Below are 227,187 nucleotides of genomic sequence, written 5' to 3'. Positions count from 1 at the left end.
GGTCGGGATGGCGTGGCCGGCGATGGTGACGGCGCCCTCGAGGCCGGGCGCCCGCGGGCCGAGGAGGTCGTCCGGGCCGAACAGGATGACCACGAGGTCCTCGACGACCAGGGTGACGCCGAAGGTGGCGAGCAGCTGGAATAGTTCCGGCGCCCTGTAGATGCGCCGCAGCAGCGTCATTTCGAGCAGCGCACCAAGCACTGCGACGATCAGCACCGAGGCGAGGATGGAGAACCAGAAGCCGAGCGCGCCCGACAGGGTGTTGGCCAGGATGCAGGCGGCATAGGCGCCGAGCATGTAGAAGGCGCCATGGGCGAAATTGACGATGCGGGTGACGCCGAAGATGATCGACAGGCCCGACGCCACCAGGAAAAGCGACGCCGCCCCGGCAAGGCCGCTCAGGAATTGCGCGATGAAGGTTCCCACGAGGGCCTCTGGGAATGCTGGGTTGCGGACATGGCGGGCTAAGACATGGCGGGCTAAGGGGAATATCCCATGCAAACGGACGTCTTCGCTTGCACTTGACGGATTGCGCCGCCCCTCATCCTCCCCTTCTCCCCGCAGGCGGGGCGAAGGGGAGGCGGGCAACGTGTGTCGATCTCCGGGGTTCGAGATGGAGACCTTTCAGGGCTTTCGCGACACCGAAGCCCCCCGCCCCGCCTGCGGGGAGAGGATGGAGGCGAGAGGCTGCGCCACCTTCGGCGATAGGGTGCCTCCTCCCTCACGGGGCCTTGCGCAGGCCCTTCACGGTGGCATCGTCGGGCAGATAGTCCTTGCCGTTGCGATAGACGAAGTCGGTCATCACGCCGCTGCCGTCCTTGACCGCGGTGGTGCCGACGAAGGCGCCCATGGTCGACTGGTGGTCGATGGCCCGGAACTCGATCGGTCCGAACGGGGTGTCGAGCGGCAGGCCTTCGGCCGCCTTGATCAGCGCGTCGGTGTCGGTCGAGCCGGCCTTGGCGAGGATGGCGGCGGCGGCCTTCATGGTGACGTAGCCGACGATCGAGCCGAGGCGCGGGGAATCGTTGTATTTGGCCTGGTAGGCCTTGAGGAAGGCGTCGTGCTCGGGCGTATGGATGGCGTACCAGGGATAGCCGGTGACGATCCAGCCGGTCGGCGCCTCGTCCTTGAGCGGCGCCAGATATTCCGGCTCGCCGGTGAGGAAGCTCACGATCGAGCGATCCTTGAACAGGCCGCGCGTCGTGCCCTCGCGGACGAACTTCACGAGGTCGCCGCCGAAGGTGACGTTGAGGATGGCGTCCGGCTTGTCGGCGAGCAGCGCCTCGACCACCGGACCGGCGTCGATCTTGCCCTGGGTCGGCCATTGCTCGCCCACCCATTCGATGTCGGGCCGCTTGGCGCTCAGGAGCTGCTTGAACACGGCGACGGCCGATTGGCCGTATTCGTAGTTCGGCGCGACGGTCGCCCAGCGCTTGGCCGGCAGCTTGGCGGCTTCCTCGGCCAGCATGGCCGCCTGCATGTAGTTGGAGGGGCGCAGGCGGAACGTCTCGGCATTGCCCTTGGACCAGGTGATGGCATCCGTCAGCGGCTCGGCCGCCAGGAACATCACCTTCTTCTGCTTGGCGAAGTCGGAGACGGCGAGGCCGACATTGGAGAAGAACGTCCCCATCAGCATCACGGCGCCGTCGCTCGCGGTCAGTTCCCCGGCCGCGCTGATCGCCGTCGCCGGCTTGCCGCCGTCATCCTTGGAGATCACCTCGAGCTGCTTGCCCCCGACGCCGCCCGCCGCGTTGATCTGTTCGAGCGCCAGCTGCCAGCCCTTGCGGTAAGGCTCGGTGAAGGCCGGCAGGCCCGAATAGCTGTTGATCTCGCCGATCTTGATGGTGTCGGCGGCGAAGGACGCCCCGCCGGCGAACAGCGTCGACGCCATCACGGCGGCGACCGCGAGACGAGATAGGATGCGCATGGAGTTCTCCCGCTCTGGATAGGTTGGGTCGAGGATTTTTTGAGCTATGGCGCGTCGTCTATGCGCATGAACATGCAAATCCCGAACAGAACTCCCACCTTGCGATCGGCGGAGCAAGCTCAAAGCTGCGGCATATTCATTCGCATACTAACGAGTTTGGAGCCCATCGGCGGGAATTGTCAAGCGTCGGCCCGCGCCGCGGAAGGGATCAGCGACCACCGCCTTCGCCCAAGGCCTGGAGCAGGCCGCCCAGCACGAGATAGAAGGCGGTGTGGGCGACCGCGAAGGCCGCGATGCCGGCCGGCGCCAGTCCCTCCGCGCCGGCGAAGCCTTCGCCGAGGAGCGGCAGCACCACGCCGGCATTGACCAGCCACACCAGCAACGCCCAGCCCAGCGCCTTCGCCCACCAGACCGCCCTGACGAAAGGAACGGTGAGGCCGTAGGCGAGTGCCATTCCCAGCCCGACAAGGACCTTGAAGCCCGCCATGAAAACGGGTGTATCCGGCGCCGGAAGGGACGATGCGGCCCAGATCCGACCGATGCCGCTCCAACCCGCCGGCTTCGCCAGCCACAGCTTGACCAGCCTCTGGAACCCGCCATGCGCCGTGACGATACCGAGCCGGTCCCACAGGGCCAGGAGGGCGAAATTCACGGTGAGGGCAGCGAGGGCGGCAAACAGGAGACGCGTCCACCGCCGGCATGGCGGCGACGTCGGGTTCCGGAGGCGTCCGGTACGGGAGAGGCAGTCGGGCATCGGCAGGTCCGGATCATGCGGCGCTATGCCGGGAGACGTCGCCAATGCCAGCTCTATTCCCTGGCACACGATATTTTCGCATGCCCGCCCCCTGCCGAGGGGCCCTCACCACCTCAGCAGGCGGCGGCCGAGCAGATATCCGGCCAGCACCACGATCCCGGTCGCGATCGGATACCAGGTGGCGACGAAGAGCGGGCTGTCGTCCGGGCAGTGAGAGGCATAGAGGGTAGCTGCGATGCCGCTGGCGGCAAGTCCCGCGACGGCGCCGCTCAGCCCCGGCCTCTGCGGCGCGCCCTGGCGCAGCACGAAGAGCATGCAGGCCAGCGGCCCGGCGGCCATCAGCGGAATCAGGCTCAGGCAATAGGGCGCGTTCGTGCCGATCCAGCGCGCCTCCCACGTCGAGGGCGGCATGACCGCAAGCTCGGCGATCACCGCGACGCCGAGCAGGACCGGTGCGACGGCGAGCGCCGGGCCCCAGCGACCGGCCGGGACACCCGGCCGGCCGATCCGCGCGACGAGGCCGATCGCGGCGATCGCCAGCGCCAGCGTCACCACGAATTTGAACAGGAAGCGCGCGGTTTCCACCGCATGGGCGATATCCGGCCGAAAGCCGATGCCAGCGAAGAAGATCGCCGCCGCGACCAGGGCGCCGACCACCGTCGCGCCAGCGAGGATGCTGCCGAATCGCCACCGCACCGTCGTGTCCTCGGCGAGGGCCTTGATGAGATCGTCCGTCTTCACCCCGCATCACTCCGATAGAAGGCGGCGAGCGCCTTGAGGGCCCGGTGCAGCGCCACGCGCACGGCTCCTTCCGTCATCCGCAGCCGATCCGCCGTCTCGCGGATGCTGGAACCCTCGACCGAGATCGATTTCACGATCATGCGCTGCTGGTCCTTCAGGTGGCCGAGCATGCGATCGAGGTCGCGCGGATCGAGGCTGTCCGCCGGCGCTTCCGCTTCCAGGGTGTCGACGACGTCCTCGATCGGCACCATGACCCGGCGGCCGCGGCGGCGCAGCGAATCGATCAGCTTGTTGCGCACGATGGTGGAGATCCACGGACCGATCGGACGGGTCTGGTCCCAGGTGCCGCGCTTGAGGTGGATGGTGAGCAGCACTTCCTGCACCACATCCTCCCAATCGCCCGCCGATGCGCCGAACTGCTCGCAGCGCCGGCGCGCCATCGCCCGCACACGCGGCGTCACCGCTTCCAGGAAACGCCGATAGGCCCCGGCATCGCCGGCGATCGCGGCCCGCATCCATATCGCCCACTCCTCTTCGCGCGAACGGCTATGCACGCGCTGTCCTTTCTACGATCCGGGTCCCGGCTTCGTTACGCATAGTCCGCCCATTTTCGATTGTGTAGGCGCCGGCCGAATATTTGCGGGGCCGCCTGTAATATCCGCCCGCCGCCCGCCGTAGACGTCGTCGCGAGCCGATGACGGCTCGCCCTTTCACGGAGAGATCATCATGGACCGTCGCCTCGTTACCGTCACCCTGGCTGCCTCGCTCGTTTCCGCCCTGGCTGCGGCCGTCGCCCCCGTCGCGGCGCAGGCCGCCGACAAGGAGAAGTGCTACGGCGTCGCCCTCAAGGGACAGAACGACTGTGCCGCCGGCTCGCACGACTGCGCCGGCCATTCGACCATCAGCTACGACAAGCAGTCCTTCAAGCTCGTCCCGGCCGGCACCTGCAAGACGATCAAGACGCCGCATGGCCATGGCATGCTGATGCCCGGCAAGGCCTGATTCAGGCTCGGCCGACCGATTTACCCCTTGTTGGAGCTGATCATGACCCGTGTCCCGGCCGTCGCCTTCGCGGCTTCTCTCGCCACCGCCCTCGCCTTGCTGGGCGCCGCATCCCCGGCCCAGGCCGCCGGCAAGGAAAAGTGCTACGGCGTTGCCCTCAAGGGACAGAACGACTGTGCCGCCGGCCCGGGCACGAGCTGTGCCGGCACCTCCCGCATCGACTACCAGGAAAATTCCTGGAAGCTGGTGCCGGCCGGTACCTGCACCTCGATCACGACGCCGAACGGCCACGGCTCCCTGACCCAGGGCAAGGCCCCGGCCTGAGGGGCCGACGACAAGCAGGCGGTGCGGCGGCGATGCCGCGCCGCCTTTCCGGCGATCCCGAAAGGTCCACCATGAAACCGTCCCAGAAACCTTCACAGCTCCCCCGCCGCGCCGGCGTCGGCTTCAAGCCAGAGCATTTCCACGCGATCAATGCCGGGCCGCAGCCGATCGGCTTCTTCGAGGTGCATGCCGAGAACTATATGGGTGCCGGCGGGCCGCCCCATGCCCAGCTCGGGCGCCTGCGCGAGGACTACGCCCTCTCCATCCACGGCGTCGGCCTGTCGATCGGCTCGACGCAGCCGCTCGACCGCGACCACCTCGCCCGGCTGAAGACGCTGTGCGCCCGCTACGAGCCGGAGAGCTTTTCCGAGCATCTGGCCTGGTCGAGCCATGACACCGTCTTCCTCAACGACCTCCTGCCCCTGCCCTATACGGCGCAGACCCTCCGGCACATCGCCGCGCATATCGACGAGGTCCAGGACTGCCTCGGGCGGCAGATGCTGCTCGAAAATCCCGCTACCTATCTCCTGTTCGAGGAGAGCACCATTCCCGAGACGGAATTCCTCGCCGAGATCGTGCGCCGCACCGGCTGCGGCCTGCTTCTCGACGTCAACAACGTCTTCGTGGCTTCGACCAATCACGGGCAGGATCCGCGCAGCTATCTCGCCGCCTTTCCCGTCGGGGCCGTGCGCGAGATCCATCTCAGCGGGCATTCCGAGACGGTCGACGACATCGGGGCGCCGCTGCTGATCGATTCGCACGATACGCCGGTGAAGGACCCCGTCTGGGCCCTCTACGAGGCATTGCTGGCGAGGACGGGCCCGGTGGCGAGCCTGGTCGAATGGGACAACGACGTTCCGCAATGGCCGGTGCTGCGCCGCGAGGCCGAGGCGGCGCAAGTCCTGCTCGACGCGGCCCGCCGGCGCGCGGCGGCATGAGGCGCCGTGTCGGCCGGCGATGAATCCCTCGCGGGCGGCGGCTTGCATCGGCTCAGCGCCGGCCGGCATTCGCCGCCGTCTGCCCGAACAGGATCTTCTTTCCCTCTTCGGTGACGGTGGGGCGGCTGCGATAGGGCTCGCCCCTGGCATAGGCGCGGATGGTCGCCGGGCGGGCGCCGACGGCTTCGAACCAGTGGTGAAGGTCGGGAAAATCCTCCAGCCTCTGCTGCTGGCGCTGCCACGGCACGATCCAGGGATAGGCGGCCATGTCGGCGATCGTATAGTCGTCACCGGCGATGAAGGCGCGCCCGGCCAGCCGGCGGTCGAGGACGCCGTAGAGGCGGTTGGTCTCGTTGACGTAGCGCGCGATGGCGTAGGGCAGCTTCTCCGGCGCATAGGTGCCGAAATGATGATTCTGCCCGGCCATCGGGCCGAGACCGCCCATCTGCCAGAACAGCCATTCGGTGACGGTCTTGCGCCCCCTGACATCGGCCGGCAGGAACCGGCCGGTCTTCTCGGCGAGATAGAGCAGGATGGCGCCCGACTCGAACACGCTGATCGGCTCGCCGCCGTCGGCCGGTGCGGTGTCGATGATCGCCGGCATGCGGTTGTTCGGCGAGAACGCCAGGAAATCGGGCTTGAACTGGTCACCGGCGCTGATGTCCACCGGATGGATCCGATAGTCGAGCCCGGCCTCTTCGAGGAACAGCGTGATCTTGTGCCCGTTGGGCGTCGGCCAGTAATAGAGTTCGATCATGGCTGGATCGCTCCTTTCATGGGGAGATCGAGGAGGAAGAAAACCGGCCGGAGGAGACCTTCGAACAGGTCGCGATCGGGCCGCGCGCGGGCGAGGACGCGTATGCCGAGGAGGACGCCCATCAGGAGGCGGCCGAGATCCTCGGCGCTCTGGGCGCTCGTGATGGTGCCGTCCTTCTGGCCCGCCTCGACGCAGCGCCGGAAGAAGGCCTCGATGCGCATGAGCACGTCGGCAACCGCATGCTGGAATTCCGGGTCGTGAGGCGCGACTTCGAGCGCCGAATTGACGAGCATGCAGCCCCGGCGCCCGGCATCGCAGGAACGCTCGACGATCTCGTCGAAGAACGCACCGATGGCCTGCCGCGGCGCCAGGCGGCCCTCGAAGCGGCGGACCCGGTCGCCGAAACTGTTCTCGATATAGAAATCGAGGGCCCGCCGATACAAAGCGCGCTTGTCGCCGAAAGCGTTGTAGAGGCTGGCGCCGGTCAACCCCATGGCTTCGGCAAGATCGCGCACCGAGGTCGCTTCGTAGCCGTGCTCCCAGAAACGCTGCATCGCCCTGTCGAGAACGGCGGTTTCGTCGAATTGCCTGGGGCGAGCCATTCACGTCCTTGTCAGTCGCGCCGCGAAGGGAGGCTGTTGCCATCCTTCGGTTTCCCCGTCATTCTAAAGCGAACGATCTAAAACTCAAGGAGGCGCGCCATGGCAAGACGACGGCTTCGAGCCTCGCGGAATTTTTGGGTCGTCAATCTTTCGTAGGGAGATTCTCGTTTCCTATCGAACCGCCGATGCCGCTGGCCAAAGGAGTTCCCGTTGATCCGTTTCTATTTCCACCCCACGCCCAATCCGCTCAAGATCGCGCTGTTCCTGGAAGAAGCCGGTCTGCCCTATGAGGTGGTGCCCGTCGACACCAGGAAGGGCGAGCAGCATGCGCCTTCCTTCCGGCAGATCAATCCCAACGGCAAGCTGCCGGCGATCGTCGATACGGAAGGCCCCGGCGGAACCGAAGCGCGGGTGTTCGATTCCGGCGCCATCCTGCTCTATCTTGGCGAGAAGACGGGCCGCTTCATCGGCACGCCGGCCGATCGCCCGGAACTCCTGTCCTGGCTTTTCTTCGTCGCGACGGGTATCGGCCCCTATTCCGGCCAGGCCGTGCATTTCCAGCATGCGGTGCCCGAGCCGATTCCCTATGCGGTGAACCGCTATCGCCGCGAGGTGCAGCGGCACTACCACGTGCTCGATACCCATCTCGAAGGGCGCGACTTCATTCTCGGCAACGACTATTCGATCGCCGATATGTCGGCGTGGGGCTGGCTCGACCGTGCGCCCCGCGTGCTGCCGGGCGAGGCGGATCCCGTGGCCGCCTTCCCGAACCTCAAGCGCCTGATGCAGGCGATCGAAGCCCGCCCCGCCGCCGCCCGCGCCCGGGCCGTCGGTTCGGACCATACCTTCAAGCAGACGATGGACGAGGATGCGTTGCGGGCCATGTTCCCATCCAACTATCCAGCCGCAGCGTCTTGAGGCCGTCCGGCGCCGCCGGCGCGCGGACTTGGATCACAGGAGATCGATCGATGACGAAATTTGCTCTCTATGTCGAACTCAAGGCCAAGCCGGGCAAGGAGGAGGACGTCGCCGCCTTCCTCGCCGGCGCGCAGGGCCTCGTCGAAGCCGAGCCCGACACCGTCGCCTGGTTCGCCGTCCGCTTCGACAAGGATACCTTCGCCATTTTCGACGCTTTCGACAGCGAGGCCGGCCGGGAGGCCCATCTCGGCGGCCGCGTCGCGGCGGCCCTGATGGCGGGCGCGGAAGAACTCCTCGCCGTCGCCCCGCAGATCCGGCAGCCGACCGTGCTGGCCGATAAATTGCCGGGCTGAGCCTGTTCCCGGGAGAGCGGATTTCCAGTCCGCTCTTCGTCTCCGTGCCCGCGGCGACAGGGCCTCAGCCCTCTCCCTTCAGCGAGCGGCGCCAATCCTGGTACTCGGCCGTGGTCTTCCCGTCGGGCGGGTAGAGCCCCGGCAGCCTGCGCCCGGCATTGACCTGATCGAGGATCCACTCCTCCAGCATCTCGGCCTCCTGGCCGGCCTCGACGACGGCCTCGACCAGCGCCTTCGGGATGACGACGGCGCCGTCCTGGTCGGCGACCAGGATGTCGTCCGGGAACACGGCCACGCCGCCGCAGCCGATCGGCTGCTGCCAGTCGACGAAGGTCAGCTGGGCGACCGAAGGCGGCGCGGCGATGCCGGAGCACCACACCGGCAGGCCCGTCTTCAGCACGCCTTCGACGTCGCGCACGGCGCCGTCGGTAACGAGGCCGGCCACGCCGCGCCGGACCATGCGCGCGCAGAGGATGTCGCCGAAGATGCCGGCGTCGCGGATGCCGCAGGACGAGACCACCGCGACCGCTCCCTCCGGCATCTCCTCGATGGCGAAACGCGTCGAGCGGGGAGACGACAGCGATTCCGGCGTGGCGAGGTCCTCGCGGCCGGGCACGAAGCGCAGGGTGAAGGCGGGACCGACGATGCGGGCCTGCTGCGGCCTCAGGGTCGAGGCGCCGCGCAGCCAGACATTGCGCAGGCCCTTCTTCAGGAGAACCGTCGTGATCGTCGCCGTCGATAGCGAACCAAGCGCTTCCAGCGTGCCTCTTTCCATCGCTCCCCTCGACTACTGCCTGAAACCCGGTATTTCGAACAGGTCGTCACCGAGCCGATGATCGGGTCCACGGCGCCCGCAGGGCCGTTCGCGCCGCTCTCCCGCCCTTGCTAGCCAGCGGCACGCTAGGACGGCGTATAAGTTTGACTTATGCAGCCAGGCCTCGCTCACGCTCCGCTCCGGATCTGCCGGCCCAGGGCGATCGAGGATTCCAGCCAGGGCGCATGCGTGCGGATCATCGGCATGAGTTCGTCCGACAGCAGCCCCACGGTGAAATCCGCCGTCTCGCGCGGCACCCGCGCCAGCTCGCGCAGGCGCGAGATCAGCGAGAGCCGCCGCTTGAAGCCGGGCCCGGGCAGCGGCAGGCAGATGAAATGGCGGATGAGATCGCCCGCCTCGAAGATGCAGAGCGGCGTGGTGATCGCCCACGCCCCTCCCCGCGCCACCGTCGCGGCCACGCCGAAAGGCGTATCGAACTCGAAGGTCCGCGGCAGTTCGAGGCCGACCCGGCGCAGATGGCGGTCGATGGAGACGCCGATCTTCCGGCGCGGATGATAGCGCACCAGCGCCAGCGACCGACTCATCTCCGCCAGCGCCTCCACCGTGGCCGGCGGCGGCGTTCCGGGCGGGGCGATCAAAAGATAGGGTTCCTCGATCAGCGGCCACGTCTCCAGACCGTCGAGCGTGTCAAATTCGTCGACGCCCAGCAGGATATCGATGCGGCGGCCGAGAATGTCGTCGACATGCGAGGAGGTCAGGCCGGAGACGAAGGAGACGTGGTCGGCGAGCGCCAGGAGATGGTCGGGCAGGCGCGGCACCAGCAGCCTCGAGAAGGAATCGATGAGCCCGACGCGGATCAGCGGCAGCCGGCCGCGCCTCACCTCCTGCAGCAGCGGGGCGATCTGCCGGGCGTCGGCGAGAAGCGCGCTGGCACGCTGGCGCAGCACGACGCCGCTCAGCGTCAGGCCGAGGGGCCTGACGTCGCGGTCGAAAAGATTTGTCTTGGTGCGCTGCTCGAGATCGTTGATGGTTTGCGAGACGGCGGACTGCGTCAGCCCGAGCGCCCGGGCGGCCGCGGACATGGTTCCGTTGTCGCAGACGCTCAGGAAGACTTCGAGCGAGCGCAGTTCGAAAGGCAGCGTATCCATGGACGCCCCGGACATTATCAAAACTTATAGTATCCAGAAATCCGGCGCCGCATAGCCTGCATGAGAAGGCCGATCAACGGCCAGGCGACGGACGGAGGAGACGATGCGTAACAACAGGCGGGCTTTGCGTGTGGGGCTGGCGTTCTCGGCGCTCCTGCTGGCGTCATCGGCCGTGAGGGCGGATGACTATGTCGACAAGGCGAAGACCTATATCGCCTCGATCACCAAGGCCGGTGCCGGCTGGACCGGCCCGACAACGGGGCCGGCGGCGCAGGGGCACCGGCTCGTCGTTTTCGTGAACTACGACCAGCGCAACAGCGGCGGGCGCGCCGTCGGCGAGTTCGCGGGCGAGGCCGCCAAGATCATGGGCTGGGACTATCGCGTGCTGGACGGCCAGGGCACCGTCTCCGGCCAGACCACCGCGATGAACCAGGCGATCGCCCTGAAGCCGGACGGTATCATTCTCGGCTCGGTCGACGCCCTCGAGCATAATCCGGAGATCACCCAGGCGGTCAACCAGGGCATCAAGGTGGTGTCGTGGCATTCGGGCACGACGGCCGGCAAGCTCGCGGGATCGCCGATCTTCACCAATGTCACCACCGATCCGACCGAGGTCGCCCGCGCGGCCGGCCTCTATGCCGTCGCCGATTCCAACGGCACCGCCCAGGTCGTGCTGTTCACCGACAGCGCCTACCAGATCTGCGTCATCAAGACGAATGCCGAGAAGGCCGCCGTCGAGGGCTGCAAGACCTGCAAGGTGCTGGCTGTCGAAGACACGCCGCTCGGCGAGGCGTCCACCCGCATGCCGCAGCTCACCGCGACGCTCGTCGCCAAATATGGCGACAAGTGGACCCATTCGATCGGCATCAACGACCTTTATTTCGACTATATGGCGCCCTCGCTGCAGGCGGCCGGCCTCGACGGCGCCGGCAAGCCCCGCAACATCTCGGCGGGCGACGGTTCCGAATCCGCCTTCCAGCGCATCCAGTCCAACCAGTTCCAGATGGGCACCGTGGCCGAGCCGTTGCGCCTTCACGGCTTCCAGGTCGTCGACGAGCTGAACCGCGCCTTCGCCGGCGCGCCGCCGAGCGGCTACCAGGCCCCGGTGCATCTCTTCACGCCGGAGAATGTCGGCAGCGACCGTGGCCCCGGCGGCATCTACGATCCGGCGAACGGCTATGAGCAGGTCTATCGCAAGATCTGGGGCAAGACCGCGGGCTGACGAGCACCACGGCCGCCCCGTCCGGCTCCGGGCGGGGCGGGGCGGGGCGGAATAACGACAAACGCAACGTACGAGGAAACGATGGCAGATTTCGAAGCACCGCAATATGCAAAGAACATGCGCCTGATCGGCCACAGCGACCAGGGCGGACGTCCCGACGCCGTCCAGGTCATGGTCGAACGCGGCTTCGCCTATGTCGGCCATCTCTTTTCGAACGGCGTCGGCGTCATCGACGTCCGCGATCCCCGCAATCCGGCCTTCGTCGAGTTCATCCCGGCGCCCCCCAATACCTGGAACCTGCATGTGCAGGCGCATGAGGACCTGCTCCTCGTGGTGCACGCCAAGAACATGTGGGCGCAGGCCGAACTCGCCGACGAGCGCAACTACTACCGCGCCAAGACCGACGACATCCACGCCCATGCGCGCAAGAGCGAGGACAAGGCCGCCTGGTCGGCGGGCATGGCCGTCTACGACATCTCGACGCCGGGCAAGCCGAAGAAGATCGGCTTCATGCCGATCAAGGGCGGCGGCCTCCACCGCATCTGGTATGTCGGCGGGCGCTGGGCCTACGCCTCGGCCTTCATCGAAGGCTTCAGCGACTACATCATGATCACCATCGACATGGCGGACCCGGCCAATCCGCGCGAGGCCGGGCGCTTCTGGCTGCCGGGCATGAATCTTGCCGCCGGCGAGACGCCGAACTGGCCGCTGAAGTCCGGCCGCTTCGGCTGCCATCATCCGATCGTCGCCGGCGACATCGCCTATTGCAGCTGGCGCGACGCCTGCCTCGCCATCGTCGACGTGAAGGACCGCTCGGCGCCGAAGCTGATCACCCACAGGATGTGGTCGCAGGGCGTCGGCGGCGCCACCCACAACTGCCTGCCCTTGCCCGACCGCGACCTGCTGATGGTGCTCGACGAAGCCACGCTCGACAATATGGAGGACGGCTACAAGCCGATCTGGGTCTTCGACATCAAGGATCCCTCGGAGCCGCGATGCCTGTCCACCCTGCCGACCCCGTCCGACCGCAACTATGTCGAGGTCGGCGGCCATTTCGGCCCGCACAACATCTATGAGAACCGGCCGGGCCACTTCGTCAGCTCCGACATCGTGTTCACCACCTACCAGAATGCCGGCGTGCGCGTCTTCGACATCCGCAACCAGTATGCGCCGGTCGAAGTCGGCGCCATGGTCGTGGCGCCGCCGAAGACGCTGGTGGATCCCCGGCCGAACCGCCCGCTCGTGCTGCATGCCGCCGATGTGTTCGTCGACAAGGACGGCCTGATCTACGCGACCGACTTCAGCGTCGGCCTCTACGTCATGGAATATGGCGGCTGACCGCGGGCGGAAGACACAAGGCGCGGCGGGAGGGGCGATCACCGATCGCCCTTCCTGGAAACAGCGAACCGGCAGGAAAGGAAGAGGTCGATCGGTGATCGCCCCCCCGATCGCGCCCTTTTTTTCGCGCATGGGGGGACGAGACGCCGACGCTCCCACGAAAATGCGCGCACCGGCCCACCGTGGAGAAGACGATGCCGACAGCAAGCTCTCTCGCGGGAGCCGTGAAGCAGGCCAACGATGCGGTTCCCGTCCTCGCCGTGCGCCATATCTCGAAGCGCTTCGGCGGCACGCAGGCGCTGCGCGATGTCGGTCTCGAGCTCGAGGCCGGCTCCGTCCTTGCCCTGCTCGGCGAGAACGGCGCCGGCAAGTCGACCCTGATCAAGATCCTCGCCGGGGTGCACATGCCCGACGAGGGCGATATCCTCTATCGCGGATCGCCGACCACCGCCTCGCAAGTGCCGATCGCCTTCATCCACCAGGATCTCGGCCTGATCGAGTGGATGACGGTGGCCGAGAACATCTGCCTCGCCCTCGGCTATCCCCGGCGCTGGGGCGTCATCCATTTCGGCGACATGCGGGCGCGCGCCCGCCACGCCCTCGACGAGATCGGCGTCGCCATCGATCCCGACACCCGTATCGAGGATCTGTCCCGCACCGAAAAGGCATTGGTCGCCGTCAGCCGCGCCTTGGCCTCCGATGCCGAGATCGTGGTGATGGACGAGCCGACCGCGAGCCTGCCGGCCAACGAGGTCGAGCGCCTGTTCGCGGGCATCCGGCGCCTGAGGAGCCGCGGCGTGGCGGTCATCTATGTCTCGCACCGCCTCGACGAGGTCTTCGAGATCGCCGACCGCATGGTCGTGCTCCGGGACGGGCGGGTGGCGGGCCGCAGCCTCGTCGGCGCGATCACGCCCCAGGACGTGGTGATCCAGATCGTCGGACGGGAGCCCTCGCAGGTCTTCCGTCGCGCCAGCAGCGAGATCGGCTCGCCCCGCATGCGGCTGTCCGAGGTCGAACTCGACGGCGTCGGCCCGCTGACCTGCGATTTCAACCGCGGCGAGGTGGTCGGCCTCGTCGGCCTGCGCGGAGCCGGACACGAACGCATCGGCCAGGCCCTTTTCGGGCTCGTGCCGATCGCGTCGGGCACCGTCACGCTCGACGGCGTGCCCATCGCCCCGACATCGCCGCGCGAGGCGATGAATGCCGGCATCGAGCTGATCTGGGGCGACCGCAACAACGGCTCGGTGGTGCCGGGCCTCACGGTCAAGGAAAACCTCTTCCTCAACCAGACCGTCGCCGGCCTCGGTACCTTCTCCTATGTATCGCCCCGCGGCGAGGACAGGCAGGCCGCCGATCTCGGACGCAAGGTCGGCCTCAGGCCGAACAATCCGCATCTGCCGATCGAGGCCCTGTCCGGCGGCAACCAGCAGAAGGTCATCGTCGGGCGATGGCTGAGCCTGAAGGGCAAGGTCTACATCTTCGAGGATCCCACGGCCGGCGTCGACGTCGGCGCCAAGGCCGACATCTACCAGCTGTTCAACGTCGCCCTGGCCGCCGGTGCGGCGATCGTCATCGTCTCCACCGATTTCGAGGAGGTCGCCAATGTCTGCCACCGGGCGCTCGTCTTCGACCGGGGGCGGGTGGTGGCCGAGATCGCCGGCGAAGAATTGACCGCCCGTTCCCTTCTCGCCGCCGCCTCGGCCGGCGAATTCTCCCCCTCTCCGAAAGGCTGACCCAATGCAGTCCCTCAAATCGCGTGCGCTGGAGCCGACCAGGTCGGAGCTCGCCGCCATGTCGAGGAGCGAGGCGCTCATCCGGCTCGTGCCGGTCTACGGCCTGCCGCTGCTCGCCATCGCCCTCGCCGTCTTCTTCTCCATCCTCCTGCCCGACACTTTCCCGACGATGTTCAACGTCCGCTCGATCATGAGCGACAAGGCCATCGTCGCCCTGCTGGCGCTCGCCGCCATGCTGCCGATGATCGCCGGCCGCATCGACCTCACCATCGGCTACGGCATCGTGCTCTGGCACATCCTGGCGATCAGCCTGCAGACGGTCTACGGCCTGCCCTGGCCGGCCAGCGTCGCCATCGTGCTCGGCTGCGGCCTCCTCGCCGGCCTCGTCAACGGCATCCTGGTCGAAGTCGCCCAGATCGATTCCTTCATCGCCACGCTCGGGACGGGAACCGTGCTCTATGCCCTCGCGCTGTGGCACACCGGCGGCAGGCAGGTCGTCGGCACGCTGCCGAAGGCCTTTCTCGACATCAACGCGCTGTTCGTCTTCGGCCTGCCGATCACCGCCTTCTACGTGCTGGGGCTCGCCGTGGTGCTCTGGCTGATCGCCGAACGCCTGCCCCTCGGCCGCCAGCTCTACGCCATCGGCGCGAGCCCGAAGGCCGCGGCGCTCAACGGCATTCCAGTACGGCGCTATGTGATGCTGACCTTCGTCGCCTCGGGCTTCCTCACCGCCGCCACCGGCGTGATCCTTGCCGCCAAGCTGCGCATCGGACAGGCCGGCGTCGGCCTCGAATATCTGCTGCCGGCGCTCGTCGGCGCCTTCCTGGGCTCGACCACCATCAAGCCAGGCCGGGTCAATGTCTGGGGTACCGTCGTCGCCGTGCTGGTACTGGCGATCGGCATCTCCGGCATCCAGCAGCTCGGCGGCGAGTTCTTCGTCGAGCCCCTCTTCAACGGCGGCACGCTGATCATCGCCATCGCCCTCGCCGGCTACGCCCAGCGCAACAAGCGCAGCATCAAGGCCAGGGTCTCGAAGGAATAGAGCGTGGCGAGGCGGCGTGTTCCCATCGCGCGGGCCTGCCGATTGCACCGATCGTCACGCCCCGTCCCCGGCGCACCGAACTGACGAGGTCAGGGCGCAGACAAGGTGCCTTCGGCCCCTGCGGTCATCCGCGTCGCCCGGGCGGGAATTTTCGATTTTGAACGACAGCATCCGGAAAGCTTGCTATGCCGCCGTCATGGCAAATCACAAATTCAAGGTCGGACAACTGGTCGCGCCCGCCGCTGCCGCGGCAAAGCCGGCGAGTTCCTCCACATACGAAATCGTCAGCCTTCTTCCCAGCGAAGGCCAGGAGCCGCGCTATCGCGTGAAGCGCTCGGGCTCACCGGAACGCGTCGTCGTCGAGTCCCAGCTGGTCTTCGTCGCCGATGCGCCCGTGAAGCCGCAACGGTCGAGCATTTCGATCTCGGGCTCGAAGAAATGACGGGAGCGCCGTCTTGGGGAAGGCCTGGAAGCGGTCGCTTCAGGCGCTCTCGATAGACGGCGCCATGCCGTTGCGCGTCTTCCGTGGGGAAGAGCACCGCAGCCGTCATGCGTAGCGCAGCTGCTGGCCGATGCCCATCGAGGCGGCCTTGACGAGGAAGGCGTGGCCGAGCGCGATATCCGAAAGCGACAGGCCGCGGTGCCAGAACAGGATGGTCTCGCCGTCGCTCTCGCGACCCGGCTTGAGGCCGGCGACGATCTGGCCGATTTCGGCATGCAGCGTCTTCTCGGAGAGCTTGCCGGCTTCGACATGGGCGCGCAGCGAGCCGAACTTGCCGGCCTTGCACTGCCCCCAATCGTCGACGACCATCTTGTCCATGATATCGGTCAGGCTCAGTTCGACCGCGCTCATCGTGCCGTAGGGGACGACCAGCGCGCCGGGCTTGATCCATTCGGTCTTCAGCATCGGTTCGGGAGCGCTCAGCCGTGAGGCCTCCACGACGATGTCGGCGCCCTCGACGCAGGAGCGCCAGTCCGGCGTCGCGACCACCGTCTTGCCGAGATCGCGGCTGAGGCGCTCGGCAAAGGCGTCGCGACTCTCCGGCCGGCGGGAATGGACCCGGATGGTGTCGAAGTCGAACAGCTTGTCGAGCAGGCGGACGTTCCAATAGGCGGTGCCGCGGGCCCCGATATGGGCGAGCGTCTTGGAATTCTTGCGGGCGAGATATTTGGCGCCCACCGCCGTCACCGCGCCGGTGCGCATGTCGGTGATGCCGCTGGCGTCCAGCACGGCGCGCGGCGTGCCGGTGCGCGGGTCGAACAGGTTGAGGATGCCGAATTCGGAGGGCAGGCCCTGTTTGTAATTGTCGACGAAGTCGCCGACCACCTTCACGCCGGCGGCGTCGATCTCGCCGCCGATCCAGCCGCGCAGCACGTTGAAATGCCCTTCGGCGCCGGCGCGCGGCTCGAGATGCACGCGCGGCTCGATCACCGTCTCGCCCCGCCCCTGCATGCCGAGGCTCGCCTCGATCGCATCCAGCATCTCCATGTCCGAGAGGGCGGCAGCCTCGATGTCGAGGCGGTTGAGATAGGTGATGTGGATCGGCTGCATGGGCGGGAAATCCTCTTCGATGTCGCCTCCGTGCTTTCCGGATTCCGCCGGCTTCCGCAAGGCCGCGCGACGCCCCCGCCGGATGGCGCCCTTCACATCTGCGTGCAGCCGGCGCCTCGTCTCTCTCCTGGTCTCAAACGAAAAACGCCGCGCCCTGGAGGGGAGGCGCGGCGTTCGTCCATTGCCGATGCGGTAGGGAAGAGGGGAAGCAAACCCTTGCCGGCAGGCAACAGATGGCGGTCAGGGCTCAATAGCGGCCCTTCTGGGCGTTGAGGAAGTCGCGGCCTTCGACGGCATTGGAGGAGAGGCCGAAATCGGGATCGGTCTGCTCGGAGCCGGAGAGGAAGTGGCGCGGCGCGGCATTGTCATGGCTGGTGGCGGTGATGGCCGGTGCGTTGCCGCCGACGATGACGCGGCCCTCGGGGCTGTTGGAAAGGGCGAAAGCCGAGGAGATCGACAGAGCGAGGGCGGCGGCGGTGAGGGAGGAGAGGAGAACGGTCTTCATGATGGCAGGTCCTTGGAAAAAGTCCTTCGGCATATCAGTCCGGCAAAGGGCATCGGTCGAAAGGGCTGGGGTGATGAAAAAGCGTGAGCGGTCGCTCGGGGTGGTCGGGAGGCGGTATCGGGCGGGGCCGGTCGGCCCCGTCGTCTCAGGCGGTGGGCTTATTCGCCGCCTTCGTCGTTGAGCCAGTGGCCGCCCTGCTGGACGGCATGGAATTCGCGGCCCTGGATGGCATTGGAGGAGAGGCCGAAGCTCTGGCTCGGGGTGCCGTCCTCGGAAGCGCGCTGGCCATAAACATGGCCGGAGAGGAAGCGGGCCTGGGGGGCGGCGGCGTCAGGGGCGGCGTAGCTGGTGACGGCCGGGGCTTCGCCGCCGATGATCACCTGGCCCTGCGGGCTGTTGGAGAAGGCGAAGGCGGAGGAAATCGACAGGGCCAGGCCCGCCGCAGCCAGGGTGGAAACAACAAGGGTCTTCATGGTCGTCGTCCTGAAAAGGATGCCGGCGGTCCGGCGATCCATCGTCTGGAAGAAAAGGCAGGAGGCTCGAGGCGGTCACGCAACGCAGCGTGCCGCCCGCTCCTGCCGGGCGGCGGGGCCGGCCTTGCGGCCTTGCGTCCCGTCCACCCACTTTACGGTCGCCCCCGCCGGCGTTCGATGCGGCGGAGACCGGCTCCCGAGGGAGCCGTCAGAGTCAGTAGCGGCCCTTCTGGGCAGCGAGGAAGTCACGGCCCTCGACGGCATTCGAGGAGAGGCCGAAATCGCTGTCGGCCTGCGCGGCGCCCGACAGGAAGTGGGCGGGGGCCGACTGGTGGCTGGTGACCGCCGGGACGTTGCCGCCGGTGATGACCTGGCCATCGGGGCTGTTGCTGAAAGCGAAGGCCGAGGAGATCGAGAGAGCCAGACCCGCGGCAGCCAGCGATGAAACAATGATCGTCTTCATGATTTTTGTCCTTGATGATCGGGCGGCAGTGCGTCGTCCGTTGAGGGAGGTTATAAGACGGTGCGTCTCACATGGCAATAGAAAACGAGACGCTTCGGATTGAAATAATTGTGATCAAGAGAAGAGTGACCGCCCCTTGCACAACCGCAACGGCTTCCTAAACGCCGCCCGACGCCTTGCAGGAATGCCGGGCCGACGCCTCGTTACATGGGATCGTTCCGACAGTTTCGCAAGGACAGCGACGCCAACCGCTTGAAAACACCGGAAAATCGGCCCTCCGGACCCACGCCCTCGCCCGGTCCTGCTGCCCGTGGCGGCACCTGGCGATGCACGCCACCTTCTCCTCGCGCAGGGCGCAGCGAGCCTGGCGCGCATCAATACGAGACATACGGTCTTCTATCCTTGCATCGCCGCCATGCACAATCGGCATGGTTCCGTCGATGGGCGCTCCACGCTTGACGATGATTGTACCGATCGGTACAAATCGATGACGGTATTTGATATGGAGAACACCAATGAGCGAGCCCCGACCGCCCTTCCCGCCCTTTACCCGCGAGACCGCCATTCCGAAGGTGCGCGCCGCCGAGGATGGCTGGAACAGCTGCGACCCGCAAAGGGTCTCGCTCGCCTATACGGCCGACAGCCGCTGGCGCAACCGCGCCGAGTTCCCCCAGGGCCGCGCGCAGATCGTCGAGTTCCTCACCCGCAAATGGCAGCGGGAACACGATTATCGGCTGATCAAGGAATTGTGGGCCTTCGACGGCGATCGCATCGCGGTGCGCTTCGCCTATGAGTGGCATGACGACGAAGGCCGATGGTATCGTTCCTACGGCAACGAGAACTGGCAGTTCGACGCCGACGGGCTGATGGCCTTGCGCCATGCCAGCATCAACGACCTGGCGATCGGCGCCGACGAGCGAAAGTTCCATTGGGATCGCTCCGGCCCGCGCCCCGCCGATCATCCGGGGCTCAGCGATCTCGGGCTGTGACGCCGCATGGCTCGGATGCCGCGTGAGCGAAGCGACATCCTTCCGGCCCTGACGGAGGTGTTCCGCACCCATGGCTACGAGGGGGCGAGCCTCACCTTGATCAGCCGGCACACCGGGCTGGGCAAGGGAAGCCTCTATCACTTCTTTCCCGGCGGAAAGGAGGAGATGGCCGCCGCCGTGCTCGACGGCATCGATGCCTGGTTCGAGAACAACATCTTCGAGCCGTTGCGGCGCGACGGCGATCCGGCCGGCGCGATCGAGGCGATGTTCGCCGAGACGGACCGCTATTTCCGTTCCGGCGAACGGGTCTGCATCGTCGGCGTGTTCGCGCTGGGCGACGTGCGCGACCGGTTCGCCGTGCGCATCAACGCCTATTTCGTCGCCTGGCGCGATGCGCTGGCCGCCGCCCTCCTGCGCTCGGGGCGGGGCGAGGCCGTGGCCCGGGACCTGGCGGAGGAGGTCGTCGCCGGCATCCAGGGCGCGCTGGTCGCGGCGCGCGCCTTCGGCGATCCCGATCTTTTCCGCCGCCGGCTGGCGCGGATGCGGCGCCTGGTCGCAGCTTCCTGAGAGGGCGCGCCTGCGGGCGCCTCAGATCCTGTCGCGCAGGGCGAAATAGCTCATGGCTGCGACGAGGGTCGGCCAGCGCAGAAGCCGCCCACCGGGAAAGGCGGGCGTCGAGAGAGCCGCGAGACGGTCGAACTCGCCGAGGACGGAGGCCGTGGCATCGGCGAGGACCTTGCCGAAATAGGGCGCGAGCATCACGCCCTGCCCCGAATAACCGGAGGCGGTCAGCACGTTCGGCGCGAGGCGCCGCACGAAGGGCAGGCGCGTGGTGGTGATGCCGAGCGTGCCGCCCCAGGCATAGTCGATGCGGCGGCCGGCAAGCTGGGGGAAGACCTTCAGCATGCGCTTGCGCACGAAGCCCTTCATGTCGGAGGGAAATCCGTTCCGGTAATTCTCGCCTCCCCCGAAGAGGAGGCGCCTGTCCGCGGAAAGCCGGTAATAATTGACGACGAAGCGGCTGTCCGCGACCGCGACGTCGTCGCGGATCAGCGCCTTCGCCTCCTCCGGCGAAAACGGCTCGGTCGCCAGGATGAAATTGTTGATCGGCATGACCCGCGCCTCGGTATAGGCATCGAGGCCGGAGAGATAGCCGTCGCCGGCGAGGATCAGCCAGTCGGCGGCGATGCTGCCCCTGGCGGTGCGCACGGTCGCCTTGCCGCCTTCGGCCGTATAGCTCAGCGCGCGGGAACGCTCGAACACGCGGGCGCCGCTCGCCAGGGCGGCCCTCGCCATCCCCAGGGCGAAATTGAGGGGATGGAGGTGGCCGCCGTCATGGTCGAGGAAGCCGCCATAATAGCCGGTAGCCCCGAGCATGGCCTGCAATTCCTCCCGGCCGACGGCCTCGGCCTGGTCATAGCCGTAGACGGTGCGCAGCTTTTCCGCATAAGCGCGCGAGAGGGCCACGAAATGCGGCTTGTGGTCGGCGACCAGCATACCGCGCTTGTAGTCGCACGCGATCGTCTCCTCGGCGATCAGGCGCTTGAGATGGGCCTTGGCATCTTCGGCCATGCGCCAGAGCGCCTTGGCGCCGTCGAGGCCGACGGCATGCTCCAGATAGTCCTGATCGCGCCGCTGGCCGGAATGGATCTGCCCGCCATTGCGGCCCGATGCTCCCGAGCCGATCTCCGCAGCCTCGAGCACGGCCACCGAAAGCCCGCGCCGGGCGAGCGCAAGGGCGGCGCCGAGGCCGGTATAGCCGGCCCCGACGATGCACACATCCGCGCGGTGCCCGCCCTCCAGGACGGGTTGGGCCGGCAAAGCGCGGGCCGTCGCCGTGTAGTAGGACTCGGCCGGATGGCCGGTGTTCTCAACCATGATGTCGCGCCGGCTCGCCGCCCCTCACACGTTGAGCAGGAGATGCTCCCGCTCCCACGGGCTGATCACCCGCATGAAGGTCTCGTATTCCTGCTTCTTGATCGCGCTGAAGGCGGTGACGAAGGACGATCCGAGGATCTGCTTGACCGGCTCGCTGTCCTCGAGTTCGGCGACGGCCTCCAGCAGCCCGCGCGGCAGTTCATAGTCCCTGTTCTTGGCGTCCGTCTCGATCGGCGACGTCGCCTCGAGTTCTTCAGTCATGCCGAGATACCCCGCCGCCAGGACCGCGGCGATGGCGAGATAAGGGTTGGCGTCGGACGACGGCACGCGGTTTTCGACGCGGCGCGCCTCCGGGCCGGACGGCGGCACGCGCAGGCCGGCGGTGCGGTTGTCGTAGCCCCATTGCACGTTGATCGGCGCCATGCTGTCGCGGGTGAGGCGGCGATAGGAATTCACATAGGGCGCGAGCATGCACATGATGGCCGGCAGATATTTCTGCTGCCCGGCGAGGAAGGAGAAGAACAGCGGCGTCGGCGCGCCCGTATCCGGATCGGAGAAGATGTTGTTCCCCGTCTCGGCATCGACGATCGACTGGTGGATATGCAGGGCCGAGCCGGGTTCGCCGGCGATCGGCTTGGCCATGAAGGTCGCATAGATCTTGTGCTGGAGAGAGGCCTCGCGGATCGTCCGCTTGAACAGGAAGACCTGGTCGGCCAGTTCCAGCGGATCGCCGTGCCGCAGGTTGATCTCCATCTGGGCGGCGCCGTCCTCATGGATCAGCGTGTCGATCTCCAGGCCCTGCTGCTCGGAATATTTGTAGATGTCCTCGAACAGGGCGTCGAACTCGTTCACCGCCGAGATGGAATAGCCCTGGCGCCCGATCTCGGGCCGGCCGGAGCGGCCGACCGGCGGCTTCAGCGGATAGTCCGCATCGGTGTTGGGCTCGACCAGATAGAACTCGATCTCCGGCGCCACCACGGGCAGCCAGCCCTTCTTGCGATAGAAGTCGCGGACGCGCCGCAGCACCTGCCGCGGGGCCTGCTCCACCGGCCTGCCGTCGCGGGTCACGGCGTCATGGATCACCTGCGCCGTCGGGTCCATCGCCCAGGGCACCGAGGTCAGCGTTCCCCAGTCGGGCTGCATGAACATGTCGGTGTCGGCCTCGACCGCGTCGACCAGGCCCTCATAGGCGGGATATTCGCCGGTGATGCACTGGTAGAAGATCGACAGCGGCAGGTTCATCACCGGCGACTTCAGGAATTTCGACACCGGCATGATCTTGCCGCGGGCGACGCCGCCCTGGTCGGGGACCAGGCATTCGATCTCCTCGATCGTGCGGGCGCCGAACCATTCCTTGGCGCGCTCCACGCCGGAAATCCCGCGCGCCGACGCGACGTCGCGATCGGCCGGCTCGGACTTTTCCGGCTTGTCCGTTTTCTTTTTTCTGCTCATCGTCGCACACATGCGGCTTCCCCCCGCTCGACGCAGGATGGCGACCCGAAACATGCGCCGGCAACCTGTTCGACGGCCATCGCGGGGATGACCATCGCGCGACCGGCCTCCGGTTCGGGTCCTTGGTTCAGGACGGCGGAGGCGCACGCGCTGCACGCCTGGAGAAGACGCGCAAAAGAGGCATCGGCGAACCGACGCTTGCGCACACTGCCTTCAGCCGCGCGGAAATGTCAAATCGGTTCGCGGCTGCCTGCGTCACACCTTTGACATTGTGCCGGCAAAACAGCTGCCCAAAATACTTGCCGAGGATTCGCCGGTACATGCGATTCCACTGTAGACCGCAGCAAACATACCGGTTTAGGCTGGACGCAAGAGCAACGGCCGGCTGGGGTGTCATGAGTGGGACAGAGGGGGTCGGCGTCTCGGCGCCGGTGAAGTCGCAAAAGGCGATCGGCGGCGTCCGCCGGAAATTCCAGCCATGGAACGATCCGAACGCCATCCCTCTGATACGATTCGAAAACGTGACGAAGCGGTTCGGCGATTTCGTCGCGGTCAACGACGTCTCCCTCGACATTCACGAGCGCGAATTCTTCTCCCTGCTCGGCCCGTCCGGCTGCGGCAAGACGACGTTGATGCGCATGCTCGCCGGCTTCGAGGAGCCGACATCGGGCCGCATCACCCTCGGAGGCAAGGATCTCGCCGGCGTGCCGCCCTATGAGCGGCCGACCAACATGATGTTCCAGTCCTACGCGCTGTTCCCCCATATGACGGTGGCGGACAACATCGCCTTCGGCCTGAAGATGGACGGCATGCCGAAGGCGCAAATCGGCGAGCGCGTCGCCCAGATGCTCAAGCTCGTGAAGCTCGAGCAGTTCTCCGCGCGCAAGCCCCATCAGCTCTCCGGCGGCCAGCGCCAACGCGTGGCGCTCGCCCGCGCCGTCGCCAAGCAGCCCAAGGTCCTGCTGCTGGACGAGCCGCTCGGCGCCCTCGACAAGAAGCTGCGCGAGGAGACCCAGTTCGAACTGATGGATATCCAGGTCGAGCTCGGCATCACCTTCGTCATCGTCACGCACGACCAGGAAGAGGCGATGACGATGTCCGACCGCATCGCCGTCATGGACCACGGCAAGCTGATCCAGGTGGCCACGCCCGGGGAGATCTACGAGCAGCCCAACTCCAAATACGTCGCCGATTTCATCGGCAACATCAACATCTTCGAGGGCAAGGTCGCCGAGCGCGCAGGCAGCACCGTCTCCATCGCCTCCGCCGCCACCGGGCGGACCTTCACGGTCGAAAGCAACGAGCGGGTCAGCGTCGGGCAGACGGCCTATCTCGCCGTCAGGCCGGAAAAGATGCGCATCTCGTTCGATGCGCCGGCGACCGACATCAACGCGCTCGGCGGCGAGGTCTTCGACATCGGCTATCTCGGCGACTGGACCAATTACGTCGTCGACATCCCCGGGCTCGACAAGCGCATCCGCGTCAGCACCGCCAATATGAGCCGCTTCGTCGAGCGGCCGATCAGCTGGGAAGACAAGGTCCATGTCAGCTTCGCGCCGGATGCCGGCGTGCTCTTGACGAAATAGGAGACGCGCATGGCATCCCCCTCCAGGAAGGGCCTGTTTTCGGGCCGCACCCTGCTGATCGCCGTCCCCTATCTCTGGCTGCTGGCCTTCTTCGCCGTCCCCTTCCTGCTCGTCTTCAAGATTTCCCTCAGCGAGACCGCCCTCGGCATCCCACCCTATCTGCCGCAGTTCAATTTCGACGGCACCTGGCAGAGCGTGACGGACTTCTTCTCCGGGCTGAGCCTCGACAATTACTCCGCCATCTTCAACATCTGGGGCGAGGACGGCGACCCGCTCTACATCAAGTCCTACTTCTCCAGCATCGTCATCGCCTCGGTGTCGACGGTCCTGCTGCTGCTCACCGGCTACCCCATCGCCTACGGCATGGCCCGCGCGCCCAAGACCCTGCGCCCGACCCTGCTGATGCTGGTGATCCTGCCGTTCTGGACCTCGTTCCTGATCCGGGTCTACGCCTGGATCGGCATCCTCAAGCCGGAAGGACTGCTCAACCTCGCCCTTTCCAAGATCGGCCTCGTGGACATGGCCCACCCGCTGGAGATCCTCAACACGGATTGGGCGATCTTCATCGGTATCGTCTATTCCTATCTGCCCTTCATGATCCTGCCGCTCTATTCGACGCTGGAGAAGCTGGACCTGACCCTGCTGGAGGCCGCAGCCGATCTCGGCTGCAAGCCGATCCGGGCCTTTTGGATGGTCACCTTCCCGCTGTCTTTGCCGGGGGTGATCGCCGGCTGCATGCTGTGCTTCATCCCCGCCGTCGGCGAATTCGTGATCCCGGACCTGCTCGGCGGCTCCTCCACCCTGATGATCGGCAAGTCGATGTGGGACCTGTTCTTCTCCAACCGCGACTGGCCGGCCGCATCCGCGGTCGCCGTGATCCTGCTGATCGTCCTGGTGGTGCCGATCACCTATTACCAGCACATCCAGGCCAAGCAGTTGGAGGCCGGACGATGAAAAAGGGCGCTTCCCTGTTCAACGTGACGTCCGTCGCGCTCGGCCTCGCCTTCCTCTATCTGCCGATCCTGATCCTCGTCATCTATTCCTTCAACGATTCGCGGATGGTGACGGTCTGGGGCGGCTGGTCGACCCGGTGGTACGCCATCCTCTTCCGCGACCAGCCCTTCATCGATGCGGCCTGGATCACCCTGCGCGTCGGCGCCATGTCGGCCACGATCGCCACGGTGACCGGCACCCTCGCCGCCATCGTGCTCGTGCGCGCCGGCCGGTTTCGGGGCCGGATGGCGTTTTCGGCCATGGTCTACGCGCCGCTGGTGATGCCCGAGATCATCATCGGGCTTTCGCTGCTGTTGTTCTTCATCGCGCTCGGCGTCGACCGCGGCTTCTGGACCATCACGCTCGCCCATGTGACGCTGACGATGTGCTTCGTCGCCGTGGTGGTGCAGTCGCGCCTCGTCACCTTCGACCGCTCGATCGAGGAGGCGGCGCTCGATCTCGGCTGCCGCCCCTTCAAGGCCTTCTTCCTGATCACGCTGCCGATCATCGCACCCGCCGTCATCTCGGGCTGGATGCTCGCCTTCACCCTCTCGCTGGACGACCTCGTCATCGCCAGCTTCACCACCGGCCCCGGCGCCAATACGCTGCCGATGAGGATCTATTCGCAGGTGCGCCTCGGCGTGACGCCCGAGATCAACGCCGCCTGCACGTTGATGCTCACCGTCGTGGCGGTCGGCGTGGTGATCGCCTCGATCTTCACCCGGCGGGCCGAGGTCGAGCGCGAACGCGCCGAGCGCCTCGCGGCCCAGGGGTAGAGGCACGCGCCCGGGGGCATCAGCCCCCGGCCGCGCGGCGAAGGCAGCGCAGCGCTCGAACGCAGACCCGGGGAAAGTCCGGCGGCCCGCCTGTCCTATGGGGTGGTGGCGGCAGCCGGAATGGGCGCTACGCTGCCCGAAGCGTCCTGCCCAGGCTGGACATAATCGTGGAAGAGTGGCGCCGCGGCGCCCGAGCGGCGGAGCAGCGCGTTGGTGTCAGGCTCCACCAGCGGCCCGTCCCACTCGCCATGGACGCGGAACGGCAGCTTGAACGGCTCGGCTCCGTCGCCGTCGGCCCAGTTCGCGATTCCCGCCATGTCGAGGCTGCGCGACGCGATATTGCTGTTGCCGGCCAGTTGCACGGAGAGATTGCCGTTGTCGAGGTCGCAATCCCGGGTATTGGCGACGCCGCCGGTGATCTTGAAGCTGGCATGCGCCTTCTCGAAGGCGGTGCGCCCGCCATAGGAGGATTCGAACCGCGCCGACAACGGCCGCTTCTCGATCTTGTGCATCAGGTCGGGCAGGTCGATCCCGATGAGGGCGCCGTCAGCCACCGTGATCGTCGCCTGGCCCTGCATGGACCGCGAGAGATCGGCGACGGAGGCGCCGCTGGCGGAGATGACGAAGGTTCCCGAGCCGGTGCCGTCCAGCTTGTGGAAGCCGATGAAATCGCCCAGCGCCTTGCCGAGTTCCACCGCCTCGAAATTACCGGAGGCCGCAAATTCGGTTCCGCCGTCATCGGCCTTCAGCGTGACGCGCCCCTTGAGGGTGCCGCCATAGGTCAGCGCCTCGCCGAGGGCAATGTCGAGCAGCCCGTCATGGGTGGAGACGGCAGCCGCGGTCCGTCCGAAATGCACCTTGCCGACGATCATCTCGCCCGCCGAAATCCGCAGGTCGAGATCGCTCACCACCAATCCCTTGAGGTTGATGCGGTCCGAGCGCCAGCGCCTCGGCAGGCCGGTGGCCAGCTGCACTTCGCTCGAATAGGGCGTGAGGTCGAGCGTGTCCGCGGCCAGCGTACCGCTGATCTTCGGACGCGGCTCCGCCAATTGCACAGTCATCGACCCTTCGGCCTCGTTGCCGTCGAGTTCGAGCTGGACGTCGCTGAGGGCGATGCCGTTCGCATCGATGGAAATCGGCGACTGCACGTTGAAGGCGGCCAGACTGTGTCCTTCGGGAAGATCGAGCCCGAGCCAGCGCAGGGCCTCGCGCAGCGACTTGCCGCCCGCCGCCAGCCTGCCGTCGAACTTGCCGCCGCCGGACAGGTTGCCGCTCGCGTTCAGATTGAGCATGTCGCCCCGCATCTTCAGGCGCAGGTCGGACTGGCCGCCGGAAATCAGCGCCGAAGGATCCGCGATCGAGATGGAGACATCGGTGCTGCGGTGGCGCCAGTCCACGACGCCGCTCACCGACATCGCATCGGCGAGGCTGGACCAGTTGACGGTGGCATCCCGCAGCGTGACCACCGTCGATTTGCCGCTGATCGCATCGGAATAGGCCACCGTGCCGTTGATCAGGCGCATCGACTTGACCGGCAGCGCCTCCTCGCTGTGGCCCGCAGCCGCATCGGCGAGGACACCGGTCTTGAAATCCCAGGAATGGCGCCCGTCCTTGGTGGCGACGAGGGCGAAGCGCGGCGTCTCCAACGCCAGGCTCGACACGTCGATCCGGCCGGCCAGCAGCGAGGACAGCCGAAGCGTGCCTTCGATGCTGTCCGCCTGCAGCAGAGGCGGCATGCCGTCGAGGCCGGGTATGGTGATGTTCTCGACCGTGACGGCCGGCAGCGGTGCGAGCGAAAGGCGCACCCGCCCGGCAATCACGGGCTCGCGCCCTGTCAGTGCCACGATTTCACGCCTGACCGCCTCGCGCACGGCATGCTCGGGTATCAGCCATGGCAGAATGAGGACCGCAGCGGCGAGCGCGGCAGCGACGGCGGCAAAACCCAGCCCAATACGCCTCATGCGGGATCCGCGCCTCGCTCGATCAAAGTTTGCTGCCCGGGACGCACGCTGCAGACGGACGGGGGCTGAATCACAAACATATGCCGCTATAAATGGCAGGCCATCGTGGTAAAAGCGAGGCCGCGCCGGTGAATAGCATTTTGTGACGGTCTGTGAATACCGCCCTGCGGTTTTTGTCAACAGTTTGTCCTGCCATATTTCCGCCGCGCCGGGATTTCATGGCTCGTCCGCCCCTCCTTCGCACCTTTCCGCGCCGCCCCGCGCTCCGACGGGGGCATTCCGAGCCGGAACGCGAGCGGCCGGGCGCGACATCGCCGCCACGTCGACAGAAGGGAAGAACCGATGAAGAAGGGCACGACGCGCCGCCTCACCGTCGTGGACATGCACACGGCCGGCGAGCCGGTGCGCATCGTCACGGGCGGCTATCCCGACCTGTCCGGCACGACGATCCTCGACAAGCGGCGCGAAGCGCGGGCGCTGCATGACGAGCTCCGCCGCGCGCTGATGCTGGAGCCGCGCGGCCATGCTGGCATGTACGGCGTCATCCCGGTCCCTCCCCATTTGCCGGGCGCCGACTTCGCCGCCCTCTTCACCCATCACGAGGGCTACAGCACCATGTGCGGCCATGCCACGATCGCCATCGGCCGATGGCTGGTCGAGAGCGGCCAGGTGCCGGCAGCCGGGCCGGAGGTCTCCTTCGCCCTGGAGCTGCCTTGCGGCTTGGTCGGCGTGCATTGCCGCGTCGAGGACGGCCGCGTGATCGAGACCGCCTTCGAGAGCGTGCCGGCCTTCCTCAGCCGGCGCGCGGTATCGTTCGACGTCCCGGATATCGGAACGGTCACCTGCGACATCGCCTTCGGCGGCGCCTTCTACGCGATCCTGCCTTCCTCGCATGTCGGCCTCGATTTCTTCGCCACGCCGCTGCCCGTGCTGGCCGCCGCGGGCACCGCCATCACCGCGGCCGGACGGCGGGCGCTCGACATCGTCCATCCCGATGCCGCCGATCTCGGCTTTCTCTACGGCACGATCCTCACCGACGACGCGCCGCCGCCGGAGCCGAGCTACAATCTGTGCATCTTCGCCGAGGGCCAGATCGACCGCAGCCCGACCGGCAGCGGCGTCACGGCGCGCATGGCGCGGGATTGGGCGCGCGGGCTGATCGGGAAAGGCGCCGAGCGTCTCTTCCTCGGACCGACCGGCATCGGCTTCCGGGCCACCCTGTCCGGCGAGGCCGAAGGCCCGGACGGCCCCGCCATCCGCGTCCGCGTCGCCGGCTCCTCGGCCTTTTGCGGCACGGCGACCTTCGACATCGATCCCGACGATCCGCTCGGCTGCGGCTTCGTCCTGCCCGAAACCTATGGCGCGCTTCGAAAAGGGACGGTCGAGGGGAAATGATGCCGCATGCTCCCCGACCGCGAATCAGCCCTTTTGCAGAATCCGATTTCGTCCTACCCCTTCCCCATGCCAGCGGCAGACATCGCCAAGGATCCAGCATGTCCTCTTCCGAACAGCCCCTTTGGTCCCCCTCCCCCGAGCGGGTGGCAGGCACGCAGATCATGGCCTTCGTCGCGGCAGCCAATGCGCGGCACGGCCTGTCCCTGGGAAATTTCCGCGACCTGCATCGCTGGTCGGTCGAACACGCGCCCGATTTCTGGAACCTGGCCTGGGACGAATTCGGCGTGAGGGGCGAGAAGGGCAGCCGCCTCGCCGCCGATCTCGACCGCATGCCCGGCGCGCGGTTCTTTCCAGACGCGACGCTCAATTTCGCCGAGAACCTGCTGCCGCGGCGCGACGAGGCGCCGGCCCTCGTCTTCCAGGGCGAGGACAAGGCGAGCCTCACGCTGAGCTGGCGCGAACTGCACGACCTCGTCTCCCGACTCCAGCAGGCGATGCGCGCGGCCGGCGTCGGGCCGGGCGACCGCGTCGCCGCCATGATGCCGAACCGGCCGGAGACCATCGCCATCATGCTGGCGGCCGCCTCGATCGGCGCGATCTTCTCGTCCTGCTCGCCCGATTTCGGCGAGCGCGGCGTGCTCGACCGCTTCGGGCAGATCGGGCCCAGCCTGTTCTTCGCCGTCGACGGCTACTGGTATGCGGGAAAATGCATCGACAATGGCGAGAAGATCACCGCGATCGCCCCGCAGATGGCGGCCAGGACGATCGTGGTGCCCTATCTCGGCGAAGCTGCCGCGATCGCCGCAAGGGTGGCGGGCGGGCAGAGCCTCGACGCCTTCCTCGCGCCCTTCGAGGCGGCGCCCGTCGACTTCGCGCCCATGCCGTTCAACCATCCCCTGTTCATCCTCTATTCCTCCGGCACGACGGGCGTGCCCAAATGCATCGTGCACGGAGCCGGCGGCACCCTGCTGCAGCTCGTCAAGGAACACCGGCTCCATTGCGACCTGCGGCCGGGAGACCGCAGCTTCTATTTCACCACCTGCGGCTGGATGATGTGGAACTGGCTGGTCGCCGGCCTCGCCAATGGCGAGACCCTGCTGCTGTTCGACGGCTCCCCCTTCCACCCGGCGCCGACCGTGCTGTTCGATTTCGCGGCGCGCGAACGGGCGGCCCTGTTCGGCACCTCGGCCAAATATATCGATGCCGCCCGCAAGGCCGGGCTGACGCCGCGCCTGACGCACGACCTCTCCGCCCTCCGCCTCATGACCTCGACCGGATCGCCGCTCTCGCCCGAGGGCTTCGGCTGGGTGTACGAGGCGGTGAAGGAGGATCTGCATCTCGCCTCGATTTCGGGCGGCACCGACATCGTGTCCTGCTTCGTGCTGGGCGACCCGACGAGCCCGGTCTGGTCCGGCGAAATCCAGGCCCCCGGCCTCGGCATGGCGGTCGATGTGTGGAACGACGAAGGCCGGCCGGTGCGCATGGAGAAGGGCGAACTCGTCTGCATCCGCCCCTTCCCCTCGATGCCCGTGATGTTCTGGAACGATCCCGACGGCGCCAAATACCGCGCCGCCTATTTCGAGCGCTTCGACAATGTCTGGCACCATGGCGATTTCGCCGAATGGACCACGCATGGCGGCCTGATCATCCATGGCCGGTCGGACGCCACCCTCAATCCCGGCGGCGTCCGCATCGGCACGGCCGAGCTCTACGCCCAGGTCGAGAAGATCCCGGAGGTGCTGGAAGCCATCGCCATCGGCCAGGATTGGGACGGCGACGTCCGCATCGTGCTGTTCGTGCGCCTTCGCGAGGAGACCGCCCTCGACGCCGCCCTGGCCGACCGCATCAAGCGCCAGATCCGCAGCGGCGCGTCGCCGCGCCACGTGCCCGCGAAGATCCTGCAGGTCTCCGACATTCCGCGCACCAAATCGGGCAAGATCACCGAGCTTGCGGTCAGGGACGTGGTGGCGGGGCGCAGCGTGAAGAACCAGGAAGCGCTGGCCAATCCGGAGGCGCTCGCGCTCTATCGCGACCTTCCCGAACTGAAGGGGTGAGCGCCATGCGCCTGTTGGTGTTCCAGCACCTGAGTTCCGAGCATCCGGGGATCTTCCGGTCGCATTTCGCGCGCGACGGCGTCGAGTGGGATGCGGTCGAGCTCGACGAGGGCGGCGTCATTCCCCCGCTGGAGGGCTATGACGCCCTCTGGGTCATGGGCGGGGCGATGGATGTCTGGGACGTCGACGCGTTTCCCTGGCTGGTCGAGGAGAAGCGGGCCATCCGCCGGTGGGTGCGCGAGCTGGAACGACCCTTCCTCGGCATCTGCCTCGGCCATCAATTGCTGGCCGACGCGCTGGGCGGCACCTGCGGCCCGCAGCATCCGCCCGAAGTCGGCGTCTTCGATGTCGGCCTGACGTCGGCCGGCCGCGAAGACCCGCTCTTCGCCGGGCTCGAAGAGCGCTTTGCCGTCCTGCAATGGCATTCGGTGCGGGTGGCGCAGCCGCCCGCAGGCGCCTCCGTCCTCGCCGCCTCGCCCTCCTGCGGCGTGCAGGCGATGCGCGCCGCGCCGCGCGCCTGGGGCATGCAATATCATGTCGAGGCGGAGAACGCCGCCGTGCAGGAATGGGGCGGCATCCCCGCCTACAGGGCCGCGCTCGAGCGCACCAACGGCGCGGGCGCCATGGAGAGGCTCCAGGCCGACATCGCCGCCCATGCCGACGGATTCGAGCGGAACGCGGCCATCCTCTACCGCAATTTCATGCAGCTCGCCGGTCGGTGACATATGGTTCGCAGGGCGCCCGGGGGCTTGACTTCGCCCCCGAATTGGCGCGCCTTTGCCGGAAGGGAGAAGACCATGGCCGAGGGAACGCCGCGTCCGACCACTGGCATTCCGATGCCGCCGCCCGATCCGCGCATCATGCAGCGGCGCGAGTCCATCCTCGACGGCCTGGCGCGGCTGGTCCCGGCGGAGAACCTGATCTCCAGCGAAGACGAATGCCGCGCCTACGAGACAGACGCCTTCACCGCCTATCGCGCCATGCCGCTCGCCGTCGTCCTGCCGGAAAGCACGGATGAGGTTGCGGCGGTCCTGCGCTTCCTCCACCGCGAAAACGTTCCCGTCGTCCCCCGCGGCGCCGGCACGTCCCTCGCCGGCGGCGCCCTCCCCCAGGCGGATGCCGTCGTGGTCGGCCTCGCCAAGATGAGCAAGGTGCTGGAGCTGCGCTTCGAGGACAGGATCGCGCGGGTGCAGGCCGGCATCACCAATCTCGGGATTTCCGGCGCCGTCGCCCATGAGCGCTTCTTCTACGCGCCGGATCCCTCCAGCCAGCTCGCCTGCACCATCGCCGGCAACATCGCCATGAATTCCGGCGGGGCGCATTGCCTGAAATATGGCGTCACCACCAACAACATCCTCGGTGTGCGCCTCGTCACCATGGAAGGCGAGATCCTCGACATCGGCGGCGACACCATGGACGCCGACGGCTACGACCTGCTCGGCATCGTCATCGGTTCCGAGGGCCAGTTCGGCATCGTCACCGAGGCGGTGGTGCGCATCCTGCCGATGGCGGAAGGCGCCCGGCCGATGCTGGTCGGCTTCGCCTCGCCGGAAGCGGCGGGACGCTGCGTCGCCACCATCATCGGCTCGGGCATCATCCCGGTGGCGATCGAATATATGGACAAGCTCGCCATCGAGATCACCGAGGGCTTCGCCCATGCCGGCTATCCGCTCGATGCCGCAGCCATGCTCATCATCGAGGTGGAGGGCTCGAATGCCGAGATCGAGCGCCTGCTCGGCCTGATCGCCGCGACGGCACGCGAGCATGGCGCCACCACCATCAAGGTCTCGACCTCGGAAGCCGAGAGCGCCGCGATCTGGAAGGGCCGCAAGTCCGCCTTCGGCGCCACCGGGCGCATCGCCGACTATATCTGCATGGACGGCACCATTCCGACCGGGCAATTGCCGATGGTGCTCACCCGCATCGGCGAGATCACCCGCGCCCACGGGCTGCGCGTCGCCAATGTCTTCCATGCCGGCGACGGCAACCTCCATCCGCTCGTGCTCTACAACGTCAACGACGCCGACCAGCGCGAGAAGGCGGAGGCCTGCGGCTTCGACATCCTGCGCCTGTGCGTCGAGGCCGGCGGCTGCCTCACCGGCGAGCACGGCGTCGGCATCGAGAAGCGCGATCTCATGCGCACCCAGTTCAACCAGACCGATCTCGACCAGCAGAAGGCCCTGAAGCTCGCCTTCGACCCGAAATGGCTGCTCAATCCGGCCAAGGTCTTCCCGCTCGACATGCGGCCGGACAGGTCCTGACATGCCCGAACCCGTTCTCCATCCGGCCGACGAGGCCGAACTTGCGGCCATTGTTGCGGATGCCTGCGCGGCGCGGCGCTCCGTGGCCGTCGCCGGCGGCGGCTCGAAAGCCGGCATCGGCCGCCCGGCCGAGACCGCTGCGGCGATCGGCACCGCCCGTCTCACCGGCGTCACGCTCTACGAGCCGGCCGAGATGGTGATCGGCGCCAGGGCCGGCACGCCGCTCGACGAGCTCACCGCCCTGCTCGACGGCAAGGGCCAGATGCTGCCGTTCGAGCCGGCCGACTGGCGCGCCCTGCTGGGCACCGAATCGAGCCGGCCGACCCTCGGAGGGCTGGCGGCGGCCAACCTCTCCGGGCCGCGGCGCATCACGGCCGGCGCCTGCCGCGACAGCCTGATCGGCGTGCGCTTCGTCAACGGCAAGGGCGAGGTGATCAAGAGCGGCGGCCGCGTGATGAAGAACGTCACCGGCTATGATCTCACCAAGCTGATGGCCGGCTCCTGGGGCACGCTCGGCATCCTCACCGAGCTGGTCTTCAAGGTGCTCCCCAAGCCGGAAGCGAGCGCGAGCCTCGTCTGGCACGGGCTCGACGACGACAGGGCGGTAGCCCTGATGTCGGCCGGGCTCGGCAGCCCGTTCGAGGTCTCCGCCGCCGCCCATCTGCCGGCCGACCCCGGCGGCGAGGCGCGGACGGTGCTCCGGCTCGAGAATTTCAGGAGTTCGATCGCCTATCGCACCGAAGCGCTCGCCCGGCAGCTCAAGCGCTTCGGCGGCTGCGACGTGCTCGACCACCAGGCCTGCCGGGCCTTCTGGCGCCAGGTCGGCGAGGTGGCGCCTTTGGCCGGACGGGACGGCGCCGTGTGGCGCCTGTCGGTCGCGCCGTCCAAGGCGGCGGCGCTCGGCGCCGAACTGCGGCGCCGCGGCGAGGTGAAGCTGTTCTACGACTGGGGGGGCGGCCTCGTCTGGCTGCTCGCCCCCGAAACGGCCGGCATGGCGGAGGCGATCGAGGCGGCGAGCCGGGTCCAGGGCGGCCACGCCCTCCTCGTCCGCGCCGGCGCCGACTTCCGCGTGTCGGCGTTTCGCTTCGGGCCGCAGGAAGGTCCGCTCGCCGGCCTCCACGCCAGGGTGAAGCAGACCTTCGACCCGGCCCATATCCTCAATACCGGCCGCCTGGGAGCCTGATTTGCAAACGAACTTCTCTCTGGCCCAGCTCGCCGATCCGCATATGCGCGAATCCGAGCAGATCCTGCGCTCCTGCGTCCATTGCGGCTTCTGCACCGCGACCTGCCCGACCTATGTGCTGCTCGGCGACGAGCTCGATTCGCCGCGCGGGAGGATCTACCTGATCAAGGACATGCTGGAGGGCGGCAAGCCGGCGACGGCCGAGGTCGTCAAGCATGTCGACCGCTGCCTGTCCTGCCTGTCCTGCATGACGACCTGCCCCTCCGGGGTGAATTACATGCATCTGGTCGACCATGCCCGCGCCCATATCGAGCAGACCTATGAGCGCCCGCCGGCCGAGAAGGCGCTGCGCCGCCTCCTTGCGGCGGTCCTGCCCAACCGGCGTGCCTTCCGCTGGAGCCTGAGGCTGGCCCGGCTGGGGAGGCCCCTCGCCGGCATCGTCCGCAAGCTGCCCCAGAGCGAAAGGCTCGCGGCGATGCTGGCTCTCGCCCCCGCCTCGCTGCCCGCGCCCTCGCCGGCGGCTCGCCCCGGGGTCTTCCCTGCCGCCGGCCCCCGCAAGGGACGCGTCGCCCTGCTGACCGGCTGCGCGCAGGCCGAACTCGCGCCGGGCATCAACGAGGCGGCGATCCGCCTGCTCAACCGCATGGGCGTCGAGGTCGTGCTGCCCAAGGGCGAGGGGTGCTGCGGCGCGCTCGTCCATCACATGGGCAAGGAGCAGGCCGCCCTCGCGCATGCCCGGGCCAATATCGACGCCTGGACGGCGGAACAGGCAAACGGCCTCGACGCCATCCTGGTGACGACCTCGGGCTGCGGCACCACCATCAAGGATTACGGCTTCATGCTGCGCGAGGATCCGGCCTATGCCGAAAAGGCGGCCGCGGTCTCGGCCATCGCCAGGGACATCAGCGAATATCTCGACGGCCTGCCGCCCTTGCCCGCGACGCGGCAGACCGGACAGACGGTGACCTACCATTCCGCCTGCTCGCTCCAGCACGGCCAGCAGGTGCGCTCCGCCCCGAAGACGCTGCTCGCCCGGGCCGGATTCACCGTGAAGGAGCCGGCCGAGGGGCATCTTTGCTGCGGGTCCGCCGGCACCTACAACATGCTGCAGCCGGCGATCTCCGCCCGGCTGCGCGAACGCAAGCTGAAGAATATCGAGGCGACCGGCCCCGACATCATCGCGGCCGGGAATATCGGCTGCATGACGCAGCTCGCGCAGGGCACGGCCACACCCGTCGTCCATACCGTCGAACTGCTCGACTGGGCCACCGGCGGGCCGATGCCCAAACCCCTGCAACAAGCGCGGGGAGTCGCCGAGAAGGTCTGATCCAGGCCGTTTCACCATCCTTGCCGCGCGCTCGCCCGTTTGCTCCAACCCATTTCCTCGATATTTCATAGCCATCGATACGGAGTTCTTCATGTCCGCCTCCCTTCCTGCCGGTCTCGCCGTCTCGGGCGTGATGGGCGACCGCTACGACGAAATCCTGACGCCGGAAGCCTATGGGTTCGTCGTCGACCTGCACCGGCGCTTCAACAAGACGAGGCTGTCGCTGCTGGCCGCGCGCGCCGAACGGCAGAAGCGCTTCGACGCGGGGGAGACGCCGGACTTCCTGCCCGAGACCAAGGAGATCCGGGACGGCGACTGGCGCGTCGCGCCGCTGCCCGCCGACCTGCTCGACCGCCGGGTCGAGATCACGGGCCCCGTCGACCGCAGGATGATCGTCAACGCGCTGAATTCCGGCGCCAAGGTGTTCATGGCGGATTTCGAGGACGCCAACTCACCGACCTGGTCCAACTGCATCGACGGGCAGATCAATCTGCGGGATCGCTGGGCCGGCAGGATCGACTTCACCGACAAGGTTTCGGGCAAGGCCTATGCGGTGAGGCCGAACCCCGCCGTGCTGATCGTGCGCCCGCGCGGCTGGCATCTCGACGAGGCGCATGTGAGCGTCGACGGCGAGCCCGTGTCGGGCTCCCTGTTCGATTTCGGCCTGTATTTCTTCCACAACGCCAAGGCGCAGGTCGAGCAGGGAACGGGCCCCTATTTCTATCTGCCCAAGCTCGAGAGCCATCGCGAGGCGCGGCTGTGGAACGAGGTGTTCGTCCATGCCCAGGAGAGCCTCGGCATTGCCCAGGGCACGATCAAGGCCACCGTGCTGATCGAGACGCTGCCCGCCGCCTTCGAGATGGACGAGATCCTCTACGAATTGCGCGCCCACATGGCGGGTCTCAATTGCGGGCGCTGGGACTATATCTTCTCCTTCATCAAGAAGCTCGCCCGCAACGAGGCCTATATCCTGCCGGACCGCAGCCAGGTGGTGATGGGCAAGGCGTTCCTGCGCGCCTACAGCCTGCTGCTGATCAAGACCTGCCACCGGCGCGGCGCTTTCGCCATGGGCGGCATGGCGGCGCAGATCCCGGTGAAGAACAATCCCGCCGCCAACGAGGCCGCCTTCGCCAAGGTCCGGGCCGACAAGGAGCGCGAGGCCGGCGACGGCCATGACGGCACCTGGGTCGCCCATCCCGACCTGGTGCCGGTGGCGATGGACGTGTTCGACCGGCTGATGCCCGGCAAGAACCAGCTCGACAACAAGCGCGAGGACGTCGATGTCGGCCGGGCCGAACTGCTCGAGGTGCATGAGGGCACGCGGACCGAGGCGGGCCTGCGCGAGAACATCCGGGTCGGCGTCCAATATATGGAAGCCTGGCTGCGCGGACGCGGCGCGGTGCCGATCTACAACCTGATGGAGGACGCCGCCACCGCGGAGATCTCCCGCGCGCAGATCTGGCAGTTCGTCCGGTACGGCGTGACGCTGGAGGGCGGCATCAAGGTGACGCCGGCCTGGTTCGAAACGGTCTTCGACGAGGAAATGGCCCGGGTGCGCAAGGAGGTCGGAGAAGACGCTTTCGCCGGCGGCCGCTTCCCCGACGCGGCGAAGCTGTTCAAGCAGCTCTCCCTGGCGCCCGACTTCGCCGATTTCCTCACGCTGCCCGCCTACCGGATGATCGTCTGAGCCGGCCGCGCCATCCCCCCGCGAGGGCGGTCCCGCCCTCGCGCGTCGCTTCGGCCGTCAGCCGGCCGAGGGCCTCGCGGACGAAGCCGCCGACGGCCAGGAGCGCCGGCTGGTCGGATACAGGAGATAGGCCTGCGGATCGCTGCCTATCCACAGGGCCAGCGTGATGAAGACGTCGGCACCGCAAGGACAATCGGCGCGCTCGATGCGCGCGATCGTGCCGTAGGACACGCCGGTCAGCTTCTGAAGCTGCCGGACGGTCAGGTTGCTGCCTTCGCGCCGGCTGCGGATATCGTGTCCGAACTTATTCCAGTCGATCTGGACCAAAGTGGGGTTCTTGAATCCCATTTTCCGCCTCGCGGGTTGGCGGCAGGCATCGCTCGCGCGCCCCGACGTACCGGCGTTCGCCTTCGACGGCGCGCCAGGGGACCTTGTGGAACTCGGCCCGGTCAAAGCACGGCGAGCGGAGACACCCCGCCCCTTCATGAAGGAATGAAACTATATCCCTGCTTAGCTAGATCGAAGTCGCGCAGAATCTGAATTAATAAACGCTCATATTGGAATATGAGTGGAATTTAATCTTACTAAATGAGTTATTTTTAATATTTACATACGCCGAATGACTACTGTTGTTGCATGAATGTCATTCTGTATCGATATTTCAGCCATTCTCGACAGCGATGTTTAAGAGAATGAACATGAATTCCATCTATAGAATGGCGGCAATATATCTTATTGCGTCAGCCGGTCTGGCTGCTTCGTCTTCCCTTTCGGCCCGGGCCGACGACAACACGGCAAGCGAGATCAAGCTCCTCAAGGCCCAGTTGAACAAGCTGGAGCGGAAGGTCGACCGGGAGGCGAAGGCCAGCCGGGAAATCGCGGCGCGGGATGCGAGGAAGGCGGGGTCGCCTGCGGCGGCCCAAGCGGCGAACCAGGGTGCAACCCAGGCCCGGGCCGCCTCGCCCAATTGCCTGCCCGGCTCCTTCTGCTATCGAGGCCTCACCATCACGCCCGGCGGCTTCTTCGCCCTCGAAGGCTTCAACCGCGGCCGCAGTCTCGAATCCGACGTCGCATCGCCCTGGAATTCCATTCCCTTTGGCAACAACAAGATCGGACACACCGAGGAGACGCGCCTTTCGGCACGCCAGAGCCGGCTCTCGCTCCTTGCGCAGGGCCAGATCGATCCGGCGACGACACTGTCCGGCTATGGCGAGTTCGATTTCCTCGGCGCCGCGCAGACCGCCAATTCGAACGAATCCAATTCCTACAATCCCCGCATTCGCCACCTCTACGCTGCCTGGGATCAGTCGGACTGGGGACTGCACGTGCTGGCGGGCCAGACCTGGTCGCTGACGACGCTGAGCCCCGGAATGGTGCCCCGGCAGGAGCAGATCCCGCTGACCATCGACGCCCAATACGTTCCCGGCTTCACATGGGCACGCCAGGCCCAGATCCGCGTCGTCAAGAATTTCGGCCCCGATCTCGCCGTCGGCTTCTCCGCGGAAAACGCGCAGACGACCTTCTCCGGCACGGCTCCGGCCGGCGCGGGCGTCGTGGCGACCTCGCTGAACGGATGCGGTGGATCGTCGTCCGTCAATCCCTCGGGCGCCAGCAACTTCAATGCCTGCAACGCACAATCGACCAACCGGGTGCCGGACTTCGTGGGCAAGGTTTCCTACGATCCCGTCATCGACGGACGCAAACTGCATTTCGAGGCCTATGGCCTCCTGCGTGATTTCTACGACCGCACCGACGGCGTGGCCGGTACGGGAGGCAATCACGACGTGTTCGGCGGCGGCGTTGGCTTCGGCGTGACGGCCGAAGTGCTGCCGAAGCTGGTGGACGTCCAATTCTCGGGCCTGACGGGCAGCGGCATCGGCCGCTACGGAACAAGCGGCCTTCCGGATGTGACCTATAACGCGAACACGGGGGCCCTGATGCCGATCAGCGAGACGCAGCTGCTCGCGGGTTTGATCGTGCATCCCCTGCCGACGCTCGACGTCTACGCCTATGCCGGCGAGGAAATCGCCCGCGCGAAATTCACCCCCGGCTCCGCCTCCGGCTTCGGCTTCGGCAATCCCGCCTCGATCAATTCAGGCTGCTTCGACGAGTTGTCGACGGCCACCTGCGTCGGCAACACCAAATCCGTGGCACAGGCGACGATCGGGCTGTGGGATACCCTCTACAAGGGCAATTTCGGCATGATGCGGGCCGGCCTGCAATATTCCTTCACCGAACGGACGGGGTTCGCCGGTGTCGGCGGCACGCCGAAGGCCGACGACAACATCGTCATGACCAGCCTGCGATACTATCCCTTCTGATGCCTTGCGAGAAGGCTGGCGCCGGGACCTTCCCGGCGCCGACGCGCCATCGGCCGCCTTCCTTCTCCTCCAAATGCAGATGCCCACGCTCGCTGAAGCGTGGGCATCGCAATGGCACCGACCGTGGTTCGGACGAGCCGGCGCCTATGGGAAAGCCGCGGTCAAGGCGGCAACGAGCGCGTCATCCGGGGATCACCGGTCGCACACGATATGATGGCGCACTGGGACGCGCCTGTGGTGGACAGCCGGCATGTCGGAGGACTGATCGCCGGAGAGAAAGCGCGCCTGGCTCGGCTCGCTCGCGGTATCGCTGCCGAACCACGGCGCCTCGCCGCCGCCGACGATGACGGCGCCCTGCGGACTGTTGCTGATCGCGAAGGCCGGGGAGAGAGGGAGGGCGCATCCGAAAACGATGAGGGCGCTGCAAAAAATGGTCTTCATGAACTTACCTTTCTGACGAGTGGATTTCGCGGTATCGAGGCCGTGCCGCCGCGCGGCGCGCAGGGGGTACTTCGAACGGCGCGCCTATCGCGGGCGGCACGAGCAGCTATGCCGATACGGCTTGTGGACCAGGCCGGTGCTGCGGGCGGGCGTCCGTGCCGCGGCGGCCGCGGCGAGCGCCGCCTTGTGGCTGTAGTAATATTGCTCGGCAAGGATGGGATTGTCCGGGAAGTCCCTGTCGGCCGCGTCGGCCCAGGCCAGGGATGATGACAGCGGAAGCGCCAACGACACCAGGGTGCCGACGAGAAGCAGCGTCTTCATTGCATCCTCCGGCGGGGGCGACGGAGCGATCCGGGCATCGCAGATCTCCTCATGCATTTCTCCTTCAGTTGGTTGTCGTATCAGTACTGTCTCCCCGGAAAGCAAATATTTGAAGTTAATATTCGCTCATTGCTCTTGGATTAGTGAAACTTAATCTTCAGATATCATCTGCTGCTTCTTTGAGCCCCTCCCCGACGGTGCGGGGATCAACGTGACCCGGCTAAGGCGGGCGACACCCGACGACCGTGTCCCTTCCGGCCATTCAGGCCATCCGAAAAGTATGAAGGCGTCCCGGACAGAATCGATTTCCTGTATTAAAATTCGTTAATCTCGGGATTTATCAAATATGTCCGTCTAAAATTCAATAATACCTTTGGTTGTATAATGTAGTTTATGCAAACTTATACGCTAGAGGGATGAGTAAATTCTAATAATACACGCACAATAGTGTCTTTTATGTAACACGGACCCCGCAATTGTATTTTTGCGTGCGATTTTACGCGCCATATACATTGCCGACATCAAAGACTTGAAGCAGTCTCCGCGCATCGATCCAGAGTGATCGTGCCCCGCATGCGGACGCGTGGTGTCCCGTTCTCCGACGAGACCGGCCAGAGCACCAGGCGGCGCCCACAACAATCTACGTCCCGGAGACAATAAGATGAGATCAAAAGCAGTACTTCTCGGCGCAGCCGCAAGCCTCGCTACCGCCTGTGCCGCACACGCGGCCGATCTGCCGATGGAAAAGGCGGCGCCGGCTGAATATGTGAAGGTCTGCTCCCAGTTCGGGCCGGAATTCTTCTATATTCCGGGTACTGATACATGCCTGAAGATCAGCGGCAACATCCGCGCCGACTACGGCTTCAACACGGCGACCAATTCCAACCGCCAGGCCGGACAGTCGAACCGGGCCACCAACCAGACGGCCTTCCAGGGCAGGTTCCAGCTCGGCTTCGATGCCCGCACCGACACGGATTACGGCTTGCTGCGCTCGTTCATCCTGATCGACGTGCTGACGGGCACGACCGGGAGCCAGCAATGGCAGACCGGATTCAATTCCACCGCCAGCAGCACCTTCTACGTGGACAAGGCCTATATCCAGTTCGGCGGCCTGACCGCCGGCTATGCCGAATCCTTCTATTCCTTCTACGATAATTATTTCGGCGACACTTATTTCGCCCCCTACTTCGGATCGGGCATCTTCACGCAGAATTTGCTGGCCTATACGGCCCAGTTCGGCGGCGGCCTGAGCGCGACGGTTTCGATGGAAGATCCCGGCTCCGGCCGCGGCGGCTTCGGCGGCGCGGACGGCGCGCTGGTGAACGGCGGAACGAAGATGCCGAACTTCGTCGCCAACGTCCTGTATGACAGCGCTTGGGGCAAGGCCCAGGTGATGGGCGCCATCCACGAGGCGGATGCGCTCGGGCTCAGCTCCGGCGAGACCAAATATGGCTACGCATTCGGCGCCGGCCTGTCGGTCAACCTGCCCGTGATGACGGGCGCCTATGTCGCCCTCGAAGGCGATTACGGCAATGGCGCGAGCGCCTTCACCGGCGTGAGGAACAACCAGTTCTCGCCCGCCGGCGCGCCGAATGCCTACGACGCCGACATCGTGGCCGGCGGCGGCACCAAGACCACCACCAGCTGGGCGCTCACGGGCGAAGCGGGTGTCAACCTGACGCCCCAGCTGAAGGCCATGATCTTCGGCAGCTACGGTCGGTACAACGCCCCGTCCGGCGCGCTCGACGACGGCGATTTCACCTCCTATGTCGCGGGCGGCCAGCTCGAATATGAAATCGTCAAGAACATGTCGATCGGCGCCGAAGTGTCCTATGTCGGCACCAATGCCAAGGGGCTCGCGCAGGTGATGCTGGCCGATGGAGAGGAACTGGCGAAGCAGAAGACCAACGCCCTGGTGGCCGGCGTGCGGCTCAAGCGCACCTTCTGAGCCCCGACGAAGACGACGGTCGCCGACAGGGGCATCGGCGGCTGGAACGAAGCCCCTTGCAGGACGAGGCGTCCGACGCCGGATGTCGCGGCATCCGGCCCGCCGCCTGACCTGCGCAGCATTGGCGGCTCCGCGTCCAGCGGGGTCGCCTTGTCATTCATCGGGGACGCGGCGCCCCGTCGGACCGGCACGGCCCGCTATTTACGATGAGAAAGTATTTATATTAAGTTTTATTCATCCTGCCGCTGGAGAATGTTTTCACATTGACTTGACGGTTTTTTCACCTGTAGCTTATCTTCATAACGAGGCGTAACGACACTCAATTTAATATACTTGTGGAACTAAACTGAATTTTTCCGGCCAGGCAACAATCTGGGCGGGGAAATATCCGGTTCGCGAGGCCGGATCCCATGATGGTGACCTCCAAGCATCCATCAGAAACAGCCCGGAGCAATCCGGGCTGTTTTGCTTCCACCCATCGTCACAGGGCGGAAGGCCGTCGGCTGCCCGGCTGAGGCGCGCATGGCGAGCACGCGGGAATACCGCTGGTTCCGCAAATAGCCGCCAGATCGGGAGCCTGCGGGCTGCGACAGCTCCTTGCCCTTCTCCGACTTTGGCGGGCGCCTCCGAATAAAGGCAGGAATGGAGCATATTCCGTCCTAAAACACGTTATCGATCACAAATCCGGAGAGCCGGCTCATCTTTTTCTCACATTTATTTCAATCCTGACCGTCTCGTTTTTAATTGCAGCATGAGCCCCCCACCGCTAATTTCTCCCTCGACGACGGCCGATGCCGCCGAACATGAGGAGCAGACCATGAACAAGATCATCCCTTCATCACTCGCCGCCATCCTTCTTGCCCTGTCCGCGTCCAGCGCCCTCGCCGACGCGGCCGACAGGAACTATCCGGACAACCCGATCCTGGCGGAACATTATTTCTATGCGCATCAGGCGAGCGCAGCGTCCCTTCCCCAACTCCATACCCAGGCGTCGAAGTCCGCGCGCAAGGCGGACGCCGGCAGGCCTCACTTCGTGTCCCTCCCCGGAGCCCGCTGACCGGATCGGCGCCGCGCCACAGGCGGCCCGGCCGGGACCTGACTGACATCATTGCCCGCCGCCGGGGACCGCCCGGCGGCGGGCAATTGTTTGCAAGCCGCCTCCGCGCGAACAAGGCCTGCCGGCCCGAGTTCCCCCGCCCCCAAAAGCCGGTCACGCTCGTGCCACCGGATCGGGGCAGCCGTCCGGCGCCCCGGCAGGCTTCGACGGCGAGGACAGCGCCATTCCGGCGAGCCGGCCATGCACCTCGCCGCGATTCCGCCTGTCCCATCCATGACGCCGCACGTGCCCTCCACGGCCGCGCTCCCCAACGCATCGCCGGCACCGGATGTCCGGGTGTCCGGGTGTCCGGGTGTCCGGGTGTGGGAACGTTCTCCGCGGGAGCGCAGACGCCATAATGCCGCCAAAGAAATGGCCGACCCGGCTGTGGCGCGTCTATTGCGAGTCGCCCACACGCCGCGCGGGAAAATTATACCATCGAGGTTCGCAACCTGCTCCCGGCACAACCATCCGCCCCCGCGATACACGCTTGCCGAGCAGTTGAATTTCGATGAAATAAAGTAAAAAATTAATATTCACTCACCGGAGAGACATGAACGAATCTTAACTTACATATTTTCATTGCTTATATAAGAACATCTCTGCCGAAACGGATACGGACGCTATAAAAATGCGATTACTATTAGTTGAGGATGAAGAAAAGTTGGCGGCCACCCTCGTCAATAACCTGAAAAGCGAGGGCCTTGGCGTCGACGTCGCCGAAAACGGCGCCAAAGGCATCCTCATGGCGACGAATTACGCCTATGACCTCGTCATCCTCGACATCACGCTGCCCGAGCCGAACGGTACGCAAATTCTCAAGCAGATCCGCCAGGACGACTGCGAGACGCCGGTGATCATGCTCACCGCGAGATCCTCGGTCCAGGACAAGGTCACCCATTTCGAGAGCGGGGCAGACGACTACCTCACCAAGCCCTTCGCCTTCATGGAGTTGCTCGTCAGGGTGCGCGCCCTGCTGAGGCGGCGGTCGGCGCAACAGACCGACGTCATCCATATCGCCGATTTCGAACTCGATCGCGTGACGCACCGGGCCAAGCGCGCCGACCGGCGCATCGAACTCAGCGGCAAGGAATATGCGTTGCTGGAATATCTGGCGGCCAATGCCGGCCGCGTCCTTTCGCGGGCCATGATCCTCGAACATGTCTGGGACCAGAGCTTCGAAAGCCTGACCAACATCGTCGAGGTCTATATCCGCCAGCTCCGCAACAAGATCGACGAGGGATACCCGCACAAGCTGATCAGGACGGTGCGAGGCGCCGGATACATCTTCGGAGATTCCAGCACCTGATGAACATACGATCCATACAAGTAAGAATAATCGTATGGTATACGGCCTTCATACTGGCGATGATATTGGTATTCGGCACCTACACATATTACAGGCTTTACGACTGGCTTTACGGCGACCTGCTGAGCAATCTGACGCAGCGAGTGGAGCATCTGCGCCGGGACGTTCTTCCCGACATCTCCGGATACAGCAACGGCGAAATCTATCGCAAGATCCAGGATGTCTATTCTCCCGAGGAGAATGACCGCTTCATACGGATCAGCAAGCGGGACGGAGAGATCCTCTATGTTTCGGGTGCCCCCAGCGACCACTCGTTCAGCAGCGGCGATATTCCGTTGCCGCGGGACTACAGCGGCGTCATCTCCGAACGGATGGAGAAGCTCAGGAAGAGCGCGAATTTCATGCTCGTCGGCGTCGACGCCGATATAGCCGGTACGCATTACGTCTTCGAAATGGGCGCCTCGACGCTGCCCATCCGCACCGCCATGAACAAGTTGCTCGAGATCTTCTTCATCGGCGCGCCTTTCCTCTTCTCCATCACCGTGCTCGGCGGCGTCGCCATCGTCCGGCATGCGCTGATGCCCATCAAGAGCATCAGCGACACCGCGCAGAAGATCAGCTTCGGAGGCCAGCGCCAGAGACTGCCGATCGTGCAGACCGGCGACGCCATCGAGCACCTCTCGCAGACGCTCAACCAGATGCTCGAACGGCTCGACCAGGCCTATGAGCAGGCAAGCCGCTTCTCGGCCGATGCCTCCCACGAACTGCGCACCCCCCTCGCCATCATCCGCAGCGAATTGGAGGGGCTGCTTCGCGAATCGGACCTGCCCCAGGTGATCACGACCCGGATCGGCGGCTCGCTGGAGGAGGCCGAGCGCCTCTCCCATATCGTCGAGGGCCTGTTCGCCATGGTCCGGCTCGATGCCGGCGAGGCGAAGACGAAGCAGGAGGTGTTCGACTTCGCCGATCTGGTCCGCACCACGCTGGAGCAGATGCGCCTGCTGGGCGAGGAAAAGAACATCGCCATCGGCCTGGAGGCTCCAAGGCCGGCCTTCGTCACCGGCGATACGGTTCGCCTGAAGCAGGCGGTCGTCAATCTCCTCGACAACAGCATCAAATATACCCGGCCGGGTGGCGAGATCGTGCTGACGATCACGACCTCCCATGCGGGGGTCAAGCTGCAGGTCCGGGACAACGGCATCGGAATTCCGCCGGCCGAGCTGCCGCATATCTTCGAGCGGTTCTACCGGGCGAGCACCGCGCGATCGAGCGACATCGAGGGGACCGGCCTCGGTCTTTCGATCGTCCGCTCCATCTGTCAGGCCCATGGCGGGCAGGTCAGCGTCGAGAGTGCCGAAGCGCAGGGAACGACGGTCGAAGTCGATCTCCCGCTCTCCAGTCAAACAAATCCCCGGACGAGTGCGGCCACATAATATCGTGGCGTCCCTCGTCTGTCTTGAGAGCCTTTTTATTCAATTCCGTCGCGATACGCGCCTTTAACTGTACCCAAACGGGATCGTTCCGATGTCTGTCGTCGCGTATATATTACGAAGGCCGTATACGGTCATCTCGATCCTGATCCTGGTCTGCATCCTGGGTGTCGGTGCGGGGCTGCGCATGCCCATCGACATCTTTCCGGACATCGACATTCCCGTCGTCAGCGTCGTCTGGACCTATAATGGCATGGACGCCAAGGACATCCAGGACAGGATCCTGACACTGCACGAAAGGCAGATGGCGTCGCTGGTCGACGACATCGCGCGGATCGAGACCACCAGCTATGACGGCGTCGGCGTCGAGAAGGTCTATCTCCACCAGGGCGCCGACGTCACGCGGGCGATCTCGCAGCTGTCGAGCAGCGCGCTCGTCGTCCTCAAATACATGCCGCCGAACATCACGCCGCCGCTGGTCATCCGCTATGGCGCGACGGACGTCCCGATCATCCAGCTGAGCCTGTCCAGCCCCTCCTTGCCGGACACCAAGCTCAACGACCTCGGACAGAACATCATCCGGCCGGACCTCGCCGTGGTGCACGGCGCCGAGGTGCCCTACCCCTATGGCGGCAAGCCCCGCGTCGTCATGGCCGACCTCGACCAGCAGGCGCTGAGTTCCCGCGGCCTGTCGCCGTCGGACGTCAGCCGGGCGCTGCAGGAGCAGAACGTCATCCTGCCGTCCGGCGACGTGAAGATCGGCACGCGGGACTATGCCCTGACGATGAACAACAGTCCGGACGTCATCGACAGGATCAATGACTTCCCGATCAAGCAGGTGGACGGCAAGGTCATCTTCATGCGCGACGTGGCGCATGTCCATGACGGCTTCCAGGTGCAGACCAATTCGGTGGCCGTCGACGGCACCCCCGGCGCCTTGATGACGATCCGCAAGACCGGAGGCGTTTCCACGCTCGCGGTGATCGACGGCGTCCGCAGCGCGCTTCCCGATATCGAGAAGGTGCTGCCGCCGGGCGTCTCCATCAAGGCCATCTTCGATCAGTCGATCTTCGTCAAGGCCGCCCTCGGCAGCGTGCTGATGGGCGGCGCGATGGCCGCCGGCCTCACCGCGCTGATGATCCTCCTCTTCCTCGGCAATTGGCGGCTGACGCTCATCATCCTGGTGTCGGTGCCGCTCTCGATCGTCGCCGCCGTCCTCGCGATGTATATCGGCGGCCAGACGCTCAACACGATGACCCTCGGCGGCTTCGCCCTGGCGGTCGGCATCCTCGTGGACAACGGCACCGTCGTCATCGAGAACATCGAACGCCATCTCGCCAGCCGGGAGCCGCTCGAGCTGGCGATCATCCGCGGCGCCGGCGAAGTCGGCATTCCGACCCTGCTGTCCACGCTGTGCATCTGCATCGTGTTCGTCCCGATCTTCCTGCTCCAGGGCACGGCCAAATATCTGTTCTCGCCGCTGTCGCTGTCGGTCTGCCTGTCGCTCATCGCCAGCCTGGTGCTCTCCTTCACGCTGGTGCCGATCCTGTTCCGCTCGCTGATGCGGTCGAGCGTGCATCATGCCGATGCCGGCCCGGCCGTGCCGCCGGGCCGGTGGAACCTGTTCGCGATCGCGCACCGCAAGTTCGAATCCGGCTTCAACGTGCTGAGGACGGGCTATCGTCACACCCTGGCGGCGGCCCTCTCCCAGCCCAAGACCGCCATCGCCTTCTTCGCCATCCTCATGGCCGGCTCTCTCCTGCTGTTCCCGCAACTCGGCGAAGACTTCTTTCCGCAGGTCGATGCCGGCGAGATGCGGCTCCATGTCCGTGCCCCGCCCGGCACGCGCCTGGAGGAAACGCAGCAGGATTTCGCGCAGATCGAGGCCGCCATCCGCCAGATCGTCGGCGGCGGCCAGATCAGCGTCATCCTCGACAATATCGGCCTGCCCTATAGTGGCATCAATCTCGCCCTCAGCGATTCGGCCACCGTCGGCCCGATGGACGGGGAGATCCTGATCTCGCTGAAGAAGGTCCACACGCCGACGGCGCTGCTGGTTCAGCGCCTGAGAAGGCTTCTGCCGCGCAAGTTCGCCGAAATGCAGTTCTTCTTCCAGCCGGCGGACATCGTCGACCAGGTGCTGAATTTCGGCCAGCCGGAACCGATCGACGTCCGCGTCTCCGGACCGGACCAGGGCTTCGCCTGGGGCCTGGCGACCAAGCTGGTGCACGACCTTGAGGCCGTTCCCGGCGTCGTCGACGCCCATGTCTTCCAGGTGCCGGACGCCCCCGCCCTCGGCATCGACATCGACCGCACGCTGGCGACCGAGTTCGGCCTGGACCAGCGGACGATGGCGGGCGACATGCTGGTGACCACCAATTCCAGCGCCCAGACCACGCCGAATTTCTGGATCGATCCGCACAATGCCGTGAGCTACCCCCTGGTCGTGCAGATGCCGACCTACCGCATCGATTCCACGCAGGCGCTGCGAACCATGCCCGTGACCTCGCAAACCGGCGCCCACGGCACCGAACTGCTGACGAATGTCGCCCATTTCCGGCGCGACGCCACCCCGATGGCCCTGTCGCAATACAATCTGCGGCCGGTCTTCGACGTCAACGCCGACGTGCAGGGACGCGACCTCGCATCCGTCGCCGCCGACATCGACAGGGTGATCGCGGCGGACCGGCCTCCGTCGGCCAAGGCGACGACCGTCACGCTCGGCGGCCAGATCGAGACGATGCGCCAGAGCTATTCGGGCCTGTTCGGCGGCATGGCGCTGGCGGTGGTGCTGGTCTACTTCCTGCTGGCGATCAACTTCCAGAGCTGGGTGGACCCGGTCATCGTCCTCATCGCCGTCCCCTTCGCCCTCAGCGGGGTGATGTGGATGCTGTTCCTGACGCAGACCCATCTCAGCGTGCCCGCCCTGATGGGCACGCTGATGTGCATCGGCCTGACGACCGCCAACAGCATCCTCATCGTCGCCTTCGCCAACCAGCGCATGGAGGCGGGCGACAGCGCCTGGCTCGCCGCCGAAATCGCCGGCTTCACGCGCATGCGCCCGGTGCTGATGACGGCCGGCGCCATGGTCCTCGGCATGATCCCGATGGCGCTGGGCGTCGGCGAAGGCGGCGAGCAGAACGCGCCGCTCGCCCGCGCCGTCATCGGCGGCCTGCTCTTCGCGACATTCGCCACCCTCATCCTCGTTCCAACCCTGTATCGGATCCTTCGCCATGCCCGTCAGTGAGAAAGCGGAAGTGCAGACCCGACCGGAGGCCGTCGTCGCCGCGGATCCGGAAGCCCACGGCTTCGCCGCTTCGGCCGGTCACGGGGCCTCCCCTTCGGGGACGCGCCGGAAATTCATGATCACCGGCAGCGTCGTCGGCCTCGTCCTCATCGGCTGCTTCTCGCTGGTCAGCCATCTCAAGGCGCGCGAGGAGGACGAATTGGCCCGGGCCACGGCGCAGGTGAATGCGGAGCCGCCGACCGTCGACGTCCTCACGGTCGGACGATCCTCGCCGACCTTTCCCCTCGTGCTTCCCGGGGAAACCCAGGGCTGGTACGAAAGCGTCATCTATGCCCGCGTCAACGGATATGTCGCCGACTGGGCCGCCAATATCGGCGACAAGGTGCGCAGGGGCCAGGTGCTCGCGACGATCGAGACGCCCGACCTCGACGCCCAGCTGACGGCGGCGCAAGCCAGGCTCACGGCGGCGCAGGCGCTCGTCGTCTCGCGCCAGAGCGACGTCGTCTTCGCGACGGCGACCTATGAGCGCTGGAAGAATTCGCCGACGGGCGTCGTTTCCGAGCAGGAGCGCGAGGAGAAGAAGGCGGCTTGCGACAATGCGGTGGCCCAGCTCAAGGAGGCGCAGGCGCAGGTCGGCCTCGCGCGGGCCGACGTCGACCGCTACACCACACTGACCGAATTCAAGAAGGTGATCGCCCCCTATGACGGCACGATCACGCAGCGCCACATCGATATCGGCAATCTGGTGACCGCGGGCAGCGCGGCGAGCACAACACCGCTCTACCGCATCGTGAAGGACGATCCGATCCGGGTCTTCGTCGACGTCCCCCAAAGCGAGGCGCAGGACATCCGGAACGGGCAGCCGGCCGAGATCCGCACCAGCGCGTCGGCCGGCCGGGTTTTCCGCGGCACCGTCGCGCGCACGGCCGCTTCGATCGACCAGAAGACGCGCACGCTGCGGGTGGAAGTGGACATCCCGAATGCCGACCACGCCCTCGTCTCCGGGCTCTATGTGAGCGTGACCTTCAGGGTGCCGTCGGACGGCGCCGCGCAGCTTCCCGCCGCTGCGCTGATCTTCCGCTCCGGCGGCGCCGAGGTCGCCATGATCGGCAAGCGGAGCGACGTCGAATTCCGTAACGTCACGATCTCCCGGGACGACGGCGCGACGGTGGATGTGAGCTCCGGCGTGTCGGTCGGCGACAAGATCGCGCTCAATGTCGGCAACCAGATCGCCGACGGTGCGATCGTCCGGACCCACGCGCTCCCCGGCGCCGTGACGACCGCTTCGACGGGCCGGTGATCCATGTTCAAGATCATCCGAGATGCCGGCCGCCTCCTCATGGGGTCGGCGGCCCTGACCTGCCTCGCGGGCTGCGCCGTCGGCCCCGACTACCATCCCGCCCTGATGGCGGTCCCCAGCCGCTTCGCCGCGGCCGGGCTGCAGGCGGGCGGCCCGATGCGGGAAGCGCCTGTCGACCCGGCGAAATGGTGGCTGACGCTGCATGACCGCGAGCTCGATTCGCTTGTCGCCCGCGCCCTCGCCGGCAATACCGACCTCGAGATCGCCCTCGACCGCATGCAGGAAGCGCGGACGCAGGAGGCGGTCGTGCTGGGAAGTGCGCTGCCGAGCGCCGGCTTCAGCGCGGGCGCGGCGCGCGGCACCGGCACCGACCTCGCCAGCGGCCGCGCCGCCTCTGCCCTCGTCGCCGCCGAAACGCGGCGGCAGTCGAAGCAGGTCGACGGCATCGCCGGTTTCGACGGCGGCTGGGAGATCGACCTGTTCGGCCGCTACAGGCGCGAGATGGAGGCGGCGCAGGCCGACAGGCAGGCCGCCGCCGATGCCAGGCATTCCGTCCTCGTCTCGGTCGTGGCGGATGTCGCCCGGGCCTATGTCGAGATGCGCGCGGCCCAGCGGCAGGCCGATGTGGTGCGCGAGACGGCAGGCGCCCTGCGCGAATATGTCGGGCTGAACCAGCAGCAGTTCAGCCGCGGCATCAGCAACGAACTCGACTTCACCCTGGCCCAGCGCGAGCTTGCGACGGTGGAGGCCGAGAAGGGTCCGATCGAGGCCGAAATCCGGCAACAGCAATATGTCATCGCCGGACTGGTCGGGGAATTTCCGGAGACCCTGGCGAAGGAACTCCAGCGGCCCGGACCCTTCCCCCGTCTGCCGGGACGGATCCCGCTGGGCCTGCCGGCGGACCTGCTGCGCCAGCGCCCGGACATCCTGGAGGGTGAACGCGAGCTCGCCGCCGACACCGCCCAGATCGGCGTCGCGACCGCGGACCTCTTCCCGCGGCTCTTCGTGACGGCCGGCGGCGGACTGGAGGGCCGCGGCGCCGGCGTCGGCCCGAATGCCGCCAGCCTCATCTGGTCGATCGGTCCCTCGCTCAGCGTCCCCCTGCTGGATTTCGGCCGGCTCGACGCCCTCGTGCAGCAGGCGGGGCTGCAGGCGAAGGAAGCGGCGGCGCGATACCGGCAGACGGTGCTGAACGCCGTCCGCGATGTCGATGTCGCCGCCGCCGCCTATAAAGGGCAGGAGGACCGGCTCGGCGCGCTTTCCGTGGCGCTGGGCGACAGCCGCAAGGCGGTCGGGCTCGCCAACCAGCGCTTTCAGCGAGGGCTGACCGATTCGCTCAACGTCATCGACGCCGAGCGCCAGCAATATGACCTGGAAAAGCAATATGTATCGGCCCAGCAGTCCGCCGCCGAGGCCTTCATCGCGCTCTACCAGGCCTTGGGAGACGGCTGGCAGGACGACCGCGCCTTCGCAGCCCCGCCGAAGCCGCAGCCGGCGCTGGTGGCCGCCGTCCGGAGCCTGCTCGGACATGACGCCCGATGAGGGCGGTCGCCGGCATCAGCCGGGGTCGGCCTGCCCCGCTCCTGGCGCACAGGCCGCTTCGCCCAGGCCCAGCCGATCGGCCATGCCGGTCCGCATCAACGACAGCAGCGGCTCGTCCGGCAGGCTCCGGCCCCAGCCTTCGAAATGCACGACGTCCTCCGGGGGCAGGCGGCGGCGCCACCCCTTCACCTCCAGCTCGGGCCTCGTATAGGCCTCCTGCACATAGCCGAGGCAGAGATAGGCGACGAGGGTCACCCGCGGCGGGATCGCCAGGATCTGCTTCAGCCTGGCACCGTCGAGGATGCTGACCCAGCCGATGCCCACTCCCTCCGCCCGCGCGGCGAGCCAGATGTTCTGGACGGCGCAGACGGTCGAATAGGCGTCCATCGCCTTGTCGTGCGTGCGGCCGAGGACGACCGGCCCCGCCCTGTCGGGATCGCAGGTGATGCACAGATTGAGCGGCGCCTCCACGATGCCCTCCAGCTTCAGCGAGCGGTAAAGCGCCTGCTTCTCGGGCGGAAACATCGCCGCCGCCTCCGCATTGGCGGCCTCGAACAAAGCCTGCACCCGGCGGCGCGTCTCGGCGCTGCGGAGCACGAGGAAACTCCAGGGCTGCATGAACCCGACGGAGGGGGCGTGGTGGCCGGCATCGAGGATGCGGGCGAGCACCTCGTCGGGAACCGGATCGGGCCGGAACTGGCTGCGCACGTCGCGCCGCGTGAAGATGGCGCGGTAGACCGCATCGCGATCCGCGGACGAAAAGGGTGCGGAAGGCGCAAGCGCCCCGCCTGGATCATCCATCGTCATTCCCCTTGCGATGGCGATCGCCGCGCCGTCCGCGCGCGCCGATCTATCGTCTTCGGCCGGTCTCCTGACTCGGGTTCAACCCGTCCGCACGCCTTCCCCGCCTCGGCGAGTGGCTTTCATGCGGACAGTCCCCCTCACAGTGCTGGGCGCGTCACGGCATCGACCGTGTTCCCGATTCTCCCGCCGCAGCGGGCACCGAAGGCGGAGCTGCATAGCACGGATGCGGGAGGGCGCAGAAGGGGGATTGCGCGGCGAAGGCCGGTTCGGCACCCCTCCGCGACGCGCCCTCTCCTGCTTCTGTCGCCGCAGCCGGCTCGGCCGGGCAGCGACGTTCAGACGGGTTCGAGCATTCCGAGCACCGACACGGCCGCGACGGCGCCCAGGCCGAGGACGATCTCGGCGAGCGTGGCGAAGCGGATCAGGCGGACGGAACCGGAGCCTCGCCGCGCCATACGCGGCACGAGGCCGTAGCGATTGACCAGCGCCAGGCCGGTCATCGCCGCGACGGCGGCGATCTTGGCGGCGAGCAGGGCCTGGTAGGGCGACGACCAGTCGGTCGGCAGGCGGCCGAGGACGAGACAGGTGTTGACGAGGCCGGAAGCGATCGCCAAAGCGACGGCGACATGGCCCGCATTGGAGAAGCGCCGCAGGGCGAGCCCCGCCTCCGGGCGGGCGGCCGTGTCCAGCCTCGCCAAGATCGGCAGCAGCGGAACCATCGCCCCCAGCCACGCCCCGGCCGACAGGACATGAACGCCGTCGTTGGCGACATGGGCGATGCGCAGCCAGCCGTCCTGCATCACCGCGTGGCCGGTGAGCGCCACGCCGGCAAGGAGCAGGCCGGAGGCCAGCGCGACGGCTTTCCTGCGGATCCGGAGCGGGAAAAAGACCGCCGCGAAGAGCAGCGCCGCCCCCGCCGCCTGCGCCTGCCAGGCCCGGCCGACGGTGGTGTCGAACAGGACGTCGTGCAGCGTGGCGAGATCGGTGGCCGCGCTCCACCCCTCCCCGATCGTCGCCGTCTCGATCGGCAGGGCCGCGAGCGTCGTGGCGAGCGCCGCCGCGACCGCGACGATGGCCGGGATGCGCAGACGCCGCGCCACGTCGTCAGCCAGCCTGCGCGGCACGAGCACGGCCAGATAGGCGGACGCGCCCCATACCAGCATCAGCGATGCGTCATGCAGGAACCGGCAGATGTCGAGCGCGGCGTCCGGGCCGATCATGGCTTCACGGTGAACTTGTAGCTGCCATGGGTCTTGTGGCCGTCGGCGGACAGGGCATGCCAGCTGACCGTGTAGACGCCCGCGCCGAGCGTTCCCGACAGGGGAACCATCAGCGTGGCGTTCTTGTTCATCAGCATGGGTTCGCCGGTCGCCACCGCGGCCTTGCCGGGGCCGGTGACCTTCACGCCCGAAAATTTCAGATTGAGGTCCTCGCTGAAATTCAGGTCGAGTTCGGTCGGGGCGGCGGCGACCGTGCCGTCGACCGCAGGGGTGGCGGATTGGAGATGGGCATGGGCGAACGCCTGCCCGGCAAGGGCGAAAAGGGCGATGGCCGCCAGGGCGGCGCTCTGGAACGTCTTGGACATGGAATGACCTTCAGGTTGAGATCGGATCGGCCGCCGATCATCGGCTTGGATCGCGGCAGGCTCCTGCCCGCCGCGGCAGGCTCAGGCGAATGCTCGCCGGAGAGGAGGAATGGTGCGGATCGCCAGGAGATCGAAGGCGAGCATCGCCAGGACGGCGAGGCCGGTGATCGGAAAGACGATCCCCACGGCAACGGCGGCGGCCCAGAGAAAGCGGAAGACGCCGGGATCGGCCGGATAGGGCGGCACGCCCATCTTGCCCGCCGGCCGGCGCTTCCACCACATCACCACGGCGGAGACCGAAGCCAGGACGATGGAAAGGCAGGTGGCGAGCATCACCAGTTGGTTGGCGAGCCCCCATTCCATGCCCTGGTGGACATTGATGCCGAATTCGATCGCCTTGCCGACGGGGCCGTAATCCTTGAACCCGAGATCGACGATCGGCTTGCCGCTGTACTGGTCGATGTGGACGGTGCGCTCCTTCGACAGGTCACCGAAATAGATCGCGGCGGTGTAGACCCCCGTTCCGTCGGACGGCAGGGCCATCTCGAAGCCGGGCGCAAGGCCGAGGCCATGGGCGACCGCCATCGCCCGGTCGATGCCGATCGGCGCGGCGCCTGCTGCGGGCGCCGACAGGGGAACGGGGGCGTTCTCCACCGCCCAACCCGCATTGGGGAGAACGGCCTGGGTCGGCAGGGCCGATTTGGGCACGTCGTCCCAAAGCTGCGCGGGAAAACCGATGCCGAGCTTTGCCGAATAGGTGCTGAGGTTGGCGCCCCAGAAGCCCGACCACGGCATGCCCGTCAGCGCCAGGAAGAAGATGACGAGGCCCGCCAGTGCGCCGGTCACGGCGTGGACGTCGCGCCACCAGATCCGCCGGCCGGGCGTTGCACGGACCGTAAGGACGCCGCCGGACCGGCCGCGCGGCCACCACAGATAGAAGCCCGTCACCACCAGGACGAGGGCGAAGCCGGCGATCGCCTCGATGAGGCGATTGGCTAAGGTGCCGAACAATTCGAGGCTGTGGATCTTCTTGAGGAGATACATCGGCTCGCGGTCGCTGCGCATCGTAGCGAGCACGGCGCCGGTATAGGGGTTGAGATAGACCAGATGCGGGCCGTCTCCCGTCGTCACCGTCACCACGGCGGACGCGGCCGGCGAGGCGGGCTCGCCGAAGGATGTCGCCGTCGATCCCGGCAGCGCCGCGACGGCCTTCGCCACCAGCGCGCTCGGCGGCAGAGCCGGCGTGCCCGTTTCGGTGACGACGGTGCGATAGGCGAAGACGGTGTGATTGATCTCACCCTTGAAGAGATAGAGCGAACCGGTGATCGCCAGAAGGATCAGGAAGGGGACGCTGAGGAGTCCGGCATAGAAATGCCAGCGCCAGATCGCTCGTTGCAGCGACAGGCGCGACGAGCCAGGGGCCTGGCTCAGATCGGCGGTAGCCATGAAGATGTCCTGAGTTCGCCCATGCGCCGACGCGGGCGCGAAGGCGCCGCGATTCAGGCCGGGCTTTTGATCGGAAATGGATTTCGCACGCTCAGGCTCGTGCGAAGGGGGGCCCCTGCGAGACGCGCGGCGTGCGCGGCCGCGCGATCGCCGCCACCGGCATGACGGCCGGCTCGGATTCGACGACATGCACGATCCGCAGGGGCGCCGCCAGCCCGGCCGCTCCCGGCAGGGTCACGGGCGCGTGCAGCGTGCACTGGTCGCAGCAATCGTGACGGGCGGTGTCCTGCGGCGATCCCGATCCGTCGTCAGTATGGCAGAGCGAGATGACGAAGCCGCCGACGATGATGGTGGCGGGGCCGCTGTCCGTGGCGGCGGCGAGCGCACGCCCGAGGCCTGCCAGCGACAGCGCCAGCATCACCAGGGCGGCGATGGTCCGCCTCAGAACGGATTGGTCCATCCATCTCATGCGGGCACAGACCACGGCAAAGCGATGGCGCTGTCAAGACGGTTTCGACCGGCGGGAGCCATGCCGCGGCAGCGGGCGCGGACGCCCCATGGCACTGGAACGCCCTACTCCGCCAGCACCCGCGTCGGCGGGAAGATCACTTCCACCAGCGTCCCCGCATGCTTCGTCGACTGGATGGTGAAGGCCGCCCGATTCGCCTCGACCAGCGCCTTGGTGAGCGGCAGACCGAGGCCGGTGCCGCCCAGCGTCGTCGAGGCGACCTGCCGGAACGGCTCCATGGCGATGGCCAGCTCGCGTTCGGTCATGCCGACGCCGGTATCGCGCACCCGCAGCACCGCTTCGCCACGCTCCGACAGCGTGGTGGAAATGATCGCCTGGCCGCCTGCCTGGGTGAACTTGATCGAGTTCGACAGCAGGTTCAGCACGATCTGGCGCATGCTCCGGATGTCGGCGACGACGTTCGGCAGGCCGTTGGCCAGCGCCATGCGGATGATGATGCGGTCGCGGCTGGCCTGGGGCTGCATCAGGCTGACCGACTGCTGCACCACCTCGTTGAGGTTGACGCTGGTGAAGGCGAGGTCGAGCCGGCCGGCCTCGATCTTGGAAAGGTCGAGGAGGTCGTTGACGAGGCTGATGACGTGCTCGCCCGAGGTGTGGATGTCGCGGGCATAGCTGCGGTAGCGTTCGTTGCCCATCGGGCCGAAACGCTCTTCCATCATCACCTCGGCAAAGCCGATGATCGCATTGAGCGGCGTGCGGACCTCGTGCGAGATCTTGGCGAGGAAGTCGGACTTCTGGGACGAGGCCTCCTCGGCCTGCCGCTTGGCGGCGACGAGCTCGCCCTCGGCCTTCTTGAAGCTGGTGACGTCCCGCAGCACGGCGCACAGGCGTTTGCCGTCGTCGCCGAGACGTCCGATCGTCATGAAGAGCGGCACCGATCCGCCCTGCCGCACGCGCCCCATCACCTCCCGCCCGTCATTGAGCAGGCTGGCGACGCCGTTGGCCCGCAGGCTGTCGAGATAGTCGAAGGCGGCGCGATGGCTCTCCGGCGCGAAGAGGAGCAGGAGATCCTTGCCGGCGACTTCCCGCTGCTCATAGCCGAACAGGGCTTCCGCACTGCGGTTGATGCTGATGATGCGCCCTTCGACGTCGAGGATGACGACGCCGTCGGTCGCCGTGTCGAGCACGGCTTGCAATTCGTCGGCCTTGCGTTCGGCAAAGCGCAGCTTCTCGTCATTGGCCGCGGCGGCGGGACGGCGCACGGAAATCAGGAGGGCGCTTTCGCCGCACCACTGCGTCGTCTGCACCCGGCCGTCGACGACGATGGTCTCGCCGGCCGCCGTCCGGAGCAGCACGCCCGGATAGCACGCCTCCTCGCCCGCCGACAGGCTGACGAGCCCGGTGCCCGCGAAGACGTTGTCGAGCCCGCCAGCCCTGTGGATCGCGTCGATATCCTCATAGCCCAGCAGGTCGAGCATGGTGCGGTTGGCGAATTGCAGCTCGTCCCCGCGCGCGACGAAGATGCCTATCGGCAGGCGGTCGATCAGGGCGACGGGCACCTCCTCGAGCCGGCCCTGCCCCGAAGACGCATCGGCGGCATCCCGCGGCCGGGGCTCTTGGAACGCGGGCTCTTCGAACGCAGGCTCTTCGGGGGCCGGCTCGGCCTCGATGTCGGCGCGCCACATGGCCTCGTCCTCGGCCTGCCGCGCAGCCTCCTCGTCCGCCGGCGGCGGCGCGGCGGGTGCCGCGGCTTCGGGCCTCGACGCCGGTTCCGGCAGGGGCTTCATGCCGCCTTCGATCCGGGCTCCCAGCGCGCGGGCTATCTCGTGGAAGGCATTGCGCTCCGTCGGCGTCAGACCGCCGTGGCGCTCGCCGCTACCCGGCTTGCCGTGCAGACGGACGACCTTGCCGCCGGCCGGCTGCCGGGCATTGCGGGCCTCGGCGATGTCGATGACCGGATTGGACGGCGCCGGCGGGAAATCCCGTTCGTCGTCCTCGCCGGGCTCGGCCTCCTGCCAGACGATCGCCGGCGGAGAGACCTCGATGGGAGCGGGAAGCGCGGCGACGGCAGGCAGGACAGCGAGGGGCCGGGGCGGATCGGCGATGCCGAAGCCGCGAAAGCCGGCGAAAAGCCGGCGACGAAACACCGGAGCGGCGCTGAGCGTGAACATCGTCTCCTCACGCCTTCCCTCGTCGCGCCAGAGGAAGGTGAGCGCCGTCCAGGTCTCCCGGGCGGCAAAGGCAGCGCCGATCGCCTCGCCGCCGCGGAAACCTTCCTCCGCCGCGATCTCCTCGAAGCGCTTGCCCACCCATTTTTCCGCCCGCTTCCCCAGCACGGAGGCAAGGTCGCTCGAGACCGAGACGAAGCGGCCTGCGGCGTCGGTATGGAAGACGAAGCGCACCGGCCTGTCGCGCGGGATCCGGACCGGCTCGGCTGCCGCCGGACGCGCAGGTGGGTCGGCAGGCCTCGCAGCCTGGCCCCGTTCGCCCTCCTGGTCCACCCAGCTCCATGCCCCCTTGCGTTCATAGGGCGTGCGCACCGGCGCCTCGGGCTGGGGCTCGGGAGCGGCGAGCGGCGGCAGGGTCTCGACCACCGAAGGCGGCGCCCAGGCCGGCGGGCGCCTGCCGCGGCGGGGCGGATCGAGAGCCTGCACCATCAGGCCAAGAAAGCCCTCGGGCCCGGCGAAGGATCGGCAGGCACAGGCAAGCGTATCGAGGGCGCCCATCCCGGGAAGCCGCAGGCGCTCGAGCCGCATGGCGCCGGGCCGCGGCAATTTGCGGGCGATCGCCGCGATCTGGGACGACAAGGCGACGACCGCGGCGTTCGACTCCTGGCGCACGATGTCGGCCGGGGACAGGCCGAGGCTGTCTCCTCCCGCGCGGTTGGCCCAGACCAGCGAACGGCCGTCCAGATGCCAGACGAAGGCCGGGCGCGGATCATCCATCAGAGCCTGCAGGCGCTGATCGACCATCAAAGCCGTCCGCAGCATAGCCTCGATCATGTCTTCCCCAGTCTTCCGAGACCCGGCCCTCGGCCGGGCCGCTCCACAGCGGCCGATGATGCGGCAGCGGCTCGGCACGCCCGTGCAGAGCGCGGACCGCCTCAATTCCTAACAAAATATGAATATAGATGGAAAACAAAACGGTAAATCGCCGCGCCGGCTCCTTCCCCGCCTGTTGCCGCACATGGTTAACCGGGCCGAGCCCCCGATGATGCCGACCCCGGTCGCCGCAGAACGTGAAAAACGCGGGCAAAAATCCAGCGGCTGGGTTATCGTCCCCCCCGTCCCGCGTGGCGGCAAGGCGCGCCAGGCCGGCTGACGGAGGATGTTTCATGGCAACCAGACCACCGAACTTCGAAATCCCCGCAGACATGCGCGAGGTGGCGGAAAAAAGCGTCGAGCAGGCCAAGAAAGCCTTCGACAGCTTCATGGGCGCCGCCTTCAAGGCGGCGGGGGCGCTGGAGGAGTCCAGCGACACCCTTCAGGCAGGCACCAAGGACATCAGCCGCAAGGCGCTGACCTATGCCGAGCAGAACGTCGCCGCGGCGCTCGACTTTGCGTCGAAGGTCGTGAAGGCCGGCGATCCGCAGCAGGTGCTGCACTTGCAGAGCGAGTTCATCCGCAGCCAGCTCCAGGCCTTCGGTGAACAGGCCAAGGACATCGGCTCCAGCGCCGGCAAGCTGGCCACCGACGTGGCCAAGCCCCGAGGCAAGTGATCTCCGGGCAAGGCGACCGGCGGCGGGAAGCGGCCCGCCCGCCCTCGCGGACAAGGCACGATGGCAGGGAGCGCGCCGCCGCGAAAATCGAGAAGCTTTCATTGTGCGGTGCAACATTGTTATTGCATCGCACACGGGCATTTGCTATAGATTGAGGCAGTTAAGGCGCCTGAGTAGGCGCATTCAGCCTGCAGGGCTCGTCCTTACGGATTTTCCGCCAGGCCGGATTGGCCCCGCCCCTCCCCCCTCTCTCTGTCCAAGGAGCTTCCCCATGGTCGCCGCCAAGAACAAGTCCGAGACCGAAATGGCCTTCGAAAATCTTTCCAAGCTCGAAATCCCCGCTTCGGTGCGTGACTTTGCCGAAAAGGGCGCCGCCCAGGCCAAGGACACCTATACCAAGATCAAGGCTGTCACGGACGAGGCTTCGGATGCCTTCGAAGGCGCCTACACGACCGCGTCCAAAGGCGCTTCGACGCTCGGCCTCAAGGTGCTCGAATCGGCCCGGACCAATGCGAACGCCTCCTTCGACCATGCCATCGCTCTGTTCGGCGTGAAGACGCTGTCGGACATCATCGAACTCAACACCTCCTTCCTGCGCAAGCAGAGCGAGACGGTGACGGTTCAGGTCAAGGAATTCGGCGAGCTCGCCCAGAAGGTCGCCAACGAGACGATCGCACCGGTGAAGGCGCAGGTCGAGAAGAGCTTCCGTCCCGCCATCTGACCTCCTGGCTGACAGCACCGACCGACAAGGCCCGGAATCGAATTCCGGGCTTTTTGACGACCGCGGCGGCGCCATCCTCCGCCCACGCCCCATGGCGGTGCGATTTATTCCCGGCCAACCGTTCGATGCACACTTGAAATGGCGGGTCGATCCCGCTAAACGCTTCGCCAGGATGCAGTTGTAGCTCAGTTGGTTAGAGCGTCGGATTGTGGCTCCGAAGGTCGGTGGTTCGAGTCCACCCAACTGTACCACTTATGCCATTGATCTTGCCTTTGGTCTCTTTTTTAGCCTTGGCATCCCGACAGGCGGTTTGACACCTTCCGCGGAAGGTTTGACAAAAGCGGCACGGCGCGCCGCGAATTCGGCATCCAAATCTTTGCCGATGTGGGTACTGGTCGACGTCCCCCCAGATCTGCGGTACGTTTTCGCCATGAACGACGAGCCCGACAGCCTCATTCTCCGGATGCTGTGCCGCATGGACGCCAAGCTCGACCGCATGGTCGAGGATCTCGGGGACCTGAAGACGCGCGTCGGCAATCTCGAAACCGAAGTCGCGCATGTGCATGTGCAGATGACCGGTCTTTCCGTCCGCATCGATCGCATCGAAGGGCGGCTGGACCGGATCGAGCGCCGGCTCGATTTGGTGGAAAGCTGAGGCCGGGCCATACCCGCGCGCGCTCTCACGCCGCCGATCGCCGCCCTCGGCCGATCGCCGCCCTCGACTGAAATATGCCGTGTACTGCTCGGCGATGCGGTCGGCGTCCTCGACCGCGGCTTGCACGCCATAGCATAGGAGGCTCCACGCGCGAGCTGCTGCGCGTCGCAGGGGCCGGCGGGGGCCCTTCATTCCCATTTGAAGCCATCAGGCCCTGGCGCCTCGGTTGCACTGCCGTGTCCGCGCGCCAAACGAGGCGAGCCGACGCTCGCCGGAGCGTCTCTCTTGCTCATACGAGCGAAACGTGACTTATCGTCGCCGGGTTCCTGCAGCCGCAGGACGGCCTTCTGCGGACCGTCGACCTTCCCAACTCCGAGTGCTCCCATGCCCCGTCGTCCCCTGCAGCGCGTCCAGGCCGCGCTCGCCGCCCGCCGCTACTTCCTGGGGCAACAGACGAAGTCACAGATCGCCGATGAGCTGGGCGTCTCGCGCTTCAAGGTGGCCCGCCTGATCGATGCCGCCATCGAACAGAAGATCGTGCAGTTCGTCATCACCGAACCCGATGACCTGAATGCCGAGCTCGGCCAGGCCGTGCGTAACAAATACGGCCTGAAGGCCGTGCTGGTTCTGGACGGTCCGGACATGTCGACGAGCGATCTCACCACGCCGCTCGGCAATCTCGCCGCCTCCCTGCTCGACGAGAGGCTGGAGGATGGCCAGACGCTCGGCGTCGCCTGGGGCCGGACCCTCGCGGCCATGGCGAGAGCCCTGGTGCATCTGCCCAAGGTCGACGTCGTCCAGGTGGCGGGCACGCCGGGAGGCCTCGAGATCTCGCAAAATCCCGTCGAACTCGTCCGCCGGCTGACCAGCCTGAGCGGTGGCAAGGCCTACCCGATCTACGGTCCCATGTGGACCGAAGATCCGACGCTGGCCCAGCGCCTGCGGCAGGAGCCCGCCGTCGCGGCGGCGATCGAGAAATATGCCAGCATCGACGTCCTCGTCGTCGGCATCGGCTCATGGAATCCGGCGGAATCCTGCCTGTGTTCGGGCTTTCCCGACGATTGGCGCCGGGAGGCCCTCGCCGCCGGCGTCGTGGCGGATGTGTGCGGATCGCTGATCGGCTCGGACGGCCAGGAAATTCCCAGCAGGCTGGACGAACAGGGCATCACGATCACCGGTGAGCAGCTCGAGCATGTTCCCGAGATCATCGGCATCGGCGGCGGCCTGCAGAAGGCCGAGGCCATCGCCGCCGTCCTCCGCGGCAATTGGGTCGATGTCCTCGTGACCGACGCCGGCGTCGCCCGCCGCCTGCTCGTCTAAACCGCCGCCATCCGAGTTCCGGCACAGCTCGCCGGGAAAGGCTTTTTCGCGCCCGCATAATTCGCTCATTTGAGCACACATATGCTCTCTTGACGCAAAGCGCTCGACGTCACTATGCTGGCGGCAACAATATTCCATCGGGAGGCAGCCAGGTGCCGGCATTGAGCGACGAAGGGTTGGCGGAACTGGCGCGCGCGGTGATCGAAGCCGAAGGGCGCGCCGTGCACGGCATGGCCCGCGCCATCGACTCCGGCTTCGTGCGCGCCGCCCGGGCGATCGCATCGGCCACCGGCAAGATATTGATCACGGGAAGCGGCACATCGGGGACCATCGCCGCGCGCGCGGCCCATCTGATGTCGGTGTGCGGGACGCCCGCCTTCTACCTCTCGCCGGGCGACGGCCTGCATGGCGGGCTCGGCGTGCTTCAGCCGCAGGATCTCGTGATCGCCCTGTCGAAGGGCGGCAGCTCCGAGGAGCTCAACACGTTCTGCAGCAGGGCGAGGCCGCTATGCGCCGGCGTCATCGCCATCACCGCCGCGCCGGCTTCCGCGCTGGCCGTCCTGGCCGATCATGTCATCTGCTTCTCGCTCGACGACGACGCCGATCTCGGCTCGGTCGTCGCGACGGGCAGCTCGCTCGCAATCTCGGCGCTTCTCGATGCCCTCGCCGAAATCGGGCGGGTCAGCCGTGACTATGACTGGCAGCGCCTGCTCTACACCCATCCCTCCGGTGCCGTCGGACGGGACGCGGCGACAAGCCTCCAGCGCCTGGCCGGCGCGCCGACGAAGGGGTAGCCGATGGCACGGGACCTCGTCGCGGGCGTGGATTCCTCCACGCAGTCATGCACGGTGCAACTTCGCCGCCTCGACGACGGCGCAGTCGTCGCGGAAGCACGAGCCCCGCATCCCCCCACCACGCCGCCCCTCAGCGAGCAGGCGCCGGAAGCCTGGTGGGACGCTCTCAGGGCCTGTCTCGCCCAGATCGAGGGATATCTTCCACGCATCGCCGCCATCTCCGTCGGCGGCCAGGGCCACGGTCTCGTCATGCTCGACGGCGCCGATCGCTCGCTGCGGCCCGCCAAGCTCTGGAACGATACGCAATCGGCGCCGGACGCCGAACGGTTGCTGAAGGCATTGCCGGCGTCGGAATGGGCGGAGCGAACCGGCTCGGTGCCCGCTCCCGCCCTCACCGTATCGAAGCTCGCCTGGACCGAGCGCAACCATCCCGGCCTCGTCGCCAGGGCCAGGCGCGTCATGCTGCCTTCCGACTATATCGTCTATCGCCTCGCCGGGCGCGCCGTCACCGAGCGCGGCGGCTCGTCGGGCACCGGCTATTTCGATCCCTTCCGGAACGCGTGGGACTTCGCGCTCGCGGACCTCGCCGTGCCGGACATCGACTGGTCTGCCAAGCTGCCGGCGATCGTGGCCTCCAACGAACGTGCCGGCATCGTCGGCGATGCCGCAGGCGTCGGCGCCCTCGCGGGAGCCGTCGTCGGTGCGGGGACCGGCGACAACATGACGGCGGCCCTCGGCTTGAACGTGCTGGAAGGCGATATCGTCGTCTCCCTCGGCACCAGCGGCACGATCTACGGCCGGTCCAGCACCGGCGTGAAGGATGTCACGGGTGCGATCAACGGCTATGCCGACGCGGCGGACGGCTTCCTGCCAATGGTGACGACGCTCAATGCGGCCAAGGTCACCGATGCCATCCGCCGGCTGCTCGGCCTGTCCTATGAGGGCTTCGACGAACTGGCGCTGGAAGCCCCCCTCGGCTCCGACGGGCTCGTCCTCGTGCCTTATTTCGATGGGGAGCGAACCCCCAACCTGCCGGACGCGACTGGAACGCTCCTCGGCCTGCGCTCGACCCTCACGCGGGCCTGCATGGCGCGGGCCACCATCGAAGGCGTGCTCTGCGGCCTTCTGGAGGGCGGCGATCTGCTCGCCCGGCACGGGGTGCCGCAGGGCGGCCGGCTCATCCTGACGGGCGGGGCGGCCCGCTCGAAAGCCTATCGGCAGATCCTCGCGGATCTGACGGGCCGCCCCGTCTGGGTCTGCCCGCTGGCGGAAACCGCCGCCGCCGGCGCAGCGGTGCAAGCCGCTGCGGCGCTGACCGCGGCCGCGACCGACGCGATCGCGGCGGCGTGGGCGCCGGCGCTTGAAATCGCGGCCGAGCCGATGGGCGCCGATCCCGGCGCCGTCAGGCAGGCCTATCGCCAGGCTGCGGCGGCCGCATCTGCAACCCAACGCGCGTAAGGCTCAACCTCAAATGGCCTCTCCTCCCAGCCAAACGGTAGCCGCCATGTCCAGGAAGCGCCGCTTTCCCGAGGAAATCGGCATCTTCCTGGTCCTGCTGGTCGTCATCCTGGCCTTGAGCCTGCTCTCGCCCTCCTTCCGGACCGTGAGCAACGCCTTCGTCCTCCTGGTCAACGGCACGGTCATCGCCTTCCTCGCCCTCGGCCAGACCTTCGTGCTCCTCACCGGGGGGATCGACCTGTCCACCGGCGCGACGATCGGCATGACCGGTGTCCTCGCCGCCCTGCTGATGCAGCTCGGCGTGCCCTGGCCGCTGGCAGCCTTGCTGGCCCTGACCGTCGCGACATCCCTCGGACTGATCAACGGCGCGCTCATTCACTTCCTGCGCATACCCGCCTTCATCGCGACATTTTCGACGCAGGGCGTCGCGCTCGCCGTCCCGCTGATCATTACCGGGGCGCAGTCCATCTCCATTCATCAGATGGGCTTTTCCCTCATCGGCCGGGCCCGGATCCTGGGCCTGCCCATGCCGGTGGTGCTGATCGTGGTCGCCGCCGTCATCGCGGGGCTCTTCCTCAACATGACCCGTCGCGGCGTCCACATCTATGCGCTCGGCGGCAACCGCGCCGCCGCGCGGCTCTCCGGCGTCAATATCGGCCGCACCACGCTTTGCGCCTATGCCGTCAGCGGATTCTGTGCCGGCATGGGCGGCCTCATCGCCACCTCCCGCCTGATGGTCGGCTTCCCGGCGACCGGAACCGGCAACGAGCTGTTCTATTCGATCGCCGCCGCCGTCGTCGGCGGCGTCTCGCTGTTCGGCGGCGTGGGCACGGTGCTGGGCGCCATGATCGGCGCCGTGCTCATCGCCGTGGTCAGCAACGGCATGAACGTCGTCAATGTCCAGAGCTATTGGCAGTCGCTCGTCATCGGCGTCATCATCCTGCTCGGCGTCACCTTCGACACCTACCGCCGCGCCAACAACACGAAGCGGACATTCCGCAAAGCTCCCGAAAATCGCGCCGTCCCTCACGCTGCGGCACGCATTACCCCCGGCCCGACAAAGCCGGAGGGACCGGCCTAGCTCGTAGGCCGAGGCACAGGCATGAGCATGAAGAACCAAGGAGGAAAGAAATGAAGATCACCACCCTCAAATCGATGCTGTTGGGCGCGGCGGCGCTCGGCGCCGGCATGCTTCTGGCGGATGGCAGTGCGATCGCCGCCCCCAAGCTGCCGGCGAACTGCAGCCAGGCCAAGCCGACCATCGGCGTCGCGCTGCCGAACACCGTCAACCCCTATTATATCGCGATGCAGGACAGTTTCGAGAAGAATGGCGCGAAGCTGGGCTTCGCCGTCAACGTCGCCATCGCCAACGACAATGATTCCAACCAGCTCTCGCAGATCGACGCCTTCGTCCAGCAAGGCGTATGCGCGGTCGTGCTGAACGCGGTCAACTCCGGGCCGGGCGCGGCGAGCGTGAAGGCCCTCAACGACGCCGGCATCCCGGTCTTCACGGTGAACGTGATCGTCTCGGACGAGGACCTCAAGGCGCAGGGCGCCTCCTTCGTCGAATATGTCGGCGCCGACCAGGTCGCCGGCGGCCGACAGATCGGCGAGCAGCTCCTCAAGGATCTCGGCGACAGCGCCACCGTCGTGGCGGGGATCGTCGGCGATCCCGACCAGATCCCGACCAACCAGAGGGACAAGGGCTTCACCGACGCGATCACGAAGAACCCCAACGCCAAGGTCGCGGGCACCGTGAACAGCAAGGTCGACCCCAATGTCAGCCTGCAGGTGACCGGAGACCTTCTGCAGGGCCATCCCGACATCAATGTCATCTGGGCCGACACGGGGCCGGGCGCCGTCGGCGCCCTGCAGGCCATCGCGCAGCAGGACAAGGCCGACAGCGTGAAGCTCTATGCCTTCTGCGCCGCGGACACGGCGCTGACCGCGAATTATGCCGCCTGCGCCGCTCAGGAGCCGGCCGATTACGCCCGCATCGCGCTGGAGAACCTCAAGAAATACCTCGGCGGACAGGATGTGCCGCAGCAGGTGCTGCAACCGCTCAAGATCTTCCTGAACGGACAGAAGCCCGGCCCGGGCGAAGTCGGCTGATTGCCGTAAACGACGAGAATGCCGATGAGCGCCCGGGAAAGTCTGGTTGTGGCCGAGGTCTCCAAGTCATACGGAGCCACCAAGGCCCTGACGGATGTCAGCCTCGAAATACCGGCAGGCCGGATCGTGGCGCTCATCGGCCATAACGGTGCGGGCAAGTCGACGCTGCTGCGCCTGTTGTCGGGGGCCGACACGCCCTCCGCGGGATCGCTCAGCATCGACGGCCGGCCGGTCAGCTTTCAAGCACCGTCCGAGGCGAGCGCGGCGGGAATCGCCTGTGTCTATCAGGAACTCAGCCTGATCGGCGAGCTCACGGTCGCCGAGAACCTGTTCCTCGGCACCGAGAAGCTGTCGGGCGGCCTGCTCGACCGCCGGACCATGAACCGGGAGGCCGACGCGCTCTGCGCCGAATATGGCATTCCCGCCGCCTCCACCGATCGCGTGGCTCATCTTTCGGTCGCCCACAGGCAGCTTCTCGAGGTCGCGCGCGCCATTCATCGCGATGTCCGCTATCTCCTGCTCGACGAGCCGACGACGGCCCTCGAGCAGAAGCAGATCGAAGAGCTTCTCGCCGTCCTTCGGCGCCTGGCGCGCGACCGGGGGGTCGGCATCCTGCTGATCGATCACAAGCTCGACGAGGTCTTCGCCGTCGCCGATCACATCGTGGGCCTGTCGAACGGCCGGACCGTGCTGTCGGGCGACGCGACGAAGATCGGGCGCGAGGATGTCGTCGAGGCCATTGTCGGCGCCGGCCATGAAGGCAAGGCCGGGGCCGGCCGTCGCGCGCGATCGCCGGGCGGCGGAGCCCCGGGCGATGTCGTCTTCGAAGCTCGCGCGCTGGCCGGCAACGGCCTCGACGGCGTCAGCCTCGCGGTTCACGCCGGAGAGATACTCGGCATCTACGGGCTGATCGGCGCGGGACGTTCGCGCTTCCTGCGCACCGTCTACGGCGCCGAGACCTCTCCCGAGGGCGCGATGGTCCTGAACGGCAAGGCCTTCGCGCCGCGCGATCCCGAGCACGCCATCGCGGCCGGCATCGCCTTCCTGTCGGAAGAGCGCAAATCGGACGGCTTCATTCCCCAGATGACGTCGATCGACAATGTCCTGCTGCCTGTGCTCGACCGGTTCGTGTCAGCGGGACTGCTGCGGTGGGACGCGCTTCGCAAGGCGGCCGCCGACGCGCTCGGACACGTCCCCGTCCGCGGCGACATCGGCCAGCCGATCACGGCGCTTTCCGGCGGCAACCAGCAAAAGGTCCTGTTCGCGCGGGCACTTTTGCAGGCGCCGAGACTGCTTTTGCTCGACGAGCCGACCAAGGGCGTCGACATCGGCGCAAAGGCGGAGATCTACGAGATCATTTCCAGCTTCGCGCGTTCCGGCGGGTCGGTGATCGTCGTATCCAGCGAGGAAGAGGAGCTTCTCGATATCGCCGACAGGATCGTTGTCTTCCGGCACGGCGCCTGCGACGGCAACGCCATTCCCGAGGACGACCTGTCGATCGCGACGCTGCGCCGCCATGCCTGGTCGCAAGCGGCATGAGACTTTCCCCCAGCCTCTATGCTGCCGATCCCCTTCGGCTGCACGAAGCGATCGAGGCCGTCGCCCCCTATAGCGCCTCCCTTCATGTCGACATCATGGACGGGCGCTTCGCCCCGGCCTTCGGCCTCGGCGAAAGCCTCGTCCGCCGCCTCGTCGGGGAATGCCCGATCCCGGTGGACGTCCACCTGATGATCGAGCAGCCGGAGACCTGGGCCGTCCGTTTTGCAGGGATGGGCGTCCGCAGCGTCGCGTTCCACCTCGAAGCCATGCCCGAGCCCGCAGCGCTTCTTCTCGCCATCCGCGCGGCCGGAGCCCGCGCCTATCTGGCTCTGCTCCCCGACACGCCCGTCGCTGCAGCGGAGCCTTTCCTGCCGGCGGCCGATGGCGTGCTGCTTCTCACCGCCCCTCCCGGCGGCGGCCCCTTCTCCGAGGAGGCTCTGGCAAGGCTCGAAAAGCTGCCGGCCACGACTCGCGCCATCATAGACGGCAGCCTCCAGGCCCAGCACCTCCGGTTGCCGATGCTGTCGCGGGTGGAGCTCGCGGTTCTGGGGAAGGCGCTCTTCGACAGCGGCGACATTGCCGATCGCGCCCGCGAATTGGCTGCCGCCCTGGCCGCGTGACGCCGTCGGCGCCCCTTCTTCGATAGAGGCATCCTGCACCGGCCGGCCTCCATGCCGGCGAAAGTCAAGCGCCCTGCGCCGGAAGAAGATCCTGCTCGCTCGGCTGTTCGGCCGGAAGGGCCGCGTCCAGGAAGGCGCCGAGCGCCGTCTCCGTCAGCGGAGACGGCAGGAATGCCGCCCGCAACCCCACCGCGCCCGGGCGGATCCGTCCCCACCGGGCGTCCGCCAGGATGCCGACGATCAGCGACGGCTGCCGCGCCCGGAGCTCGACGGCAAGCCGCAGGCCGCCGCCGCCGGGCAGTTCGAAATCCAGGAACGCGACATCGATCGGACGATCTTCGGCAATGGCGTGCGCCTCGTCGGCGCTCCCGGCCTCGGCACAGGCCCAGCCTGGCCGCATGGCGGCGAGCGCCTCGACGACCCGCATGCGTACGAGTTCACTGTCACTCACAATCAAGACCTTGCGGGTCATCGCCTATCCGGAGTTACGTATGGCAGCGTCTGGAGATGCGCGCCGCGAGCTTCGACGCGGCAGGTTCACGCCTCGGCGTTTTCCAAATGCAGGCGGACAGACGCCGCCCTTCGATCTGCCCAGGTCAGGAGGAAAGCCACAATACACGCGCAGGTTGCACTTCAGCGACAATGGCAACAGAGATCTTAAACTGCATTTTTATGCTGGACGCCCCGCGGGAATGGACTCATATCTACAACACAGGTCATTATGAGCCTATCTTTTTTTGTAAAATCTTCGAACCTAATTTAGTCCCGCGTAAATCCGTGCATTTATATCATTTTAAATCTTCAATCAAATATATATAGATTAATATTAAATATATTGTAATTTATATTAAATAGTTTAAATGAACATTTTGATTTTATCTGTATTCCCCTGGAGGGATATTCAATGAATCAATTTCGATATCATTTCCCCGACAGTATTTCACGCCAGACAGGGACATAGGCTGCGCATGCCACAACATGCCCCTCGCCTTCCGGGGGCGTGGCGGGGATCGCAGCAGCGCCACTGCCTTGACACCCTGCATTCCGGATATCCAATATCGCGCGAGCGAGCGCCCCCCCTTCGAGCGCCCCTTGGAGGATCGCCCATGGATGTCGACAAAGCCATCGCGCGAATTTCCGCCGCCGGTCTCGAACTGACGGACCGCCGGCGAAACCCTGAGGACGACGGCTGGCGCCTGAGCTTCGCCAACGGCGCCCTCGTCACCGTGCATGACAGCGGCGAGGTCGCGATGGAGGGCAAGGGCATCGAAGCCGTCGCCCAAGCGCTCGATATCCCCGCAGCGCCGGGGGAAATCTAGCTTGCCGTGCAGGGCCAGCGATCAAGGCTCCGGCTGAGAACGCCATCACGACGATTTGGGAGTGGAAGGATGCTGACGAGACTGATCGTGGCCGCGCCCCTTGCCGGCCTTGCCGCCGGCATCCTGTCGCCGGCGCTGGCCGCCGGATACAATGACGATCCTTCCCAGAACCTGAAGTTGATCGATACCGTCGTGGTGATCTATGCGGAGAACCGCAGCTTCGACAATCTCTATGGCAGTTTTCCCGGCGCCAACGGCCTTCAGAACGCGTCGGGCACAGCGCTCCTCCAGCGCGACCGCGACGGCATGCCTCTGAAGGAACTGCCGCCGGTCTGGGACGGGCTCACGGCCAAAGGGGTAACGCCGCCGGTGACGCAGGCCGACAGCGCGCATCTGCCCAATCGGCCGTTCAGGGTCGACGACCCCGACGGGTTCAACCTGCCGCTTGGATCCATCACCCATGATCTGTGGCATCGCTTCTATCAAAACCAGATGCAGATCGACGGCGGCAGGAACGACAAATTCGTCGCCTGGGCCGACAGCGGCGCCATGCCCATGAGCCTGTGGGACGGTTCGAAGACGGCGATGTGGAAGGTGGCGCGGAAATATGTCCTCGCCGACGATTTCTTCATGGGTGGCTTCGGGGGCTCCTTCTTCAACCATCAGTGGCTCGTCTGCGCCTGCGCGCCCTCCTATCCCGGCGCCGACACCAGTCCGGCCAAGCCGTCCATCGCGGTCGTCGAGCCGGACGGGGTCACGCTGAAGCTCGCCGTCAATTCGCCTGCATCCGCACTCGACGGCATTCCGAAATTCGTCGGCGACGGCAATCTGACGCCCGATTTTCATGCCGTGAACACCATGCAGCCGTCTTACCAGCCGAGCGGGAACGCCCCGGCCAAGGGAGCGGACCCGGCGACCGCCGATCCGGCCAATCCGACGACCCTGCCTCCCCAGACGGAGCCGACGATCGGCGATCTCCTCAGCCTCAGGAAGATCGGCTGGGCATGGTATGGCGGCGCCTGGCAATATGTCCTCGACCACGGCAACAAGACGCCGGTGCCCAATTTCCAATACCACCATCAGCCCCTGAACTATTATGCGAGCTTCGCGCCCGGCACGGCCGCGCGCGCCGAGCATCTGCGCGACGGCGGCCTCGGCGGGTCCGAGTTCATCAAGGCGATCGACGCCGGCACGCTGCCGCAGGTGTCGTTCTACAAGCCGCAGGGCGACCTCAACGAGCATTCCGGCTATGCCGACATCCAGGCCGGCGATGCCCATATCGCGGATGTGGTCGCCCATCTGGAAAAGAGCCCCCAATGGGCGCACATGCTCGTGGTCGTCACCTATGACGAGAATGGCGGCCTCTGGGACCATGTCGCCCCACCCAAGGGCGACCGCTGGGGACCGGGCTCGCGCATTCCCGCCATCATCATCTCCCCCTTCGCCCGGCGCGGCTTCGTCGACCACACGCCGATGGATACGACCTCGATCCTGCGCTTCATCACCCGCCGCTTCGAATTGCCGACCCTGCACGGGATCACGGTGCGGGACGATGCCGTTGCGTCCTACAACCAGCCGCCTCTGGGCGACCTGACCAGCGCCTTGGACCTGACCGGCTCGCGCTGACGCCGGGGAGCCGCCCGCAGCCCGCGCCCGCCGATCCGGCCGACATCGCGCAGGCGCCCCGGACGGCTGGATACTACGCCGAAGCAACGAGCAGGGCTGTAGAACGGGTTATGATGCTTTCGCGCGCGGCGCGGCGGTCTTGCGCGTCCATCGGCGGGCAAGACCAGCGACCCTGCCGGCGAGTTCCTGGCGGTCGAGGTGGACAGGATCGACGTCACCGGCCCCGCCGTGGCGTTCATGCTCGGGGTCGGCAAGAACCGCGATGAACTCCGCATAGCTCCAGGGCCCGCCGATATCCTCGGGCGGACAGCAGCCGGTCGCCTCGACGAGGCGAGGATAGGCCATGTCGGGATCCGGAGGTCGAGCCGAAGGGTAGCGGGCACCTCGAGACGGCGCATCACCTTGGGTTCGACGTGATCGTGAGGCGGGCAATCGTCGCAGTCATGTCGCGACTCTACGACATGGTTACTCCCCCGCCTGCTGTTCGGCGGGGCGCGTCGAAGACGACGATGTCGGGAGTTGGCTCGGCGGCCGTGATCGGCTTCCACGGGCATCGCCGCGGGTTCGCGCATCATCCCGCTCTGGCGGGACGCAGGGCGAAAGAGGGGGCCGAAACTGCCTCCTCCTTCATACCGGCTCGAGGGCGTCAGCCCGTGCCGGCGTCGTCATCCGTCCGTTCAGGCGGATTGCAGGCGGTCAGCCGACAGCTTGCCCGAGCGGCGGTCTTCGACCAGCTCATAGCTGATCTTCTGGCCTTCCTGCAGATCACGCAGGCCAGCACGCTCGACGGCGCTGATGTGGACGAAAACGTCCTTGCTGCCGTCGTCCGGCTGGATGAAGCCGTAGCCCTTCTGGGAGTTGAACCATTTAACGGTGCCAGTGCTCATGATGAAACCTTTCCTATGGGCACGATCGCTATCCTGAAACGGAATGCGCAGGAGTCGATTGGTCGAAATTGGATGGAAGGTCATCAGCATGCACGGCCGGTAAAGCCAAGCGGGCCAAAACGTCCGGCCGAGATCGATCGCACACCTATGTGGAAAAAACTGCGAAAATGCAAGCATCGCGAACGAATTCGAAGCGAGTTTCCCGCCAGGAATTGCGCAGCCCGGCCCTATCGCCCCGGGATCGAGGCGTTCGCACCCCCTTGCCGGCGCCGTCCCATGGCCTTCCGAAGCGGATCCCCCCGTCAGGAATCGTGAAAGCCGAGCCAGGGCTCAAGGGCCTCGAAGGTCCGGTCCATGGCATAGCTCGACACGAAGGGCAGCGACAAATGGCCGAAGCGCAGCGAAAGCTGGGCCTCCGAGGCCGTCTCGCCGCGCTTGGCGATGGAGGCGAGGTAGAGGGCCGAGGCGAGGCCGGTACGGTCGGCCCCGGATTCGCAGTGGATCAGGATCGGCTTGGCGGCGCTGTCCATCAGGCCGATCAACTCGACGGCCTGGGCCTGGGTCAGCTGGCGGCGGGCGGACATGGAAAAATCGACATGCCGGATGCCGAGCAGGTTGGCTTCGGCGACTTCCTTGTCGTACCAGTGTTTTCCGGGATTGGCGCCGCGCAGGTTGATGATGGTCTTGATGCCGTATCGATTGGCGTCCCGCTCGATCGAGCGGGCATCCGGCTGCGCCGAACGATAGAGTTCGCCGACGATCACCGCGTTGAAATTGCCGGTATAGATGACGACGCCGGCATAGGCGCCGACCGCAAGAACAGCGGCGAGGCAGACCGCTCCGCCCCAGGCCGCAACACGCTTAAAGCTCAACTGCATCGCCATATCCGCGCCGCGGCCCCAAGGAAAAGGTCCAGCGGGCAACCCGCTGGACCTCTAGCTCTCTATCATGATGGAATTATAGCGGAAGAAAGGCGTGCGCCGCCGAAAGGCCGGCGCCGCTTCCTTTTTCGCATGCAGAGGCGCCGCGCCGATCCCGAAGGCCGGCCCGGCGAATCAGACCGTGGCCAGGCGCGGCCGCGCGCGCTTGGCGTCGATCAGCTTGCGGTAGAGCGCAAGATAATCCTCGGCCATGCGGCGGGCGGTGAAGCGTTCCTCGAAGCGCTGGCGGATGGCGGCGCGAGAAAGCGACCGCGCCTTGTGCACCGCGCCGGCGGCACTCGTCTCGTCCTCGACCACGAAGCCCGTGAGGCCGTCCTCGATGATCTCGGGAACGGAACCCCGGTTGAAGGCGATCACCGGCGTTCCGCACGCCATCGCCTCGATCATCACCAGGCCGAACGGCTCCGGCCAGTCGATCGGCACGAGAAGCGCGCTGGCGCCGCTGAGGAATTCCGATTTCTGGCCGTCGCCGATCTCGCCGATGAACTCCACGCCGGAGGTGGAGAGCAGCGGGCGAATCTGCTCGTCGAAATAATCCTTGTCGGCATTGTCGACCTTGGCTGCGATCTTCAGCGGCATGCCGCAGCGCTGCGCGATGCGGATTGCCCGGTCCACCCGCTTTTCCGGAGAGATGCGGCCGAGGAAGGCCAGATAGCTCGGCTCGACCGGCTGCGGCGTGAGAAGATCGGCAGGAAGGCCGTGATACACCGTCTGCACCCAATTGGACTTGGCCACCGGACGGCGCTGCGAATTGGAGATCGAAACGATGGGAATGGAGGAGAAGGTCGCGAAGACCGGCTGATGCTCGGGAAGGTCGAGCCGGCCGTGCAGCGTGGTGACGAAGGGCGTGGGCTGCCTCGACATCAGCGAGAAGGGAAAATAATCGAGGTGGAAATGCATGAGGTCGAATTCGCCGGCCCGCTGGTAGACCTGCTCGATCATCATGTTGTGCAGGGCGTTCGGATCGCGAACGGTGCCGTCGAGGCGCAGGGCACGCGGCCATATCGGCTCCAGCTTGGCCGTGGTCACCGAGTCTCCACTGGCGAAGAGCGTCACGTCCTGGCCGAGGGCAACCAATTCTTCGGTAAGCCAGGAGATGACACGCTCGGTCCCGCCGTATAATGTCGGCGGAACCGCCTCCGTCAGGGGAGCAATTTGCGCAATCCTCATGAAACACTTCTCCTTCTGTGCTGTGCTTTTGCGGCTGAAGCCTGTAATCCCTAGATCACGGGCCTTGTTCCAAGGCAGCCCGTCCGAGGACATATTGCGACAATGACTCGGGCGTGCGTTAGTCGAGTAGGTTTTCCCATTGTTTCCGTATTGCTTCGAGTCGAAGTTACGGTACGACGTCAAGGAGAAGGGCAGCAATGCCGTTGACGGAATATCGGCATCGGCCGCTGGCTTTTTTCGCGCGCTACATCGCACGCCATGCTGTCGCCCATGCGGTGATCCTTCTTGCCGTGCTCGGCGCCGTGGCCTTTTCTGTCAGCACACAGTACGGCGTCAAGTTTCTTGTCGACAGTCTGTCGCAGGAGCCGGGCCAGGGCAAGAGTCCGTGGCTCGCCTTCACCGTGCTGGTCTCCTTCGTCGCCGCCGATAACCTGTTGTGGCGCGTCGCGAGCTGGGTCGCCAGCTATGCCTTCGTCAATGTGACCGGGGATCTGAGGTCCGAACTCTTCCGGCACCTCACCGGCCATTCGCCCGGCTACTTCGCGGACCGTCTCCCGGGGGTGCTGACCAGCCGAATCACCGCGACGTCGAACGCGGTGTTCCAGATCGAGAACATGTTCGTCTGGAATGTGCTGCCTCCCTGCGTCGCGACGGTCGGCGCGATTTCCTTTCTCACCATGGTCAGCGTCAAGATGGCGGCGGTCCTCATCGTCATCGCCGCGGTGGTGATGCTGGCGATGTTCCACATCGCGGCAGCCGGCCGCCCGCTGCACCACAAATTCGCCAACAAGGCCGCCGCCGTCGACGGCGAGATGGTCGACGTCATCGGCAACATGGCCCTGGTGCGCGCCTTCGGCGGCACGGCCCGCGAACATTCGCGCTTCGACATGACGGTCGCCGAAGAGATGACGGCGCGCCGGCGCAGCCTGCAATATCTGGAGAAGCTGCGCCTCACCCATGCGCTCGTCGTCGTGGTCATGACGCTGGTGCTGCTCGCCTGGGCGATCACGCTGTGGGAGGAGAAACAGGCGACGGCCGGCGACGTGGTGCTCGTCTGCACGCTCGGCCTGTCGGTGCTCAGTGCCACCCGCGATCTGGCGGTCGCCCTCGTCGACGTCACCCAGCACATGGCGCGCCTGACCGAAGCTCTGGCGACGCTCCTGTCGCCGCACGACATGCACGACCATCCGGAGGCCTCGGCCCTCGTTCCGAACGGGGCGCGCGTGACGTTCGAGAACGTCACCTTCGGCTATCCCGGCAGCGGCGGGAAGCTGGTCTTCAACGGCTTCAACGCCGAGATCGAGCCCGGCCAGCGCGTCGGCCTCGTCGGCCGCTCGGGCAGCGGGAAGTCCACGCTCGTCGGCCTGATGCAGCGCTTCTACCGCGTACAGGGCGGGCGGATCCTCATCGACGGCCATGACATCGCCAAGGCCACCGAGACGAGCCTGCGCAACGCGATCGCCATCGTGCCGCAGGACACCGCCCTCCTCAACCGCACGCTGATGGAGAACATCCGCTACGGCCGCCCCGACGCCACCGACGAGGAGGTCTGGGAAGCGGCGACGGCGGCGCGCTGCCGCTCCTTCATCGAGAACCTGCCCGAGGGCCTCGAAACCGTGGTCGGCGACCGCGGCGTGAAGCTGTCCGGCGGGCAGCGCCAGCGCATCGCCATCGCACGGGCCTTCCTCAAGAACGCGCCCCTGCTCATCCTGGACGAGGCGACGTCGGCCCTCGACAGCGATTCGGAGGAAGCGATCCGCCAGGCGCTGGAGAGCCTGATGGCGGGCCGCACGGTGATCACCATCGCGCATCGCCTGTCCACCCTGCGCAATTTCGATCGCATTCTCGTGCTGGAGGGCGGCAAGATGATCGAGGACGGCGCGCCGGAGGCGCTGATGCGCAGCCGCGGCGTCTATTACGACCTCGTCACCCGCGAACTCGGCCGTCTTTCGGAGCAGGCGGCATAGGCCGGCCTTCACAATGCGATGAGCGTGCACAGTTTCGTCATGTTGGCATCGGAGTGTTCCACCCTCGAATCACGGCCGGACATGGAGAAAAGAAGTGACGCAGCGAGCGCTCGAACGTCGTCGGACACCCGGGACCTTCGAGGCGAATCCGACCCCCGAGATCGAGCGTCTCGTGTCGCATGGACCGGCAACCACCTCGTTGCAGGACGGGCAGTTCCGCACGCTCAAGCATGACGACACCTTCGCCGTCTTCGACCACAGCGGCGACGCGCTCGCCGGTCCCAGCGGCCCCGAGGGCCTCTATAATTGCGATACGCGCTTCCTCTCCCATCTGCAGCTCACCGTGGAGCAGTCCCAGCCCAAGCTGCTCAGCTCGGGGCTGAGCGACGACAATACGACGTTCACCTGCGACCTCACCAATCCCGATCTCTACGACGCCGGCGGCAAGCTGGCTCTGCCCCAAGGCTCGCTCCATTTCCGCCGCTCGTTCATTCTCTGGGAGGCCGGGCTCTTCGGCCGCATGGCGATCACCAATTTCGGGGACAGGCCTCGCCGCATCCGGATCGAGGTCGCCTTCGCCGCCGATTTTGCCGATCTCTTCGAGGTGCGGGGAACCAAACGCCGGCGCCACGGCCAGCATCATCCGCCTGCGGTCGGGAGCGACCGGGTGACGCTCAGCTATACCGGCCTCGACAAGAAGCGGCTGACGACGGCTGTCCGCTTCTTTCCCACGCCCGCCAGGCTCACCGGCGACATGGCGGTCTTCGACGTCGAGGTCCCGGCCCGGCAGACGCAGATCGTCTTCATCGAGGTCAGCTGCAACTCGGAAGGGACCCGCCGGCCCGTTCCCGCATCGTTCCTCCTCGCCCTGCGCGACAGCCGCCGCGCTTTGCGCACCCGATGCGCCCAGGCTGCCGGCGTCACCACGTCGAACGACGTCTTCAACCGGACGGTGAGCCGCAGCATCTCCGATCTCTACACGCTGACGACCAATCTGCCCTCCGGGCCCTATCCCTATGCCGGCATCCCCTGGTTCAGCACGGTCTTCGGGCGCGATGCCCTGATCACGGCGTGGGAAATGCTGTGGTTCGATCCGACCATCGCCAGGGGCGTTCTGCGCCATCTCGCGCTCAACCAGGCAACGGAGGAAAACCCGGCGGCGGATGCCGAACCCGGCAAGATATTGCATGAGGCGCGGGGCGGCGAGATGGCGTCCCTCGGCGAGGTGCCGTTCAAGCATTATTACGGCAGCGTGGATTCGACGCCGCTCTTCCTGTTTCTGGCCGGGGCCTATCTGACGCGGACGGGCGACCTCGATTTCATCCGCGGCCTTGCTCCCCACCTCGAGGCGGCGACCGCCTGGCTCGACGCCTATGGCGACCGCGACGGCGACGGTTTCGTGGAATATGGCAGCCGCACCGCCAAGGGATTGACCAATCAGGGCTGGAAGGACAGCTATGACGCGGTCTTCCACGCCGACGGCACCCTCGCGCGCGGACCGATCGCCCTCGCCGAAGTCCAGGGCTATGTCTATGGCGCGCGCCTCGCCATGGCCGATATCCTGGAGCGAACCGGGCAGGCCTCCCGCGCCCGGGAGCAGGCCGCCAGGGCGCAGACGCTGCGCGAGCAGTTCGATCGGCACTTCTTCGACGAGGAACTCGGGGCCTATGTCCTCGCCCTCGACGGCGACAAGCGGCCCTGCAGGGTCCGCACCTCCAATGCCGGGCATGCGCTGTTTTCCGGCATCGCCTATCCCGAGCGGGCCGCCTCCGTCGTCAAATGCCTGATGACCAGCGATTCCTTCTCCGGCTGGGGCGTGCGGACGGTCGCCTCCAGGGAAGCGCGCTACAATCCGATCAGCTATCACGACGGTTCCGTCTGGCCGCACGACAACGCGATGATCGCCGCGGGATTTTCACGCTACGGCTTCCGGCGGGAAGCGGCCCGGATCTTCGAGGGCCTGTTCGCGGCCTCGACCTATATCGACCTGCAGCGCCTTCCCGAACTGTTCTGCGGATTTCCGCGCCGGCGCGGACAGGGACCCACCTTCTATCCCGTGGCCTGCTCGCCGCAGGCCTGGGCGGCCGCTGCGCCGCTTTCCCTGCTGCAATCGAGCATCGGCCTGGTCTTCGATGCCGATGCCGGCGAGATCGTGTTCGACCACCCGGTGCTGCCGGAATTCCTGGACGACATCACGCTCCGGCGCCTGTCGCTCGGAGGCAAGGCGATCGACGTCGTCCTCAAGCGCGCGGGCCGGCAGACGGTGGTGGAGGTCCTCGCCGGCGAGGAGGGCCTCGGCGTGGTCAACAAGAGCGGGGGTGCCGCGCAGCGGACCTGAACGCGGCGGCCTCAGACGCCTTCATATTCGGCCCAGCACTGGGCCGTCTCATAGACCCTGACGGCGGCCACCGCCGGCAGCAGCGGCTTGACGCGGTCCCAGATCCACACGGCGATATTCTCGGCCGTCGGGTTGGCGAGCCCCTCGATCTCGTTGAGGCAGTGGTGGTCGAGCCGGGCCAGCAGCGGCCCGAAGGCGGCCTCGACATCGAAGAAATCGACGACGAAGCCGGTATGGGGATCGACCGGTCCCTGCAGGCACAGTTCCACCCGGTAGGAATGGCCGTGCATGCGGCTGCAGCGATGGGTCGGCGGCACGTTGGGAAGCCGGTGCGCCGCCTCGAAGGTGAAGGCTTGGGTGATCTTCATGGGATACCGAGATATTTGTGGGTCTGCAGGCAGAGCCGCCATTGGGGATGGGCCATGCAATAGGCGACGGCGGCCCGGGTGTTGGCGTCGCGCGACGGCCCGTCCATCGGCTGCAGCAGGAAATGGTCGAAAGCGAGATGCTCGAAGCGCGCCGGGCCGGCCTGCGGCTGGGGATAGACGAGCTTGAGCTCGTCGCCGCGCGAAATCGCCAGCGCGGCGTCCGCTTTCGGGCTGACGCAGATCCAATCGAGGCCGGGCGGCGGCTCGATCGTGCCGTTGGTCTCGACCGCGATCTCGAAGCCCTCCGCGTGAAGGGCCTCGATCAGGGCATCGTCGACCTGGAGCAGCGGCTCGCCGCCGGTCAGCACCACCAGCGGCCGGCCGGCCGCATCGCCCGACCAGGCGGCACGGACCGCCCGGGCCAGGGCCGGCGCCTCTGCGAAACGGCCGCCATTGAGCCCGTCCGTGCCGACGAAATCCGTATCGCAGAAGGTGCAGACGGCCCTCTCGCGGTCCGCCTCGCGTCCGTTCCACAGATTGCACCCGGCAAAGCGGCAGAACACGGCGGCACGGCCGGCATTCCGGCCCTCGCCCTGCAGGGTGTAGAAGATTTCCTTGACCGAATAAGCCATCAGACCTGTCGTATCGTTGCGGGCCGTCAGGTAACAGAAGCCGCCTGAAACGCAACCCGCATGCGCCGCGGGGCTGCATTGCCGGACAAGCCCGGTCCCGCGGTATGGGACGCGCCACCATGCGCCTTTCCCCGGCGTGCTGAAATCGGTATCTGGGACGCGATCAGCAAGAGGCTTTTGGGGAATCGCCCATGAATATCGACGCCGTCCGTGCCGAATTTCCCGCCCTCGAGCGCGAGGTCGGCGGGCACCCCTGCGTCTTCTTCGACAATCCCGCGGGAACCCAGGTCTCGCGCCGCGTGCTCCGCCGCATGGAGGACGCGATGATCGGCCTCAACGCCAATCTCGGCGGCCTGTTCGCGACGTCGATCGCCGCCGAGGCGATGGTCGAGGAGGCGCATGCGGCGATGGCCGCCTTCCTCAACGGCGAGCCCGACGAGATCGTCTTCGGCCAGAACATGACGACGCTGACCTTCGCGATATCGCGCTCGATCGGACGGGAACTCGCGGCCGGCGACGAGATCCTGCTCACCCGCATGGAGCATGACGCCAATGTCGCCCCGTGGCTGATGCTGGCCGAGGAGAAGGGGCTGGTGGTGCGCTGGCTCGATTTCGATCCGGCGAGCTTCGAGTTCGACCTGTCGCAGCTCGACGGCCTCGTCACGGACCGGCTCAGGCTGGCGGCGATCAACTATGCCAGCAACGTCACCGGCACCATCAACGACGTGGCGGCGATCACCCGCCGGGTCAAGCAGGCCGGCGCCCTCGTCTATGTCGACGCGGTGCAGTTCGCCCCGCACGGCATCGTCGACGTGAAGGCGCTCGGCTGCGACTTCCTCGTCTGCTCGGCCTACAAGTTCTACGGGCCGCACCAGGGCATCCTGTGGGGGCGCCGCGACGTGCTCGACCGCCTCACCGCCTACCGCGTGCGTCCGGCGCCCGCGGAGCCGCCCGGCAAGTTCGAGACCGGCACCGCCAGCCGCGAGGCGCTTGCGGGCGTGCTCGGCGCAATCGAGCACTATCAATGGGTCGGTACCCGATTCGGCGGCGCCGAGCCGGTTGACCGGCGCCGCGCGCAGATCGTCGCCGGCATCCGGGCGATCGATGCGCATGAGCAGGCCCTCACCGCGCAGCTGATCGAGGGCCTCGCCCGGATCCCGGGCGTTGCGATCCAGGGACTGACGGCCCGCCAGGCCATGCCGCGCCGCGTGCCGACGGTTTCCTTCGTCCATCCCGGCGCCGATCCGCGGGCGATCTGCGAAGGCATGGCGCGCGAAGGCATCTCGCTGTGGCACGGCCACAATTACGGCGTGGAACCGGTCCGGCGGCTGGGGCTCCTCGACAAGGGCGGCGTGGTCCGCATCGGACTCGGCCAGTACAACACCGGAGCCGAGGTCGATCGCCTTCTGGCGGCCCTCGAGGGCTGGCTGGGGACGAACGCCCGGCCGCTTGCCCGCGCGTGAATCGATGCGATATCCGGACGAGGCCTTGCAACCGCGAGGCCAGCGGATACGATGAACAGCCGCGCAGCAGATGCTCTGCCGCCGGCGGCGTTGCGATCCGGCCGGCACGATGCGCCGGGGCGCGATGGGGAACCATGACGGACGCGTCCGGCCTGCGCATCACCGCGCCGACGGGACAGACGTCCCGATCTGATCATTGATGGGAATGAAGGGTTGAGGCAGTCTCTCTTTGCCGTGGCGCTCGCCGCCATGCCTCTGACGCTGGCGGCTCAGACGGCGACGGCCTATGATTTCATGGCGCTCGGCGTCGGGACGATGCCCTGCCGCTACTGGCTGTCGACGCCGCAGCTCGAAGGCGAAGGCAATGCCTGGCTCCTCGGCTGGTGGTCGGCCCTCAATTCGCGCAACAACAATCACTGGGTCGGCGGCCACACGGACGGCTTCGGCATCACCATGGCGATCCGGCGCGAATGCCGCGAACACCCCGACAAGCTGCTGATGAACGCCGTCGACGCCGTCTTCCATAAGATGGAAAGCCCGCCTCGTTGACGCCGTCGTGCCGCACGCGATGCGGCACGTGAGCGACGTCCGGCAGATGTGGGATCGTCGACCGAAGCAGGCGCTGTCATCGTCCTGCGGTCCCGCGGCGGCATCGCGCCTCACGGGGAATTGAACGATGGGGCCGGCACGCGCAGCGGCGAGCACGGGAATCTTAACCGACCTGCCCTAACGTCAGATCGTCGCGGCACGGCTCCGCCGGCTCAGGCCGAAACGGGCCACCGGCTCGACAGCCATCGATTCGAAGCAACGAATCGATGGCGAGAGCACGGATCATCCCTTCGATTCGTTCAGCGGGCCGTGCCGGACATCAACAGGAGCGAGACCGAAATCATGTCGAAAATCACCATGCTCGTCGCCGTCCTCGGCTTTGTCGCCGCCGCCGGCGCCGCCCAGGCCATGACGGCCGCCCCGATCGGGCCGAACCCCTCGATCGCGAGCGACGTGCGCATGGGCTGCGGCCCGGGCATGCAGCCGAATGCGTTCAATCGTTGCGTGCCGAACCGCCGCGCGCCCGTGATGCGGCGCCTGGTCTGCCCGCGCGGCACCCATCTGGCACCGTCGGGCCGCCGCTGCCTGCCGAACCGCTTCTGATACGCCGCAACGATCACGAACGGGCCGGCGCCTCGCGGCGCCGGCCCGCCTTTCGTCATTCGGCGCCGGAATGCCACGGGCCGTGATGGGCGCCGGGCTGGTCGATGCGCTCGAAACCGTGCGCGCCGAAAATATCGCGCTGCGCCTGCACGAGGTCGACGGTCGAACGGCTGGCCCGCAATTGCTGCAGGTAGTTGAGGGCCGAGGTCAGCGCCGGCACGGCATGCCCCTCGGCGACCGCATGGCCGAGGGTCTTCCTCGCCGCTGGCAGGCTCTCCTTGATCTGGCCGGCGAAGTCGGGATCGAGGATCAGCGAGGCCGGCGCGGGCGTCGCCGAATAGGCTTCCGACATCCGGTCGAGCATGCGCGAGCGGATGATGCAGCCGGCGCGCCAGATGCGGGCGATCTCGGCCAGCGGCAGGTCCCAGCCGAACTGCTTCGAGCCGGCCGCCATGACGTCGAAGCCCTGCGCATAGGCGAGGATCTTGCCCGCCAGCAGCGTCTTCTCGATGTCCGCGACGGCTTCCGGCGTGGCCGAGCCGATCGAACCGCGCTCGGCATCGCCCAGCGCGGCGTTGACCGCCTGGCGCAGGGCGCGGGCGCTCGAGAGGCCGCGCGCCTCCACCGCTGCGGCGATGGCGCTCGCCGGCACGCCGAGGTCGAGCGCCTCGATGGCCGACCAGCGGCCGGTGCCCTTCTGGCCGGCGCTGTCGAGGATGACGTCGACGATCGGCTTGCCGGTCGCCGGATCCGTCGTGCGCAGCGCCTGCACCGTGATCTCGATCAGGTAGGAGGCGAGCGGCCCGCTGGTCCAGCCCTCGAACACGTCGGCGATGGCGGCGGTGGACATGCCGAGCCCCGCGCGCATCAGGCCATAGGCCTCGGCGATCATCTGCATATCCGCATATTCGATGCCGTTATGCAGCGTCTTGACGAAATGGCCTGCGCCGGCCGGTCCCATATAGGCGCAGCAGGGCGTGCCCTCGTAGCGCGCCGCGATCGCCATCAGCACGGGCTCGACCCGCGCGAACGCGTCCTTGTTGCCGCCCGCCATGATCGAGGGGCCGTGGCGGGCCCCCTCCTCGCCGCCGGAGACGCCGACGCCGAGGAACTGGAAGCCCTCGGCGGTCAAGGCATCGTTGCGCGCGATGCTGTCGCGGTAATTGGCATTGCCGGCATCGATGATGATGTCGCCCTTGGAAAGATGCGGCTTGAGCAGTTCCACCGTCTGGTCGACCGCCTCGCCCGCCTTCACCATCAGCAGCAAGGCGCGCGGCGGCTTGAGGGCCGCGACGAGTTCCTCGATGGAATGGCAGGCGATCATGTTGCCGGCGAGATCACCCGCCTCGGCCATGGCTTCGTCCGTGCGTGACGACGACCGGTTGTAGACGGCGACCTTGAAGCCTTTCTCAGCGATGTTCATCGCAAGGTTGCGCCCCATCACCGCCAAGCCGATGACCGCGATATCTGCCTGTGCCACTTGTCCGTCTCCCTCGTTCGGTGTTCGACCGGCTGTGACGTGCCAGCCGGAGATCGTCCTTGTCCCCAGCGCGTATGCCGCCTTTATCGCGATCTGTACAGATGCCAATTGGCGACCCGGCCGGCGCCGTCAAGTTCCTGTGGAAGGTGACCCGTCAGCAACTCCTTGTTTTGATTCAAGATCTTGCCAGCGGATCCGCAGATTGCGAGTCATCCCCGCGAGCCATGCGCCAGCCGTCCGCGGCAGCGCGCGGCAAGCCCGAATTGACAAGCGGCGCGCTTTGCCGCCTCCTCCCCGCCGCCGTCCGTTCCGCCGGTTCCATCCGCCAGGACCTCCGCATTGAACCTGTCCCCGCCTTTCAAGGCCGGTCTGCGCGCCTGCTGCGGCCTGGCCGTCCTCGTCGTCCTCGCTTTGTCCTCGCTCTGGCTCGCGGACCTGCAGCGCGATCCCGCCGCCATCCGCGCCGCTGTCGGCCAGGCCTTCCAGGACCATCGCCTGGGCGACGGCGAGGGCGTCGAGCGTTTCGGGCTTCATCGCGCCAGCCATTTCAGCGAGTGCGTCGGCCTGTCGACGGCGATCCTCCCGAAGGCGGCGAATGCCCTGTGGTTCACCCTGGAATCGCCGGCGCTGCTCTGGCAGCCTCCCAAGCCGATGTGCGAAAGCCTGAGGGACGCGGTCGGCGGCCAGGCGGAACAGCCCTATTTCGCCTATTCCCGCTACTGGCACGGCTATCGGCTGCTCACCGAGCCGGCCCTCAGCTTCCTGTCCTATGGCAGCCTGCAGAGCCTGTGCAGCCTCCTGCTCGGCGTCGCCGCGCTCGGCGTCATCGCCTCGGCCGTCATGCCCGGCCGCTCCACCCGCTGGACGATCCGCTCGCTCGCCGCCCCCTGCGCCGGCCTCCTCTTCCTGTCCGCGACCGTGGACTGGCAGGCCATCGCCCGCATGCCGACCCACGCCGTCTCCATGGCCGTCCTCCTGCTCTGCTGGGCCTTTGCGATGCTGCCGCGCCCGTCGGAGCGATCGGGTCTCGACACCGCCCTGCCGGCCGCCTTCCTCATGGGAGCGGTCTATAATTTCTTCGACTTCCTCTACAATCCCGATCTCCTCGCCTTCCTGCTCGGCTGGAGCTTCTTCATGCGCGCCGTCCCGGGCCGGGCGCTCCGGCCGGCTTTGTCCGGCGCGGTCGCCGTCCAGGTGATCGCGATCGTCGGCTACATGGCGATGTGGGCGGCCAAATGGGCCCTCGTCCGCATCGGCGGCGATCTCCTCGCCGAGAAGACCTTCATGCCCACCCAGGACTTCAACCGCTGGATCGCGGGGGGCGAGCAGGCCTATGTTCCCTTCAAGGCGAGCTATGCCCTGCTGGTCGAGAGCACGCGCATGCCGCTCGGCTGGTGGCCGCTGGCGGCATGCGCCGTCGTCCTGTGCGCCCTGCTCGCATCCGCCGTCCTGCGTCGGCGGAGCGCCGGGGTGTTGGCGGTGACGGCACTGGCCCTGTTCCCGCTCTTCCTTCTCGAGCTCAAGGCCAACCACACCTTCATGCATGCGGCGTTCACCTTCCGCTTCGTGCCCTTCGCGCTGATCCTGACCACGATCGGCGCCGCGCTGGCGCTGCGGCGCGAATCCGCCGCGAGGCCATAGGAGGCGTCACCAGATCTGCGGCGGACATCGGGGGATCGGATCGACCGAGAACCCGAAGAGGAAGCGGGTCCGGATCTCCAGCCCCTGCGTGACCTGCTCCACCAGGTCGAGCGCGCGGCGCAGCTCCGTCGTGCCGTAATAGGTCAGGAGATCGGCCGCGAGGCCGGCCTCACCGGCTTCGATCAGGATGCGAGCGCTGCGCTCGATGCGCCGGTGCGATGCCAGCAGTTGGTCTTCGACGCCCTCCCACAGCGCCGTGACTTCAGGCAGGAACACCTCATGGTGCTGGAAGACGAGGTTGAGGAGCCGCTTGCAGGCCTGGCTGGCGGAGCGCGTCGATTCCACGCCCTGCGGCACCATGGAGACGGTGTCCCCCCGGCCGGCATGGCGCATGTCGAGAAAGCGCGAGGCTTCGCCGCTGGTGAGATAGCGGTGCTGGCGATATTCCTCCGGCACCTCGATCATGCCCATGAAGACGGGCACGAAGGGCGCGGCGACGGCGCCGGCCTGGGTATGCCAGAGAACGCGCAGCGCATCATGCGCCGGCTTGCCGAGCGGCACGACCTGGCCGTAGCCGGCGGTATCGCCCGTCAGCGTCGGCGTCCTGACCGCCCACAGCATATCGGGCATGCCGATCTTCTGCGACCGGGCGGCGCGGGCGGCCATCTCCGCCTCGATCCATTGCACGCCGGCCCAGCGCCCCTTGCCGTCGCCATAGATCGCATTGGCGTCGAAGGGGCCGCCCTGCCCGGCGTCGTACCAGCCCTGCTCCACCGCGAAATCGACGAAATGCGGCGGATAGAGGAAGTCGTCCTGCACGGGATCGTGGATCGGCACCTCGCCGACATAGCCGGGACGCGAGGCACGGATGCTGTCGGCACCGAGCCGCTCGGCCACCCACAGGCCGTGGCCGCCGGCGAATTCGATCACCACCCAGGCCTCGTCGGCGTCGGCGACGATGTGTGAATTGCCGCCATAGTCCGAATAGCCGTGGCGGGCGATGAGGCCGGCGATGAGGTCGACGCCTTCGCGCGCCGTGCGGGCCCGCTCCAGCACGAGGCGGGCGAGGTCGCTGTAGTTCGGCCCCGTCTGGTCCGGCGGCGTCATGGCGACGAGTTCCGGCCGCGAGGACGACCAGATGTCCCGCACCGCGACTCCGTATTCGTTGAGGCCGCCATTGGTGAGCGGCGCGGGCACGCCCTTGTAGTAGCTGTAGCTGACGCGGATGTGCCGCGCCGTCTCTCCGACCTGCGGGATGTCCGACAGCCGGCCGGGCATGTCCGCCTCGGGCGTGACGCCGACGCGGAGGGTGGCGCCGTCCGGATGCCGGCGGCGCGGCACGATCTCCAGCCAATGGCTCGACGGCTCGTCGCCATAGCCGGCGAGATAGGCGATGCCGTCGGCGGTGCGGTTCCTGCCGACATAGAGTCCGTAGCTCATGGCGGGCCTTCGCCGTTCGCGTTCAGGAGGCGGCGCGGAGGCCGGCGGCATCCCTGGCCGGAATCGGCCGGTCGATGAGCACCATATAGAGGATCGCCGCCACCACGGCGATGACGGCGCCGGTCAGCAGCGCCGGCACGAAGGACCCGCTGGCCTTGACGATGAAGCCGGTGACGGTCGGCGCCAGCGCCCCGCCGACATAGCCACCGAAATTCTGCATCGAGCCGATCGACGCCGTGGTGTTGGCCGGCGCCGCCACCGAGGCCATCGCCCAGGCGGCCGAGCTCGAAATATACAGCAGGAACAGCGAGACCGAGATGCAGCCGATGGCCAGGCTGTCGTTCGGCGTCTCCGCGGCGACGGCGGTGAAGATCGCCGTGAGCAGGAGGGACGCCGCCATCGGATATTTGCGGGCGTTGAGCGGCGAGACGCCGCGGCGGGCGAGATAGTCGACCAGCCAGCCGCCGAAGATGCTGCCGACCACGCCGAACACGAAGGGAATGGCGCCGACGATGCCGGTCTTCGAAATGGTGAAATGGCGCTCCATCTCCAGGTAGCCCGGCAGCCAGGCCGTGTAGATCCACAGGACATAGATCGTGCCGAAGAAGCCGGCGATCATGCCCCAGGTGGTGCGGAAGGCGAACAGACGCTTCCAGTCGTCCCAGCTGACGCGATCGGCCACCGCGGCGTCGTCGCCTTCGCTGAGGAAGTCGCGCTCGCCCGGGGTCAGGTCGACTTCCGAGGGATTGCGGAACAGCGAATAGATGACGAGGGCGAGGACGATGCCCACGGCGCCCATGACGACGAACATCCAGCGCCAGCCGACGAGGAACATGACGGCGGTCAGGATCGGCACGGCCACTGCGGTGCCGAGCGAGGAGGCGCAGTTCCACAGGCCCGTCGCGGTGCCGCGCTGGCGGATGTTGAACCAGTCGCGGGCGACGCGCGCACAGGTCGGGAAATGCGGCGCCTCGCCGAGGCCGAGCAGGACGCGCGCGCCGATGAATTGCCAGAAGCTGAGGACGATTCCGCCGAGGACCTGGGCCAGCGACCATACGGTGAGGCCGCAGGTCAGCATCAGGCGGGGCCCGACGCGGTCGATCAGGGCGCCGGCCGGCAATTGCGCGAAGGCATAGGCCCACAGGAACGCCGACAGCAGCAGGCCCATCTGGGCGACGTCGATGCCGAGGTCGGCACGGATGAGCGGGTTGGCGACGGAAAGTGTCGCCCGATCGATGTAATTGAGGACCCCTGCGGCAATGAGAAAAACCAATGCGATCGTCTGAATTCGCCGGACTCGCGGCGTAATGGCTGCAATTTTCATTCTCTCCCCGACGTTTTCAATCGACTCGACGCACAATCCCTTTTCTGCAAGACGTAACGGCAATTCAGCCGGAGAACAACGCTGCGATGGAGCTGAGCGGGCTTTTACATCGCATACGCCCTCGTTGTCTCCGCTCTTGATTGATCCCCCGCGCCGATACAGCTCTAGATTGCATCGGGCACCCGCCTAGCCGGCCGATCGAGCGGTGCACCGCCATTGCCGGCAAGACGATCCCGGAAATCGTCTCGCAAACCCGAAGTCGCGATCGCGAAAAAATGCCGCCGCAGGAAGTTTCTTCCGGAATCGTACTGCTTATTTAGTTCGAGCAGGAACCGGAGCCCGTGGTGATGCGTTGCCCCGATGTTGAATTATTACCGCTAGGACAAAAAGCCATGAAGAAACTCGTTTTCGCAGCATTGATTGCCGTTGGCGGCCTTGCCGCCAGCGTGGGCGCATCGTCCGCCATGGCGATGGCGCCCGCTCCCGTTTCGCACACCGGTGCTTCCGCCGATGTCCAGGACGTTCGGTGGGACAAGCACCACAGGCACCATCACTACAGGCATCACCATTACAAGATGTACCCCAACAAGCGCTATCATCGGGGCGAGGGCAAGGATCTCTACTTCCACCACGATCCGCACAGCCAGTATCGCCGCGAACATCGCCGCATCCAGTAATCGCTTGCCATAAGCCGTGACGTTCACGGGCGGTCCCAGCGGCCGCCCGTGATTTTTTGTGTCCCCTTCTCCATGGTGGGACGAAGATCAAGACTGCCCCGGCTTCCATCGAAGGGGCTGCGCGAAATAGCGCTCCACCATGACGTAGAACACGATATCGGGCCGGTAGTCGTCCACGGTCTGCTCGAAATGGAGCGGGTCCTTCGGCGGCCTGACATGGTTGACGACCTGCTTCACATGCCGGAACGATGCCGTCCAATAGGGTGACAGGGCCGCGCCCATGGAATCGGTGATGACGAGGACGCGCTGGGGATTGGGCGCCGCCGGCGAAGAGGTCTCGACCGGCAGGGACTTGAATTCCGTCCGGCGGCCGCCCGGCACGGGCGTCTGCGTCCCGTCCGCTCCCACCACGTAGTAGGTGGGAAAGGGCTGCTTGTAGATCGGATAGGTCCAGATGTTCGGCTCGGCGAGGCTCAGGAGATCGGCCGCCTCGTTGCCGTAATCCTTGCGGCCGATGCCGGCGAGACCGCCGGTGCCGGCCAGCCTGATGCCGGGAATCTGCCCTCCGACGATCGAGGCGATCTTCTGCCAGGCCACGTAGCCGCCATAGTCCGTCCAATGCGAGTTGAGCGGCGAATAGGTATCGGCGGTTTCACGCGCCGCAATGAGTTCGGACCGGACGTCGAGGATGGAAACGCCGCGCTTTTCCGCGATCGCCAGGACGCGGTCGAAGAGCGTCGGCGTATCGGCAAAGCCCGGCGGGACAGGCCCGAGCTTGTCGAAATAGATGGTGCCCTTGGACGGCGCCACGATGAAGAACATGCAAATGCCGCGGTCCGACAAGTATTTCTGCTCGCCGGCGAGGTCGTCAACCCATTTTTCGAGGTCGGACGCCGGCGCATCGTAGCGCCTGAGATCCTCGTCATAGGCCTTGTTGTGGGCGTTGCCGAGGAACATGTAGCCGTCCCTGCCCATCATCAGCTGGTCCGGATTGGGGGAGATGCCGAGCTTGAACAGCAGATCATTGTAGAAATCCGCCCCGCCCTTCCACAGCGGCGTGGCACGGCGCAGCAGCTCCGTCTCGATCTTCATGGAATGGTCGCCGGCCAGCACCTTCCGGATGAAGGGGAGGAAGCCCGGCGACAGCACGGTGGCGAAAACCGGCACCAGCAGGGCGGCGAAGAATGCGGCGATGAGGATCGTCCTGCCCGTTCGCGGCGCCATCGCGTCAGAACCTGAAATAGAGGAAGGGGCTGTAGGCGCCGGAGAGCACCTTGAGGCCGCACGCGGACAGCAGGAGGCCGGCGACGGCGAGCGAGGCCGGCATCCACCAGGCCGCCGGAAGGTTCGCGGCCACCTGCGCACGCACCGGCATGCTGAAGACGAGGCCGGCGACCAGAGCGCCGGCGACGAGCGGGTCGATAAAGGTCGCCACCGGCCAGACGAAGGCGCCTCCGGGTCCGAAGCCGAACATCGCCTTGAGCATGCCGGCCGCGGCCGCGGCCGACTCGGCGCGGAACAGGGCCCAGCCGACCATCACCACCAGCATCGTATAGATGTGCCGCACGAAGCCGGGCACCGGCCAGCCGCCGGGATCAAACCGGCGCTCGACGAGCATGAACAGGCCGTGCCAGAGCCCCCACACGACGAAGGTCCAGGACGCGCCGTGCCACAGGCCGGTGAGGGCGAAGACGATGACCAGGTTGAGATAGGTGCGGCCCCGGCCGCGGCGGTTTCCCCCGAGCGGCAGATAGAGATAGTCGCGGAACCAGGCCGAGAGCGTCATGTGCCAGCGGCGCCAGAATTCGCCGATCGAGCGCGAGACATAGGGGTGGTTGAAATTCTCCGGGTATTTGAACCCCATCATGCGGCCCATGCCGATCGCCATGTCCGAATAGCCGGAGAAGTCGAAATAGATCTGCAGCGTGTAGGCCGCCACGCCCAGCCAGGCGGTTTCGAGGCTGAGTTCCCGCGGCGACAGCGCGAAGATCGCATCGGCGGTGACCGAGAGCGTGTCGGCGATCAGCACCTTCTTCGCCAGGCCCCGGATGAAGCGCCCGATGCCGGCGAAGACCGCATCGGTATCTGCCTTGGGGTCCGCCAGTTCGGCGGCGACGTCGGCATAGCGGACGATCGGCCCCGCGACCAATTGGGGAAACATCGACTTGTAGGCTGCGAAGGTCAGCAGGTTCGTCGTGCCGCGGATGGTGCCGCGATAGATATCGACGAGATAGCTGATGCCCTGGAAGGCGAAGAAGCTGATGCCGAGCGGCAGGACGATCCCGGCCATGGGCAGGAGATCATGCCCGCCGAAGAGCCTCAGCACCTCATTGGCGTTCTCCTCCAGGAAGCCGAGATATTTGAAGCAGGCGAGGAGAGCGAGGTTGAACACGACGCCCGCCACCAGCCAGCGCCGGGCCGCATGCTGCGAGACGGCGAGCCCCCTCCTGATGCGAAGTCCGAGCAGGAAATTGACCCCCATCGACACCAGCAGGATGGCGATCCGCCACCGCTCGCCGAGCGCATAGAAGATGAGGCTGCCCGCGAGGATCACAAAATTCCGATACCGGCTCCCGATCAAGAAATAGATCAGGAAGAATGCCGGCATGAAAACGAACAGAAAGCCATAGGAGCTGAAGACCATGGATCATCCCGTGCGTTTCCCACACTGAAATCTGTTAATCGATTCCCTCTGAATTGTCTTTCCCCTGGGCGATGGAAAGCTGTGGAACAGTGGAGACTTGGTCGAGCGTGATCACACGGAATTTTTGAGACGAGGCGGACGATCCGGCGCGCGCAAACCCGCTGCGGCCACGGTGAATCCGGACGCGGCCGCGGATCCGAGAGCACAGGGAAAGGGAAGAAGCACAGGGAAGCGCGCACAGGGTGCCGGCGCCGCTCGCAGGGGAGCGCGGAACCGTATCGCCGGTCTTCCGCGCGTCATGAAAAAGGGGGCAGACGGCGGCGGGTGCTGCCCGCGATGCCGTGCCGGTTGCCCGGCGTCGCCGCCGCGCCGATAGCCCGGCGCAAGGAAGCGTCGGCTGAACGTCAGCCGACGAAGAGGGGAACGCCCGTCCCGGGCGGGCGCCCGGCGTCCGGCACCGGGCCGTCAGGCGCCGTTGTCGAACTTGGCGATGGCGCCCTCGAGGACAGCGATGGCCTCGGCCACCGAATCGGCGCCGCCCTTCCTGAGGATGCCGAGCGCCTTCTCGACGGAATAGCGCGCACGCCGGCCCTTCGGCCCCGGGGCGCCCCTCGGCGGCAGATTGTCGTCCACCGCCCGGACGGCGGGGCCGTGAGCCCCCTTCTTCACCTCGGTGACCCGCGCCTGGATCACGCCGAACCAAGCCGCGATGTCGTTATCCTTGTCGCCGCGCGCAATCATGCCCAGGACGATGGAGGCGTCCTGGTTGGTCAGACCCGTTACAACTGCCATTTATTTTCCTTTGTCACCGGAGATGTCCGGCTTTTCCATGTACCTGCCCGCTCAGACGAGAGGGCCTCATTCCAGCGCGACGTCATCCGGCGTCTCGCCATACCGCGCCAAGACCACCGCGTCCTCGAAATCACCGAGGCTCGGATCGCCCGCACGCGAAAAGGCGATGGCCCCGGCATATTTGCCGATGGCGGCAGCCGCCCGGGACTTGGCCGCGCCGGCGCTCGGCGCTTCGGCCGCCTCACCGGAAACCAGATCCCCTTCATCGTTGCGGATGAACGGCAGCACCGCGTAATAGGTGACCTTCGCCATCTGATACCACTCCCGGTAGACACCTGCGCCTCGCCTCGTCCGTACGGGGCCGTTGCGGGGGACAATAGCCCCGGAAGAAGCACGGGTGCGCAGACCCGACACTCGGAACATCGATCCCGAGAGGAATGCCGCTCGAATATTTCTCAAGAAAAAAGCGCTGCAAGAAAAAGGCCGGACTTTCGCGCTATTTCCATAAATAAAATCCGGTGCGATCCTAGACGGGATACAGACCGATTGCAATGGCGAGCCGAGCCGCGCGACGATTTGAGCTTATCGGCGAGGGGGAGCCGGACTGGATTACACGGAAGACGGAGACCTCCGCGACACCGATGCGAAAACACGGACGCGACGAGGCCCGGGGCTTACCCTGCGGACTTGCCGGTGATCGACGGCCAAAAAGTGCCGACATGAAAGCAAAGCGGCACCGTCCGCCCGCCTCCCCAAGCCGGGGATCGGGCCGCCCGCGCCGTGGCGATTTGCGAAACGGGGGCGGGCGAAGCGCTTCAGCCCGGCATGGCCTCGGCGGAGGGCGACAGCGCGGGCAGGGCCGAGACGCGCCGCGCCTTCTTCGCCCGCCGGGCCGGCGCGCCGGAGAGGTCGAAGATCCCACGCCACATCATCTTCATCGAAGCGCTGCCGCTGGAGGGGGCGTGCCTCTCATAGGCAACCTCCTGGAATGCATCCAGCGCCCGGACATAGCGCGTGGCGAGCGGGTGGCTGCACGCCGCGAGCCTGCGGATCTCCTCTCCCGGCGTCATGCCGAGGCCGGCCGCAATCAGCTCGGCGCTGATCGCCGCCATCTCGACGCGCAACCCGCCATAGCGTTCCTCAACGCTTGATGCGTGGCGTTCGGCGGTATGGTCGGGCATATCGGTACCTGCAAAAACAGAAAATATTCGTCCCGGCCGCGCGATACTGACGCTGCGGCCGAAGGCGGGGGCGGAACAAACCCGCCGTCAACATTTTGTCACCTTACCTAAGGGAATCACACTTTGTCAACGGGAACGGCCGGGCCGCGCGAGCGTTCGGAAGGAGCGAGCTGCATCCGAAGCCCCGGTTGCAAGGGCAGCAGGCCCGGATGAGGCGAGGGCCAGCCGCATCGTCCTCACGGAAACGTTATTCCCCCCGGGAAACCCCTGTCCACGCTATCCGTTCCTCGAACGATACCCTGCGATCGCGCGTGCGGCGGCAGGAATATCGGCAGATCGTCATCGCGCATCGCGGCCGACGGCGCGCGGCGGCAAACCGGCACGGGAACGTTCATGCTCCTCTCGCGGTTATCCGGCTGGCCGATACGCGACCGCGGGGCGCCTCTCGATGCGGCGCCGCCTCTCTTCGTCCGGACACCTGTGCCGGAAGGGTGCCCCTACGCGCACCGACAGCCAGGCGCGCAATCTCGAAAGCGCCTGCGGGCCCGCGCAAGATGTCCCGCATGTGATCGTCGACCGACGAGGTAGGGAGGGAAAATGACCGACCGTGAAAAGCTTTCCGCAGCGGAAATCGAGCGCATATGCCTGTATGCGCTCCGAGCCTCACCTGGCCTTGCCGATATCGAGGAGGTCCGCGTCGGGCCGTTGAGCGATTCGTCCGGCTTCACGTGGAAATTGATTTCGATCACCCCCGTGCCGGAGCCCATCGCCTATGACAATGCGCTCCATGCCATCCGGCCGATCCAGGGAGCCTACGACCTCCTGGGGCAGGAACCGTGATGAAAGCCGTCGCGCTCCGAAAGCGAACGCCCAGTCGCGCCGGTATCGTCCGGCGTCAGGCCTGGGCTTGATCGCCTCGGCCGGGGCACCCTGCCCCGGCCGGGCTGCCGGCACGTCGAACGCCGCCCGCCGGCTCAGCGGTAGCATTCCGGCACCTCGTCCCCGCCGACGAAGGCGATGTCGCCATGGGGCCGTTCCTGCCGCGGCTGAAAACAGTCCGCCCGGCGTCCCTTCGCGAAAACGATGTGGGAAAGGTCGAGGGAATCGCCGAAGGCTTCTCCGGTGGCTTCGAGATACATGGTCCATCGGCGCCTGAATCGTTCCGTGAAGAGATCCGGATCCGATGCCCGGACCCGCGGCCACGCCTCGGCGAAATTCTTCCGCCACGCCTCCATCGTGCGCTGGTAGTGCGGCCAGAGATTCTCGACGTCGAGAAGCATGAGCCCGGCCTGGTCGAAAGCCCGCAGCGTATCGGGCAGGCTCGGCACATGGCCTCCCGGAAAAATATATTTGAGCGTCAGCAGGCCGGTCATCTGCCGGACCATCCAGCTCGTGGTGGAGACGACGCCGAGGCCCCCCTCCTTCAGAGAGGCCGCTATCGCCTCGGCCCACAGGCGGTATTGCTTCAGCTTGTAGCCGGCATGCTCCTGGACGCCGATGGAGACGAACCGATCGAAGCGGCCGGCCTCCCGCACGATGTCCCGGTGGTCGCCCTCCACCAGACGGATCTTCCCGTCCACGCCATGCCTTCGAAAGCGTTCGAGCATGTAATCATTCTGCCGTCGCACGGGGTTGTAGACGGTGACCTCGACGTCGTAGCGCTTCGTCAGATAGATCGGCAGGTAGCCCCAGCCTGCTCCGACATCGACCACCTTCATGCCGGGTTCGAGGCGCAGCTTGCGGCAGATATATTCGTAATTGTTGAATTTGGCCTGATCGAGGGTCTTCGTCTCGGGGGTCCACAGGCCTTCGGAATAGCCGACGGTGTGTCCCAGCATGGCTTCGAACAGCACCGGCGGCAAAGCGTAGTGAAAATCCGCATTGCGGGCCGCCTGCGCATGGTCATCGCCGTTCTGCCGCCATTCCTGTGCCTGTTGGCGCATCTCGATCAGCGGATTGCGCAGCATGCGGGCCCAGGACCGGGGCGAGGCGAGCGCGCTGGCGTGCCCCAGCCTGGCCAGCGTCGCGATCGGCTGGTCGCCTTCCAGGTCGACGTCGCCGCTGACGAAGCTCTCGAACAGGCCCTCGTAGAAGAACAGGAGCGTGTGCCATTCCCCGCGACGATTTCGAAACCTGACGGAGACCTCGTTCTGCTTTCGGCTCGGAGTGGTCCGGCAGACCGAACCATCCGCAAATTCGACGTCGAGTGCCGTATCCTTGGACTGCCCGCCGACCTCCTCGAAAATCTTTCGCAGCAACGATCGTGCGATCATGACTATCCCTCGCAGACAGCTATCCAGACCCGACTTGCAAAATGGACTCTCAAAATGTCTTCCGGATACAAGCCCTCATACTCGACACTAATGCATTGACTTGGCAGAAATCTTTCGATCAAGCCGCCAATCGCCCCGTCACCCGGGCGGCCTGCCGGCGCCGGGAAGCGGCGATCCTCTCCCGCGCGCTCACGATTCTGCGGCCTCCGACTGCTGGAGCCGTTCCCCCCAATCGCGCATGCTCAGCAGCACGGGCGCGAGCGACTGGCCGAGTTCCGTCAGCTCATATTCCACCTTCGGGGGAACTTCGGGAAACACCGTCCGCTTGACGATCCCGTCGGCCTCGAGCTCGCGCAGCTGCAAGGTGATCATCCGCGGCGTGGCCGAGGGCGTGACGCGGCACAGGGCGTTGAAGCGCAATTTGCCGTTCAGCAGATGGAAGACGAGGACAGGCTTCCAAACGCCCCCGATGACGGAGAGCGTCGCTTCGACCGCGCAGCCGGTGCGGCCGGCCTTGCGCTGCCTCGATCGGCGGGCGGCACTATCATCCATGATCCTACATGTCCCGTTTGTGCGTACTGCCAAAGTCCATCCTGCGCCGCTATGTTCCGGCCTGAAAGCGCAAATTCGCGAGCGGCCGTGACGGCCCGCGTCTCCGGAGGCACGCCATGGACGGCATCGAATATATCGGCCTCGTCGCCAGCAGCCTGGCGACGCTCGCCTACCTGCCGCAGGTGGTGAAGACGTGGCGCACCCGCAGGGCGAATGATTTCAGCCTGTCCACGCTGCTCATGATCGAGGCCGGCACCGCCCTCTGGATCTTCTACGGCGTGCTGCGGGGCGCCCCGGCGATCTGGCTCGGCAACGGCGTCACCTTCGCGCTCGCCGGTCTCATCCTGTCGATCAAGATGGAAAACGTCCTGTCCTGCAACAAGCGAACGCAACCATAGCGGATCATGCCGATGACGAAGGAAGACTTGCTGGCGCAGTATCGAGGCTACATCGACTGCCTGAACAGACGCGACTGGTCGCGCCTCGGCGATTATGTTGCCGACGATGCCCGGCGCAACGGCGAAGCGCTCGGCCTCGCAGGCTATCGCGGCATGCTCGAAGGCGACGTCGCGGCCATTCCGGACCTCCGGTTCACCATCGATTTCCTCGTTTGCGACCCGCCCTCCGTCGGCGCCAGGCTTCTGTTCGATTGCACGCCCATAGGCGAATTGTTCGGCCTGCCCGTCAACGGCAGGCGTGTCGCCTTCACCGAGAACGTCTTCTACCGGTTCAGCGGCGGAAGGATCCAAGCCGTCTGGTCGGTGATCGACCAGGCTGCGATCAAGGCGCAGCTTCAGCCCGGGGCGGATGAATGACCCGCTTGGGTGGGGCAGGAGCGGCCGGGATGAGACGCGGCCCTTCGTGTCTCCTGGGACCGCGGGCGTCTCGCCCGCCCTGGAAACGCCGCGCTCGCCGATTGAAACGTCGCACTTGGGGGTGGCAAGAGCGGACGAGACGCCCGCGCTCCCAGGGAAGAACACCAAACCGGCGACGACGCGGTTTGTCATCCCGGACGCGGTGCTGTCATCCGTGACGCATCGCAGATCCGGGATCGCGCGCAGAAGGAACCTCATCCTGCACGCGGTCCCGTGTCTGCACCGCACCCCTGCGGGGTGCCGTGCGCACGGGATGACGGATGATGGCTCTGCAGACATGCGTCTTCGTCGCCGCGCCCTGAGCGGGCCGGATTGTGCACGGGGAAGATCGGGGCGGCGACGGCTGGTCTCGTGTCAGCCGTGGTGCGGTATAGGATCGTGGTCGTGAGGAATCGTGGCCTGGCATGTTGTGCAAGGCCGCCGTCGCCCCTTTCCCGCCGGGCCAGACGCGCCAACAGGCAACGCGCCGGGGCTCGGCTCTTTCCCATCGATCCGGATCGGGCCTGCGGCCCAAACCCGGACTGCCGGACGGGAGGCATCGCCGGCGCCGGAGGGCACGGTTCCCTCCATCACCAGTCCTGCCGGACAGGCCACGCATCCCGACACGGCTTCCGGGCCAGGGAAGCCGATCGGCATGCGCAAGCCTCACCCACGGAACGGCGGGACAGGGGCCTTGGCGGACGGCTTATATCTTCGCCGCACCCCGCCGGCCGAACAGCCGGGTCCCCGTGCTGCTGCGGCCGCGGACGCTGCGGGCCGGGTTTGCCGGCCGCCGGCGTCCGACAAGGCGATCCGGCCTGGAAGGCCCACCCTCCCGTCCTTGCGGACGATACGGCGGACGGCCGGCGCCTCTCCTGTCTCGCGCGGGATCGAGGGCAGGCCCGAAGGCGGCCCGATCCCGGCAAGTTCCTCATCAAGCCCCGTGTACAGACCTGACGGCCGGGTGATCGCACACCCGGCGCTACCGGATGTCGGCGGTCCCGGCATTGCGCCTGAAGAAGACGCAATGGGGCGGTCTGCAGCGATCCCTCTCGGCGCCGGCCCCGTCCTGGTTTCCAAGCCAGGACGAAAATGGGAGGGCGCCTCGATGCGGATGGCGCGCCGCAGGCGAACCGGGATCGGCCGGAGTGGGTGGAAGGCACGGGACGGTATCGCGAACCTTGGCCCCGCCGCGCTTCATTCCAGGCAAAAGTAGGCCATGCGGAAAGGCAGATGTCAAGCTTTGTACATGTTTTGTTCGAGGCGATGCGATCCTGACCGTTCGGAGATGGACAATTGACGCCTGAGGAGCGCTTCGGCCACCTCTCGAATGCCCGCGACGTGAGGATGCCACGCGCCGACCGGCTCGCCGCTGCGACCGGATTTTCAATTCAACATATTGATATCAATGTAATTCTTCGATTCCTGACGTTTCGTCACCGAAGGTAGAACGCCGCCGTGCGAAAGTGGAAAACAGGCCTCGATCCGCGCGACCCGCCCTCGCCGCCGCGGCGGGCCGGTCACCGGTAGACGCTGCCATTATTGCGAGGGTGGTACTCGACGCCAAAGGGGCATGCGGAGTAAAGCAGGTCGTCGTGGCAATCCCGGAGGTCAGCGTTGACGGAAGAGTCCGAGCTTTTGACCGGCGACTGGCTTGGCACTTATTATTATCCGAGAACACTCGAGCCGGTGGCCTTCGAAGCCAGTCTGATCGAATTCGATGGCATTCTTACCGGTACGACCAGCGAGGTTTTCCCTCTTCCATCGCACGGCGAGCGGAAAATACAAGGACATCTCGACGGCGAACGGTCGGGTGACGCCGTGCGTTTTTCCAAGGTCTATGTGGGCGCATCGGGACCGCATCGCCGAGAAATCTTCTATGCCGGCACGATCTGGGATAGGAGCACACGCATAGAGGGCACCTGGACACTCGCGAACAGCTGGTCCGGCGTTTTCAAGATGACACGCATTCGGCAGAAGCAGGCTTCGTTCCGCCGCCGGTTGTTCGAGGAGATCAAGGCATAAGCCATGCCGCATCGGCGTTGCCGAGCTGCTCGACCATGCCTGTGCGCTCGGCCTGGAGGGGCATCATCGATTACGGGGACAGTTTACTAATTAGCCGATTCCAGCTATGATAATAGTATGGGTCGCATCGCTCGTCTCGTGGTTCCCGACGCCGTTCATCACCTCACGCAGCGCGGCAATCGGCGCGAGAGAGTGTTCTTCGGCGATGACGACTATCGGGCCTACGTGGATCTCTTGCGCCTCTACGCCCCGAAATCCGGCACGCGTGTGGTCGCCTGGTGTCTCATGCCCAATCATGTGCATCTTCTCGTCATCCCCGACGCGGCTGGCGGCCTGCGGGCCTTGCTTGGCGAAGTGCATCGCCGCTACACGGCGCGCATCAACGCCCGCAACCGCTGGACCGGACACCTATGGCAGGGACGCTTCGGCTCGGTGGCGATGGACGAGGACCACTTCGCGCATGCCCTACGCTATGTCAGCCTCAACCCGGTGCGCGCCCGACTCGTCGCCAAGGCCGAGGAGTGGCCCTGGTCGAGCGTCCGCGCCCATCTCAGCGGCGAGAGCGACGGCCTGACCGAACTCGCCCCGGTGCTCGACCGCTTCCCGCACTTCGCTGATCTCCTCGGCAGCGAGGAGGACGAGGCAGCGGCCAACGCTCTTCGCCTCGCCGAGTCCACCGGACGGCCGCTCGGAGCGGCCGCCTGGGTCGCAGATTTGGAGGCCCGCACAGGCCGGCCGCTGCGACCGCGGAAACGTGGCCCGAAATCAAAACTCATTAAGTAAACTGTCCCCGTAATACCCCCCGTAATACCGCACTGGGGCTGGAGCACGCAAGATCTGGCCCGCGAGGCGGCGGTCGGCGTCAACACCGTCAACCGTTTCGAGGCGGGCCAGGACGCGCGCGTCAGCAGTGTGGACAAAATGCGATCGGTGATGGAGGCGGCCGGCGTGATCTTCGTCCCCGAGAACGGCGAGGGGCCGGGCGTGCGGCTGCGCAAGACGGTCGCCGATATCACATTCAGGGTGACGCTGTAGCCGCGGCCGACCCGCTCGGGCCGCGCCGAGCTAACCTGGAGCGATCGAGGCCGCTAATCGCGTAGCCCGCACCAATTACACTTTTTCTGGCGCGACCGCTGCGTCATAGATCATCGGCAAAATGCACTCGGCGATTAAGTCTGTCACTAAGGCCGCTTCAGGTGTGTCCTCTGCGGGAACGCCTTGCATCAAACCATGAGACGGATCTGCCGGCCACGGTGCTTCTGCGTCAAGCGGGGCGTGAACTAAAGATAACACTACCGCCCGTTGAGCGTTCTCATTGATATAGCGCGTGGTATGGCCGACGTTGAGAGCTACAAGCTTTCCTGTCTTTGCATAAGTTAACCTCGCCACCGCTCTAATACTGGCAACTTGGTTCTCTGTAGGAGCATCAAACCACTCCATCCAGTTCACAGAAGAAGCATTATTGTCTCTTGGGCGCGCTAGAAAGCCTTCACCGTTCACGATGCCGTCTTGTATGTGCCTAGGTGCGATATACCTGAGCACATGATCTGCTTCCGGCATGACTTTTCCGGGTTCCGGCAAAGGTTTATCAACCAAGAAGGAGCTCCGTGGCTCCAGTTTCGTGAATTATAGCGAGTATATTAGTCCGCGCGCCAACGCCAGCCTGACGCAGTATATTCTGATGCTCCCTTTGATATTTAAAGATTACAAACTGAATTTGGCCACCTCCCAAAAATTGCAACCCTATTTGCTCACGTTGCTCGCTTTTCCAGAGAGCGCGGAGGTTTCCATTGTCGTTTAAGAAGAGCGACGGGCGGGCGGTAGGCCGAACAGATCGCATGAAAGCAAGAAATTCAGAATGCGATGCCTCAGAGAACGGAACGCTATCAATTTCCGCCTCAACTCGCAGAAACTGTATACGCTTCAAAAGCTCAAGCTGCCTACGCGCGTGGGCGGCCATCGCCGATTTTTCCCTCGTTTGGAAAGGGGCGAGTTGATCGATCGTCACCGTTGAAGCGGTCGTGTTCGCTTGTGTCACGACAGCTTGTCTGCGGCTTTGCGCAGGCGGCGCCCTGTCGACAAAACTATCTGTCGGCACGTATAGCGAAACGTCGGGAGGAGGGGCGAAGGCGGTAGCCGAGGATAGGTCGCTAAACATGCCGAATCACACCGGTTGCCAATGGTCACGTTGAATATCGGGATTTGTCATGGCCGTAAAGCATTGGCCTATCATTTCGTGCGCTTTAATATACCAACCATCGGCCGTAACTTTAGTTGCTGTTCCTAATGCGCCGATTGCACGCAATTCGAACACTAGAACTGGCACACTAGCATCTGTAATTTTTCGTCCACTTCGTACGGAGAGGTTCAACGTTAAGTCCGTGTCCAATCTATAAGCTGTCACGTAATTAAAGTCTGGAGCACCTTCGACATTAACACCTAAATGCGGGATTGACATACTAGATATCAATCGAGATGTATCAAAGCTATTTTTCCAATACTCATTTTTCTCAATCAAATTGCTATATGTCAGTTCAGAAATCTGGATATTTACTGACTCTATTGCCAGTTCCCTCTTGAGGAATTCTAAGTAAATAGAAAAATATTTATCAAAGAAAGATTTAACAACGCCATAATGTGGATATTCCCCACTCCCCTTGCGCCAATTAACAATGAAGGCATTCTTCTGAATTTGAATTAACATAGATTCGTCTTCTGACAAAAGCCAGAAACGAGGCATAGGATAGGGCTCATTAGTTAAACCAAACTGAAATGAGATATTTGGTGCAGATATTGGAAGGGATAGTTCGGGCTGCTGCTGTATCTTTGGAAAATCGCTACGCACTTCAGCCCAAAAAAGACCTACGTGCTCAGAATGAAGCTGGAGTATCGGCTGATCAAAATACGCCCCGATGATCAATTCATTGATCGGAGCGTTTTTATATTTCAATTGCATAAAGATCATCCTTTGCCACTACCAGCAGCTCTCATTCGCAGGCCGTCCTTCGCTTGCGACCAATGATACACTTTGTGCGTGGTGGCTCACAACAAAACGGAAAACAAAATTAAGGGGCGACCTAAGCGGCCTGAGGCGGCCTGCTGTCACCTGCGCAGCAACGGCGCCAAGAGCTGAGCCAGGCGCTCCGCGCGAGCCTCCTCAGCGTCTATGATCTCGTTGAAGGTTGGATGGTGCGCGGGCCCGTGGAAATGGATCAGGAACCAGGCGACGGCGCCTCCCAAGACGATGATTGCCCCGCCGCAGCCGACGGCGCTGGCGGCAGCGACTTCCCAAAAGCTCAACATCGGTTCCCCCATCTTTATGGACGGCCGCCGGTCAAAGCGTCGGTTCGAAGGCGCCGTTTTGCCGATTGTGCTCACGGCCTCGGGCCTTAGATGCCACAATGAATCAAGCCAAACTGCTGTCAATGCCGCCTGAGTCGGGCAGCGGATGGCCTGTCCACGACGGGCCAAATCGGTGCTGCCCTGGTGCTGCCCCGGCCAAACGGCAACCCGCCGCTCTGTCGTGCTGCCGTCATAACTATTTGATTTTTAAGGGAAAAATGGTGCTGCAAGAGAGGATTGAAATCGGCAGCACCGCGAACATGCTATTGTTTTTACTTGAGAATTTTGAGCCGCGACGGCTCTCACTGTACCAATCTTCTGGACCAACGCAAGTAGGCTTTGGAGGCCCTTCGTGGGTCCCCATTTTGGCCTAAAGGTGCCCTGCGACAACTGCGATAAGCATCGCAGCGGGGACGAAGATCACCTGAGCGACGATGGTTCCCGCAACGCGCGTTCCCGCAAGCCAGACGACTGCGCGGCGAAATGAAGCTTCGGTGGTCCGCCCTTCGACAACATCGTCTGTCATTATTGATAGGTGCGGATCGATGAACACGAACAGGGCAATCGTCGCAAAGCCATTGATGACGGACGACAGCGTGCTGGCGGTGACTCGATAGGCCGGATTGAGCGAACCGGCATAGAGAGCCGCAAAGACCGCGACGGTGATCAGAGCCTGGGCGGTAATGTTTAGGATGATGACCGACGACGAAATCTCCGAGCCGCTGCGCATGTCCTCCAGATGGGGTGCCGAGGGAATTGTTACGGCGTCTCGGATGTAGGAAAGGCCTCCCCTAGCGAACCCGCGAAGGAGCAGCTGGGGAATGGATCGATTGACCTGGAAGTGCCTTACGGCCTGGCTGAAGATGCGCTGAAACGTTGACACGGCGATTGTGCCGACAACAGTAGCCAAGGTTGCAGAGAACAGGAGCCACCCAAAATCCGCCAACAGGTGATTGGGAATACCACCCTGCAACGTGGCTTCGATGCGCTTGGCGAAGAATGGTCTCTAAAACGAGTTGGACGTCAGCGAGACAAGAACCAATACGTTGAAGAGAACAAACGAGATGGCAATCCGACTAGTCCTGACGCCCTCAATTCGTACAGCGTAAACGAACGTACCGATGAGGTGAATGTATGCATCACATTGTAAAGCGGAAGGCCCCGGCAAGAGCGTATGGCGCGGCAACGGCTCATCAAATCAATTCTCGGCTGAGACCAGCGAGGAGGCGAAGCTGGTACAGTAGGCAGGAGAGATGGATAGCACGCTTCGCCTTACTCCCCCTGCCATTTTCGGTTGACCAAAGGCACCTCTTAATGAAGTTGGGAATTTCAATGACGTCGCCAACTTTGCGCAGGTGCGCCCTATAGCCGAAAGCCACTCGCCAACCGGCAGCCGGCAGCCGGCAGCCGGCAGCCGCAATCAAATATCTGCACTATAAAGGATTAGATAGTATATCTTCAACCATCTCCGCCACCATTTCGGGGAAAGACTCCTCAATGCAACGATGTGCACGATTGATAGTAGGCCACAGCGCGTCACCCTTGTTGCCTTGGGAAAGTGATACCCAGTGCGTTGGAAAATACCTCACCAGCATTCCAAGCACAAATGCGATTATATACATCATGCATAATTGGGAATACCGTTTGCCATTAGGCATGGGCGCCACCAAAAATAGATTTGGAATTGTTCCAAACGTCTTATGTAGATATGAATGGAGAAATTGAGGAATATTCTCATTTGTCAGATCCGAATTGCTATCTATAATTATAATATTACCAGCCTCTTGAAATGAATATCCCATGGAATAATATTCATCCTGAAAATTTTTGAAGGTTTTAGCTTGAACCTTTATGTTTATACCTTTATTTGGTTCGTAATTCATATCGTTTATGTCAGAATAGAGAAGTTTTTCTCCCAGAATTTCGTGCTCCTTTCGAAGATCCGGCATGCGTCGTGTGATTTCTCCAAATGAGAATTCGTCCCCTATGTCCACTCTTGGGTACTTCAATCTCCAATCCACAGCGCTTGAGTTGACGTGGATCGGAATGCGACTTTGTGTATGCTCAGCGAAATCGGAAAACAGCCCAGAACAAGTACGAATCTTTAGCCCGTACAGGGCGGCTATACCGACAGATAGCTCGCCAGAAAGCTGATTGCTCCAGTCAACCGTCTCAAGTCCATGACCCTTGCTAAGGCCCTCTTCGCCGCCATCTCGTCTAAGAAGCAACGTTAGCGCTCGTGCGAGACTGGCGACGCCGTAAAACGTCAGTAACGGCTTGACAGAATTGGCAGAAGAATTCGAATTTCTGAAGAACTCACGAGACTGTGCAGCCGCAGCAGTAATCTCCTTTGCACGGCGTGCATTCAATTCACGGCCATGAATCTTTTTGAACCACATCGAAACAAGATCACGGCTCTCGAACGACAGGAGTTGTTGCCAAGTTTCTTGTTGCATCGTTGCTGGCACTCTCGGCTAAATCAGCTTGCAGACGTTAAAATGGTGGACGACCCGCAAGGATCGAAGGCTAAATTTGCTCTTTCCCTTCTGCGGCGTTTCTTGCCGGTGGTAAGGTCTACGCCCTCCGGAAAGTCTTCTTTGCGGAATGATATAAATCTTCACAATCGCTCAGAGTGAAGCGTCCATATATTAGATCGGTGCCGCCGGGATGGCCCACGCCGCAAGAGCGCCGCGAGTTCAGCAGAGCCGCCCGCATGCTATTGATTTTGACAGGCAAATTCTCGGCCCAACAATTGGCACCGTACCAAACTTCCGGACACGTGCAAAAACAAGTAGGCTGCCTTCCGAACGGCTGCTTAGAACAACGTCAAGTGGTTTTCTTAGAAGTGGTGTCGATGATTGGCTTAGCCCTTGGCGTGCTGCTCGTTTGATTTTGGCCGGCGCTAGCAACTGGCTTGGGCATAGGTACGCTAATTCTCGGTGCCGGTATCAATTGGCTGTCGGCAGCGACCCAGCACTTTGTGTCCGTATCCTTATTTGCCACTATTTCCCCCTCTATTTTCACCCGAAGCGCTGGTAGGCTTGCTGCTGCTAGACGGAGAAGCGGCCTGTTGAGGCGCAGTCGGGCGTTTGGGCATCGGAACGTTTGCTCGCGTTACCTGTAGCAAAGTACTGCTCTCCTCAAGATAGCGAGGCTTTTCCTTATCACTTGTCATTGTTTTCTTTCCCGCTTGCGGCTGCCTTTGGTTTCACATCATCAGGGATTGGAGGGGGAGAGGCCGCGCCGGACGGCATAGGAATGGAAAGTTTGGGCGAGCCGACAAGGGTGCTCCTTCGCAATTCCCCCCATCGGGCTGCCTTATGAAGGTCTGCGCCTTCAATCCTCTTTGTCATCTGCTATCCCTCCACTAAATATTGCACTTTAAAATAGGTAGCCGCATCCTCTTCCGCCAGGGACTGGCGTTTGTCATTGACCGGCAAGCCATCTGGAAAACATTTGGTCTCATGATCGTGTAGCAACCTAGACAGTCTGCGCCATCTCTCCATGATGTCAGGAGCAGGGACCTTCCCAGCGTAAATTTCATACCATTCAAACTCCGCGTCGATTAGGATTTTCTCGACCGAAGATACGAACTCACTCGCTAGATGGCGATTCTTGACCTGAGGAAGATAATCTTTAGCAGCATCTAGAACTTGTGTTGCACCGACTACCACCCCCCATACGATAGCATACTCCTTCCATATAATCCAAGCACCAATCGTTGCACTTGTCGCAACTGCCTTGAACAACCCTATCGATCTTATCCACTGTGAATGCTCATCTCTATACCTCCGTACATAACAAGCGACTATCTTCACAAGAACGAGTTGATTCCAATAGCGCTGCTGTTCACTGTGTCCATTGTCATTCATCTTATTAGCCGCCGGATTATTTAAAAATTGGACTTAGCGTACCTTATATCTTTTGCGAAGTAAAAAATCGCCAAATATTAGATTTTGTCGCTGGTCTAGGAAGAAGGCCACCACCTGCCTGCCAATATAGACTGCCAAACACTGAAAGCCTGGTAGCTTGACGTATGTAGCAGCCTTCGTCTTGAGCGTCACGTCTCCACAGTCCCTGGAAGGGCTCGGGTATGAAGACGTTAGGACCGCCCTCTAGCGCGTCGAAATGTTTTGCCGGAAAAATCTGAGACATGACCTCGACGGAGATGAACGCGCGTTCCCCCGTGCCCCCACCTGCGGTATCATGGACAGTAACCCGCGCGACACGGCGGACGGTTTGCCGGGCAGACGCGGACGTGCTGCTAGGTGGCCTTCAGGCAGGACGAAGACGAGGGGACGCCACCACCCCAACCTTTAGCGGGTAGCTACTGCCATGAGCGAAGAATGCCGAGCACCTCGGGAAGAATAATGAGATGCGCCTCTTCGCGGATCAGGCCCTTGATTTGGTAGAGGCTCTCATAGTTGGTCATCTTATGCCTGACATGGCTGTCGATGGTAATCCCCACGGCGCGCCCTATCGGGGTTTTCGTCTACCATGGGCGTCAGGCCACTTGGCGTGCAATCGTTTCCTTGGTCTCTTCAGGGCAATGGGAATGCCGCTGCCGCATGTGCAGTAGCACCTCATCAATGGTGAAGCGCTTCGATGTTCCGCCCTTCTTCGCCATCGTTACAGCTTCCGCCCCAGGCTATCCCCTGTCGCTACCGAGCCGCTTCAGTTCCTCCAGAAGCCCGTTCGCGAACGCTGCGCCAGCCCCTAGCACCACCTAGAGCGGCACCCCAATGGCTGTGCCCAGGGCGGCAATTCCCGCGCTCTGACCACCATCAAGCGCGATGCCTAACCCAGCGCCCACGAGACCAGCACTAGCCGAGCGGCTCCGATTGCCCAGCCGACTTCCTTTACCTTCGCCGCTATAATGCGCGTGGCAGGCCACACGACCTTGGCCGATGCGGTGAGCGCTATCGCCGCCTTGGCCTTTCCTGCTCGCGTCCTATCGCTGTCTCGTATCGCCAGCAATTGCGAGGCCCACGCCTGAAGCGCAAGCCGCTCTTCGTCGGTTGCCTTCTCTACCACCAGGAAGGCGAGCGCCCGCTGGCCCGTGTCAGCGCCGTTGGCGTGGCTAGGCGTTGTGCTGTCGTCCGTGAATGTCGGCGCCCAAGCCGCCTGTAGTATTGACGGAGCATAGCACGGGGAAAGGGAGGAGCCCAACCCAGACGCTCGTCCGCAGGGGTATACCGCAACGGACACTCGGATGTGTGGGTTAGGGGTTGTACGCTAGGGTTGACTTCCATCTACGGACATGCATTTCTACGGACAGTACCCTTTCGTACATCAGTTGGAATGTTCGTCACCATGTCTCGCACCGTCCTTTACGCCCGCGTCTCGACCACCGAACAGAACATCACCCACCAGCGCACCCAAGCCGAACAGGCAGGGTTCAAGGTCGATGAGGTTGTTTCGGATGATGGCGTATCCGGTATTGCCACTACGCTCATGGAGCGCCCTCAGGGCCGCAGGCTGTTCGACATCCTCCGTGCGGGCGACACCCTAGTGGTGCGCTGGGTAGACCGTCTCGGCCGCAACTATCAGGATGTCTGCGACACTATCCGAGAGTTCATGCGTCGGGGAGTTGTCATCCGGACGGTTATCAATGGACTGACCTTCGACGGAGCTACGAAAGACCCCATGCAGCAAGCCGTCAGGGATGCCCTCATCGGCTTCATGGCGGCCCTTTCGCAGGCCCAGGCGGAAGCTACCAAGGAAGCCCAGAAGGCCGGTATAGCAGCTGCCAGGGCCAAGCAGGAGGCAGGTGAGAAGGGAGCATATCTTGGGCGCAAGCCGAGCTTCAGCCGGGAGCAACTGACGACCGTCCGGGATATGCTGGCAGGCGGAGCGGGCACGTCGGAGATTGCCAGGGCTGCCGGTTTGACGCGGCAGACGGTTATCAGGGTGAGAGAGGAGCCCGCGAAGGCGGAAGATTCGTTGGCCGCTTGGGGGCTGTGAGGAAGCCCTGACATGACCTTCTAACGCCATGTAAGATAAACGGTGTACCCATCCGTATAATTGTCGGAGCCGCCGACACTTCGCCTATGCATGCCGTCTCTCCTGTCGGGATGATATTTCTTGTATATCGCCTTCCCAGCTGGCTGCTTGATCTGCGCCTGCAGGTACTCTTCAATACCGAGCGCATCTTCCCGTTTTAGATCCTGAATGAGGACTACAAAGTGGGGATACTGGAGCACCTTCGCATCGCGATAAGCACGACGGCGCTGATCAGATTGCGCCGTAATTCCAATTATACACTCGTCGACAGCGCTAGATTTGCAGATAGACTCGACCGTATCCAGGACATATCTGTACTTTCCATAATTCAGTGTCATGCGCACGGCGCTCCTACCCCTAGTCGTATTTGTTTGACGGTAGTTTCAGCAACTGACTTTGGCCGTCAAGACTAAGACGGCGACAGAGCGCTTGTGGAGCGGAGAACCGAGGTCGGCGTGCCTCAATTTCCGAAAAACTGACTACTGACGGGCGTAACAAACAAGCCATCACGCGTCCCCCCGACGGATGGCCAAGGTTCCCCCAGCGGCCCAGCGCGATGAGAGGTGGGCGGCAAACATTACGCCATTTTAAGTTGAGCAAATCACGAACGGTATCGCCGAAGGGCGCCTCAACGCGGGCACTCAGCGACGAGCTATCGTGCTCTAATCGGTTTCCAATGACGGCGTTCTCAGCGCCGATAATTCCAACGTGGTCATGAGAGAGACGGCGTCCCCGTTTGGTCCTCGCTGAGCGCGCCTGCGAGGGTTGCATCCGACTCCTGGTGCTGGCGGCAGCCCGGCGCGCGCAATTGCCCCTCACTCTAGGATACGCACACTCCCTGGGCAGGCCATCGCGGTTGTCATGCCCGATAAATGGGTTTGCCTAATTTTTGGGCGCCCATCTGTTTGCGTGTCCCCGCGTCCGGCATTCGTCTCCACGCGGTCGAATTGCCCCCACACTGCAATCACAAATCCAAATCGCGACCATCGCTCGGCTACTCGCGCTGCGTGCCGTGCTGCCGTTTATCAGCATCAAGGAATATCGAACGTGACCATCGCTACCGAACAACTCATCTCCATTCTTTCTATGGGCTTTACTCATGACGAAAGTGCCGCGTACCTCGGCATGGGCATCTCACCATGACTAGATTATCGCATCGCCTCTGCGCCGTCCCCGGCTGCACCCTCGACGCCCACGGTCACGGCCGCTTCTGCAATGCCCACAGCACCGCCTATCGTCGCCACGGCGCGCCCACGCAGAAGGGCGTCACCGCATCCGAGCTTCGGCCATATCTCAAGCTGGTGGACCAGCGCATCGCCCGGAACCGCGAGAGCCCCCTATGGCCCGCCCTCGATGCACGCTGGCGTGTCCTTCTCGCCGACGCCAAGGCCCTCGCTGAGCGCGGCACACCGCAATATCGATACCAGCGGGAAGCGGCTCGAGCCGTGGTGAAGCTGGCCGATAGTGGCATCGAGCCACGGGACATCGTCCGTACCGTGCTCGCCCTGTACGTCATGGAGGGCAATGAGGGTCGCCGCTTCAAGGATGACAGGGCTTTCCAGTTCCAGATGGTGCGCCGTGTCCGTCTCCTCTCCGAAGTCAACGTCGGCAGCTACCACAACCATGCCACGGGCAAGACCAAGCGCGTCTATCGAGACCTCGCTCCCCGCATCGTCCTCTGCCTCGCCCAATGGCTGGCCACGGCGCTGGGGGCGGCCGGCGTCTGGATGGCGAAGCTGGAGAGGGACCAGAACGAGGCCACGCAGCAAGCTCAAGAGGACGTGCGAACGGCACTCCGGGGGCTGCAGTGAGCATGCTCTATACGCAAGAGGTCTTTGACCGGAAGACCGGGGAAATGATCCTGGTCGACGCCGGGGAATGGATGACCATCTCTGAACTGGGAGAGCGCCACGGCGTTGGCCCGAGGAAGGCCCGCGAGGTTCTCCGCGAACTTGATGTTGTCACCATGGCTGGCGGTGGCGGTACCCAGCGACACCACTTCGCGCCCTGGTTCCTTGAACGCGACTTCGGCAAACGTCACCCGCCGACCAAGGCAAGACCGTACCCCTTCGACGTGATAGGCCCGATGGGCCGGGAATGGATCGAGGAGCGGTGGGCGGACGCCCTCAACAGTGTCGAGACCAAGGCTTCATCTCCCGTGGTCTCAGCGGCGAAAGCCGCCCTTCACGATTTCGTGGTGACGCGAAAGCGTGAAACCATGCCCATCATCGAAATGGTCTATTGGCTCTGTGACCATTTCCCTCAACTTTCTCAGGCTGAAATGGGTCTTGTCATTGGTGTCTCTCAGCCCATGGTCTTCCGCTATACGACCCTTCGGGACAAGCAAAGGACCGAAGCCAAGGCTCGGAAGAGGGCGCTGCTGAAGGAAGGTAACGGGAAGGTAGCGTACTTCGCATGGGCGGAAGGCGCCCCCTCGCCAGCGCGATATGAGAGACAACTCTGAGTGCTTGTCTATTACACAAGTCCATAACCTGTCGAAAAATGACTTATCGCCCCTCCCGCTGGTGTCGCAACCGCTTTCCAAGCATTGCGCCTCGTTTCGAGATGGTCATCAAACGAGAGAGGAACGCTCAGACGCGCAAGCGTTCCGATGCCATTACCATGACCGTGATAGGTCCAGACGCGGTCATCAAAACAAAAGGACCTAGGTTTCTATCGCCTGGTCGGGGACGGAAGCTTGCGAAGTCGGGCGGTGCTTCAACTGCGAGGAGACCAGGAGTCGTGGCCCTATGGCGAGAAATGAGCGTTGCACAATTCCAACGTGGAGGTGCATATTTACCGGGAGTTTTACGATGCGGCGGCCCAAGGGGACATCGCTGACTGGTGAGATAGCAAATGGCGCTTTTTAAACTTGGCGACCCTTGGATGGAGTTAATGCGATTTGCCGGCAAGTGGCTAGCTCATTCTGCGATGGCGGGTCGCGACGGTGAAACGCTCATACCTTTCGGCGTATCGCAGCGGAAAAGTTGGATCGGCAGGACTGAGGATATTCAAATTTTTCAGGCTCCGACCTTTGAGCAGGGCGCGGAGGCGGCTTCGCAATGGTTCGGGACAACGCGGGGTACTTGTCTGCGCGCGATGTTTGGCTTTGACGGTTACGCTACCATAGGGGGAATTAAGCGGGACGCGATTATCGCTTACGCGGCCGATGGCAACGGCGAGGCTGAAGTAAAAATGACGGCTCCATATCGAAGAGGGGGCGTCCCGGGAGATTATGAAAGCTACCAGCCAATTCTTACGCTGTCTGACAACGGCGAGGTGGACCCAGACCGCTACGCTCAACTGATGTCGGCATTACGCGCGGGACGGGACATGCATCCTATAAAAGAGGTTCGGCAAGTCGCGCGGTGGACGCCAATGTCAAATTTTTAGAACAAAGGCGCTTGGTCGCTTCGGACTTCGCCATCTTCTATCGCTCCACATTACGCTTCAGGCGGGTTCGTAGCCGGAGACCCCCATTTACCTCACAGAAGGTGTTGCAAATCTTATTGAAAGTTGGCCCCCAACGCCGGGTGCGACTTCTGCATCACGCACCGTTGTAGCCCCGGCAGCGGGACAGTCTTGATGCAGCGGGCAATGTTTGCTGCCGATTGACTCACGCGCTGCATGCAGCGCTCCCATTGCGGTGACTGTCGTGAGAAATGGGAGCTACATGCAGCCGCGACGTCTTCCTGCCTAGGATTGCCATTGGAGTCCACATGAATGTTCGGGCGGGTAGGAGCACAAGAACCAAGTGCAAGCGCTACGACAACAAACAGAAATTGTATTTTCACAAGTAGACCCATTTCAATTTTACGTATTGATTCCCACGAATTCATGTATTCTGGTAATTTAGCCCAGTTTGACGAACTTGGCTGGAGAATCGAAGCCGATTGGCTTAACGCGGCCTCTACGTGTATCAACAATAAGAGCCCGCGCAAAGACTGCCGGCAGCAATTTGCTTCGCTAGGGGCAACCCCTAGGGGCAATGGACGATGGAACTCTCGGCCAGTGTTGCCCGATGATTTTGCGTCCTCACCCACCTCGTTACCCATTCGGCCACGTCCGAAGGGAACCTCACCAGGAAGGTGGACGGGCGATGATCCGTCACTTCAAAGGCTGCCGAGCCATCGGCTTCCGACGCCACTACATGTTCGGCCTCGAAAGGGACCGGCAGCACGAAGACGAGCGCTGGAGTTCGATCACCGTCTTTGGGTGCCGAAGGACCGCTATACGGGCCGGGCGACCGGCGAGACGGTCTGCCTCGGCTACGACAAAGACACGGGCACGCTCCACGAGACGCAGCCTCCCGACGATGCTGGCGGGCACGGCTTCAGCGATACGACCAAGACGACTGCCATGGCGGACGAGCGTCCCTTTTTGAACGTGTCGCAACGTCATCCGGCCAGGTGGGGCGCGCTCCAATAAGACCCGTGAAATTTCACTGGATAGTCTTACAAGACGGGGCATAAAAGTTGACCACACCAACATGACGCGCCTTCGTCGTGTGAGAACAGGAGAGTGGCAAGCATGCGCGGGTTAACGATATTGACGATGGCGGCGTTTGCGCTGTCGGGCTGCGCTTCAATGCGGCCTCATCCCGAGGCTTATGAGCACGTGGCGTTAACCTCGGCACAAGTTGTGATGGTAAAACAGGCCATTGAATCAAAGACGGGGCGTCCCGACAATGCGATGATCAATTATATGGTAGCCGCGCGAGGCCCTGACGGAATTATCGTCTGCGGAAATATGACACCATTGGACAAATTTGGAAATTATACTGGAAACGCCGGATACATTGGAAGCTTCGAGCACGTGGGCGACGGGTTTAATTTGTGGAAGCTGGCATTTTTTTATCACGAAAATGTCGAGATTAGTAAGAGGTGCAAAAATGACTACGCCCTAAGCGCCGTCGGTCGCTGGACGCCGGTACCTCTGCCGCAGGCACTTCGGCGTCATGGGTGATAGGGCTCTCGGGAGGCAAAACGCAAGATGCGGGCATACGTCAAAACGCTAGCCCTCGCTGCACCGCTCGCATTAGTCCCAATTAAAAGCGTCACTTTTGCGTTTGACTTATGTAACGAGGTAGCCAGACCCAGCGCATTCTCCTTCGCTCCTCCATCTCTCACCATAACCTACCCCAAACGGCCCCGTTCAATCCGTCTTCACAGGAGCGTTGGCGGGGCCTTTTCTTTTTTCCCTCTGAGGGCAACGCCATTCTGGCTTCACCCCAGTTACTCCGGCGGAAGGACACCTGCTTTTACCCGAGGCCCTGCAAAGGTCTGATCAGGTGCGGCTGCGCACACGCGCCGCATCCGAGGACTGCTCCCAACTCCCTACCAAATCGAAAAGGAAATTGACTATGTGTGACCCTATCATGCTTGCCATCGGCTCCTTCGCGGTAGCGTCGGGAACGCTGCAGGACTCGCACTCATGCACACCGAAAGCCAGATCATGGTGGCCGTTCTCACCATCCTGAATGGCATGGGCCTTACCTCTCCACGATGCTGTGATGGGTCCCGCCTCAGCAGCGGGCCAAGCAAAGGCCGTGATGATGGCGGTAGCTGAGGAAATAACCTCTTTCCCGCTCCCGGTCTCTGTCAGTCTTCTCGGGATGAACACTGGAGGTGGAAGATGATCATGGTCTTTCACCTCCGGGCTGCCCCCTACCCACCCTCTACCACCATTAATAGGCCCCGTAACGGTCCAGGCTGCTTGGCCGGTGCTTTCCATCGTCAATCACCCCGCCATCCGCTGGCATGTTCGTCGCGGTAAACACCAAAGCCCAACAGGCCGTTGACAACATCTTGCTATCCTAAGGTGTTGACGACTATCGTCGCTGGAGAGATGGCGCGCGGGCTTCCGGAGAATGGGCATGAAGCTAGGTCCCCGCGAACGCATTGCAACGCGTGTGGCTCAGAAGGCCGCGCTGCGGCGTATCACAAAAGGTAAGTCGACCAGCGAGGTTGCCAACGCCGAACCACCACGCGGAATTCGTGTCGATACCATCGCTTGGGCGATCATTTGTGCGAGTTGCGTCGCAGCAACACTTTGGCTGACGTCGCTTGTGACGCATGTGGAGCGAAGCCCCGCTCAAAAGGGGCTAAATTTCATGTTTGAGGCGCCTCCAGGGACTTCGGGACCGCAGATCGATTTGCGCGCGGTGGAAAATGGAATGCGCATCATCTTTCGTCAAATCGATTCAAGCATAACCCGAATACGAATTGGACCTTTTGCGGCAGGGACGACCCCGGAATGTTATAAATCCGTCTCTAGCGAAAAATTTGTCCGCGGCAAAGCGGGATCACTAGTTTCGCCTTCACTTAGCGAGCGATTAAGCGCGGGGATTCCAGAGTCCAATATTTTTGATGATCAATCGTCGTATTCGTACGAGATAAAGTTCACCGGACCAGCCCCTAATTTTGTGGACTGCGACACCCCAAATGTATCCGTTCACGATACATTTTCTACACGCTCGCTTCAGGTTTCGGAGGAATTAGCCACGGCTCCAGAAGATGAATCGCGAGTGTTGTCGAATCTTGGCTTCCCGGACCAACCTTCGCAACCATTGTCAGCGTCAACGAATCTCATCGGGGCCTCCCAGGTGGCTTTCGACGATGAGGACGCCGATGAAGTTCGTAGCGTCAATCTCGTGACAGGTTCCGAGATGCTCGGCAGCGTCGTGTCACTTCCAAAAGTGGACACGTCGAATAGTTCTGGTCTCGCGGCCCCTAAAGTGAAATTCATCTGGCAATCCGTTACGGCCAGCGAGACGCGTGACATCATATTTATCGTTATTGGCACCCTGGTCGCCCTCGCCGTCGCCGCCCTCATCGAAATCGGAAGGCCTTATGTCGAGGGTAAGGTCGTTCAGTTATGGTTTCAGCGGAAAGGGTCGTTGCCTCCGGGCCGTAACGCTTCGCGGCGTGGGGCGGCTGCGTCTAAAGCCCAGCCCAAGAGTCGCCAGCATTGACGCCGACAAGGTGACGTTCGCATCTGCATCGAAGAACCAGCCACTCCACCAAGGGTCAGGCTTGCAATGGCTGACGCCACATGGACGGTCGCCGAAGCGCCCCGGTAGGCGTGTCAGCGCTGCGAATATCCCAGCCTCTCGTAACCCCAACGCTTGTCCATGATGCCAGAGGCGTTTTCTAGGAGAGGCATGGTGTTGGCCTCAAGGGAAACAGACACGCGACATGGGCTTCCTGGCTCTTCGGAGGCGCTCGCAAGCCGCGCTGCCGAGTCCACGCTGGCATCAAGGTTTCTGTCCTGCTTCCTGTATGCAATTTCACGCACCGCAGCCATCGGCTTTTGGTGTCACTACATGTTCGGCCTCGAAAGAGACCAGCAGCACGAAGACGAGCGGTGGCGCTCGATCACCGTCTTTCGAGTGCTGAAGGACCGCTACACGGGCCGGGCAACCGGAGAGGTGATCTACCTCGGATACGACCGCGACACGGGTACGCTCTTCGAGACCGAAGCCCCCCGATGAAGCTGGCGCCCACGGCTTCACCGACACGACCAAAACCCCAACCCGGGTCGCCGCCGACTGTCCTTTCTAAAACGCAAAGCTTGCAAGACCCATCCCAGGATTTGGTTTTTGCCTGCCCGCAATCGGGTTTTGAATGAGCGAATAAATTGCAGTGATAACAGCATCCGAAAGCAGGTGCCAAGTATCTTCAGCCAGTATGTCGACCTTAGGAGATTTTAGTGGAGTAGGAAGCGCAATCAGGGCTTCGTTTCCATCAAATACAAACTGAAAGCGAACAACAACAAGCTCGCCAGACTGAGCTGGAAATGAATCTCCTATTTTCACAGCAAACGCTAGATCCCACCAGCCACTACTTAGGTGTAAAAAATCCATCGAATGCGTCGAATCCTCAATTACTTGGGCTACTCCGCCTTCGTTTATTTTTAAATCATAAACATATGGTAGCTGTACCATTTGTCCAGACATGCGTGCCATATAAGATGGCTGTGCTTCGATCTTGTGTCTAAAGTGTGCAATAAAACGAAGTGCGAATTCGTGAGCTATGCGATGGTCAGTTCTAAAAGAATCTCTCCTTTCAATTATTTTGCCTTTAAATTCATTCCACGTCGACATCTAAAGACTCCATTGCCCGAACGTAGTTGTTAACAAAAAGCCGGTTCGAAACCTAATATAGCTAATAGCAAAAAATAAACAACGGCCCCGCTTCGGCGGGGTTTTTTCTTTTTCAATTCCAGTCACTCCAGCGAGAGGACACATGCTTTTACCCGAGGCCCTGCGAAGGGTCTGGTCGGGTGCGGCTGCGCGAACGCGCTGCTTAGCCTTCGACATCGAAACGAAGGCCCGCAACCGAGGACTGCTCCCCCCAACTTTCCATCACATTTGAAAAGGTAGATGACTATCTGTGACCACATCACGCTCGCTATCGGCTCCTTCGCGGTAGCCGCAGCGCAGACCGGCGCGAGCTTTATGAGTCAATCTCAGGAGGCTGACGCCATGAACAGGCGCAACGAGGCAAAGCCCGCAACGGCACGGCCGCCTACGAAGACAACGTCCGCGCCCTCGGCAGGCAGCAAGCCCAGCAGCAGGACGCCACGGCGGCCGACAGGTTCGACACGGCCCTGGAAGCCCGTGCGGCCCGCGCCTCGACCACCGTAGCGGCCGACCAGAACGGTATCGGCGGGACGACCGTGGATGGCCTCTTGAGGGACATGTATGCCCAGGAAGGGCGTTACAACGGCCGCCTTGACGAGAACCTCGACTGGTCTACGGCCCAGCTAGCTACAGGACGAAAAGCGCGGCAAGGCCTATCAGGCCGTGAGCCAAATCAATTCGGTTCCGCGGGGGCAGAAGCCTAACTTCATGAACCTCGGATTGCAGATTGCCGGGCCGGGCTCAATGCAGGGTCCACCTATCTCGGTATTAAGACCAAGGCTGCTAACCGGATAGGCTAACCCACGATGGCGAGAGGCCGCACCAACCGCCCGCAAGGCGGTACTGTTTAACACCGGGCGGCCTCTACGTCTTTTAGCCACCACCGCAGTGGGCACCTCGACTTGCCCATCTGGGGCGACTTCCGCGTGCTGAGGACCGTTATGCGGGTCGGATAACCGGCGAGGTGAGCGAAGGGGATTGTCAAGTGAGCACTGCCGATAAGTTGACAGAGGGCAAAATCCATATGACCGTGATGGCAAGGCCTACATGCGTATACGGCAAAGAACCTGTCATGTACAAACTTTTGATATTGCTCTCTTTTCTTATTCTAGGAACGAGTGCCGCGCTTGCTGGCGGCGTAACCGTATCGACTCTTCAGGCCGACGTCGATGGGACCGGCATACCAATCACATTGTACCGACCGGATGGGAAGGGGCCGTTCCCTCTCGTTATCCTGTCCCACGGCATGGCGCGCGACAAGTCAATTATCCGCACGCTTGGTCCGGGAGAGCTTGCAAATGTTGCCCGCATCTTCGCCAACAGTGGCGCCGCCGTAGCAGTCCCCATCCGCCGCGGCTATGGAAATAATGGCCCGACGGTAGAATTCTATAAGAGGGATTGTTCTCGCCCGGACTTCTATGATGTCGGGCTCGCGGGGGCCGAGAACATCACGGCCACCATTCACGCGCTTAGCGGGGATCCAACGATAGATGCTTCGAGAATTGTCTTGGTGGGATACTCCGTCGGGGGGTTGGTATCCGTCGCCGCCGCCACAAAAGAAAAGGTGCTTGGTGTAATCAGCTTTGCAGGTGGCCATGGGTCTGATCGACCTGACCATGTCAATTGTCAGGATGAACTGGTATCAGCCTTCAAGCAGTACGGAGAAAATAGCAAAGTTCCCGAATTGTGGATCTATAGTGAAAACGATCATTTTATAAACATCGATGTTGCAAAATCTCTAAGAGACGCATTTGTTACTTCGGGCGGAAGCGTAAAATTTTTGGAGGTACCGCCATATGGGAAGGAAGGCCACAATTATATTCAGTATGCCCTGGGATGGAAGGCCAGTGTCGACGCGTTCTTGACGAAAATAGGCTTCTGGAATTGAGTGCGCCGAACCCGGCAAAACATCTTCTCTGTCGCAAGGGCAGGCTCAGCGGAGAAGTCCGCGCCCGGCCTCCAAAAATCGTCACACCCGTTCATCGGCCTTGCAGGGGTAACCTTGCAAGTCTTTCTTCTTCCGTGCCACGCACCCAGGGCCAGCCTCTATGGTCAACAGCCGCCTTGACGAGCGACCTTCGACTTGCCCGTGCACAGTGTCGCACGATGCATTGTTGAGTTATTTGATCAAATGCGGGCGGCGTTTCGAACTGAATTGGGATTCTTTTCAAATTCGGCAAACGTTGGATCGACAATGAGTTCGAGATACCGTGCCATATCTTTCATTGTGTTTCTCGATATTTATCTTCGACTCTCGGACTAGCCGGGGAGGCGACCATGTAAGACCCATCTTGCGGGCGGCGACACGCCCCTCGCCTGGGTGGCGGATCCGGTGGCTATGGGCCGGCATTGAATCCAGCCCAAGCTGCTTGATGGCCATTCCGCATGTGTTCGTCGAAAAAAGCAAAGGCGCCTGCGGCTAGATGGATGGGGTATAGCGACGCGAGCGCAAGGAGGAGGCTTTGGACCGCCTCGTCAATGTAGAGTGCGGTACCATTATGCGGGATGACGAGGCCGGGCGGCCCGCTGAATCGTCCCACGCCGAATCCGCCTTGACCGAAGGCAAATGGACCTACCAATTGCTCTTTGCCCGGTTGCGGTCCCTTGCCAGCCTCAGCGTGCTTTGTACCATTGCAGAGCCCTTGGACGAGACGGAGGGCGGGGTCGCAATAGCTAATTACCTTATCGATGATAGAAGAGGTCTTGTTCTGCCCGGTGCGGCCCTCGGCAACCGCCAAATAATCGATAACGTGGTACGAGGCGACGCAACTAAGGTAAGCGAGCCGTGCGTTGACCCGCGCCAAGAGAAATTCGCGAACCGTCGGAACCACCACGATTGCGGTGTAGTCTGCGGGCGTCAATTTGGTTTTCCTTGTCCAGACCTAGGCAATCATGCGCTGAGCTGTGGCATGATGTCTACTAGACCCCTTCAGTTATGGACGTGTCCGCCCGGGCACCTATGGCGACGGCCAGAGATGAGCAGACGGCGCGTGTCTACATCTCTTTCTCTCTCGCTCTCACGCCCGGCTGACGGTGCCCTCCCCGGCTGTCCCGCAAGTGTTCTAGGGCGCGCAATCAGCCGCCTTTTGCCCTGAGAGCTGCGGAGGCCTCCTCAAGAGCAAATTCGGGGAATGCTGCCAGCGCTGCAGCCTTGGCTGCCAGCGAGACCTTGCCGTACTTGCGCCCTTGAGTGGGCGGACTATGCCCGCAGATAGCGTCTGCCGTTTTCTCAGACATGCCCGTGTCGTGAGCTATGGTCTTGAAGGTGTGCCGCCATGCGTGATTTGGAGATATCTCGGGGTCGTTCACGCCAATGCTGCGCACCCATTCGCCCAGGCGCCCGCGTGCCGTATCAATGGCCTGAGCTACAGCCTTCTCGCCCTCCCCCTTGATCGAGACAAAGAGGTGGCCGTCTGCGGCCCTGTGGACGAAGTCTATCAGGCCCTGAGCGATGAGATGGCGATGGATAGGCGTCTTACGTCCCTTGCCTGTCTTCACCGTGCCCGCGCTACCGCGAATATGGAAGAACGGGATGCCGTCTTCAATGCCGAAGTCCTCCTTGCGCAACTGGATGGCCTCGCCGGGGCGGGCTCCCGAATAGGCGCATATCCAAGGCACCCAGCGCGTGGCGTTCTGGCGGACGACTTCAAATCTGCCTGGAGCCGCGTAGATGTTGCGGGAAGCGCGGAGAATTGCCCGATATTCGGGAGGGTGGAAGTCTCGGCCCTCGCGCTCCCGTTCGTCCTCATTGCTCCTGCGCTCACTCCGCAGGCCAGCCAACGGGTTCACCGCAAGCCAATCGCGTTTATGTGCGAAGCTGAACATTCGCTTCACGCCTGCCAATTCCACTTTGTGAACGGAGGTCGCTGAAACGCCCTGAGTGACGCGGTGGTCTGCAAACAACGTGGCATCGCCGGGCGTGACCGTCTCCATTCCGCGACCCTCAATGAACGCGTCGAAGGCCTTAATGGCTGGTGCCCAACGCCGAACGGTGGAAGCAGCAGGAGCAATGGTCGATGCGTACTTCTCCCAAACATCAAGAATACCGAGGCCTTTACGCCGCGGGGGCGAGGTGGGTGTTGCTGACGAAGGTGTCGGCAGCTTCTCGGCATGCTCGTCTTTTCCGAAGTCCCGTCCGGCTCGCCTCGCGAGAATCCGATGGGCGGCGTAGAAATCCCCGAGCATCGTTCTCAGGAAGCCCCGTAGCGACTCGTCTGAGAGGGCACGGCCCGTTTCCACCAAGAACCGTTCGACGTGTCCATGGCTTTCCAGGAAGGCATTGACGCGACGCTCTAGCAAGCCCGCAGAGGGAGTTCTTTGGGGTTGCGCGAATTCATCCTGTTCCGTGTACGCAACTTCGCTTTCATCGTCGCGAGACACCACGGATGACCGTATGTCCTCGAGCATGTCCAAGGTGTGAAGCCAGCCAGCCGGGGAGGTGTCCCCCTCGTGCTCCCTCTGTGAGACGAACCACCGGTACCATTCCCCGGATAGGACGGCGGCGTCCCTTGGAGACAGGGTGTCATCTCCAGCCCCACCGCGTAGCGCGGCAAAGCGCTTGTCCCAATACAGATGCAGTTCGCCGTTGGCTTCACGCGCTTTGGGAGCATCCGCCCCGAGCCATTTTATGATTTCCTGCTTGCCGACTCGCTCTCGTAGATCGAGCGGAACCGCCTTGCGGAACTTCCAACGGCCTGTTTGAGAATCACGTTTCGGAGGGGGAAGAGACATGCGCACTGTACCAGCTCACTGTACCAAAAGCGGCCCAGAAACCCTAGCAAGTACAGCATGTTATTGAGATTGCTCGCAAAAAAATGGTGCTGCAAGAGAGGATTGAACTCTCGACCTCTCCCTTACCAAGGGAGTGCTCTACCACTGAGCTACTGCAGCGCTTGCCTTGCGCGGGGTCCTGATGCCACAAGGGAGGCGCCGGTGCAAGCCGGATCGCGCGATCTCCTGCAAGAACAGCCATGACGCATCCCAGCAAAGAGGCGCAGATGCGGGCCGAGCGGCTCGCCAAGGCGCTGCGGGCCAATCTCGGCCGCCGCAAGTCGCAGGCCCGCGGGCGCGCGTCCGCGGCGGTGGAACCGGGACCGGCGGCGGCGGCGGCCGAATCGGAAGCCGAGGTGACGGGCGATACCGAAATGCCACAGAAGGAAACTGGTTGAGCACAGGCGCGGCTGCGCCCTTGTCCGGCCTTTGCGGTTCGTTTACTCAAGACGGTTAACCTTGGCTTTTGGTCACCCGGCACGGGAGTCCGGTCAGATCGATTCCATCGGCCGGCCTCGCCGGCCGGAGCTTGCGTGACCTGGCCCTCGCCCGACTTGCCTGCAGCCCTATCGAAGGACAGAACATGGATCGCATCAAGATCACCGGCGGCGCGCCGCTTCACGGCGTCATTCCGATTTCCGGCGCGAAGAATGCCGCACTGCCCCTGATGATCGCGAGCCTGCTCTCCGAAGACGTGCTGACGCTGACCAACGTGCCGCGCCTCGCCGACGTGTCGCTGCTGGCCCGAATCCTCGGCAATCACGGCATCGACGTCACCATCGCCGGCAAGCGCCCGGGCGAGGTGGAGCTGACGGGGCAGACGGTGCGCCTCGACGCCCGCTCCATCGTCGACACCACCGCGCCCTATGAGCTCGTCTCGCGCATGCGCGCCAGCTTCTGGGTGCTCGGCCCGCTGCTCGCCCGCATGGGCAAGGCCCGCGTCTCGCTGCCGGGCGGCTGCGCCATCGGCACGCGCCCGGTCGACTTCCTGCTGATGGCGATGGAGCGCCTCGGCGCCACCATCGACATCGACAACGGCTATGTCGTCGCCGAAGCCAAGGGCGGCCTCAGGGGCGCCGAGATCGATTTCCCGAAAGTGACCGTCGGCGGCACCCATGTCGCGCTGATGGCGGCGACGCTGGCGCAGGGCACCACCGTCATCCACAACGCGGCGCGCGAGCCCGAGATCGTCGACGTCGCCGACTGCCTCCTCAAGATGGGCGCCAAGATCAAGGGCGCCGGCACCGCCACCATCGAGATCACGGGCGTCTCCCGGCTGCACGGGGCCCATCATCGCGTCATCTCCGACCGGATCGAAACCGGCACCTATGCGATGTGCGTGGCGATGGCCGGCGGCGACGTCATGCTCGAAGGCGCCGAGCCCGCCCTCCTGCAGACCGCGCTCGACGTGCTGGCCGAGGCCGGCGCCGAGATCACCACCACCAATGAAGGCATCCGCGTGCGCCGCAACGGCCACGGCATCGATCCGGTCTCCGTGACGACGGCGCCCTTCCCCGGCTTCCCGACCGACCTGCAGGCCCAGCTCATGGGCCTGATGACCAAGGCGAAGGGCCGCTCGCGCATCACCGAGACGATCTTCGAGAACCGCTTCATGCATGTGCAGGAACTCGCCCGCCTCGGCGCCCACATCCATCTCGACGGCCAGACGGCAATCGTCGAGGGCGTCGCCACCCTCAAGGGCGCCCCGGTGATGGCGACCGACCTGCGCGCCTCGGTATCGCTGGTGATCGCGGGCCTGGCGGCCCAGGGCGAGACCACCGTCAACCGCATCTATCACCTCGACCGCGGCTTCGAGAATCTGGAGCGCAAGCTGGCCGGCTGCGGCGCGATCATCGAGCGCATCTCGAGCGAGGGCTGAGGACAACAAGGAGGGGCGATCACCGATCGCCCTTCTTGGAAGCGCGGCGCGTAACGAGCGGAAAGAGGTCGATCGGTGATCGACCCTCCGCGCGCTACTCCGCCGCTGCCGCCATCGGCTGGAACGGCAGGTCGAGCTTGCGCCACACCGCCACCAGCGCCTCCGTCAGCCCCGCGATCAGCGCCTCGCCATGGAAGGGCGTCGGCGTGATGCGCAGGCGCTCCGTGCCGCGCGGCACGGTGGGGTAGTTGATCGGCTGGATATAGATGCCGTGCTCGGCGAGCAGCATGTCGCTCGCGGCCTTGCAGCGTTCGGCGTCGCCGACGATCACCGGCACGATATGGGTCTGCGACAGCACGACGGGCAGGCCGGCGCCGATGAGCGCCGCCTTGGTCCGGGCGGCGTTGGCCTGCTGGGCGTCGCGCTCGGCCTGCGAGGTCTTGAGGTGGCGGACGGAAGCCTGCGCGGCGGCGGCCACCGGCGGCGGCAGCGCCGAGGTGAAGATGAAGCCCGGCGCATGCGAGCGGATGGCGTCGACGACGGGCGCGGCGGCGGCGACATAGCCGCCCAGGGCTCCGAACGCCTTGGCGAGCGTGCCCTCGATCACGTCGACCCGCCCCATCTCGCCGTCGCGCTCGGCGATACCGCCGCCGCGCGGGCCGTACATGCCGACGGCATGGACCTCGTCGAGATAGGTCATCGCCCCGTAGCGCTCGGCGAGATCGCAGATCCTGCCGATCGGCGCGATGTCGCCGTCCATGGAATAGACGCTCTCGAAGGCGATCAGCTTGGCGCGCTCCCGGCCCGCCTTGCGCAGGAGGTCCTCGAGGTGGTCGAGATCGTTGTGGCGGAAGATCGCCTTCTCGCGGCCGGACTGGCGCACGCCCTCGATCATCGAATTGTGGTTGAGCTGGTCGGACAGGATGAGGGCATCCGGCAGCAGCCTGCCGAGGGTGGCGATGCCGGTCTGGTTGGAGACGTAGCCCGAGGTGAAGACCAGGGCCGCCTCCTTGCCGTGGAGGTCGGCGAGTTCTTCCTCCAGCGTCACCACCTGGTGGCTGTTGCCGGATATGTTGCGGGTGCCGCCGGCGCCGACGCCGAACCTGCGCGCCGCCGAGATCATCGCCTCGATCGAGCCTTCGTGCTGGCCCATGCCGAGATAGTCGTTCGAGCACCACACCACGATCTCGCGCATGCCGGCCGGCGTGCGCCACAGGGCATGGGGGAAGCGTCCGGCGATCCGTTCGATGTCGGCAAAGACGCGGTAGCGCTTCTCGCGCCTCAGCATCTCGACCGCGTCCTCGAAAATTGCCGTATAATTCATCATCATCGATCCGTGTCTGACTGGCCCACACATAACGCCGTTCGGCGCGCGATGCACCCTTCGGCGGAAGGCGGACGGCGATTGGTCGCGGTCGCGCGCATCCGGCCTTGCCGATGCGCCTGTCCCCGCCGGCACCGCATCGGCGCCTGCGGCATCGACGGGCGTGTTCGCCCGGTATAGGAAGAGGACGACATCCCCGCATCCGCGGTCGATATATCCTGCCGGACCGCGCATGAACGAGACGCCAAATCGCCCCATGCCGCCGAGTGATATGGCGCCGAGGGCTCGATCCGCTTGATTTGCCTCAAGGTCGAAACGAGATCGGGCGCGACGCGATCGTCCGGAACCTGCCCGCGTCGCGGGCCCAGCCCCCTCGCAACGCAGACGGAAACCCCGCCATGAAGACCGAGGCCTCCTTCCATCCGGTCCTCATGGCCGGGCTCGGGGTCACCTTCTTTTCCTTCCTCGATGCGGTGATGAAGGTGATCACCGCCGCCTACCCCCTCACCCAGGCGGTGGCGCTGCGCTACGGCTCGGGCACGCTGTTCGCGGTGCTGGCCTATCTCCTGTTCGGCGATGGCTGGCCGAAGCCGGCCGCCCTGCGCCGCAATTTCCTGCGCGCCGTCATCGCCCTGTGCACGGCCGCCTGCTTCTTCACCGCCATCGCCCGGCTTCCTCTGGTGGAGGCCATCACCCTCACCTTCCTGTCGCCGCTCCTGATGGCGCTGCTGGGACGGCTCATCCTGAAGGAACCGGTGGCGCCGCGCGCCCTCGTCGGCATCCTCGTCGGCTTTGCCGGCGTCGTCGTCATCGTGCATGGCGGCGAAACCGGAGCGGGGCGCGATTTCGACTTGCTGGGCATCGCCGCCGCCCTCGGCTGCGCGCTGTTCTACGCCCTCTCCATGGTGCTGATGCGCCAGCAGAGCGCGCAGGATTCGATCATGACGATCGTCCTGCTGTCCAACGGCTTCGCCTTCCTCCTCGTCATGCCGGCGAGCGCCTGGCAATGGCAGCCCGTCTCCCTTTCCCACTGGCTGATGATCGGCATGGCCGGGATCTTCGGGACCGCCGGCAATCTGTGCATGGCCTGGGCCTATGCGCGGGCGCCGGCGGGCCGGCTCGGCATCATGGAATATTCCGCCTTCATTTGGGCCATGTTCTTCGGTTACTGCATCTTCGCCGAGATTCCGACGGCATGGACGCTGGCCGGCGCCGCCCTGATCCTGGCCGCCTGCATCGCGGCGACATTCGGCAGGGCCCGCGCGGCATGACCGTCAAAAACCGGACGCCGCGCGCGTCCGCATCTTGACAGGACGGAGGCGCCGGACTACATCGCGGTCACTGTTAGCACTCCCCTCGGGTGAGTGCTAACGGACCAATCCCTTCGATGTGGAATGACGGCGCATCAAGCGCCTGTCGCACAAGAGGAAGAAAGCCATGAAGTTCCGTCCGCTCCACGACCGCGTGGTCGTCCAGCGCGTCGATGCCGAGGAAAAGACCAAAGGCGGCATCATCATCCCCGACACGGCCAAGGAAAAGCCCCAGGAGGGCAAGGTCGTCGCCGTTGGTCCCGGCGGCCGCGACGAGGCCGGCAAGCTGACGCCCCTCGACGTGAAGGAAGGCGATCGCGTGCTGTTCGGCAAGTGGTCCGGCACCGAGATCAAGCTCGATGGTGAGGATTACCTCATCATGAAGGAATCCGACATCATGGGCATCGTCGCGTAAGCGGCTGATACCTCGTCCAATTTTATTCTGAGGACACCCCTATGGCTGCCAAGGAAGTCAAATTCTCCACGGAAGCGCGCGACAAGATGCTGCGCGGCGTGGACATTCTCGCCAATGCCGTCAAGGTCACGCTGGGCCCGAAGGGCCGCAACGTCGTGATCGAAAAGTCGTTCGGCGCGCCCCGCATCACCAAGGACGGCGTCACCGTCGCCAAGGAAATCGAACTGACCGACAAGTTCGAGAACATGGGCGCCCAGATGGTGCGTGAGGTCGCTTCCAAGACCAACGACACCGCCGGCGACGGCACCACCACCGCCACCGTCCTCGCCCAGGCCATCGTTCGCGAAGGCGCCAAGGCCGTGGCCGCCGGCATGAACCCGATGGACCTCAAGCGCGGCATCGACATGGCCGTGACCGCGGCCATCAAGGACATCGCCGAGCGTTCCAAGAAGGTCGCCAACTCCGCCGAGATCGCCCAGGTCGGCACCATCTCCGCCAATGGCGACGCCTTCATCGGCGGCGAAATCGCCACCGCGATGCAGAAGGTCGGCAATGAAGGCGTGATCACGGTCGAAGAGGCCAAGAGCCTCGACACCGAAGTCGACATCGTCGAAGGCATGCAGTTCGACCGCGGCTACCTGTCGCCCTACTTCATCACCAATGCCGAGAAGATGATCGCGGACCTCGAGGATCCCTATATCCTCATCCACGAGAAGAAGCTCTCGGGCCTCCAGGCCATGCTGCCGGTGCTCGAAGCCGTCGTCCAGACCGGCAAGCCGCTCCTCATCGTCGCTGAAGACGTCGAAGGCGAGGCTCTCGCCACGCTCGTCGTCAACAAGCTGCGCGGCGGCCTCAAGATCGCCGCCGTCAAGGCTCCCGGCTTCGGCGACCGCCGCAAGGCCATGCTGGAAGACATCGCCATCCTCACGGGCGGCCAGGTGATCTCCGACGACCTCGGCATCAAGCTCGAGACCGTCACGCTCCAGATGCTCGGCCGCGCCAAGAAGGTGACGATCGAGAAGGAAAAGACGACGATCGTCGACGGCGCCGGCAAGAAGACCGACATCGAAGGCCGCGTCGCCCAGATCAAGGCGCAGATCGAAGAGACCACCTCCGACTACGACCGCGAGAAGCTCCAGGAGCGCCTGGCCAAGCTCGCCGGCGGCGTCGCGGTGATCCGCGTCGGCGGCTCGACGGAAGTCGAAGTCAAGGAAAAGAAGGACCGCGTCGATGACGCCCTGAACGCGACCCGCGCGGCCGTCCAGGAAGGCATCGTGCCCGGCGGCGGCGTCTCGCTGCTGCGCGCCAAGGCTGCGGTTTCGAAGCTGACCTCCGACAATTCCGACATCCGTGCCGGCATCAAGATCGTCGAGAAGGCCCTCGAAGCCCCGATCCGCCAGATCTGCGAGAATTCGGGCGTCGAAGGCTCGATCGTCGTCGGCAAGATCCTTGAGAACGCATCGCAGACCTTCGGTTTCGACGCGCAGAACGAGGAATATGTCGACATGCTCGAAAAGGGCATCGTCGATCCGGCCAAGGTCGTGCGCACCGCGCTTCAGGACGCCGCTTCGGTGGCTTCGCTCCTGATCACCACGGAAGCGATGATCGGTGAAGCGCCGAAGGACAAGACCCCGATGCCCCCGATGCCGGGCGGCGGCGGCATGGGCGGCATGGACTTCTAAGTCCGGCCTCCTGGTCAGATATGAAGGGCGGTGCGCAGGCACCGCCCTTTTTCTTTGGAGCGCGGACATCCTGTCCGCTCTTCTTCCTCCGAAACGAAGCCGATCCCGATCCTCGACGCCTGACTGGGGAAGGAGCCGACAGGATGTCCGTGCCCGCAAGAGGAGTCCTGCGCTGAGGAATTGACCTCCCGCCGCTCCAGGCTGCATGAAGGCGTATGGAACACGCCAGCACCAGCTTTCTTCCCAGCATCCTCCTGTTTCTCGGCGCCGCGGTCATCGCGGTGCCGCTGTTCAAGCGCATCGGCCTCGGTGCCATTCTGGGCTATCTCGTGGCGGGGGTGGCGATCGGGCCGTCCGGCTTCGCATTGTTCACGGATACCGGCTCGATCCAGCACATCGGCGAGCTCGGCATCGTCCTGCTCCTCTTCGTGATCGGCCTCGAACTGCAGGTTTCGCGCCTGCTCGCCATGCGCCGCGATATCTTCGGCCTCGGTGCCCTGCAGCTCGTCGCCTGCGCCCTCGTCCTCGGCGCCATCGCCAAAGCGTCCGGCCTGTCGCTTCCCGGCGCCGCCATCACCGGCATTTCGCTCGCTTTGTCCGCGACCGCCATTGCCCTGCAGGTGCTCAACGAACGGGGCGAGCTGCAGGCGCCCTATGGTCAGCGCAGCTTCGCCGTGCTGCTGTTCCAGGACATCTCGGTGGTTCCCATCCTGGCGCTGGTGCCGCTCTTCGCGATGGAGAGCGCGCCTGCGCACGCCTCCGGCAGCGGGCTCGCGACCGCCGCCACGATGATCGGCGCGATCGGCGCCGTCGTGCTGGTCGGCCGCTATTTGCTCAATCCCTTCTTCCGCATCCTCGCCTCCACCGGCGCGCGCGAGGTGATGACGGCGGCCGCGCTCCTGCTGGTGCTCGGCACCGCGCTCCTGATGCAGCAGGCCGGCATGTCGATGGCGCTCGGGGCCTTCCTTGCCGGCGTTCTGCTGGCCGAATCGAATTTTCGCCACGAGCTCGAGGCCGATATCGAGCCCTTCCGCGGCCTCCTGCTCGGCCTGTTCTTCATGAGCGTCGGCATGGCCATCGACGGCGCCCTGGTGCTCCGCTCCTGGCCGCTCCTGCTCGCCTTCGCCCTCGGCCTGGCCGTCATCAAATCGGCGCTGGTCGCAGCGGTCTTCCGCCTCACCGGCTCACCGGCCTTCGATGCGATGCGCGCCGGCGTGATTCTCTCGCCGGCGGGCGAGTTCGCCTTCGTGCTGATTCCCCTCGGCGCGGCCTCGGGCTTCCTCGCCGCCGGCCAGTCCGACTTCATCAGGGCGCTCGCCGCCTTCACCATGCTGATCGGACCGGTCGCCGCCGCCGCGATGGAACGGGCGCTGAAGCGTATCGAGCCGCCCGCTCCGACGATCGACGAGAATTTCGACGGCGCCCACGGCAAGGTGCTGGTCGTCGGCTTCGGCCGGTTCGGCCAGGTGGTGAGCCAGATCCTGCGCACATCGGGCGTCGAGACCACCATCATCGACAAGGACGTGGAGATGATCGACGTCGCCACCCGCTTCGGCAGCAAGGTCTATTTCGGCGACGGCGCCAGGCTCGACGTGCTGCGGGCCGCGGGGGCGGCCGATGCACGGGTCATCTGCGTGGCCATCGACGACCGGGCGGATGCGGTGAAGATCGTCGAGATGGTCAAGGCGGAATTTCCGCTCACCGAGGTGTTCGCCAGGGCCTATGACCGCCAGCACGTCCTCGCTCTGCTCGACGCCGGCGTCGACTTCCACATGCGCGAGACCTTCGAGAGCGCCCTCAGCCTCGGCCGCTTCACGCTGGAGGCGCTCGGCGTCGACAATCAGGAAGCCGAGGAGATCATCGAGGATGTCCGCGACCGCGACGCCCGGCGCATCGTCGCCCAGCAGCAGGGCGGCATCTATGCCGGCATCGACCTGATCACCAGCAAGCGCCTGATGAAGCCGGAGCCGCTGGAGCGGCCGGACAGCGTCGGCATCCGGCTGAACAATGATGCCATCCGCGCCGCCGAGAAGGTGAAGGAAGGCGAAAAGGCCGGGTGACGGAGCAGCGCTCCGGGAGAGCCGCCGAATCCAGCGAAATATTTGCCGGTCACCCCTGCAAAACCCTTGTCATCCGTGTAGATTTTCGCTTTCATCAGACCAATGGCGCACGCCCTCGGAATAAAGGGAGGCCCGTCGCGAGCACGGTCCCGTCATGCAGCCTGAAGCCCTCCTCGCGGAGGGCTTTTTCTTTGTGCGCCATCCTGCTTGAGCTCCCGGAATTTGTTTGTAGACTAACGAAAGAGAGCCAATCAAAGGAGACGGACATGGCGCATGAAGAGGCGAAGGCGGGCGGCGGAAACGAAAAGCTCGTCATCCGCAACATAGGCCTCGTCCTGAGCGGCGACATTGACCGGCCCATCCTCGACGCCGACACCATCGTCTCGGTCGGCGGCCGGATCGCCGCCATCGGCCGCGAGAAGGACCTCGACCTCGCCGGCGCCCACAATGTGATCGACGCCAACGGCACCGCGGTGACCCCGGGCCTGATCGACAGCCATGTCCACCCCGTCGCCGGCGACTGGACGCCGCGCCAGAACCAGCTCGGCTGGATCGAATCCAACCTGCATGGCGGCGTCACCACGATGATCTCGGCCGGCGAGGTGCACACGCCCGGCCGGCCGCGCGACGTCGTCGGCCTCAAGGCGATGGCGATCTATGCCCAGCGCACCTTTTCCGCCTTCCGGCCGAGCGGCGTGAAGGTCCATGCCGGCGCGCCGGTGATCGAGCCGGAGATGGTGGAGGAGGATTTCCGCGACCTCGCCGCCGCGGGCGTGAAGCTGCTCGGCGAGGTCGGCCTCGGCGGCGTCAAGGACGGCGCCACCGCCCGCCGGATGGTGGCCTGGGCCCGCAAATACGGCATCCAGTCGACCATCCATACCGGCGGGCCGTCCATCCCCGGGTCGGGGCTGATCGACAAGGACGTGGTGCTGGAAGCCGATACCGACGTCGTCGGCCATATCAATGGCGGCCATACGGCGCTGCCGACCGACCAGATCCGCTGCATCTGCGAGGGATGCGGTCGCGGCCTCGAACTCGTGCACAACGGCAATGAGCGCGCCGCGCTCTACACCCTGCGCGTGGCGCGGGAAATGAACCAGCTGGAGCGCATCATCCTCGGCACCGACGCCCCGGCCGGCTCCGGCGTGCAACCGCTCGGCATCATGCGCATGGTCTCGATGCTGTCCTCGCTCGGCGACGTGCCGGCCGAGATCGCCCTGTGCTTCGCCACCGGCAACACCGCCCGCATGCGCTCGCTCGATTGCGGCCTGATCGAGGTGGGACGCGCCGCCGACTTCGTGCTGATGGACAAGGCGCAGCATTCGGCCGGCAAGGACCTGCTGGACAGCATCCAGCTCGGCGACCTGCCGGGCATCGGCATGACCATCATCGACGGCGTGGTGCGCACCCAGCGCAGCCGCAACACGCCGCCAGCGACCAAGGTGCCGGTGATCGCAGGCCATTGAGGAAGCGCGCCGGGAAGCCCCCTTCCCGGCGCGGGCTCAGCCGCGCCTGAACAGCCGCGCCTCGGGCGGCGTCGGATCGCTCGGCAGCTGCACGGCGCGATGGCAGAGCTTCGCCTCCTCGATCAGCCGGTCGAGCAAGGCGGTGAACAGGACCGGCTTGCGCGCGGCTTCCCACAGGAAATAGCCGAAGGAGCCCGGGCAGGGATTGACCTCGTTGAGCCAAACCTCGCCCGTCTTCTCGTTGGAGAGGAAGTCGATGCGCGGCGCGCCCGTGCCGCCCACGGCGGCGAAAGCCTCGCTCGCCCATTGCCGGATATTGTTCTCCAGCGCCGCCGGCAGGGCCGGATCGATATCGCGCGTCAGCGACAGCATGCCCTGGCTGGAGACGCCGGGCTGCTTGCCGCCGCCCTTCTTGCCGCCGCCGGACAGGTATTTTTCCTTGAAATCGAGCAGTTCGGCGGTCCGCTTCGGCCGCTCGATCGCCGAGGTGACGATGGCGCCGTCCTCCCGGCGCACCGCGACATTGTATTCGACGAGGTTGTCGACGAAGGGCTCGATGATGGCGGTGGTGTCGAATTTGAAGATGTTGGGGAGCACGGCGCGGACCGCGTCGATATCCTCGGCCTTGGCCACGCCGATGGACGAGCCGAGATGGGCCGGCTTGACGATGACCGGGAAGGCGATGTTCTTCAGCGCCGCTTCCAGGCCCGCCTTGTCGGGCACGAGGCCGGTGGCGGGACGCGGAATCACGGCATCCGGCAGCAGGGCGATGCCGCGGCCCGCCAGCACGCGCTTGGTGACGGCCTTGTCCATCAGCACCGCCGAGGCGAGGGTGCGCATGCCGGTATAGGGCACGTTCGCCGTCTCGAACACGCCCTGCATCTGGCCGTCCTCGCCGATATTGCCGTGGAAGGACAGGAGGGCGACGTCGAATTCCACCGGCGCCGGCGCTCTTGCGAACCAGCCGCCCTTGCCGCGCGGCATCAGTCGGCCGCGCCCCGCCGAAAGGTCGAGGTCGACCCGCGTCAGGGCCTTGCGGCCCTCGTCGTCGGGAATATAGGTGGCACGGCTGCGCAAGGCATCGCCGATGAACCAGGCGCCATCGGCGGCGACATAGACCGGGAAGCCTTCATATTTCGAACTGTCGAGCGCGTTGAGCGCCTGCAGCCCGGAGACGACGGAGACGTCATGCTCGGGCGAGCGGCCCCCGAACAGCACCGCGATACGCGTTTTCGACATCCTGTATCCCCGAGCACAATCCGAATCGTCCACGGAAACTATAGCGTTTTGTGTTTTGACGGAATCGGCAAAACGCAAAGACGCGTCTGAAAACAAGGAGCTAGAGCAAAGCGACGTTTCCGCCTGGACGCGCTTTGCTCTAGGATGCCGCAGGGACCGAGGCAAACACAGCCTTGCACATTCACGCCGGGTTGACGCAGTTTGCGCTTGATGCGGCGGGAACGCCTCGCCGCCGCGGGCCACCGTTGCGCCCACGGGCCGCAAATCGGTGATCTGCGACGGGTTTCAGGCGTATGATTGTCAGTTGGGGCCCGGGGGCGTGGCCCGAAGCCGCATGGGGAAAAGAATGTCGAATACCTTGTCGCAGATCCCGCTCTTCCAGTCGCTGAGCGAGGCGACGATCAAGGCCTATGACGGCCGGGTCCGCTGGGCACGGTTCGAGGAAAACGAATTGGTGATCGATTACGACGACAACACCAACGACGTCTATTTCCTGATCTCGGGCAAGGTGCGCGTGCTCTACCGCACCATCACCGGCAAGGAGGTCATCCTCGGCGAGCTCGGCGCCGGACAGTTCTTCGGCGAATTGTCGGCGATCGACGGCATCGGGCGCTCGGCCAACGTCACCGCCCTCAACCGTTCGCAGATGTGCATCATATCGGGCCCCGTCTTCATGGAGCTGGTGACGCAGAACCCCCAGGTCTGCCGCCAGATCCTCACCCTGCTGGCGAGCCGGGTGCGGTTCCTCAACACCAAGCTGGCCGAACATTCCTTCCTGCAGACCAAGCACCGGCTCTATGCCGAGATCATCCGCCTCTCGCAGCCCCGCAACGGCCATCCCGGCCAGCGCGTGCTCTCGCCGCCGCCCTTCCACCACGATTTGGCGGCCCGCATCGGCTGCCGGCGCGAGGCGGTGTCGCGCGAATTGTCGGCCCTCGAGAAGGAGGGCCTGGTCGCCAAGACGCGCGGGGCGCTGGCGCTGGTCAACCCGGACGAACTCAACAGGCGGATCTCGGCGGCGCTGGCGGACTGACGGCCAGAGCCGCGGGCCTATGATCCGTATGCGGCGAGATAAGGCGTTTCTTGGCCGGTGACGGTTCAGGATTTGTGATTGCCGGGCTTGTCCCGGCAATCCAGCCGGGCCGCGAACTCTCACTCCGGACGAGGTCCGGATACCCGGGACAAGCCCGGATACGACAGAATTACCGCCTCTTCCTCATTCTGGCGCATATGGCCTCCTGATAGCCGTCAGTGCCATCGCGGCGCGTAGCCATTGCGCAGCGCGACGACGATCGAGGGCGGCGTGAGCAGCCGCGCCGGCCGGTCGTCCCGGCCGGGCGCGGGGAGCCAGCCCTCGAACGACCAGCGCAGCACCCGCCCGTCGCGGCGGGCAAAGGCCGCCTCGCCATCGGCCCAGACGGCGCCGTCCGGCAGATCGGCGACGGCTCCGGCCTCATGCCGCGCGAGGCGCTCGGCATGCAGGGTGCGGTCCATGGCGTCGGCGCCCGCAGCCCCGCCGGGGAAGGCGGCGGCGAAGGCGCGCGCATCCGCCCGGCGGCATTCGAAGCAGGGCCGGTGGCCCGCCGCCAGCGCCGTCACCTCGTCGAGGAAGAAGAGTTCCGTGTAGGAATCCGGCCCCATCACCGTCCGGCGCACGCCCGCGACGGCGATCTCGCAGCAGATCCAGCGCCGGGACGTCCAGCGCCGGGCGCCGAGGCGCTGCCGCTCGTCGTGCAATCGGCCGCCGCGATTGCCCATCAGCGTGCCGCGTGCGGGGCTCGCGACGATGTCGCCGAAGGGCGTCACCCGGTTCTGCAGCGGCTGCCTCATGGCACGGCCCGCCCGTCCGGGCCGAACCGGATGAGATAGGCGAGGATATCGTCGATCGTTCCGGCGTCGCGCACGCCCGCGAACGTCATCTTCGTGTGCGGCACGACCGCCGCCGGCGCGGCCAGGAAAGCCCGCAGCGCCGCGTCGTCCCATGTCTTGCCGGAGGCCTTCATCGCTGCGGAATAGGCATAGCCCGGCTGGGAGGCGGCGGGGCGCCCGACGACGCCGTTCAGGACGGGCCCGACCGAATTCTTCGCTCCCTCGCCGAGCTGATGGCAGAAACGGCATTTGGCGAAGGCCGCCCTGCCCTTGTCGGCGTCGCCCCCCGCTTGCGCAGGGGTAGCGGCGAGCAGGAGGAAAAGCAGCGTTCCCGGGACCGCGGGCTTCCAGCGCACCTTGCGTTGGAAGGAGCAGGCTGCAAGCCTGCGGTCCCGGGAGAACCCGCTCATTTCGCCAGCGCCTGCTCGCGGATCTTCGCCAGCGTCGTCATCGGCGTGATCGCTTCCGCATCGAGCCGGCAATGCAGGATCGAAGGCTTGCCGGACGCCACCGCCCGCTCGAACGCCGGCCCGAACGCCGCCGCCGTCTCCACCCGCTCGCCATGGCCGCCGAAAGCGACGGCGTAGGCGGCGAAATCGGGATTGCGGAGCTGCGTGGCGGAAACCCGGCCGGGAAATTCGCGCTCCTGATGCATGCGGATGGTGCCGTACATGCCGTTGTCGACGACGATCACCACGATGGGCAGGTCGTACTGCACGGCGGTGGCGAATTCCTGCCCGTTCATCATGAAACAGCCGTCCCCGGCGAAGCACACCACCATCCTGTCGCGGTCGAGCGCCTTGGCGGCGACGGCGGCGGGCACGCCGTAGCCCATCGAGCCCGATGTCGGGGCGAGCTGCGTGCCGAAGCGGCGGAAGCGCAGATAGCGCTGCACCCAGATGGCATAATTGCCGGCGCCGTTGCAGATCACCGCGTCCTCGGGCAGGCGCTCGCGCAGCCAGAGCAGCGCCTCGCCATATTGGAAGGAGCCCGGCAGGGCCTTCGGCTCGTCCGTCCAGGCGTGGAAATCCCGGTTGGCCTCGCGGGTCTCGCCGGACCAGGGCAGGCTGTTGGGCGGCTGCAGCCCTTCGAGGGCGGAGGCGAAGGCCTGGGGCGAGGCATGGATCGCCAGCGCCGGCTGGTAGACGCGGCCGAGTTCCTCCGCGCCGGCATGGACATGCACCAGGGCCTGGCGCGGCGTGGGCACATCGATCAGGGTGTAGGACGAGGACGGCATTTCCGACAGCCGCCCGCCCGCGAGGATGAGGAGATCGGCGTCCTTGATGCGCTGCGCCAGCTTCGGATTGGGGCCGATGCCGACATCGCCGGCATAATTGGGGTGGTCGGCAGGAAACAGCATCTGCCGGCGGAAGGAGGTGCCGACCGGCAGGTCGAAGCGCTCGGCGAAGCGCGTCAGGCTCGCCACCGCCCTCTCCGACCAGCCCGAGCCCCCGACGATGACGAAGGGCTTCCTGGCGGCCCAGAGCAGGGATTGCAGCCGCATCATGTCGGCATTGCCGGGCCAGGTCAGCGCCGGTTCGACCAGGGCCGCATCGGCGACCTCGGCCTCCTCCATCAGGACGTCCTCGGGAAGGGCGATGACGACGGGGCCCGGGCGGCCCTGCATGGCGACGCGGAAGGCCCGGGCGACCAATTCGGGAATGCGCTCCGCCTTGTCGATCTCCACCACCCATTTGGCCATGGAGCCGAAGAAGGCCTTGTAGTCCACTTCCTGGAACGCCTCGCGCTCGCGCATGCCGCGCTCCACCTGCCCGATGAACAGGATCATCGGCGTGGAATCCTGCATGGCGATGTGGATACCGTGCGAGGCGTTGGTGGCGCCAGGCCCGCGCGTGACCATGGCGATGCCGGGCCGGCCCGTCAGCTTGCCCGCCGCTTCCGCCATCATCGCCGCCCCGCCCTCCTGGCGGCAGACGGTGACGTCGATCGGCGCATCGTGCAGGGCGTCGAGCACCGCGAGGTAGCTCTCGCCGGGAACGCAGAACACGTGGCCGGCGCCCTGCGCCACCAGCGCGTCGACGATCAGGCGGCCGCCATTGCGGGAAGTGGATTGTGTCATGAAAGTCTCGGACGATGCGGAATGGGAAAGCCCTTCCAGTCATACCCCGTCGCCCGCCCAAGGCAACCCGGTTTCGCCGGGGATCGCCGCGCCAGGCGTGGGGGGGGGACTGCGACGGGGGAGACAGGGCACCGGTCGCTCTTGCACCTTCGCGTCACCTGTCATATATAAGGCGACAGGTGACGATCCCGTCCTCGATGGGTGAAGACGAGCATGAACGAGCCTGACCAGCTTCACCGCGTCGTGGAATTGCTCGGCGGCAGCCGTGTCTTCGCACGGGCCATGAATGAACCGCTCGACGCTCACGAAATGCTGCTCGAAGGCCTGCCCGGACACGCCTTGACCCATTTGATCGAGAATCTCCGCATCCTGCCCAGGACGGCATCGCTGGAGAAGGCGGTGGGCATGAGCCTTCGTACCTTCCAGCGGCGCAGGGATGCTCCATCGAGGGTCCTGAGCCTGGAACAAAGTGGCAGGACTTGGAAATTCGCGGAAATCCTCGCCAGGGCGACGGCCCTTCTCGGTTCGCAGACAGACGCGGAACAGTGGCTCGAGCAGCCGGCCATCGGGCTGAACCAGCGGCGTCCGATCGACCTCCTGTCCACGCCGGCGGGCGTGGAGATGGTCGAGAACTATCTCGAACGTCTCGAATATGGCGTTTACGCATGACGCCTCTTCCCGCCGCTCTCGGCGGCACCGACCTCGTTGCCTGGCGCCTGGATCAATCGACATTCGCCCCGACGTGGGACAGCGGCGAAGGTGCCTATCGGGCGGGCGGGCGCTGGAACAGCGCCGGTCAGCGTGTCGTCTATTGCAGCGTCGATCCCGCAACCGCGATCCTGGAGGTCGCCGTGCACAAGGGCTTCAAGGCCCTGGACATGGTCCGGCACACCCTGACGTCGATGACGATCACCGACACGCCGAGCGTCCATATCGTCGATCCCTCGGATGTTCCCAATCCAAATTGGCTGAGGCCCGGGCTTCCGGGAGCGGGGCAGCAGGCTTTCGGCAACGATCTGCTCAATCGGCACAAATTCGTCCTGATCCCGAGCGCGGTGTCGACGCACAGCTGGAACCTGATCTTCATCGCGTCGCTGGCCGCCGGATCCTATCGCATGAGAACGCAGGAGGCCTTTGCGCTCGACACCCGGCTGCATCCGCCGCCAAGCGCCTGACGCGTGCCGATATCGCCTGTTCCGCGAAGTTTCCCTCCCTTATCCCTTGCTTCGGACACGGCGCCTCTTGTTGACCGTTCGGTGTCGTCCTAAATCATGGGCATGCTGATGCCCGAAGAACTCAAGCTGCTCGCTTTCGACGAGGAGGACCTGGCGGTCATCTCCACGCATCTGCAGGATGCTGCGGTCCTGCCGGCGGACATGGCCTGGCTTCCGGCGGAAAAGCGCTTCGCCTTGGTGGTCGACCGCTTCGACTGGTGCGGCGCCCAGAGCGGCGAGCGCATCCGGCGCCGGTCGGGCCTGCATTTCGAGCGCGTGCTGCATGTCCAGCGCCTCCGTTTCGACCAGCACGCCCCGACGCAGGCCGTGCTGCTCTCCATCGGCTTCGAGAAGAGCGAGGATCCGGCCGGCATCGTGACGTTGCATTTTGACGACGGCGGTGCCATCCGTCTCAAGGTCGAATGCCTGGAAGCCGCGATGTCCGATCTCGGTCCCGCCTGGCCTTGCGGCTCTCCCCCGCCCGCCCGCGCCTGACCCCAGGCCGCCGCCCTCGAGAGGAATGTCATGCCGGTCCGGCTCACCAGCACGCAGGCCGATTTCGCCGCCGCGTTCGCCGCCCTCCTTGCCGCCAAGCGTGAGATCTCCGAAGACGTCGACACCGTCGTGCGCGGCATCATCGAGGCGGTGGTCGCCCGCGGCGACGCGGCGCTGATCGACTACACCGCCCGTTTCGACCGGCTGACGCTGAGCGCGGAAACGCTCAGGATCGGCGCCGACGAGATCGCCACGGCCGAGGCGCTGTGCGATCCCAGGGCCCTCGCCGCGCTGGAGCTGGCGGCCCAGCGCATCCGTGCCTTCCATGAGCGGCAGAGGCCGTCCGACCTGCGCTTCACCGACCATGCCGGCGTCGAACTGGGATGGCGCTGGACGGCGATCGAGGCGGTGGGCCTCTATGTGCCCGGCGGCACGGCCGCCTATCCCTCCTCGGTGCTGATGAACGCCATCCCCGCCAAGGTGGCGGGCTGCCCGCGCCTCGTCGTCGCGGTGCCCAGCCCCGGCGGCGCGCTCAACCCGCTGGTGCTGGCCGCGGCGAAGCTCGCCGGCGTCGACGAGGTCTATCGCATCGGCGGGGCGCAGGCGATCGCCGCCCTCGCCTATGGCACGGCGACCATCGCGCCCGTCGCCAAGATCACCGGCCCCGGCAACGCCTATGTCGCGGCGGCCAAGCGGCGGGTGTTCGGCCATGTCGGCATCGACATGATCGCCGGGCCTTCCGAGGTGCTCGTCATCGCCGACGACAGCGCCAATCCGGACTGGATCGCCGCCGATCTCCTCGCGCAGGCCGAGCACGACACCGCCTCGCAGTCGATCCTGATCACCGACAGCCCCGATCTCGCCGACGCAGTCGAGCGCAGCCTCGCCCGCCAGCTCGAAACCCTGCCGCGCGCCGACATCGCCGGTGCGAGCTGGCGCGATTTCGGCGCCGTCATCACCCTGGCCTCGCTGGACGAGGCGCCGGCCCTTGCCGACCGGCTGGCCGCCGAGCATCTCGAGATCATCACCCGCGATGCCGACGCCATGGCCGCGCGCATCCGCAATGCGGGTGCCATCTTCCTCGGCGGCCATACGCCGGAGGCGATCGGCGACTATGTCGGCGGCTCCAACCATGTGCTGCCGACGGCCCGTTCGGCCCGATTCTCGTCCGGCCTCGGCGTGCTCGACTTCATGAAGCGCACCTCGATCCTGCGCTGCGGCCCGGAGCAGCTCGCCGCGCTCGGCCCCGCTGCCATCGCGCTCGGCGAGGCGGAAGGCCTCGCCGCCCATGCGCGATCGGTTTCGATCCGGAGCAATAGCGTGTAGACCAGCCTCCATGGACGAATTCGGGCCCCATTGCCGGTTGATCGCAGTGCATCTCGACAAGCACAGCATCGGCCGCGGCACGGCCGACCAGGAGCATGAACGGGCCGTCGCCGCCTATGACCTGATCGAGGCGAACGTCTTCGCGCCGGTCGGCCACGATTGCGGCCCCTATGCCCTCCATATTTCGCAGCGGGGGGGCCGGCTCGTCCTCGACATCCGCAAGGCGGACGGCGAGCCGGTGGTGGCGCACGTGCTCTCGCTGATCCCCCTGCGCCGGGTGGTGCGCGATTATTTCACCATCTGCGACAGCTATTACGACGCGATCCGCACCGCCACGCCGTCCCGCATCGAGACCATCGACCTCGCGCGCCGCAGCCTGCACAATGAAGGCTCTGAGATGCTCCGCGAGCGGCTGGCCGGCAAGATCGCGCTCGACCTCGCCACGGCGCGGCGGCTCTTCACCCTCGTCTCGGCCCTGTACTGGAAGGGCTGATCCTTGCCCAGCCCGTCCGCCCCGCCGCCGCCATGGCCGGCCCCCGGCTCCCCGGCGCCGACGCGGCCGCCGGCGGAGACACCCCCTTTGGCGGAGCCGCGGATACGGCGCCCGCAATCGGTGCTGTTCGCCTGCGGGCACAACGTCATCCGCTCACCCATGGCAGAAGCGATCGGGCGCTATTACTTCGGCCGCTCGATCTTCTTCGCTTCGGCCGGGGTGCGCCCCGGCGAGCCCGACCCCTTCGTCGCCGGCGTGCTCGAGGAGATCGGGATTTCGATGGGACGGCACCGCCCGCACAGCTTCGAGGAACTGGAAGAACTGGAAGGCCTGAATTTCGACCTTATCCTCACGCTCGCCCCCGAGGCCCATCACCGGGCGCTCGAATTGACGCGGACGCTGGCCTGCGAGGTCGAATATTGGCCGACGCCCGATCCCAGCCTCGTCGCAGGCCATCGCGACCAGAAGCTGGACGCCTATCGCGCCTTGCGCGAGGGCCTGATCGACCGCATCGCGGCGCGGCTCGGCGGCGGCTGAGGCGGAAAACCGGCCGGCACCGGCGGCCCCGACCCGCCAGCCGGCCCGCGCAGCATTAAAAGTGGCCGGGAGGGCGGCGGCTGCGGGGGAAAGCCTTTTTCTTGGCGATTCGTCACGGTATAAGCGCACGTTGCGAAATTATCGTTCCGCCCTATCGTGCGCAGCGACCAACCGGAGGTTTTGATGCGCGTTCTGCGTTCTCTTGCATGTGCCGCCCTGTCGGCATTCACCCTGGCGGGCTGCTCGATGTTTGCCTCGGTACCTCCCAACAATGTCCCGCCCGCGATTCCCAAGCCCCTCGACAACAAGACGTCGCTGCCCTTCCCCTTCAACCGCACCTTCGCCGCGGTGTCCTACAAGGACCAGAAGTTCAATGGCGACCGGCCGACGGTCCTGATCTCGGACAGCAATCGCGGCATCGGCTTTTCGGCCTGCAACAACTGGTCGGCCACCATCGTGCCGCGCCAGGACCAGCATCTGGCCATCGGGCCGGTGGCGATCAGCAAGCGCAAATGCGAGGATCGCCTGATGCATAACGAGCAGGTCTTCCTGTTCGTGCTGCGCACCGCGACGGACTGGACCTATGACGGCCGCCAGCTCATCTTCAAGGGCCCGTTCGGCACCATGGTCTTCGAAGCCGCGGCGTGATCCCGCAGCGCATGGCGTGACAAAGGCCGGTCTCGCGACCGGCCTTGTTTTGCGTGCTCGAAGATCGGCGGATCGTCCGGCAGGCCGTGCGAAAGACGGCGAGAAAATGCCGGTCCGCAGATCGACATCCCGGTGGGCGGGTCCCCCGACCCGCCTCTTTCCCTTCTCGTCCAATGAGAGGCGCCGTAGAGCCGCCTGCGGCCCGGCTTCCCCAGGAAACGAGCCGCAGAACCTCGACGCACGGGCCCTGTCAGGTGCCGAACGCCGCGAGCGGCGCTTCCTCCATGCGGGTTCCCTTGTCGTCCTTGACCAAAGCGAGGCGGCGGTCGTGCAGCGCCGCCAGCGACGAGCGATGCCCGATCGAAACGATCGTGGTGCCGGGCAGCGCCTCGCGCAGCAGGCGGTAGATATCGGCCTCGCTGTCTTCGTCCATCGCCGACGTCGCCTCGTCGAGCAGCAGCCAGACCGGCTTGCGCAGGATCGCCCGGACCACGGCGACCCGCTGCTTCTCGCCTCCCGACAGGACATGCGACCAGTTGTCGTGCTCGTCAAGGCGGCCGGCGAGATGGCCGAGGCCGGCCCGGGTCAGCGCCTCGATCAGCATGTCGTCGGCGAAGGCCTTCTCCTCCGAAGGATATGCGAGCGTCGCCCGCAACGTGCCGATCGGGAAATAGGGCTGCTGCGGCAGCAGCATGACATCCTCGCCCTGCGGCAGGGTGATCCTGCCCTTGCCATAGGGCCAGATGCCGGCGATCGAACGGAACAGGGTGGTCTTGCCCGATCCGGATCCACCGGTCACCAGCGTGCGCTCGCCCTTGCGCAGAGCGAAGGAGATCTTGTGCAGGAGACCGATGGAACCTGGTAGGTCGACGTCGACATCGACGCCTTCGATGTTCCGCGCGCCGGCCGAGGTCGCAAGCTTGACGCCCTTTTCCTTGGCCTCGTTGGCGCGTTCGATGGCGGTATCGAAGCTCGTAAGACGGTTGACGACAGCCTTGAAAGCCGCGAGCGTGCCATACATCGTGATGAACAGGGAGAACGCGCCCTGGACGTTTCCGAAGGCGTCGCCCGCCTGCGTCATCGCGCCGAGCTTCATATCAGCGGTGGCGAAATAGGCCGGCGCGAGCAGGACGAAGGGCAGCACGACGTTGACCTGGGCATAGGCCAGGGTCACCCCGGTCAGTTTCAGCTGGCGAATGATGAGGGCCAGCGTCGTCGAGAAGACCGCCTTGAAGCGATCCATCAATCCGATCTGTTCCACCGGCTCGCCCTGCAGCAGAGCGATCTGCTCGGCGTTCTCCCGCACCCGCACGAGATTGTAACGAAAATCGGCCTCGACCTTCTGCTTCCGGAAAGAGATGGCTACCAAGGGACGGCCGACGAGATGCGTCAGGTATGTCACGACGACGGCAAAAACAAGCACCATCCAAACCAGATATCCAGGAATGTTGCTTAGATCAAAGCCGTATATCTTATAGGGGAATTGAGCCGATATACTCCATAATATCTGCACAAATGCATAGAAATTCAGAGAAGTTACAAATATATTAATATAAATATCAAATGATTGGTCAGTAAAGCTATTGATATCTTCCGAAATACGCTGGTCCGGATTGTCGGCCCGGTCATGGGCGAGCGCCAGCCTGTAATGCACCTTGTCCGAGAGCCATTGGCTGATGTAGCGGCGCGACAGCCATTGCCGCCAATGCAGCTTCAGGATGGACGTTAGGTAGGACTCGCACATGCCCCGGATGATCCACAAGGTGGCGAGCGCCGTGAAGAAACCGAGCTCGTACCAGAATGATACCGCGTTCTTGTCCTGCAGTGCCGTATAGAATCTGTTGTTCCAGAAATTGAACAGGACCAACATATAGACTTGGATCACATTGAGGATGATGATGATGCCAAGCAAGCCGAGACCGAGTGTACGGTCTCTTACATTCCAGTCGCCGAAATACCCTAGCTCGAGACGATCCGGATCATCCGACTCGAAGAAGGGGTTCACCATGTCGATGATGCGCCGTACGACCGGTATGTAGCAGATGATGTAGTTGATCAGCGCCAGCAGGGCGGCCACGATGGCGGCCTGCGGTGGCGGCAGGAAGGCTTCCATGGCAGGTGGCGTCAGTCCGGCCTCATGGGCGGCCGTTACCACGCCCAGCAGCAGAAACGAGACCGCGAACAGACCGATCAGGAACCGGATGACCGTCGGAATCCTTGCGGACGCGAAGAGGACGGCCGCCAGGATCAACGCGGCGACGGGCAAGTAGAACGGCACCGGCCCCATCGCTGCTCCTGCAGCAAAACCAAGGGTGGCGAGGCCGACGAGGCCCGCGAGAATTCGGATCATGAAGCGGCCTTTCGAGAAGGGCAGTGCAGCAAGCGGCGATCCCGCCACTTGCCTTCAACCTTGTGGAGAATGGATTAACACAACCCTGTCACGCCGGTTTCATGGCGGCAAATGAGCAAATTGTAAGCTTCTTCAGCTTTTCGTGAAAGGAATCCGGGCGGGAAGGACAGGCTGATCCGGCCCGCCCTCGGCCATTAAAAAAGGCGCGCCGGAGCGCGCCCTGAGGCGGATAGCGATATCGCAAGCCTAGACAGGCTTGAGATTGCCGGCGGCGGCCTTGCCCGTCTTGCGATCCGTGAGGATCTCGTAGCCGATCTTCTGCCCTTCACGCAATTCCGGCATGCCGGCGCGTTCCACTGCGGTGATATGCACGAACACGTCGCGGCCACCGTCGTCCGGCTGAATGAAGCCGTAGCCCTTCTGGGTATTGAACCACTTCACGGTTCCCGTGCTCATAGGTAGTCCTTTACTTCGTTCCAAAGCATGGACGACCCACGGCGTGCCGTGTTCGCCCGGTTCTGCGAAATTTGGAGAGGGTGTCCTGAACGAGCGCCCCGCAAAGCAAAGGCGAACCGGCCCAGTCTTCCGGCCAAATCGACCCAAAATCGATACCACAAATTCGTCTGCCCTCACAAGAGCTTGCGAAATCACAGTTTTGCCGTGCATCCATCGTCAATCCGCCATTCCTTGCGGCTCCCGCTTGCTCTATGGATGCGAGCGCCGACCGCCGTGTCGCCGCCTCCCCGATATGCCTGACCCGGATTCGGAATGATCGTTTTTCGTCGTTTTTCCATCCTTTTGACGGCGCTGGCGCTCGCCTCGCCCGCCTTTGCCGACACGGCCGACAAGGACTGCTCGCGAGGGGCGGCGGAGCAGCGCATCCCCGCCTGCACCCAGCTTCTGGACAGGCCGCTTTCCAAATCCACCAAAGCGATCGTGCTCTACCGTCGCGGGCTCGCCTATGCCGACAAGGGCGATGACGGCCATGCGGTCGAGGATTACACCGCCGCCCTGCAATTGCGCCCGCGCGACATGGCCACCCTGACCGCCCGGGCCGACGCCTATCTGCGCCTCGGCCGCGACCAGGCGGCGCTCGACGATTACGCCAGCGCCATCGCCTCCAACCGACACGCATCGCTCGCTTTGGTCAATCGCGGCTTCGCTTTGATCCAGCTCAACCGCAACGAGGAAGCCACCAAGGATTTCGACGCAGCGCTCGCCCTCGATCCCCGCGACCAGGAGGCCTATAAGGGCCGGGGTGACGCCGAGCGGGCGCTCGAGGACCATATCGCCGCGGTCGAGGACTACACCCAGGCCATCCGCGTCGACAAGACCTACAAGAACGCCTTCTACGGCCGCGCCCGCTCGCTGATCGAGATGAAGGACTATGTGCGAGCCCAGGAAGACCTGCAGGCCGCGATCGATCTCGATCCCGAATTCGACTCCGCCTATTTCAGCCGCGGCTATGTGCGCTGGCAGCTCGGCGACACCGAGGGCGCGCTGTCGGACTATTCGAGGGCGCTGGCGCTGGAGACGGACTTCCCGGCCGCCCGGCTGGAGCGGGGACAGCTCTACGCCGCGCTCCATCGCTATGACGAGGCCATGGCCGATTACGACGAGGCCATCCGCGAACTGCCCGATCTCGCGCAGGCCTATGTCTCCCGCGGCATCGCCTGGCGCGAGCTCGGCGATTACGACAGTTCGCTCGACGACATGAACAAAGCCTTGTCGCTGCCGGCCAGCAAGGCCGATACGCTGGTGGAGCGGGCCAAGACCCATCTTGCCGCCGACCAGTACGACCTCGCCTTGGCGGACGCCGATGCGGCCATCGCCGCCCAGGACACCGTCCCCGACTATTACGCCCTGCGCGCCAAGGTGCAGGAGCGGCGCGGCCAGCGTGATGCTGCGATCGGCGACTTCCGGAAGGCCCTCGAGCTCGATCCCGCGAGCAAAGTGGCCAAGGCCGGCCTCTACCGCCTCGGCTCGACGCCATAGGCCTGGCGGCCGAGGCCTCCGCCCGGGCTTTGTCGCAGGCCAGTCTTGACGGCGACGGGCGGGCACGGCTAGCTGTCCCCTGATGGTTCCCTCCGGGGATCAAAAGGGAACGCGGTGCGGGCAGTGGCCCAAGGCCGCGGCTGCCCCCGCAACTGTCAGCGACGAGCCGCCTCCACATCGCCACTGGGACCCGCATGGACCTGGGAAGGCCGGAGAACGGCGCCGACCCGCGAGCCAGGAAACCTGCCATCGCCGGACGTCAAAGCAGGAACATCGGGCGGGGTGTCCCGATGTATCGGTCCCCCTCGGGGCAAGCCGGTCGCTGCAATGACATGAGACGTCAAAAGCAGAAATCCTCCATGCCAATCCCGATTCGACGCTTCTTCACCGAAAGCACGCCCGATTTCAAAGGGCGGCTCATCGCCATCTATGTCGTGCTCGCCATCCTCAATCTCGGGGGCTGGCTGTGGGCGCTCATGGCCTTCCACGGCAACCCGGCGCTGCTCGGCATCGCGCTCGTGGTCTACGGGCTCGGCCTGCGCCACGCGGTCGATGCCGACCATATCGCCGCCATCGACAACGTCACGCGCAAGCTGATGCAGGAGCGGCGGCGGCCCGTCGCCGTCGGCTTCTTCTTCGCCATCGGCCATTCGCTCGTCATCGTCATCGTCGCGGCCGCCGTCGCCGGGGCGGCGACCCTGCTCGGCGGCTTCCGGAGCCTGCAGGACATCGGCGGCACGATCAGCACCGGCGTCTCCGCCCTGTTCCTGTTCGTGATCGCGGCCATGAACATCATGATCTTCCTGTCGATCTACAGGAGCTACCGCCATGTGCGCATCGGCGGCGCCTATGTCGAGGAGGATCTCGACATCCTGCTCAACAATCGCGGCTTCCTCGCCCGCATCTTCCGGCCGGTGTTCCGGCTCGTCTCCAGGAGCTGGCACATGCTGCCGGTCGGCTTCCTGTTCGGCCTCGGCTTCGACACGGCGACCGAGGTCGCGACCTTCGGCGTCACCGCGACCCAGGCCGCCAAGGGCGTGCCGTTCGAGGCGATCATGGTGTTCCCGGTGCTGTTCGCGGCCGGCATGTCGCTGGTCGACACCACGGACGGCGTGATGATGCTCGGCGCCTATGACTGGGCCTTCGTCAAGCCGATGCGCAAGCTCTACTACAACATGACGATCACGCTGGTCTCCGTCGTCGTCGCCGTGCTGATCGGCGGCATCGAGACGCTGGGGCTGATCGGCGACCGATTCGCCCTGACCGGCGCGTTCTGGGACTTCATCGCCGCGCTGAACGACAATTTCAACAATCTCGGCTTCGCCATCATCGCCATCTTCATCGCCGCCTGGGTGATCTCCTATATCGTCTACAAGGCCAAGCGGCTGGACGATTTCGACATGAACACCACGCGGGCCTGAGGCCGCCGGGTCCGACGCCGGCGCGGCGTCGGCGTCAGATCCGGCCGAGCCAGTCCACCAGCCGCTGCGTCGCGACCTGCAGCTGCTCGGGGCTGCGCAGGAAGCACAGGCGCATGAAGCCTTCGCCACCGGGGCCGAACGCCGTGCCGGGGGCGAGGCCGACATTGGCGTCATCGACGATCTCCAGGCCGAGGCGGCGCACATCCGGCCGGCCCTCGACGGTGAAGAACAGGTAGAAGGCGCCGTTCACCGGCGCGAACCGGACCTTGCCGGTGGCGCCCAGCCCGTCGACGACGATGTCGCGCCCCTGGCGCGCCCGGGCGATCTGGTGCTGCACGAAGCTCTCGCCCCGGTCGAGTGCGGCGATGCCGGCGCGCTGCATGAAGGCCGCGACGCCCGAGGTCGAATATTGCACGAGGTTCTCGATGGTCTGCCCGAGTTCGGGCGGCGCCTCGATCCAGCCCATGCGCCAGCCGGTCATGGACCAGTTCTTGGAGAAGGTATCGGTGAAGAAGATGCGGTCTTCGGGCGTGCGGATGTCGCGGAAGGACGGCGCCCGGCCGCCGGCATAATGGAAGCGGGTGTAGATCTCGTCCGCGAAGATCCACAGGCCGTGGCGGCGGGCGAGATCGAGCACGAAGGCGAGATCGTCCGGCGTGGCCACCCACCCTGTGGGGTTGGAAGGGGAATTGATGAAGATGCCCCTGGTGCGGGGCGTCACCGCATCGGCGATGCGCTGGCGGTCGAGCTGCCAGCCCGCATCCGTGTAGATCTGCGGCACCATCACCGGCGTCGCGCCGGCGACGCCGATGGCGGCCGGGAAATTCGGCCAGACCGGGCTCGGCACGATCACCTCGTCGCCTTTGCCGGCGACCATGCGCACACAGGTCTGCAGCGCATGCATCCCCGATTGCGTGACGAAGAAGCGACCCGGCTCGAACGGTTTGCCGAACAGATTGGTGTGATAGCGGGCGAGCGCCTCGCGGAGGTCCGGAATGCCGCGCTGCCAGGTGTAGAAGGTTTCGCCGGCGGCGAGGGAACGCGTCGCGGCCTCGGTTATGAAGGCCGGCGTCGGCACGTCGCCCTCCCCCGCCCAGAGCGGGATCATGCCCTCGCGCGTGCGCCCGTAATTCATCACCTCGACGATGCCGCTTTCCGGCGCGCCGAGCGCCTCCGGACGAAGGCCGTCGAGAAAGGACGGCATTGCGGGCGGGATCTTCTCGGCAGCGGCGGCGGTCACGGCATCGTTCCTTGCGGGATTTCGGCCTACACGGCCGGCCGACAAGCATAGGCCATGGCAGGCGGGACCGAAATCAATTGTTGGAATGGATCGCATCGCCCGCACGAATGGAGCGCGCGGGCGGGACGCCCGCGTTCCCAGGACGAGCGCTTCTCCGTGAAGTGCGACTCGGCCGCGGCCCTATTGCCGGGCGGCCAGCAGGTCGCGGATCTCCGTCAGGAGCTTCACGTCGGCCGGAGCCTCCGGCTTCGCCGACTCCTTCGGCGGCTGCTGGCGGCGGAGCGTGTTGATCAGCTTGACGGCGAGGAACAGCACGAAGGCGATGATGAGGAAGCCGATCACCACCGTGATGAAGCTGCCGATGGCGAAGGGCACGCCGACCTTGCGGGCATCGGCGAGAGAGGCGCCGGCCGGCGCGGTTCCGCGCAGCATGAAGTAGACATTGGAGAAATCGAGGCCGCCCGGCGTCAGCGCGCTGACGATCGGCATGATGACGTCCTCGACGAGCGAGGTGACGATCTTGCCGAAGGCCGCACCGATGATCACACCGATGGCGAGATCGACGACATTGCCCTTGAGGGCGAATTCCTTGAATTCCTGAAGCATGATTCCTCCATCTGAACGATTGAGACAATGCAGCGCATTGCCTGAATCCCGGGAGGATTCAGGCACCCGACAATAGGTTCCAAAAGTGGGGTTTTGGCAAATGCCCTGACGAAAAAAGCACCGGCGCGCAGAGGCGGACTATTCCGGCCGGCGCAGTTGGAAGGTGCGCTCCACCACGGAATAGTCCTGATAGCCCAGACGCGCCATCACCCGCATCGCTGCCGTATCGACGCGGCCGTCGACCACGAAACGGTCGTCGATATAGATGCCGACGACCTCCCCGCAGACGAGCCAGGCATCGCTCGGCTCACCCTGCGCATCCTGGAGGTGGATTGTCTGCGTCCAGCGGCATTCGAGCGCCGCGGCGGCACGTGCCACGCGCGGCGGCGCCACGAGACGCGAGGGCGCAGCCTCCAGGCCGGCATGCTCCATCTCGTTCTCTCCGCGCGGCAGTCTCGCCGAGGTGGCGTTCATCGGCACCGCGAGGTCCTCGGTGACGAGATTGCACACGAATTCGCGGCTTTCCTCGGCGAAGACGACGCTGTCCTTGCGCCCGCCCGCCGCGAAGCCGACGAGATGCGGCCGCGCCTGGAAGGCGTTGAAGAAGGAAAACGGCGCGAGATTGACGGCCCCCTGCAGCGACCGCGTCGTGATCCAGCCGATCGGCCGCGGCGCCACCAGCGCCTTGAAGGGATCGTGCGGCAGGCCGTGGTCGCCCTTGCGCGGCTCGTAGAACATGGATCGTCTCCTCGGAATGTCCGACCGGCATCGGGCGCGAATGAGCCTCCGGCCGATCGGCCTCAGGCGGCCAGCTCGCCGGCCAGGCGCTGCAGGAAGCCGGCGCATGCGTCGAGCTCGGACAGCGCGATCCATTCATCGGCGCGATGCGCCTGCTCGATCGAGCCGGGGCCGCAGATCACCGTCGGCACGCCGGCCTCCTGGAAATGCCCGGCCTCGGTGCCGTAGGAGACCGCCATGGTTCGGTTGCGGCCTGCGAGGCGCAGCGCGAGCGTCTCGGCGGGCGAGCCCGGATCCGGCGCGAGCGCGGGCACGCGGATCTGCAGCTCGGTGGTGATCGCGGCATCGGGCGCCGTCCGCGTCAGGCGGGGCAGCACGACGTCGCGGCTGAAGGCGCGGATGCGATCAGGGATCGCCTCGAGCGCCAGCGCCGGCACCCCGCGGCACTCCCAGACGATGCGGGCTTCGTCCGGCACGATATTGATCGCCCTGCCGGCGCTGAACAGGCCGGCCTGCACGGTGGAGTAGCCCGGATCGAAGCGGCCCGACGGATCGCCAGCCGCACGCAATTCGTCGGCGATGTCGTCGAGCTCGACGACGATCCGCGCCGCCGCGTGCAGGGCGTTGGCTCCCAAGGCCGGCATGGCCGAATGCGCCGGGCGGCCTGCCACGCGGGTGACGTAGCTCGACAGGGATTTCTGCGCGTCGACGACCTGCATCAGCGTCGGCTCTCCGACGATGCAGGCGATGGGCATCGGCATGTCCCGCCCGAAACGGCGGATCATGTCGAGGCTGCCGTAACAGGTGATCTCCTCGTCATAGGAGAGGCACAGATGGATCGGCGCCTTCAGCGACGCGGCCAGGAAGTCCGGGACCAGCGCGAGGGCGGTCGCCACGAAGCCCTTCATGTCGCAGCTGCCGCGGCCGTAGAGCCTGCCGTCGGCGACACGGGCTTCGAAGGGCGGCGAGGACCAGTCCTGCCCCTCCACCGGCACGACGTCGACATGGCCGGAAAGGCAGACGCCGCCGCGGTCCACCGGTCCGATGGTGGCGAACAGGGCCTCCTTGTCGCCGGCCTCGTTCGGCAGGCGAAGGCTCTCGACGCCGTGGGCGGCGAGATAGCCGGCGACGAAGTCGATGAGGGGAATATTGGAGCGCGCGCTCACGGTGTCGAAGGAGACGAGCTTCGCGGTCATTTCGAGGGGCGTAAAACGCTGCGGGGCCATGAGCTTCTCGATGTGGAACGACCGTGACCGGATGCGGGGAGCGCGGGCCGACGGCCCGCGCGTCCGCCGTCTATGCCTTCGCCAGTTCGTCGGCCTCGGCCTTGTCGAATTCGTAGCGGGTGTTGCAGAACTCGCAGGTGACGGTGATCGAGCCGTCGTCGGCGACCATGTCGCGCCGATCCTGCTGCGAGAAATTGCGCAGCATGCTCGTCACCGCCTCGCGCGAGCAGCGGCATTTCTCGATCACCGGCGAACTTTCGAACACGCGGACGCCCCGTTCGTGGAAGAGCCGGTAGAGCAGCTCCTCGGCCGGCACCGTCGGGTCGGTGAGTTCGTGGTCCTCCACCGTGCCCATCAGCAGCTTGGCCTCGACCCAGGCGTCGTCCTCCAGGGTGCCGTCCTGCTGCAGGATCTCCGCTCCCTCGGGGGCGTCGCCGGGCGGCAGGTCCGCCATGCGCATGCGATCGGGCGAGGACGGCAGGAACTGGATCATCATGCCGCCGGCACGCCAGCTCTGGCCCTTGCCGGCAACGTAATTCTCGGCCACGGCGAGGCGCACGCGCGTCGGGATCTGCTCCGACTGGCGGAAATACTGGTCCGCCGCGGCCTCCAGGCTCTCGCCTTCGAGGGCGACGATGCCCTGGTAGCGCGCCATGTCGGGGCCCTGGTCGATGGTCATCGCCAGATGGCCCTGGCCGAGCAGGTCGATCGTGCTGCTCCGGCCGGCGGCGATCGCCTCGTCCACGGCCGCGCGGTCGAAGGTCGCGCAGGCCCGCACCCTGTCCGGCGCCTGGAAATCGACGACGATCATCCGCACCGGGCCGTCCGTCCGGGTCTGCAGGATGAAGCGGCCGTCGAATTTCAGCGTCGTGCCGAGCAGGAGCGTGAGCGCCGCGGCTTCGCCGAGCGCGCGCGAGACCGGCGCCGGATAATCGTGCCGGCGCAGGATGGTGTCGATGGCCGGCCCCAGGCGCACGACCCGCCCGCGCACGTCGAGGCCTTCGGCCTGGAACGGGAGGATGTGGTCATCCTCCATCAGATGAGGCTCCATCATGCTGCGTTCCGGCCGGCGGACTGGCCGAAGCACCAGGCGAGGATGCCCTTCTGCGCATGCAGCCGGTTCTCGGCTTCGTCGAACACCACCGATTGCGGGCCGTCGATCACCTCGTCGGTGACCTCCTCGCCGCGATGGGCGGGCAGGCAGTGCATGAAGAGGGCGTCGGGCTTGGCCGCGTCCATGAGCTTGCGGTCGACCTGGAAGGGTCGCAGCAGATTGTGCCGATGGCCCTCGTCGTCGCCCATGGAGACCCAGCAATCGGTGACGATGCAATCGGCGCCGTCGGCCATTTCATGCGGGTCGTGCCCGGTCTCGAGCCGAGCGCCGTTGGCCTTCGCCCATGCGACGATTTCGGGCCGCAGCGACAGTTCGGGCGGCGTCGCCACGCGCATGGTGAAGTCGAAGCGCTGCGCCGCCTCGATCCAGGAGGCCAGCACGTTGTTGGCGTCGCCCGTCCACGTCACCGTCCTGCCCTTGATCGGGCCGCGATGCTCCTCATAGGTGAGGATGTCCGCCATGATCTGGCAGGGATGGGAGAACTTCGTCAGCCCGTTGATCACCGGAATCGACGCGTTGAGCGCGAGGTCGCGCACCGCGTCGTGGTCGAGCATGCGGATCATGATGGCATCGACATAGCGCGACAGCACCCGGGCGGTGTCGGCGATGGTCTCGCCGCGCCCGAGCTGCATCTCCGCGCCCGTCAGCATCAGGGTCTCGCCGCCGAGCTCGCGCATGCCGACGTCGAAGGACACGCGGGTCCGGGTCGAGGGGCGCTCGAACACCATGGCCAGCGTCTTGCCGGCGAGCGGACGTTCGGCCGCGAGCTGGCCCTTGACGCGCTTGGCCTTGATGGCGGCCGCCAGATCGAGGACCTCCCGCAATCCGGAGGCGGGGATATCGGAAAGATCGAGAAAATGCTTCGGCATCAGGCTTATCCGACGGTCTTCGGCTTGCTGGAGAGAGCGACGCATGCAGCCTCGATACGGCGGATACCTTCGAGCACTTCCTCCTCGGAAACGATGAGCGGCGGCAGCAGGCGCACGACGCTGTCACCGGCCGGGATCGTCACCAGCTTCTCGGCGCGCAGGGCGGCGGCGAATTCGCCGGGCGGGATGCGGGTGCGCAGGCCCAGCATCAATCCCTGGCCGCGGACTTCCTCGATCAGGTCGGGGAAACGGTCCTGCAGCTCGGCGAGGCGCTGGCGCAGCAGCAGCCCGACCTGCCGCACGTGATCTAGGAAACCGTCCTCCAGGACCACGTCGAGCACCGCATTGCCCACGGCCATCGCCAGCTGGTTGCCGCCGAAGGTGGTGCCGTGCACGCCATAGGTCATGCCCTTGCCCGCTTCCTCGGTGGCGAAGCAGACGCCGAGCGGAAACCCGCCGCCGATGCCCTTGGCGGTCGCCATGATGTCGGGCGTCACGCCCGCCCATTCATGCGCGAAGAGCTTGCCCGTACGTCCGACGCCGGTCTGGACTTCGTCGAAGATCAGCAGGATGCCCTTGTCGTCGCAAAGCTGGCGCAGCCCCCTGAGGCACACGGCCGGCACGCCGCGGATACCGCCCTCGCCCTGAATCGGCTCGATGAGGATGGCACCGGTCTCGGGCGTGATCGCGCGGTCGAGCGCCTCATGGTCGCCGAAGGCGATCTGGTCGAAGCCGTCGACCTTCGGGCCGAAGCCGTCGAGATATTTGGCCTGGCCGCCGGCGGCGATGGTGGCGAGCGTGCGGCCGTGGAACGCGCCTTCGAAGGTGAGGACGCGGTAGCGTTCGGGCTGGCCGTTGGCCGAATGGTATTTGCGCGCCATCTTGATGGCGCATTCCATCGCTTCCGCACCGGAATTGGTGAAGAAGACGCGGTCGGCGAAGGTCGCCTCCACCAGGCGCTGCGCGAAGCGCTCGCCGTCCGGCATCTGGAACAGGTTGGAGGTGTGCCAGAGCTTCTGCGCCTGGCCGGTCAGGGCCGCGACGAGGTGCGGATGGGCGTGGCCGAGTGAATTGACGGCGATGCCGGCGCCGAAATCGAGATAGCGATCGCCGTTGGACGCGATCAGCCACATGCCCTCGCCTCGCTCGAAGGTCACGTCCGCGCGGGCATAGGTCGGCAGGATGGCCGAATGAGCGGGATCATGAGGCGAGACGGATTTGGTGGAAAGGGTCACGGGCGTTGCTTTCGGTTCGGCGATATCGATGTCGATGTTGTATTGCAGTCCTGGGAAAGGAAAGATGACAGGCCGGATGGATTGCGTTCGGCAGACGCTTACGCGCCGCCTTGAGCTCGCCACGATGGCCCAAAAATCAAAACGCCGCCCCACGGGGCGGCTGTTTGCGAAATTTATATTAGGCGTGACGCCGCCGCTGTCAATGGCAGCGTGCACGCGAGCGGAACATTGCGGACGAACAAGACCCGGGCGCCGGCGGGATGGCCTGGCCGCCCAGGCCGGAAGGAGAGGGCGGATCGCCTCCCGGGCGCCGGCCTGCGGCATCCACCGGCGCGTTCAATTGACGACCCGTCTCACATGCGGACTGTCCAGCGAGAAGGCGGGAATGTCGACATCGAAGGCCTCGCCGGAATCGCTGACCATCTGATAGGTCCCCACCATCACGCCGGACGGCGTGGAGAGCGGGCAGCCGGAGGTGTATTCGAACCGCTCGCCCGGATCGAGGACCGGCTGCTCGCCGACGACGCCCGCGCCCCGCACCTCCTCGCGGCGGCCGCGCTCGTCGGTGATCTCCCATTTGCGCGAACGCAGCTGCACGGTCTGCGGGCCGCGATTGACGATCTCGATCGTATAGGCCCAGAAATAGCGGCCCTCGTCCGGGCGGGATTCTTCGGGCAGGAATTGCGGCTGGACCGTCACCTGGATATGCCGGGTAATGCTTCGGTACATCTGAGCCTCGCCTCCTGTGGCCCTTGCCGGGCCCGCCTGCATTCGAAGAGAACAGCGGCACGGATCCTGCGTGAAGACGCCAGCACGGACTGCGTCTTCAGCCGCGCGGCGCCGCCGGGGCGACTGCGCTTGTCCCGGCTGGATTTATGCCCGTAGAGGGGCCTACGTCAAACGGGAAGGCCGCTAGCGCCCGCGCGCCCAGGCGGCGAACCCGAGGATTGCGGCGAGGACGAGGGCGAGAGCCGCACCGCCGGAGGCCAGCCTGAAGTCGCCGGTGCGGTCATGCAGGAGGCCCGCCGAATACGGCCCCACGATCTGGCCGACGCCGAACACCGCCGTCATCAGCGCGAGCAAGGGTTGCGGATCGCCGCGGGCGCGCTCGCGCGCCGCGAGCAGGCCGAGGGCAGTGATCCCCATGAAGGTGGCACCCAGCAGGGCCGCGGCGAGCAGCATGCCCGCCGCCGTGGCCATGGCGGCCGAAGCGGCGACGCCGGCCGCCTCGACCAGGCAGGCCATGGCGAACGCTCGCAGCGTTCCCCAGCGCGCCGCCGCCTTCAGCCAGACGGGGACCGAGAACATGGCGCAGATGCCGACGACGAGCCAGGCGACCGGCTCCACCGCGCGCAGCGAGGCATCGGCCCGGATGATCGCGACGAGGAAGGTCGCGGTCACGACATAGCCGAGGCCGAACAGGCCGTACCCCGCGAGCAGGAGCCCCACGCCCCCGCCGGGATGCGGGCCGGGAAGCGGCGCGGTCCGCGCCCCGCCCGCCGCCGGCTCGGCGCCGATCTTGGCGATCGCCATGCCGGTGAGCAGCACGCAGACGAGGCCGCAGATCAGCCATTCCGTCCGCCAGTCGAGGCCGGCACCCTGGACGATGGCGACGAGAAGCGCCGACAGCACGATGCCGACGCCGACGCCCGCGAAATAAAGGCCCGGCCGGGAAGCCCCCTGCCCCTCGCCGCTGCGCCGCAGCACGAGGCCGCTCGCCACCACCATGACCCAGGCGCTGGCGAACCCGCCGGCGAACCGCATCGCCGCCATCGCCCACAGCGAGGACAGGCCCGCCATGCCGAGCGTGGTCAGGGTGCTCGCGACCAGCATGACGGCGAGCGTGAGGCGGCGGGACAGCGGCATGGGTGCCGCCGCCGCCACCGCGCCGAGGAGATAGCCGGCATAATTGGCCGAGGCGATCAACCCGGCCTGCCCGGCCGTGAAGCCGAGATCGGCCATCATGCCGGGAAGGATGGGCGTGTAGACGAAGCGCCCGATGCCGAGCGCGGCGGCGAGAGCGGCCAGGCCGCCGACGGCGAGGCTGTGGGGTTGATTTCGAGCCATGGGATCCGGACCGGCGGGACGGGATGAATCGGACGCAGGGCCGCATCCTCGCACGGGACCGGCGATCCCCGCCATGGCGAACGCCTCCATTCGTCGATTTGACGAGGGCCTGACGCCTTCGGATCCGTCCCGGGCAGGAAAAAAACGAATGATTTCAACGCACACCCCGCCGCCGCCCGGCGGATGCAAGCCGCAGCCCTTATTTTTTCCTGATTTGTGGCCCCTGCGGCAAAGGCCTATTTTTCGAGTGTCTCCAGCGGACATGCGTTCGGTTCATGACAAGCCTTCGACTGCGCCAAGCGACCCGAGACGACCTCCCGTCCCTGATGGACCTCGAAACCGCCGCCTTCGCCACGGACAGGATCGCCCGGCGCAGCTGGCTCGAACTGCTCGCCAGCCCGGCGGCTGCCGTGACCGTGGTCGCCGAGGGCCCCGCGGTCATCGGCTGCTCGGTCGTGCTTCGGAACGCCCGTACCCGCGTCGCCAGGCTCTATTCGATCGCCGTCTCCCGTCAGGCCAGGCGGCAGGGCATCGCCCGGTTGCTGATCGAGGATGCCGCGCATCGGGCGGGCCGGGCGGGCGCCACCGAACTCCGCCTCGAGACCCGCTTCGACAACCTGCCGGCGCAGCGGCTGTTCGAGCGGTCGGGGTTCCGGCCGTTCAAGCGGGTCGCCGGCTATTACCAGGATGGCGCGGAGGCCATCCGCTACCGACGTCCGGTATCCCCGCCCCACCGGGACGACCCGGCGCCCCCTCATGAAAGCAGGCCATGTCAAGCCAAGTGATCATCGTCGAAAAGCGCAGCGATTTCCGCTGGCCCGACCCCGACAAACGGGTGATGACCGCCCAGGACTTCATCGCGGAAGGAAAGGGCCCTTTCCACCGCCCGCGCAGGATCGTCAATCTGTGCCGCGGCTACGACTATCTCAGCATCGGCTATTATGTCTCGCTCCTCGCCGAAGCCCGCGGCGACCGGGTGACCCCGAGCGTCGAGACCATCACCGGCATGCAGCAGAAATCGGCATGCGCGCCGAAGCTGGCGAGCCTCGGCCGCGCGCTCGGGCCGCTCGGCGCGGTGCCGCGCTCGGTCGACGCCATGAGCGTCCAGGTCTATTTCGGCCAGGCCGGCGACGCCGAGCTGGCGGAGTTGGCGACCCGCGGCTTCGAGACGTTCCGTTGTCCCCTGCTCGCCATCGACCTCGAGCGGCTCGACGGCGGCGAGGGCTGGAAGGTCGCCAACCTCCGGCCGCTCGACCCGCGCGACATCGACGTGAGCCGCGATGCCGTCTTCCTCGACGGCCTCGGCAGGTTCTCGCGCCGGCCCTGGCGGGCGACGCCGGCCGCCAGCGGCCCGCGCATGGACCTCGCCATCCTGCACGATCCCGCGGACCCGATGCCGCCGTCGAACCTGCAGACGCTGCAGGCGATCGGCCGCATCGGCCAGGGCATGGACATCGCCGTCGAGCTCATCGAGAAGAAGGACTTCTCGCGTCTCACCCAGTTCGACGCGCTGTTCATCCGCGAGACCACGGCGATCGCCCATCATACGTTCCGCTTCGCCAGGAAGGCGGCGAACGAAGGCATGCCGGTGATCGACGACCCCGATTCGATCCTGCGCTGCACCAACAAGGCCTTCCTGTCCGAAATCCTCCTCGGCAACCAGGTCGCCACGCCGAAGACGCTGTTCGTGACCAGGCGGACGCTGGCGCGCTTCGAGGGCGGCCTGGCCTATCCCGTGGTGCTCAAGGTGCCCGACGGCGCCTTCAGCCTCGGCGTCAAAAAGGCGGAGAGCTGGGCTGAATTCGAGCACATGGCGCGGATGATGCTGAAGCATTCGGAAATCATCCTCGTGCAGGAATTCATCTATACGCCGTTCGACTGGCGCATCGGCGTCCTGGCGGGCGAGGTGATCTTCGCGGCCAAATATCACATGAGCGAGGGCCACTGGCAGATCATCCAGCACGACGGGGCCGGCGGGCATGTGGAGGGCAGGACGCAAGCCGTCGCGGTGGAAGAGGTGCCCGCCGAGGTGATCGGCCCCGCGGTGCGGGCCGCGCGCCTGATCGGCAACGGCCTCTATGGCGTCGATCTCAAGCAGACGCGGTCCGGCGTCGTCGTCATCGAGATCAACGACAATCCGAACATCGACATCGGCCTCGAGGACGCGGCGGTGGGCGAAGCGCTCTACCGCACGCTGCTGGCCCATTTCCAGGCGCTCGTCGACGCGCGCCACCGCGCCTTGCCGGCCCGTCCCGGCATGACGGGCCCTTCCCCCGGCCCCAAGCTGGTCTCCTCCCGCCCGGCCGCCCCCGGCCCGCTCGCGCCCCTGCGCGAGACCGGCTCATAGGAAATGTCCCGCCGCCCCGCGGACGGCCTTGATTGCGCCCGAACAAATAAGATAGAAGGAGGGACCGTCTTTCCTGGACGATGCCAGGAAGCATGGTTGCGGGCCGAGGCCTCGCGCGGGCGTAGTTCAGAGGTAGAACGTCAGCTTCCCAAGCTGAATGTCGTGGGTTCGATTCCCATCGCCCGCTCCAAAAATACGATTACTTTTCAGTAGCTTATACGGGACGCGGCGTACGCGGCGGCGAGATCACGATTTACGAGTCGCCACGGGCTGCGGCTAGATATGCCACTATAGCTCGCGCTGAAGAATTTCTATTCGGGCGACCATTGCTTCCATTTTGGCTGGAGGTGCCTTCGATGACATTCTGCGATTGGGATTGGCGGCCGGCGGTGTTGTTCAACACTTCCTCGGCGTTCGCCATGTTGAAGCCCAACGGGCCTTGGGTGTCGGTGGACGCGCTTGATGTCTGGGCCACGGCCGGCGTGATGTCGGAAGAAGACTGGCGCTCCAAGTTCGAAGAAGAGTTCGGCCCCCTCGACCTGTCGAAGATCCCCGGCCCGATTCCATCGAACTCGTCGCGGGCTTGCCCGTCTCGCCCGGCTCATCCTCACATCCGATGACACGGCTTCAATTCCCGGTGAGGAGCCTGTCCATCCTGCCGAGCCTGCGTGATTTCGCCGCTTTTCGCCGCGAGCAATGATGGCTTGTCCGGCGGGCGGCCGGCATGCGCCGATCGAGGTGTCATCTGGTCCGCCGCTTTGTCGGGATGTCCTCAAAAGGCGGATCATGACCATGCCCTCGATTTCACGCCGACATCTGCTGACGGCTTTCACCTCGGGCATCGCGGCATCCCTCCTGGCGCGGGCCGCGCGGGCCAACAATCTCGACCTCGGCCAGATGGAAATGAAGGAGGACTACGACTCCATCGCCAGCCCGGTCGACGTCGACGCCAGCGCCTCGCCTTTGTTCTCGCCCTATACGCTGCAGGCGACCGAGAACGCCTTGCGGAAATATACCGAGATCGCCGGCCGGGGCGGCTGGCCGCGGGTCGGCGGCAAGGAACGCCTTCAGCTCGGCGACCGGAACGCGGACGTCGTGTCGCTGCGCCGCCGCCTCGTCGTCTCCGGCGACCTCGCGCCGTCCCTGGCCGATTCCGACGTCTTCGATTCCTATCTGGAGGGATCCGTCAGGCGCTTCCAGGCCCGCCACGGCATCCTCGCCAGCGGCGTCGTCGGCGACACCTCGCGCGCGGCTCTCGCCATCCCGATCGACGTGCGGGTCAACCAGCTGCAGATCAACCTCGTGCGCCTGCGCGCGATGGATGGCAATCTCGGCGGCCGCTACATCATGATGAACATACCCGCCACGGAGGCGGAGGCCGTCAACAACGGCACGGTCGAGCAGCGCCACAACACCATCGTCGGCAGGCCCGACCGTCCTTCGCCGGTGATGTCGACGCAAGTGCAGAACGTCAACTTCAACCCGTTCTGGACGGTGCCGCTCTCCATCATCAAGAAGGACCTGATCCCGATGATGCAGAAGGAGCCGGACTACCTGGCCGACCATCATATCCGCATCTACGATCCGCAGGGACAGGAGATCCGGGCCGATCAGATCGACTGGAACACCGACGAGGCCACCCGCATGCGGTTCACGCAGGATCCGGGCTTCGACAATTCACTCGGGCAGGTCCGCATCAACATCGCCAACGCCTATGGCGTCTATATGCACGACACGCCGGAAAAATCGCTTTTCGGCTCCGAATATCACTTCGATTCCTCCGGCTGCGCCCGCGTGCAGGACGTGCGCGACCTCTGCGCCTGGATCCTCCAGGGCACGGACTATACCCGCGAGCGCATCGACGAGGTGATCCGCTCCGGTGACCATGTCACGGCGGCGCCGCTGCAGAAGGTGCCGGTGTTCTGGACCTATGTCACCGCCTGGGCGACGCCGGAGGGCATCATCCAGTTCCGTGACGACATCTACAACAAGGATGGCTATGCCTCGCTCGCCGTCGTTTCCAACGACATGCCGGGTTGAGGCCGCGCCGGCATGGGGGAGCCGATGACCGGAAGGGCCGAAAAAGTATAAATTTCTTGTTCGCTCCGGTCGGAACAAAGTAGATACGAACTATCCTCCCGGGGCCGGCCGCAGCCGGATGCGCCCTGCCGAGTTTCCCGCAAGCGCCTTTTTTGTCAAATACTTGATCTTTTTGTTCCCGCCAAGCAACGCTCTGCGGGCGGGTGGCCTTCGCCGGCTCGGCGCAGCACGTCGTGATCATCGATTCATCTTGCCGGAGCAGTGCAAAATATCTATGCATCCCTTGTTGACAAAGTCGCCTTGGAGAAGTGGAAGTGGATGACGTCGATATCGGGATTACCGCAGATATTGTATCGGCTTATGTATCGAACAACAGCGTAGCCCTCGCCGACCTTCCCAAGGTCATCGCGGATGTCCACGCCGCCCTGATCAGGCTGGCGAAAGGCGAAGAGCTGGACGAGCCGGCCGATTCCAAACTGACGCCGGCGGTGCCGATCAAGAAGTCCATTACTCCAGACTACATCATCAGCCTGGAGGACGGTCAGAAGTACAAGTCTCTGAAGCGGCACCTGAAGTCCCAATACGGCATTACGCCGGACGAATACCGCGCCAAATGGGGGCTGCCGCCCGATTATCCGATGGTCGCGCCCAATTATGCCAAATCGCGCTCGGAACTCGCCAAGCAGATGGGGCTCGGCCAGAAACGCAAGAAGATCCTGCCCAAGAAGCTCGGCGGCACGACGTAGAGGTTGGCCTCTCCGACCGGCCGGAGAGGCGGGGAAGTCCGGCTCAATCCTGCGGGCGCGGTCCTTCCGGCATCGGCTCGTGCGGGGTCAGGCGGCGCTCCCGGAGCTTCCTGGCGGGAATGCCGACATAGATGGAATTGGCATCCGTCTTCGCCCTGATCACGGCGCCGGCGCCCACCACCGTCCCGTCTGCAAGATCCGAGCCGTCCAGGACCGTCACGCCGGCTCCCAGCCAGACGCCCGATCCGATTCTCACCCCCCTGGTGGTGACGGCCCATATGGATTGCGCGCTGTCGTCGATGATGTGCTCGGACGACATGATGCGCGAATGCGAGGCGATCATGACGTCGCTTCCGATCGAGAGGTCCCCTCCGCCCCCGATGACGCAGTAGGGACCGATGAAGATGTCGGAGCCGACCGTCATCTTGCCGTTGCCGGTTCCGATCAGGGCACCCGTGCCCAGCAACATGTTCTCGCCGGCGCTGAACGAACCTCGTGCGCAGGTGATGGAACTCCCCGGCAGGAGATGCGTCCTGGCGCCGATGCGAATCCTTCCCTTTCGGGCGCTGACTGTCGCGGAACGGTGGATCGTGGATCCGAAAGCGACCCGGATGTCATGACCGGCGGCCCTGAGACAGAGGACACGCAACTGCGTCAGGACAGCTCCGACGAGACGGGCGACTTTAGGCAACGACTTTTCTCCGACGCGCTGGGCGAAAGGGGGGGAAACTTCTAGGACCTGACAATACGTAAGGGAAGCTGCTGCCGCGTGCAGGCTTTCCGATCATGAAATCTGCGGTGGCGGCGAAGGTTCCGGCCGGGGATGGCGAAAGGCGAAAGGCGTGGCCCGCGGGCCACATCGATGCTATCGGATCGTCGGAGCGCAGACATGGCGGCTCGCGACGGATATCGGCACTATGTCCACAACGCCCGCAGACAGGCTGGATGCGCTCAAGATCCGCATGGGGCAGCTGCTCAGGACGTCGCCTGGAGAATTGCCGCATCATCCGGAGAGATGCTTCGCGCTCCTGGAAGGGCGCTCGCGGTCGAAGACCGGCCTCACCGCAAGTGAAGTGGCCGAAGCCGTGAAGATCCATCTCGCCCGCAACGAGCCCCGCGTTCGATTGACCGATGTCCATCCCCAGATGCGGGAAGACGGCGCCGTCAAGGCAATCTGGCTGTATTTCGACGATGTGGAGACGGGCAGGAACCACCACCACTTCATCACATACCGATTTTGACCAGGAGCCGGTGGCGGCATGGGGTGCTTGCGGCGGGGCTCGGCATCGGCCGAAGCCGCTATTGCCGCCGCGGCCTCGCCCCCGTCCCATCAGCCGCGGACAAGGCCGGACTTTGTCCTTTCCTGCACGAAGGCGGGGGCCGAACGGATGCGATCGGCGGCGGCATGCGCCGTCAATTGTAAAGGTTGTACTTCTCCCAGGCGGCGCGGGGGATCTTGTCGCCGATCTTATAGTTCAGGGACTGGACCTCGACATGCCGCGGGCCTGTGCTGCATTGATAGGACAGATGATACCAGTCGCCCTTGCTGCGGAAGACGGCGCCCGGCGCGATGATCGCATCGTGATGCAACACCGGATCCTCGAAGGTGTAGGCGATCACCTTGTCGGCCGTGTACGGATTCTTATCCTTGTTGATGTGGCGCATCGCTTCGGTATCATAGGCCTGCTCCAGACGGGCCTGGGGCGCGAGTTCCATCAGCTGCCGCCTCGTGTCCCCGTCGAGGGCTTCGCCCGGAGAAGCGAGACAGACCAGCGCCAATGCACCGATGAGTGATTTTGCCGCATTCAATGCATGTTCTCCGTCGATCTCGTTAGTTCGGCGGGGCCTTCCTACCACTGCCGGACCGGAGCGTGAATCCCAAAAAGGATCGGTGCGTCAACGGCAGCCCGCAAGGCGGGGCTGCGATATGCCGCAACGGCAGGAGCGCCGGATGCCGTGATCGCGGCAGCGGCGCGGGCCGGAATAAGGTAATTATGTCGAAACCCGCTTGATCACGGCTTTTTTACTACAGATTTCGGGCAGAAAAGATGCTAATTAAAGCCATCTGAACATTGTGGATGAGTCTCATGAAAACATGCATCGCCGCCTTCGCTCTCCTTATGACGTCGACCGCGGCTTTTGCCGCCGATCTCGCGCCCCAGCCGGTTGAACCGGCTGCGCCCGTCGAATTGCCGTTCAGCTGGACGGGCTTCTACGCCGGTGTCCACCTCGGCGCCGTCTTCAGCGACGCCAAGGCCACCGACTCGGAATTCGGCATCCGCGCCAAGTTCAACAACACCGGCTTCATCGGCGGCGGCCATGTCGGCTACAATGAGGAATTCGACAACAATGTCGTGATCGGCCTCGAAGGCGACATCGACTACACCAGCCTGTCGAAGACGACCTCTCAGACCGTCGACGGCACCTTCGGCTCGGCCAAGTTCAAGAGCGACTGGCAGGGTTCGGTCCGCGCCCGCCTCGGCTACGCCTTCGACCGGTTCCTGCCCTATGTGACCGCCGGCGTCGCCTTCGGCGACCAGAAGCTCAGCGTGTACATCCCGGACATCGGCAGCGCTTCGAGCAGCAAGACCCGTGTCGGCTGGACGGTCGGCGGCGGCGTCGAATATGCCATCGACGATCACTGGCTGCTGCGCGGCGAGGTCCGCTACACCGATTTCGGCAAGCAGAACTCCAACTTCTTCGGCGACCGGGTGAAGATCCGCTTCAACGAAGTCTCGACCCTGATCGGCGTCTCCTACAAGTTCTGATCGCCGGGACGAACCGCCACTGCAGGAAGCCGTCGCCCGCTGGAGCGACGGCTTTTTCATGATGCCGGCCGGCGACAGGCCCCGCGCGCTCCAGAGGGAGAGGAGCGCGGCTCAGCGCAGATAGGGAATCGGGACGTCGGCCCGCTCCAGAAGCCAGTCCCAATGGCCCCGGGCATAGCCGCGCGAGACATCCGCGAGCAACTGCGCCATCTCGGCATCGAGCGATGCCAGTTCGGCCTGAAGATGGGCGTTGGAAACCACCAGCGCCCTGACCGCCTCCTTGGGATCGCCGCCGCACGCGGCGATGACCTGCTCGACCTCCCCATCCAGGCCGGACGGCAACGCTGCGTCAGTGCAGGACAGGGGCATTGGCCTCTCCACGCAATTCGGCAAGGAGTTCGGCGAATGCCGGCGTCATGACGTTGGCGCGATACATCTCCGCCTCCAGCTTGAAGAGCCCGGCGGCGCGGATCATGCCGACGAGCGCCATGCGCGCGTCGCCGTCGGCGCTGCGGATCAGATCGTCCGCATTCTTTTCAGCCTCCAGGGCATGGTGTTTGAAGGCAAGCGCCATCTCCATAATTCTCTTGTCGATCATGCCTCGCTCCTCGAATCCGAAAGCCGTAAAATACGGGCGGATTCGCAGAGAGTCGAGCTTTTGTTCTCTCTTTGTTCCTAATGACACCAAACCACGGCCGATGCCCGTCGTCGCCCTCAGACCGCCCCGAGGAAGCTGGCGAGATTGGCGCCGAGTTCGTCGCAGACATAGCCGCCTTCCTGCACGATGACGGCGGGCAGGCCGAGTTGCGCAATGCCGCCGGCCATGCGCGCAAAGCCCGGCGTCGTCACCGACAGGCCGCCGAAAGGATCGCCCTCGAAGGCGTCGAGGCCGAGCGCGATCACCAGCGCGCCGGGCGCAAAGGCATCGATGCGGGCGAGCGCCTGCTCCAGCGCGGCCATGAAGCCGTCATCCCCGGTCTTGCGCGGAAGCGGCAAATTGAGGTTGCAGCCGAGCCCCTCGCCTTCGCCCCGTTCATCGGCATGGCCCCAGAAGAAGGGATAGAAACGCACGGGATCGGCATGGATCGATACGGTGAACACATCGCGGCGGCGGTAGAACAGGCCCTGGGTGCCGTTGCCGTGGTGGAGGTCGACGTCGAGGATGGCGACCCGGTCATGCCGGCTGCGCAGCGCCTGCGCCGCCACGCCGGCATTGTTGAAATAGCAGAAGCCGCCGGCGAGATCGGCAAAGGCGTGGTGCCCGGGCGGGCGGCACAGAGCGTAGGCCGCGCGTTCGCCGCCGAGGACGAGCCCCGCGGCATGGAAGGCGGTATGGGCGCTCGCCAGCGCCGCGTCGAAGGTCTGCGCCGAGATCGGGCAGGAGGTGTCGGCCATGTGGTAGCCGGCCTGCCCGACGGCGGAGGCCGGATAGGCGCCGCCCCTCCGGTCCGGGTGGATGTTGGGGATGACCTCCTCCGACGCGCCTTCGATCCGCTGCCAGCGCGCATGGATGTGGCGGAGAAAATGGATGTATTCGGGCGTATGCACCGCCGCGACCGGCGCCAGCCCGGCCTCCGCGGGCGCGACCTCCTCCAGGCCGAGATCCAGGGCCGCCCGGCGCAGGATGTCGGCCCGGCGCGGCACTTCGGGGTTGGGACGCTGGGCGCCGCTGCTGAGGAAGAAGCGGGGATCGTGGCTCTTCTGGCTTTCGCTGAAGACGAATTTCATGCGGCATCCCCCAAGGAAGGCGACAGGAGCGGCGGCCTGCCGGCGGCCATCGGCCGCAACGCCGCCGCTTCGATGGTGACAAAGGCCCCGCCCCTTCGATTATCCTGCAGGCGGAGCGGCCGCAATGCCGAACCGTGATGGGGACCGGCCGCCGATGCCGGCCCGCGCTTTTTGGGAATAGGACAATGAACAAGACCGGGACGGCTCTCACCGTCGAAACCCTGCCAGGGCGCCTGACGCCGGATCTCGCCGCGCTGCTGGCGGCGGTCGAAGCCGAAGCGGGACCTCAGCCCGACACCACCCTGATGCCGCCGGCGGAGGGCCGCCATGTCGTGGCACGGATCAACCAGCGCTGGAACCGGGACCTCCCCGCCATGGCGTCGACCGCCGACGTGACGGTTCCCGCCGACGCGACGCTCGGCTCCGCCGATTGCGCCGTGCAGGTCCTGGTGCCGCCCAATGCCGGCGCGGGTGCCCTGATCTTCATCCATGGCGGCGGCTTCGCCTTCGGCAACCCGCAGACGCATGAACGCTGCGCCCGCGTGCTGGCGATCGAGGCGGGACTGCCCGTGCTGTCGCCGGACTATCGCCTCTCGCCCGAGCACCCCTTTCCGGCCGGCCTCACCGACATCGTCGCCTGCCTGCGCGCCGCGTTCGAAGCCGCGGCGCAGGCCGGCGTGCGGCCGGGGCCGCTCATCGTCTCGGGCGATTCGGCGGGGGCCAATCTCGCGCTCGCCGCCATGCTGCACGAGCAGCAGGCCGGGCGCCCGCTGCCGGCCGGCGCCTTGCTCTTCTACGGGGCCTATGACGCGGATTTCGACACGCCGTCCTATCGGCGCTTTCGTGACGGGCCCGGGCTCACCACCGGCAAGATGCGGCGCTACTGGGACTGGTATGTCGCCGACGAGGCCGCCCGGCGCAATCCGCTCGCCTCGCCCCTGCATGCGAGCGACGCGGCGCTCCGCGCCTTGCCGCCGCTGCACCTGATGGCGGCGGAGATCGACCCGATCCTCTCCGACACCCTCAATCTCGGCGCGCGCCTCGCCTCGCTCGGGCGGCCCGAGCGGGTGCACCTCGCGACGGGCGCCACGCATGGCTTCCTGCAGATGACGGGCATGCTCGCCGACGCCCGCCAGGCCCTCGCCGAGGCCGGGGCGGCGGCGAGGGCGATGATCGCCTGAAACGAGGGGAGTGCCGATCGCCGATCGACCTTCCCTCTCGCGCCAGGCGCGGCGTTTCCGAGAAGGGCGATCGGTGATCGCCCTTCCATCGCGTCGCCCTCAATAGGTGGCGCGGCCGCCCGAGATGTCGAACACGGCGCCGGTGGTGAAGGAGCATTCCTCGCTGGCGAGCCAGGTGATGATCGAGGCGAGCTCCTCGACCGTGCCGAAGCGGCCCATCGGGATCTTCGAGCGCATATAGTCGATATGGGCCTGGCTGACCTGGGCGAGGATGGGCGTGTCCACGGTCGCCGGGGTGATGGCGTTCACCGTGATGCCGTCCTTGCACAATTCCTTGCCGAGCGACTTGGTGAAGCCGATCACCGCGGCCTTCGAGGCGGAATAGGCCGAAGCCGTCGGATTGCCTTCCTTGCCCGCGATGGAGGAGACGTTGACGATGCGGCCATAGCCATGCTTCTGCATCAAGGGTGCGACGAAGCGGTTGCAGTAGAACAGCCCGTTCACATTGATGTCGAAGACGCGCTTCCACTCGTCGATCGGGTAGTTGACCACCACCTCGTTCTTGCCGGCGACGCCGGCCGAGCAGACGAGCACGTCGACGCGGCCGAGCTGGCTTTCGGCTTCGAGCGCGGCTGCCGCCACGGCGTCGGGATCGGCGATGTTGAGCGTGACGCCATGCGCCCGTTCGCCGAGCGACTGGCGCGCCGCGTCGATGCGGCCGGCGTCGACGTCCCAGATGCTGACCGAGCCGCCTTCGGCGATGATGCGCTCGGCCGTCTTCAGGCCGATGCCCGAGGCGCCGCCCGTGACGATCGCGCCGCGGCCCTCATAGCGAATGATTGTCGTCATTGTCTCCATCCCTGTGTTTTGTGGATCGAACGGATCGTGAGGCGGATGGGAAGCGCGGCGCGGCGACGATGTGATCGCTCCGCCACAACCTCGCGCAGGACGCCGGAGGCGGTGTGGTCGAACGGTTGATAAAGGCTCGCCGCGACGGGTTCAAGCACGGGATCGTCGGCCGAACGCCTCAGGGGAAGGCGCGCGGCAGCAGCCTGCCATAGGCGAGGCCCTGGCCGGCGCCGCGGGCCACGAGGAAGCCGATCAGGGCCAGCCAGAGGCCGTGATTGCCGAAAGGCTGGAGCAGCCACCACAGCATGAAATAGCAGGCCAGGGCGACGATCATCAGGTTTCGCATGGCGGCGTTCCAGGTCGCGCCGATATAGATGCCGTCGAAGGTGAAGGCGAGCGCGCCGGCGATCGGCGTCATCGCGGCATAGGCAAGGAAATGCCGCGCCTCCTCGCGCACCGGAGTGCTCTTGGTCATGAAGTCGATGAAGGTGCCGCCGGCGAGGAAGAGGAGCGCCGACATGGTGACGGCGAGGAAGAGGCTCCAGAGGAGCGAATAGCGCACGGAGGCCTCGAACGCCGGCCGGTTGTTGGCACCGATCGACCGGCCGCAGAGCTGCTCGGCCGCCGTGGAGACGCCGTCGAGGAAATAGCCGCCGAGCAGGAAGAAATTGTTGAGGATGGCGTTGGCCGCCAGCGTCACGTCGCCGGCCTGCGCGCCCTGGCGGGCGAAGAACAGCCAGGCCGCGAGCAGCAGCAGGGTCCGCAGCATGATGTCGCGGTTGATCGCGATCATGCGGACGAACTTCGGCCGGTCGAAGACGACGGCCGCCGGTATGCCGAACCGTCCGCCGAAATGCGCGGCGACCACGACGAGGCCGACCGCCGCGCCGCAGATTTCCGACGCGCTCGTCGCCACGGCGGTGCCGGTCACGCCCCAGCCCAGCCCCAGCGCCAGCACGATGCAGAGTAGGATGTTGGCGATGTTGATGCCGATCTGGAGGAAGAGACCGGTGGTGGTGCGCCCCATGCCGATCAGCCAGCCGAGCACGGCATAGTTGGCGAAGGTGAAGGGCGCCGACCATATGCGGATATGGAAATAGAGCCTGGCGGCGCTCATGACCGCCGGCGAGCCGCCGAGCAGCGGAAAGGCGACGGCGGCGATCGCACCCTGCAGGCCGACGATGACCAGGCCCAGCACCGCCGCCATGACGAGCGCGCGCAGGAACACCGCGCGCTGCTCGAGCCCGTCGCCGGCGCCGAGCGCCTGCGCCGTCAGCCCCGCCGTGCCCATGCGCAGGAAGCCGAAGCCCCAGAACAGGAAATCGAACAGCACCGCCGACAGCGCCACCGCCCCGATCAGCGAGGCGTCGCCGATCTGGCCGATGACGGTGGTGTCGGCCAGGCCGAGGAGCGGCGTCGACAGATGCGCCAGCGTCATCGGCGCGGCGATGCCCAGGACGATGCGATGGCTGACGGCGACGGGCCGGACGGCAACGGCGGGTGAATAGTTCATGGCGGTCCATTTCGCCCCGGCCGATCGACGGCGCGGCGCACCGAGGCCAAAAGGGGAACGCTCTATCCGACGGCAAGGCCGCTGCTTGCAAGCGCTAATTCGGCGGGAAGCAAGGAGGCGACGGCGATTGCCGGAGCGGTCACGTCATCCAGGCGCCGGTACCCTCCCTACCGCCTTCCCGACGGCGCCGATTTCAGCAGGCGGATGATGATCCATACGGGGATCACGATCACCGCGCCGACCAGGAAATAGCTGACGAGGTCGTGCAGGATGGAAGCGCTGCGCGCGAACAGATGTTCGAACGACCGGCGCAGATTGGCGATCACGTCCCAGGGCGTGAGATTGAGCCAGGCGAGGACCAGGCCGACCGCGATCGAGATCACGACGAGTTTGAGGAGCGTGCTCAGCACCGAGCCGCCCATGAACCGTTCAAGCGCCGACATGCTTCAATCTCCCGGCAAAGCCGTCTCTATTTCAGGCGTGGCGGCGGCGCGGTCAAGCATGGCGCGCAAAGTTTCGATGCGGTCCGCCTCACGCGGCGGCTTGTCCCAGCGCAGCCGCGCCAGCCGCGGAAAGCGCATGGCGACGCCCGATTTGTGCCGGGTCGACCGCGCGAGCCCCTCGAAGGCGACCTCGACCACCAGGCCGGCATCGGCGCCGTGCACCACTTCGCGCACCGGACCGAAGCGGTTGACGGTGTTGTTGCGCACGAAGCGGTCGATATCCTTCAATTCCTCGTCTGTGAAGCCGAAATAGGCCTTGCCGACCGGCACGAGCTCGTCGCCGCTCCACACCCCGAACGTATAGTCGGAATAGAAGGAGGAACGCTTGCCGTGCCCGCGCTGGGCATACATCAGCACCGCGTCGATGCGGAACGGCTCGCGCTTCCATTTGTACCACAGCCCCTTCGGGCGGCCGGGGACGTAAGGGCTGTCGTGCCGCTTGAGCATGAGGCCTTCGACGGCGTCGGCATCGGCGCCGGCCCCGCCGGCGGCCGGGTCGGCGCGGGCGGCGGCGAGGTCCTCGCCCGAGGCGAAGGCGACGATCGGCGACAGGTCGAGACGCGGCGAGCCGACGCGCGCCACGAATTCCTGCAGGCGCCGCCGCCGCTCGCCGAAGGGCAGGTGCCTGAGGTCCTCCTCGCCGTCGGCGAGGATGTCGTAGGCGCGGATATGGGCGGGATAGTCGGCGACGAGCTTCGGCGTCACGCTCTTGCGGTTGAGGCGCTGCTGCAGGGCGTTGAAATTCTCGATGCTGCCCTCCCGCCGCACCAGCAATTCACCGTCGACGGCCCCTTCGAAATGCAGGGCTTCGACGAGATCGGGGAAGGCGGCGGCGATGTCCTCGCCGGTGCGCGAATAGAGGCGCAGCACCGGCAGGCCGTCTACGGTCGCGCCGACGGCCTGCACGCGGATGCCGTCCCACTTCCACTCGGCGGCGTGGGTCTCGGGCGAGATGGCGGCGAGGTCGCTCTCCTCCAGCGCATGCGCGAGCATCACCGGCCGGAACGGCGTCGGATCGCCGGTCTCCGGCTTCGGTCCCCGGCCCTCGGCCCAGGCGAACAGGCCCTCGTAAGGCGGCGCGAGACCGTGCCAGGCGAGTTCGATGTCGTCGGGCGCCAGCGTCCCCAGCGCCGCGACCGCGCTCTTGGCGAGGCGGGCCGAGGCGCCGATGCGCAGCGCGCCAGTGATCAGCTTGAGGAAGGCCCAGCGGCCGACCTCGTCGAGCGCGTCGAGATGGCGGGCGATCAGGCCCGGCATCGCCGCCTTGCCGGCCTGCGTGATCGCCTCGACCACCTCGCTCAGCGTCGGCGAATGGTTGGCGCCCGGCTCGGCCGGCCACATCAGCGCGATGGTCTCGGAGAGATCGCCGACATAGTCGTAGGAGAGCGCGAAGAGCTGCGGATCGGTGCGCTCCGCGATCAGCGCGCGCAGCAGAGCAGGCTTGGCGTTGCGGAACGACAGCGCCCCGGTCATCGCGGCCAGCGCATAGCCGCGATCGGGATCGGGCGTGGCGCGGAAATAGTCGGTGATCAGGCGAAGCTTGGCGTTGCGGCCGGGCTCATAGGCGAGGCGGTCGAGCAGTTCGGCGAAGCGGTTCATCCCTCGCCCTCCTCGTCGCCATAGCCGACCATGTGGAGAGGCCGGGCCTTGAGGCCCGCGCCCGCCGCCCAATGCACCAGCGCATCCTCCTGGCCGTGGGTGACCCAGAGCTCGGAGCAGCCGGTCTCCAGGATCGTGCGCTGCAGGTCCGGCCAGTCGGCATGGTCGGAAATGACGAGCGGGAGTTCGGCGCCGCTCTGGCGCGCCCTGGCGCGGATGCGCATCCAGCCCGAGGCATAGGCGGTGAGCGCGTCCGGCATCTTGCGGGCCCACAAATCATGCAGGGCGCCGGGGGGGCACAGCACGAGGGCGCCGGCGAGATCGCTCGCCGGCGTCTCCCGCACCAGGCGCAGATCGCCGAGCGCGATGCCCAGGCCTTCGTAGAGCCGGGTGATCCGCTCCATCGCGCCATGCAGATAGATCGGGGCATCATGGCCCGCCTGCCGCGCCAGGGCGATCACCCGCTGCGCCTTGCCGAGCGAATAGGCGCCGACGAGATGGGTCCGTTCGGGAAAGAGCGCGAGGGAGTCGAGGAGCTTGCCGATCTCGTGCGCGGGATCGGGATGACGGAACACCGGCAGGGCGAAGGTCGCCTCGGAAATGAAGACGTCGCAGGGCACCACCTCGAACGGCGCACAGGTCGGATCGGGCTGGCGCTTGTAGTCGCCGGAGGCGACGATGCGCAGGCCCTTGGCCTCGAAGGCGATCTGCGCCGAACCGAGGACATGGCCCGCCGGGTGGAACCGGACCTCGACGCCGCCGAGGCCGATGGCCTCGCCCGGCACCGCGATCTGCCGCGTGCGGCAGAAATCCTCGCCGTAGCGCGCCGCCATGATGGCCAGCGTCTCGGCCGTGGCGAGGACGCTGCCATGGCCGGCACGGGCGTGATCGGAATGGGCATGGGTGATCAGCGCCCTCTCGACGGGACGCACGGGATCGACATGGACATCGGCGAGCGGGCAATGAAGCCCGGCGGGTGTCGGGATCAGCAGGTCGGAAGGCCTCATCCTGCAGAGATAGGCATGCGCCGCGGCGGCGCCAATGGCGGCGCCCGCGGCTCGCGGGTTCACGCGGCCTCGACGGCCGCCGTTTTCAGGCGGATCGCCGGCGCTTGGTCGAAGCCGGCGACGCAGGAAAGCGTTTCCCTCGATGCGGATCCGTCCTTATGCTCCCGCCGCCATGTCATATCCCCGTTCTTCCGGCGACATCATCGCCGACCGCCGTTTCGCCTATGCGATGAGCTACAAGGCCGAGGGTGACCTCCAGGCCGCAGCGGAGCTCGTCGAGCAGGCGCTCGCCTCCGTTCCCGGCTGGGCCACGGGGTGGTTCGCGCTCGGCGATCTCCTCGAAAGCGCCGGGCGGCGAGAGGCGGCGATCGCGGCCTACCGCCGATGTCTCGACATCGACGCCGTGGACGAGGCCGGGGCCGGCGCGCGCCTCGCCCGGCTCGGCGCGATCGAGGCCGACGGGGCCATGGCGCCGGCGCATGTCGCCGCCCTGTTCGACGATTATGCCGATCGTTTCGAGGCCTCCCTCGTCAACGGCCTCGGCTATCGCGGCCCCGCTCTGCTGCTGGCGGCGCTGGAACCGCTCCGCAAGCCGTTCCGCTTCGGGCATGCCCTCGATCTCGGCTGCGGCACGGGCCTGGCCGGCGAAGCCTTCCGCGCCTCCTGCGCCTCGATCGAGGGCGTCGACCTTTCCGCGGCCATGCTGTCCCTGGCGCGGCGCAAGGGCCTCTATGACCGGCTGGAGCAAGGCGACGTCGCCACCTTCCTCGAAGGCCGCCCGGCGCAGAGCGCCGACCTCCTGCTCGCCGCCGACGTCTTCGTCTATCTCGGCAATCTCGAAGCGATCTTCAGGCAGGCGGCCCGCGTCCTGGCGCCCGGCGGCCTCTTCGCCTTCTCCGCCCAGCGCTGGGACGGTCCGGAGGCCTTCATCCTCAACCACGACATGCGCTATGCCCATTCGCATGCCGCCATCGCGGCCTGGGCCGGGGCCGCCGGTCTGGCGATCGCCTGCCGCAACGACGAATGGGCCCGAAGGGACCGCGGCCAACCGGTGCCAGGCATGGTCGCGGTGCTGGAACGCTCCTGACGCACGGACTGGACTTTTGGCCTGCCGATGCCGATATCGCTGGCTCAACCGGCGAAAGCGGCATGAAGCACCCAGCGGGCGAGGTCTTTCCGGCCAGGCATCCCCCCACCCTCCCCCCTGTCTTCGCGGACTGGTTCGCCGCACGCGGCTGGACGCCGCGTCCCCACCAGCTCCAGCTGGTCGAGAAGGCGCGGAGCGGCCGGTCCGCCCTGCTGATCGCGCCGACCGGCGCCGGCAAGACGCTGGCCGGCTTCCTCCCGAGCCTCGTCGACCTCGCCGCCCGGCCGCCCGGTGCGCCGGCGGGCCTCCACACGCTCTATATCTCGCCGCTGAAGGCGCTCGCCGTCGACGTCGCGCGCAATCTCGAGCGGCCGGCCGCCGACATGGGTCTGCCGGTGCGTATCGAAACCCGCACCGGCGACACGCCGCAGGCCAAGCGCCAGCGCCAGAAGCGCGATCCGCCCGACATCCTGCTCACCACACCCGAACAGCTCGCCCTGCTGCTTGCCAGCCGCGAGGCCGCAGAACTCTTCGGCGGCCTGAAGCGCGTGGTGCTCGACGAACTCCATTCGATCGTCACCTCCAAGCGCGGCGATCTCCTCGCGCTCGGCCTGGCGCGGCTGCGCCGCTTCGCGCCGGACCTGCAGGTCGTCGGGCTTTCGGCCACGGTCCGCGACCCCGACGAATTGCGGCGCTGGATCGTGCCGCAGGCCGCCGGCATGTCGGCCATGGCCGACCTGGTGGTGGCCGAGGGCGGTGCCGCGCCGCAGCTCGACATCCTGGAATCGGCCGAGCGCCTGCCCTGGGCCGGGCACACGGCGCGCCACGCCATGCCCGAGATCTACGGCCTCATCCTCGCGCACAGGACGACGCTGGTGTTCGTGAACACGAGGATGCAGGCCGAGTTCGTGTTCCAGGAACTCTGGCGCCACAATGAGGAGAACCTCGCCATCGCCCTGCACCACGGCTCGCTCGACGTCGCCCAGCGCCGCAAGGTCGAGGAGGCGATGGCGGCGAGCCGGCTGAGGGCGGTGGTCTGCACCTCGACCCTCGATCTCGGCATCGACTGGGGCGACGTCGACCTCGTCATCAATGTCGGCGCGCCCAAGGGCGCCTCGCGCCTGATGCAGCGCATCGGGCGCGCCAACCACCGGCTGGACGAGGCCTCCCAGGCGGTGCTGGTGCCGACCAACCGCTTCGAGGTGCTGGAATGCCTGGCGGCCGTCGACGCGGCCCATGCCGGCGAGCAGGACACGCCGGTCGCCCGTACCGGCGCCCTCGACGTGCTGGCCCAGCATGTGCTCGGCGCCGCCTGCGGCATGCCCTTCCGCAGCGAGGACCTCCATGCCGAGGTGGTTTCGGCCGAGCCCTATGCCGGGCTCGACCGCAAGACCTTCGACGACGTCGTCGCCTTCGTCGCCACCGGCGGCTATGCGCTGCGCAGCTATGACCGCTTCGCCAAGATCCGCCAGGGCAAGGACGGGCTGTGGCGCGTCTCCAACCCCGCGATCGCCCAGGCCTACCGGCTCAATGTCGGCACCATCGTCGAGGCCGCCATGCTGAAGGTGCGGCTCAGCCATCGCGGCGCGCGCGAGCCCCAGCGCATGGCCGCCTCGGTGCCGACGCCCTATCTGCCCTGGTTCATGGATCCGAAGGCGAGCGGCCCGCCGAAGCGTGCGCAGGGCGAGGCTCCCCTGCGGCGCAGCTTCGGCGGCAGGGTGCTCGGCGAGGTCGAGGAATATTTCGCGGAGACGCTGACCCTCGGCGACACCTTCCTGTTCGCGGGCGAGATCCTGCGCTTCGAGGGCATCGCCGAGGAGAATGTGCTGGTCACGCGCGCCGGCCCGGGACTGGATCCGAAGATTCCGTCCTATGCCGGCGGCAAATTCCCGCTCTCGACCCATCTGGCGGCCCGCGTGCGCGCCATCCTGGCCGATCCGCGGCACTGGAACAGCCTGCCCGAGCAGGTCGGCGACTGGCTCCGGCTGCAGCGCGACAATTCCGAGCTGCCGCCGGCCGGCGACCTGCTGATCGAGACCTTTCCGCGCGGTTCGCGCTCCTATCTCGTCTGCTATCCCTTCGAGGGGCGCCTCGCCCACCAGACCCTCGGCATGCTGCTGACGCGCCGCCTGGAACGGGCGAAGCTGAAGCCGCTCGGCTTCGTCGCCAACGACTACGCCCTCGCCGTCTGGGGCCTGTCGGACATGAGCCGCGCGGCGATGGACCAGCTCTTCGCGCAGGACATGCTCGGCGACGATCTGGAGGAATGGCTCGCCGAATCCGCCCTGATGAAGCGCACCTTCCGCACCTGCGCCATCATCTCCGGGCTGATCGAGCGCCGCGCGCCGGGCAAGGAGAAGACCGGGCGGCAGGTCACGATGTCGACCGATCTCGTCTATGACGTGCTGCGCCGGCACGAGCCGCACCACATCCTGCTGCGTGCGGCGCAGAACGACGCGGCCACCGGCTTGCTCGACATCGCCCGCCTTTCCAACATGCTCTCGCGCATCAGGGGCCGAATCATCCATAAGGATCTCGACCGCGTCTCGCCGCTGGCGGTGCCGATCATGCTGGAGATCGGCCGCGAAGCGGTCTATGGCGAGGCGACCGACATCGTCCTCGCCGAGGCGGCGGACGACCTGATGGCAGAGGCGATGCATGGAGCGGACGGCGGAGGAGCAGGCTGAGATGATCCGGCGCGACGAAGCCGTGCTTCGCGTGGCCGGCACCGACTTCCTGGCCACCACCGACGGGGCCCTGTTCTGGCCGGAGGAGAGCCTGGCCGTCGTGTCGGACCTGCATCTGGAGAAGGGCTCGTCCTTCGCCGAGCGGCGGACGCTGCTGCCGCCCTACGACACCGCCGAGACCTTGGCGCGGCTGGCGCGCTTCCTCGCCCGCTTCGCGCCGAGGCGCCTGGTCTTCCTCGGCGATTCCTTCCACGACCGCCGGGCCGGCGGGCGGATCGCTGCGGGCGACCGGGAGACGCTGACCCGCTGCCTCGCCGGCCGCGACGTGTTCTGGATCGCCGGCAACCACGACCCCGATCCGCCCGTGGGCTTCGGCGGCACCGCGACGGCGACGCTCGCCATCGGCTCCGTCCTGTTCCGTCACGAGCCCTCGGCCGATGCGCAGCCCGGCGAGATCGCGGGGCACCTCCACCCGGTGGCGCGCGTCGCGGCGCGGGGGCGCTCGGTGCGGCGGCGCTGCTTTGCCGGCGACGGGCTTCGGGCGATCCTGCCCGCCTTCGGCGCCTATGCCGGCGGCCTCAACGTGCGCGACGAGGCCTTCGCGCCGCTGTTCCCCAACGGCTTCACGGCCCATCTGATGGGTGACCGGCGGGTCTTCGCCTTCCCGCGCGCCCGCTGCCTGGGCGGATAGCGGCCCGCGGCGGGGAGCGTCAGCTCCTCGTCATTTCCCCGTCGATGGCGGCCTTCTCGCTCGGCGTCAGGCGCGTGCCGATCTCGTTCCGCTTGGCCACCGCTTCCGCATCGCCCTGCTCGGCGGCGAGCGAGAGAAAGCGATAGGCGACGCCGAGGTCGCGCGGGGTGCCGAGGCCCTGCGCCGCGAGCAGAGCGTAATTGTACTGGCTCGGCGCATGCCCCCGCTCGGCCGCCTGGCGGAACCAGCGTGCCGTCTGCCGGTAGTCGGGGCCGTCGGTGACCGCGCCCGTGGCATAGAGCACGGCGAGATTATGCATCGCCTTGACCGAGCCGTGATCGGCCGCACGCTGATACCAGACGCCCGCCAGCACGGCGTCATGGCCCACGCCGCGGCCCCGGTCATAGGCAAGGCCGAGACGGAAGAAGGCCGGCACATAGCCGCGCAGGGCGGCCTGGCGGTAGAGGCCGCAGGCCCTGACGAGATCCAGCGTGGACGCATCCGGCTGATCGAGGTTGCAGGCCTCCTCGTAGAATGATTTCGCTTCGTTTCTAGCGGCCGTCAGGGCAGGCGAAACAGGCGATCGCTCGGCATCCACGGAAGGACCGGTGGACATATTGCGTGCTTCTCCCGGCAAGACATGAACACGCCCGCCCTGCAGCGCACCCATCATCATGGTGACTGCGGCGAGGCCGAGAAGAATAGAACGCTTGTGTCGCTGATAAAAAGGCTCAACCTCCGAATTTCCAGTATTTTTTGCCTCCCGCGTCAAACTGCCGTCGGCTTCGGCCGCCGCCCGCACCGCCCGGCGCGCCGCGGCGATGAAGGAACTGCGGGCCTCGCTGCCGAGCACGGACACCTGGCTCGGCCGGCCCCGCACATGGGGGACCGGCAATTCGGCCGGCTTTTCGCCGTTTCGCGCCGTCGGGCCGGCATCGCCGGCGAGCGCGCGGGGAAGTTCGTCGGACCAGACGATGTCGTCCGGCCGGTCGCGGCCGAACAGCGCCGCCCCCTCGCCGAGGTCGGGCAGATGCTCCGGAATGGCCGGACCGGCACGCGTGCGCGCCATATCCTCGACCGCGGCGAGGCGATCGGCCAGTTCGCGCAGGGTCCGCTGCAGGGCTTCCATCGTCCTCCTGGTGCCGCGGGCCTCGTTGTCCTGGAAGGCGCGCAGCTCGCCGAAGAGCCGGCGCAATTCCTCCGGCAGGGACTGGAGCGCCATGCCGCCGAGAGCTTCGTGCAGCACCGGGGCGAGACCGCTCGCGTCGGGACGAAACGCCCTCAGCGCCTCGAGTTCCTCCGCCATCTGCCGGACCTGGCGTTCCAGGGCCACGAGGGCGGCATCGTCGCCGCGCCCGCCCTGCCTGTCGGCATTGCCGCGCTGCAGGGCCTCGAGCCGGGCGTCGAGCTCGGCCATCAGCCCGGCGAGGGAGGCGCTGGCGGCGGCTTGGCCGCTCTCGACCGTCGATTGCAGGATCTCGAGCCGGCGCCCGATCTTCTCCAGGGCACGCGGCGCCTGCGCCGTCAGATCCTCGAGCGCGGCTTCGATCGGCTGGAAACGGGCGAGGAGGTGGTCGAGGCGGCCGATCACCTGGGAAAGGTCGGGGCCGCGGCTGCGCTCGCGGATGTCGGCGACGTCTCTCTGGATCGTCGCCAGAACCGTGGGATCCTGCACCTGGCGGACGAGCAGGTCGAGCTTGCGGTCGATCGCGGCGATGGGGCCCGGGGCGCCTGCCTGCGCGAGGCGCTCGCCGAGCTTGCGCTCGAGGTCTGCGATATCGCCCCGCAATGCGGCGAGGCCCGTCTCGCCCGGCGCCCCGCTCCGGTCCGCCGTCGCCACGCCGGCAGGCCCCCCGCCATGGGAGGCGGCCGAATCCGCATCGAGATCCCGCCCCATCGCGGCGAGGCGCCGTTCGAGGTCGGCCGCAACGATGTCGACGTCTTCGTCCCGGCCCGCATTGAGGCGGGCGGCGAGATCGCCGAGCACCCGGCCGACAGGCCCGGCATCGCCATACTCATGGTGCTCCTGCCGCGTCTCCGCGGCCGGCACCGCCTCCATCGCCTCGGGGTCGGCGAGCCTGTCCACGATGCCGCCGATGAGGCTGGCGATGTGGGCCTCGCTTTCCTCCTGGCGGCGCATCAGCCGGTCGAAGAGATCGGCCGTGCGCGCTTCGCTGGCGCGGATATGCTGCGCGACGACCGCTTCGCTCACCCCGCTCGCGATGGCGCTGCGAAGCGTGCCGGGGTGGTGGCCCTCGGACTTCATGGCCTCCAGCCGCCGCGCGATCGCGGCCAGGGGGGATTCGGAAGCCGGCGGCCTTTCCTTGACGGCCTGGCCGCCGTCCTGCCCAGCGATCATCGCGTTCAGCCATTGGCCGAGCGTCATGCCGGACCGGCGTGCCAGCTCCTTCGCGGCCTCGCGCGCATCGGGGCCGACCCCCTTGACGCTCCATGGCACGCTCTGCTTCATTCAAATTCCCGTGATCAACGCTTGGCCGCATCGGCGAGGTACGACGCAATACCGTCGTTCGCACAGCGAGCTTTCGCCGGATAGGGTAAATTTCGAGTTAACCGTCCTGCTCCGGCGCCGTTGTATCCGGAAGAGTTGTGAGTCCGTTCCAAAGCGCTTTTTATGATTCTCTTGACGGTATGACTCGCTGCGGTTGTCAACCGGAAACTGCAATAGCCTGGGCGGTAGCGTATTGAGGCAGCGAAACACGACTTCTTCACCCGAAAGGCTTTTCCTTCCGGTCAGGCAAAACATATTTTTGCATGGGAGCCTTACGAGATAGTGGCAGAGGCCGCGTCTTTGCGCTAGAGATTCACACGCACGTTTGGTACTATATTTGCCGGACGCGCGCCAAGCTGGGATACCACCCCCGCCGCTAAATTGGATAATTGCGCAGCCAGCCCCCTTCCGGGCACGAGAGAGAGACCATGTCGAAGTCGGACCCCACATCGGCATCAGACGCAAAAGGCGAGGCCGTCACCGTATTCATGGCGGATACGGACGATGCGGCGGTGAATGCCGCGACCTATACGATCGGCGATCTGGCGCGGGAATTCGGTGTCACCTTGCGGACGCTGCGGTTTTATGAAGACAAAGGTCTCTTGAATCCAACCCGCGACAATCTGACGCGACTGTACAGCGCCCGTGACCGGGAGCATCTCCAGCTCATCCTGAAAGGCAAGCGGCTCGGCTTCACCCTGGTCGAGATCGGGGAGATGATCGCCCATCACGGCGAGGGAAAATCCGCGAGCCTCGACATCAGCGCGGACACGGTCCGCGAGCAGATCGAACATCTGGAGCGCCAGCGTCGCGAGATCGACGAGGCCCTGGTGGAGCTGCGTCGCAGCTACGAGAGCCTGGCCAACACCCTTCCCCGCTAGAAGCGCCCGGCGGCCCGGGCACAGAGTGTCATATTGACCGGGCGACGGTTCTCGCCTAAGGCCATTTGGACCTTTCCAGCTCCAGACACGCTGACAACGGATCTTTGTGCCCTCATTCACACGCAGGGAGTGGCTCGCGGCCGCCGGGGGCGTCCTCGCCATAGCGATGGCTGGCGTCTGGCATTTCTGGCCGCAGGAAGCCGCGCCGGCGGGGCCGGTCGGCGGCCCGTTCGCACTGGTCGACGATGACGGCCTGCCCTTCACGTTCCGCGACCTGCTCGGCAAGCCGAGCCTGGTCTATTTCGGCTTCACCCGCTGCCCCGACATCTGCCCGACGACATTGTTCCAGCTGTCCGAGGTTCTGAGCCGGCTCGGCCCGGACGCGGACCGGATCAATGCCCTGTTCATCACCGTCGACCCCGATCGCGACACGCCGGCACAGATGAAATCCTATCTCGCCGCCTTCGACCCGCATCTGCGCGGATTGACCGGCGACCGGGCGCATCTCGCCGTCGCCTGGGAGGTCTACGGCGTGAGCGCCATGGTCGTGCCGACGACCAGCGACAACTACAACATGAATCATACCAGCACCGTCTTCGTGCTCGACCGCAACGCGCGGTTCGCGACGAGCTTCGACATGCACGAAGCGCCCGACGACGCGGTGGCCCTGGTGCGGGACGTATTGGCGTCACGCCGTTGACGATGGCGTCCCGAACCCCGTCGCGGCTGCCGTGAGGAGGCTCGGCGGCGCCATGCACGCCGGCGGCCGGGCGGGGCGCCCTTCTCCCCGCAGGACTGCCGGACGCCGGCTCGCGGTGCTCGCGGCCGCCGTGGCCTGGCTCGCGCTGCAGGGCCCGCCCGCCCCTGCCGCCGACCTCGCGGCCACCGGCCCCTACGGGTTGTGGGATCCGCACCGGCGACCGGAAAAGCCGGATCTCAGGACGATCCGCCAGATCCGCTTCCTGACGGAGGACGATTTTCCGCCCTTCGATTTCCAGGGGTCCAGCGGCGCGCTCGAAGGCTTCAACGTCGATATCGCGCGGGCGATATGCCATCAGCTGCAGGTTTCCTGCACCATCCAGGCCCGGCGCTGGGATACGATCGTCGCCGCCCTGGAAGCCGGCCAGGCCGACGTCATCGCAGCCTCGCTGGTCCCGACGGCGCAGGCGCGCGCGCGGCTGCAATTCTCCATGCCCTATTATGTCAGGCCCGCCCGTTTCGTCATGCGCGGCGCCGCAGCCTCGCCGACCCTGACGGCGGCAGGCCTGGCGGGACGCCGCCTCGGCGTCGTGGCGGGCACCGCGCACGAGGCCTATGCCAGGGCCTATTTCGCCCGGGCCAGCCTGGTGCCGTATGCGTCGGAGGAAGCGCTGCGGGCGGCGCTGCAGCAAGGCGCCGTCGGTCTCGCCTTCGGCGACGGCATCGGCCTGTCGCTGTGGCTCAACGGGTCGAGCTCGGCCGGGTGCTGCGTCTTCGCCGGCTCGCCCTATCTCGACAGCCACTTCTTCGGCGACGGCATCGGCATGGCCCTGCGCCGGGACGACACCGCCCTGCGCCAGGCCATCGATTTCGCGCTCTTCCAGATCTGGGAACAAGGCGTCTATGCCGACCTCATACGCCGCTGGTTTCCGGTCGATCCCTTCGCCCAGCGCCCGTGAAGGGCCGCCACGGTGGTTTTTACCGCCTGAAATGTTGCCAAAATGACTCACAACACCGCCGAAGCTGGGGAAAACGCGCGCCACCCCGGCAGGACTCTTGCGCCCGAGTCAGTGCCTATTGTAGTTAAGGCTTCGTTAAGCGCGATATGTCGTGCGGCGTTTCGTAAATCCACTCAGTTCATGGCGTGCAGATGCAGCGATGTTCAATCGACGTCGCGGCTGATGGAGAGGGATTCGGCGACGTGCATTCGGGCGAAAACAAGGCGGAACGCAGGAGAGGCTGATGCACTGGACAGACGAGCGGGTAGAACTTCTGAAGAAACTGTGGTCAGAAGGTCTTTCTGCTAGCGCCATTGCCACAGAACTTGGCGGTGTCACGCGCAATGCCGTCATCGGCAAGGTCCACCGGCTCGGCCTGTCGGGCCGCGCCAAGACTCCGGCGCCGGCGCCGCAGCGTCGCGCCAAGCCGACGAGGACTCCTTCGCATCCGCTGCGCCCGCAGGCGCCTACCCCAGTCATACGCGGCAATACGGCACTCGCCCCGCAGCTAACGCCGCTCGCCGCAGTCGAAGAACAGGCGGAACCTAAATTGCGTCCGGTAGAAGATGTCGTTGTTCCCATGTCAGAGCGCGTGACCATCATGGAATTGCGCGAGCATATGTGCCGCTGGCCGCTCGGCGATCCGGGCCGCGAGGATTTCCGCTTCTGCGGCAGCCGCGTCGGCGTGCAGGGCCCCTACTGCAGCCATCACGCTGCGATCGCCTACCAGCCGATCATGGATCGCCGCCGCGATCGCGACAAGGAGCGCCGCCTCGCGCGAGCCTGAAAACCGCGACCGTCGCCGTCTCAGCCGGCCTGGATGCCGGGGCGCCCGCATCCTCTCAGGCCGAGGGCCGGGCGTGCCATGCCGATAGGGCGATGACTCAGCATCTCGATTATTATTTCTCGCTTTCGAGCCCCTGGGCCTATATCGGCCATGCCCGGCTGATGGAGATCGCCGGCCGGCACGGGCTCGCCATCTCCTGCAAGCCGGTCCAGCTCGGCGAGGTCTTCGCCGAGACGGGCGGCCTGCCCCTCGCCCGGCGCCATCCCGTCCGCCAGCGCTACCGGTCGCTCGAACTGCAGCGCTGGCGCGCCAGGCTCGGTCTCGATTTCCACCTCCAGCCGAAATACTGGCCTTTCGACGTCGCCCTCGCCGACCGCTTCGTCATCGCCGTCGAGGCCGGCGGCGCCGACACCGGCGCCTTCCTCGCGCGAGCCTTTCCAGCCGTGTGGGAGCAGGAACGCGATCTCGCGGATGAGGCCGTCCTTCTGGAGCTGGCGCGCGAGGCGGGCCTCGACGGCGAGGCCCTTCTGCCCCTGGCACGGTCGGAGGCGGCCGCGCAGGCCTATGAGCGCAACCGCGCCGACGCCTTGTCGTCGGATGTCTTCGGCTCGCCGTCCTATGTGCTCGGCGGCGAGGTGTTCTGGGGCCAGGACCGGCTCGAACTGCTCGACGACGCCCTGTGCAGCGGCCGGGCGCCCTACAGGCCGGCGGTCTGAGCCCCTCCGGGGGAGGCTGCGGCAGCGCGGCCCTGCCTCGCGGGAGGGGCGCCTTCTCCCACGTGGATCGCCCGCTTCAATGCGAGCGCAAGAAGGCGATCTCCTCGGCGAAGGCCGCCTCGGCCATCGGAAAGTCGAAGCCCCGGAAGACATGGCAGCCGCCCGGCCAGATCCTGAGCGCGGCGGAGCCGCCGGCGACCTCCCAGCGCGTCGCCATGAACAGCGTATCGTCGACGAGCGCATCGCGCGTGCCGATCGAGAACAGCGCGGGCGGCATGCCGGCGAGATCGGCATAGAGCGGCGACACATCCGGCGAACGCAGGCTCTGGCCCGCCGGCACATAGGCGCGGACGAAGAGCTCGATGTCGCGCGAGGTGAGGACCAGCTTCTCCAGGCCGAACCGGCGCGCGCTGGGCGTCATGCCGAGATCGTAGCATCCGGCGACGAGGTTGGCGCCGCGGAAAGGGGTCAGGCCATGCCTGTCGCGCAGGCGCAGCAGCGTCACGGCCGAGAGGGTCGCCCCGGCGCTCTCCCCGCCGATGAACAGGCGGTCGGTGCCGAAACGCCCGGCCGCGGCGCCCGCCAGCCACAGCGCGACGGTCTCGCAATCGTCCGGCCCCGCCGGATAGGGATGCTCGGGGGCGAGCCGGTATTCCACGGAGATGCAGGCCAGGCCGGTCGCCTCGACGATCCTCTCCAGCGTCTCGTCCTGGAAGTCCGCCTGGTTGAGCATCCAGCCGCCGCCGTGAATATGCAGGTAGACGCCGCTGGAAGCATGCGGGGCGATGATGCGGACAGGCACCCGCCCGTTCGGGCCCTCGATGATCTCCGTTCGCGCACGCGGGCTCTTGGCCTGCGCCGGGAACAGCCCCTTGCCCTGGCGGCGCACCTCGCGGATCATCTCCGCCGGAAAGGCCCATATGTCCGGCAGGCTCGACATCTTGGCGACGATGTCGGCGTTCATCGCGGAGGTCTCGGGGGCGACGGCCTCGGGCCGGAACAGGGCGGGATCGACGGATGGCATGAATCGGGATATCGCGTTGCCGGAAGCCGCACAGTGCAGGCACCAGGCCGCCCCTGGCAAGCAAGATGCGCGGCGGCCGATGGTCGCCGCGACGATCGGACCCGGCGCCGCGGCGCCGGGCAGGCCCCCCGCCGGCGGATAGCCATCGAATCCGGTGCGCGAGTCCCGCGAAACTCGCGCGCGCCCTTCTCATCGACGGCGAAAGCGGCTATCTCTTCATATCCAACTGGCGGCCGTATCGGCCTTGACGAGATTCATGATTTCCGACGAGACGCAGACAGAGCAACGCCCGCCGCAAGGTGATACCGGCACCAAGACCGTCTTCATCAAGTCCTATGGCTGCCAGATGAACGTCTATGACAGCCAGCGCATGGCGGACACGCTGACGGCGGCGGGGTATGTCGAGACATCGGAAGCGCACAATGCCGATCTCGTCATCCTGAACACCTGCCATATCCGCGAGAAGGCGGCGGAGAAGGTCTATTCGGAGCTCGGCCGCCTGCGCGTGGCGCGCGACGAGCGCCGCCGCGCGGGCGGCGACATGCAGATCGCGGTCGCCGGCTGCGTCGCGCAGGCCGAGGGCGCCGAGATCCTGCGCCGGGCGCCGGTGGTCGACCTCGTCGTCGGGCCGCAGACCTATCACCGCCTGCCCGACCTGCTCGCGAAAGCAGGGCAGCGGCAAAAGCCGGTGGACACCGAATTTCCGGTCGAGGACAAATTCACGGTGCTTCCGGCGCCGAAGCGGGCGGCGACGCTGGCCCGCGGCCCGTCCGCCTTCGTCACCGTCCAGGAAGGCTGCGACAAGTTCTGCACCTTCTGCGTGGTTCCCTATACGCGCGGCGCCGAGACCTCGCGTCCGGTCGCCGGCATCGTCGCCGAGGTCGAGAGGCTCGCGGCGGCAGGCGTGCGCGAGATCAGCCTGCTCGGCCAGAATGTGAACGCCTATCACGGCGAGGGGCCGGACGGCCGCGACTGGACGCTCGGCATGCTGCTGCATCGCCTGGCCCGCATCGAACCGGTGACCCGGCTGCGCTACACCACCTCGCATCCGCTCGACATGGACGACAGCCTGATCGAGGCCCATCGCGACCTGCCGGCGCTGATGCCGTTCCTGCACCTGCCCGTGCAGTCGGGCTCCGACCGCATTCTGGATGTCATGAATCGCAAGCATACAGCGGCGGACTATCTCCGGCTGATCGGCCGCATCCGGGCCGCACGGCCCGACATGGCGTTCTCGTCCGACTTCATCGTCGGCTTCCCGGGGGAGACCGAAGAGGATTTCGCGGCGACGCTGCGGCTCATCGAAGAGGTTTCCTACGTGTCGGCCTATTCGTTCAAATATTCGCCGCGGCCCGGAACGCCCGGCGCGGGAATGGACGACCAGGTGGAGGAAAGCGTGAAGGCCCGCCGGCTCGCCAGGCTGCAGGCCCTTACCGAAGGCCAGCAGAAGGCCTTCAACCAGGCCAGCATCGGCCGGACCATGGCGGTGCTGTTCGACCGCAAGGGCCGGCGGCCCGGCCAGATCGCCGGGCGCTCGCCGTTCCTGCAGGCCGTGCAGGTCGAGGCGGACGAGGCTCTGATCGGGGCGGTGGCCCCGGTCGAGATCACGGCCATGGGCGCATGGTCGCTCCATGGCATCCTGGCAGGCACGCCAACGAGGGAGGCGGTTGCGTGAAGGTGGATGAAGAACGGCGGAACCGGATGCCCCCGCAGCCCCGGCCCGAACCGCCGGCCGAGGTCGTGGTGGCGTTCGAGGACAATCGCCTCGCCACGCTGCTCTTCGGCCAGCACGACCAGAATCTCGCCTTCATCGAACGCAAGCTCGGCGTCGAGGTGACGGCGCGCGGCAATCACGTTGCCCTGCGCGGCGCGCGCGACAGCGTCGAGCAGGCCAAGCGGCTGCTCGAAAGCCTCTATCAGCGCCTGCGCGCCGGCCAGCAGATCACGCTGGGCGACGTCGACGGCGCACTCCGCATGGCGGCCTCCCAGGGCGTGCTGTTCAGCCCGGAAGGCGCCCCGAAGGCGGTGCCGGCCTCCGGCGGCGCCGCGTCGGTCGGAACCCGCAAGAAGACCATCGCCGCGCGGACGCCCGCCCAGGACGCCTATATCCGTGCCCTGCAGAAATATGAGCTCGTCTTCGCCACCGGCCCGGCCGGCACCGGCAAGACCTATCTGGCCGTCGCCCACGCTGCCGCCCTGATCGAGAAGGGCGAGGCGGACCGGCTGATCCTCTCGCGGCCGGCGGTGGAGGCCGGCGAGCGGCTGGGCTTCCTGCCCGGCGACATGCGCGAAAAGGTCGATCCCTATCTACGCCCGCTCTACGACGCGCTCTACGACATGATGCCGCCGGAGCGCGTCGAGCGCGGACTGACCTCGGGCATGATCGAAGTCGCGCCCCTCGCCTTCATGCGCGGACGCACGCTCGCCAATTCGGTCGTGCTGCTCGACGAGGCGCAGAACTGCACGGCGATGCAGATGAAGATGTTCCTCACCCGCCTCGGCGAGGGCTCGCGCATGATCATCACCGGTGACCCGACCCAGGTCGATTTGCCGCCCGGACAGAAATCGGGCCTGATCGAAGCGGTCGATCTGTTGAAAGACATTCCGGAGATCGCCATCTGCCGGTTCAACGCCGGCGACGTCGTGCGCCATGAACTGGTCGCGAAGATCGTGCGCGCCTATGAAGCGAAGGGCGAAAGGGTGCCATGAGCAGGCACGAGATCGCCATCGACATCGCCGAGGAGAGCGATCTCTGGCAGCGTTTCGATGACATGGAAGAAAGGGTGCGGCGCGCCGTGACGGCAAGCGTGGCCGTCGCCGCGCTGAGGCATGCGCCGGGCGCCGAGCTTTCCGTCGTGCTGACGGACGACGAGGCGATCCGGGCCATCAACGCGCAGTGGCGCAGCCTCGACAAGCCGACCAACGTCCTTTCCTTCCCCCAGGCGGAAGGCAAGGCGATCGCGAGGACGCCGATGCTCGGCGACATCATCCTCGCCTATGAGACGATCGAGCGCGAGGCGGAGGAAGCCGAACGGCCCTTCGCCGACCACCTCACCCATCTCGTCGTGCACGGGCTGCTCCACATCTTCGGCTACGACCATCTGACCGATGCCGAAGCCGAAGCGATGGAGGCCCTCGAAATCCGCATCCTCGCGACGCTCGGCATCGAAAATCCCTATGCCGGCGCGCCCCTTCTGCGCGAAGCGAGCTGACCCGAAGGCCATGTCCGACAACAACGATCGAAGTCCGGGCGGCTCGGCCGCCCTCCAGGAAAACCACGGCGAGGGGCTGTTCGAGCGCATCAAGCTGGCGCTGGGCATCAAGTCCCATCCCTCCATCCGCGAAGACCTCGCCGACGCGCTGGAGGATTCGCGCGCCAACGAGGATTCCGGCTTTTCGCCCGAGGAGCGGGCGATGCTGAAGAACATCCTCAGCCTGCGCGGCAAGAGGGTCGACGACGTGATGGTGCCGCGCGCCGACATCGTGGCGGTGCCGCTGGACATCTCCCTCGCCGAGTTGCTCAAGGTGTTCCAGACCGCCGGCCATTCGCGCCTGCCGGTCTACAACGAGACGCTCGACGACCCGCGCGGCATGGTGCATATCCGCGACTTCGTGGCGTGGCTCGCCTCCCGGGCCGCCATCGCAGCCCGCCGGAGCCGCAAGGGCCGCAACGGCGAGGCGGCGAAGGACGTGCCGCCCCTGGCGCTCGGCAACATCACGCTGACGACGCCGCTCAGTTCCGTCAAATCGCTGATACGGGACGTGCTGTTCGTGCCGCCCTCCATGCCCGCCATCGATCTTCTCGCCAAGATGCAGACGATGCGCACGCAGCTTGCCTTGGTCATCGATGAATATGGCGGCACCGACGGGCTGGTCTCGATGGAGGACATCGTCGAGATCGTGATCGGCGACATCGAGGACGAGCATGACGAGGACGAGGCCGACATGATCGTCGCCTCGGGCGACGGCACCTTCACCGCCGATGCCCGGGCCGACCTCGACGATATCGCCCGCACCATCGGCGTCGACATGCATATCGAGGACATCGAGGCGGATGTGGATACGCTCGGCGGCTTGCTGGTCACGATGGCCGGCCGCGTGCCGGTCCGCGGCGAGATCATGCAGGGCCCGGGCGCGCTCGAATTCGAGATCCTCGACGCCGATCCGCGCAGGGTGAAGCGGGTCCGCATCCATACGACCGGCAACAGCGCGCCGAGGATGCGGGAAGACCGCCGGCTTGCGAACAACGCCGTCCTCCTCCTCCCCGCGCCCCGGGAAGCCGAGGACGGCACGCGGCCCGCCGCCGTCTCCCGCGACGACGCGCCCGAGGCGGCGGCGGCGGCCCCGGGCGATCTCCCGCTGGACGACGCCCTGCGCCCCGGCCGGACCGGCACCGACGGGGCGACGTGATCACACGGCTCTCGACCGGCGTCGCGACGCTGCGCGGCTGGCGCCGGGCCGGGCTGGCCTTCGCCGCCGGCGCGCTGGCAGCGCTGGCGATGGCGCCGTTCGACCTCTTCCCGGTGCTGGCGATCAGCCTGCCGGTGGCGGTATGGCTTCTCGACGGGCTGGCTCTCGACGGGCCGCCGGACGCGACAGGCCGGACGCGGGGCTTCGCGCTGCGGGACGCCGCCGCGGCGGCCGGGCTCGGCTGGCTGTTCGGCTTGGGCTATTTCCTCGCGGGCCTGTGGTGGATCGGCAGTGCCTTCCTCGTCGACGCCGACCAGTTCGCCTGGCTGATGCCTTTCGCCGTGGTGATGCTGCCGGCTGGCCTCGCCTTGTTCACGGCCCTCGCCTTCGCGCTGGCGCGCCTGCTGTGGTCGCCCGGGCCGGGGCGCATCGCCGCCTTCGCCGTGGCGCTCGCCGGCGCCGAATGGCTCCGGGGCCATGTCCTCACCGGCTTTCCCTGGAACCTGTTCGGCTATGCGCTGGCGAGCGAGATCCATCTCGCCCAGAGCCTTTCCCTCGTCGGCATCTACGGCCTGACGCTGATCACCCTCCTCCTGTTCGCCAGCCCGGCGCTGATGGCCGGGCGCGGCGGCTGGCGCTGGCCGGCCCTGGCCCTCGCCCTGCTCCTCGCCATGGCGGGCTTCGGCGCCTGGCGCCTCGCCGGGACGCCGACAAGCTTCGTCGACAAGGTGCAGCTCAGGATCATGCAGCCGAACGTGCCGCAGAACGACAAGTTCAACCCGAGCCTGCGCAACCAGATCCTCACGCAATATCTCGCGCTGTCGCGCCAGCCGACCGCCGACGGCGCCGACGGCATGGCGAAGGTCACCGACCTGATCTGGCCGGAATCCGCCTTTCCCTTCCTGTTGTCGAGCGACCCGGACGCGCTCGCGGTGCTGGGCGACCTGCTCAAGCCGAATGCCGTCCTGCTGACCGGCGCGGGCCGGGCCGAACAGCCCACCACCGACGACGGGCCGGTGCTGTATTACAATTCCCTCCACGTCATCGATGCCACCGGCACCATCATCGGCAATTACGACAAGGTCCACCTCGTTCCGTTCGGCGAATATCTGCCGTTCCAGTCGTTTCTCGAATCGATCGGCCTGCGGCAGCTGACCGAGCAGCGCGGCGGCTTCACGCCCGGTCCCGGCCTGCGCACGCTCGACATCCCCAATGCGCCGCCCGTCGGGGTCCTCGTCTGCTACGAGGCGATCTTTCCCGATGCGGCGATCGATGCCGCCCACCGCCCGGGCTGGCTGCTCAACGTCACCAACGATGGCTGGTTCGGCCTCACGCCGGGCCCCTATCAGCATTTCGTCCAGGCCCGGGCGCGCGCCGTCGAGGAAGGACTGCCGCTGGTGCGAGCCGGCAATGACGGCATCTCGGCCGTGATCGACCCCGTCGGCCGCGTGTTGGCTCGCCTGCCCCTCGGCACCAGCGGCGTCCTCGATTCGCGCCTGCCCGCCGCGCTGGCGCCGACGGCCTTCGCCAAAGCCGGCAATACAATTATTGCTATACTGTTTCTGATCGCCACAATCTGCGCTGTGTGTTTTCGCCGCGCCCCGCAAACCGAGGCTTGAAAGCACACGTCTGGATTGATTATGGTGCCGCCGTATCGTGAGGCGTTACAAGATTCTATTTTGACGCGCATTTCAGCAATAAAACGCGCAAACGGCGTCCTCGCGAGCAAGACCATGGCTTCACAATTGTGTGTTTGCACTGTCGTGATTCCGCCACTTTTTGGACATGGTTGGTTTCGACAATAGTTGTCATATTTTTCAATAACTTGGACGTGGACGGGAGTACATTTTATGATCAAAAAAGTACCTAACCCCATTGATCAGCATGTCGGAGGCCGGGTTCGTATTCGCCGCGTTTTGACCGGCATGAGCCAGGAAAAGCTGGGCGAAGCGCTCGGCCTGACGTTCCAGCAGGTACAGAAATACGAGAAGGGCACCAACCGTATCGGCGCCAGCCGCCTGCAGCAGATCGCCTCGATCCTGGGCGTGGCGATTTCCTTCTTCTTCGAGGGACTTCCGGCGGAAGCGGCCGGGCGCATAGGGGCGTCCGACGAGGGCGACACCTCCCAGGTGATCGAGTTCCTTTCGACCACCGAAGGCCTGCAGCTCAACAAGGCCTTCGCGCGGATCAAGGATCCGAAGGTGCGCCGCCGGGTCGTCGACCTCGTATCGACCCTCAGCCACGAGGATGCGGCCTGAGCGGTTCGCGCCAGCCGAGCGAGACCAGGCATGCTGCCCCCGCCGCGGGCGCAGCATGCCTCCGCGACCCGCGCCAAACCGCCACGGCGTTCCTTTAAACGAACAAAACGTACGATTTGCCGCTTGACGGCGGAGCATCCCCTCGCCAAAACGAAGGCATATCAAGCTTTCGTTATGCCGTGGAGAATCCTTCGTGTCTCGTTCCGATTACCTTTTCACCAGCGAGTCCGTCGCTGAAGGCCATCCCGACAAGGTGTGCGATCGCATTTCCGACGAGATCGTCGACCTGTTCTACCGCGAAGCCGCGAAGGCGGGTATGGATCCGAGCCAGGTTCGCGTGGCCTGCGAGACGCTGGCGACCACCAATCGCGTGGTGATCGCCGGCGAGACCCGCGGCCCCGCCTCCATCACCAAGGGCAAGGTCAAGAGCGCTGCGCGCCGCGCCATCAAGGCCATCGGCTATGAGCAGGAAGGCTTTCACTGGAAGAAGGCCAAGGTCGAGGTGCTGCTGCACGCCCAGTCGGCGGATATCGCGCAGGGCGTCGACATCTCCGGCAACAAGGACGAAGGCGCCGGCGACCAGGGCATCATGTTCGGCTATGCCTGCCGCGAGACGCCGGAATTGATGCCTGCGCCGATCTACTACGCCCACAAGATCCTCGAAGACATCACCAAGGCCCGCAAGTCCGGCGAACTCGGCATGCTCGGCCCCGATGCCAAGAGCCAGGTGACCGTGAAATATGAAGGCGGCAAGCCCGTCGGCGTCACCCAGATCGTGCTGTCGACCCAGCATCTCGACGAAACGCTGACCTCCGGCGACATCCGCAAGCTGGTCGAGCCCTATATCCGCAAGACGCTGCCCGAGGGCTGGGTCACGGAGGAGACGGTCTGGCACGTCAATCCGACCGGCAAGTTCGTCATCGGCGGGCCGGACGGCGACTGCGGCCTCACCGGCCGCAAGATCATCGTCGACACCTATGGCGGCGCCGCGCCGCATGGCGGCGGCGCCTTCTCCGGCAAGGACCCGACCAAGGTCGACCGCTCGGCCGCCTATGCCGCCCGCTACCTCGCCAAGAACGTCGTCGCCGCTAAGATCGCCGACCGCTGCACCATCCAGCTCGCCTACGCCATCGGCGTTTCCGAGCCGCTCGCCATCTATGTCGACCTGCACGGCACCGGCACGGTCGACGAGACCAAGGTCGAGGAAGCGCTGCGGGGGGTGATGAGCCTGACGCCGCGCGGCATCCGCGAGCATCTCAACCTCAACAAGCCGATCTATGCGCGCACCTCGGCCTATGGTCATTTCGGCCGCAAGTCGGCCCGCGACGGCGGCTTCTCCTGGGAGAAGACGGATCTCGCCGATGCCATCAGGAAGGCCGTGCGCGCTTAACTTTTTCTCCGTTTCCTGCGATCAGAAGCCTTTCCCGCCTCCGGGAAAGGCTTTTTCTATGGAGCTCTCGTGACCGGCGAGAATGAAGACGAGAAGGCGGACCGCGAAGGAGCACCGCCACGGGGTCACGGCGCCTTTTTCGGCCGCCGCAAAGGCAAGACCCTGCGCCCCGGCCATGCCGGGCTGATGGCGGCTTCCCTGCCGGATCTGCGGCTGGATCTCGACAGGCCGGCGCCTGCCGACCTGCATGCGCTGTTTCCTGTCGACATCCGCCAGGTCTGGCTCGAGATCGGCTTCGGCGGCGGCGAGCACCTGACGCAGCGCGCCGGCGAGAACCCGGATGTCGGCTTCATCGGCTGCGAGGCCTATGTCAACGGCACCGCCAAAATGCTGGCACAGATCGAGCAGAACGGCCTCGCCAATGTGCGGCTGTGGGACGAGGACGCCAAGCGCGTGGTCGAATGGCTGCCGCCGGCCTCGATCGACCGGCTCTATCTGCTCTATCCCGATCCCTGGCCCAAGCGCCGCCACCGCAAGCGCCGCTTCCTCGGCGAGGAGATGCTGGCGCGGCTCGCCCGCATCCTCAAGCCCGGCGCGGAACTGCGCTTTGCCACAGACATCGACGACTACGCCGCCTATGCGCTCGCGCGCGTGGCGCGCTCCGCCGATTTCGTGTGGACCGCCGAGCGCCAGGCCGACTGGCTGACGCCGTGGGAGGGCTGGCGCTCGACGCGCTACGAGGCCAAGGCGCTGCGGGAGGGCCGGCGCGGCGCCTATTTCACCTTCAGGCGGGTATGACGGGCGCGGGCCGCCATCGGTGCCCGATCCAGGGACCGGAAGGACGTCCGCGCCCGAGCTATCAGCTCTTCTTGAGGCCGAACCAGCCCTTCTTCTCGGGCTCGGGCGGGGCATTCTCGTCGACGGGCTTCGGCGCGACGGCCTGGCCGAACTTCTCGAAGAAATCGCCGGCCAGCTTCTTCGCCGTGCCGTCGATCAGGCGCGCGCCCAATTGGGCGATCTTGCCGCCGACATCGGCCTTGGCGGCATAATGCAGAATGGTCGCCTCGTCGCCGTCCGCTTCCAGGCGCACCGACGCGCTGCCCTTGGCGAAGCCGGCGACGCCGCCCTGCCCCTCACCGGTGATGGTATAGCCGTTGGGCGGATCGAGATCCGAAAGCGTCACCTTCCCCGCGAACGTCGCCTTGACCGGGCCGATCTTGAGAACGGCCTTGGCGGTCATCTCCGTCGGCGACGTCATCTCGATCGCTTCGCAGCCGGGAATGCACTGCTTGAGAATCTCGGGATCGTTCAGGCCTTCCCACACCTTTTCACGCGGCGCCTCAATGCGCTGCGAGCCACTCATATCCATGGAAGCATATCCTCCTGCCCCGCATGCCTCGGCCGGCGGTCGGGCGCACTCTAGAGCATTTTCCAGAAAAGTGGCTAGACTTTTCGATTAGGAAAATGCGTTAAAACAATGGGTTAGAGGAAAATTGCGATTCCAGGAAAGCGCGATTTTCCTCTAATGTCCGCCTATCATCTTACAGTCTGTTTGAAAACCGCAGCCATCCAAGCTTCCGCCATCGCCGGCGAGCCGCGAAGGCCCCAATCCCGAGGCCGGGACGCGCCCCGCGGCACGGGAGCCCTTCCCGCGCCGCACCCACCGGGGAATGACCGGGCAACTTCAAACAGCCTTTTAGACCATTTCCAGCAGCCCCAGGGCAAGACTCCTTGAGAAATTAGATATGTGATGAGCCTGGGTGATCACTCTCTCCGTCGGCTTGCGGCTCACGCCTCGAAGTCGAAGCCCAGCGCCCCGTCGGGATCCATCGCCTGGTGCAGCCTCCCGGCGGCCAGACGGGCGATCAGCAGCGTCATCGCCTTGCGCATCGGAGCCGCCAGGCGCTGTTCGGGCGCCTCGCGGAGCATGGTGCCGCCATAGGCGTCCGCCACGATCCATCCAGCTTCCTGCGGCAGGAGATCGAGCGGGAAATCGGGGCCGACGGCGAAGAAGAGCCTGTCGCAGCAGGCCAGGTAGTCCGGCCATTTGCGGTCGACCTGGAAATCGGCGACGGAGGACTTGATCTCGACGATCCAGATCTCGCCCTTGCGGCCGATGGCGAGGAGATCGGCCCGGCGCCCATTGGGCAGCGTCACCTCGGGTATCGGCGCCACGCCATATTGGCGCAGCAGCCGGCCCGTGCCGCGCTGGATGGCGAGGGCTGCGGCGGACTGGCGGCCGTCGACGGGAAGAACCGGCAGAGCCATGGCCTCACTCCGAACGGACCGGCGGCGGAGGGCGCCGATCCACGACGCCGGCCACCGTCTTCATCGCCGCGCTTTCTCGCGCCGCCTTTCGACCGAGGAGGCGATGCGCATGGATTCGCGATATTTGGCCACCGTGCGCCGGGCGATGTCGACGCCGGCCTCGCGCAGGAGCTTGACGATGGTGTCGTCGGAGAGGATGTCGTTCGGCGCCTCCGCATCGATCATCTGGCGGATGCGATGGCGCACCGCTTCCGCCGAATGGGCTTCCCCGCCCCGGTCGGAGCTGCCGATCGAGGCGGTGAAGAAATATTTGAGCTCGAACAACCCGCGCGCCGAGGCGATGAATTTGTTGGCGGTCACGCGCGAGACGGTCGATTCGTGCATGCCGATCGCGTCCGCGACGATCTTGAGATTGAGCGGGCGCAGATATTGGATGCCGAGGGCGAAGAAGGCGTCCTGCTGGCGCACGATCTCGGTGGCGACCTTCAGGATGGTCCGCGCGCGCTGCTCGAGGCTGCGCGTCAGCCAGTTGGCCGTCTGCAAGGCCTCGGCGAGGAAGACCTTGTCGGCGTCGTTGCGGACATTGCGGGCGACCCGGGCGTAATAGGCCTGGTTGACGAGCACGCGCGGCAGGGTGTCCGCATTGAGCTCGACGAGCCAGGTTCCGTCGGGAGCCGACCGCAGCAGGACGTCGGGCACCACGGGCTGGATCGGCGCGGAGCCGAAGGCAAGGCCGGGCTTGGGCGTCAGCGCCCGCAACTCGGCGATCATCTCGGCGACGTCCTCCTCGTCGACGCCGCACACCCGGCGCAAGGCGGGAATGTTGCGCTTGGCCACCAGATCGAGATGCTCCAGCAGCGCGGCCATCGCCGGGTCCAGCCTGTCGCGTTCGCCAAGCTGGATCGCCAGGCATTCCTTCAGCGAGCGCGCGCCGACGCCGGAAGGATCGAAGCCCTGCACGACGGCGAGCACGGCCTCGACATCGGCCGGCTCGGCGTCCAGGCGCTCGGCGATCTCGTCGAGGTTGCCGGCGAAATAGCCGGTTTCGTCGATCATATCGATGATGAAATGGCCGATCATGCGGAGCCGCGGGTCCTCGACCGCCAGCATCAGCTGGGTTTCCAGGTGATCCGCCAGCGACGTCTCGGCCGCCGTCAGTCCCTCGAAATTGACGTCGTCCTCGCCGCCATGTCCGCCGGCGCCGATATTCGACCAGGACGACACATAGGGATCGCTGCCGGCCGCCTGCTCGATCGCCGCCGGCGCCTCCACCCGTTCCGGCGGCCGCTCGTCGGGAAAGACGTTGTCGAGATCGGTGCCGAGCCCTTCCTCCAGCGCCTGGCGCGACGGCGCCATGTCCTCGCGCAGCCAGTCCCCCTCGGCGGGATCGGCCGAAAGAGCGGCGGGGGGTTCATCGGCGGCAACCCCATCGCTGTCGGCGCGATCGAGCACGGGGTTGCGCTCGAGTTCCGCCTCGACATAGGTCGTCAGATCGAGATTGGAAAGCTGGAGAAGCTTGATCGCCTGCATCAACTGCGGCGTCATCACCAGGGATTGCGTCTGGCGGAACTCGAGCCTTTGCGACAACGCCATACGGAAGCCAGTTCAGGATGGTCTAAACATCATTGCCAGCATCCTGCATGGGCGGCCGGCCAAAGCAAGTTTCACGCCATCTTTTTATCTCGCGTGGCGCAAAATGTCGCATATTCCGCCGCCGCGCCGCTCCGATCTCCCGGACGCGGAGACAAAGGCGTGGACGGTTTTGGTTTGACGCCTTACCGGGCGCCGGAAATCGTCTAGGAAGGAGGGGCAATCGTGAAGGAGATCCCGATGGAAGGCGTCACCGTCGTCGACCACCCGCTGGTGCAGCACAAGCTCACGCTGATGCGTGACAAGAAGCGCTCGACGAAGGGCTTTCGTCAACTGCTCAACGAAGTCGGCCGGCTGCTCTGCTACGAGGTCACCCGCGACCTGCCTTTGGAGATGGTCGAGATCGAGACACCGCTCACCACCATGATGGCGCCGCGCGTCGCCGGCAAGAAGCTGGTGCTCGCGCCGATCCTGCGTGCCGGCGAAGGCTTTCTGGAAGGCATGCTGGACCTCGTACCGTCCGCGCGCGTTGCCCATATCGGCATCTATCGCGACCCCGAGACGCTCAAGGCGGTGGAATATTACTTCAAGGCGCCCCCGGATGTCGCCGATCGCCTCGTCATCGTGCTGGATCCCATGCTGGCGACCGCCAATTCTGCGGTCGCCGCCATCGATCACCTCAAGGCGCGGGGGGTGAAGGACATCCGCTTCGTCTGCCTTCTGGCCGCGCCGGAGGGGATCGAACGCCTGCGCAAGTCCCATCCGGACGTTGCGATCTGGACCGCGGCGATCGACAGCCACCTCAACGAGCACGGCTATATCGTACCGGGGCTCGGCGATGCCGGCGACCGCATCTACGGCACGAAATAGGAACGGCTGCGTCGCCGAAGATAATGACCTCTGCAGATTGGCCGGAACAGCTTCCCTTCACGCGGAGAGCCGTCGAGCAGTCGCTGTCGCGAGCGACGCTCGCCAAGGCCGAGGGTCTCCTGCGCCTGAAGGTGGTCAGCGATGTCGCCTGGCTCGGCGACAAGGGCCTGTTCACCGCCCGGGTCAGGGGTACGGCACCACAACCCTACGGCGTGAGGATCGGCTTCGTCGCCAAGGCCGGCGGCGGCGAGCCCAAGATCGCGGGCCACTGCACCTGCCCGATGAGCTACAATTGCAAGCATGTCGGGGCGACGCTGCTCCACATCCTGGAGCAGCGCAAGGAGGGGCCCGCGCAGGCCCCCGCGGCAGCGGCCCAGCCGTCGCCGCGCATGGCGGAGAAGGCCGCGCCGCATGCGAGGGCACCTTCCGTCGAGATCACGCCCGCCATCGCGCAATGGCTCACCCAGCTCGACCGGGCGCAGTCGACCGGCTCCGAAATCTATGACGAAGGCGTCAAGCATCGGCTGATCTATGTGCTGCAGGCGGCGCCGCCGGTCCGATCCGTCGGCATGCCGCAGATCGGCATCATACCCTCCGTCACCATGCTCAAGGCCGATGGCAGCTTCTCGGCCAAGGTCGCCAAGGCCAATCTCGACGTTTCGCCCGTCAATGCCCCCCGCTATCTGAGGACCGTCGACCATGAAGTGCTGAGGCGTCTGCGGCACGCCGGCGACCTGGATCGCGGCAGCAATACGGTGCGGCTCTCGGGCCCTGCCGGCTTCGACATCCTGCGCATGGCGGCACAGACGGGACGCCTGCGCCTCGACGAGGTGAACGGGCCCGTGCTGCGCGAGGGGCCGCAGGTCGAATCCCGCCTCGCCTGGGAGATCTCCCCGCAGGGCGACCAGTATCCCGTCCTGCTCAAGCCGGAGGCGGCGGACGAGGCCGTGTGGCTGGCCAAGCTCGCCCCTCCCGTCCTGATCGATCCGGCTGCCGGAACCTTCCATCCGGTCGGCGTGGCGGGGATCGACAGCGCCGCGCTGATCGAGACGTTCCTCGATGCGCCCCCGCTCGATTTCAGGCAGGCACGGCTCGTCTCGAGCCAGCTCGACCAGCGCCCGCGCGCCATTCCTCTCCCGGCCCCGCGCCTGCTGACGCCGCCGCGGGCGCTCGAGGCCAAGCTGCAGCCGGCGCTCCGCCTGTTCAAGGCTTCTGCCAAGCCGGGCTTCCACTATTGGGAGGCGTCCCACCTCGCGGCCGTCGAGCTCGCGATGGCCCAGATCTCGTTTCGCTACGGCCCGGTCGACGTGACACCCGGCGATGCGCGCACCGAGATCGTCACGACGATCGACGGCGTCCTGCATGTCCTGCGCCGCAAGCGGGAGCGCGAAACCAAGGTCCTCGAAAGAATCCGTCGCCAGACCCCGCTCCGGCCGCTGTCGGAGCGCGGCTTTCGTCCGATCTCGGGCGACCATGCCCAGGCGCTGGCCTGCCAGACCGACGACGACTGGCTGGACGTCATGAACCGGATCGTGCCCGAGTTGCGCGCCGAAGGCTGGCTTGTCGATGTCTCCGACACCTTCCCCTTCCAGCTCCTCCCCCATTCCGGCGCCCTCTTCGCCGACATCGAGGAAGGCAGCGGCATCGACTGGATCGAGCTGAGGCTCGGAACCCTCGTCGGCGACGAGCGCCTCGACCTCGTGCCCGTGATCGCCCGACTGATCGGCGGAGGGGCGCTCGCGAGCTTCGACGAGATGTCGGCGGACGCTTCGTTGATACTCCGGCTCGACGAGACGCGCTACCTGCCGATCCCGATCGCCACGATCCGGCCCGTCCTTGAAAATCTCGCGGCGCTGTTCGGCGCCGGCCGCTACGACCCGGCCGACGGGAAGCTGCGGCTGGGCCGCTACGACCTGGCCGATCTCTCCGCGCTCGAAGCCGCCGCCGGCGCCAGCCTCGTGTGGAAAGGCGGCGAGGCCCTGCGCATCATGGGCCGCAGCCTGCGGGAATTCGGCCGGATTCCGGCTCTTCCCCCGCCGCCGGCGCTGCAAGCGACCTTGCGCCCCTATCAGGCGCGCGGCGTCGACTGGCTGCAGTTCCTCGCCCGGTCCGGATTCGGCGGCCTCCTCGCCGACGACATGGGCCTGGGCAAGACCGTCCAGACCCTGGCGCACCTGCTGCACGAGAAGGCCGCCGGCAGGCTGAGCCGCCCGGCCCTCCTGGTCTGCCCGACCAGCGTCGTCGGCAATTGGGAGCGCGAGGCCGCCCATTTCGCGCCGTCCCTGCGCCTCCTCTCCCTGCACGGCCTCGACCGGGCCAAGAATTTCGAACGCATCGGCGCATCCGATCTGGTGCTGTCGACCTATCCGCTGATCTCGCGCGACCACGAAACCCTGAAAGCCGTCGACTGGTCGCTGATCGTCTTCGACGAAGCGCAGATGATCAAGAACCCGGAGGCGGTGACGACCAAGCTCGTCGCGAGCCTCGGTGCAGGCCAGAAGATCGCCCTGACCGGCACGCCGATCGAGAATCATCTGGGCGAATTGTGGTCGCTCTTCAACGTGCTGGCGCCCGGCTATCTCGGCGACAAGACGGGGTTCACCCGCGCCTACCGCACACCCATCGAGAAAAAGGGCGATACCGCGCGCCTGGCCGAGCTGACCCGCCGCATCAAGCCCTTCATGCTGCGCCGCACGAAGGCGGAGGTGGCCGCCGATCTCCCGCCGAAGAACGAGATGCCGGAGATCGTCACCTTCGAAGGCCCGCAGCGCACGCTCTACGAAAGCGTCCGCCTGGCGATGCATGAGCGCGTGCGCGAGGCGATCGCCACCCAGGGACTGAAGCGCTCGACCATCATCATCCTCGACGCGCTTCTCAAATTGCGGCAGGTCTGCTGCGATCCGCGCCTGGTGAAGATGGCGAAGGCGCCCGCCGGAAAAGCCCGCTCGGCCAAGCTCGACCGCCTCGTCGAGATGCTGCCCACCCTCATCGATGCCGGGCGCCGGATCCTTTTGTTCTCGCAGTTCACCTCGATGCTGGCGCTGATCGAAGCCGAGCTGGCGAAAGCCGAGATCCCCTATGTCCTGCTGACCGGCGACACCCGCGACCGCCGGGGGCCGATCGACCAGTTCCAGAAAGGCAAGGTCCCGCTCTTCCTCATCAGCCTGAAGGCGGGCGGCAGCGGCCTCAACCTGACGGCCGCCGACACCGTCATCCACTACGACCCCTGGTGGAATCCGGCCGTCGAGGCGCAGGCGACCGACCGCGCCCATCGCATCGGCCAGACCAAGACGGTGTTCGTGCACAAGCTGATCGCCGAGAATACGGTCGAGGAAAAGATCGAGATCCTCAAGACGCGCAAGGCCGCGCTCGCCAGCGGCATCCTCGATCCCAGCGGCGGCACCGCGCTGGACCTCACGGAAGCCGATATCGACGCGCTGTTCGGATAGGAGGGCGATCGCCGCGGCCCCTGTCGATCGGTGATCGACACGCCGATCCGCCGCCATGCGAAGGGGCGGTCACCGATCGCCCCTTTCGCCGTCACGCCCCGGAGGGAAAGCTCACACCCACTCGCCCTTGCGCATCACCGGCTCGGCGCTGCCGTCGGCGGCGAGGCCGTCGATGTCGATCTGGTTGGAGCCGATCATCCAGTCGATATGGATGAGGCTGTTGTTGGCACCGCGGGCAGCCAGTTCCTCCGGCGTCAGCGAGCCGCCATTGAGGAAGCACTGGCTGTAGGATTGCCCGAGCGCGATGTGGCAGGCGGCGTTCTCGTCGAACAGGGTGTTGTAGAACAGCAGCCCGCTCTTCGAGATCGGGGAGGAATAGGGCACCAGCGCCACCTCGCCGAGATGACGGGCGCCCTCGTCGGTCTCGAGCACCTTGGCGAGCACGTCCTTGCCACTGGCGGCGTCTGCCTCGACGATCCTGCCGCCCTCGAAGCGCACGGAGATGCGGTCGATCAGCGTGCCCTGATAGGACAGCGGCTTGGTGGCGGCGACATGGCCGCTGACGCGGTCGCGATGCGGCGTGGTGAAGACCTCCTCGGTCGGGATGTTCGGGTTGCAGACGATGCCGTTCTTGGCGCGGGAGGAGCCGCCGTGCCACTCATGGTCGTCGGCGAGGCCGACGGTGAGGTCGGTGCCCGGGCCCGTGAAGCGCAGCGAGGCGTAGCGCTTGGCGTTGAGATGGGCGGCACGGGCGTGGAGATCGTCATTGTGGCGGGCCCAGGCGGCGACGGGATCGTCCTCGTCGATGCGCGAGGCGGCGAAGATCGCGTCCCACAATTTCGCGACGGCGACCTCTTCCGGCTCGCCGGGGAACACCGCCTTGGCCCAGGCGGGCGAAGCGAAGGACACGATGTTCCAGTTGATGTCGAAGCCGGCGATCAGCTTGAGGGCCGGCTGATAGGCGGCCGAGCGGGCGCGGTTGGCGCGCGAGACCTTGGCCGGGTCCTGCCCGGCGAGCAGCGAGGGATCCTCGCCGGCGATGGCGAGGCGGGCGGCGCCGTTGCGGAACGCCGTCGCCATGCCCTCGTACAGCCAGGCCGAGGCGGTGTCGAAACTGCCGTCGGGCGCGAAGCGGTAGCGGGCGAGGGTCGATTCCTCGTCCGAGAACAGCGTGGTGACGAGGCTGGCGCCCGCCTTGTAGGCATGCTCGGTGATGCGGCGCACCAGCGGCAGCGCCTCGACGGAGGCGGTCATCACCAGTTCCTGCCCGGGAACGAGCCCGAGGCCGACCTTGACGGCCACCTGCGCGAATTTATCGAGGCGCTCGGCGTGGCGCTGGCTGGAACTGGACATTGAAGACCTCAAATCGGCTGAAACGACGGGCGCACAGCATCAATGATGGGCCGGGCCGTCAAGCCTTTTGTCGGGCCGGCAGGGCGAAGGCGCAGGCCATCGCCAAGGCCAGTGCCGAGCACAGCGCGCCGCCGAGGAAGATCGCCCTGTAGCCGAAGCCGCTCGCCAGCAGCCCCGCCGCCGGGCCGGTGAGGCCGAGCGCGACGTCGAAGAAGGCGACGAAGCCGCCGACGGCGAGGCCGCGGCTGTGGGCCGGCACCCGGCGGACAGCCTCGACGCCCATGGCGGGGAAGACCAGCGAGAAGCCGACGCCGGTGAGGACGGCACCGAGAAACGCCACGAAGCTTCCCGGCGCCGCGAAGAGCACGAGCTGGCCGACGCATTCGAGCGGCAGGGACATCGCGGCGACACGGGCTCCCCCCATGCGGTCGGGCAGGCCGGCGAAGAACAGGCGCATGACGATGTAGCCGGCGCCGAAGCCCATGACCGGGTAGCCCGCCCCTGTCCAGCCGCGCGAGGCATAATAGAGGGCGACGAAGGCGGCCAGGGCCGCGAAGGGCGCGGTGGCCAGCGACATGGCGAGGCCGTGCCGCCAGATCAGCCCGACCACCCGGTAGAACGGCACGCGCTCCGCGGAATGGTGCAGCAGGGCCGGCCTCGGCAAGGCCAGGGCGACGAGCACGCCTGCCAGGGGCAGCAGCACGGTCGACAGCGCGGCGCCGGCGAACTGCCAGCGTACCATCGCCTCGATGCCGAGGGGAGCGCCGATCCCCACCGCGGCATAGATGGCGATACCCTGCCAGGCCATGACCTTGCCGGTATGGGCCGGCCCGACTCGCACGATGCCCCACGCCATCGCACCGGTGAGGAACAGGCTTTCGGCCACGCCCAGGACGAGCCGGCCGACGAAGAGGAAGGCGAGATGGACGAGAGGGTCGGCGAAGGCTGCGGCGACGAGATAGAAGACCCCCGCCAGCGAGGCGAGCGGCAAGCCGGCCAGCACGGCGGTCCGCGGCCCGGACATGTCGCAGATCCGGCCCGCGGCCTGGCGCGTGAGCACCGTCGCGAGGGACTGGATGCCGACGGCCCAGCCGGCCGTGACCGGGCTGAAGCCGAGGACGTCATGCACCTCGACCGGAATGACCGGCAGCGGGATGCCGATGGCCAGGAAGCCGAAGAAGACGATGGCGATGAGCGGGACGAGCGCCGTCACCGGATTGGACGCGGGAGCCGCAATGACGGGTTTGTCGAGTTCAGTCATGGAAGCGCCATAGGATCAAAGGGCTGCCGCGAGGACAACCCGTGTGGCGCGTTGATTGACGTGAACGCTTACGATGGCGGCCTATTAGGGGGCGGCGCGTGCGCCGTCAAGCTCCGGATGCGCGTGGTGCTTGACAGGATGCGGCCCGCGCGGCATGTGCGGCCGGATCATCTTGAGGACGCATCATGGACATCGCCCGCCTGCAGACCGTCATCGACGCCGCCTGGGAAGACCGCGCCCAGTGCAATTTCGAGACCAAGGGCGAAATCCGGGCCGCGGTGAATTTCTCGCTCGGCCTGCTCGACGAGGGCAAGCTGCGCGTCGCCGAACCGCTCGAGGACGCCACGGGCAAGGACAAGTGGATCACGCATCAATGGCTGAAGAAGGCGATCCTGCTTTCCTTCCGCCTCAACGACATGACGACCATCCCCGGCGGCCCGGGCGGCACCTTCTGGTGGGACAAGGTGCCCTCGAAGTTCGACGACTGGAGCACCACCGAGTTCCGCCATGCCGGCTTCCGCGCCGTGCCCAACTGCATCGTGCGCCATTCGGCCTATATCGCGCCAGGCGTGGTGCTGATGCCTTCTTTCGTCAATCTCGGCGCCCATGTCGCTTCGGGTTCCATGGTCGATACCTGGGTGACGGTGGGCTCCTGCGCCCAGATCGGCCGCAACGTCCATCTGTCGGGCGGGGTCGGCATCGGCGGCGTGCTCGAGCCGCTGCAGGCCAATCCGGTCATCATCGAGGACGACTGCTTCATCGGGGCCCGTTCCGAAGTGGTCGAAGGCGTCGTCATCGGGCGCGGCTCGGTGCTGTCGATGGGCGTGTTCATCAGCGCCTCCACCACGATCATCGACCGCAACACCGGCGCGACGCACAAGGGCTATGTGCCGCCGTTCTCGGTGGTCGTGCCCGGCACCCTGCCCGGCAAGCCGCTGCCGGACGGGCGCCCGGGGCCCTCGCTCTATTGCGCCGTCATCGTCAAGACGGTCGACGCCCAGACCCGTTCCAAGACCAGCATCAACGAATTGCTCCGCGACTGAGATCGCTGGGACCGCGGACGTCCCGTCCGCCTCCCTGCGTCGAAAGCGACGCGTTCCACGAGCGGGCCGGCGCCCGCAGTCCAGGACGGCGACATGACCGAGCTTGCCTTCGATCCCCACGATCCCGTCGCCCTCACCCAGGCCCTGATTCGCTGCCCCTCGGTTACCCCTGCGGAAGGCGGAGCGCTGCATCTCCTCGCCGAGGTGCTGCGGCAGGCCGGCTTCGAGACCCATCTCGTCACCTTCAGCGACGAGGGCACCCCCGACGTCGCCAACCTCTATGCGCGCATCGGCGCCGCCGACCGGCCCGCGCTGATGTTCGCCGGACACACCGACGTGGTGCCCCCCGGCGACGAAGGCCGCTGGAGCCAGGGGCCGTTTTCCGGCGCCATCGTCGACGGCGAGTTGTTCGGACGCGGCGCCGTCGACATGAAGGGCGGCGTCGCCGCCTCGGTTGCCGCCAGCCTGCGTCATCTGGCTGCCCATCCCGACGACCCGATCGCCTTCCTGATCACCGGCGACGAGGAAGGGCCGGCCATCAACGGCACGGTCAAGCTGCTCGACTGGGCCGTCGCGAAGGGGGATCGCATCGGCCATTGCATCCTGGGCGAGCCGACCAATCCGGCCCAGCTCGGCGACATGGTGAAGATCGGCCGGCGCGGCTCGCTGTCGGGCACGCTGGTGGTGCACGGCAAGCAGGGCCATGTGGCCTATCCGCACCTCGCCAACAATCCGGTGCCGCAGATGGTGCGCCTGCTCGCGGCCCTGACGGAGGGCGAGCTCGACCGGGGCACCGCCCATTTCGACGCCTCGAACCTCGAAATCATATCGATCGACACCGGCAACAAGGCCTTCAACGTCATCCCCGCCGAGATCCGGGCGACCTTCAATATCCGCTTCAACGATTTGTGGAATCGCGCCAGCCTCGAGGAGCATATCCGCTCGCGGCTCGACGCCGCGGCGGGCAACCTCGTTTCCTATTCGCTCGCCTTCGAGCGGAGCGCGTCGGAGGCCTTCCTGACCGAGCCCGGCCCCTTCGTCGACGCCATCGTCCGCTCGATCGAGGCGGAGACAGGCAGGCGGCCGGCGCTGTCCACATCCGGCGGCACCTCGGACGCGCGCTTCATCAAGGACGTCTGCCCGGTGGTGGAATTCGGCCTCGTCGGCAAGACCATGCACCAGGTCGACGAGAGGGTGGCGATCATCGAGCTGGAAAGCCTGGCGCGCATCTATCAGCGCCTGCTGGAGCAGTATTTTTCGTGAATTCCGGGACCGGGCTTCCAGAAAGAGGCAGGCTGGAAGCCCGCGGTCCCGGGAAGACTACAACGCCTTCACCACGGGCCAGGGTGCGGCGGCGCGGCCGATGCTGTTGACGAGCGGCAGGCCGAAGGGCTCGGATGAAATCTCGAAAGTGTCGCCTTCGCGCGTGACGATGCCGTCGGAGACGCTCAGCGTCGCCGTGCCGAAATAATGGACGTTGACGTCTCCCGGGCGGCGGAAGAGGCCGTATTTGAAGTGATGCCCCTCCAGATTGGCGATGGTGTGGGACATGTTGGCCTCGCCGGTGAGGAAGGGCTTTTCCCAGATGACCGTACCGTCGCGCAGGATGCGCGAGGTGCCGCGGACATCGGCGGGCAGGTCGCCGACCAGCAGTTCCGGGCCGATCGCCGACACCCGCAGCTTCGAATGGGCGAGATAGAGATAGTTCTGCCGCTCCGTGACGTGGTCGGAGAATTCGTTGCCGAGCGCGAAGCCGAGGCGCCAGGGCTGCCCGTCGGGACCGTTGACGTAGATGCCGGCCAATTCAGGCTCCTCGCCCGCATCGAGCGCGAAGGAGGGCGACGGCAGCACGCCCTGCGGCGGCACGAGGGTCGCCCCATCGCCCTTGTAGAACCATTCCGGTGCGACGCCCTCCTCGCCCGGCGCCGGACGGCCGCTTTCGAGGCCGAGCCGGAACATCTTCATGGAATCGGTGAGCTTCGAGAGATCGGCGAGATCCTTGTGCATCTTGTCGCGCCCTTCGGCGCTGCCGAGATGGGTGAGGCCGGTCCCCGCGACCATGACATGGCTCGGATCGGGATGATCGATCGGCGAGAGCACGTTGCCGGCAGCCAGGATGGCCCCGAGATCGACCGGCGCATCGAAGCCGCGGGCTTCGACCTCCTCCCGCAGCGTCCTGCCGGCGGCGATGGCCGCCTGGGCCAGTTCGAGCACGGTCGTCACGCCGCGCACGAGGCGGCAGATATTGTCGATCGTGGCCACGACAGCGCGGCCGTCCTCACGGCGGATCTGGGCGAGACGAAACGGAGCGGACACCTTGAACATTCCTCAGACAATTATTGCGGCGACATCATAGAAGGCATTCGGCGTGGCGCAACGGCAAACCACGCCTTCGTGATGGCCTCGGCCGCCATCATTCGTCAACAATCGGATGCTCGAACAGCCCGCCATCCGGCGAGTTGTCATCAAGTTATGGAATATGCGAGTTCCGTGACGCCATGGTGGTCCGCGCAAAGGAACAGCAGCCGGAGCGGAGCTATCGCATGGGCGCCATGTATTCGGCGTCGCCGCGCCCCGTGCACGAGCCGTTTTATCTGTCCCATGCGGAAAAGACGTTGCATTGCAGGCAAAATTGCGTTCAATTTGGGAACGGACCGTGTCGAATCTGCCAGCCCGCAACCAACTGCCGTCCCAGCGCGTGCGTGACAGAGCGCGATGAAAGCGGCGGAACAGGCTCCAGCATTACGGGTCTTTCAGGGTTTTACAGATGTTTATTCTCGATACGATGTTGAAGCGCCTGATCAAGAAGGGTGCGCTGACCATCATTGATCCCGACGGCAGGACGCATGCCTATGGGCCGGGCGGGGGCTTCGTCAGCGCGATCCGGATCAAGGACAAGGCGACGGCGTGGAAGCTCCTCACCAATCCGGAGCTGGAGGTCGGCGAAGCCTTCATGGACGGACGCGTCGCGATCGAGAGCGGCGATGTCTACGACATGGTCGCCCTCTTCATGCAGAATATCGGGTGGTCGACGGATATCGGGCCGCTCAGCCGCTTCGCCGCGTTCGGACGCAAGCTGAGTCGCCGCCTGGCTCAATACAATCCTGCCGGCAAGTCGAAGAACAACGTCGCCCATCATTACGACCTGAAGGACGAACTGTTCGACCTCTTCCTCGACAGCGACCGGCAATATAGCTGCGCGTATTTCCCCGACCTGGATGTCACCCTCGAGGAGGCCCAGGCCTACAAGAAGCGCCATATCGCGGCCAAGCTCCTGCTGGAGCCGGGCGTCACGGTGCTCGACATCGGCTCGGGCTGGGGCGGCATGGGCCTGTACATCGCCAACGTCACCAAGGCGAACGTCACGGGCATCACGCTGTCGGAAGAGCAGCACAAGGTTTCCAACGCCCGCGCCCGGGCGGCCGGCATCGCCGACCGGGTCCGCTTCGAACTGGTCGACTATCGCCACGAAAGCCGCCGCTACGACCGTATCGTCTCCGTGGGCATGTTCGAGCATGTCGGCGTCAATCATTTCGACGCCTATTTCCGCAAGATCGCGGACATGCTGACGGAAAAGGGCGTGGCGCTCATCCACGCCATCGGACGGTCCGACGGGCCGGGCGCCACCAATCCTTGGATCCAGAAATATATCTTCCCCGGCGGCTATTCGCCGGCCTTGTCGGAGGTGCTGCCGGCGATCGAGCGCGCCGGCCTGATCGTCACCGACGTCGAGATCCTGCGCCTGCATTATGCCGAGACGCTCAGGCATTGGCGCGAGCGCTTCAACAACAATCGCGACCAGATCCGCGCCCTCTATGACGACAGGTTCTGCCGCATGTGGGAGCTCTATCTCGCCTCCTCGGAAGCGACCTTCCGCTGGGGCGGCCACATGGTCTTCCAGATCCAGGTGGCGAAATCGCTGGGTACGGTGCCCCTGACGCGCGACTATATCGGCGAGGCCGAGCGCAGGCTCCCCCTCGATCTCACGCCCGTGCCGGCCCCGGCCCGACAAGCCGCGGAGTGAGCCTGCCGCCCGCACCGCGCCACATTTTCGTGGAGACTGCCTGGCGCGGCTGGGTTTCGCATGGAGCCGGTGGCGGACGCGCCGCCGCCCGTTCTCTATCGCTCTGAACGAAGGGACGGACCTCCCTATCGGCCGGGAATCTGGGACGTGTCCCGCCTCCCCTGCGAGCCGCGCAGCGGTCAGGCGGGGATCCATGGGCCGGGACGTCGCCTCGCATCCCGGATTCCGCCGCTTCCCTTGCGGCTCACGGGGACGACCCAGGCCATCCTCGCCTTTGAATGGGACAATCATTCACGTCCGTTCCGCTGCCGCATTCGACTTTCCCGGGCTTCGGCCTTTACATTCCTTTCGGACAAGCCTGATGACCCCACCAGAATCGGCGCCGGGCAAGGCTCCATTGAGCCCTCATGAAGTGCGCTCGATCATCGTCGGCGTGCTCGTCGCGATGCTGCTCGCCGCCCTGGACCAGACCATCGTCGCAACGGCCATGCCGACGATCGGGCGGGAACTCGGCGATTTCGCCAACCTGCCCTGGATCGTCACGACCTATCTCCTCACCTCGACGGCGGTGACGCCCCTCTACGGCAAGATGTCCGACATCGCCGGCCGGCGCGTCACCCTGCTGGTCGCGATCGCCATCTTCGTGATCGGTTCGGCCGCCTGCGCGCTCGCCCCGAGCATGCTGGTGCTGATCCTGGCGCGCGCCGTGCAGGGGCTCGGCGGCGGCGGGCTGATCTCGCTGGCACAGACCATCATCGCCGACATCGTCTCGCCCCGGGACCGGCCGCGCTACCAAGGCTACATCGCCGGCGTCTTCGTCACCTCCAGCATCGCCGGGCCGATCCTCGGCGGCTTCATGGCGGAAAAGCTGCACTGGTCGGCGATCTTCTGGATCAACCTGCCGCTCGGCCTGCTCGCCTTCGCCATGACCAATTCCCTGCTGAAGAAGCTGCCCCGCCACGAGCGCCCGCACAGGCTCGATTTCCTCGGCGCTTTCCTGATGATCCTCGCCACCGTCGCCCTGCTGCTGGCCCTGAGCCTCGGCGGTCCGCGCTACGCCTGGACGTCCGCGCCGATCCTCGGCCTCATCGGCTTCTCCATCCTGTTCTGGATCGCCTTCGTCGTCCGCCTGATGAAGGCGCCCGAGCCGCTGATCCCCGCCGAGGTGCTCGCCAATCCCGTCGTCTCGATGGGCACCGCCGCCGCCTGTTTCGGCATGGGAGTCTTCATCGGCCTCACCATCTACACGCCGATCTACCTCCAGGGCGTCTATGGCCTCACGGCCAGCCAGTCCGGTCTCGCGCTGATCCCGCTGATGGTCGGCACGGTGGCAGGCGCGACGTTCTCAGGGCGCCTCATGGCCCGGATGATCCATTACAAGCGCACGCCCACGATCGGCCTGTCCGTCGCGGCGATCACCCTCGCCACCGTCGCCGCCGTCCCGCAGGGCCTGCCGCTCGTCGTCTTCGAAATCCTGCTCGCCGCCGCCAGCACCGGCATCGGCACGCTGCTGCCCGTCACCACCGTCGCCATCCAGAACGCGGTGATGCCGCACCAGATGGGCACGGCGACGGGCGCCATGAACTTCTTCCGCTCGCTCGGCGGGGCGATCATCGTCGCCGGCTTCGGCGCCATCGTCATGGGCAGCGTTCCCGCCGACAAGGCGGCGACGGTGACCATGGATACGCTCGCGCCGGTGCTGGCGGCGGGCGGCTTCGACATCGGCATGGTCTTCCGCTGGGTGTTCATCAGCGCGACGGCGGGCATCCTCGTCACGCTCTACAGCCTGGTCATGATGGAGGAGCGCCCGTTGCGGACCAGGATCGGCGCTGCCCCGGTCGCGCTGGAATAACGCACCCGGGGTAGAACCCTCCGTCAATCAGCTCTTTTCATCCGTGCAGACTGCTGTAGAACCCCGTCCGTCCCTTTTCCGGAAGCCGAAGCCCATGAGCCCCAATCTCAGCGTCCACGACAAGGCCGCGATCCTTTCCGAAGCGCTGCCCTACATGCAGCAGCACGACGACTCCATCATCGTGATCAAATATGGCGGCCACGCCATGGGCGACGAGCAGGTCGCGCGCGATTTCGCCCGCGATATCGTGCTGCTCGAGCAGGCCGGCATCAATCCGGTGGTGGTGCACGGCGGCGGGCCTCAGATCTCGGAAATGCTCCAGCGGCTCGGCATCAAGTCCGAATTCGCCGCCGGCTACCGCATCACCGACGCGGCCAGCGTCGAAGTGGTGGAGATGGTGCTGGCGGGATCGATCAACAAGCAGCTCGTCGGCTTCATCAACGCCGAGGGCGGGCGCGCCGTCGGCCTGTCCGGCAAGGACGGCCGCATGGTCATCGCCAAGAAGGCGACGCGCACGATCCACGACCCGGATTCGGCGATCGAGAAGGTGATCGATCTCGGCTTCGTCGGCGAGCCCGACAAGGTCGATACCACCGTGCTCGACCAGATCATCCGCTCGGACATCATCCCTGTGCTGGCGCCGGTGGCGGCATCGGCCGACGGCGGGACGTTCAACGTCAACGCCGATACCTTCGCCGGGGCGATCGCCGGCGCCCTGGGCGCGACACGCCTCCTGCTGCTGACGGATGTGCCGGGCATCCTCGACAAGGACAAGAACCTCATCACGGAGATCGACGTGGAGGGCATCCGCCGGCTGATCGCCGACGGCACCATCACGGGCGGCATGATCCCGAAGGTGGAGACCTGCATCTACGCCCTGGAGCGGGGCGTCGAGGCGGTGGTCATCATGGACGGCAAGGTCCCCCATGCGGTGCTGCTGGAACTGATGACCAATCACGGCGCGGGCACGCTCATCCGGCGCTGACCGTCCCGCCCGCGCGCCGATGCGGCCCGCCGCGGCGGGCCGCATCGCATCCGGAATGACACATTCTTAAGATTGCGGTTCGATATTGCCCATGCCGTGGTAGAGAATGGCGATGGACCAGATCCTGTTTTCGACGAGAGAGAAGCTGGCCGCCGATTTCGGCGCGGTCGACACCTGGGTGTTCGACCTCGACAACACCCTCTATCCGCATCATGCCAATCTGTGGGAACAGGTCGACAACCGCATCACCACCTGGATCGCCGATTACTACGGCGTCGACGGCCTCACGGCGCGGGCCCTGCAGAAATACTACTACCAGCGCTACGGCACGTCGCTGCGCGGGCTGATGGTGGATGAAGGGCTGGACCCGGCCGGATTCCTCGACTTCGCCCATGATATCGACCATTCCCGGATCGAGGCCGATCCCCTGCTCGGCACCGCATTGCGGGCGCTGCCCGGCCGCAAGCTGATCTTCACCTCGGGCACCGTGAACCACGCGCTGAACATCGTGCGCAAGCTGGAGATCACCGAGCATTTCGGGGATGTCTTCGACATCGTCGCGGCGGACTACCTGCCCAAGCCCGCCGTCGAGACCTATGACCGCTTCTTCGGCCAGCACGGCGTCGACCCCTCCCGCGCCGCCATGTTCGAGGATCTGTCCCGCAACCTGATCGTGCCGCATGCCCGCGGCATGCGCACCATCCTCGTCGTACCGCACGCGCCCGGCGACATCCTGCGCGAAGACTGGGAACTGCAGGGCCGCTACGAGCCGCATGTCGACTACGTCACCGACGATCTGCCGGCTTTCGTGGACAGGCTGGCCGAAGCGCTCGCGGCATAGGCGTGGCGCATGGGCCCCAACGACCGCAGGGGTACCCGTCAGGAGAGCAAAACGAAGAACATCGCGGGGCCTTTCTTCTAATGCGGGCAAGCCTTCCGGGTCGGCATGTGGCCTGGTCAGGTTGACCTCATGCTCACGGCGGGCCGGCTAGGTTGAAAACTCATAAAATTTGAGGGTTTTCAATCTGATTTCAGTGTGATTCAAGCTCCTTTTGGAGTTTGAGCATGGGTCGCTTCGATCTGACGGACAAGGAATGGGAGGCGATCAAGCCTCACCTTCCCAATAAAGTGCGGGGTGTTGCTCGTGTTGACGATCGGCGTGTGTTGAACGGCATCTTCTGGATTCTGCGCTCGGGAGCGCGCTGGTCGGATCTGCCCGAACGCTACGGTCCGGTGACCACGATCTACAATCGCTTCCAGCGTTGGCGCAAAGCCGGCATCTGGGACCGACTGATGGACGCCATCGTCGCGGCCCATGACGGCCAGGTCCAGATGATCGATAGCTCCATCGTTCGCGTCCACCAGCACGGTGCGGCGGCAAAAAGGGGGATCGAGATCGATGTGTGGGTCGTTCCCGAGGTGGCCTCACCACCAAGATCCACGCCCTCGTCGACAAAAAAGGCCGCCCCATCCGCCTCCTCCTCGGCGCCGGCCAGGAAAGCGACATCGCCCGGGCGCAAGAGCTGATCGGTGATCTGCCGAAGGGAGCAATGCTTCTGGCCGACAAGGGCTATGATGCCAATGCTCTGCGCCAGAGCGTCAACGAACAGGGAGCCTGGGCCAACATTCCGCCCAAGGCCAATCGCAAAGACCCGATCTGCTTCAGCAAATACCTATATCGCCAGAGAAATCTGGTCGAACGCTTCTTCAACAAGATCAAGCACTATCGGCGCATCGCTACACGATACGACAAGCTCGATGACAACTATCTCGCCGCTCTCAAGCTCGTCTCCGTCCGCATCTGGCTCAAGGATTTATGAGTCGACGACCTAAGACGCGCCAATGTCGTTCGCGGGCCGTCTCTTCATGCACTGGAGCACCGAGAGACATTCGCGCCGTGAAGCGACATGGGATTATGGAAAATCCCGACGGCTCGGCGACAACACGATATGCCTCTCATGATCACGCTCCTGTGCGGAAGATACATGTTACTGCCAGGGAACGACTTCTACTTATCTATTATTTGTAGTGTAAAATTATATAAACTAAAAAAACTATCTTTCGTTGCAATAAATTTTCTCTATTCAAAATATTTCTATAATTACCTCTCGCATAAAGCATTATATACTGACTATGGCACAGATCGTTATTTTCTATAAAAACTCCTCGCTGGATCATATTTGATTTAATTATTTAAGACGTGCTAGATTCGGCTATGGATCCTGACGAATCGGCCTCGACGGAAAGTGACTTTATTTCCTATTTTAGAGAATTCTCCCTTCTTCCGAACGAATGTCACGAGGTCTTTGTAAATGAATACATTAAATATATACGTGAAAATTACACACGGTAAAGCAATATATACATCAAAAGAGATGGAATATAATCTATTTATACATATAGACCCTCGGCGACGCAGTCTACTCTTCGGAGAGTCCAGCCATCATTCTCCGCGCCAAGGGGGTGGTGACGAGATCGCTATATGCTGAACTCGACAGCACCGGGTGGGCCAAAAGAACGCAGGACTCAATCGCGGCCGATGCGAAAAGCTGGTTTCAAGACATGATTCAGGCTGAGGACCTCGCCGGCATGGGCTTCGAGTTGACATGGTTCAACGATGCCTACGGCATCTGGCGACGGACGGGAGGCGTCAGGCACTAGGCAAATTGCGCTTCCATCGAACCGAAATTTCTTTCTAACTTATTGTTTTTACAAACTTTACTGATCGAGGAGTTTGCAAAAGCTTCTGAAGAACGCTCTAGGCAAAGAACGGCGCAGTGTCTCGGGAGGAACGTAAGTTGGAACTCGATTCGGAACCCCAAGCGCTCAAGCGAGGAAGTATCGTTATTGTAACGCCCGTTTTCAACGACTGGTCGGCTTTTGAGCAGGTGCTGGTCCAGCTCGGGGCGATCGGAGGGCTGGAGCCCTACGGCGTCGAGATCATCGCTGTCGACGACGGGTCATCACAACGGGCGCAGCGGAATCTCGCGGACTCCATCTCGAACACGATCAGGGGCCTTAAGATTCTCCGTCTGGCCTGCAATCTGGGCCACCAAAGGGCCATCGCGGTCGGTCTCGTCGCCGCCCTGCAGGTTCCCGACATGGAGGCGGTCGTCGTGATGGACTCCGATGGGGAGGACCTGCCCAACGACGTCCCGAAGCTCATTTCGGCATGGCGCAAGCAGCCCGATTCCATCGTCGTCGCCCAGCGGGGCCTTCGTCAGGAAAGCCTGATGTTCAGGGCTTTCTATGCCGCCTACAAGCTCGCCTTCAAGCTGCTGACCGGCCAGACAATCAATTTTGGCAATTTCAGCCTGCTGCCCCGGCGCGCAGTCGTAGCCCTGACCCACAACTCGGCGATCTGGAACAACCTCGCTGCAGCGATCTCCCGTTCCCGCATTCCGTATGTCCGGCTGCAATTGGATCGCGGCAGACGTCTTGCCGGTCGGTCGCATATGAATTTCGTCAGCCTGGCGCTCCACGGCATCAGCGCCATCTCCGTCTATGCCGAGGTGGCGCTCGTGCGCATGATCGTCTTTGCCTGCATCATCTGCGGGATTACGCTCGCAGCCGGCCTTGTGGTCGTCGCCGTCCGGCTCGGCACGGATCTGGCCGTTCCCGGCTGGGCTTCCTATGTGATGGCGTCGCTGGCCGTGATTTTTCTGCAAGCTCTCGTCCTCGGAGCAATCTCCGTGTTTCAACTGCTCAACACCCGTATTCTCAAGGCCTTCATACCAGCCGTCGATGCGACGATCTTCGTCGTCGGCGAGAAGGACGATCATCGCCTTCCTCACGCGACGAGTGACACGCCATGACCGCGACGCAGAGCCCCGATCTGACGCAGTTCGCTTATCAGGGCGACGAACTCGACGCTTTCGCACAGGCGGATAACTGGAAGAGTTACTGGTCGAGTAAATTGAGGCCGCTGGCGGGCGACAAGGTCATCGAGGTCGGAGCGGGCATCGGCGGCTCGACCAAATACCTATGTGGCGGAAGCCACTCCGCCTGGCTATGCCTCGATCCCGATCCGAAACATGCGGAACATCTTCGTTCGCTGATATCGGCAGGGACACTACCACCGTTTTGCAAAGCGGCATGCGGCGTCCTGAGCGATCTCGATGCAGGCGCCAAGGTCGATACCATCTTCTATATCGACGTTCTCGAACATATCGAGGACGATGAAGGAGAAATCCGCAAGGCGATGGCTTACCTCGAACCGGGCGGCCGGATTGTGGTTCTCTCTCCCGCCTTCAACGTCATATTCAGCAACTTCGATCGGGCCGTCGGGCATTTCAGGCGCTATCGCAAATCCGATGCCGGCCGCCTCACGCCGGACGGGCTCGTGGTCGAGCAGATTTTCTATCTCGACTGCATGGGCTTCGTGGCCGCCCTCGCAAACCGTCTCTTTTTGAGGACCTCGACGCCGTCGGCCAAGCAAGTGCTGTTTTGGGACCGCTGCCTGGTGCCGATCTCCCGGATACTGGACAGAGGCCTGGGCCAACTCTTCGGCAAGACGATCGTCATGGTCTGGAAAAGGCAATGACGCTCCGATCGGGATCCTTCGCCAAGACCGCGTCGCTCCGCCAACTCATGCGCTTCGGGGTCGTCGGCATCGTCGCCACCGCGATCTACTTTCTCATTGCGATATGGCTGCCCCCCGCATCCTCGTTCGTCATCCGCCCTTCGGCCGCTTCCCTCGTGGCTTCCGTCGTCTCCGTCCTGGTTTCCTATCTCGGCCACCACAGCTTCACTTTTACCAAGACCGGCGAGCACAGCTTCTATCTGCCCCGTTTCCTGGTCATTTCGGTGATCCTGTCGCTAGCCGCAGCGCTCGGCACCCATGTTCTCACCGACCTCCTCCATATCGGCTACCGATATGCCGCAGCAGGCATTGCCGTCACCTATCCCGTCGCGAGCTTCATCCTGAGCCGGGTGGTCGTCTTCAAAGATCGGCATTGATCACGCCCCCTCGTCGCTCCAGCCCTACCCGTCCGCATCGAGACAGGCCCTGATACCGTCGCGATAGGTCGGATAGAGTGGCACGTGGCCGAGGGTTTCCCGCATCAGGCGGTTCGAGACGCGCTTGTTCTCGCCGTAGAAGGAGCGGGCCATCGGCGACATCCGTGCATCGTCATAGGGGATTTCGGGCGGCGGCTCGATACCCATCAGCGCCGCGGCATAGGTGACGACGTCCTGCGGGGGCGCCGGCTCGTTGTCGGTGACGTTGAAGAAGGGGCCGGCCTTCGGGCGGCCGATGCCGGCCATCACCGCGCCGGCGATGTCGGCGACATGGACGCGGTTGAACACCTGCCCCGGCTTGACGACGCGCCGCGCCGTGCCGCGCTTGAGATTGACGACCGCGTTGCGGCCGGGACCGTAGATCCCCGACAGGCGGAAAACCTGCACGTCCACGCCGCCTTCGCGGCCGAGATCGAGCCAGCGGCTTTCCACCTCGGCCCGGACGGCATTGCGCGCCAGGGTCGGCCGGACCGGGGCCGTCTCGTCGATCCAGGCGCCGCCCGCATCGCCATAGACCCCCACCGTCGAGAGATAGCCGACCCATCTGAGCGCGGGCGACCGGCGCAACGCCTCGCCGAACAGCTGCAGGACCGGATCCTGCGCCTCGTCGGGGGCGATCGACGTCAGCACATGGGTGGCGGTGCGGATCGCGCCCTCGATCGCGCCGGTCGGCGTGCGGCCATCGAAGGGGAGCCTCTCGACACCGGCGAGCGAGGCGATGCCGGCGACCGGCTCCGGCGAGCGGAACGTGCCGGCGACGGACGCGAATCTCCCGCCATGGAGCCGGATGAAGTGGGACGCGCTGTAGCCGAGGCCGAAGACCAGAAGACGCATGAGGCACCCACCACCGGGAGCGGACATCTGTCCGCTTCTCTTTCTTGCCAATAGCGCGCCGGTGCGGACAGGATGTCCGCGCTCCGGACCCGCGCTCAGCTCAAGCCGTCGAAGAAATCACGCACCTTGGCGAAGAAGCCGGCGCTCTCGGGCTGGGTTTCCTTCGAGGATTCCTCGTCGAATTCGGCCAGCAATTCACGCTGGCGGCGCGTGAGGTTCTTCGGCGTCTCGACGAAGAGCTGGACATACATGTCGCCATGGTCGCGCGAGCGCAGCACCGGCATGCCCTTGCCGCGCAGGCGCACCTGCCGCCCGGTCTGCGTGCCCTCGGGCACCGCGACCTTGGCCTTGTCGCCGTCGATGGTCGGCACCTGGAATTCGCCGCCGATCGCCGCCGTCACCATCGAGATCGGCACGCGGCAATGCAGATCCGCGCCGTCGCGCTGGAAGAATTCGTGCGGCCGGATCGACAGGAAGATGTAGAGGTCGCCGGCCGGGCCGCCGCGGGTGCCGGCCTCGCCTTCATTGGCGAGGCGGATGCGAGTGCCGTCCTCGACGCCGGCGGGAATGTTGACCGAAAGGGTGCGCTCGCGCGTCGTCCGGCCGGCGCCGCCGCAGGAGGGACAGGGATTCTCGATCACCTCGCCGCGGCCCTGGCAGGTCGGGCAGGTCCGCTCGATGGAAAAGAAGCCCTGCGTCGAGCGCACGCGGCCATGGCCGGCGCAGGTCGGGCAGGCCTTCGGCTTGGAGCCGGCCTTGGCGCCGGTCCCCGAGCAGGCCTCGCAGGTCACGGATGTCGGGATCTTGATCGTGGCGGTCTTGCCGTTGAAGGCATCCTCCAGCTCGATCTCCATGTTGTAGCGCAGATCCGCTCCGCGCTCCCGGCCGCCGGAACCACCACCCCCGCGGCCACGGCCGCGGCCGGCAAGATCCTCGAAGATGTCGTTGAAGATGTCGGAGAAGGACCCGAAGCCTCCGCCGGCGAAGCCGGCCCCGGCACCGCCCATGCCGCCCTGCTCGAAGGCCGCATGGCCGAAGCGGTCATAGGCCGCGCGCTTCTGCGGGTCCTTGAGCGCCTCATAGGCCTCGTTCACTTCCTTGAACTTGGCCTCGGCGTCCGTGTTGCCGGGATTGCGGTCGGGGTGATGCTTCATCGCCTGCTTGCGGAAAGCAGCCTTCAGCTCGACCTCGGTTACCTCGCGGGTAACTTCCAGTATTTCGTAATAGTCACGCTTGGCCATTGAACCGCTCAGAGCATCCAAGCAGGACCATCCGCCGCCTGCAGCGGTCCCAGACAGCCTGCGATCGTCTTCGACACGCAAACCCGGATCGCCGCCGCCGGGTCAGGTCCCGGTGACGACGATGCCTCACAGAATACGAGAAAGCCCCCGCCGTCTCAGATCGAAGAGGAGATCCGATCCTGGCGAGGGCCTTCACACCCGGCTACGCGACTTACGCACGCTTCTTGTCGTCGTCGACTTCCTCGAAATCGGCGTCGACGACATCGTCCTGCTTGGCGCCGGCACCGGCGCCGGCCTGCTGACCAGCCTGGTAGAGAGCCTCGCCGAGCTTCATGGAAGCCTGCTGCAGCTCGCTGGTGCGCGCCTTGATCGTCTCGACGTCATCGCCTTCCAGCGAGGACTTGAGCGCGGTCACAGCGGCTTCGACGGTGGAGCGATCCGCCGCGGAGACCTTGTCGCCGAGTTCCTTCAGCGTCTTCTCCGCCTGGTGCACGGCCGCATCCGCATGGTTGCGGACCTCGACCAACTCGCGGCGGCGCTTGTCTTCCTCGGCATTGGCCTGCGCGTCCTTGACCATCTTCTCGATGTCGGCGTCCGAAAGGCCGCCGGAAGCCTGGATGCGGATCTGCTGCTCCTTGCCGGTCGCCTTGTCGCGGGCCGAGACATTGACGATGCCGTTGGCGTCGATGTCGAAGGTCACCTCGATCTGCGGCATGCCGCGGGGCGCCGGCGGGATGCCGACGAGATCGAACTGGCCCAGCGCCTTGTTGTCCGCCGCCATTTCGCGCTCGCCCTGGAACACGCGGATGGTGACGGCCGTCTGGCTGTCCTCGGCGGTGGAGAAGGTCTGGCTCTTCTTGGTCGGGATCGTCGTATTGCGCTCGATCAGGCGGGTGAAGACGCCGCCGAGCGTCTCGATGCCGAGCGAGAGCGGCGTGACGTCGAGAAGCAGCACGTCCTTGACGTCGCCCTGCAGAACGCCGGCCTGGACGGCGGCGCCGATGGCGACGACCTCGTCCGGGTTGACGCCCTTATGGGGCTCCTTGCCGAAGAACTGCTTCACGACTTCCTGGATCTTGGGCATGCGCGTCATGCCACCGACGAGAACGACCTCGTCGATCTGGCCGGCCGCCAGGCCCGCATCCTTGAGCGCCTTGCGGCAGGGCTCGACCGTGCGCTGGACGAGATCGTCGACCAGGCTCTCGAACTTGGAACGCGACAGCTTGAGCGCCAGATGCTTCGGACCGGAAGCATCCGCCGTGATGTAGGGCAGGTTGATTTCGGTCTGCGCCGTCGAGGACAGTTCGATCTTGGCCTTTTCCGCCGCTTCCTTCAGGCGCTGGAGCGCCAGCTTGTCCTTGCGCAGGTCGATACCCTGCTCGCGCTTGAACTCGTCCGCCAGGTACTCGACCAGGCGCATGTCGAAATCCTCGCCGCCGAGGAAGGTGTCGCCGTTGGTCGACTTCACCTCGAACACGCCGTCGCCGATCTCCAGGATCGACACGTCGAAGGTGCCGCCGCCGAGGTCATAGACCGCGATGGTGCCGGTCTTCTTCTTGTCGAGGCCATAGGCGAGAGCGGCGGCCGTCGGCTCGTTGATGATGCGCAGCACTTCGAGGCCGGCGATCTTGCCGGCATCCTTGGTCGCCTGGCGCTGGGCGTCGTTGAAATAGGCGGGAACGGTGATGACGGCCTGCGTCACGGGCTGGCCGAGATGGGCCTCCGCCGTCTCCTTCATCTTCTGAAGGGTGAAAGCCGAAATCTGCGAGGGCGAATAGGACTTGCCGTCGGCCTCGACCCAGGCGTCGCCATTGCTGGCACGGGTGATCTTGTAGGGAACGAGGCCCCTGTCCTTCTGCGTCATCGGGTCGTCGAAGGTGCGCCCGATCAGACGCTTGATGGCGAAGAAGGTCCGTTCCGGATTGGTCACGGCCTGGCGCTTCGCCGGCTGGCCCACCAGCCGCTCACCGTCGTCGGTGAAGGCGACGATGGAGGGCGTGGTGCGCATGCCCTCGGAATTCTCGATCACACGGGCGGTCGAGCCCTCCATGACGGCCACGCAGGAGTTGGTGGTGCCAAGGTCGATACCAATAACTTTAGCCATAGATCTCATCCTTCCTTTTCAGCAGACCGACGCGCCCCGAAGCAGCAGCGCCTAGGCCGGGAGAGCCCTCAGGAACCCGGCCGGTCCCTATCGGAAACCCCACAAAACTCGCGGGTTCGGCGGGTATATAAGGGGGGCATTCAGGGGCCGCAAGGCACTTGGCCGCCCTGTACAGACAGGAATTTGTGGGCGGACACTCAATCGAGCATCTGCCCTACGATCATATGGGCTGTCGCGGCGTTGAGCGCCATAGGGATGTCGTAAACGAGCGCCAGGCGGGTGAGCGCCTTGACGTCGACATCATGCGGCATCGGGGACAGGGGATCGACAAAGAAGAACAGGCCCTGCACCTGTCCCTCGGCGATGAGGGCGCCGATCTGCTGGTCGCCGCCGAGCGGCCCGCTCTTGACGGTGGTGAGCGACAGTTCCGGGCAGGCCGCCAGCACCCGCCCGCCCGTCGTTCCCGTCGCCACCAGGTCGTATCGGACGAGAATCGCCCGGTGGGCCTGCGCGAACGAGACCATCTCGTCCTTCTTGAGGTCATGGGCGACGAGCGCCAGGCTGCGACGGACGAGTTTCATGGCTGTTTCCCCTGCCGGTCCGCGAGAGAGCGCCGGCTTCGACGGCGTTTGATATGAAAAGCGATATGAAACGCACAACGCCTCTTCTCAATAGCTCGACCGCCATGCCATGCTCGCGACGAGGAGCGCTGCCGCTCGTTCGCCGGTTCCGGCTTCCTTCGGCAGCGCCCCCGCATCCAAGAGTCCGGAACAAGCGCGGGAGAGCGTGATGAAATCGACCCTTCTCGGTCTGGCCCTGTCGATGGGCGTGTGCGCGGCAGCCCTTGCCGCCGGCAAGCCCGGGCCGGCCATTATCTACGATCTGGGCGGCAAATTCGACAAGTCCTTCAACGAGGGCGCCTTCCACGGAGCCGAGCGCTGGAAGAAGGAGAGCGGCAAGAGCTATCGCGAGTTCGAGATCACCAACGCCTCGCAGCGCGAGCAGGCCCTGCGCCGCTTCGCCAAGGACGGCAACGATCCCATCATGGTGCTGGGCTTCGCCTATGAGGATGCGGTGACGGCCGTCGCCAAGGCCTATCCGAAGATCCATTTCGGCATCGTCGACGACGTGGTCGACCTGCCCAACGTCGCCTCCTACACCTATCGCGCCGACGAAGGCTCCTTCCTCGCCGGCTATCTCGCCGCCAAGACCTCGAAGACCGGCACCATCGGCTTCGTCGGCGGCATGGACATCCCGCTGATCCGCTCCTTCGGCTGCGGCTATGTCCAGGGCGCCAAGGCGGCCAACCCGGCTGTCAAGGTGATCCAGAACATGACCGGCACCACCGCGTCGGCCTGGAACGATCCGGGCCGCGGCGCCGAGCTGACGAAAGCGCAGATCTCGCAGGGTGCGGACATCGTCTACGCGGCCGCCGGGCAGACCGGCCTCGGCGTGCTGCAGGCCGCGGCCGACGAAGGCAAGCTCTCCATCGGCGTCGATTCGAACCAGAACGGCCTGCATCCGGGCAAGGTGCTCACCTCCGTCCTCAAACATGTCGACGAGGCCGTCTACGAAGCGTTCAAGACCGGCGAGGCCGGCACCTTCAAGACCGGCTCCAACGTGCTCGGCCTGAAGGAGAACGGCGTCGGCCTCGCCATGGACGACAACAACAAGGCGCTCGTCAGCGATGCCATGAATGCCGAGATCGCGTCGGTGACCAAGGACATCGTGTCCGGCAAGATCGTCGTGCACGATTATTCCGCCGACAACACCTGCCCCGTGAACTGAGGGCTCGAGCGGGAGCGCGGACAACCTGTCCGCTCTTCCGCCTCGACGCACCACCTCAAGAGCGGACAGGATGCCCGCGCTCCAGACTTCCTCCCATGAGGCCCCATTGCCCACCGCCCTCGAACTGAAGCGGATCGACAAGCGCTTCGGCCCCGTCCATGCCAACAAGGCGATCGACCTCGTGGTCGAAAAAGGGACGATCCACGGCATCATCGGCGAGAACGGCGCCGGCAAGTCCACGCTGGTGTCGATCATCTACGGCTTCTACGAGGCCGACGCGGGCGAGATCCTCGTCAATGGCGAGCCGAAGGCGATCCGTTCCTCGCAGGACGCCATCGCCGCCGGCATCGGCATGGTCCATCAGCATTTCATGCTGGTGGACCCCTTCACCGTGCTCGAAAACGTCATGCTCGGCGCCGAGGGCGGCGGCATTCTCGCGCGCGGGGCCGGCCATGCCCGCGCCGAACTCGCCCGCCTCGAATCGAGCTACCACCTCGAGGTCGATCCCGACGCCGTCGTCGGCGGGCTGCCCGTCGGCAGCCAGCAGCGCGTCGAGATCCTCAAGGCCCTCTACCGCGGCGCCGACATCCTCATCCTGGACGAGCCGACCGGCGTGCTGACGCCCGCCGAAGCCGACCAGCTGTTCGAGATCCTCAAGGTCCTGCGCGCTCAGGGCAAGACCATCCTGCTCATCACCCACAAGCTGCGCGAGATCATGGCGATCACCGACCGCGTCTCGGTGATGCGCCGCGGCGAGATGGTGGCGACGCTCGACACCGCCGGCACCAACACGGCAGAACTCGCCGAACTGATGGTGGGAAGGCGCGTGCTGCTGCGCGTCGACAAGACCGAAGCCCGTCCCGGCGCCGACATCCTCGAAGTCCGCAACCTCACGGTCAAGGACGAGAAAGGCATCGCGCGCGTGGACGACGTCTCCTTCACGGTGCGTGCGGGCGAGATCGTCGGCATTGCCGGCGTCGCGGGCAACGGCCAGTCGGAACTGCTGGAGGCGATCGCCGGCATCCGCCCCGTCGCTTCCGGGCAGATCCGCCTGCGGGGCGCGGACATCAAGGATGCCGACCCCGCCACCCTGCGCGACCTCGGCCTCGCGCATGTCCCGGAGGACCGCATGCGGATGGGCCTCGTCAAGCCCTTCGCGGCCTATGAAAGCGCGATCCTCGGCTACCAGAAGGATCCGAAGCTCGGCAGCGGCCCCTTCCTCAATTATGGCCGCATCATCGCCGACCTCGTCGGCAAGATGGAGCGCTTCGACGTCCGTCCGCGCGACCCGAGGCTGAAGACCGCGAATTTCTCGGGCGGCAACGCCCAGAAGATCGTGCTCGCCCGCGAGATGGAGCGCGATCCCGCGCTGCTCATCATCGGCCAGCCGACGCGCGGCGTCGACATCGGCGCCATCGAGTTCATCCATCGCCGCCTGATCGCGCTACGCGACGCCGGCAAGGCCATCCTCGTCGTCTCCGTCGAACTCGACGAGATCATGGGCCTGTCGGACCGCATCCTCGTGATGTGCGGCGGGCGCATCACCGGCGAGCGCGCCGCCCGGGACGCGACGGAACAGGAACTGGGCCTGCTGATGGCCGGCGTCTCGGAGCAGGCGGCATGAGGGATACCGGAACGCCCCTGCGCCAGGGCCTTCGCTTCCGCCTCGCCGGCGCCGCCGCGGCGACCACCCTGCCCTGGTGGGCCGACGCGCTGCTCCTCCCCCTCGTCAACATCGTCGTCGCCTTCGTCGTCTGCGGCGTGGTGGTCTGGCTGTTCGTCGGCGCCAATCCCCTCACCGTCGGCCTCACCATGATCGACGGCGCCTTCGGCGACGCCAACGGCATCGGCACCACGCTCTATTACGCCACGACCTACATCTTCGCCGGCCTCGCCGTCGCGGTCGCCTCCCATGCCGGCCTCTTCAACATCGGCGTCGACGGCCAGGGCCAGCTCGCCGGCATCGGCATCGCCGTCGCCTGCCTCAACATGCATGGTTTGCCGTCCTTCCTCGCCATTCCCGCGGCGATGGTCGCCGGCATGGCCTTCGGCGCCTTCTGGGGCTTCGTGCCGGGCTATCTCCAGGCCAAGCGCGGCAGCCACATCGTCATCACCACCATCATGTTCAACTTCATCGCCAGCGCGCTGATCCAGTATTTGCTGGTGCGGGTGATGATGCCCATCGGCGCCGGCGAGCCGAAATCGTCCCCCTTCCCCGAGACGACCTATCTGCCGATGATCAGCGACGTGCTGGCGCCGTTCGGCATCGACGTCGACCTCACGCTCGTCAACCTCGCCTTCCCGATCTCCCTGCTCGCCGCCCTCTTCGTGTGGGCGCTGGTCTGGCGCACCCGCCTGGGCTACGCCATGCGCACCGTCGGCCAGAACCAGACGGCCGCGATCTATGCCGGCATCTCGCCGACGCGCATCATCATCATCACCATGATCATCTCGGGCGCGCTCGCCGGCCTGATGGGCATCAACGTGCTGATGGGCGAACAGCACAAGATGATCATCGACTATACGGCCGGCGCCGGCTTCATCGGCATCGCCGTGTCGCTGATGGGCCGCTCGCACCCCGTCGGCATCGTGCTGGCCTCGATCCTGTTCGGGGCGCTGATCCAGGGCGGGCAGGAATTGTCCTTCGACAATCCCGTCTTCAACCGCGACCTGATCGTGGTGGTCCAGGGCATGATCATCCTGTTTGTCGGCGCGCTGGAGCTGATGTTCCGGCCGCAGCTGGCCGCGCTGTTCCATCTGCTGACGCCCGGCAGGAACAAGGGAGCCTGACGCCGTGGATACCGTGAACATGCTCGCCAGCGTCGCCGCCGCGGCCGTCCGCATCTCGACGCCCTATCTGCTGTGCTGCCTGGCCGGCCTC

210 protein-coding genes, 3 tRNA genes, 2 pseudogenes and 2 riboswitches (2 of these 217 cut by a window edge) are annotated in these 227,187 nt (G+C 65.6%); of the genes and pseudogenes, 122 read left to right on the top strand and 93 right to left on the bottom strand.

From position 1 onward, the window contains the following. The 5 genes from J3R73_RS12600 to J3R73_RS12580 form a co-directional block, all read right to left on the bottom strand. Positions 1 to 426, bottom strand: partial view of an ABC transporter permease gene (locus tag J3R73_RS12600; protein WP_307427111.1) — the beginning only. It extends 1,428 nt beyond the left edge of the window; only the first 426 of its 1,854 coding nucleotides appear in the window; the start codon lies at positions 424 to 426; the stop codon falls past the left edge of the window. Between the two features lie 295 nt (positions 427 to 721). Continuing rightward, the gene (locus tag J3R73_RS12595; RefSeq protein ID WP_370879901.1) at positions 722 to 1,927 is read right to left on the bottom strand and encodes an ABC transporter substrate-binding protein; all 1,206 of its coding nucleotides are present in this window, start codon (positions 1,925 to 1,927) and stop codon (positions 722 to 724) included. Between the two features lie 208 nt (positions 1,928 to 2,135). Further along, on the bottom strand, positions 2,136 to 2,726 hold the full coding sequence (locus J3R73_RS12590) for a hypothetical protein (RefSeq protein WP_307427108.1): 591 nt from the start codon (positions 2,724 to 2,726) through the stop codon (positions 2,136 to 2,138). 60 nt (positions 2,727 to 2,786) lie between these two features. Beyond that, complete coding sequence (locus tag J3R73_RS12585) at positions 2,787 to 3,422, bottom strand: NrsF family protein (RefSeq protein ID WP_307427105.1); 636 nt, start codon at positions 3,420 to 3,422, stop codon at positions 2,787 to 2,789. Then, positions 3,419 to 3,976, bottom strand: coding sequence for a sigma-70 family RNA polymerase sigma factor (locus J3R73_RS12580; protein WP_307427103.1), 558 nt, complete (start codon positions 3,974 to 3,976; stop codon positions 3,419 to 3,421). Before J3R73_RS12580 ends, J3R73_RS12585 begins: the two co-directional genes overlap by 4 nt. 172 nt (positions 3,977 to 4,148) lie before the next feature. Here J3R73_RS12580 and J3R73_RS12575 point away from each other — a divergent pair, with 172 nt between their 5' ends. The 3 genes from J3R73_RS12575 (at position 4,149) to bufB (ending at position 5,686) form a co-directional block, all read left to right on the top strand. Then, complete coding sequence (locus tag J3R73_RS12575; RefSeq protein WP_307427099.1) at positions 4,149 to 4,424, top strand: BufA1 family periplasmic bufferin-type metallophore; 276 nt, start codon at positions 4,149 to 4,151, stop codon at positions 4,422 to 4,424. Between the two features lie 42 nt (positions 4,425 to 4,466). Next, a complete protein-coding gene (locus tag J3R73_RS12570) occupies positions 4,467 to 4,748 on the top strand; it encodes a BufA1 family periplasmic bufferin-type metallophore (protein WP_307427096.1) in 282 nt (93 codons plus the stop codon). Between the two features lie 71 nt (positions 4,749 to 4,819). Further along, positions 4,820 to 5,686, top strand: a complete 867-nt coding sequence (gene bufB / locus J3R73_RS12565) for an MNIO family bufferin maturase (protein ID WP_307427092.1) — start codon at positions 4,820 to 4,822, stop codon at positions 5,684 to 5,686. Between the two features lie 52 nt (positions 5,687 to 5,738). On the opposite strand, the gene J3R73_RS12560 is transcribed toward bufB, so the two are convergent. Both J3R73_RS12560 and J3R73_RS12555 read right to left on the bottom strand, forming a co-directional pair. After that, complete coding sequence (locus tag J3R73_RS12560) at positions 5,739 to 6,443, bottom strand: glutathione binding-like protein (protein ID WP_307427090.1); 705 nt, start codon at positions 6,441 to 6,443, stop codon at positions 5,739 to 5,741. Then, positions 6,440 to 7,045 (bottom strand): TetR/AcrR family transcriptional regulator, encoded by a 606-nt coding sequence (locus J3R73_RS12555; RefSeq protein ID WP_307427087.1) that lies wholly within the window; start codon positions 7,043 to 7,045, stop codon positions 6,440 to 6,442. Before J3R73_RS12555 ends, J3R73_RS12560 begins: the two co-directional genes overlap by 4 nt. A gap of 210 nt (positions 7,046 to 7,255) precedes the next feature. On the opposite strand from J3R73_RS12555, the gene J3R73_RS12550 reads away from it, so the two are divergent. Together J3R73_RS12550 and J3R73_RS12545 are read left to right on the top strand one after the other, a co-directional pair. Then, positions 7,256 to 7,963, top strand: a complete 708-nt coding sequence (locus tag J3R73_RS12550; protein WP_307427085.1) for a glutathione S-transferase family protein — start codon at positions 7,256 to 7,258, stop codon at positions 7,961 to 7,963. A 50-nt stretch (positions 7,964 to 8,013) separates the two neighbouring features. Beyond that, positions 8,014 to 8,316, top strand: coding sequence for a putative quinol monooxygenase (locus J3R73_RS12545; RefSeq protein WP_307427082.1), 303 nt, complete (start codon positions 8,014 to 8,016; stop codon positions 8,314 to 8,316). A 64-nt stretch (positions 8,317 to 8,380) separates the two neighbouring features. Here the strand turns inward: J3R73_RS12545 and J3R73_RS12540 are convergent, their stop codons facing one another. Continuing rightward, a complete protein-coding gene (locus J3R73_RS12540) occupies positions 8,381 to 9,091 on the bottom strand; it encodes a ribonuclease activity regulator RraA (RefSeq protein WP_307427079.1) in 711 nt (236 codons plus the stop codon). Between the two features lie 167 nt (positions 9,092 to 9,258). Next, a complete protein-coding gene (locus J3R73_RS12535) occupies positions 9,259 to 10,239 on the bottom strand; it encodes a LysR family transcriptional regulator (RefSeq protein WP_307427076.1) in 981 nt (326 codons plus the stop codon). Between the two features lie 103 nt (positions 10,240 to 10,342). On the opposite strand from J3R73_RS12535, the gene J3R73_RS12530 reads away from it, so the two are divergent. The 5 genes from J3R73_RS12530 to J3R73_RS12510 all read left to right on the top strand — a co-directional run bounded on the left by J3R73_RS12530 (position 10,343) and on the right by J3R73_RS12510 (position 16,016). Continuing rightward, on the top strand, positions 10,343 to 11,461 hold the full coding sequence (locus tag J3R73_RS12530; RefSeq protein WP_307427073.1) for a substrate-binding domain-containing protein: 1,119 nt from the start codon (positions 10,343 to 10,345) through the stop codon (positions 11,459 to 11,461). Between the two features lie 81 nt (positions 11,462 to 11,542). After that, on the top strand, positions 11,543 to 12,799 hold the full coding sequence (locus tag J3R73_RS12525) for an LVIVD repeat-containing protein (RefSeq protein WP_307427070.1): 1,257 nt from the start codon (positions 11,543 to 11,545) through the stop codon (positions 12,797 to 12,799). 194 nt (positions 12,800 to 12,993) lie between these two features. Then, entirely contained in the window at positions 12,994 to 14,532 is a 1,539-nt protein-coding gene (locus tag J3R73_RS12520) for a sugar ABC transporter ATP-binding protein (protein WP_307427067.1), read from the top strand. Positions 14,533 to 14,536: 4 nt separating this feature from the next. Continuing rightward, positions 14,537 to 15,574 carry an ABC transporter permease gene (locus J3R73_RS12515; RefSeq protein ID WP_307427065.1) on the top strand — a complete coding sequence of 346 codons (1,038 nt, stop codon included), beginning with the start codon at positions 14,537 to 14,539 and terminating at the stop codon, positions 15,572 to 15,574. Positions 15,575 to 15,731: 157 nt separating this feature from the next. Then, positions 15,732 to 16,016, top strand: a complete 285-nt coding sequence (locus J3R73_RS12510) for a hypothetical protein (protein ID WP_307427063.1) — start codon at positions 15,732 to 15,734, stop codon at positions 16,014 to 16,016. Positions 16,017 to 16,121: 105 nt separating this feature from the next. On the opposite strand, the gene J3R73_RS12505 is transcribed toward J3R73_RS12510, so the two are convergent. From J3R73_RS12505 to J3R73_RS12490, 4 genes are all read right to left on the bottom strand, one after another. After that, a complete protein-coding gene (locus tag J3R73_RS12505) occupies positions 16,122 to 17,126 on the bottom strand; it encodes an ornithine cyclodeaminase family protein (RefSeq protein ID WP_307427060.1) in 1,005 nt (334 codons plus the stop codon). 247 nt (positions 17,127 to 17,373) lie between these two features. Beyond that, complete coding sequence (locus J3R73_RS12500; protein ID WP_307427058.1) at positions 17,374 to 17,631, bottom strand: hypothetical protein; 258 nt, start codon at positions 17,629 to 17,631, stop codon at positions 17,374 to 17,376. A 158-nt stretch (positions 17,632 to 17,789) separates the two neighbouring features. Further along, positions 17,790 to 18,104 (bottom strand): hypothetical protein, encoded by a 315-nt coding sequence (locus J3R73_RS12495; protein WP_307427055.1) that lies wholly within the window; start codon positions 18,102 to 18,104, stop codon positions 17,790 to 17,792. Positions 18,105 to 18,318: 214 nt separating this feature from the next. Then, positions 18,319 to 18,567: a hypothetical protein gene (locus tag J3R73_RS12490; RefSeq protein ID WP_307427054.1), complete on the bottom strand. Its 249-nt coding sequence runs from the start codon at positions 18,565 to 18,567 to the stop codon at positions 18,319 to 18,321. A gap of 515 nt (positions 18,568 to 19,082) precedes the next feature. Here J3R73_RS12490 and J3R73_RS12485 point away from each other — a divergent pair. Further along, positions 19,083 to 19,556, top strand: a complete 474-nt coding sequence (locus J3R73_RS12485) for a nuclear transport factor 2 family protein (RefSeq protein WP_307427052.1) — start codon at positions 19,083 to 19,085, stop codon at positions 19,554 to 19,556. A 6-nt stretch (positions 19,557 to 19,562) separates the two neighbouring features. Next, entirely contained in the window at positions 19,563 to 20,123 is a 561-nt protein-coding gene (locus tag J3R73_RS12480) for a TetR/AcrR family transcriptional regulator (RefSeq protein WP_307427050.1), read from the top strand. Between the two features lie 21 nt (positions 20,124 to 20,144). Here the strand turns inward: J3R73_RS12480 and J3R73_RS12475 are convergent, their stop codons facing one another. Together J3R73_RS12475 and J3R73_RS12470 are read right to left on the bottom strand one after the other, a co-directional pair. Next, complete coding sequence (locus tag J3R73_RS12475) at positions 20,145 to 21,434, bottom strand: NAD(P)/FAD-dependent oxidoreductase (RefSeq protein ID WP_307427047.1); 1,290 nt, start codon at positions 21,432 to 21,434, stop codon at positions 20,145 to 20,147. 24 nt (positions 21,435 to 21,458) lie between these two features. Then, positions 21,459 to 22,886: a glutamine synthetase family protein gene (locus tag J3R73_RS12470; RefSeq protein WP_307427045.1), complete on the bottom strand. Its 1,428-nt coding sequence runs from the start codon at positions 22,884 to 22,886 to the stop codon at positions 21,459 to 21,461. Positions 22,887 to 23,281: 395 nt separating this feature from the next. On the opposite strand from J3R73_RS12470, the gene J3R73_RS12465 reads away from it, so the two are divergent. From J3R73_RS12465 to J3R73_RS12455, 3 genes are read left to right on the top strand one after another with little or no spacing between them, the layout of a single operon-like run. Continuing rightward, the gene (locus J3R73_RS12465; protein WP_307427042.1) at positions 23,282 to 24,472 is read left to right on the top strand and encodes an ABC transporter ATP-binding protein; all 1,191 of its coding nucleotides are present in this window, start codon (positions 23,282 to 23,284) and stop codon (positions 24,470 to 24,472) included. A 9-nt stretch (positions 24,473 to 24,481) separates the two neighbouring features. Further along, positions 24,482 to 25,426, top strand: coding sequence for an ABC transporter permease (locus J3R73_RS12460; protein ID WP_307427040.1), 945 nt, complete (start codon positions 24,482 to 24,484; stop codon positions 25,424 to 25,426). After that, positions 25,423 to 26,241, top strand: a complete 819-nt coding sequence (locus J3R73_RS12455; protein WP_307427038.1) for an ABC transporter permease subunit — start codon at positions 25,423 to 25,425, stop codon at positions 26,239 to 26,241. Before J3R73_RS12460 ends, J3R73_RS12455 begins: the two co-directional genes overlap by 4 nt. A 95-nt stretch (positions 26,242 to 26,336) precedes the next feature. On the opposite strand, the gene J3R73_RS12450 is transcribed toward J3R73_RS12455, so the two are convergent. Then, positions 26,337 to 28,202, bottom strand: coding sequence for an AsmA family protein (locus J3R73_RS12450; protein WP_307427034.1), 1,866 nt, complete (start codon positions 28,200 to 28,202; stop codon positions 26,337 to 26,339). Positions 28,203 to 28,544: 342 nt separating this feature from the next. Between J3R73_RS12450 and J3R73_RS12445 the strand changes: the two genes are divergently transcribed. From J3R73_RS12445 to aceB, 7 genes are all read left to right on the top strand, one after another. Next, positions 28,545 to 29,597, top strand: coding sequence for a proline racemase family protein (locus J3R73_RS12445; protein WP_307427031.1), 1,053 nt, complete (start codon positions 28,545 to 28,547; stop codon positions 29,595 to 29,597). A 98-nt stretch (positions 29,598 to 29,695) separates the two neighbouring features. Continuing rightward, on the top strand, positions 29,696 to 31,651 hold the full coding sequence (locus tag J3R73_RS12440; RefSeq protein WP_307427029.1) for an acetoacetate--CoA ligase: 1,956 nt from the start codon (positions 29,696 to 29,698) through the stop codon (positions 31,649 to 31,651). 5 nt (positions 31,652 to 31,656) lie between these two features. Further along, positions 31,657 to 32,373, top strand: a complete 717-nt coding sequence (locus J3R73_RS12435) for a type 1 glutamine amidotransferase (protein ID WP_307427027.1) — start codon at positions 31,657 to 31,659, stop codon at positions 32,371 to 32,373. A gap of 75 nt (positions 32,374 to 32,448) precedes the next feature. Continuing rightward, positions 32,449 to 33,912, top strand: a complete 1,464-nt coding sequence (locus J3R73_RS12430; protein WP_307427024.1) for an FAD-linked oxidase C-terminal domain-containing protein — start codon at positions 32,449 to 32,451, stop codon at positions 33,910 to 33,912. Position 33,913: 1 nt separating this feature from the next. Further along, the gene (gene glcE / locus J3R73_RS12425) at positions 33,914 to 35,095 is read left to right on the top strand and encodes a glycolate oxidase subunit GlcE (RefSeq protein WP_307427021.1); all 1,182 of its coding nucleotides are present in this window, start codon (positions 33,914 to 33,916) and stop codon (positions 35,093 to 35,095) included. 1 nt (position 35,096) lies between these two features. Then, a complete protein-coding gene (gene glcF, locus J3R73_RS12420) occupies positions 35,097 to 36,422 on the top strand; it encodes a glycolate oxidase subunit GlcF (RefSeq protein WP_307427018.1) in 1,326 nt (441 codons plus the stop codon). 91 nt (positions 36,423 to 36,513) lie between these two features. Beyond that, positions 36,514 to 38,109, top strand: a complete 1,596-nt coding sequence (aceB, locus tag J3R73_RS12415) for a malate synthase A (RefSeq protein WP_307427015.1) — start codon at positions 36,514 to 36,516, stop codon at positions 38,107 to 38,109. Positions 38,110 to 38,166: 57 nt separating this feature from the next. On the opposite strand, the gene J3R73_RS12410 is transcribed toward aceB, so the two are convergent. Further along, a complete protein-coding gene (locus tag J3R73_RS12410; RefSeq protein ID WP_307427012.1) occupies positions 38,167 to 38,457 on the bottom strand; it encodes a helix-turn-helix domain-containing protein in 291 nt (96 codons plus the stop codon). Positions 38,458 to 38,807: 350 nt separating this feature from the next. On the opposite strand from J3R73_RS12410, the gene J3R73_RS12405 reads away from it, so the two are divergent. Continuing rightward, positions 38,808 to 40,430 carry a hypothetical protein gene (locus J3R73_RS12405; protein WP_307427010.1) on the top strand — a complete coding sequence of 541 codons (1,623 nt, stop codon included), beginning with the start codon at positions 38,808 to 38,810 and terminating at the stop codon, positions 40,428 to 40,430. A gap of 192 nt (positions 40,431 to 40,622) precedes the next feature. Here J3R73_RS12405 and J3R73_RS12400 read toward each other — a convergent pair whose 3' ends face one another. Beyond that, positions 40,623 to 40,871 (bottom strand): hypothetical protein, encoded by a 249-nt coding sequence (locus tag J3R73_RS12400; RefSeq protein WP_307427008.1) that lies wholly within the window; start codon positions 40,869 to 40,871, stop codon positions 40,623 to 40,625. Positions 40,872 to 40,955: 84 nt separating this feature from the next. Continuing rightward, positions 40,956 to 41,192, bottom strand: coding sequence for a hypothetical protein (locus J3R73_RS12395; RefSeq protein WP_307427005.1), 237 nt, complete (start codon positions 41,190 to 41,192; stop codon positions 40,956 to 40,958). A gap of 661 nt (positions 41,193 to 41,853) precedes the next feature. On the opposite strand from J3R73_RS12395, the gene J3R73_RS12390 reads away from it, so the two are divergent. The 7 genes from J3R73_RS12390 (at position 41,854) to J3R73_RS12360 (ending at position 53,064) form a co-directional block, all read left to right on the top strand. Beyond that, the gene (locus tag J3R73_RS12390; RefSeq protein WP_307427001.1) at positions 41,854 to 43,140 is read left to right on the top strand and encodes a porin; all 1,287 of its coding nucleotides are present in this window, start codon (positions 41,854 to 41,856) and stop codon (positions 43,138 to 43,140) included. A gap of 817 nt (positions 43,141 to 43,957) precedes the next feature. Next, positions 43,958 to 44,197: a hypothetical protein gene (locus J3R73_RS12385; RefSeq protein ID WP_307426998.1), complete on the top strand. Its 240-nt coding sequence runs from the start codon at positions 43,958 to 43,960 to the stop codon at positions 44,195 to 44,197. A 670-nt stretch (positions 44,198 to 44,867) separates the two neighbouring features. Beyond that, positions 44,868 to 45,545, top strand: a complete 678-nt coding sequence (locus tag J3R73_RS12380; RefSeq protein WP_307426995.1) for a response regulator — start codon at positions 44,868 to 44,870, stop codon at positions 45,543 to 45,545. Positions 45,546 to 45,604: 59 nt separating this feature from the next. Then, complete coding sequence (locus J3R73_RS12375; RefSeq protein WP_307426992.1) at positions 45,605 to 46,978, top strand: sensor histidine kinase; 1,374 nt, start codon at positions 45,605 to 45,607, stop codon at positions 46,976 to 46,978. A 91-nt stretch (positions 46,979 to 47,069) separates the two neighbouring features. Next, positions 47,070 to 50,222, top strand: coding sequence for an efflux RND transporter permease subunit (locus J3R73_RS12370; protein ID WP_307426989.1), 3,153 nt, complete (start codon positions 47,070 to 47,072; stop codon positions 50,220 to 50,222). Further along, on the top strand, positions 50,209 to 51,522 hold the full coding sequence (locus tag J3R73_RS12365) for an efflux RND transporter periplasmic adaptor subunit (protein WP_307426986.1): 1,314 nt from the start codon (positions 50,209 to 50,211) through the stop codon (positions 51,520 to 51,522). Before J3R73_RS12370 ends, J3R73_RS12365 begins: the two co-directional genes overlap by 14 nt. A gap of 3 nt (positions 51,523 to 51,525) precedes the next feature. Continuing rightward, entirely contained in the window at positions 51,526 to 53,064 is a 1,539-nt protein-coding gene (locus J3R73_RS12360; protein WP_307426984.1) for an efflux transporter outer membrane subunit, read from the top strand. 15 nt (positions 53,065 to 53,079) lie between these two features. On the opposite strand, the gene bluB is transcribed toward J3R73_RS12360, so the two are convergent. From bluB to J3R73_RS12330, 6 genes are all read right to left on the bottom strand, one after another. Beyond that, positions 53,080 to 53,865, bottom strand: coding sequence for a 5,6-dimethylbenzimidazole synthase (gene bluB, locus J3R73_RS12355; protein WP_307426982.1), 786 nt, complete (start codon positions 53,863 to 53,865; stop codon positions 53,080 to 53,082). Positions 53,866 to 53,908: 43 nt separating this feature from the next. After that, a riboswitch (cobalamin riboswitch) is annotated at positions 53,909 to 54,086 on the bottom strand. A gap of 117 nt (positions 54,087 to 54,203) precedes the next feature. Continuing rightward, entirely contained in the window at positions 54,204 to 55,088 is an 885-nt protein-coding gene (gene copD, locus J3R73_RS12350; protein WP_307426978.1) for a copper homeostasis membrane protein CopD, read from the bottom strand. After that, positions 55,085 to 55,453 carry a copper homeostasis periplasmic binding protein CopC gene (gene copC, locus J3R73_RS12345; protein WP_307426975.1) on the bottom strand — a complete coding sequence of 123 codons (369 nt, stop codon included), beginning with the start codon at positions 55,451 to 55,453 and terminating at the stop codon, positions 55,085 to 55,087. The genes copD and copC overlap by 4 nt, the downstream gene beginning before the upstream one ends. Before the next feature lie 81 nt (positions 55,454 to 55,534). After that, positions 55,535 to 56,905 carry a PepSY-associated TM helix domain-containing protein gene (locus tag J3R73_RS12340; RefSeq protein ID WP_370880079.1) on the bottom strand — a complete coding sequence of 457 codons (1,371 nt, stop codon included), beginning with the start codon at positions 56,903 to 56,905 and terminating at the stop codon, positions 55,535 to 55,537. A gap of 85 nt (positions 56,906 to 56,990) precedes the next feature. Continuing rightward, positions 56,991 to 57,359, bottom strand: coding sequence for a hypothetical protein (locus J3R73_RS12335; protein WP_307426970.1), 369 nt, complete (start codon positions 57,357 to 57,359; stop codon positions 56,991 to 56,993). A gap of 113 nt (positions 57,360 to 57,472) precedes the next feature. Continuing rightward, positions 57,473 to 60,370, bottom strand: coding sequence for a PAS domain-containing sensor histidine kinase (locus J3R73_RS12330; protein ID WP_307426967.1), 2,898 nt, complete (start codon positions 60,368 to 60,370; stop codon positions 57,473 to 57,475). A 332-nt stretch (positions 60,371 to 60,702) separates the two neighbouring features. Between J3R73_RS12330 and J3R73_RS12325 the strand changes: the two genes are divergently transcribed. From J3R73_RS12325 to J3R73_RS12275, 11 genes are all read left to right on the top strand, one after another. Further along, complete coding sequence (locus J3R73_RS12325; RefSeq protein ID WP_307426964.1) at positions 60,703 to 61,086, top strand: phasin; 384 nt, start codon at positions 60,703 to 60,705, stop codon at positions 61,084 to 61,086. Between the two features lie 271 nt (positions 61,087 to 61,357). Next, positions 61,358 to 61,807, top strand: coding sequence for a phasin (locus J3R73_RS12320; RefSeq protein WP_307426961.1), 450 nt, complete (start codon positions 61,358 to 61,360; stop codon positions 61,805 to 61,807). Between the two features lie 174 nt (positions 61,808 to 61,981). After that, a tRNA-His gene (locus tag J3R73_RS12315) sits at positions 61,982 to 62,058 on the top strand. 179 nt (positions 62,059 to 62,237) lie between these two features. Beyond that, a complete protein-coding gene (locus tag J3R73_RS12310; RefSeq protein WP_307426959.1) occupies positions 62,238 to 62,462 on the top strand; it encodes a hypothetical protein in 225 nt (74 codons plus the stop codon). Between the two features lie 384 nt (positions 62,463 to 62,846). Beyond that, the gene (locus J3R73_RS12305; protein WP_307426956.1) at positions 62,847 to 63,782 is read left to right on the top strand and encodes a sugar-binding transcriptional regulator; all 936 of its coding nucleotides are present in this window, start codon (positions 62,847 to 62,849) and stop codon (positions 63,780 to 63,782) included. A gap of 152 nt (positions 63,783 to 63,934) precedes the next feature. Further along, on the top strand, positions 63,935 to 64,576 hold the full coding sequence (locus tag J3R73_RS12300; RefSeq protein ID WP_307426953.1) for an SIS domain-containing protein: 642 nt from the start codon (positions 63,935 to 63,937) through the stop codon (positions 64,574 to 64,576). Positions 64,577 to 64,579: 3 nt separating this feature from the next. After that, positions 64,580 to 66,034 (top strand): xylulokinase, encoded by a 1,455-nt coding sequence (gene xylB / locus J3R73_RS12295; RefSeq protein WP_307426951.1) that lies wholly within the window; start codon positions 64,580 to 64,582, stop codon positions 66,032 to 66,034. Positions 66,035 to 66,080: 46 nt separating this feature from the next. Next, a complete protein-coding gene (locus tag J3R73_RS12290; RefSeq protein ID WP_307426949.1) occupies positions 66,081 to 67,115 on the top strand; it encodes an ABC transporter permease in 1,035 nt (344 codons plus the stop codon). 50 nt (positions 67,116 to 67,165) lie between these two features. After that, positions 67,166 to 68,146 (top strand): substrate-binding domain-containing protein, encoded by a 981-nt coding sequence (locus J3R73_RS12285; protein WP_307426947.1) that lies wholly within the window; start codon positions 67,166 to 67,168, stop codon positions 68,144 to 68,146. Positions 68,147 to 68,170: 24 nt separating this feature from the next. Then, positions 68,171 to 69,685, top strand: a complete 1,515-nt coding sequence (locus J3R73_RS12280; RefSeq protein ID WP_307426943.1) for a sugar ABC transporter ATP-binding protein — start codon at positions 68,171 to 68,173, stop codon at positions 69,683 to 69,685. After that, positions 69,682 to 70,305: a beta/alpha barrel domain-containing protein gene (locus J3R73_RS12275; protein ID WP_307426940.1), complete on the top strand. Its 624-nt coding sequence runs from the start codon at positions 69,682 to 69,684 to the stop codon at positions 70,303 to 70,305. The genes J3R73_RS12280 and J3R73_RS12275 overlap by 4 nt, the downstream gene beginning before the upstream one ends. A gap of 64 nt (positions 70,306 to 70,369) precedes the next feature. Here the strand turns inward: J3R73_RS12275 and J3R73_RS12270 are convergent, their stop codons facing one another. Continuing rightward, positions 70,370 to 70,777, bottom strand: a complete 408-nt coding sequence (locus J3R73_RS12270) for a response regulator (protein WP_307426938.1) — start codon at positions 70,775 to 70,777, stop codon at positions 70,370 to 70,372. Positions 70,778 to 71,411: 634 nt separating this feature from the next. Between J3R73_RS12270 and J3R73_RS12265 the strand changes: the two genes are divergently transcribed. After that, entirely contained in the window at positions 71,412 to 71,624 is a 213-nt protein-coding gene (locus J3R73_RS12265) for a hypothetical protein (RefSeq protein ID WP_307426935.1), read from the top strand. 69 nt (positions 71,625 to 71,693) lie between these two features. Next, the gene (locus J3R73_RS12260; RefSeq protein WP_307426933.1) at positions 71,694 to 73,250 is read left to right on the top strand and encodes an acid phosphatase; all 1,557 of its coding nucleotides are present in this window, start codon (positions 71,694 to 71,696) and stop codon (positions 73,248 to 73,250) included. A 108-nt stretch (positions 73,251 to 73,358) separates the two neighbouring features. Here the strand turns inward: J3R73_RS12260 and J3R73_RS12255 are convergent, their stop codons facing one another. The 4 genes from J3R73_RS12255 to J3R73_RS12240 form a co-directional block, all read right to left on the bottom strand. Next, positions 73,359 to 73,682, bottom strand: coding sequence for an IS1096 element passenger TnpR family protein (locus J3R73_RS12255; protein WP_370879900.1), 324 nt, complete (start codon positions 73,680 to 73,682; stop codon positions 73,359 to 73,361). Between the two features lie 245 nt (positions 73,683 to 73,927). Next, positions 73,928 to 74,137 carry a cold-shock protein gene (locus J3R73_RS12250; RefSeq protein ID WP_307426929.1) on the bottom strand — a complete coding sequence of 70 codons (210 nt, stop codon included), beginning with the start codon at positions 74,135 to 74,137 and terminating at the stop codon, positions 73,928 to 73,930. Between the two features lie 302 nt (positions 74,138 to 74,439). After that, positions 74,440 to 75,015 carry a dual specificity protein phosphatase family protein gene (locus tag J3R73_RS12245; protein WP_307426927.1) on the bottom strand — a complete coding sequence of 192 codons (576 nt, stop codon included), beginning with the start codon at positions 75,013 to 75,015 and terminating at the stop codon, positions 74,440 to 74,442. Positions 75,016 to 75,192: 177 nt separating this feature from the next. Further along, on the bottom strand, positions 75,193 to 76,248 hold the full coding sequence (locus J3R73_RS12240; RefSeq protein WP_307426923.1) for a glycosyltransferase family 4 protein: 1,056 nt from the start codon (positions 76,246 to 76,248) through the stop codon (positions 75,193 to 75,195). Positions 76,249 to 76,445: 197 nt separating this feature from the next. Here J3R73_RS12240 and J3R73_RS12235 point away from each other — a divergent pair, with 197 nt between their 5' ends. Together J3R73_RS12235 and J3R73_RS12230 are read left to right on the top strand one after the other, a co-directional pair. Then, the gene (locus tag J3R73_RS12235; RefSeq protein ID WP_307426920.1) at positions 76,446 to 78,215 is read left to right on the top strand and encodes an ABC transporter ATP-binding protein; all 1,770 of its coding nucleotides are present in this window, start codon (positions 76,446 to 76,448) and stop codon (positions 78,213 to 78,215) included. A gap of 160 nt (positions 78,216 to 78,375) precedes the next feature. Next, complete coding sequence (locus J3R73_RS12230) at positions 78,376 to 80,553, top strand: amylo-alpha-1,6-glucosidase (protein ID WP_370880078.1); 2,178 nt, start codon at positions 78,376 to 78,378, stop codon at positions 80,551 to 80,553. An 11-nt stretch (positions 80,554 to 80,564) separates the two neighbouring features. On the opposite strand, the gene queD is transcribed toward J3R73_RS12230, so the two are convergent. Next, positions 80,565 to 80,921 (bottom strand): 6-carboxytetrahydropterin synthase QueD, encoded by a 357-nt coding sequence (gene queD, locus J3R73_RS12225; RefSeq protein WP_307426916.1) that lies wholly within the window; start codon positions 80,919 to 80,921, stop codon positions 80,565 to 80,567. Beyond that, positions 80,918 to 81,553, bottom strand: coding sequence for a 7-carboxy-7-deazaguanine synthase (gene queE, locus J3R73_RS12220; protein ID WP_307426913.1), 636 nt, complete (start codon positions 81,551 to 81,553; stop codon positions 80,918 to 80,920). The genes queD and queE overlap by 4 nt, the downstream gene beginning before the upstream one ends. A 191-nt stretch (positions 81,554 to 81,744) precedes the next feature. On the opposite strand from queE, the gene J3R73_RS12215 reads away from it, so the two are divergent. The 3 genes from J3R73_RS12215 (at position 81,745) to J3R73_RS12205 (ending at position 84,168) form a co-directional block, all read left to right on the top strand. Further along, positions 81,745 to 83,016 carry a cysteine desulfurase-like protein gene (locus tag J3R73_RS12215; RefSeq protein ID WP_307426912.1) on the top strand — a complete coding sequence of 424 codons (1,272 nt, stop codon included), beginning with the start codon at positions 81,745 to 81,747 and terminating at the stop codon, positions 83,014 to 83,016. A 213-nt stretch (positions 83,017 to 83,229) separates the two neighbouring features. Next, positions 83,230 to 83,565, top strand: a complete 336-nt coding sequence (locus J3R73_RS12210) for a hypothetical protein (RefSeq protein WP_307426909.1) — start codon at positions 83,230 to 83,232, stop codon at positions 83,563 to 83,565. Positions 83,566 to 83,907: 342 nt separating this feature from the next. Further along, entirely contained in the window at positions 83,908 to 84,168 is a 261-nt protein-coding gene (locus J3R73_RS12205; protein ID WP_307426907.1) for a hypothetical protein, read from the top strand. Positions 84,169 to 84,223: 55 nt separating this feature from the next. Here the strand turns inward: J3R73_RS12205 and gnd are convergent, their stop codons facing one another. Further along, complete coding sequence (gene gnd, locus J3R73_RS12200; RefSeq protein ID WP_307426905.1) at positions 84,224 to 85,648, bottom strand: NADP-dependent phosphogluconate dehydrogenase; 1,425 nt, start codon at positions 85,646 to 85,648, stop codon at positions 84,224 to 84,226. A 339-nt stretch (positions 85,649 to 85,987) separates the two neighbouring features. Between gnd and J3R73_RS12195 the strand changes: the two genes are divergently transcribed. Then, positions 85,988 to 87,289 carry a hypothetical protein gene (locus J3R73_RS12195; protein ID WP_307426902.1) on the top strand — a complete coding sequence of 434 codons (1,302 nt, stop codon included), beginning with the start codon at positions 85,988 to 85,990 and terminating at the stop codon, positions 87,287 to 87,289. A 6-nt stretch (positions 87,290 to 87,295) separates the two neighbouring features. On the opposite strand, the gene J3R73_RS12190 is transcribed toward J3R73_RS12195, so the two are convergent. Both J3R73_RS12190 and J3R73_RS12185 read right to left on the bottom strand, forming a co-directional pair. After that, a complete protein-coding gene (locus tag J3R73_RS12190; protein ID WP_307426898.1) occupies positions 87,296 to 88,729 on the bottom strand; it encodes a C69 family dipeptidase in 1,434 nt (477 codons plus the stop codon). A 22-nt stretch (positions 88,730 to 88,751) separates the two neighbouring features. Beyond that, complete coding sequence (locus J3R73_RS12185) at positions 88,752 to 90,002, bottom strand: MFS transporter (protein ID WP_307426896.1); 1,251 nt, start codon at positions 90,000 to 90,002, stop codon at positions 88,752 to 88,754. A gap of 443 nt (positions 90,003 to 90,445) precedes the next feature. Between J3R73_RS12185 and J3R73_RS12180 the strand changes: the two genes are divergently transcribed. Then, positions 90,446 to 90,730: a hypothetical protein gene (locus J3R73_RS12180; protein WP_307426893.1), complete on the top strand. Its 285-nt coding sequence runs from the start codon at positions 90,446 to 90,448 to the stop codon at positions 90,728 to 90,730. A gap of 87 nt (positions 90,731 to 90,817) precedes the next feature. On the opposite strand, the gene J3R73_RS12175 is transcribed toward J3R73_RS12180, so the two are convergent. From J3R73_RS12175 to J3R73_RS12155, 5 genes are all read right to left on the bottom strand, one after another. Continuing rightward, the gene (locus J3R73_RS12175; protein WP_307426890.1) at positions 90,818 to 91,954 is read right to left on the bottom strand and encodes an alginate O-acetyltransferase AlgX-related protein; all 1,137 of its coding nucleotides are present in this window, start codon (positions 91,952 to 91,954) and stop codon (positions 90,818 to 90,820) included. A gap of 4 nt (positions 91,955 to 91,958) precedes the next feature. Then, positions 91,959 to 93,374: an MBOAT family O-acyltransferase gene (locus J3R73_RS12170; RefSeq protein WP_307426887.1), complete on the bottom strand. Its 1,416-nt coding sequence runs from the start codon at positions 93,372 to 93,374 to the stop codon at positions 91,959 to 91,961. Between the two features lie 465 nt (positions 93,375 to 93,839). Continuing rightward, positions 93,840 to 94,166, bottom strand: a complete 327-nt coding sequence (locus tag J3R73_RS12165; RefSeq protein ID WP_307426884.1) for a hypothetical protein — start codon at positions 94,164 to 94,166, stop codon at positions 93,840 to 93,842. A 66-nt stretch (positions 94,167 to 94,232) separates the two neighbouring features. After that, positions 94,233 to 94,478: a hypothetical protein gene (locus tag J3R73_RS12160; RefSeq protein WP_307426882.1), complete on the bottom strand. Its 246-nt coding sequence runs from the start codon at positions 94,476 to 94,478 to the stop codon at positions 94,233 to 94,235. A 503-nt stretch (positions 94,479 to 94,981) separates the two neighbouring features. Next, on the bottom strand, positions 94,982 to 95,347 hold the full coding sequence (locus tag J3R73_RS12155) for a hypothetical protein (RefSeq protein ID WP_307426879.1): 366 nt from the start codon (positions 95,345 to 95,347) through the stop codon (positions 94,982 to 94,984). Between the two features lie 597 nt (positions 95,348 to 95,944). Here J3R73_RS12155 and J3R73_RS12150 point away from each other — a divergent pair. Next, positions 95,945 to 96,187: a hypothetical protein gene (locus J3R73_RS12150; RefSeq protein ID WP_307426877.1), complete on the top strand. Its 243-nt coding sequence runs from the start codon at positions 95,945 to 95,947 to the stop codon at positions 96,185 to 96,187. A gap of 134 nt (positions 96,188 to 96,321) precedes the next feature. Here J3R73_RS12150 and J3R73_RS12145 read toward each other — a convergent pair whose 3' ends face one another. Then, a complete protein-coding gene (locus tag J3R73_RS12145; protein WP_307426874.1) occupies positions 96,322 to 97,620 on the bottom strand; it encodes an SAM-dependent methyltransferase in 1,299 nt (432 codons plus the stop codon). A 189-nt stretch (positions 97,621 to 97,809) separates the two neighbouring features. Continuing rightward, a complete protein-coding gene (locus J3R73_RS12140) occupies positions 97,810 to 98,172 on the bottom strand; it encodes a winged helix-turn-helix transcriptional regulator (protein WP_307426872.1) in 363 nt (120 codons plus the stop codon). Positions 98,173 to 98,288: 116 nt separating this feature from the next. Here J3R73_RS12140 and J3R73_RS12135 point away from each other — a divergent pair, with 116 nt between their 5' ends. The 4 genes from J3R73_RS12135 to J3R73_RS12120 all read left to right on the top strand — a co-directional run bounded on the left by J3R73_RS12135 (position 98,289) and on the right by J3R73_RS12120 (position 101,834). After that, positions 98,289 to 98,570 carry a SemiSWEET family sugar transporter gene (locus J3R73_RS12135; protein WP_307426869.1) on the top strand — a complete coding sequence of 94 codons (282 nt, stop codon included), beginning with the start codon at positions 98,289 to 98,291 and terminating at the stop codon, positions 98,568 to 98,570. Between the two features lie 12 nt (positions 98,571 to 98,582). Beyond that, complete coding sequence (locus J3R73_RS12130) at positions 98,583 to 98,987, top strand: ester cyclase (protein ID WP_307426866.1); 405 nt, start codon at positions 98,583 to 98,585, stop codon at positions 98,985 to 98,987. 1,656 nt (positions 98,988 to 100,643) lie between these two features. Then, a complete protein-coding gene (locus J3R73_RS12125; RefSeq protein WP_307426863.1) occupies positions 100,644 to 101,051 on the top strand; it encodes a hypothetical protein in 408 nt (135 codons plus the stop codon). 117 nt (positions 101,052 to 101,168) lie between these two features. Then, on the top strand, positions 101,169 to 101,834 hold the full coding sequence (locus J3R73_RS12120) for a transposase (RefSeq protein ID WP_307426860.1): 666 nt from the start codon (positions 101,169 to 101,171) through the stop codon (positions 101,832 to 101,834). 327 nt (positions 101,835 to 102,161) lie between these two features. Here J3R73_RS12120 and J3R73_RS12115 read toward each other — a convergent pair whose 3' ends face one another. From J3R73_RS12115 to J3R73_RS12080, 8 genes and pseudogenes are all read right to left on the bottom strand, one after another. Then, complete coding sequence (locus J3R73_RS12115) at positions 102,162 to 102,647, bottom strand: hypothetical protein (protein ID WP_307426858.1); 486 nt, start codon at positions 102,645 to 102,647, stop codon at positions 102,162 to 102,164. A gap of 568 nt (positions 102,648 to 103,215) precedes the next feature. Next, the gene (locus tag J3R73_RS12110) at positions 103,216 to 104,007 is read right to left on the bottom strand and encodes a TIGR04255 family protein (RefSeq protein WP_307426855.1); all 792 of its coding nucleotides are present in this window, start codon (positions 104,005 to 104,007) and stop codon (positions 103,216 to 103,218) included. A gap of 146 nt (positions 104,008 to 104,153) precedes the next feature. Then, positions 104,154 to 104,354 carry a hypothetical protein gene (locus tag J3R73_RS12105; protein WP_307426853.1) on the bottom strand — a complete coding sequence of 67 codons (201 nt, stop codon included), beginning with the start codon at positions 104,352 to 104,354 and terminating at the stop codon, positions 104,154 to 104,156. 409 nt (positions 104,355 to 104,763) lie between these two features. After that, positions 104,764 to 105,561, bottom strand: a pseudogene (locus J3R73_RS12100) (lipid II flippase Amj family protein). Between the two features lie 265 nt (positions 105,562 to 105,826). Next, the gene (locus J3R73_RS12095) at positions 105,827 to 106,861 is read right to left on the bottom strand and encodes a YaaC family protein (RefSeq protein WP_307426850.1); all 1,035 of its coding nucleotides are present in this window, start codon (positions 106,859 to 106,861) and stop codon (positions 105,827 to 105,829) included. An 888-nt stretch (positions 106,862 to 107,749) separates the two neighbouring features. Further along, the gene (locus J3R73_RS12090; protein WP_307426847.1) at positions 107,750 to 108,265 is read right to left on the bottom strand and encodes a hypothetical protein; all 516 of its coding nucleotides are present in this window, start codon (positions 108,263 to 108,265) and stop codon (positions 107,750 to 107,752) included. A 455-nt stretch (positions 108,266 to 108,720) separates the two neighbouring features. Continuing rightward, positions 108,721 to 108,873, bottom strand: coding sequence for a DUF2293 domain-containing protein (locus J3R73_RS12085; RefSeq protein ID WP_307437302.1), 153 nt, complete (start codon positions 108,871 to 108,873; stop codon positions 108,721 to 108,723). Positions 108,874 to 108,897: 24 nt separating this feature from the next. After that, positions 108,898 to 109,020, bottom strand: coding sequence for a hypothetical protein (locus J3R73_RS12080; protein WP_307426844.1), 123 nt, complete (start codon positions 109,018 to 109,020; stop codon positions 108,898 to 108,900). Between the two features lie 686 nt (positions 109,021 to 109,706). Here J3R73_RS12080 and J3R73_RS12075 point away from each other — a divergent pair. Next, the gene (locus tag J3R73_RS12075; RefSeq protein WP_307426841.1) at positions 109,707 to 110,357 is read left to right on the top strand and encodes a recombinase family protein; all 651 of its coding nucleotides are present in this window, start codon (positions 109,707 to 109,709) and stop codon (positions 110,355 to 110,357) included. Between the two features lie 20 nt (positions 110,358 to 110,377). On the opposite strand, the gene J3R73_RS12070 is transcribed toward J3R73_RS12075, so the two are convergent. Beyond that, on the bottom strand, positions 110,378 to 110,734 hold the full coding sequence (locus J3R73_RS12070; RefSeq protein ID WP_307426839.1) for a hypothetical protein: 357 nt from the start codon (positions 110,732 to 110,734) through the stop codon (positions 110,378 to 110,380). Positions 110,735 to 111,535: 801 nt separating this feature from the next. Between J3R73_RS12070 and J3R73_RS12065 the strand changes: the two genes are divergently transcribed. The 6 genes from J3R73_RS12065 to J3R73_RS12040 all read left to right on the top strand — a co-directional run bounded on the left by J3R73_RS12065 (position 111,536) and on the right by J3R73_RS12040 (position 117,888). Beyond that, positions 111,536 to 112,207 carry a hypothetical protein gene (locus J3R73_RS12065; RefSeq protein ID WP_307426836.1) on the top strand — a complete coding sequence of 224 codons (672 nt, stop codon included), beginning with the start codon at positions 111,536 to 111,538 and terminating at the stop codon, positions 112,205 to 112,207. After that, positions 112,204 to 112,860, top strand: a complete 657-nt coding sequence (locus J3R73_RS12060; RefSeq protein WP_307426833.1) for a hypothetical protein — start codon at positions 112,204 to 112,206, stop codon at positions 112,858 to 112,860. Before J3R73_RS12065 ends, J3R73_RS12060 begins: the two co-directional genes overlap by 4 nt. A 392-nt stretch (positions 112,861 to 113,252) precedes the next feature. Then, positions 113,253 to 113,789, top strand: a complete 537-nt coding sequence (locus tag J3R73_RS12055) for a hypothetical protein (protein WP_307426830.1) — start codon at positions 113,253 to 113,255, stop codon at positions 113,787 to 113,789. A gap of 1,137 nt (positions 113,790 to 114,926) precedes the next feature. Next, a complete protein-coding gene (locus J3R73_RS12050; protein WP_307426827.1) occupies positions 114,927 to 115,361 on the top strand; it encodes a hypothetical protein in 435 nt (144 codons plus the stop codon). A 910-nt stretch (positions 115,362 to 116,271) separates the two neighbouring features. After that, entirely contained in the window at positions 116,272 to 117,369 is a 1,098-nt protein-coding gene (locus tag J3R73_RS12045) for a hypothetical protein (protein WP_307426824.1), read from the top strand. A 189-nt stretch (positions 117,370 to 117,558) separates the two neighbouring features. Beyond that, a complete protein-coding gene (locus J3R73_RS12040) occupies positions 117,559 to 117,888 on the top strand; it encodes a P-loop NTPase family protein (protein WP_307426821.1) in 330 nt (109 codons plus the stop codon). Between the two features lie 66 nt (positions 117,889 to 117,954). Here J3R73_RS12040 and J3R73_RS12035 read toward each other — a convergent pair whose 3' ends face one another. Next, positions 117,955 to 118,500, bottom strand: coding sequence for a hypothetical protein (locus J3R73_RS12035; RefSeq protein ID WP_307426818.1), 546 nt, complete (start codon positions 118,498 to 118,500; stop codon positions 117,955 to 117,957). Positions 118,501 to 118,895: 395 nt separating this feature from the next. On the opposite strand from J3R73_RS12035, the pseudogene J3R73_RS31605 reads away from it, so the two are divergent. Continuing rightward, a pseudogene (locus tag J3R73_RS31605) lies at positions 118,896 to 119,243 on the top strand (virion core protein, T7 gp14 family); the annotation flags it as partial. A gap of 281 nt (positions 119,244 to 119,524) precedes the next feature. Continuing rightward, complete coding sequence (locus tag J3R73_RS12030; RefSeq protein WP_307426815.1) at positions 119,525 to 120,427, top strand: dienelactone hydrolase family protein; 903 nt, start codon at positions 119,525 to 119,527, stop codon at positions 120,425 to 120,427. Between the two features lie 448 nt (positions 120,428 to 120,875). Here the strand turns inward: J3R73_RS12030 and J3R73_RS12025 are convergent, their stop codons facing one another. The 3 genes from J3R73_RS12025 to J3R73_RS12015 form a co-directional block, all read right to left on the bottom strand. Next, a complete protein-coding gene (locus J3R73_RS12025) occupies positions 120,876 to 121,400 on the bottom strand; it encodes a hypothetical protein (protein ID WP_307426812.1) in 525 nt (174 codons plus the stop codon). A 214-nt stretch (positions 121,401 to 121,614) separates the two neighbouring features. After that, a complete protein-coding gene (locus tag J3R73_RS12020) occupies positions 121,615 to 123,270 on the bottom strand; it encodes a DUF6538 domain-containing protein (RefSeq protein ID WP_307426809.1) in 1,656 nt (551 codons plus the stop codon). An 84-nt stretch (positions 123,271 to 123,354) separates the two neighbouring features. Beyond that, positions 123,355 to 123,429: transfer RNA gene (locus J3R73_RS12015), tRNA-Thr, on the bottom strand. 80 nt (positions 123,430 to 123,509) lie between these two features. Between J3R73_RS12015 and J3R73_RS12010 the strand changes: the two genes are divergently transcribed. Together J3R73_RS12010 and murA are read left to right on the top strand one after the other, a co-directional pair. Further along, positions 123,510 to 123,707 (top strand): hypothetical protein, encoded by a 198-nt coding sequence (locus J3R73_RS12010; RefSeq protein WP_307426807.1) that lies wholly within the window; start codon positions 123,510 to 123,512, stop codon positions 123,705 to 123,707. Between the two features lie 185 nt (positions 123,708 to 123,892). Further along, on the top strand, positions 123,893 to 125,188 hold the full coding sequence (gene murA, locus J3R73_RS12005; protein WP_307426802.1) for a UDP-N-acetylglucosamine 1-carboxyvinyltransferase: 1,296 nt from the start codon (positions 123,893 to 123,895) through the stop codon (positions 125,186 to 125,188). Between the two features lie 94 nt (positions 125,189 to 125,282). Here murA and hemA read toward each other — a convergent pair whose 3' ends face one another. Continuing rightward, complete coding sequence (gene hemA, locus J3R73_RS12000; protein ID WP_307426799.1) at positions 125,283 to 126,512, bottom strand: 5-aminolevulinate synthase; 1,230 nt, start codon at positions 126,510 to 126,512, stop codon at positions 125,283 to 125,285. Positions 126,513 to 126,910: 398 nt separating this feature from the next. Here hemA and J3R73_RS11995 point away from each other — a divergent pair, with 398 nt between their 5' ends. The 5 genes from J3R73_RS11995 (at position 126,911) to J3R73_RS11975 (ending at position 133,445) form a co-directional block, all read left to right on the top strand. Next, positions 126,911 to 127,783, top strand: coding sequence for a DMT family transporter (locus J3R73_RS11995; protein WP_307426798.1), 873 nt, complete (start codon positions 126,911 to 126,913; stop codon positions 127,781 to 127,783). A gap of 166 nt (positions 127,784 to 127,949) precedes the next feature. Next, the gene (groES, locus tag J3R73_RS11990; protein ID WP_307426796.1) at positions 127,950 to 128,237 is read left to right on the top strand and encodes a co-chaperone GroES; all 288 of its coding nucleotides are present in this window, start codon (positions 127,950 to 127,952) and stop codon (positions 128,235 to 128,237) included. Positions 128,238 to 128,278: 41 nt separating this feature from the next. Next, positions 128,279 to 129,919, top strand: coding sequence for a chaperonin GroEL (groL, locus tag J3R73_RS11985; protein ID WP_307426793.1), 1,641 nt, complete (start codon positions 128,279 to 128,281; stop codon positions 129,917 to 129,919). Between the two features lie 215 nt (positions 129,920 to 130,134). Continuing rightward, positions 130,135 to 131,979, top strand: a complete 1,845-nt coding sequence (locus J3R73_RS11980) for a monovalent cation:proton antiporter-2 (CPA2) family protein (RefSeq protein WP_307426790.1) — start codon at positions 130,135 to 130,137, stop codon at positions 131,977 to 131,979. Positions 131,980 to 132,245: 266 nt separating this feature from the next. Beyond that, positions 132,246 to 133,445, top strand: coding sequence for an amidohydrolase family protein (locus tag J3R73_RS11975; RefSeq protein WP_307426787.1), 1,200 nt, complete (start codon positions 132,246 to 132,248; stop codon positions 133,443 to 133,445). Positions 133,446 to 133,481: 36 nt separating this feature from the next. Here J3R73_RS11975 and J3R73_RS11970 read toward each other — a convergent pair whose 3' ends face one another. Continuing rightward, positions 133,482 to 134,684, bottom strand: a complete 1,203-nt coding sequence (locus tag J3R73_RS11970; RefSeq protein ID WP_307426785.1) for a D-alanine--D-alanine ligase — start codon at positions 134,682 to 134,684, stop codon at positions 133,482 to 133,484. Between the two features lie 346 nt (positions 134,685 to 135,030). Here J3R73_RS11970 and J3R73_RS11965 point away from each other — a divergent pair, with 346 nt between their 5' ends. Further along, positions 135,031 to 135,717, top strand: coding sequence for a Crp/Fnr family transcriptional regulator (locus J3R73_RS11965; RefSeq protein ID WP_307426781.1), 687 nt, complete (start codon positions 135,031 to 135,033; stop codon positions 135,715 to 135,717). Positions 135,718 to 135,932: 215 nt separating this feature from the next. On the opposite strand, the gene J3R73_RS11960 is transcribed toward J3R73_RS11965, so the two are convergent. From J3R73_RS11960 to J3R73_RS11950, 3 genes are read right to left on the bottom strand one after another with little or no spacing between them, the layout of a single operon-like run. Then, a complete protein-coding gene (locus J3R73_RS11960) occupies positions 135,933 to 136,514 on the bottom strand; it encodes a hypothetical protein (protein ID WP_307426779.1) in 582 nt (193 codons plus the stop codon). After that, positions 136,511 to 136,963 (bottom strand): c-type cytochrome, encoded by a 453-nt coding sequence (locus J3R73_RS11955; RefSeq protein WP_307426777.1) that lies wholly within the window; start codon positions 136,961 to 136,963, stop codon positions 136,511 to 136,513. Before J3R73_RS11955 ends, J3R73_RS11960 begins: the two co-directional genes overlap by 4 nt. Next, a complete protein-coding gene (locus J3R73_RS11950) occupies positions 136,960 to 138,633 on the bottom strand; it encodes a thiamine pyrophosphate-binding protein (protein WP_307426774.1) in 1,674 nt (557 codons plus the stop codon). The genes J3R73_RS11955 and J3R73_RS11950 overlap by 4 nt, the downstream gene beginning before the upstream one ends. 213 nt (positions 138,634 to 138,846) lie before the next feature. Between J3R73_RS11950 and parS the strand changes: the two genes are divergently transcribed. The 7 genes from parS to J3R73_RS11915 all read left to right on the top strand — a co-directional run bounded on the left by parS (position 138,847) and on the right by J3R73_RS11915 (position 143,346). After that, entirely contained in the window at positions 138,847 to 139,302 is a 456-nt protein-coding gene (gene parS, locus J3R73_RS11945) for a type II RES/Xre toxin-antitoxin system antitoxin (RefSeq protein WP_307426770.1), read from the top strand. Continuing rightward, the gene (locus J3R73_RS11940; protein ID WP_307426767.1) at positions 139,299 to 139,808 is read left to right on the top strand and encodes an RES family NAD+ phosphorylase; all 510 of its coding nucleotides are present in this window, start codon (positions 139,299 to 139,301) and stop codon (positions 139,806 to 139,808) included. The genes parS and J3R73_RS11940 overlap by 4 nt, the downstream gene beginning before the upstream one ends. Positions 139,809 to 139,916: 108 nt before the next feature. Next, complete coding sequence (locus J3R73_RS11935; protein ID WP_307426766.1) at positions 139,917 to 140,342, top strand: DUF2948 family protein; 426 nt, start codon at positions 139,917 to 139,919, stop codon at positions 140,340 to 140,342. A gap of 30 nt (positions 140,343 to 140,372) precedes the next feature. Next, complete coding sequence (gene hisD / locus J3R73_RS11930; protein WP_307426764.1) at positions 140,373 to 141,668, top strand: histidinol dehydrogenase; 1,296 nt, start codon at positions 140,373 to 140,375, stop codon at positions 141,666 to 141,668. A 10-nt stretch (positions 141,669 to 141,678) separates the two neighbouring features. Beyond that, entirely contained in the window at positions 141,679 to 142,161 is a 483-nt protein-coding gene (locus tag J3R73_RS11925) for a UPF0262 family protein (protein WP_307426761.1), read from the top strand. 87 nt (positions 142,162 to 142,248) lie between these two features. Then, the gene (locus J3R73_RS11920; RefSeq protein ID WP_307426758.1) at positions 142,249 to 142,698 is read left to right on the top strand and encodes an arsenate-mycothiol transferase ArsC; all 450 of its coding nucleotides are present in this window, start codon (positions 142,249 to 142,251) and stop codon (positions 142,696 to 142,698) included. A 183-nt stretch (positions 142,699 to 142,881) separates the two neighbouring features. Next, the gene (locus J3R73_RS11915) at positions 142,882 to 143,346 is read left to right on the top strand and encodes an META domain-containing protein (RefSeq protein ID WP_307426756.1); all 465 of its coding nucleotides are present in this window, start codon (positions 142,882 to 142,884) and stop codon (positions 143,344 to 143,346) included. 250 nt (positions 143,347 to 143,596) lie between these two features. Here the strand turns inward: J3R73_RS11915 and J3R73_RS11910 are convergent, their stop codons facing one another. After that, positions 143,597 to 145,696 carry an ABC transporter ATP-binding protein/permease gene (locus tag J3R73_RS11910; RefSeq protein ID WP_307426753.1) on the bottom strand — a complete coding sequence of 700 codons (2,100 nt, stop codon included), beginning with the start codon at positions 145,694 to 145,696 and terminating at the stop codon, positions 143,597 to 143,599. A 246-nt stretch (positions 145,697 to 145,942) separates the two neighbouring features. After that, a complete protein-coding gene (locus J3R73_RS11905) occupies positions 145,943 to 146,152 on the bottom strand; it encodes a cold-shock protein (RefSeq protein WP_307426751.1) in 210 nt (69 codons plus the stop codon). Positions 146,153 to 146,464: 312 nt separating this feature from the next. Between J3R73_RS11905 and J3R73_RS11900 the strand changes: the two genes are divergently transcribed. Together J3R73_RS11900 and J3R73_RS11895 are read left to right on the top strand one after the other, a co-directional pair. Further along, a complete protein-coding gene (locus J3R73_RS11900) occupies positions 146,465 to 147,691 on the top strand; it encodes a tetratricopeptide repeat protein (RefSeq protein WP_307426748.1) in 1,227 nt (408 codons plus the stop codon). A gap of 66 nt (positions 147,692 to 147,757) precedes the next feature. Then, positions 147,758 to 147,956: riboswitch (cobalamin riboswitch) on the top strand. A 94-nt stretch (positions 147,957 to 148,050) separates the two neighbouring features. Then, complete coding sequence (locus J3R73_RS11895) at positions 148,051 to 149,112, top strand: HoxN/HupN/NixA family nickel/cobalt transporter (RefSeq protein ID WP_307426746.1); 1,062 nt, start codon at positions 148,051 to 148,053, stop codon at positions 149,110 to 149,112. 34 nt (positions 149,113 to 149,146) lie between these two features. On the opposite strand, the gene J3R73_RS11890 is transcribed toward J3R73_RS11895, so the two are convergent. From J3R73_RS11890 to J3R73_RS11850, 9 genes are all read right to left on the bottom strand, one after another. Beyond that, entirely contained in the window at positions 149,147 to 150,316 is a 1,170-nt protein-coding gene (locus J3R73_RS11890; RefSeq protein WP_307437300.1) for a pyridoxal phosphate-dependent aminotransferase, read from the bottom strand. 216 nt (positions 150,317 to 150,532) lie between these two features. Beyond that, complete coding sequence (mscL, locus tag J3R73_RS11885) at positions 150,533 to 150,958, bottom strand: large conductance mechanosensitive channel protein MscL (protein WP_307426744.1); 426 nt, start codon at positions 150,956 to 150,958, stop codon at positions 150,533 to 150,535. 138 nt (positions 150,959 to 151,096) lie between these two features. Next, entirely contained in the window at positions 151,097 to 151,696 is a 600-nt protein-coding gene (locus J3R73_RS11880; RefSeq protein WP_307426742.1) for a flavin reductase family protein, read from the bottom strand. A gap of 62 nt (positions 151,697 to 151,758) precedes the next feature. Continuing rightward, a complete protein-coding gene (argE, locus tag J3R73_RS11875; protein ID WP_307426740.1) occupies positions 151,759 to 152,922 on the bottom strand; it encodes an acetylornithine deacetylase in 1,164 nt (387 codons plus the stop codon). 70 nt (positions 152,923 to 152,992) lie between these two features. Further along, the gene (locus J3R73_RS11870; RefSeq protein ID WP_307426738.1) at positions 152,993 to 153,976 is read right to left on the bottom strand and encodes an Hsp33 family molecular chaperone; all 984 of its coding nucleotides are present in this window, start codon (positions 153,974 to 153,976) and stop codon (positions 152,993 to 152,995) included. Continuing rightward, positions 153,973 to 154,905 (bottom strand): ornithine carbamoyltransferase, encoded by a 933-nt coding sequence (gene argF, locus J3R73_RS11865; protein WP_307426736.1) that lies wholly within the window; start codon positions 154,903 to 154,905, stop codon positions 153,973 to 153,975. Before argF ends, J3R73_RS11870 begins: the two co-directional genes overlap by 4 nt. Before the next feature lie 5 nt (positions 154,906 to 154,910). Beyond that, the gene (locus J3R73_RS11860) at positions 154,911 to 156,140 is read right to left on the bottom strand and encodes an aspartate aminotransferase family protein (protein ID WP_307426733.1); all 1,230 of its coding nucleotides are present in this window, start codon (positions 156,138 to 156,140) and stop codon (positions 154,911 to 154,913) included. Between the two features lie 336 nt (positions 156,141 to 156,476). Then, positions 156,477 to 156,869, bottom strand: a complete 393-nt coding sequence (gene apaG, locus J3R73_RS11855) for a Co2+/Mg2+ efflux facilitator ApaG/CorD (protein WP_307426731.1) — start codon at positions 156,867 to 156,869, stop codon at positions 156,477 to 156,479. A 183-nt stretch (positions 156,870 to 157,052) separates the two neighbouring features. Next, positions 157,053 to 158,207, bottom strand: coding sequence for a YbfB/YjiJ family MFS transporter (locus tag J3R73_RS11850; protein WP_307426728.1), 1,155 nt, complete (start codon positions 158,205 to 158,207; stop codon positions 157,053 to 157,055). 275 nt (positions 158,208 to 158,482) lie between these two features. On the opposite strand from J3R73_RS11850, the gene J3R73_RS11845 reads away from it, so the two are divergent. The 6 genes from J3R73_RS11845 (at position 158,483) to J3R73_RS11820 (ending at position 163,340) form a co-directional block, all read left to right on the top strand. Next, positions 158,483 to 158,992, top strand: a complete 510-nt coding sequence (locus J3R73_RS11845) for a GNAT family N-acetyltransferase (protein WP_307426724.1) — start codon at positions 158,483 to 158,485, stop codon at positions 158,990 to 158,992. Then, entirely contained in the window at positions 158,977 to 160,554 is a 1,578-nt protein-coding gene (locus J3R73_RS11840) for a RimK family ATP-grasp domain-containing protein (RefSeq protein ID WP_307426721.1), read from the top strand. The genes J3R73_RS11845 and J3R73_RS11840 overlap by 16 nt, the downstream gene beginning before the upstream one ends. Positions 160,555 to 160,669: 115 nt before the next feature. Continuing rightward, positions 160,670 to 160,744 (top strand) — tRNA-Gly (locus J3R73_RS11835). Between the two features lie 166 nt (positions 160,745 to 160,910). After that, positions 160,911 to 161,174, top strand: coding sequence for a hypothetical protein (locus J3R73_RS11830; RefSeq protein WP_307426719.1), 264 nt, complete (start codon positions 160,911 to 160,913; stop codon positions 161,172 to 161,174). Positions 161,175 to 161,346: 172 nt separating this feature from the next. Then, complete coding sequence (locus tag J3R73_RS11825) at positions 161,347 to 162,594, top strand: L,D-transpeptidase family protein (RefSeq protein ID WP_307426716.1); 1,248 nt, start codon at positions 161,347 to 161,349, stop codon at positions 162,592 to 162,594. Positions 162,595 to 162,908: 314 nt separating this feature from the next. After that, positions 162,909 to 163,340, top strand: a complete 432-nt coding sequence (locus tag J3R73_RS11820; RefSeq protein WP_307426713.1) for a Ros/MucR family transcriptional regulator — start codon at positions 162,909 to 162,911, stop codon at positions 163,338 to 163,340. A gap of 43 nt (positions 163,341 to 163,383) precedes the next feature. Here J3R73_RS11820 and J3R73_RS11815 read toward each other — a convergent pair whose 3' ends face one another. Then, positions 163,384 to 163,809 (bottom strand): acyltransferase, encoded by a 426-nt coding sequence (locus tag J3R73_RS11815; RefSeq protein WP_307426710.1) that lies wholly within the window; start codon positions 163,807 to 163,809, stop codon positions 163,384 to 163,386. Positions 163,810 to 164,257: 448 nt separating this feature from the next. Here J3R73_RS11815 and J3R73_RS11810 point away from each other — a divergent pair, with 448 nt between their 5' ends. After that, positions 164,258 to 164,581, top strand: a complete 324-nt coding sequence (locus J3R73_RS11810) for a GPW/gp25 family protein (protein WP_307426707.1) — start codon at positions 164,258 to 164,260, stop codon at positions 164,579 to 164,581. 172 nt (positions 164,582 to 164,753) lie between these two features. Here J3R73_RS11810 and J3R73_RS11805 read toward each other — a convergent pair whose 3' ends face one another. Next, positions 164,754 to 165,149 (bottom strand): DUF930 domain-containing protein, encoded by a 396-nt coding sequence (locus tag J3R73_RS11805; protein ID WP_370879895.1) that lies wholly within the window; start codon positions 165,147 to 165,149, stop codon positions 164,754 to 164,756. A gap of 278 nt (positions 165,150 to 165,427) precedes the next feature. Between J3R73_RS11805 and J3R73_RS11800 the strand changes: the two genes are divergently transcribed. After that, positions 165,428 to 166,108 (top strand): outer membrane protein, encoded by a 681-nt coding sequence (locus J3R73_RS11800; protein ID WP_307426704.1) that lies wholly within the window; start codon positions 165,428 to 165,430, stop codon positions 166,106 to 166,108. A gap of 111 nt (positions 166,109 to 166,219) precedes the next feature. On the opposite strand, the gene J3R73_RS11795 is transcribed toward J3R73_RS11800, so the two are convergent. The 3 genes from J3R73_RS11795 to J3R73_RS11785 all read right to left on the bottom strand — a co-directional run bounded on the left by J3R73_RS11795 (position 166,220) and on the right by J3R73_RS11785 (position 167,836). Beyond that, entirely contained in the window at positions 166,220 to 166,477 is a 258-nt protein-coding gene (locus tag J3R73_RS11795) for a hypothetical protein (RefSeq protein WP_307426702.1), read from the bottom strand. Then, a complete protein-coding gene (locus J3R73_RS11790; RefSeq protein WP_307426700.1) occupies positions 166,458 to 166,706 on the bottom strand; it encodes a hypothetical protein in 249 nt (82 codons plus the stop codon). The genes J3R73_RS11795 and J3R73_RS11790 overlap by 20 nt, the downstream gene beginning before the upstream one ends. A 116-nt stretch (positions 166,707 to 166,822) precedes the next feature. Next, positions 166,823 to 167,836, bottom strand: a complete 1,014-nt coding sequence (locus J3R73_RS11785) for a histone deacetylase family protein (protein WP_307426697.1) — start codon at positions 167,834 to 167,836, stop codon at positions 166,823 to 166,825. 185 nt (positions 167,837 to 168,021) lie between these two features. On the opposite strand from J3R73_RS11785, the gene J3R73_RS11780 reads away from it, so the two are divergent. Then, complete coding sequence (locus J3R73_RS11780) at positions 168,022 to 169,017, top strand: alpha/beta hydrolase (RefSeq protein ID WP_307426694.1); 996 nt, start codon at positions 168,022 to 168,024, stop codon at positions 169,015 to 169,017. A 99-nt stretch (positions 169,018 to 169,116) separates the two neighbouring features. Here the strand turns inward: J3R73_RS11780 and J3R73_RS11775 are convergent, their stop codons facing one another. From J3R73_RS11775 to J3R73_RS11755, 5 genes are all read right to left on the bottom strand, one after another. Continuing rightward, positions 169,117 to 169,866, bottom strand: coding sequence for an SDR family NAD(P)-dependent oxidoreductase (locus J3R73_RS11775; protein ID WP_307426691.1), 750 nt, complete (start codon positions 169,864 to 169,866; stop codon positions 169,117 to 169,119). A 178-nt stretch (positions 169,867 to 170,044) separates the two neighbouring features. Further along, entirely contained in the window at positions 170,045 to 171,379 is a 1,335-nt protein-coding gene (locus J3R73_RS11770) for an MATE family efflux transporter (protein WP_307426687.1), read from the bottom strand. Between the two features lie 167 nt (positions 171,380 to 171,546). Then, a complete protein-coding gene (locus J3R73_RS11765) occupies positions 171,547 to 171,822 on the bottom strand; it encodes a DUF6460 domain-containing protein (RefSeq protein ID WP_307426684.1) in 276 nt (91 codons plus the stop codon). A gap of 3 nt (positions 171,823 to 171,825) precedes the next feature. Further along, a complete protein-coding gene (locus tag J3R73_RS11760; RefSeq protein WP_307426682.1) occupies positions 171,826 to 173,481 on the bottom strand; it encodes a cisplatin damage response ATP-dependent DNA ligase in 1,656 nt (551 codons plus the stop codon). Beyond that, on the bottom strand, positions 173,478 to 174,488 hold the full coding sequence (locus tag J3R73_RS11755; RefSeq protein ID WP_307437294.1) for a ligase-associated DNA damage response exonuclease: 1,011 nt from the start codon (positions 174,486 to 174,488) through the stop codon (positions 173,478 to 173,480). Before J3R73_RS11755 ends, J3R73_RS11760 begins: the two co-directional genes overlap by 4 nt. A 172-nt stretch (positions 174,489 to 174,660) precedes the next feature. Here J3R73_RS11755 and J3R73_RS11750 point away from each other — a divergent pair, with 172 nt between their 5' ends. The 3 genes from J3R73_RS11750 (at position 174,661) to pdeM (ending at position 178,953) form a co-directional block, all read left to right on the top strand. After that, positions 174,661 to 175,575, top strand: coding sequence for a class I SAM-dependent DNA methyltransferase (locus J3R73_RS11750; protein WP_307426680.1), 915 nt, complete (start codon positions 174,661 to 174,663; stop codon positions 175,573 to 175,575). A gap of 62 nt (positions 175,576 to 175,637) precedes the next feature. After that, positions 175,638 to 178,262 (top strand): ligase-associated DNA damage response DEXH box helicase, encoded by a 2,625-nt coding sequence (locus J3R73_RS11745; protein ID WP_307426677.1) that lies wholly within the window; start codon positions 175,638 to 175,640, stop codon positions 178,260 to 178,262. A 1-nt stretch (position 178,263) separates the two neighbouring features. Further along, positions 178,264 to 178,953, top strand: coding sequence for a ligase-associated DNA damage response endonuclease PdeM (gene pdeM, locus J3R73_RS11740; protein ID WP_307426674.1), 690 nt, complete (start codon positions 178,264 to 178,266; stop codon positions 178,951 to 178,953). A gap of 19 nt (positions 178,954 to 178,972) precedes the next feature. Here the strand turns inward: pdeM and J3R73_RS11735 are convergent, their stop codons facing one another. Further along, a complete protein-coding gene (locus tag J3R73_RS11735; protein WP_307426671.1) occupies positions 178,973 to 181,423 on the bottom strand; it encodes an SEL1-like repeat protein in 2,451 nt (816 codons plus the stop codon). A gap of 467 nt (positions 181,424 to 181,890) precedes the next feature. On the opposite strand from J3R73_RS11735, the gene J3R73_RS11730 reads away from it, so the two are divergent. The 5 genes from J3R73_RS11730 to J3R73_RS11710 all read left to right on the top strand — a co-directional run bounded on the left by J3R73_RS11730 (position 181,891) and on the right by J3R73_RS11710 (position 185,543). Further along, positions 181,891 to 182,343: a MerR family transcriptional regulator gene (locus J3R73_RS11730; RefSeq protein ID WP_307426668.1), complete on the top strand. Its 453-nt coding sequence runs from the start codon at positions 181,891 to 181,893 to the stop codon at positions 182,341 to 182,343. Between the two features lie 106 nt (positions 182,344 to 182,449). Then, positions 182,450 to 183,043, top strand: coding sequence for an SCO family protein (locus tag J3R73_RS11725; protein ID WP_307426665.1), 594 nt, complete (start codon positions 182,450 to 182,452; stop codon positions 183,041 to 183,043). 52 nt (positions 183,044 to 183,095) lie between these two features. Further along, positions 183,096 to 184,001 carry a transporter substrate-binding domain-containing protein gene (locus J3R73_RS11720; RefSeq protein ID WP_307426662.1) on the top strand — a complete coding sequence of 302 codons (906 nt, stop codon included), beginning with the start codon at positions 183,096 to 183,098 and terminating at the stop codon, positions 183,999 to 184,001. A 283-nt stretch (positions 184,002 to 184,284) separates the two neighbouring features. Further along, complete coding sequence (locus J3R73_RS11715; RefSeq protein WP_307426660.1) at positions 184,285 to 184,827, top strand: GcrA family cell cycle regulator; 543 nt, start codon at positions 184,285 to 184,287, stop codon at positions 184,825 to 184,827. Between the two features lie 92 nt (positions 184,828 to 184,919). Continuing rightward, positions 184,920 to 185,543, top strand: coding sequence for a 2-hydroxychromene-2-carboxylate isomerase (locus J3R73_RS11710; RefSeq protein WP_307426658.1), 624 nt, complete (start codon positions 184,920 to 184,922; stop codon positions 185,541 to 185,543). Between the two features lie 76 nt (positions 185,544 to 185,619). Here J3R73_RS11710 and J3R73_RS11705 read toward each other — a convergent pair whose 3' ends face one another. Beyond that, on the bottom strand, positions 185,620 to 186,567 hold the full coding sequence (locus J3R73_RS11705; protein WP_307426655.1) for an alpha/beta hydrolase: 948 nt from the start codon (positions 186,565 to 186,567) through the stop codon (positions 185,620 to 185,622). A 256-nt stretch (positions 186,568 to 186,823) separates the two neighbouring features. Between J3R73_RS11705 and miaB the strand changes: the two genes are divergently transcribed. From miaB to trmB, 8 genes are all read left to right on the top strand, one after another. Continuing rightward, positions 186,824 to 188,242, top strand: coding sequence for a tRNA (N6-isopentenyl adenosine(37)-C2)-methylthiotransferase MiaB (miaB, locus tag J3R73_RS11700; RefSeq protein WP_307426652.1), 1,419 nt, complete (start codon positions 186,824 to 186,826; stop codon positions 188,240 to 188,242). 26 nt (positions 188,243 to 188,268) lie between these two features. Next, on the top strand, positions 188,269 to 189,276 hold the full coding sequence (locus tag J3R73_RS11695) for a PhoH family protein (RefSeq protein ID WP_307426649.1): 1,008 nt from the start codon (positions 188,269 to 188,271) through the stop codon (positions 189,274 to 189,276). Next, positions 189,273 to 189,779, top strand: a complete 507-nt coding sequence (gene ybeY / locus J3R73_RS11690) for an rRNA maturation RNase YbeY (protein ID WP_307426646.1) — start codon at positions 189,273 to 189,275, stop codon at positions 189,777 to 189,779. Before J3R73_RS11695 ends, ybeY begins: the two co-directional genes overlap by 4 nt. Positions 189,780 to 189,789: 10 nt before the next feature. Next, positions 189,790 to 190,977: a hemolysin family protein gene (locus J3R73_RS11685; RefSeq protein ID WP_307426644.1), complete on the top strand. Its 1,188-nt coding sequence runs from the start codon at positions 189,790 to 189,792 to the stop codon at positions 190,975 to 190,977. After that, positions 190,974 to 192,596 (top strand): apolipoprotein N-acyltransferase, encoded by a 1,623-nt coding sequence (lnt, locus tag J3R73_RS11680; RefSeq protein WP_307426641.1) that lies wholly within the window; start codon positions 190,974 to 190,976, stop codon positions 192,594 to 192,596. Before J3R73_RS11685 ends, lnt begins: the two co-directional genes overlap by 4 nt. A gap of 231 nt (positions 192,597 to 192,827) precedes the next feature. Then, a complete protein-coding gene (locus J3R73_RS11675; RefSeq protein ID WP_307426638.1) occupies positions 192,828 to 193,235 on the top strand; it encodes a helix-turn-helix domain-containing protein in 408 nt (135 codons plus the stop codon). A 193-nt stretch (positions 193,236 to 193,428) separates the two neighbouring features. Further along, a complete protein-coding gene (metK, locus tag J3R73_RS11670) occupies positions 193,429 to 194,625 on the top strand; it encodes a methionine adenosyltransferase (protein ID WP_307426635.1) in 1,197 nt (398 codons plus the stop codon). Positions 194,626 to 194,694: 69 nt separating this feature from the next. Beyond that, positions 194,695 to 195,423: a tRNA (guanosine(46)-N7)-methyltransferase TrmB gene (gene trmB / locus J3R73_RS11665; RefSeq protein ID WP_370879893.1), complete on the top strand. Its 729-nt coding sequence runs from the start codon at positions 194,695 to 194,697 to the stop codon at positions 195,421 to 195,423. A 61-nt stretch (positions 195,424 to 195,484) separates the two neighbouring features. On the opposite strand, the gene J3R73_RS11660 is transcribed toward trmB, so the two are convergent. The 3 genes from J3R73_RS11660 to rpoN form a co-directional block, all read right to left on the bottom strand. Then, positions 195,485 to 195,994: an SRPBCC family protein gene (locus J3R73_RS11660; RefSeq protein WP_307426632.1), complete on the bottom strand. Its 510-nt coding sequence runs from the start codon at positions 195,992 to 195,994 to the stop codon at positions 195,485 to 195,487. Between the two features lie 419 nt (positions 195,995 to 196,413). Continuing rightward, a complete protein-coding gene (locus J3R73_RS11655; RefSeq protein WP_307426630.1) occupies positions 196,414 to 196,893 on the bottom strand; it encodes an MmcB family DNA repair protein in 480 nt (159 codons plus the stop codon). Positions 196,894 to 196,953: 60 nt separating this feature from the next. Then, positions 196,954 to 198,486, bottom strand: coding sequence for an RNA polymerase factor sigma-54 (rpoN, locus tag J3R73_RS11650; protein ID WP_307426627.1), 1,533 nt, complete (start codon positions 198,484 to 198,486; stop codon positions 196,954 to 196,956). 237 nt (positions 198,487 to 198,723) lie between these two features. Here rpoN and upp point away from each other — a divergent pair, with 237 nt between their 5' ends. Continuing rightward, the gene (upp, locus tag J3R73_RS11645; protein WP_307437287.1) at positions 198,724 to 199,353 is read left to right on the top strand and encodes a uracil phosphoribosyltransferase; all 630 of its coding nucleotides are present in this window, start codon (positions 198,724 to 198,726) and stop codon (positions 199,351 to 199,353) included. A gap of 23 nt (positions 199,354 to 199,376) precedes the next feature. Next, complete coding sequence (locus J3R73_RS11640) at positions 199,377 to 202,802, top strand: DEAD/DEAH box helicase (protein WP_307426625.1); 3,426 nt, start codon at positions 199,377 to 199,379, stop codon at positions 202,800 to 202,802. A gap of 111 nt (positions 202,803 to 202,913) precedes the next feature. Here the strand turns inward: J3R73_RS11640 and J3R73_RS11635 are convergent, their stop codons facing one another. Further along, positions 202,914 to 204,155, bottom strand: a complete 1,242-nt coding sequence (locus J3R73_RS11635) for an aminopeptidase (RefSeq protein WP_307426622.1) — start codon at positions 204,153 to 204,155, stop codon at positions 202,914 to 202,916. A 58-nt stretch (positions 204,156 to 204,213) separates the two neighbouring features. Next, on the bottom strand, positions 204,214 to 205,416 hold the full coding sequence (locus tag J3R73_RS11630) for an MFS transporter (RefSeq protein ID WP_307426620.1): 1,203 nt from the start codon (positions 205,414 to 205,416) through the stop codon (positions 204,214 to 204,216). Positions 205,417 to 205,601: 185 nt separating this feature from the next. On the opposite strand from J3R73_RS11630, the gene J3R73_RS11625 reads away from it, so the two are divergent. Then, positions 205,602 to 206,459, top strand: coding sequence for a 2,3,4,5-tetrahydropyridine-2,6-dicarboxylate N-succinyltransferase (locus tag J3R73_RS11625; RefSeq protein WP_307426618.1), 858 nt, complete (start codon positions 205,602 to 205,604; stop codon positions 206,457 to 206,459). Positions 206,460 to 206,552: 93 nt separating this feature from the next. Continuing rightward, positions 206,553 to 207,722 (top strand): succinyl-diaminopimelate desuccinylase, encoded by a 1,170-nt coding sequence (dapE, locus tag J3R73_RS11620; RefSeq protein ID WP_307426616.1) that lies wholly within the window; start codon positions 206,553 to 206,555, stop codon positions 207,720 to 207,722. A gap of 57 nt (positions 207,723 to 207,779) precedes the next feature. On the opposite strand, the gene araD1 is transcribed toward dapE, so the two are convergent. Continuing rightward, a complete protein-coding gene (gene araD1 / locus J3R73_RS11615; RefSeq protein ID WP_307426611.1) occupies positions 207,780 to 208,775 on the bottom strand; it encodes an AraD1 family protein in 996 nt (331 codons plus the stop codon). Positions 208,776 to 209,226: 451 nt separating this feature from the next. On the opposite strand from araD1, the gene J3R73_RS11610 reads away from it, so the two are divergent. From J3R73_RS11610 to J3R73_RS11575, 8 genes are all read left to right on the top strand, one after another. Continuing rightward, entirely contained in the window at positions 209,227 to 210,483 is a 1,257-nt protein-coding gene (locus J3R73_RS11610) for a cyclopropane fatty acid synthase (protein ID WP_307426610.1), read from the top strand. A gap of 361 nt (positions 210,484 to 210,844) precedes the next feature. After that, positions 210,845 to 212,335, top strand: a complete 1,491-nt coding sequence (locus tag J3R73_RS11605) for an MDR family MFS transporter (protein ID WP_307426608.1) — start codon at positions 210,845 to 210,847, stop codon at positions 212,333 to 212,335. Positions 212,336 to 212,429: 94 nt separating this feature from the next. Next, positions 212,430 to 213,320, top strand: coding sequence for an acetylglutamate kinase (gene argB / locus J3R73_RS11600; protein ID WP_307426605.1), 891 nt, complete (start codon positions 212,430 to 212,432; stop codon positions 213,318 to 213,320). 112 nt (positions 213,321 to 213,432) lie between these two features. Next, positions 213,433 to 214,161 (top strand): pyrimidine 5'-nucleotidase, encoded by a 729-nt coding sequence (locus J3R73_RS11595; RefSeq protein ID WP_307426602.1) that lies wholly within the window; start codon positions 213,433 to 213,435, stop codon positions 214,159 to 214,161. 218 nt (positions 214,162 to 214,379) lie between these two features. After that, a protein-coding gene (locus J3R73_RS11590; RefSeq protein ID WP_307432460.1) for an IS5 family transposase occupies positions 214,380 to 215,140 on the top strand; the annotation gives its coding sequence in 2 pieces (ribosomal slippage) (positions 214,380 to 214,695 and positions 214,695 to 215,140; 762 coding nt in all). A 978-nt stretch (positions 215,141 to 216,118) separates the two neighbouring features. Next, positions 216,119 to 217,135, top strand: a complete 1,017-nt coding sequence (locus J3R73_RS11585; protein WP_307426598.1) for a glycosyltransferase — start codon at positions 216,119 to 216,121, stop codon at positions 217,133 to 217,135. Beyond that, a complete protein-coding gene (locus J3R73_RS11580; RefSeq protein ID WP_307426597.1) occupies positions 217,132 to 217,863 on the top strand; it encodes a class I SAM-dependent methyltransferase in 732 nt (243 codons plus the stop codon). The genes J3R73_RS11585 and J3R73_RS11580 overlap by 4 nt, the downstream gene beginning before the upstream one ends. Continuing rightward, complete coding sequence (locus J3R73_RS11575) at positions 217,860 to 218,279, top strand: GtrA family protein (protein WP_307426594.1); 420 nt, start codon at positions 217,860 to 217,862, stop codon at positions 218,277 to 218,279. The genes J3R73_RS11580 and J3R73_RS11575 overlap by 4 nt, the downstream gene beginning before the upstream one ends. Before the next feature lie 24 nt (positions 218,280 to 218,303). Here J3R73_RS11575 and J3R73_RS11570 read toward each other — a convergent pair whose 3' ends face one another. The 4 genes from J3R73_RS11570 to J3R73_RS11555 all read right to left on the bottom strand — a co-directional run bounded on the left by J3R73_RS11570 (position 218,304) and on the right by J3R73_RS11555 (position 223,099). After that, entirely contained in the window at positions 218,304 to 219,173 is an 870-nt protein-coding gene (locus tag J3R73_RS11570; RefSeq protein ID WP_307426592.1) for an SDR family oxidoreductase, read from the bottom strand. Between the two features lie 95 nt (positions 219,174 to 219,268). Then, positions 219,269 to 220,414, bottom strand: a complete 1,146-nt coding sequence (gene dnaJ / locus J3R73_RS11565) for a molecular chaperone DnaJ (RefSeq protein ID WP_307426589.1) — start codon at positions 220,412 to 220,414, stop codon at positions 219,269 to 219,271. 211 nt (positions 220,415 to 220,625) lie between these two features. Then, entirely contained in the window at positions 220,626 to 222,518 is a 1,893-nt protein-coding gene (gene dnaK, locus J3R73_RS11560; RefSeq protein WP_307426586.1) for a molecular chaperone DnaK, read from the bottom strand. Between the two features lie 197 nt (positions 222,519 to 222,715). Next, entirely contained in the window at positions 222,716 to 223,099 is a 384-nt protein-coding gene (locus J3R73_RS11555) for a methylglyoxal synthase (RefSeq protein WP_307426584.1), read from the bottom strand. A 208-nt stretch (positions 223,100 to 223,307) separates the two neighbouring features. Here J3R73_RS11555 and J3R73_RS11550 point away from each other — a divergent pair, with 208 nt between their 5' ends. The 4 genes from J3R73_RS11550 to J3R73_RS11535 all read left to right on the top strand — a co-directional run. Then, positions 223,308 to 224,306, top strand: a complete 999-nt coding sequence (locus J3R73_RS11550) for a BMP family lipoprotein (RefSeq protein WP_307426583.1) — start codon at positions 223,308 to 223,310, stop codon at positions 224,304 to 224,306. Between the two features lie 106 nt (positions 224,307 to 224,412). Beyond that, complete coding sequence (locus tag J3R73_RS11545; RefSeq protein WP_370879892.1) at positions 224,413 to 225,930, top strand: ABC transporter ATP-binding protein; 1,518 nt, start codon at positions 224,413 to 224,415, stop codon at positions 225,928 to 225,930. Beyond that, entirely contained in the window at positions 225,927 to 227,096 is a 1,170-nt protein-coding gene (locus J3R73_RS11540; RefSeq protein ID WP_307426579.1) for an ABC transporter permease, read from the top strand. The genes J3R73_RS11545 and J3R73_RS11540 overlap by 4 nt, the downstream gene beginning before the upstream one ends. A gap of 4 nt (positions 227,097 to 227,100) precedes the next feature. Next, positions 227,101 to 227,187, top strand: partial view of an ABC transporter permease gene (locus tag J3R73_RS11535; RefSeq protein ID WP_370879891.1) — the beginning only. The gene runs 888 nt beyond the window's last position; only the first 87 of its 975 coding nucleotides appear in the window; its start codon is at positions 227,101 to 227,103; its stop codon lies off the right edge, out of view.

Origin of the sequence: Labrys monachus, assembly GCF_030814655.1 — a bacterium.
GTDB lineage: Bacteria > Pseudomonadota > Alphaproteobacteria > Rhizobiales > Labraceae > Labrys > Labrys monacha.
This window is presented reverse-complemented; position numbering and strand designations above follow the sequence as displayed.

What these genes read in the sequence shown, in the direction of transcription:
- J3R73_RS12595 (WP_370879901.1), bottom strand. Translation starts at nt 1,927, where the DNA reads ATGCGCATCCTATCTCGTCTCGCGGTCGCCGCCGTGATGGCGTCGACG.
- J3R73_RS12575 (WP_307427099.1), top strand. Translation starts at nt 4,149, where the DNA reads ATGGACCGTCGCCTCGTTACCGTCACCCTGGCTGCCTCGCTCGTTTCC.
- J3R73_RS12570 (WP_307427096.1), top strand. Translation starts at nt 4,467, where the DNA reads ATGACCCGTGTCCCGGCCGTCGCCTTCGCGGCTTCTCTCGCCACCGCC.
- bufB (WP_307427092.1), top strand. Translation starts at nt 4,820, where the DNA reads ATGAAACCGTCCCAGAAACCTTCACAGCTCCCCCGCCGCGCCGGCGTC.
- J3R73_RS12560 (WP_307427090.1), bottom strand. Translation starts at nt 6,443, where the DNA reads ATGATCGAACTCTATTACTGGCCGACGCCCAACGGGCACAAGATCACG.
- J3R73_RS12555 (WP_307427087.1), bottom strand. Translation starts at nt 7,045, where the DNA reads ATGGCTCGCCCCAGGCAATTCGACGAAACCGCCGTTCTCGACAGGGCG.
- J3R73_RS12545 (WP_307427082.1), top strand. Translation starts at nt 8,014, where the DNA reads ATGACGAAATTTGCTCTCTATGTCGAACTCAAGGCCAAGCCGGGCAAG.
- J3R73_RS12540 (WP_307427079.1), bottom strand. Translation starts at nt 9,091, where the DNA reads ATGGAAAGAGGCACGCTGGAAGCGCTTGGTTCGCTATCGACGGCGACG.
- J3R73_RS12535 (WP_307427076.1), bottom strand. Translation starts at nt 10,239, where the DNA reads ATGGATACGCTGCCTTTCGAACTGCGCTCGCTCGAAGTCTTCCTGAGC.
- J3R73_RS12530 (WP_307427073.1), top strand. Translation starts at nt 10,343, where the DNA reads ATGCGTAACAACAGGCGGGCTTTGCGTGTGGGGCTGGCGTTCTCGGCG.
- J3R73_RS12525 (WP_307427070.1), top strand. Translation starts at nt 11,543, where the DNA reads ATGGCAGATTTCGAAGCACCGCAATATGCAAAGAACATGCGCCTGATC.
- J3R73_RS12520 (WP_307427067.1), top strand. Translation starts at nt 12,994, where the DNA reads ATGCCGACAGCAAGCTCTCTCGCGGGAGCCGTGAAGCAGGCCAACGAT.
- J3R73_RS12515 (WP_307427065.1), top strand. Translation starts at nt 14,537, where the DNA reads ATGCAGTCCCTCAAATCGCGTGCGCTGGAGCCGACCAGGTCGGAGCTC.
- J3R73_RS12505 (WP_307427060.1), bottom strand. Translation starts at nt 17,126, where the DNA reads ATGCAGCCGATCCACATCACCTATCTCAACCGCCTCGACATCGAGGCT.
- J3R73_RS12500 (WP_307427058.1), bottom strand. Translation starts at nt 17,631, where the DNA reads ATGAAGACCGTTCTCCTCTCCTCCCTCACCGCCGCCGCCCTCGCTCTG.
- J3R73_RS12495 (WP_307427055.1), bottom strand. Translation starts at nt 18,104, where the DNA reads ATGAAGACCCTTGTTGTTTCCACCCTGGCTGCGGCGGGCCTGGCCCTG.
- J3R73_RS12490 (WP_307427054.1), bottom strand. Translation starts at nt 18,567, where the DNA reads ATGAAGACGATCATTGTTTCATCGCTGGCTGCCGCGGGTCTGGCTCTC.
- J3R73_RS12485 (WP_307427052.1), top strand. Translation starts at nt 19,083, where the DNA reads ATGAGCGAGCCCCGACCGCCCTTCCCGCCCTTTACCCGCGAGACCGCC.
- J3R73_RS12480 (WP_307427050.1), top strand. Translation starts at nt 19,563, where the DNA reads ATGGCTCGGATGCCGCGTGAGCGAAGCGACATCCTTCCGGCCCTGACG.
- J3R73_RS12475 (WP_307427047.1), bottom strand. Translation starts at nt 21,434, where the DNA reads ATGGTTGAGAACACCGGCCATCCGGCCGAGTCCTACTACACGGCGACG.
- J3R73_RS12470 (WP_307427045.1), bottom strand. Translation starts at nt 22,886, where the DNA reads ATGAGCAGAAAAAAGAAAACGGACAAGCCGGAAAAGTCCGAGCCGGCC.
- J3R73_RS12465 (WP_307427042.1), top strand. Translation starts at nt 23,282, where the DNA reads ATGAGTGGGACAGAGGGGGTCGGCGTCTCGGCGCCGGTGAAGTCGCAA.
- J3R73_RS12460 (WP_307427040.1), top strand. Translation starts at nt 24,482, where the DNA reads ATGGCATCCCCCTCCAGGAAGGGCCTGTTTTCGGGCCGCACCCTGCTG.
- J3R73_RS12455 (WP_307427038.1), top strand. Translation starts at nt 25,423, where the DNA reads ATGAAAAAGGGCGCTTCCCTGTTCAACGTGACGTCCGTCGCGCTCGGC.
- J3R73_RS12450 (WP_307427034.1), bottom strand. Translation starts at nt 28,202, where the DNA reads ATGAGGCGTATTGGGCTGGGTTTTGCCGCCGTCGCTGCCGCGCTCGCC.
- J3R73_RS12445 (WP_307427031.1), top strand. Translation starts at nt 28,545, where the DNA reads ATGAAGAAGGGCACGACGCGCCGCCTCACCGTCGTGGACATGCACACG.
- J3R73_RS12440 (WP_307427029.1), top strand. Translation starts at nt 29,696, where the DNA reads ATGTCCTCTTCCGAACAGCCCCTTTGGTCCCCCTCCCCCGAGCGGGTG.
- J3R73_RS12435 (WP_307427027.1), top strand. Translation starts at nt 31,657, where the DNA reads ATGCGCCTGTTGGTGTTCCAGCACCTGAGTTCCGAGCATCCGGGGATC.
- J3R73_RS12430 (WP_307427024.1), top strand. Translation starts at nt 32,449, where the DNA reads ATGGCCGAGGGAACGCCGCGTCCGACCACTGGCATTCCGATGCCGCCG.
- glcE (WP_307427021.1), top strand. Translation starts at nt 33,914, where the DNA reads ATGCCCGAACCCGTTCTCCATCCGGCCGACGAGGCCGAACTTGCGGCC.
- aceB (WP_307427015.1), top strand. Translation starts at nt 36,514, where the DNA reads ATGTCCGCCTCCCTTCCTGCCGGTCTCGCCGTCTCGGGCGTGATGGGC.
- J3R73_RS12410 (WP_307427012.1), bottom strand. Translation starts at nt 38,457, where the DNA reads ATGGGATTCAAGAACCCCACTTTGGTCCAGATCGACTGGAATAAGTTC.
- J3R73_RS12405 (WP_307427010.1), top strand. Translation starts at nt 38,808, where the DNA reads ATGAATTCCATCTATAGAATGGCGGCAATATATCTTATTGCGTCAGCC.
- J3R73_RS12400 (WP_307427008.1), bottom strand. Translation starts at nt 40,871, where the DNA reads ATGAAGACCATTTTTTGCAGCGCCCTCATCGTTTTCGGATGCGCCCTC.
- J3R73_RS12395 (WP_307427005.1), bottom strand. Translation starts at nt 41,192, where the DNA reads ATGAAGACGCTGCTTCTCGTCGGCACCCTGGTGTCGTTGGCGCTTCCG.
- J3R73_RS12390 (WP_307427001.1), top strand. Translation starts at nt 41,854, where the DNA reads ATGAGATCAAAAGCAGTACTTCTCGGCGCAGCCGCAAGCCTCGCTACC.
- J3R73_RS12385 (WP_307426998.1), top strand. Translation starts at nt 43,958, where the DNA reads ATGAACAAGATCATCCCTTCATCACTCGCCGCCATCCTTCTTGCCCTG.
- J3R73_RS12380 (WP_307426995.1), top strand. Translation starts at nt 44,868, where the DNA reads ATGCGATTACTATTAGTTGAGGATGAAGAAAAGTTGGCGGCCACCCTC.
- J3R73_RS12375 (WP_307426992.1), top strand. Translation starts at nt 45,605, where the DNA reads ATGATATTGGTATTCGGCACCTACACATATTACAGGCTTTACGACTGG.
- J3R73_RS12370 (WP_307426989.1), top strand. Translation starts at nt 47,070, where the DNA reads ATGTCTGTCGTCGCGTATATATTACGAAGGCCGTATACGGTCATCTCG.
- J3R73_RS12365 (WP_307426986.1), top strand. Translation starts at nt 50,209, where the DNA reads ATGCCCGTCAGTGAGAAAGCGGAAGTGCAGACCCGACCGGAGGCCGTC.
- J3R73_RS12360 (WP_307426984.1), top strand. Translation starts at nt 51,526, where the DNA reads ATGTTCAAGATCATCCGAGATGCCGGCCGCCTCCTCATGGGGTCGGCG.
- bluB (WP_307426982.1), bottom strand. Translation starts at nt 53,865, where the DNA reads ATGGATGATCCAGGCGGGGCGCTTGCGCCTTCCGCACCCTTTTCGTCC.
- copD (WP_307426978.1), bottom strand. Translation starts at nt 55,088, where the DNA reads ATGATCGGCCCGGACGCCGCGCTCGACATCTGCCGGTTCCTGCATGAC.
- copC (WP_307426975.1), bottom strand. Translation starts at nt 55,453, where the DNA reads ATGTCCAAGACGTTCCAGAGCGCCGCCCTGGCGGCCATCGCCCTTTTC.
- J3R73_RS12335 (WP_307426970.1), bottom strand. Translation starts at nt 57,359, where the DNA reads ATGGACCAATCCGTTCTGAGGCGGACCATCGCCGCCCTGGTGATGCTG.
- J3R73_RS12330 (WP_307426967.1), bottom strand. Translation starts at nt 60,370, where the DNA reads ATGATCGAGGCTATGCTGCGGACGGCTTTGATGGTCGATCAGCGCCTG.
- J3R73_RS12325 (WP_307426964.1), top strand. Translation starts at nt 60,703, where the DNA reads ATGGCAACCAGACCACCGAACTTCGAAATCCCCGCAGACATGCGCGAG.
- J3R73_RS12320 (WP_307426961.1), top strand. Translation starts at nt 61,358, where the DNA reads ATGGTCGCCGCCAAGAACAAGTCCGAGACCGAAATGGCCTTCGAAAAT.
- J3R73_RS12310 (WP_307426959.1), top strand. Translation starts at nt 62,238, where the DNA reads ATGAACGACGAGCCCGACAGCCTCATTCTCCGGATGCTGTGCCGCATG.
- J3R73_RS12305 (WP_307426956.1), top strand. Translation starts at nt 62,847, where the DNA reads ATGCCCCGTCGTCCCCTGCAGCGCGTCCAGGCCGCGCTCGCCGCCCGC.
- xylB (WP_307426951.1), top strand. Translation starts at nt 64,580, where the DNA reads ATGGCACGGGACCTCGTCGCGGGCGTGGATTCCTCCACGCAGTCATGC.
- J3R73_RS12290 (WP_307426949.1), top strand. Translation starts at nt 66,081, where the DNA reads ATGTCCAGGAAGCGCCGCTTTCCCGAGGAAATCGGCATCTTCCTGGTC.
- J3R73_RS12285 (WP_307426947.1), top strand. Translation starts at nt 67,166, where the DNA reads ATGAAGATCACCACCCTCAAATCGATGCTGTTGGGCGCGGCGGCGCTC.
- J3R73_RS12280 (WP_307426943.1), top strand. Translation starts at nt 68,171, where the DNA reads ATGAGCGCCCGGGAAAGTCTGGTTGTGGCCGAGGTCTCCAAGTCATAC.
- J3R73_RS12275 (WP_307426940.1), top strand. Translation starts at nt 69,682, where the DNA reads ATGAGACTTTCCCCCAGCCTCTATGCTGCCGATCCCCTTCGGCTGCAC.
- J3R73_RS12270 (WP_307426938.1), bottom strand. Translation starts at nt 70,777, where the DNA reads ATGACCCGCAAGGTCTTGATTGTGAGTGACAGTGAACTCGTACGCATG.
- J3R73_RS12265 (WP_307426935.1), top strand. Translation starts at nt 71,412, where the DNA reads ATGGATGTCGACAAAGCCATCGCGCGAATTTCCGCCGCCGGTCTCGAA.
- J3R73_RS12260 (WP_307426933.1), top strand. Translation starts at nt 71,694, where the DNA reads ATGCTGACGAGACTGATCGTGGCCGCGCCCCTTGCCGGCCTTGCCGCC.
- J3R73_RS12250 (WP_307426929.1), bottom strand. Translation starts at nt 74,137, where the DNA reads ATGAGCACTGGCACCGTTAAATGGTTCAACTCCCAGAAGGGCTACGGC.
- J3R73_RS12245 (WP_307426927.1), bottom strand. Translation starts at nt 75,015, where the DNA reads ATGCAGTTGAGCTTTAAGCGTGTTGCGGCCTGGGGCGGAGCGGTCTGC.
- J3R73_RS12240 (WP_307426923.1), bottom strand. Translation starts at nt 76,248, where the DNA reads ATGAGGATTGCGCAAATTGCTCCCCTGACGGAGGCGGTTCCGCCGACA.
- J3R73_RS12235 (WP_307426920.1), top strand. Translation starts at nt 76,446, where the DNA reads ATGCCGTTGACGGAATATCGGCATCGGCCGCTGGCTTTTTTCGCGCGC.
- queD (WP_307426916.1), bottom strand. Translation starts at nt 80,921, where the DNA reads ATGAAGATCACCCAAGCCTTCACCTTCGAGGCGGCGCACCGGCTTCCC.
- queE (WP_307426913.1), bottom strand. Translation starts at nt 81,553, where the DNA reads ATGGCTTATTCGGTCAAGGAAATCTTCTACACCCTGCAGGGCGAGGGC.
- J3R73_RS12215 (WP_307426912.1), top strand. Translation starts at nt 81,745, where the DNA reads ATGAATATCGACGCCGTCCGTGCCGAATTTCCCGCCCTCGAGCGCGAG.
- J3R73_RS12205 (WP_307426907.1), top strand. Translation starts at nt 83,908, where the DNA reads ATGTCGAAAATCACCATGCTCGTCGCCGTCCTCGGCTTTGTCGCCGCC.
- J3R73_RS12190 (WP_307426898.1), bottom strand. Translation starts at nt 88,729, where the DNA reads ATGAGCTACGGACTCTATGTCGGCAGGAACCGCACCGCCGACGGCATC.
- J3R73_RS12180 (WP_307426893.1), top strand. Translation starts at nt 90,446, where the DNA reads ATGAAGAAACTCGTTTTCGCAGCATTGATTGCCGTTGGCGGCCTTGCC.
- J3R73_RS12175 (WP_307426890.1), bottom strand. Translation starts at nt 91,954, where the DNA reads ATGGCGCCGCGAACGGGCAGGACGATCCTCATCGCCGCATTCTTCGCC.
- J3R73_RS12170 (WP_307426887.1), bottom strand. Translation starts at nt 93,374, where the DNA reads ATGGTCTTCAGCTCCTATGGCTTTCTGTTCGTTTTCATGCCGGCATTC.
- J3R73_RS12165 (WP_307426884.1), bottom strand. Translation starts at nt 94,166, where the DNA reads ATGGCAGTTGTAACGGGTCTGACCAACCAGGACGCCTCCATCGTCCTG.
- J3R73_RS12160 (WP_307426882.1), bottom strand. Translation starts at nt 94,478, where the DNA reads ATGGCGAAGGTCACCTATTACGCGGTGCTGCCGTTCATCCGCAACGAT.
- J3R73_RS12155 (WP_307426879.1), bottom strand. Translation starts at nt 95,347, where the DNA reads ATGCCCGACCATACCGCCGAACGCCACGCATCAAGCGTTGAGGAACGC.
- J3R73_RS12150 (WP_307426877.1), top strand. Translation starts at nt 95,945, where the DNA reads ATGACCGACCGTGAAAAGCTTTCCGCAGCGGAAATCGAGCGCATATGC.
- J3R73_RS12145 (WP_307426874.1), bottom strand. Translation starts at nt 97,620, where the DNA reads ATGATCGCACGATCGTTGCTGCGAAAGATTTTCGAGGAGGTCGGCGGG.
- J3R73_RS12140 (WP_307426872.1), bottom strand. Translation starts at nt 98,172, where the DNA reads ATGGATGATAGTGCCGCCCGCCGATCGAGGCAGCGCAAGGCCGGCCGC.
- J3R73_RS12135 (WP_307426869.1), top strand. Translation starts at nt 98,289, where the DNA reads ATGGACGGCATCGAATATATCGGCCTCGTCGCCAGCAGCCTGGCGACG.
- J3R73_RS12130 (WP_307426866.1), top strand. Translation starts at nt 98,583, where the DNA reads ATGACGAAGGAAGACTTGCTGGCGCAGTATCGAGGCTACATCGACTGC.
- J3R73_RS12120 (WP_307426860.1), top strand. Translation starts at nt 101,169, where the DNA reads ATGGGTCGCATCGCTCGTCTCGTGGTTCCCGACGCCGTTCATCACCTC.
- J3R73_RS12110 (WP_307426855.1), bottom strand. Translation starts at nt 104,007, where the DNA reads ATGCAATTGAAATATAAAAACGCTCCGATCAATGAATTGATCATCGGG.
- J3R73_RS12105 (WP_307426853.1), bottom strand. Translation starts at nt 104,354, where the DNA reads ATGTTGAGCTTTTGGGAAGTCGCTGCCGCCAGCGCCGTCGGCTGCGGC.
- J3R73_RS12090 (WP_307426847.1), bottom strand. Translation starts at nt 108,265, where the DNA reads ATGAATGACAATGGACACAGTGAACAGCAGCGCTATTGGAATCAACTC.
- J3R73_RS12080 (WP_307426844.1), bottom strand. Translation starts at nt 109,020, where the DNA reads ATGGCGAAGAAGGGCGGAACATCGAAGCGCTTCACCATTGATGAGGTG.
- J3R73_RS12075 (WP_307426841.1), top strand. Translation starts at nt 109,707, where the DNA reads ATGTCTCGCACCGTCCTTTACGCCCGCGTCTCGACCACCGAACAGAAC.
- J3R73_RS12070 (WP_307426839.1), bottom strand. Translation starts at nt 110,734, where the DNA reads ATGACACTGAATTATGGAAAGTACAGATATGTCCTGGATACGGTCGAG.
- J3R73_RS12065 (WP_307426836.1), top strand. Translation starts at nt 111,536, where the DNA reads ATGACTAGATTATCGCATCGCCTCTGCGCCGTCCCCGGCTGCACCCTC.
- J3R73_RS12055 (WP_307426830.1), top strand. Translation starts at nt 113,253, where the DNA reads ATGGCGCTTTTTAAACTTGGCGACCCTTGGATGGAGTTAATGCGATTT.
- J3R73_RS12050 (WP_307426827.1), top strand. Translation starts at nt 114,927, where the DNA reads ATGCGCGGGTTAACGATATTGACGATGGCGGCGTTTGCGCTGTCGGGC.
- J3R73_RS12045 (WP_307426824.1), top strand. Translation starts at nt 116,272, where the DNA reads ATGAAGCTAGGTCCCCGCGAACGCATTGCAACGCGTGTGGCTCAGAAG.
- J3R73_RS12040 (WP_307426821.1), top strand. Translation starts at nt 117,559, where the DNA reads ATGGTGTTGGCCTCAAGGGAAACAGACACGCGACATGGGCTTCCTGGC.
- J3R73_RS12035 (WP_307426818.1), bottom strand. Translation starts at nt 118,500, where the DNA reads ATGTCGACGTGGAATGAATTTAAAGGCAAAATAATTGAAAGGAGAGAT.
- J3R73_RS12020 (WP_307426809.1), bottom strand. Translation starts at nt 123,270, where the DNA reads ATGTCTCTTCCCCCTCCGAAACGTGATTCTCAAACAGGCCGTTGGAAG.
- J3R73_RS12010 (WP_307426807.1), top strand. Translation starts at nt 123,510, where the DNA reads ATGACGCATCCCAGCAAAGAGGCGCAGATGCGGGCCGAGCGGCTCGCC.
- murA (WP_307426802.1), top strand. Translation starts at nt 123,893, where the DNA reads ATGGATCGCATCAAGATCACCGGCGGCGCGCCGCTTCACGGCGTCATT.
- hemA (WP_307426799.1), bottom strand. Translation starts at nt 126,512, where the DNA reads ATGAATTATACGGCAATTTTCGAGGACGCGGTCGAGATGCTGAGGCGC.
- J3R73_RS11995 (WP_307426798.1), top strand. Translation starts at nt 126,911, where the DNA reads ATGAAGACCGAGGCCTCCTTCCATCCGGTCCTCATGGCCGGGCTCGGG.
- groES (WP_307426796.1), top strand. Translation starts at nt 127,950, where the DNA reads ATGAAGTTCCGTCCGCTCCACGACCGCGTGGTCGTCCAGCGCGTCGAT.
- groL (WP_307426793.1), top strand. Translation starts at nt 128,279, where the DNA reads ATGGCTGCCAAGGAAGTCAAATTCTCCACGGAAGCGCGCGACAAGATG.
- J3R73_RS11980 (WP_307426790.1), top strand. Translation starts at nt 130,135, where the DNA reads ATGGAACACGCCAGCACCAGCTTTCTTCCCAGCATCCTCCTGTTTCTC.
- J3R73_RS11975 (WP_307426787.1), top strand. Translation starts at nt 132,246, where the DNA reads ATGGCGCATGAAGAGGCGAAGGCGGGCGGCGGAAACGAAAAGCTCGTC.
- J3R73_RS11970 (WP_307426785.1), bottom strand. Translation starts at nt 134,684, where the DNA reads ATGTCGAAAACGCGTATCGCGGTGCTGTTCGGGGGCCGCTCGCCCGAG.
- J3R73_RS11965 (WP_307426781.1), top strand. Translation starts at nt 135,031, where the DNA reads ATGTCGAATACCTTGTCGCAGATCCCGCTCTTCCAGTCGCTGAGCGAG.
- J3R73_RS11960 (WP_307426779.1), bottom strand. Translation starts at nt 136,514, where the DNA reads ATGAGGCAGCCGCTGCAGAACCGGGTGACGCCCTTCGGCGACATCGTC.
- J3R73_RS11955 (WP_307426777.1), bottom strand. Translation starts at nt 136,963, where the DNA reads ATGAGCGGGTTCTCCCGGGACCGCAGGCTTGCAGCCTGCTCCTTCCAA.
- J3R73_RS11950 (WP_307426774.1), bottom strand. Translation starts at nt 138,633, where the DNA reads ATGACACAATCCACTTCCCGCAATGGCGGCCGCCTGATCGTCGACGCG.
- parS (WP_307426770.1), top strand. Translation starts at nt 138,847, where the DNA reads ATGAACGAGCCTGACCAGCTTCACCGCGTCGTGGAATTGCTCGGCGGC.
- J3R73_RS11940 (WP_307426767.1), top strand. Translation starts at nt 139,299, where the DNA reads ATGACGCCTCTTCCCGCCGCTCTCGGCGGCACCGACCTCGTTGCCTGG.
- J3R73_RS11935 (WP_307426766.1), top strand. Translation starts at nt 139,917, where the DNA reads ATGCCCGAAGAACTCAAGCTGCTCGCTTTCGACGAGGAGGACCTGGCG.
- hisD (WP_307426764.1), top strand. Translation starts at nt 140,373, where the DNA reads ATGCCGGTCCGGCTCACCAGCACGCAGGCCGATTTCGCCGCCGCGTTC.
- J3R73_RS11925 (WP_307426761.1), top strand. Translation starts at nt 141,679, where the DNA reads ATGGACGAATTCGGGCCCCATTGCCGGTTGATCGCAGTGCATCTCGAC.
- J3R73_RS11915 (WP_307426756.1), top strand. Translation starts at nt 142,882, where the DNA reads ATGCGCGTTCTGCGTTCTCTTGCATGTGCCGCCCTGTCGGCATTCACC.
- J3R73_RS11910 (WP_307426753.1), bottom strand. Translation starts at nt 145,696, where the DNA reads ATGATCCGAATTCTCGCGGGCCTCGTCGGCCTCGCCACCCTTGGTTTT.
- J3R73_RS11905 (WP_307426751.1), bottom strand. Translation starts at nt 146,152, where the DNA reads ATGAGCACGGGAACCGTGAAGTGGTTCAATACCCAGAAGGGCTACGGC.
- J3R73_RS11900 (WP_307426748.1), top strand. Translation starts at nt 146,465, where the DNA reads ATGATCGTTTTTCGTCGTTTTTCCATCCTTTTGACGGCGCTGGCGCTC.
- J3R73_RS11895 (WP_307426746.1), top strand. Translation starts at nt 148,051, where the DNA reads ATGCCAATCCCGATTCGACGCTTCTTCACCGAAAGCACGCCCGATTTC.
- J3R73_RS11890 (WP_307437300.1), bottom strand. Translation starts at nt 150,316, where the DNA reads ATGCCGTCCTTTCTCGACGGCCTTCGTCCGGAGGCGCTCGGCGCGCCG.
- mscL (WP_307426744.1), bottom strand. Translation starts at nt 150,958, where the DNA reads ATGCTTCAGGAATTCAAGGAATTCGCCCTCAAGGGCAATGTCGTCGAT.
- J3R73_RS11880 (WP_307426742.1), bottom strand. Translation starts at nt 151,696, where the DNA reads ATGTTCTACGAGCCGCGCAAGGGCGACCACGGCCTGCCGCACGATCCC.
- argE (WP_307426740.1), bottom strand. Translation starts at nt 152,922, where the DNA reads ATGGCCCCGCAGCGTTTTACGCCCCTCGAAATGACCGCGAAGCTCGTC.
- J3R73_RS11870 (WP_307426738.1), bottom strand. Translation starts at nt 153,976, where the DNA reads ATGATGGAGCCTCATCTGATGGAGGATGACCACATCCTCCCGTTCCAG.
- argF (WP_307426736.1), bottom strand. Translation starts at nt 154,905, where the DNA reads ATGCCGAAGCATTTTCTCGATCTTTCCGATATCCCCGCCTCCGGATTG.
- apaG (WP_307426731.1), bottom strand. Translation starts at nt 156,869, where the DNA reads ATGTACCGAAGCATTACCCGGCATATCCAGGTGACGGTCCAGCCGCAA.
- J3R73_RS11850 (WP_307426728.1), bottom strand. Translation starts at nt 158,207, where the DNA reads ATGGCTCGAAATCAACCCCACAGCCTCGCCGTCGGCGGCCTGGCCGCT.
- J3R73_RS11845 (WP_307426724.1), top strand. Translation starts at nt 158,483, where the DNA reads ATGACAAGCCTTCGACTGCGCCAAGCGACCCGAGACGACCTCCCGTCC.
- J3R73_RS11840 (WP_307426721.1), top strand. Translation starts at nt 158,977, where the DNA reads ATGTCAAGCCAAGTGATCATCGTCGAAAAGCGCAGCGATTTCCGCTGG.
- J3R73_RS11830 (WP_307426719.1), top strand. Translation starts at nt 160,911, where the DNA reads ATGACATTCTGCGATTGGGATTGGCGGCCGGCGGTGTTGTTCAACACT.
- J3R73_RS11825 (WP_307426716.1), top strand. Translation starts at nt 161,347, where the DNA reads ATGCCCTCGATTTCACGCCGACATCTGCTGACGGCTTTCACCTCGGGC.
- J3R73_RS11815 (WP_307426710.1), bottom strand. Translation starts at nt 163,809, where the DNA reads ATGTTGCTGGGCACGGGTGCCCTGATCGGAACCGGCAACGGCAAGATG.
- J3R73_RS11810 (WP_307426707.1), top strand. Translation starts at nt 164,258, where the DNA reads ATGTCCACAACGCCCGCAGACAGGCTGGATGCGCTCAAGATCCGCATG.
- J3R73_RS11800 (WP_307426704.1), top strand. Translation starts at nt 165,428, where the DNA reads ATGAAAACATGCATCGCCGCCTTCGCTCTCCTTATGACGTCGACCGCG.
- J3R73_RS11795 (WP_307426702.1), bottom strand. Translation starts at nt 166,477, where the DNA reads ATGCCCCTGTCCTGCACTGACGCAGCGTTGCCGTCCGGCCTGGATGGG.
- J3R73_RS11790 (WP_307426700.1), bottom strand. Translation starts at nt 166,706, where the DNA reads ATGATCGACAAGAGAATTATGGAGATGGCGCTTGCCTTCAAACACCAT.
- J3R73_RS11785 (WP_307426697.1), bottom strand. Translation starts at nt 167,836, where the DNA reads ATGAAATTCGTCTTCAGCGAAAGCCAGAAGAGCCACGATCCCCGCTTC.
- J3R73_RS11780 (WP_307426694.1), top strand. Translation starts at nt 168,022, where the DNA reads ATGAACAAGACCGGGACGGCTCTCACCGTCGAAACCCTGCCAGGGCGC.
- J3R73_RS11775 (WP_307426691.1), bottom strand. Translation starts at nt 169,866, where the DNA reads ATGACGACAATCATTCGCTATGAGGGCCGCGGCGCGATCGTCACGGGC.
- J3R73_RS11770 (WP_307426687.1), bottom strand. Translation starts at nt 171,379, where the DNA reads ATGAACTATTCACCCGCCGTTGCCGTCCGGCCCGTCGCCGTCAGCCAT.
- J3R73_RS11765 (WP_307426684.1), bottom strand. Translation starts at nt 171,822, where the DNA reads ATGTCGGCGCTTGAACGGTTCATGGGCGGCTCGGTGCTGAGCACGCTC.
- J3R73_RS11760 (WP_307426682.1), bottom strand. Translation starts at nt 173,481, where the DNA reads ATGAACCGCTTCGCCGAACTGCTCGACCGCCTCGCCTATGAGCCCGGC.
- J3R73_RS11755 (WP_307437294.1), bottom strand. Translation starts at nt 174,488, where the DNA reads ATGAGGCCTTCCGACCTGCTGATCCCGACACCCGCCGGGCTTCATTGC.
- J3R73_RS11750 (WP_307426680.1), top strand. Translation starts at nt 174,661, where the DNA reads ATGTCATATCCCCGTTCTTCCGGCGACATCATCGCCGACCGCCGTTTC.
- J3R73_RS11745 (WP_307426677.1), top strand. Translation starts at nt 175,638, where the DNA reads ATGAAGCACCCAGCGGGCGAGGTCTTTCCGGCCAGGCATCCCCCCACC.
- pdeM (WP_307426674.1), top strand. Translation starts at nt 178,264, where the DNA reads ATGATCCGGCGCGACGAAGCCGTGCTTCGCGTGGCCGGCACCGACTTC.
- J3R73_RS11735 (WP_307426671.1), bottom strand. Translation starts at nt 181,423, where the DNA reads ATGAAGCAGAGCGTGCCATGGAGCGTCAAGGGGGTCGGCCCCGATGCG.
- J3R73_RS11730 (WP_307426668.1), top strand. Translation starts at nt 181,891, where the DNA reads ATGTCGAAGTCGGACCCCACATCGGCATCAGACGCAAAAGGCGAGGCC.
- J3R73_RS11720 (WP_307426662.1), top strand. Translation starts at nt 183,096, where the DNA reads ATGCACGCCGGCGGCCGGGCGGGGCGCCCTTCTCCCCGCAGGACTGCC.
- J3R73_RS11715 (WP_307426660.1), top strand. Translation starts at nt 184,285, where the DNA reads ATGCACTGGACAGACGAGCGGGTAGAACTTCTGAAGAAACTGTGGTCA.
- J3R73_RS11710 (WP_307426658.1), top strand. Translation starts at nt 184,920, where the DNA reads ATGACTCAGCATCTCGATTATTATTTCTCGCTTTCGAGCCCCTGGGCC.
- J3R73_RS11705 (WP_307426655.1), bottom strand. Translation starts at nt 186,567, where the DNA reads ATGCCATCCGTCGATCCCGCCCTGTTCCGGCCCGAGGCCGTCGCCCCC.
- miaB (WP_307426652.1), top strand. Translation starts at nt 186,824, where the DNA reads ATGATTTCCGACGAGACGCAGACAGAGCAACGCCCGCCGCAAGGTGAT.
- J3R73_RS11695 (WP_307426649.1), top strand. Translation starts at nt 188,269, where the DNA reads ATGCCCCCGCAGCCCCGGCCCGAACCGCCGGCCGAGGTCGTGGTGGCG.
- ybeY (WP_307426646.1), top strand. Translation starts at nt 189,273, where the DNA reads ATGAGCAGGCACGAGATCGCCATCGACATCGCCGAGGAGAGCGATCTC.
- J3R73_RS11685 (WP_307426644.1), top strand. Translation starts at nt 189,790, where the DNA reads ATGTCCGACAACAACGATCGAAGTCCGGGCGGCTCGGCCGCCCTCCAG.
- J3R73_RS11675 (WP_307426638.1), top strand. Translation starts at nt 192,828, where the DNA reads ATGATCAAAAAAGTACCTAACCCCATTGATCAGCATGTCGGAGGCCGG.
- J3R73_RS11660 (WP_307426632.1), bottom strand. Translation starts at nt 195,994, where the DNA reads ATGGATATGAGTGGCTCGCAGCGCATTGAGGCGCCGCGTGAAAAGGTG.
- J3R73_RS11655 (WP_307426630.1), bottom strand. Translation starts at nt 196,893, where the DNA reads ATGGCTCTGCCGGTTCTTCCCGTCGACGGCCGCCAGTCCGCCGCAGCC.
- rpoN (WP_307426627.1), bottom strand. Translation starts at nt 198,486, where the DNA reads ATGGCGTTGTCGCAAAGGCTCGAGTTCCGCCAGACGCAATCCCTGGTG.
- upp (WP_307437287.1), top strand. Translation starts at nt 198,724, where the DNA reads ATGGAAGGCGTCACCGTCGTCGACCACCCGCTGGTGCAGCACAAGCTC.
- J3R73_RS11640 (WP_307426625.1), top strand. Translation starts at nt 199,377, where the DNA reads ATGACCTCTGCAGATTGGCCGGAACAGCTTCCCTTCACGCGGAGAGCC.
- J3R73_RS11635 (WP_307426622.1), bottom strand. Translation starts at nt 204,155, where the DNA reads ATGTCCAGTTCCAGCCAGCGCCACGCCGAGCGCCTCGATAAATTCGCG.
- J3R73_RS11630 (WP_307426620.1), bottom strand. Translation starts at nt 205,416, where the DNA reads ATGACTGAACTCGACAAACCCGTCATTGCGGCTCCCGCGTCCAATCCG.
- J3R73_RS11625 (WP_307426618.1), top strand. Translation starts at nt 205,602, where the DNA reads ATGGACATCGCCCGCCTGCAGACCGTCATCGACGCCGCCTGGGAAGAC.
- dapE (WP_307426616.1), top strand. Translation starts at nt 206,553, where the DNA reads ATGACCGAGCTTGCCTTCGATCCCCACGATCCCGTCGCCCTCACCCAG.
- J3R73_RS11610 (WP_307426610.1), top strand. Translation starts at nt 209,227, where the DNA reads ATGTTTATTCTCGATACGATGTTGAAGCGCCTGATCAAGAAGGGTGCG.
- J3R73_RS11605 (WP_307426608.1), top strand. Translation starts at nt 210,845, where the DNA reads ATGACCCCACCAGAATCGGCGCCGGGCAAGGCTCCATTGAGCCCTCAT.
- argB (WP_307426605.1), top strand. Translation starts at nt 212,430, where the DNA reads ATGAGCCCCAATCTCAGCGTCCACGACAAGGCCGCGATCCTTTCCGAA.
- J3R73_RS11595 (WP_307426602.1), top strand. Translation starts at nt 213,433, where the DNA reads ATGGACCAGATCCTGTTTTCGACGAGAGAGAAGCTGGCCGCCGATTTC.
- J3R73_RS11580 (WP_307426597.1), top strand. Translation starts at nt 217,132, where the DNA reads ATGACCGCGACGCAGAGCCCCGATCTGACGCAGTTCGCTTATCAGGGC.
- J3R73_RS11575 (WP_307426594.1), top strand. Translation starts at nt 217,860, where the DNA reads ATGACGCTCCGATCGGGATCCTTCGCCAAGACCGCGTCGCTCCGCCAA.
- J3R73_RS11570 (WP_307426592.1), bottom strand. Translation starts at nt 219,173, where the DNA reads ATGCGTCTTCTGGTCTTCGGCCTCGGCTACAGCGCGTCCCACTTCATC.
- dnaJ (WP_307426589.1), bottom strand. Translation starts at nt 220,414, where the DNA reads ATGGCCAAGCGTGACTATTACGAAATACTGGAAGTTACCCGCGAGGTA.
- dnaK (WP_307426586.1), bottom strand. Translation starts at nt 222,518, where the DNA reads ATGGCTAAAGTTATTGGTATCGACCTTGGCACCACCAACTCCTGCGTG.
- J3R73_RS11555 (WP_307426584.1), bottom strand. Translation starts at nt 223,099, where the DNA reads ATGAAACTCGTCCGTCGCAGCCTGGCGCTCGTCGCCCATGACCTCAAG.
- J3R73_RS11550 (WP_307426583.1), top strand. Translation starts at nt 223,308, where the DNA reads ATGAAATCGACCCTTCTCGGTCTGGCCCTGTCGATGGGCGTGTGCGCG.
- J3R73_RS11540 (WP_307426579.1), top strand. Translation starts at nt 225,927, where the DNA reads ATGAGGGATACCGGAACGCCCCTGCGCCAGGGCCTTCGCTTCCGCCTC.